211 protein-coding genes, 7 tRNA genes and 1 pseudogene (2 of these 219 running past the window's edge) are annotated in these 229,618 nt (G+C 56.3%); 148 read left to right on the top strand and 71 right to left on the bottom strand.

The window, feature by feature from the left end; translation table 11 throughout:
* The 3 genes in view from recO to acpS are tightly spaced (at most 11 nt apart) and all read left to right on the top strand, a layout consistent with a single transcriptional unit that may run on beyond the window.
* On the top strand, positions 1-299 hold the final stretch of the coding sequence (gene recO / locus GUC22_RS06330; protein ID WP_004134893.1) for a DNA repair protein RecO. The gene continues 439 nt to the left of window position 1, outside the view; 299 of the gene's 738 nt are visible here — the last part of the coding sequence; the start codon falls outside the window, past its left edge; its stop codon occupies positions 297-299.
* Between the two features lie 11 nt (positions 300-310).
* Entirely contained in the window at positions 311-1,042 is a 732-nt protein-coding gene (gene pdxJ / locus GUC22_RS06335; RefSeq protein ID WP_004123677.1) for a pyridoxine 5'-phosphate synthase, read from the top strand.
* The gene (gene acpS / locus GUC22_RS06340) at positions 1,042-1,422 is read left to right on the top strand and encodes a holo-ACP synthase (RefSeq protein WP_004123676.1); all 381 of its coding nucleotides are present in this window, start codon (positions 1,042-1,044) and stop codon (positions 1,420-1,422) included. The genes pdxJ and acpS overlap by 1 nt, the downstream gene beginning before the upstream one ends.
* 36 nt (positions 1,423-1,458) lie before the next feature.
* On the opposite strand, the gene GUC22_RS06345 is transcribed toward acpS, so the two are convergent.
* On the bottom strand, positions 1,459-1,719 hold the full coding sequence (locus GUC22_RS06345; RefSeq protein WP_004114478.1) for a YfhL family 4Fe-4S dicluster ferredoxin: 261 nt from the start codon (positions 1,717-1,719) through the stop codon (positions 1,459-1,461).
* 166 nt (positions 1,720-1,885) lie between these two features.
* Positions 1,886-2,734, bottom strand: a complete 849-nt coding sequence (locus GUC22_RS06350) for a MurR/RpiR family transcriptional regulator (RefSeq protein ID WP_004123673.1) — start codon at positions 2,732-2,734, stop codon at positions 1,886-1,888.
* Positions 2,735-2,943: 209 nt separating this feature from the next.
* Between GUC22_RS06350 and yfhb the strand changes: the two genes are divergently transcribed.
* Complete coding sequence (gene yfhb, locus GUC22_RS06355; protein ID WP_064343101.1) at positions 2,944-3,579, top strand: phosphatidylglycerophosphatase C; 636 nt, start codon at positions 2,944-2,946, stop codon at positions 3,577-3,579.
* A gap of 58 nt (positions 3,580-3,637) precedes the next feature.
* On the top strand, positions 3,638-4,144 hold the full coding sequence (gene tadA / locus GUC22_RS06360; RefSeq protein WP_004134899.1) for a tRNA adenosine(34) deaminase TadA: 507 nt from the start codon (positions 3,638-3,640) through the stop codon (positions 4,142-4,144).
* On the opposite strand, the gene mltF is transcribed toward tadA, so the two are convergent.
* Complete coding sequence (gene mltF / locus GUC22_RS06365; RefSeq protein WP_024359368.1) at positions 4,141-5,757, bottom strand: membrane-bound lytic murein transglycosylase MltF; 1,617 nt, start codon at positions 5,755-5,757, stop codon at positions 4,141-4,143. The genes tadA and mltF overlap by 4 nt on opposite strands.
* A gap of 174 nt (positions 5,758-5,931) precedes the next feature.
* On the opposite strand from mltF, the gene purL reads away from it, so the two are divergent.
* The 5 genes from purL to glnB all read left to right on the top strand — a co-directional run bounded on the left by purL (position 5,932) and on the right by glnB (position 14,265).
* Positions 5,932-9,819, top strand: coding sequence for a phosphoribosylformylglycinamidine synthase (gene purL, locus GUC22_RS06370; RefSeq protein WP_098363442.1), 3,888 nt, complete (start codon positions 5,932-5,934; stop codon positions 9,817-9,819).
* Positions 9,820-10,382: 563 nt separating this feature from the next.
* Entirely contained in the window at positions 10,383-11,819 is a 1,437-nt protein-coding gene (locus tag GUC22_RS06375) for a sensor histidine kinase (RefSeq protein WP_098067321.1), read from the top strand.
* Between the two features lie 13 nt (positions 11,820-11,832).
* A complete protein-coding gene (gene qseG / locus GUC22_RS06380) occupies positions 11,833-12,537 on the top strand; it encodes a two-component system QseEF-associated lipoprotein QseG (RefSeq protein ID WP_049085699.1) in 705 nt (234 codons plus the stop codon).
* A complete protein-coding gene (glrR, locus tag GUC22_RS06385; protein ID WP_024359365.1) occupies positions 12,524-13,861 on the top strand; it encodes a two-component system response regulator GlrR in 1,338 nt (445 codons plus the stop codon). Before qseG ends, glrR begins: the two co-directional genes overlap by 14 nt.
* A 65-nt stretch (positions 13,862-13,926) precedes the next feature.
* Positions 13,927-14,265 (top strand): nitrogen regulatory protein P-II, encoded by a 339-nt coding sequence (glnB, locus tag GUC22_RS06390; RefSeq protein WP_002914032.1) that lies wholly within the window; start codon positions 13,927-13,929, stop codon positions 14,263-14,265.
* 91 nt (positions 14,266-14,356) lie between these two features.
* Here glnB and hmpA read toward each other — a convergent pair whose 3' ends face one another.
* Positions 14,357-15,547, bottom strand: a complete 1,191-nt coding sequence (hmpA, locus tag GUC22_RS06395) for an NO-inducible flavohemoprotein (RefSeq protein WP_154954887.1) — start codon at positions 15,545-15,547, stop codon at positions 14,357-14,359.
* Between the two features lie 325 nt (positions 15,548-15,872).
* Here hmpA and glyA point away from each other — a divergent pair, with 325 nt between their 5' ends.
* Complete coding sequence (gene glyA / locus GUC22_RS06400; protein ID WP_004134918.1) at positions 15,873-17,126, top strand: serine hydroxymethyltransferase; 1,254 nt, start codon at positions 15,873-15,875, stop codon at positions 17,124-17,126.
* Between the two features lie 56 nt (positions 17,127-17,182).
* On the opposite strand, the gene GUC22_RS06405 is transcribed toward glyA, so the two are convergent.
* Both GUC22_RS06405 and GUC22_RS06410 read right to left on the bottom strand, forming a co-directional pair.
* Entirely contained in the window at positions 17,183-17,605 is a 423-nt protein-coding gene (locus tag GUC22_RS06405) for a DoxX family protein (protein ID WP_004123642.1), read from the bottom strand.
* Between the two features lie 73 nt (positions 17,606-17,678).
* On the bottom strand, positions 17,679-18,875 hold the full coding sequence (locus GUC22_RS06410; RefSeq protein WP_004134920.1) for an ROK family transcriptional regulator: 1,197 nt from the start codon (positions 18,873-18,875) through the stop codon (positions 17,679-17,681).
* 112 nt (positions 18,876-18,987) lie between these two features.
* Here GUC22_RS06410 and GUC22_RS06415 point away from each other — a divergent pair, with 112 nt between their 5' ends.
* The 4 genes from GUC22_RS06415 to GUC22_RS06430 all read left to right on the top strand — a co-directional run bounded on the left by GUC22_RS06415 (position 18,988) and on the right by GUC22_RS06430 (position 25,847).
* Positions 18,988-22,263: a DUF5107 domain-containing protein gene (locus tag GUC22_RS06415; protein WP_064410817.1), complete on the top strand. Its 3,276-nt coding sequence runs from the start codon at positions 18,988-18,990 to the stop codon at positions 22,261-22,263.
* A 100-nt stretch (positions 22,264-22,363) separates the two neighbouring features.
* Positions 22,364-23,800 (top strand): sugar porter family MFS transporter, encoded by a 1,437-nt coding sequence (locus tag GUC22_RS06420; RefSeq protein WP_024359362.1) that lies wholly within the window; start codon positions 22,364-22,366, stop codon positions 23,798-23,800.
* Entirely contained in the window at positions 23,800-24,636 is an 837-nt protein-coding gene (locus GUC22_RS06425; protein ID WP_024359361.1) for an aldose 1-epimerase, read from the top strand. The genes GUC22_RS06420 and GUC22_RS06425 overlap by 1 nt, the downstream gene beginning before the upstream one ends.
* Before the next feature lie 77 nt (positions 24,637-24,713).
* Entirely contained in the window at positions 24,714-25,847 is a 1,134-nt protein-coding gene (locus GUC22_RS06430; RefSeq protein WP_004134925.1) for a 3-phenylpropionate MFS transporter, read from the top strand.
* On the opposite strand, the gene csiE is transcribed toward GUC22_RS06430, so the two are convergent.
* Positions 25,844-27,121, bottom strand: a complete 1,278-nt coding sequence (csiE, locus tag GUC22_RS06435) for a stationary phase inducible protein CsiE (RefSeq protein WP_102649918.1) — start codon at positions 27,119-27,121, stop codon at positions 25,844-25,846. The two genes, GUC22_RS06430 and csiE, sit on opposite strands and share 4 nt — an antisense overlap.
* Positions 27,122-27,245: 124 nt before the next feature.
* On the opposite strand from csiE, the gene GUC22_RS06440 reads away from it, so the two are divergent.
* Both GUC22_RS06440 and GUC22_RS06445 read left to right on the top strand, forming a co-directional pair.
* Complete coding sequence (locus GUC22_RS06440; RefSeq protein ID WP_154932545.1) at positions 27,246-27,884, top strand: DUF1007 family protein; 639 nt, start codon at positions 27,246-27,248, stop codon at positions 27,882-27,884.
* Positions 27,875-28,855 carry a nickel/cobalt transporter gene (locus GUC22_RS06445; RefSeq protein ID WP_064371612.1) on the top strand — a complete coding sequence of 327 codons (981 nt, stop codon included), beginning with the start codon at positions 27,875-27,877 and terminating at the stop codon, positions 28,853-28,855. The genes GUC22_RS06440 and GUC22_RS06445 overlap by 10 nt, the downstream gene beginning before the upstream one ends.
* Before the next feature lie 54 nt (positions 28,856-28,909).
* Here the strand turns inward: GUC22_RS06445 and suhB are convergent, their stop codons facing one another.
* Positions 28,910-29,713, bottom strand: coding sequence for an inositol-1-monophosphatase (suhB, locus tag GUC22_RS06450; protein WP_024359357.1), 804 nt, complete (start codon positions 29,711-29,713; stop codon positions 28,910-28,912).
* Positions 29,714-29,833: 120 nt separating this feature from the next.
* Between suhB and trmJ the strand changes: the two genes are divergently transcribed.
* The 11 genes from trmJ (at position 29,834) to sseB (ending at position 38,699) form a co-directional block, all read left to right on the top strand.
* Positions 29,834-30,565, top strand: a complete 732-nt coding sequence (gene trmJ, locus GUC22_RS06455; RefSeq protein ID WP_004134934.1) for a tRNA (cytosine(32)/uridine(32)-2'-O)-methyltransferase TrmJ — start codon at positions 29,834-29,836, stop codon at positions 30,563-30,565.
* Positions 30,566-30,798: 233 nt separating this feature from the next.
* A complete protein-coding gene (iscR, locus tag GUC22_RS06460) occupies positions 30,799-31,290 on the top strand; it encodes a Fe-S cluster assembly transcriptional regulator IscR (protein ID WP_004104510.1) in 492 nt (163 codons plus the stop codon).
* Positions 31,291-31,467: 177 nt separating this feature from the next.
* Positions 31,468-32,682, top strand: a complete 1,215-nt coding sequence (gene iscS / locus GUC22_RS06465) for a cysteine desulfurase (protein WP_004134936.1) — start codon at positions 31,468-31,470, stop codon at positions 32,680-32,682.
* Positions 32,683-32,708: 26 nt separating this feature from the next.
* Positions 32,709-33,095 carry a Fe-S cluster assembly scaffold IscU gene (iscU, locus tag GUC22_RS06470; protein ID WP_002913991.1) on the top strand — a complete coding sequence of 129 codons (387 nt, stop codon included), beginning with the start codon at positions 32,709-32,711 and terminating at the stop codon, positions 33,093-33,095.
* Between the two features lie 19 nt (positions 33,096-33,114).
* On the top strand, positions 33,115-33,438 hold the full coding sequence (gene iscA, locus GUC22_RS06475; protein WP_002913979.1) for an iron-sulfur cluster assembly protein IscA: 324 nt from the start codon (positions 33,115-33,117) through the stop codon (positions 33,436-33,438).
* A gap of 73 nt (positions 33,439-33,511) precedes the next feature.
* On the top strand, positions 33,512-34,027 hold the full coding sequence (hscB, locus tag GUC22_RS06480; RefSeq protein ID WP_004104505.1) for a co-chaperone HscB: 516 nt from the start codon (positions 33,512-33,514) through the stop codon (positions 34,025-34,027).
* A gap of 15 nt (positions 34,028-34,042) precedes the next feature.
* A complete protein-coding gene (gene hscA, locus GUC22_RS06485) occupies positions 34,043-35,893 on the top strand; it encodes a Fe-S protein assembly chaperone HscA (protein ID WP_049100577.1) in 1,851 nt (616 codons plus the stop codon).
* 1 nt (position 35,894) lies between these two features.
* Positions 35,895-36,230: an ISC system 2Fe-2S type ferredoxin gene (fdx, locus tag GUC22_RS06490; protein ID WP_004104503.1), complete on the top strand. Its 336-nt coding sequence runs from the start codon at positions 35,895-35,897 to the stop codon at positions 36,228-36,230.
* Between the two features lies 1 nt (position 36,231).
* Entirely contained in the window at positions 36,232-36,432 is a 201-nt protein-coding gene (gene iscX, locus GUC22_RS06495; protein ID WP_004104502.1) for a Fe-S cluster assembly protein IscX, read from the top strand.
* Between the two features lie 107 nt (positions 36,433-36,539).
* Positions 36,540-37,826, top strand: coding sequence for an aminopeptidase PepB (gene pepB, locus GUC22_RS06500; RefSeq protein ID WP_049100576.1), 1,287 nt, complete (start codon positions 36,540-36,542; stop codon positions 37,824-37,826).
* A 96-nt stretch (positions 37,827-37,922) separates the two neighbouring features.
* Entirely contained in the window at positions 37,923-38,699 is a 777-nt protein-coding gene (gene sseB / locus GUC22_RS06505) for an enhanced serine sensitivity protein SseB (protein ID WP_004136447.1), read from the top strand.
* A 32-nt stretch (positions 38,700-38,731) separates the two neighbouring features.
* On the opposite strand, the gene sseA is transcribed toward sseB, so the two are convergent.
* Positions 38,732-39,577: a 3-mercaptopyruvate sulfurtransferase gene (sseA, locus tag GUC22_RS06510; RefSeq protein ID WP_160183432.1), complete on the bottom strand. Its 846-nt coding sequence runs from the start codon at positions 39,575-39,577 to the stop codon at positions 38,732-38,734.
* Between the two features lie 208 nt (positions 39,578-39,785).
* Between sseA and GUC22_RS06515 the strand changes: the two genes are divergently transcribed.
* From GUC22_RS06515 to GUC22_RS06575, 13 genes are all read left to right on the top strand, one after another.
* Entirely contained in the window at positions 39,786-44,732 is a 4,947-nt protein-coding gene (locus GUC22_RS06515; RefSeq protein ID WP_154932541.1) for an alpha-2-macroglobulin family protein, read from the top strand.
* The gene (gene pbpC, locus GUC22_RS06520; protein ID WP_155037367.1) at positions 44,733-47,057 is read left to right on the top strand and encodes a peptidoglycan glycosyltransferase PbpC; all 2,325 of its coding nucleotides are present in this window, start codon (positions 44,733-44,735) and stop codon (positions 47,055-47,057) included. It abuts the gene before it with no gap.
* A gap of 162 nt (positions 47,058-47,219) precedes the next feature.
* Positions 47,220-47,651, top strand: a complete 432-nt coding sequence (ndk, locus tag GUC22_RS06525) for a nucleoside-diphosphate kinase (RefSeq protein WP_004114414.1) — start codon at positions 47,220-47,222, stop codon at positions 47,649-47,651.
* Positions 47,652-47,939: 288 nt separating this feature from the next.
* Positions 47,940-49,097 (top strand): bifunctional tRNA (adenosine(37)-C2)-methyltransferase TrmG/ribosomal RNA large subunit methyltransferase RlmN, encoded by a 1,158-nt coding sequence (locus GUC22_RS06530; protein ID WP_160183433.1) that lies wholly within the window; start codon positions 47,940-47,942, stop codon positions 49,095-49,097.
* A gap of 275 nt (positions 49,098-49,372) precedes the next feature.
* Positions 49,373-50,332, top strand: a complete 960-nt coding sequence (gene rodZ / locus GUC22_RS06535; protein WP_049100570.1) for a cytoskeleton protein RodZ — start codon at positions 49,373-49,375, stop codon at positions 50,330-50,332.
* Between the two features lie 26 nt (positions 50,333-50,358).
* Entirely contained in the window at positions 50,359-51,480 is a 1,122-nt protein-coding gene (ispG, locus tag GUC22_RS06540; RefSeq protein WP_004136451.1) for a flavodoxin-dependent (E)-4-hydroxy-3-methylbut-2-enyl-diphosphate synthase, read from the top strand.
* A 91-nt stretch (positions 51,481-51,571) separates the two neighbouring features.
* Entirely contained in the window at positions 51,572-52,846 is a 1,275-nt protein-coding gene (gene hisS / locus GUC22_RS06545) for a histidine--tRNA ligase (RefSeq protein WP_049100569.1), read from the top strand.
* A gap of 34 nt (positions 52,847-52,880) precedes the next feature.
* Positions 52,881-53,501, top strand: coding sequence for a YfgM family protein (locus GUC22_RS06550; protein WP_004123578.1), 621 nt, complete (start codon positions 52,881-52,883; stop codon positions 53,499-53,501).
* A 10-nt stretch (positions 53,502-53,511) separates the two neighbouring features.
* Positions 53,512-54,690: an outer membrane protein assembly factor BamB gene (bamB, locus tag GUC22_RS06555; RefSeq protein WP_024359350.1), complete on the top strand. Its 1,179-nt coding sequence runs from the start codon at positions 53,512-53,514 to the stop codon at positions 54,688-54,690.
* 114 nt (positions 54,691-54,804) lie between these two features.
* Positions 54,805-56,283, top strand: coding sequence for a ribosome biogenesis GTPase Der (gene der, locus GUC22_RS06560; RefSeq protein WP_024359349.1), 1,479 nt, complete (start codon positions 54,805-54,807; stop codon positions 56,281-56,283).
* A gap of 158 nt (positions 56,284-56,441) precedes the next feature.
* Positions 56,442-56,819, top strand: a complete 378-nt coding sequence (locus GUC22_RS06565) for a TonB family protein (RefSeq protein ID WP_004136454.1) — start codon at positions 56,442-56,444, stop codon at positions 56,817-56,819.
* Positions 56,820-56,877: 58 nt separating this feature from the next.
* The gene (locus tag GUC22_RS06570) at positions 56,878-57,270 is read left to right on the top strand and encodes a cell envelope integrity TolA C-terminal domain-containing protein (RefSeq protein WP_049131343.1); all 393 of its coding nucleotides are present in this window, start codon (positions 56,878-56,880) and stop codon (positions 57,268-57,270) included.
* A 119-nt stretch (positions 57,271-57,389) separates the two neighbouring features.
* The gene (locus GUC22_RS06575; protein ID WP_024359347.1) at positions 57,390-57,605 is read left to right on the top strand and encodes a zinc ribbon domain-containing protein; all 216 of its coding nucleotides are present in this window, start codon (positions 57,390-57,392) and stop codon (positions 57,603-57,605) included.
* On the opposite strand, the gene GUC22_RS06580 is transcribed toward GUC22_RS06575, so the two are convergent.
* The 3 genes from GUC22_RS06580 to xseA all read right to left on the bottom strand — a co-directional run bounded on the left by GUC22_RS06580 (position 57,602) and on the right by xseA (position 60,426).
* On the bottom strand, positions 57,602-57,946 hold the full coding sequence (locus tag GUC22_RS06580) for a protealysin inhibitor emfourin (protein ID WP_024359346.1): 345 nt from the start codon (positions 57,944-57,946) through the stop codon (positions 57,602-57,604). The two genes, GUC22_RS06575 and GUC22_RS06580, sit on opposite strands and share 4 nt — an antisense overlap.
* Entirely contained in the window at positions 57,943-58,971 is a 1,029-nt protein-coding gene (locus GUC22_RS06585) for a M4 family metallopeptidase (protein ID WP_049131344.1), read from the bottom strand. Before GUC22_RS06585 ends, GUC22_RS06580 begins: the two co-directional genes overlap by 4 nt.
* An 81-nt stretch (positions 58,972-59,052) precedes the next feature.
* A complete protein-coding gene (xseA, locus tag GUC22_RS06590; protein WP_049131345.1) occupies positions 59,053-60,426 on the bottom strand; it encodes an exodeoxyribonuclease VII large subunit in 1,374 nt (457 codons plus the stop codon).
* A gap of 158 nt (positions 60,427-60,584) precedes the next feature.
* Between xseA and guaB the strand changes: the two genes are divergently transcribed.
* Both guaB and guaA read left to right on the top strand, forming a co-directional pair.
* Positions 60,585-62,051, top strand: a complete 1,467-nt coding sequence (gene guaB / locus GUC22_RS06595) for an IMP dehydrogenase (protein ID WP_004123540.1) — start codon at positions 60,585-60,587, stop codon at positions 62,049-62,051.
* Between the two features lie 68 nt (positions 62,052-62,119).
* A complete protein-coding gene (gene guaA / locus GUC22_RS06600) occupies positions 62,120-63,697 on the top strand; it encodes a glutamine-hydrolyzing GMP synthase (RefSeq protein WP_004853173.1) in 1,578 nt (525 codons plus the stop codon).
* Between the two features lie 155 nt (positions 63,698-63,852).
* Here the strand turns inward: guaA and GUC22_RS06605 are convergent, their stop codons facing one another.
* Positions 63,853-65,049: an MFS transporter gene (locus GUC22_RS06605; RefSeq protein WP_160183434.1), complete on the bottom strand. Its 1,197-nt coding sequence runs from the start codon at positions 65,047-65,049 to the stop codon at positions 63,853-63,855.
* A gap of 98 nt (positions 65,050-65,147) precedes the next feature.
* On the opposite strand from GUC22_RS06605, the gene GUC22_RS06610 reads away from it, so the two are divergent.
* The gene (locus GUC22_RS06610) at positions 65,148-66,035 is read left to right on the top strand and encodes a LysR family transcriptional regulator (protein ID WP_024359341.1); all 888 of its coding nucleotides are present in this window, start codon (positions 65,148-65,150) and stop codon (positions 66,033-66,035) included.
* Between the two features lie 16 nt (positions 66,036-66,051).
* On the opposite strand, the gene GUC22_RS06615 is transcribed toward GUC22_RS06610, so the two are convergent.
* Positions 66,052-66,243, bottom strand: coding sequence for a YfgG family protein (locus GUC22_RS06615; protein ID WP_024359340.1), 192 nt, complete (start codon positions 66,241-66,243; stop codon positions 66,052-66,054).
* Positions 66,244-66,613: 370 nt separating this feature from the next.
* On the opposite strand from GUC22_RS06615, the gene GUC22_RS06620 reads away from it, so the two are divergent.
* On the top strand, positions 66,614-68,836 hold the full coding sequence (locus tag GUC22_RS06620; RefSeq protein ID WP_154932531.1) for an EAL domain-containing protein: 2,223 nt from the start codon (positions 66,614-66,616) through the stop codon (positions 68,834-68,836).
* A 37-nt stretch (positions 68,837-68,873) separates the two neighbouring features.
* Here GUC22_RS06620 and ppx read toward each other — a convergent pair whose 3' ends face one another.
* Both ppx and ppk1 read right to left on the bottom strand, forming a co-directional pair.
* Positions 68,874-70,415 (bottom strand): exopolyphosphatase, encoded by a 1,542-nt coding sequence (gene ppx / locus GUC22_RS06625; RefSeq protein ID WP_004136480.1) that lies wholly within the window; start codon positions 70,413-70,415, stop codon positions 68,874-68,876.
* A 3-nt stretch (positions 70,416-70,418) separates the two neighbouring features.
* Positions 70,419-72,479 carry a polyphosphate kinase 1 gene (ppk1, locus tag GUC22_RS06630; protein WP_102649913.1) on the bottom strand — a complete coding sequence of 687 codons (2,061 nt, stop codon included), beginning with the start codon at positions 72,477-72,479 and terminating at the stop codon, positions 70,419-70,421.
* Between the two features lie 177 nt (positions 72,480-72,656).
* Between ppk1 and GUC22_RS06635 the strand changes: the two genes are divergently transcribed.
* Positions 72,657-74,330 (top strand): hypothetical protein, encoded by a 1,674-nt coding sequence (locus GUC22_RS06635; protein WP_024359338.1) that lies wholly within the window; start codon positions 72,657-72,659, stop codon positions 74,328-74,330.
* A gap of 3 nt (positions 74,331-74,333) precedes the next feature.
* Here the strand turns inward: GUC22_RS06635 and GUC22_RS06640 are convergent, their stop codons facing one another.
* Entirely contained in the window at positions 74,334-75,431 is a 1,098-nt protein-coding gene (locus tag GUC22_RS06640) for a glycoside hydrolase family 105 protein (RefSeq protein WP_024359337.1), read from the bottom strand.
* A complete protein-coding gene (locus GUC22_RS06645) occupies positions 75,406-76,860 on the bottom strand; it encodes an MFS transporter (RefSeq protein ID WP_049088330.1) in 1,455 nt (484 codons plus the stop codon). The genes GUC22_RS06640 and GUC22_RS06645 overlap by 26 nt, the downstream gene beginning before the upstream one ends.
* A gap of 421 nt (positions 76,861-77,281) precedes the next feature.
* Here GUC22_RS06645 and GUC22_RS06650 point away from each other — a divergent pair, with 421 nt between their 5' ends.
* Positions 77,282-78,640, top strand: a complete 1,359-nt coding sequence (locus tag GUC22_RS06650; protein WP_049130676.1) for a glycoside hydrolase family 28 protein — start codon at positions 77,282-77,284, stop codon at positions 78,638-78,640.
* A 43-nt stretch (positions 78,641-78,683) separates the two neighbouring features.
* Here the strand turns inward: GUC22_RS06650 and purN are convergent, their stop codons facing one another.
* Entirely contained in the window at positions 78,684-79,325 is a 642-nt protein-coding gene (gene purN, locus GUC22_RS06655; protein ID WP_004853109.1) for a phosphoribosylglycinamide formyltransferase, read from the bottom strand.
* Positions 79,322-80,359, bottom strand: coding sequence for a phosphoribosylformylglycinamidine cyclo-ligase (gene purM, locus GUC22_RS06660; protein ID WP_098141018.1), 1,038 nt, complete (start codon positions 80,357-80,359; stop codon positions 79,322-79,324). The genes purN and purM overlap by 4 nt, the downstream gene beginning before the upstream one ends.
* A 265-nt stretch (positions 80,360-80,624) precedes the next feature.
* On the opposite strand from purM, the gene bglK reads away from it, so the two are divergent.
* From bglK to GUC22_RS06690, 5 genes are all read left to right on the top strand, one after another.
* On the top strand, positions 80,625-81,518 hold the full coding sequence (gene bglK / locus GUC22_RS06670) for a beta-glucoside kinase BglK (RefSeq protein ID WP_004136493.1): 894 nt from the start codon (positions 80,625-80,627) through the stop codon (positions 81,516-81,518).
* A gap of 9 nt (positions 81,519-81,527) precedes the next feature.
* The gene (locus GUC22_RS06675) at positions 81,528-82,958 is read left to right on the top strand and encodes a 6-phospho-beta-glucosidase (RefSeq protein ID WP_004136494.1); all 1,431 of its coding nucleotides are present in this window, start codon (positions 81,528-81,530) and stop codon (positions 82,956-82,958) included.
* Positions 82,959-83,141: 183 nt separating this feature from the next.
* Positions 83,142-83,768, top strand: coding sequence for a uracil phosphoribosyltransferase (upp, locus tag GUC22_RS06680; RefSeq protein ID WP_004123492.1), 627 nt, complete (start codon positions 83,142-83,144; stop codon positions 83,766-83,768).
* Between the two features lie 95 nt (positions 83,769-83,863).
* Positions 83,864-85,153: a uracil permease gene (gene uraA, locus GUC22_RS06685; protein WP_049130681.1), complete on the top strand. Its 1,290-nt coding sequence runs from the start codon at positions 83,864-83,866 to the stop codon at positions 85,151-85,153.
* Between the two features lie 95 nt (positions 85,154-85,248).
* Positions 85,249-85,950, top strand: a complete 702-nt coding sequence (locus GUC22_RS06690) for a DnaA inactivator Hda (RefSeq protein WP_212739160.1) — start codon at positions 85,249-85,251, stop codon at positions 85,948-85,950.
* A gap of 28 nt (positions 85,951-85,978) precedes the next feature.
* Here GUC22_RS06690 and arsC read toward each other — a convergent pair whose 3' ends face one another.
* Entirely contained in the window at positions 85,979-86,338 is a 360-nt protein-coding gene (arsC, locus tag GUC22_RS06695) for an arsenate reductase (glutaredoxin) (RefSeq protein ID WP_004136504.1), read from the bottom strand.
* A gap of 9 nt (positions 86,339-86,347) precedes the next feature.
* Positions 86,348-87,811 (bottom strand): beta-barrel assembly-enhancing protease, encoded by a 1,464-nt coding sequence (bepA, locus tag GUC22_RS06700; protein ID WP_160183435.1) that lies wholly within the window; start codon positions 87,809-87,811, stop codon positions 86,348-86,350.
* Positions 87,812-88,040: 229 nt separating this feature from the next.
* Between bepA and GUC22_RS06705 the strand changes: the two genes are divergently transcribed.
* Entirely contained in the window at positions 88,041-89,108 is a 1,068-nt protein-coding gene (locus GUC22_RS06705) for an AI-2E family transporter (protein WP_004123481.1), read from the top strand.
* 78 nt (positions 89,109-89,186) lie between these two features.
* On the opposite strand, the gene bcp is transcribed toward GUC22_RS06705, so the two are convergent.
* Both bcp and GUC22_RS06715 read right to left on the bottom strand, forming a co-directional pair.
* Entirely contained in the window at positions 89,187-89,657 is a 471-nt protein-coding gene (gene bcp, locus GUC22_RS06710; RefSeq protein ID WP_004104423.1) for a thioredoxin-dependent thiol peroxidase, read from the bottom strand.
* Positions 89,658-89,660: 3 nt separating this feature from the next.
* On the bottom strand, positions 89,661-90,230 hold the full coding sequence (locus GUC22_RS06715) for a glycine cleavage system transcriptional repressor (RefSeq protein WP_004123480.1): 570 nt from the start codon (positions 90,228-90,230) through the stop codon (positions 89,661-89,663).
* Between the two features lie 153 nt (positions 90,231-90,383).
* Here GUC22_RS06715 and dapA point away from each other — a divergent pair, with 153 nt between their 5' ends.
* From dapA to ypfH, 6 genes are all read left to right on the top strand, one after another.
* Positions 90,384-91,262: a 4-hydroxy-tetrahydrodipicolinate synthase gene (gene dapA, locus GUC22_RS06720; protein ID WP_004136508.1), complete on the top strand. Its 879-nt coding sequence runs from the start codon at positions 90,384-90,386 to the stop codon at positions 91,260-91,262.
* 16 nt (positions 91,263-91,278) lie between these two features.
* Positions 91,279-92,313: an outer membrane protein assembly factor BamC gene (gene bamC / locus GUC22_RS06725; protein ID WP_004104418.1), complete on the top strand. Its 1,035-nt coding sequence runs from the start codon at positions 91,279-91,281 to the stop codon at positions 92,311-92,313.
* A 108-nt stretch (positions 92,314-92,421) separates the two neighbouring features.
* Positions 92,422-93,135 carry a phosphoribosylaminoimidazolesuccinocarboxamide synthase gene (purC, locus tag GUC22_RS06730; RefSeq protein WP_024359332.1) on the top strand — a complete coding sequence of 238 codons (714 nt, stop codon included), beginning with the start codon at positions 92,422-92,424 and terminating at the stop codon, positions 93,133-93,135.
* A 120-nt stretch (positions 93,136-93,255) separates the two neighbouring features.
* Positions 93,256-94,125: a neutral zinc metallopeptidase gene (locus GUC22_RS06735; RefSeq protein WP_024359331.1), complete on the top strand. Its 870-nt coding sequence runs from the start codon at positions 93,256-93,258 to the stop codon at positions 94,123-94,125.
* A 12-nt stretch (positions 94,126-94,137) separates the two neighbouring features.
* A complete protein-coding gene (locus GUC22_RS06740) occupies positions 94,138-96,138 on the top strand; it encodes a tRNA(Met) cytidine acetyltransferase TmcA (RefSeq protein WP_160183436.1) in 2,001 nt (666 codons plus the stop codon).
* A 77-nt stretch (positions 96,139-96,215) separates the two neighbouring features.
* Complete coding sequence (gene ypfH / locus GUC22_RS06745) at positions 96,216-96,914, top strand: esterase (protein WP_004136522.1); 699 nt, start codon at positions 96,216-96,218, stop codon at positions 96,912-96,914.
* Positions 96,915-97,145: 231 nt separating this feature from the next.
* Here ypfH and GUC22_RS06750 read toward each other — a convergent pair whose 3' ends face one another.
* From GUC22_RS06750 to GUC22_RS06760, 3 genes are read right to left on the bottom strand one after another with little or no spacing between them, the layout of a single operon-like run.
* Complete coding sequence (locus GUC22_RS06750; RefSeq protein ID WP_004123464.1) at positions 97,146-97,349, bottom strand: YpfN family protein; 204 nt, start codon at positions 97,347-97,349, stop codon at positions 97,146-97,148.
* 27 nt (positions 97,350-97,376) lie between these two features.
* The gene (gene dapE, locus GUC22_RS06755) at positions 97,377-98,504 is read right to left on the bottom strand and encodes a succinyl-diaminopimelate desuccinylase (RefSeq protein WP_049130685.1); all 1,128 of its coding nucleotides are present in this window, start codon (positions 98,502-98,504) and stop codon (positions 97,377-97,379) included.
* A 3-nt stretch (positions 98,505-98,507) separates the two neighbouring features.
* Positions 98,508-98,861, bottom strand: a complete 354-nt coding sequence (locus GUC22_RS06760) for an ArsC family reductase (RefSeq protein WP_004136525.1) — start codon at positions 98,859-98,861, stop codon at positions 98,508-98,510.
* A gap of 385 nt (positions 98,862-99,246) precedes the next feature.
* On the opposite strand from GUC22_RS06760, the gene ypfM reads away from it, so the two are divergent.
* Complete coding sequence (ypfM, locus tag GUC22_RS06765) at positions 99,247-99,306, top strand: protein YpfM (RefSeq protein ID WP_100181659.1); 60 nt, start codon at positions 99,247-99,249, stop codon at positions 99,304-99,306.
* Between the two features lie 137 nt (positions 99,307-99,443).
* On the opposite strand, the gene acrD is transcribed toward ypfM, so the two are convergent.
* Positions 99,444-102,557, bottom strand: coding sequence for a multidrug efflux RND transporter permease AcrD (gene acrD, locus GUC22_RS06770; RefSeq protein ID WP_160183437.1), 3,114 nt, complete (start codon positions 102,555-102,557; stop codon positions 99,444-99,446).
* A gap of 372 nt (positions 102,558-102,929) precedes the next feature.
* On the opposite strand from acrD, the gene aegA reads away from it, so the two are divergent.
* From aegA to GUC22_RS06785, 3 genes and pseudogenes are all read left to right on the top strand, one after another.
* Entirely contained in the window at positions 102,930-104,894 is a 1,965-nt protein-coding gene (gene aegA / locus GUC22_RS06775; RefSeq protein ID WP_160183438.1) for a formate-dependent uric acid utilization protein AegA, read from the top strand.
* A 58-nt stretch (positions 104,895-104,952) separates the two neighbouring features.
* Positions 104,953-105,550 (top strand): annotated as a pseudogene (nudK, locus tag GUC22_RS06780) (GDP-mannose pyrophosphatase NudK).
* 65 nt (positions 105,551-105,615) lie between these two features.
* Positions 105,616-106,683: a DUF1176 domain-containing protein gene (locus tag GUC22_RS06785; RefSeq protein WP_154929679.1), complete on the top strand. Its 1,068-nt coding sequence runs from the start codon at positions 105,616-105,618 to the stop codon at positions 106,681-106,683.
* Here GUC22_RS06785 and tkt read toward each other — a convergent pair.
* Positions 106,652-108,646: a transketolase gene (tkt, locus tag GUC22_RS06790; protein ID WP_160183439.1), complete on the bottom strand. Its 1,995-nt coding sequence runs from the start codon at positions 108,644-108,646 to the stop codon at positions 106,652-106,654. The two genes, GUC22_RS06785 and tkt, sit on opposite strands and share 32 nt — an antisense overlap.
* Positions 108,647-108,935: 289 nt before the next feature.
* Between tkt and maeB the strand changes: the two genes are divergently transcribed.
* From maeB to eutR, 18 genes are all read left to right on the top strand, one after another.
* On the top strand, positions 108,936-111,215 hold the full coding sequence (gene maeB / locus GUC22_RS06795) for an NADP-dependent oxaloacetate-decarboxylating malate dehydrogenase (protein WP_004136534.1): 2,280 nt from the start codon (positions 108,936-108,938) through the stop codon (positions 111,213-111,215).
* A 159-nt stretch (positions 111,216-111,374) separates the two neighbouring features.
* Complete coding sequence (gene eutS / locus GUC22_RS06800; protein ID WP_004123425.1) at positions 111,375-111,710, top strand: ethanolamine utilization microcompartment protein EutS; 336 nt, start codon at positions 111,375-111,377, stop codon at positions 111,708-111,710.
* Between the two features lie 12 nt (positions 111,711-111,722).
* Complete coding sequence (gene eutP / locus GUC22_RS06805) at positions 111,723-112,202, top strand: ethanolamine utilization acetate kinase EutP (RefSeq protein WP_024359325.1); 480 nt, start codon at positions 111,723-111,725, stop codon at positions 112,200-112,202.
* On the top strand, positions 112,180-112,872 hold the full coding sequence (eutQ, locus tag GUC22_RS06810; RefSeq protein WP_154925463.1) for an ethanolamine utilization acetate kinase EutQ: 693 nt from the start codon (positions 112,180-112,182) through the stop codon (positions 112,870-112,872). Before eutP ends, eutQ begins: the two co-directional genes overlap by 23 nt.
* The gene (gene eutT / locus GUC22_RS06815) at positions 112,869-113,672 is read left to right on the top strand and encodes an ethanolamine utilization cob(I)yrinic acid a,c-diamide adenosyltransferase EutT (protein WP_024359323.1); all 804 of its coding nucleotides are present in this window, start codon (positions 112,869-112,871) and stop codon (positions 113,670-113,672) included. The genes eutQ and eutT overlap by 4 nt, the downstream gene beginning before the upstream one ends.
* Entirely contained in the window at positions 113,669-114,685 is a 1,017-nt protein-coding gene (gene pta, locus GUC22_RS06820; protein ID WP_160183440.1) for a phosphate acetyltransferase, read from the top strand. Before eutT ends, pta (GUC22_RS06820) begins: the two co-directional genes overlap by 4 nt.
* 36 nt (positions 114,686-114,721) lie before the next feature.
* A complete protein-coding gene (gene eutM / locus GUC22_RS06825) occupies positions 114,722-115,012 on the top strand; it encodes an ethanolamine utilization microcompartment protein EutM (protein WP_000387720.1) in 291 nt (96 codons plus the stop codon).
* Positions 115,013-115,126: 114 nt separating this feature from the next.
* Positions 115,127-115,414: an ethanolamine utilization microcompartment protein EutN gene (gene eutN / locus GUC22_RS06830; protein WP_004123418.1), complete on the top strand. Its 288-nt coding sequence runs from the start codon at positions 115,127-115,129 to the stop codon at positions 115,412-115,414.
* Positions 115,415-115,425: 11 nt separating this feature from the next.
* On the top strand, positions 115,426-116,829 hold the full coding sequence (locus GUC22_RS06835; RefSeq protein ID WP_049088214.1) for an aldehyde dehydrogenase family protein: 1,404 nt from the start codon (positions 115,426-115,428) through the stop codon (positions 116,827-116,829).
* A gap of 10 nt (positions 116,830-116,839) precedes the next feature.
* Positions 116,840-117,679, top strand: coding sequence for an ethanolamine utilization protein EutJ (gene eutJ, locus GUC22_RS06840; RefSeq protein WP_024359320.1), 840 nt, complete (start codon positions 116,840-116,842; stop codon positions 117,677-117,679).
* Positions 117,669-118,856 (top strand): ethanolamine utilization ethanol dehydrogenase EutG, encoded by a 1,188-nt coding sequence (eutG, locus tag GUC22_RS06845; protein WP_049088212.1) that lies wholly within the window; start codon positions 117,669-117,671, stop codon positions 118,854-118,856. The genes eutJ and eutG overlap by 11 nt, the downstream gene beginning before the upstream one ends.
* Positions 118,857-119,026: 170 nt before the next feature.
* A complete protein-coding gene (eutH, locus tag GUC22_RS06850; RefSeq protein WP_160183441.1) occupies positions 119,027-120,259 on the top strand; it encodes an ethanolamine utilization protein EutH in 1,233 nt (410 codons plus the stop codon).
* Positions 120,256-121,659 (top strand): ethanolamine ammonia-lyase reactivating factor EutA, encoded by a 1,404-nt coding sequence (gene eutA / locus GUC22_RS06855; RefSeq protein ID WP_160183442.1) that lies wholly within the window; start codon positions 120,256-120,258, stop codon positions 121,657-121,659. Before eutH ends, eutA begins: the two co-directional genes overlap by 4 nt.
* 11 nt (positions 121,660-121,670) lie before the next feature.
* Positions 121,671-123,032 carry an ethanolamine ammonia-lyase subunit alpha gene (gene eutB, locus GUC22_RS06860; RefSeq protein WP_004870740.1) on the top strand — a complete coding sequence of 454 codons (1,362 nt, stop codon included), beginning with the start codon at positions 121,671-121,673 and terminating at the stop codon, positions 123,030-123,032.
* Positions 123,033-123,052: 20 nt separating this feature from the next.
* Positions 123,053-123,946 (top strand): ethanolamine ammonia-lyase subunit EutC, encoded by an 894-nt coding sequence (gene eutC, locus GUC22_RS06865; protein ID WP_160183882.1) that lies wholly within the window; start codon positions 123,053-123,055, stop codon positions 123,944-123,946.
* Between the two features lie 9 nt (positions 123,947-123,955).
* Positions 123,956-124,615 (top strand): ethanolamine utilization microcompartment protein EutL, encoded by a 660-nt coding sequence (gene eutL / locus GUC22_RS06870; protein WP_004123400.1) that lies wholly within the window; start codon positions 123,956-123,958, stop codon positions 124,613-124,615.
* 10 nt (positions 124,616-124,625) lie between these two features.
* A complete protein-coding gene (gene eutK / locus GUC22_RS06875) occupies positions 124,626-125,117 on the top strand; it encodes an ethanolamine utilization microcompartment protein EutK (RefSeq protein ID WP_004870745.1) in 492 nt (163 codons plus the stop codon).
* Between the two features lie 48 nt (positions 125,118-125,165).
* Positions 125,166-126,218 carry an HTH-type transcriptional regulator EutR gene (gene eutR, locus GUC22_RS06880; protein WP_004870747.1) on the top strand — a complete coding sequence of 351 codons (1,053 nt, stop codon included), beginning with the start codon at positions 125,166-125,168 and terminating at the stop codon, positions 126,216-126,218.
* Positions 126,219-126,351: 133 nt separating this feature from the next.
* Here the strand turns inward: eutR and hemF are convergent, their stop codons facing one another.
* Both hemF and amiA read right to left on the bottom strand, forming a co-directional pair.
* Positions 126,352-127,251 (bottom strand): oxygen-dependent coproporphyrinogen oxidase, encoded by a 900-nt coding sequence (gene hemF, locus GUC22_RS06885; protein ID WP_004870749.1) that lies wholly within the window; start codon positions 127,249-127,251, stop codon positions 126,352-126,354.
* Positions 127,251-128,126, bottom strand: a complete 876-nt coding sequence (gene amiA, locus GUC22_RS06890) for an N-acetylmuramoyl-L-alanine amidase AmiA (protein ID WP_004870750.1) — start codon at positions 128,124-128,126, stop codon at positions 127,251-127,253. The genes hemF and amiA overlap by 1 nt, the downstream gene beginning before the upstream one ends.
* Positions 128,127-128,337: 211 nt before the next feature.
* Here amiA and GUC22_RS06895 point away from each other — a divergent pair, with 211 nt between their 5' ends.
* The 9 genes from GUC22_RS06895 (at position 128,338) to cysM (ending at position 135,892) form a co-directional block, all read left to right on the top strand.
* A complete protein-coding gene (locus GUC22_RS06895; RefSeq protein WP_004853033.1) occupies positions 128,338-128,763 on the top strand; it encodes a GNAT family acetyltransferase in 426 nt (141 codons plus the stop codon).
* Entirely contained in the window at positions 128,750-129,199 is a 450-nt protein-coding gene (locus GUC22_RS06900; protein WP_004870752.1) for a DUF2919 domain-containing protein, read from the top strand. The genes GUC22_RS06895 and GUC22_RS06900 overlap by 14 nt, the downstream gene beginning before the upstream one ends.
* A gap of 63 nt (positions 129,200-129,262) precedes the next feature.
* On the top strand, positions 129,263-129,838 hold the full coding sequence (locus tag GUC22_RS06905) for an RpoE-regulated lipoprotein (protein WP_004870754.1): 576 nt from the start codon (positions 129,263-129,265) through the stop codon (positions 129,836-129,838).
* A 96-nt stretch (positions 129,839-129,934) separates the two neighbouring features.
* Positions 129,935-130,834: a Dyp-type peroxidase gene (locus tag GUC22_RS06910; RefSeq protein ID WP_004870755.1), complete on the top strand. Its 900-nt coding sequence runs from the start codon at positions 129,935-129,937 to the stop codon at positions 130,832-130,834.
* Positions 130,835-131,053: 219 nt separating this feature from the next.
* Complete coding sequence (cysP, locus tag GUC22_RS06915) at positions 131,054-132,070, top strand: thiosulfate/sulfate ABC transporter substrate-binding protein CysP (protein WP_004870758.1); 1,017 nt, start codon at positions 131,054-131,056, stop codon at positions 132,068-132,070.
* Positions 132,070-132,903 carry a sulfate/thiosulfate ABC transporter permease CysT gene (gene cysT / locus GUC22_RS06920; RefSeq protein ID WP_004123378.1) on the top strand — a complete coding sequence of 278 codons (834 nt, stop codon included), beginning with the start codon at positions 132,070-132,072 and terminating at the stop codon, positions 132,901-132,903. Before cysP ends, cysT begins: the two co-directional genes overlap by 1 nt.
* Positions 132,903-133,778 (top strand): sulfate/thiosulfate ABC transporter permease CysW, encoded by an 876-nt coding sequence (gene cysW / locus GUC22_RS06925; RefSeq protein WP_004870763.1) that lies wholly within the window; start codon positions 132,903-132,905, stop codon positions 133,776-133,778. Before cysT ends, cysW begins: the two co-directional genes overlap by 1 nt.
* A complete protein-coding gene (cysA, locus tag GUC22_RS06930; RefSeq protein ID WP_004123374.1) occupies positions 133,768-134,862 on the top strand; it encodes a sulfate/thiosulfate ABC transporter ATP-binding protein CysA in 1,095 nt (364 codons plus the stop codon). Before cysW ends, cysA begins: the two co-directional genes overlap by 11 nt.
* Positions 134,863-134,980: 118 nt before the next feature.
* The gene (gene cysM / locus GUC22_RS06935; RefSeq protein WP_004870767.1) at positions 134,981-135,892 is read left to right on the top strand and encodes a cysteine synthase CysM; all 912 of its coding nucleotides are present in this window, start codon (positions 134,981-134,983) and stop codon (positions 135,890-135,892) included.
* Here cysM and GUC22_RS06940 read toward each other — a convergent pair.
* From GUC22_RS06940 to ptsJ, 3 genes are read right to left on the bottom strand one after another with little or no spacing between them, the layout of a single operon-like run.
* Positions 135,889-136,293, bottom strand: coding sequence for a YybH family protein (locus GUC22_RS06940; protein WP_004870769.1), 405 nt, complete (start codon positions 136,291-136,293; stop codon positions 135,889-135,891). The genes cysM and GUC22_RS06940 overlap by 4 nt on opposite strands.
* 45 nt (positions 136,294-136,338) lie before the next feature.
* Positions 136,339-137,046, bottom strand: a complete 708-nt coding sequence (locus GUC22_RS06945; RefSeq protein WP_160183443.1) for a type 1 glutamine amidotransferase — start codon at positions 137,044-137,046, stop codon at positions 136,339-136,341.
* 14 nt (positions 137,047-137,060) lie between these two features.
* Entirely contained in the window at positions 137,061-138,359 is a 1,299-nt protein-coding gene (ptsJ, locus tag GUC22_RS06950) for a transcriptional regulator PtsJ (protein WP_049085971.1), read from the bottom strand.
* 82 nt (positions 138,360-138,441) lie between these two features.
* On the opposite strand from ptsJ, the gene pdxK reads away from it, so the two are divergent.
* Together pdxK and GUC22_RS06960 are read left to right on the top strand one after the other, a co-directional pair.
* Complete coding sequence (gene pdxK / locus GUC22_RS06955) at positions 138,442-139,308, top strand: pyridoxine/pyridoxal/pyridoxamine kinase (protein WP_004870781.1); 867 nt, start codon at positions 138,442-138,444, stop codon at positions 139,306-139,308.
* On the top strand, positions 139,305-139,544 hold the full coding sequence (locus GUC22_RS06960) for a hypothetical protein (RefSeq protein ID WP_004104337.1): 240 nt from the start codon (positions 139,305-139,307) through the stop codon (positions 139,542-139,544). Before pdxK ends, GUC22_RS06960 begins: the two co-directional genes overlap by 4 nt.
* Before the next feature lie 42 nt (positions 139,545-139,586).
* On the opposite strand, the gene crr is transcribed toward GUC22_RS06960, so the two are convergent.
* The 5 genes from crr to cysZ form a co-directional block, all read right to left on the bottom strand.
* Positions 139,587-140,096 carry a PTS glucose transporter subunit IIA gene (gene crr, locus GUC22_RS06965; RefSeq protein ID WP_000522253.1) on the bottom strand — a complete coding sequence of 170 codons (510 nt, stop codon included), beginning with the start codon at positions 140,094-140,096 and terminating at the stop codon, positions 139,587-139,589.
* A 42-nt stretch (positions 140,097-140,138) separates the two neighbouring features.
* Positions 140,139-141,866, bottom strand: a complete 1,728-nt coding sequence (gene ptsI, locus GUC22_RS06970) for a phosphoenolpyruvate-protein phosphotransferase PtsI (RefSeq protein ID WP_004870786.1) — start codon at positions 141,864-141,866, stop codon at positions 140,139-140,141.
* Between the two features lie 44 nt (positions 141,867-141,910).
* On the bottom strand, positions 141,911-142,168 hold the full coding sequence (ptsH, locus tag GUC22_RS06975) for a phosphocarrier protein Hpr (protein ID WP_002913505.1): 258 nt from the start codon (positions 142,166-142,168) through the stop codon (positions 141,911-141,913).
* A gap of 381 nt (positions 142,169-142,549) precedes the next feature.
* On the bottom strand, positions 142,550-143,521 hold the full coding sequence (cysK, locus tag GUC22_RS06980) for a cysteine synthase A (RefSeq protein WP_004870789.1): 972 nt from the start codon (positions 143,519-143,521) through the stop codon (positions 142,550-142,552).
* 159 nt (positions 143,522-143,680) lie between these two features.
* Positions 143,681-144,442, bottom strand: coding sequence for a sulfate transporter CysZ (gene cysZ, locus GUC22_RS06985; RefSeq protein WP_004870791.1), 762 nt, complete (start codon positions 144,440-144,442; stop codon positions 143,681-143,683).
* 230 nt (positions 144,443-144,672) lie between these two features.
* Between cysZ and zipA the strand changes: the two genes are divergently transcribed.
* The 3 genes from zipA (at position 144,673) to GUC22_RS07000 (ending at position 147,978) form a co-directional block, all read left to right on the top strand.
* Positions 144,673-145,668: a cell division protein ZipA gene (zipA, locus tag GUC22_RS06990; RefSeq protein WP_004870793.1), complete on the top strand. Its 996-nt coding sequence runs from the start codon at positions 144,673-144,675 to the stop codon at positions 145,666-145,668.
* A 74-nt stretch (positions 145,669-145,742) separates the two neighbouring features.
* Positions 145,743-147,767, top strand: coding sequence for an NAD-dependent DNA ligase LigA (ligA, locus tag GUC22_RS06995; protein WP_049099598.1), 2,025 nt, complete (start codon positions 145,743-145,745; stop codon positions 147,765-147,767).
* On the top strand, positions 147,760-147,978 hold the full coding sequence (locus GUC22_RS07000; RefSeq protein WP_004870796.1) for a DUF3820 family protein: 219 nt from the start codon (positions 147,760-147,762) through the stop codon (positions 147,976-147,978). Before ligA ends, GUC22_RS07000 begins: the two co-directional genes overlap by 8 nt.
* On the opposite strand, the gene GUC22_RS07005 is transcribed toward GUC22_RS07000, so the two are convergent.
* Positions 147,975-148,973, bottom strand: a complete 999-nt coding sequence (locus GUC22_RS07005) for a bile acid:sodium symporter family protein (RefSeq protein ID WP_004870798.1) — start codon at positions 148,971-148,973, stop codon at positions 147,975-147,977. The two genes, GUC22_RS07000 and GUC22_RS07005, sit on opposite strands and share 4 nt — an antisense overlap.
* A gap of 89 nt (positions 148,974-149,062) precedes the next feature.
* Between GUC22_RS07005 and GUC22_RS07010 the strand changes: the two genes are divergently transcribed.
* From GUC22_RS07010 to GUC22_RS07025, 4 genes are all read left to right on the top strand, one after another.
* On the top strand, positions 149,063-149,989 hold the full coding sequence (locus tag GUC22_RS07010) for a LysR family transcriptional regulator (RefSeq protein ID WP_064410770.1): 927 nt from the start codon (positions 149,063-149,065) through the stop codon (positions 149,987-149,989).
* A 167-nt stretch (positions 149,990-150,156) separates the two neighbouring features.
* Positions 150,157-150,945: a xanthosine phosphorylase gene (gene xapA, locus GUC22_RS07015; protein ID WP_264984824.1), complete on the top strand. Its 789-nt coding sequence runs from the start codon at positions 150,157-150,159 to the stop codon at positions 150,943-150,945.
* Between the two features lie 60 nt (positions 150,946-151,005).
* Positions 151,006-152,262, top strand: coding sequence for a nucleoside permease (locus GUC22_RS07020; RefSeq protein ID WP_160183444.1), 1,257 nt, complete (start codon positions 151,006-151,008; stop codon positions 152,260-152,262).
* 96 nt (positions 152,263-152,358) lie between these two features.
* A complete protein-coding gene (locus tag GUC22_RS07025; protein ID WP_024359304.1) occupies positions 152,359-153,243 on the top strand; it encodes a LysR family transcriptional regulator in 885 nt (294 codons plus the stop codon).
* Positions 153,244-153,332: 89 nt separating this feature from the next.
* Here GUC22_RS07025 and GUC22_RS07030 read toward each other — a convergent pair.
* From GUC22_RS07030 to GUC22_RS07045, 4 genes are all read right to left on the bottom strand, one after another.
* Positions 153,333-153,408 (bottom strand) — tRNA-Lys (locus GUC22_RS07030).
* Positions 153,409-153,412: 4 nt separating this feature from the next.
* Positions 153,413-153,488 (bottom strand) — tRNA-Val (locus GUC22_RS07035).
* A gap of 46 nt (positions 153,489-153,534) precedes the next feature.
* Positions 153,535-153,610: transfer RNA gene (locus tag GUC22_RS07040), tRNA-Val, on the bottom strand.
* A 44-nt stretch (positions 153,611-153,654) separates the two neighbouring features.
* Positions 153,655-153,730: transfer RNA gene (locus GUC22_RS07045), tRNA-Val, on the bottom strand.
* Positions 153,731-153,989: 259 nt separating this feature from the next.
* Between GUC22_RS07045 and gltX the strand changes: the two genes are divergently transcribed.
* Positions 153,990-155,408 (top strand): glutamate--tRNA ligase, encoded by a 1,419-nt coding sequence (gene gltX, locus GUC22_RS07050; RefSeq protein WP_134878318.1) that lies wholly within the window; start codon positions 153,990-153,992, stop codon positions 155,406-155,408.
* 57 nt (positions 155,409-155,465) lie between these two features.
* On the opposite strand, the gene GUC22_RS07055 is transcribed toward gltX, so the two are convergent.
* A complete protein-coding gene (locus GUC22_RS07055) occupies positions 155,466-155,861 on the bottom strand; it encodes a YfeC-like transcriptional regulator (protein ID WP_024359302.1) in 396 nt (131 codons plus the stop codon).
* Positions 155,862-155,865: 4 nt separating this feature from the next.
* Positions 155,866-156,219, bottom strand: a complete 354-nt coding sequence (locus GUC22_RS07060) for a YfeC-like transcriptional regulator (RefSeq protein WP_004123321.1) — start codon at positions 156,217-156,219, stop codon at positions 155,866-155,868.
* Positions 156,220-156,438: 219 nt separating this feature from the next.
* On the opposite strand from GUC22_RS07060, the gene GUC22_RS07065 reads away from it, so the two are divergent.
* From GUC22_RS07065 to GUC22_RS07075, 3 genes are all read left to right on the top strand, one after another.
* Positions 156,439-156,514, top strand: a tRNA-Ala gene (locus tag GUC22_RS07065).
* Positions 156,515-156,555: 41 nt separating this feature from the next.
* Positions 156,556-156,631 (top strand) — tRNA-Ala (locus tag GUC22_RS07070).
* Positions 156,632-156,832: 201 nt separating this feature from the next.
* Entirely contained in the window at positions 156,833-159,013 is a 2,181-nt protein-coding gene (locus tag GUC22_RS07075) for an EAL domain-containing protein (protein ID WP_101868004.1), read from the top strand.
* A gap of 30 nt (positions 159,014-159,043) precedes the next feature.
* Here GUC22_RS07075 and GUC22_RS07080 read toward each other — a convergent pair whose 3' ends face one another.
* Positions 159,044-160,246 carry a NupC/NupG family nucleoside CNT transporter gene (locus GUC22_RS07080; RefSeq protein ID WP_004104312.1) on the bottom strand — a complete coding sequence of 401 codons (1,203 nt, stop codon included), beginning with the start codon at positions 160,244-160,246 and terminating at the stop codon, positions 159,044-159,046.
* A gap of 348 nt (positions 160,247-160,594) precedes the next feature.
* Between GUC22_RS07080 and GUC22_RS07085 the strand changes: the two genes are divergently transcribed.
* The gene (locus tag GUC22_RS07085) at positions 160,595-161,830 is read left to right on the top strand and encodes an Nramp family divalent metal transporter (RefSeq protein ID WP_004870823.1); all 1,236 of its coding nucleotides are present in this window, start codon (positions 160,595-160,597) and stop codon (positions 161,828-161,830) included.
* 48 nt (positions 161,831-161,878) lie between these two features.
* Here GUC22_RS07085 and GUC22_RS07090 read toward each other — a convergent pair whose 3' ends face one another.
* Entirely contained in the window at positions 161,879-162,244 is a 366-nt protein-coding gene (locus tag GUC22_RS07090; protein ID WP_154915595.1) for a DUF2502 domain-containing protein, read from the bottom strand.
* Between the two features lie 130 nt (positions 162,245-162,374).
* Positions 162,375-163,367 (bottom strand): L-glyceraldehyde 3-phosphate reductase, encoded by a 993-nt coding sequence (gene mgrA / locus GUC22_RS07095; RefSeq protein ID WP_024359299.1) that lies wholly within the window; start codon positions 163,365-163,367, stop codon positions 162,375-162,377.
* A gap of 176 nt (positions 163,368-163,543) precedes the next feature.
* Here mgrA and GUC22_RS07100 point away from each other — a divergent pair, with 176 nt between their 5' ends.
* A complete protein-coding gene (locus tag GUC22_RS07100) occupies positions 163,544-165,205 on the top strand; it encodes an alpha-keto acid decarboxylase family protein (RefSeq protein WP_098066574.1) in 1,662 nt (553 codons plus the stop codon).
* Here GUC22_RS07100 and GUC22_RS07105 read toward each other — a convergent pair.
* Positions 165,202-166,437 carry an ion channel protein gene (locus GUC22_RS07105; protein ID WP_004870829.1) on the bottom strand — a complete coding sequence of 412 codons (1,236 nt, stop codon included), beginning with the start codon at positions 166,435-166,437 and terminating at the stop codon, positions 165,202-165,204. The genes GUC22_RS07100 and GUC22_RS07105 overlap by 4 nt on opposite strands.
* A gap of 254 nt (positions 166,438-166,691) precedes the next feature.
* On the opposite strand from GUC22_RS07105, the gene glk reads away from it, so the two are divergent.
* Positions 166,692-167,657 (top strand): glucokinase, encoded by a 966-nt coding sequence (gene glk, locus GUC22_RS07110; RefSeq protein WP_082236901.1) that lies wholly within the window; start codon positions 166,692-166,694, stop codon positions 167,655-167,657.
* Between the two features lie 45 nt (positions 167,658-167,702).
* Here glk and GUC22_RS07115 read toward each other — a convergent pair whose 3' ends face one another.
* On the bottom strand, positions 167,703-168,446 hold the full coding sequence (locus tag GUC22_RS07115) for a LytR/AlgR family response regulator transcription factor (protein WP_004870833.1): 744 nt from the start codon (positions 168,444-168,446) through the stop codon (positions 167,703-167,705).
* A gap of 11 nt (positions 168,447-168,457) precedes the next feature.
* Positions 168,458-170,137 (bottom strand): sensor histidine kinase, encoded by a 1,680-nt coding sequence (locus GUC22_RS07120; RefSeq protein ID WP_162685387.1) that lies wholly within the window; start codon positions 170,135-170,137, stop codon positions 168,458-168,460.
* 397 nt (positions 170,138-170,534) lie between these two features.
* Between GUC22_RS07120 and alaC the strand changes: the two genes are divergently transcribed.
* Positions 170,535-171,773 carry an alanine transaminase gene (gene alaC / locus GUC22_RS07125; protein ID WP_004123291.1) on the top strand — a complete coding sequence of 413 codons (1,239 nt, stop codon included), beginning with the start codon at positions 170,535-170,537 and terminating at the stop codon, positions 171,771-171,773.
* A gap of 41 nt (positions 171,774-171,814) precedes the next feature.
* Here the strand turns inward: alaC and ypdK are convergent, their stop codons facing one another.
* The 4 genes from ypdK to GUC22_RS07145 form a co-directional block, all read right to left on the bottom strand.
* Positions 171,815-171,886 carry a membrane protein YpdK gene (gene ypdK, locus GUC22_RS07130; RefSeq protein ID WP_077777854.1) on the bottom strand — a complete coding sequence of 24 codons (72 nt, stop codon included), beginning with the start codon at positions 171,884-171,886 and terminating at the stop codon, positions 171,815-171,817.
* 1,012 nt (positions 171,887-172,898) lie between these two features.
* Positions 172,899-173,672 carry a hypothetical protein gene (locus tag GUC22_RS07135; RefSeq protein ID WP_004870838.1) on the bottom strand — a complete coding sequence of 258 codons (774 nt, stop codon included), beginning with the start codon at positions 173,670-173,672 and terminating at the stop codon, positions 172,899-172,901.
* A gap of 485 nt (positions 173,673-174,157) precedes the next feature.
* Positions 174,158-174,229, bottom strand: a tRNA-Arg gene (locus GUC22_RS07140).
* Between the two features lie 73 nt (positions 174,230-174,302).
* Positions 174,303-175,199, bottom strand: coding sequence for a formate/nitrite transporter family protein (locus tag GUC22_RS07145; protein WP_154954868.1), 897 nt, complete (start codon positions 175,197-175,199; stop codon positions 174,303-174,305).
* A 257-nt stretch (positions 175,200-175,456) separates the two neighbouring features.
* Here GUC22_RS07145 and mlaA point away from each other — a divergent pair, with 257 nt between their 5' ends.
* Positions 175,457-176,218, top strand: a complete 762-nt coding sequence (gene mlaA / locus GUC22_RS07150) for a phospholipid-binding lipoprotein MlaA (protein WP_004870841.1) — start codon at positions 175,457-175,459, stop codon at positions 176,216-176,218.
* Between the two features lie 62 nt (positions 176,219-176,280).
* On the opposite strand, the gene fadL is transcribed toward mlaA, so the two are convergent.
* Complete coding sequence (fadL, locus tag GUC22_RS07155) at positions 176,281-177,645, bottom strand: long-chain fatty acid transporter FadL (protein ID WP_049249965.1); 1,365 nt, start codon at positions 177,643-177,645, stop codon at positions 176,281-176,283.
* Between the two features lie 372 nt (positions 177,646-178,017).
* On the opposite strand from fadL, the gene GUC22_RS07160 reads away from it, so the two are divergent.
* The 4 genes from GUC22_RS07160 to sixA all read left to right on the top strand — a co-directional run bounded on the left by GUC22_RS07160 (position 178,018) and on the right by sixA (position 182,612).
* Positions 178,018-178,302, top strand: a complete 285-nt coding sequence (locus GUC22_RS07160; protein ID WP_004870845.1) for a YfcZ/YiiS family protein — start codon at positions 178,018-178,020, stop codon at positions 178,300-178,302.
* A 160-nt stretch (positions 178,303-178,462) separates the two neighbouring features.
* Positions 178,463-179,773: an acetyl-CoA C-acyltransferase FadI gene (fadI, locus tag GUC22_RS07165; RefSeq protein ID WP_004123265.1), complete on the top strand. Its 1,311-nt coding sequence runs from the start codon at positions 178,463-178,465 to the stop codon at positions 179,771-179,773.
* Complete coding sequence (gene fadJ / locus GUC22_RS07170; protein WP_064343077.1) at positions 179,773-181,917, top strand: fatty acid oxidation complex subunit alpha FadJ; 2,145 nt, start codon at positions 179,773-179,775, stop codon at positions 181,915-181,917. The genes fadI and fadJ overlap by 1 nt, the downstream gene beginning before the upstream one ends.
* Before the next feature lie 209 nt (positions 181,918-182,126).
* Entirely contained in the window at positions 182,127-182,612 is a 486-nt protein-coding gene (gene sixA, locus GUC22_RS07175; protein WP_004870849.1) for a phosphohistidine phosphatase SixA, read from the top strand.
* Between the two features lie 20 nt (positions 182,613-182,632).
* Here the strand turns inward: sixA and smrB are convergent, their stop codons facing one another.
* The gene (smrB, locus tag GUC22_RS07180) at positions 182,633-183,184 is read right to left on the bottom strand and encodes an endonuclease SmrB (protein WP_004870851.1); all 552 of its coding nucleotides are present in this window, start codon (positions 183,182-183,184) and stop codon (positions 182,633-182,635) included.
* Positions 183,185-183,351: 167 nt separating this feature from the next.
* Between smrB and prmB the strand changes: the two genes are divergently transcribed.
* Genes prmB through GUC22_RS07210 form a run of 6 tightly spaced genes read left to right on the top strand, consistent with a single transcriptional unit; the run spans position 183,352 to position 187,902 of the window.
* The gene (prmB, locus tag GUC22_RS07185; RefSeq protein ID WP_024359294.1) at positions 183,352-184,284 is read left to right on the top strand and encodes a 50S ribosomal protein L3 N(5)-glutamine methyltransferase; all 933 of its coding nucleotides are present in this window, start codon (positions 183,352-183,354) and stop codon (positions 184,282-184,284) included.
* A 37-nt stretch (positions 184,285-184,321) separates the two neighbouring features.
* Positions 184,322-185,407: a chorismate synthase gene (aroC, locus tag GUC22_RS07190; RefSeq protein WP_004852905.1), complete on the top strand. Its 1,086-nt coding sequence runs from the start codon at positions 184,322-184,324 to the stop codon at positions 185,405-185,407.
* Positions 185,408-185,410: 3 nt separating this feature from the next.
* Positions 185,411-186,235 (top strand): penicillin-insensitive murein endopeptidase, encoded by an 825-nt coding sequence (gene mepA / locus GUC22_RS07195; protein ID WP_142476447.1) that lies wholly within the window; start codon positions 185,411-185,413, stop codon positions 186,233-186,235.
* The gene (locus GUC22_RS07200; protein ID WP_024359293.1) at positions 186,235-187,044 is read left to right on the top strand and encodes a sulfite exporter TauE/SafE family protein; all 810 of its coding nucleotides are present in this window, start codon (positions 186,235-186,237) and stop codon (positions 187,042-187,044) included. The genes mepA and GUC22_RS07200 overlap by 1 nt, the downstream gene beginning before the upstream one ends.
* On the top strand, positions 187,044-187,592 hold the full coding sequence (locus GUC22_RS07205; RefSeq protein WP_004870863.1) for an elongation factor P hydroxylase: 549 nt from the start codon (positions 187,044-187,046) through the stop codon (positions 187,590-187,592). Before GUC22_RS07200 ends, GUC22_RS07205 begins: the two co-directional genes overlap by 1 nt.
* 31 nt (positions 187,593-187,623) lie before the next feature.
* Positions 187,624-187,902: a YfcL family protein gene (locus GUC22_RS07210; RefSeq protein WP_004870865.1), complete on the top strand. Its 279-nt coding sequence runs from the start codon at positions 187,624-187,626 to the stop codon at positions 187,900-187,902.
* Positions 187,903-187,957: 55 nt separating this feature from the next.
* Here the strand turns inward: GUC22_RS07210 and mnmC are convergent, their stop codons facing one another.
* The gene (mnmC, locus tag GUC22_RS07215) at positions 187,958-189,946 is read right to left on the bottom strand and encodes a bifunctional tRNA (5-methylaminomethyl-2-thiouridine)(34)-methyltransferase MnmD/FAD-dependent 5-carboxymethylaminomethyl-2-thiouridine(34) oxidoreductase MnmC (protein ID WP_160183445.1); all 1,989 of its coding nucleotides are present in this window, start codon (positions 189,944-189,946) and stop codon (positions 187,958-187,960) included.
* A gap of 158 nt (positions 189,947-190,104) precedes the next feature.
* Here mnmC and fabB point away from each other — a divergent pair, with 158 nt between their 5' ends.
* Both fabB and GUC22_RS07225 read left to right on the top strand, forming a co-directional pair.
* Positions 190,105-191,322, top strand: coding sequence for a beta-ketoacyl-ACP synthase I (gene fabB, locus GUC22_RS07220; protein ID WP_004123236.1), 1,218 nt, complete (start codon positions 190,105-190,107; stop codon positions 191,320-191,322).
* Between the two features lie 206 nt (positions 191,323-191,528).
* Complete coding sequence (locus tag GUC22_RS07225) at positions 191,529-192,704, top strand: MFS transporter (RefSeq protein ID WP_049088433.1); 1,176 nt, start codon at positions 191,529-191,531, stop codon at positions 192,702-192,704.
* Positions 192,705-192,744: 40 nt separating this feature from the next.
* Here GUC22_RS07225 and flk read toward each other — a convergent pair whose 3' ends face one another.
* The gene (gene flk / locus GUC22_RS07230; protein WP_004870874.1) at positions 192,745-193,704 is read right to left on the bottom strand and encodes a flagella biosynthesis regulator Flk; all 960 of its coding nucleotides are present in this window, start codon (positions 193,702-193,704) and stop codon (positions 192,745-192,747) included.
* A gap of 110 nt (positions 193,705-193,814) precedes the next feature.
* On the opposite strand from flk, the gene pdxB reads away from it, so the two are divergent.
* The 15 genes from pdxB to hisP all read left to right on the top strand — a co-directional run bounded on the left by pdxB (position 193,815) and on the right by hisP (position 207,949).
* Positions 193,815-194,951: a 4-phosphoerythronate dehydrogenase PdxB gene (gene pdxB, locus GUC22_RS07235; protein ID WP_160183446.1), complete on the top strand. Its 1,137-nt coding sequence runs from the start codon at positions 193,815-193,817 to the stop codon at positions 194,949-194,951.
* Positions 194,952-195,013: 62 nt separating this feature from the next.
* On the top strand, positions 195,014-196,027 hold the full coding sequence (locus GUC22_RS07240) for an aspartate-semialdehyde dehydrogenase (protein ID WP_049088436.1): 1,014 nt from the start codon (positions 195,014-195,016) through the stop codon (positions 196,025-196,027).
* Positions 196,027-196,839: a tRNA pseudouridine(38-40) synthase TruA gene (gene truA / locus GUC22_RS07245; protein ID WP_004870879.1), complete on the top strand. Its 813-nt coding sequence runs from the start codon at positions 196,027-196,029 to the stop codon at positions 196,837-196,839. The genes GUC22_RS07240 and truA overlap by 1 nt, the downstream gene beginning before the upstream one ends.
* A gap of 27 nt (positions 196,840-196,866) precedes the next feature.
* Positions 196,867-197,526 (top strand): DedA family protein, encoded by a 660-nt coding sequence (locus GUC22_RS07250; protein ID WP_004123217.1) that lies wholly within the window; start codon positions 196,867-196,869, stop codon positions 197,524-197,526.
* A 194-nt stretch (positions 197,527-197,720) separates the two neighbouring features.
* Complete coding sequence (accD, locus tag GUC22_RS07255) at positions 197,721-198,635, top strand: acetyl-CoA carboxylase, carboxyltransferase subunit beta (protein ID WP_004870882.1); 915 nt, start codon at positions 197,721-197,723, stop codon at positions 198,633-198,635.
* Between the two features lie 72 nt (positions 198,636-198,707).
* The gene (gene folC / locus GUC22_RS07260; RefSeq protein WP_101867818.1) at positions 198,708-199,976 is read left to right on the top strand and encodes a bifunctional tetrahydrofolate synthase/dihydrofolate synthase; all 1,269 of its coding nucleotides are present in this window, start codon (positions 198,708-198,710) and stop codon (positions 199,974-199,976) included.
* Positions 199,966-200,643, top strand: coding sequence for a cell division protein DedD (dedD, locus tag GUC22_RS07265; protein ID WP_049088438.1), 678 nt, complete (start codon positions 199,966-199,968; stop codon positions 200,641-200,643). The genes folC and dedD overlap by 11 nt, the downstream gene beginning before the upstream one ends.
* A gap of 199 nt (positions 200,644-200,842) precedes the next feature.
* Entirely contained in the window at positions 200,843-201,331 is a 489-nt protein-coding gene (cvpA, locus tag GUC22_RS07270; RefSeq protein ID WP_004104143.1) for a colicin V production protein, read from the top strand.
* Between the two features lie 33 nt (positions 201,332-201,364).
* Positions 201,365-202,882 carry an amidophosphoribosyltransferase gene (gene purF / locus GUC22_RS07275; protein WP_004870888.1) on the top strand — a complete coding sequence of 506 codons (1,518 nt, stop codon included), beginning with the start codon at positions 201,365-201,367 and terminating at the stop codon, positions 202,880-202,882.
* A gap of 136 nt (positions 202,883-203,018) precedes the next feature.
* Positions 203,019-203,588: a UbiX family flavin prenyltransferase gene (locus GUC22_RS07280; protein ID WP_049088439.1), complete on the top strand. Its 570-nt coding sequence runs from the start codon at positions 203,019-203,021 to the stop codon at positions 203,586-203,588.
* A 291-nt stretch (positions 203,589-203,879) separates the two neighbouring features.
* Positions 203,880-204,662 carry a lysine/arginine/ornithine ABC transporter substrate-binding protein ArgT gene (gene argT, locus GUC22_RS07285; RefSeq protein WP_049131203.1) on the top strand — a complete coding sequence of 261 codons (783 nt, stop codon included), beginning with the start codon at positions 203,880-203,882 and terminating at the stop codon, positions 204,660-204,662.
* A gap of 257 nt (positions 204,663-204,919) precedes the next feature.
* Positions 204,920-205,702, top strand: coding sequence for a histidine ABC transporter substrate-binding protein HisJ (gene hisJ / locus GUC22_RS07290; protein WP_004123203.1), 783 nt, complete (start codon positions 204,920-204,922; stop codon positions 205,700-205,702).
* Positions 205,703-205,768: 66 nt separating this feature from the next.
* The gene (locus tag GUC22_RS07295) at positions 205,769-206,455 is read left to right on the top strand and encodes a histidine ABC transporter permease HisQ (RefSeq protein ID WP_004123199.1); all 687 of its coding nucleotides are present in this window, start codon (positions 205,769-205,771) and stop codon (positions 206,453-206,455) included.
* Positions 206,452-207,168, top strand: coding sequence for a histidine ABC transporter permease HisM (gene hisM, locus GUC22_RS07300; protein ID WP_004870894.1), 717 nt, complete (start codon positions 206,452-206,454; stop codon positions 207,166-207,168). The genes GUC22_RS07295 and hisM overlap by 4 nt, the downstream gene beginning before the upstream one ends.
* Before the next feature lie 7 nt (positions 207,169-207,175).
* Positions 207,176-207,949 carry a histidine ABC transporter ATP-binding protein HisP gene (gene hisP, locus GUC22_RS07305; RefSeq protein WP_004123193.1) on the top strand — a complete coding sequence of 258 codons (774 nt, stop codon included), beginning with the start codon at positions 207,176-207,178 and terminating at the stop codon, positions 207,947-207,949.
* A 41-nt stretch (positions 207,950-207,990) separates the two neighbouring features.
* Here the strand turns inward: hisP and GUC22_RS07310 are convergent, their stop codons facing one another.
* The 6 genes from GUC22_RS07310 to yfcG form a co-directional block, all read right to left on the bottom strand.
* The gene (locus GUC22_RS07310) at positions 207,991-208,488 is read right to left on the bottom strand and encodes a GNAT family N-acetyltransferase (protein WP_024359278.1); all 498 of its coding nucleotides are present in this window, start codon (positions 208,486-208,488) and stop codon (positions 207,991-207,993) included.
* A gap of 56 nt (positions 208,489-208,544) precedes the next feature.
* Positions 208,545-209,111 carry a hypothetical protein gene (locus tag GUC22_RS07315; protein ID WP_049088443.1) on the bottom strand — a complete coding sequence of 189 codons (567 nt, stop codon included), beginning with the start codon at positions 209,109-209,111 and terminating at the stop codon, positions 208,545-208,547.
* 3 nt (positions 209,112-209,114) lie between these two features.
* On the bottom strand, positions 209,115-209,369 hold the full coding sequence (locus tag GUC22_RS07320; protein ID WP_160183447.1) for a hypothetical protein: 255 nt from the start codon (positions 209,367-209,369) through the stop codon (positions 209,115-209,117).
* A gap of 217 nt (positions 209,370-209,586) precedes the next feature.
* Entirely contained in the window at positions 209,587-210,480 is an 894-nt protein-coding gene (locus tag GUC22_RS07325) for a TIGR01777 family oxidoreductase (protein ID WP_024359275.1), read from the bottom strand.
* A 23-nt stretch (positions 210,481-210,503) separates the two neighbouring features.
* Entirely contained in the window at positions 210,504-210,866 is a 363-nt protein-coding gene (folX, locus tag GUC22_RS07330) for a dihydroneopterin triphosphate 2'-epimerase (protein ID WP_004104107.1), read from the bottom strand.
* Between the two features lie 65 nt (positions 210,867-210,931).
* Positions 210,932-211,561 carry a GSH-dependent disulfide bond oxidoreductase gene (yfcG, locus tag GUC22_RS07335; RefSeq protein ID WP_134878323.1) on the bottom strand — a complete coding sequence of 210 codons (630 nt, stop codon included), beginning with the start codon at positions 211,559-211,561 and terminating at the stop codon, positions 210,932-210,934.
* 208 nt (positions 211,562-211,769) lie between these two features.
* Between yfcG and yfcF the strand changes: the two genes are divergently transcribed.
* From yfcF to yfcD, 3 genes are read left to right on the top strand one after another with little or no spacing between them, the layout of a single operon-like run.
* Complete coding sequence (yfcF, locus tag GUC22_RS07340) at positions 211,770-212,414, top strand: glutathione transferase (RefSeq protein ID WP_049087140.1); 645 nt, start codon at positions 211,770-211,772, stop codon at positions 212,412-212,414.
* 56 nt (positions 212,415-212,470) lie between these two features.
* The gene (gene yfcE, locus GUC22_RS07345) at positions 212,471-213,022 is read left to right on the top strand and encodes a phosphodiesterase (protein WP_004123174.1); all 552 of its coding nucleotides are present in this window, start codon (positions 212,471-212,473) and stop codon (positions 213,020-213,022) included.
* A 58-nt stretch (positions 213,023-213,080) separates the two neighbouring features.
* Complete coding sequence (yfcD, locus tag GUC22_RS07350) at positions 213,081-213,635, top strand: NUDIX hydrolase YfcD (protein WP_004852867.1); 555 nt, start codon at positions 213,081-213,083, stop codon at positions 213,633-213,635.
* 2 nt (positions 213,636-213,637) lie between these two features.
* On the opposite strand, the gene GUC22_RS07355 is transcribed toward yfcD, so the two are convergent.
* Positions 213,638-214,657: a LacI family DNA-binding transcriptional regulator gene (locus tag GUC22_RS07355; RefSeq protein WP_004870912.1), complete on the bottom strand. Its 1,020-nt coding sequence runs from the start codon at positions 214,655-214,657 to the stop codon at positions 213,638-213,640.
* Positions 214,658-214,893: 236 nt separating this feature from the next.
* Between GUC22_RS07355 and GUC22_RS07360 the strand changes: the two genes are divergently transcribed.
* From GUC22_RS07360 to GUC22_RS07380, 5 genes are all read left to right on the top strand, one after another.
* The gene (locus GUC22_RS07360) at positions 214,894-215,337 is read left to right on the top strand and encodes a PTS sugar transporter subunit IIA (protein ID WP_004870914.1); all 444 of its coding nucleotides are present in this window, start codon (positions 214,894-214,896) and stop codon (positions 215,335-215,337) included.
* Positions 215,338-215,417: 80 nt separating this feature from the next.
* Entirely contained in the window at positions 215,418-215,690 is a 273-nt protein-coding gene (locus GUC22_RS07365; protein WP_004870916.1) for a PTS sugar transporter subunit IIB, read from the top strand.
* A gap of 20 nt (positions 215,691-215,710) precedes the next feature.
* The gene (locus GUC22_RS07370) at positions 215,711-217,102 is read left to right on the top strand and encodes a PTS ascorbate transporter subunit IIC (protein WP_049131209.1); all 1,392 of its coding nucleotides are present in this window, start codon (positions 215,711-215,713) and stop codon (positions 217,100-217,102) included.
* On the top strand, positions 217,099-217,929 hold the full coding sequence (locus GUC22_RS07375; RefSeq protein ID WP_004870920.1) for a transketolase: 831 nt from the start codon (positions 217,099-217,101) through the stop codon (positions 217,927-217,929). Before GUC22_RS07370 ends, GUC22_RS07375 begins: the two co-directional genes overlap by 4 nt.
* Positions 217,922-218,875, top strand: coding sequence for a transketolase family protein (locus GUC22_RS07380; protein ID WP_004870922.1), 954 nt, complete (start codon positions 217,922-217,924; stop codon positions 218,873-218,875). The genes GUC22_RS07375 and GUC22_RS07380 overlap by 8 nt, the downstream gene beginning before the upstream one ends.
* Before the next feature lie 46 nt (positions 218,876-218,921).
* Here the strand turns inward: GUC22_RS07380 and pta (GUC22_RS07385) are convergent, their stop codons facing one another.
* Positions 218,922-221,066 (bottom strand): phosphate acetyltransferase, encoded by a 2,145-nt coding sequence (gene pta, locus GUC22_RS07385; protein WP_024359270.1) that lies wholly within the window; start codon positions 221,064-221,066, stop codon positions 218,922-218,924.
* A gap of 76 nt (positions 221,067-221,142) precedes the next feature.
* Positions 221,143-222,345: an acetate kinase gene (gene ackA / locus GUC22_RS07390; RefSeq protein WP_004123156.1), complete on the bottom strand. Its 1,203-nt coding sequence runs from the start codon at positions 222,343-222,345 to the stop codon at positions 221,143-221,145.
* Between the two features lie 336 nt (positions 222,346-222,681).
* Here ackA and yfbV point away from each other — a divergent pair, with 336 nt between their 5' ends.
* From yfbV to GUC22_RS07410, 4 genes are all read left to right on the top strand, one after another.
* Complete coding sequence (gene yfbV / locus GUC22_RS07395; RefSeq protein WP_024359269.1) at positions 222,682-223,137, top strand: terminus macrodomain insulation protein YfbV; 456 nt, start codon at positions 222,682-222,684, stop codon at positions 223,135-223,137.
* Positions 223,138-223,223: 86 nt separating this feature from the next.
* Positions 223,224-223,718: a YfbU family protein gene (locus GUC22_RS07400; protein ID WP_004123152.1), complete on the top strand. Its 495-nt coding sequence runs from the start codon at positions 223,224-223,226 to the stop codon at positions 223,716-223,718.
* Positions 223,719-223,729: 11 nt separating this feature from the next.
* On the top strand, positions 223,730-224,389 hold the full coding sequence (locus tag GUC22_RS07405; RefSeq protein WP_024359268.1) for a sugar phosphatase: 660 nt from the start codon (positions 223,730-223,732) through the stop codon (positions 224,387-224,389).
* A 76-nt stretch (positions 224,390-224,465) separates the two neighbouring features.
* Positions 224,466-226,298: an SLC13 family permease gene (locus GUC22_RS07410; protein WP_004870932.1), complete on the top strand. Its 1,833-nt coding sequence runs from the start codon at positions 224,466-224,468 to the stop codon at positions 226,296-226,298.
* A 53-nt stretch (positions 226,299-226,351) separates the two neighbouring features.
* Here the strand turns inward: GUC22_RS07410 and yfbR are convergent, their stop codons facing one another.
* On the bottom strand, positions 226,352-226,951 hold the full coding sequence (gene yfbR, locus GUC22_RS07415) for a 5'-deoxynucleotidase (RefSeq protein ID WP_004870934.1): 600 nt from the start codon (positions 226,949-226,951) through the stop codon (positions 226,352-226,354).
* An 87-nt stretch (positions 226,952-227,038) separates the two neighbouring features.
* Positions 227,039-228,256, bottom strand: coding sequence for an alanine transaminase AlaA (gene alaA, locus GUC22_RS07420; protein ID WP_024359267.1), 1,218 nt, complete (start codon positions 228,254-228,256; stop codon positions 227,039-227,041).
* 889 nt (positions 228,257-229,145) lie between these two features.
* Here alaA and GUC22_RS07425 point away from each other — a divergent pair.
* On the top strand, positions 229,146-229,618 hold the 5' portion of the coding sequence (locus GUC22_RS07425) for a LysR family transcriptional regulator (protein WP_004870937.1). 454 nt of this gene lie beyond the right edge of the window; only the first 473 of its 927 coding nucleotides appear in the window; its start codon is at positions 229,146-229,148; the stop codon falls past the right edge of the window.

The following is a 229,618-nucleotide window of genomic DNA, read 5'->3' on the forward strand; positions in this document are numbered from 1 at the left end:
ATTTCCTGCATTGCGCCGGCAGTGGAGAAGCGGTTGACGATGCGATGACCTATCGCTACCGTGAAGAAAAAGGCTTTATCGCCAGCGTGGTTATTGATAACAGCACCTTTACCGGGCACCATCTTAAAGCGTTGGCGAGCCGTGAATTTCCCGACAGCGATGCGCTGCGCGCGGCAAAACGTTTCACACGTATCGCCCTGAAGCCCTATCTGGGCGGGAAGCCGCTAAAAAGTCGCGAGCTTTTTCGTCAGTTTTTGCCCGCGCGGGCTGCGCGAGCCGATAAAACAAATAACGATTAACGAGGATTGTCATGGCTGAATTACTGTTAGGGGTCAACATTGACCACATTGCGACATTACGCAACGCCCGCGGTACCGCTTATCCGGATCCGGTACAGGCGGCTTTTATCGCCGAGCAGGCCGGCGCTGACGGTATTACCGTCCATCTGCGCGAGGATCGTCGCCATATTACCGATCGCGATGTCCGTATTTTGCGCCAGACGCTGGATACCCGCATGAACCTTGAGATGGCGGTGACGGAAGAGATGCTGAATATCGCCTGTGAGACTCAGCCCCATTTCTGCTGCCTGGTACCGGAAAAACGCCAGGAAGTGACCACCGAAGGCGGACTGGACGTGGCGGGCCAGCTCGACAAAATGCGCGATGCCTGTAAACGTCTTGCCGACGCCGGTATCCTGGTTTCTCTGTTTATTGATGCGGACAACGCGCAAATTAAGGCCGCAGCGGACGTGGGCGCCCCCTATATCGAAATTCACACCGGCTGCTACGCCGATGCGCAAACCGACGCTGAGCAGGCAAAAGAGCTGGAGCGTATTGCCAAAGCGGCGACCTATGCCGCCAGTCTGGGGCTGAAGGTCAATGCCGGTCATGGCCTGACCTACCATAATGTAAAAGCCATAGCGGCGCTGCCGGAAATGCACGAGCTGAATATCGGCCATGCGATTATTGGCCGGGCGGTGATGAGCGGCCTGAAAGAGGCGGTTGCGGAAATGAAGCGTCTGATGCTGGAAGCCCGTGCCTGATGGCTATTCTCGGACTGGGTACTGATATAGTTGAAATCGCCCGTATTGAAGCGGTGATCGCCCGCAGCGGCGACCGTCTGGCCCGTCGCGTACTGAGCGATCACGAGTGGGCGATATGGCAACAGCATCAGCAGCCGGTCCGTTTTCTGGCTAAGCGTTTCGCCGTTAAAGAAGCGGCGGCCAAGGCGCTTGGCACCGGCATCCGCAATGGCCTGGCGTTTAACCAGTTTGAGGTTTACAACGACGAGCTGGGGAAGCCAAAGCTACGGTTGTGGGGCGAGGCAAAGAGTCTGGCCGAGCGGCTGGGCGTCAGCAGCATTCACGTGACGCTGGCCGATGAACGCCACTATGCCTGCGCCACGGTGATTATCGAAAGTTAGATTTACAGGCAGGCCGGATAAGTCCATCCGGCAATGTCATAATTTGTCCGCGTGATGCAGCAGGACAAATTTATCCCACAGCTGCTCTTCATTTTCGTTATGCGCCGGGTCTTTCAGAATGGTATTCGGGATCGGACACACCTTCTGGCAGGTCGGCGTATCATAGTGGCCAACGCATTCGGTGCAGCGGTCGCTGTTAATTTCATAAATGCTATCACCCATGGATATCGCCTCATTCGGGCACTCAGGCTCGCACATATCGCAGTTGATACATTTTTTGGTGATTAACAGCGCCATCAGGAAATTCTCAGAAACAACACAAACAGGGCGGGCATTATACGCCCATTTTCCGCCCGGGCCAGCTCTTTTCAACCGTGGGGCGACCATCCGTAGCGGAGAAATTTTGCCCGGCTTGAGCCAATAAGAGTGAGTGAGTTTCTGCCAGCTGGCGGGGTACTCGGCGTTATACCAGCTTTTTCACCAGCGCTTCGCTGTGGCGAATCCGCTCCGGAGCGTGCTCAAGATCCTGCTGCACCAGCCCCATAAACAGGAGATCGGTCAGCATCATCTGCGCGCTGGTGGAAGAGATGGCGGCGCTGCGCGTGGCCTGCTCCTCCGCAATGGTGTACAGGCATAGCGTAGCCTGCTGCTGAAGCGCGTTGGGGTTAAAACCGGTGATCGCCAGGATCTGGCTCCCTACCCGTAACGCTTCACCGGCCGCCATATTGATCTCGCGTCGTTCACCGGAGTAGGAGATGGCCAGCAGCAGATCGTCCGGCGACATCGCCTGTACCGTGGCCAGCAGCGCGTGCATATCCTGTTCAGAGACGGCGTTAATGCCGATTTTCATCAGCTTCCAGCTAAAGTTTCTCGCCACCAGGCCCGATGCGCCGATACCGGTAATGATCACCCGTCGGGCGTGGCGCAGCAGCGTGACGGCTTCCAGCAGCTTCTCTTCGGTGTTGACGTCCAGCGAGGCGTGCATAGCCGCGATGTTATCCTTAATCAGCTTTTCGCCAACCAGCCGAAGAGGATCGTCGCCGCGAATCTGATTATGCACCGGTACGGACTGCGGCGTAGGGGCGCTTGCCAGGGCTTCGCTCAGCGCCAGCTTTAACGCCGGGAAGCCTTTGAAGCCCATTTTCTGCGCAAATTTCACTACGCTTGACTGACTGACGCCGGCTTCGCCCGCCAGCTGCTGTGAGCTAAGGTGGCGGGTTTGATCCGGTTGAGCCAGAATGAAATCGGCCAGTTTTTTATCGCTTGCGGCCAACGTAGGGTAGCGCTGGCGAATACGGGTCAAACAGTTCATAGCGGCTCCGGAGGACAGCTTCACCCTCGGCTGAAAGAATTTTGTATTCGATTATAAGAGGATTATCGCGAATTAAAAATTCTATGCCTAAGATTTCTCTGCAAATGTGTTTTCTTAATCCGGATTCAACGACAGCGTATGTTTTCGCTATTGGCGACGCAAGGCTGTTAAGCTATTGGTAATCGAGCGATCGTACATGGGAGTAGGTTTTGAATAGCAGCACGCGGAGAGTGGTTTTTTTTGATCTGGATGGAACCTTGCATCAGCAGGATATGTTCGGCAGCTTTTTGCGCTATATCCTGCGCCATCAGCCGCTGAATACGCTGCTGGTGCTTCCTTTATTGCCTGTTATTGCCGCCGGACTGATGTTGTACGGTCGCGCCGCGCGCTGGCCGATGAGCCTGCTGCTGTGGGCTTCAACCTTCGGACGCAGCGAGCATCACCTTAAACGCCTGGAGGCCGATTTTGTTCGCTGGTTTCGCCAGCACGTTACGGCCTTCCCGGTGGTTCAGTCGCGGCTTAACCATTATTTGTCCAGCACGGACGCCGATGTCTGGCTGATTACCGGTTCGCCGCAGTCGCTGGTTGAGCAAGTCTATTTTGATACCGCCTGGCTACCGCGGGTCAATCTGATTGCCAGCCGGATGGAGCGGCGCTGCGGCGGCTGGGGGTTAACCCTTCGCTGCCTCGGCAATGAAAAGGTGGCGCAGCTGGAACAGAAAATAGGCGCTCCGCTGCGATTGTATAGCGGCTACAGCGACAGCGAGCAGGACAACCCGCTGCTCAATTTTTGCCAGCACCGCTGGCGGGTGACGCCGCAGGGCGATCTTCAGCAGTTAGAATAGTGTGTAATACATAGCGCCCATGTATAATGCGCCCCGCTTTTCTGCAGGAGTGCCCGCTTTGTCTGACCATGAATTAAATGATGAATACTGGATGCGTCACGCCCTGACGCTGGCCAAACGCGCCTGGGAAGAGGGCGAAGTGCCGGTCGGCGCCGTGCTGGTGCATAATCATCAGGTCATCGGCGAGGGCTGGAACCGGCCAATCGGCCGCCACGATCCGACCGCGCACGCCGAGATTATGGCCCTGCGTCAGGGTGGACTGGTGCTGCAAAACTATCGCCTGATTGACGCAACGCTGTACGTTACCCTTGAGCCTTGCGTGATGTGCGCCGGAGCGATGGTGCACAGCCGTATTTCCCGGCTGGTATTTGGCGCCAGGGATGCGAAAACCGGCGCCGCCGGGTCGCTGATGGATGTGTTGCATCATCCAGGCATGAATCATCGGGTAGAAATAACGGAAGGGATTATGGCGGAGGCCTGTTCCGGCATGCTGAGCGATTTCTTTCGCTGGCGGCGCGAAGAGAAAAAAGCGCTGAAGCGAGCTGGCCAGCAAGTGCAGGACTAATGCCCGGCGCCGGGGATTTTTAATTTTGCGTTATCAACCAGCGTTTCGGCGCGAAAGTTGAAAAAGGACGAAGCGTACTGTTCCGGTTTATCCAGCTCATCCGGCATGACCGCCGGATAGTGTTCGCCCAGGGCCGCCATCTGCGCCTCTTTTCTCTCTTTTTCAGAGAGATAGCCCACAAGGCTAATATGATATTTGCGAATGTTTTCGACGTAGGCGTAGGCTTCGTGTCCGCGTGCAAAGCCGTACTTCAGGCGGCTATAGTAGTTTTTCTGGCTTAACAGCGGCAGACGCTGTTTGACATCGGCCCAGCTATTCGGGTCGCCTTTCTGCTTTTTCGTCAGCGCCATCGCGTCAAGCATGTGCGCGTAGCCCATATTGTAAGCCGCCAGCGCAAACCAAATGCGCTCGTCCTGCGGCACCGACTCCGGCACTTTATTCATCATATCCTGCAAATAACGCATACCGCCGTCGATGCTTTGTTCGGCGTCGGTGCGATCGGTCAACCCCAGGCTTTGGGCCGTATTGCGGGTAAGCATCATTATCCCGCGCACGCCGGTAGGAGAGGTGGCCTGCGGATCCCAGTGCGATTCCTGCCACGAAATAGCCGCCAGCAGACGCCAGTCTATCTGTCGGGCATATTTTTCAAACATCGGCTGCAGGTCCGGGAGAACGCTTTCTACGGCGCGCAGGAAGGTGCGGGTGTCGACATAATCAAAATCGTTGCCGTGGCCGAGGTATTTCTCCTCCAGCCTCGCCAGGGTGCCGTCTTCATTAATATTATTGAAGAAATCGAGCATTGCCGCCGACAGGGAATTGTCTTCGCCTTTTTCGCTAAACCAGGTGACCGGCTGCTCGTCGCTGATATCGAGGGCGACGGCCAGCTCCGGGTGAACGCGCTGGAACAGGCTGACGGCGACCGAATCCGCCACGGTATAGTCGAGCTTACCATCGATGACCGCCTGCATTAGCGCCGTCGTCCCGCGCTTATCGTCCACGCGCCAGTCGAGGTCGGGATATTTTTGCTCTTTCAATGCCTGGAGATCGTTAATCGCCACGTGCCCGGGAGCGATCGCCAGCTGCGCGGCGGTAAGATTTGCCAGGGTGCGCGGGCGCAGGTTGCCTTTGCGATACACCAGCTGTTGCGAAACGGAATAGTAGGTCGGTCCGACCTGATAGTTTTTCACCCGCTCGGAGTTGTAGACCAGACCGGCAGCCAGCATGTCGGCTTTGCCTTCATCGAGATCGTCGAAGAGCTGGCTGATATTCTGCCTGACGGTGACTTTGAGCTCGACGCCGAGGTAGTCGGCAAACTGCTGCGCCAGCTCATAATCAAAACCGTAGGTTTTATCATTGAGGGTCGCGAAGGTCATCGGCGAATTAATGGTGCTGATGCGCAGTTCTCCGCGCGCCATGATCCCCGCCACGCGGTTTTCTGGTTTACCCATCCACGGGAGAGACGGCCACAGGGCGGCCGCCAGCAGGAGGGTCACAATGCCGATGAGCAGATAATTAATCTTTAGTTTTTTCAGATAGTTAATCTTCTGCAGCTTCGGGTTCCTCAGCAGATTATGACCAGAAAAAGTAAAAGGTTGTCTTGGATTGAGCGGCATTTTGCTTAAGAATGCGTCAGTTGGCAACTTATTCGCGAGATGAGTCACATTAATTGATAAACCCCGGCAATCATTTTATTTCTACGCAAACGGTTTCGTCGGGGCGCAGGATTCACTATAATGGCGCCCGTTTCCCCCCTGGCTCACCATGAAAGCTTCGAAGACGAGAGACTTATGATGGAAATTTTGCGTGGTTCACCTGCACTGTCGGCATTCCGTATCAATAAACTGCTGGCACGTTTCCAGGCGGCCAACCTTCCGGTCAGCACGATATATGCCGAGTACGTTCATTTTGCCGACCTTAGCGCCCCGCTCAGCGGCGACGATCGCGAGAGTCTGGCAAGGTTGCTCAAATATGGCCCGAACCTAAGCAGCCATACTCCAACCGGCAAGCTACTGCTCGTTACCCCCCGTCCCGGCACCATCTCTCCCTGGTCTTCTAAAGCTACCGACATCGCCCATAACTGCGGCCTGTCTCAGGTGGTGCGTCTGGAACGCGGCGTGGCGTATTACGTCGAAGCGGGCAGCCTGAATGACGAACAGTGGTCGCTGGTGGCGGCCGAACTGCATGACCGCATGATGGAAAGCGTCTTCACGGCGCTGGAAGAGGGTGAAAAACTCTTCGCCCACCATCAGCCCACTCCGGTCACCAGCGTTGACCTGCTGGGCCTCGGCCGTCAGGCGCTGATTGACGCCAACCTCCGTCTGGGGCTGGCGCTGGCCGAGGATGAAATCGACTATTTGCAGGATGCTTTCCAGAAGCTGGGCCGCAACCCGAACGATATCGAACTTTATATGTTCGCGCAGGCGAACTCTGAGCACTGCCGACACAAGATTTTTAACGCCGACTGGGTCATTGATGGCGAAAAGCAGCCGAAGTCGCTGTTCAAAATGATCAAAAACACCTTTGAGAAAACCCCGGACTACGTGCTGTCTGCTTATAAAGACAACGCCGCGGTAATGGAAGGTTCAGCCGTGGGTCGCTACTTCGCCGACCACGAAACCGGCCGCTACGACTTCCACCAGGAAGACGCGCATATTCTGATGAAGGTCGAAACCCATAACCACCCGACGGCGATCTCTCCGTGGCCGGGCGCGGCGACCGGTTCCGGCGGCGAAATTCGTGATGAAGGCGCGACCGGGCGCGGCGCGAAACCGAAGGCGGGCCTGGTGGGCTTCTCTGTTTCGAACCTGCGTATTCCCGGTTTTGAACAGCCGTGGGAAGAGGATTTCGGCAAGCCGGATCGCATCGTCACCGCGCTGGATATCATGACCGACGGCCCGCTGGGCGGCGCGGCGTTTAACAACGAATTCGGTCGTCCGGCGCTTAACGGCTACTTCCGTACCTATGAAGAGAAGGTCGCCAGCCACAACGGCGAAGAGCTGCGCGGCTATCACAAGCCCATTATGCTGGCGGGCGGTATCGGCAACATTCGCGGCGAACACGTGCAGAAGGGCGAGGTTGTCGTCGGCGCGAAGCTGATTGTTCTCGGCGGCCCGGCGATGAACATCGGCCTCGGCGGCGGGGCGGCCTCTTCAATGGCCTCCGGCCAGTCTGATGCCGATCTGGATTTTGCCTCTGTACAGCGCGATAACCCGGAGATGGAACGTCGCTGCCAGGAAGTTATCGACCGCTGTTGGCAACTGGGCGACGCCAACCCGATTCTGTTTATCCACGACGTCGGCGCCGGCGGTCTGTCGAACGCGATGCCGGAACTGGTCAGCGACGGCGGACGCGGCGGTAAATTCCAACTGCGCGATATCCTCAGCGATGAGCCGGGCATGAGCCCGCTGGAGATCTGGTGTAACGAATCGCAGGAACGTTATGTGCTGGCGGTCGCGCCGGAGCAACTGCCGCTGTTTGATGAGCTGTGCCGCCGCGAACGCGCGCCGTACGCGGTGATTGGCGAAGCCACCGAAGCGCTGCATTTGAGCCTCGACGATAGCCATTTTGACGATCGCCCGATCGACCTGCCGCTTGACGTGCTGCTGGGCAAAACGCCGAAAATGACCCGCGACGTGCAGACGCTGAAAGCCCAGGGCCAGAGTCTGGTACGTCAGGAAATCACTATTGCCGACGCGGTGAATCGCGTGCTGCACCTGCCGACCGTGGCGGAGAAAACCTTCCTCGTCACCATCGGCGACCGCACCGTCACCGGTATGGTGGCGCGCGATCAGATGGTGGGGCCGTGGCAGATCCCGGTGGCTAACTGCGCGGTGACTACCGCCAGCCTTGACAGCTATTACGGCGAAGCCATGTCTATTGGCGAACGCGCGCCGGTGGCGCTGCTGGACTTTGCCGCTTCCGCCCGTCTGGCGGTCGGCGAGGCGCTGACCAACATCGCGGCGACGCAGATTGGCGCGCTCAATCGCGTGAAGTTGTCGGCAAACTGGATGGCCGCAGCCGGTCACCCGGGCGAAGACGCCGGGTTATATGAAGCGGTAAAAGCGATTGGCGAAGAGCTTTGTCCGGCCCTGGGACTGACCATTCCGGTGGGTAAAGACTCCATGTCGATGAAAACCCGCTGGCAGGAAGGTACCGAACAGCGCGAGATGACCTCTCCGCTGTCGCTGGTGATTTCCGCCTTTGCCCGCGTGGAAGACGTACGCCGTACCGTCACCCCGCAGCTCGCAACCGTTGATAACGCCCTGCTGCTGATTGATTTAGGCAAGGGGAACAATGCCCTGGGCGCGACCGCGCTGGCGCAGGTTTACCGTCAGCTTGGCGATGTGACTGCCGACGTTCGCGATGTCGCGCAGCTGAAAGGCTTCTGGGATGCGATGCAGGCGCTGGTGGCTGAAGGTAAGCTGCTGGCGTGGCACGACCGGTCTGACGGCGGCCTGCTGGTCACGCTGGCCGAGATGGCCTTTACCGGCCACTGCGGCGTCAAGGTTGATATCGCCGCGCTCGGCGAGGATCGTCTGGCCGCGCTGTTTAACGAAGAGCTTGGCGGCGTGATTCAGGTACGTGCCGCCGACCGCCAGGCGGTGGAAGCGCAGCTGGCCGCTCATGGTCTGGCGGATTGTGTTCACTATCTTGGCCAGGCTACGGCGGGCGATCGCTTTGTCATCGAGGCCGACGGTCATCCGCTATTCAGCGAAAGCCGCACAACGCTGCGCATGTGGTGGGCGGAAACCACCTGGCAAATGCAGCGTCTGCGCGATAACCCGGAGTGCGCCGACCAGGAGCACGAGGCGAAAGCCAACGACGCCGATCCGGGCCTCAACGTGAAGCTCTCCTTCGATATCAATGAGGATATCGCGGCGCCTTATATTGCCACCGGCGCGCGTCCGAAGGTCGCGGTGCTGCGCGAGCAGGGCGTAAACTCCCACGTTGAAATGGCGGCAGCGTTCCATCGTGCCGGCTTTGATGCCATCGACGTGCACATGAGCGACCTGCTGGCGGGCCGTACCGGTCTTGCTGACTTCCAGGCGCTGGTGGCCTGCGGCGGCTTCTCCTACGGTGACGTTTTAGGCGCCGGTGAGGGCTGGGCGAAATCAATCCTGTTCAATGAACGCGTTCGCGACGAATTTGCCACTTTCTTCCATCGTCCGCAAACCCTGGCGCTGGGCGTGTGCAACGGCTGCCAGATGATGTCTAACCTGCGCGAGCTGATCCCGGGCAGCGACCTGTGGCCGCGCTTTGTGCGTAACCAGTCAGACCGCTTTGAAGCGCGCTTCAGCCTGGTTGAGGTGACCCAGAGCCCGTCGCTGCTGCTGCAGGGAATGGTGGGATCGATGATGCCGATTGCCGTATCCCACGGTGAAGGGCAGGTCGAAGTCCGCGATGGCGCGCATCTGGCGCAGCTGGAAAGCAAAGGCCTGGTGGCGCTGCGCTTCGTCGATAACTTCGGTAAAGTGACGGAAAACTATCCGGCTAACCCGAACGGGTCGCCGAACGGCATCACCGCGGTGACCAGCGAAAGCGGGCGCGCGACCATTATGATGCCGCACCCGGAGCGCGTGTTCCGTACCGTGTCGAACTCCTGGCACCCGGAAAACTGGGGCGAAGACAGCCCGTGGATGCGTATTTTCCGCAACGCGCGTAAACAGCTGGGCTAAAAACCGTTCGCGAATCGCATTAAGCCTCCTGCCCGCGCAGGAGGCTTTTTTATTTGTGAAGCTCATCGGCAAAAGGTGTCGGGGATCGCCGACAAACGCGCTATAGCGATGTCGTCAAAAGGAGACATTTAACCTGTTGATTTATAATAGCATTGCTAAACCATTCATCCGGTGTTGCTAATTAGCGACACTTTGCGCAAAAAACGATCATCATTATTTATACGCTTGAATAGTAAAAAGGTATTATATTTCATTGTGTTAATAAAATGTTTTGAGATGTGGCATAGTTCGTGCATAATTATAACCAGTGGCTCATTCACCTTCTTATGTCAGCCCCTTCGGGACGCGCTACATAAACTTCGAATGACGCACAAACAGGTGCCTGCCGTCCAACTCCTGATAACAGCTCTGCTTTATCAGTCATCGGGCGAAACGTCGAGTAAGGCACCGCCTCATTGCTTAATAAAGCCAGGCTCCCGTAGCCTGGCTTTATTATTTCTGGCGTAGATGTTTCTTGCGTCCTCAGTTAGCATCGTCATGAGCTAATGATTGAGACACTATCCTTGAAGCGACTCTCCCTTTTTCCCCGTTCGCTGCGCCAGCTGGTCACGCTATCCTTCGTGCTGATCTTGCTTCCGCTGCTGGTGCTGGCATGGCAGGCGTGGCAAAGCCTCAACGCGCTGAGCGCGCAGGCGGCGCATATCAACCGTACCACGCTTATCGATGCCCGCCGCAGCGAAGCGATGATTAACGCATCGCTGGAGATGGAACGTAGCTACCGTCAGTACTGCGTGCTGGACGATCCGACGCTGGCGCGGGTCTACCAGAATCAGCGCCAACGCTACAGTGAAATGCTCGATGCTCACGCGGGCGTCCTGCCTGATGAGAAAATCTGGCGGGCGTTGCGTCAGGATCTCGACGATCTGGCGGAGCTGCAGTGTAAAAATAGCGGTCCGGCGGCGAAGTCAGCCGCCAGCCTGGAAGCGTTTGCCTCCGCCAATAGCGACATGGTTCAGGCGACCCGAACGGTGGTCTATTCGCGCGGGCAGCAGCTGCAGCAGGAAATCGCCGAGCGCGGTCAGTTCTTCGGCTGGCAGGCGCTGGTGCTGTTTCTGCTCAGCCTGGCGCTGGTGCTGCTTTTTACCCGCATGATTATCGGCCCGGTGAAGGGCATTGAGAGAATGATTAACCGGCTGGGGGAGGGAAAATCCCTGGATGACGCCGCGCTGTTTACCGGTCCGCGCGAGTTGCGCTCCGTCGGCAAACGCATTATCTGGCTGAGCGAACGCCTTGCCTGGCTGGAATCCCAGCGGCATCAGTTCCTGCGCCATCTTTCCCATGAGCTGAAAACGCCGCTGGCCAGCATGCGCGAAGGGACAGAGCTGCTTGCCGACCGGGTGGCCGGGCCGCTGACGCCCGAGCAGCAGGAGATCGTGGAGATTCTGGATAACAGCAGCCGCAACCTGCAAAAGCTGATTGAGCAGCTGCTGGACTACAACCGCAAACAGGCCGATGGCCCGATTGCGCGCGAGACGGTCAACCTGGCCGAACTGGTGGAAAACGTGGTTTCCGCCCACAGCCTGCCGGCAAGAGCTAAAATGATGCATACCGAACTGGCGCTCAGCGAGCGTTTTTGCGAAGCGGAGCCTGCTCTGCTGGTGAGCGTACTGGATAATCTCTACTCCAATGCGGTGCACTATGGTGCTGAATCCGGTAACATTCGATTCCATAGCTATCGGCACGGCGAGCAGGTGCGCATTGACGTCATTAACAACGGCGAGCCGATCCCGCCCGCAGAGAGAAACATGATTTTTGAGCCTTTTTATCAGGGAAGCCACCAGCGTAAAGGGGCGGTAAAAGGCAGCGGTCTGGGGCTGAGCATTGCCCGCGACTGTGTACGGCAAATGCAGGGCGAGCTGAGCCTGGTTGATGATAAATCCGGGCTAATCTGTTTTCGTATCACGCTCCCCGTCGCCGAGTCTGGAAAAAATAACGTATAACTATCGGGTGATTATGTCCCACTTCTTCGCACTTGTCCGTCCCCTCAGGGGATGGCTGCTGTCAGGCATTTCGTGCCTGGCGCTGGCGGGATGTTCCGCCTCTACATCACCACACGCTGCGGATGGCAAAACGCTCTCCGCGCTGCCGCAGCACCAGGTCGCCGATTTTCTTTCGGTCGAGTGCGCCGACATCTGGACCCTGCAGAGCGAGGCCAGCGATAAAAACCCGCTGTACTGGCTGCGGGGAATTGACTGCGCGGATCGCCTTGCTCCGGTACAGGCGCGGGCTGAAGCCCGGCAGCACGATGCCAACAGCTGGCAGGATGCCTTTAAGCGCGGCATTTTGCTGGCCGATGCCAAAATCACGCCCAATGAGCGTCGCGATCTGGTGGCCAGCCTGGATACCTTTAGCCCGCAAATTGCCGCCCAGGTTCGCCCGCTCTATCAGCTCTGGCGCGATGCCCAGGGCCGGCAGCTTCAGCTGATTGACGAGCGCTCCCGCTACGCCAAACTGCAGCAGTCAAGCGATGCGGAGCTTGAGACGCTGCGTCAGCAGGAAATTGAATTACGCAATCAGCTCGAGCTGACGACCCGCAAGCTGGAGAATCTCACCGATATCGAGCGTCAGCTCTCCAGCCGTAAACCCGGCGGGAACTTTAGCTCAGACGCCGGGCACGGCAGCGATAAAGTCCCGGAGGTGATTCATGACGATCCGTAAACCCGCCCGCCTGCTGTTAGTGGACGACGATCCGGGCCTGCTGAAGCTGCTGGGCATGCGTCTTGTCAGCGAAGGATACAGCGTGCTGACCGCCGAGAGCGGGCCGGAGGCGCTGCGCATGCTGGGCCGTGACAAAGTGGATCTGGTGGTCAGCGATCTGCGGATGGACGAGATGGACGGCCTTCAGCTGTTCAGCGAAATCCAGAAGGTGCAGCCGGGAATGCCGGTGATTATTCTCACCGCGCACGGTTCCATTCCGGACGCCGTCGCCGCGACCCAGCAGGGTGTGTTTAGCTTTCTCACCAAGCCGGTGGATAAAGACGCCCTGTATAAAGCCATTGATGACGCGCTGGAGCAGAGCGCGCCGACGACCGATGAGCGCTGGCGCCAGGCGATTGTGACCCGTAGCCCGCTGATGGAGCGCCTGCTGGAGCAGGCCGGGATGGTGGCGCAGTCGGACGTCAGCGTGCTGATTAACGGCCAGAGCGGTACCGGCAAGGAGATTATCGCCCAGGCCATCCATAACGCCAGCCCGCGCCGGGACAAACCCTTTGTCGCTATTAACTGCGGCGCGCTCCCCGAACAGCTGCTGGAGTCGGAGCTATTCGGCCATGCGCGCGGCGCCTTTACCGGCGCGGTCAGCAACCGGGAGGGGCTATTTCAGGCCGCGGAAGGCGGCACGCTGTTTCTGGATGAGATCGGCGATATGCCGGTGGCGTTACAGGTAAAACTGCTGCGCGTTTTACAAGAGCGTAAAGTCCGCCCGCTGGGCAGCAATCGCGATATCGACATTGATGTGCGGATTATTTCTGCGACCCATCGCGACCTGCCAAAAGCGATGGCGCGCGGCGAGTTTCGCGAAGATCTGTTTTACCGCCTGAACGTGGTGAACCTGAAAATCCCGCCGCTGGCCGAGCGTACGGAAGATATTCCGCTGCTGGCGAACCATCTGCTGCGCCAGTCTGCCGATCGCCATAAACCCTTTGTACGCGCATTCTCCACGGATGCGATGAAGCGGCTGATGGCCGCCAAATGGCCGGGCAACGTGCGCCAGCTGGTGAACGTGATTGAGCAGTGCGTGGCGCTGACCTCTTCGCCGGTCATTAGCGACGCGCTGGTGGAACAGGCGCTGGAAGGGGAAAACACCGCGCTGCCGACGTTTGTCGAGGCGCGGAACCAGTTTGAGCTCAATTACCTGCGCAAGCTGCTGCAAATTACCAAAGGCAACGTCACGCATGCGGCGCGGATGGCGGGGCGCAACCGCACCGAATTTTATAAGCTGCTGTCGCGCCACGAGCTCGACGCTAACGACTTTAAAGAGTAGCTCCGGATGATGGCGCAAGTTATGATACGGTTAGCAACCGGTTACGCGACTAAAACAGGAACACCATGAAAAAGATTGATGCGATTATTAAACCCTTCAAACTGGATGACGTGCGTGAAGCGCTGGCCGAAGTCGGCATCACCGGGATGACGGTAACGGAAGTGAAAGGCTTTGGTCGTCAGAAGGGGCATACCGAGCTGTATCGCGGCGCAGAGTATATGGTTGATTTTCTGCCGAAAGTGAAAATCGAAATCGTTGTTACCGATGATATCGTCGACACCTGCGTGGATACCATCATCCGTACGGCGCAGACCGGCAAAATCGGCGACGGTAAAATCTTTGTCTTCGATGTCGCGCGCGTGATTCGTATCCGCACCGGCGAAGAAGACGACGCGGCGATTTAAGCTTAAAAAACGGATGATGGCTTAAGAACTTCAATTCCATCCAGATTTGTAGCCCCGGTAAGCGCACCGCCACCGGGGTTATTATACCGGGTTACAGCACCTTATGCGGCCCGAAACATTCGTAATGGATGTTGTCCTTATTGACTCCCAATTCAACCAGCTGCTGCGCGGCAAATTGCATAAACGCCACCGGGCCGCAGAGATAGAACTGCATCTGCGGGTCGCCGATCTTGTCGGCCAGGGCCGATAAATCCATCAAACCTTCGCTATCAAACGCGTCCGCCTGACGGTCCGCTTCGCTCGGACTGCGGTACCAGACGTGAGAAGTAAACTTCGGCAGCGTTTCACCCAGCGCTTTCACTTCGTCCGCGAAGGCGTGCACGTCGCCGTTCTCTGCCGCATGGAACCAGTTCACCTGCGCCGGATGCTGCGCTTTCGCCAGTACGTCAAGCATCGCCAGCATCGGCGTCTGCCCCACGCCGCCGGAGAGCAGCGTGACCGGCGTTTCTGGCGCCACGTTGAGGAAGAAATCCCCCGCTGGTGCCGCCAGATAAAACACATCGCCTTCTTGCGCAGAATCGTGCAGCCAGTTCGACACCTGCCCGCCGTTTTCGCGCTTAACCGCAATGCGATAGCCTTTGCCGTCGGGTTTGCGGGTCAGGGAGTACTGGCGAATTTCCTGATGCGGAAAACCTTCCGGCTTCAGCCAGACCGCCAGATACTGGCCTGGATGATATTCCGCTACCGCGCCGCCGTCGACCGGCTCAAATTCAAAGCTGGTAATCAGCGCGCTGCGCGGCGTTTTTTTGACGATGCGGAATGCGCGGGTGCCTTCCCAGCCGCCGGTTTTGCTGGCGCTTTCGCGGTAGATTTGCGCCTCACGGTTAATAAAGACGTTGGCCAGTACGCCGTAAGCCTTGCCCCAGGCATCCAGCACTTCCTGGCCGGGGCTGAACATTTCGTCAAGAGTGGCCAGCAGGTGGGTACCGACAATGTTGTACTGCTCGGGCTGGATCTGGAAGCTGGTATGCTTCTGGGCGATTTTTTCCACCGCCGGCAGCAGGGCAGGCAGGTTCTCAAGATTGCTGGCATAGGCGGCAATAGCATTGAACAGCGCCTCGCGCTGGTCGCCGTTGCGCTGATTGCTCATATTGAAGATTTCTTTGAGTTCAGGATTATGAGCAAACATCCGGTCGTAAAAATGGGCGGTCAGTTTCGGACCGGTTTCAACCAGCAGGGGGATGGTGGCTTTCACCGTAGCGATGGTTTGCGCGTCGAGCATAGCAGCTTCCTTTGTAGGTTATCTTAATGATGTATTTTAGATGCATCTTATAAAAATACCCCTGCTTTGTAAATGGTTCTTTAACGCTTTGCCCTACGGTAGTGACAACATGAAATATTCGCATCACAAACCTGAAAACAAATCCGTTGATAATTGCAGGAGCTTTATTGCTCAAAGCCTTGTGTTACGCGGAGCCAATCGTTTGCGTAAAATCCTTTGTCAAGACCTGTTATCACAGAATGATTCAGTTATACTGTGGGCCGTTGTCCAATCGGACCGCCTTTTAAGGCCGAAATTCTATTGTTAGCTGAGTCAGGAGATGCGGATGTTAAAGCGTGAAATGAACATTGCCGATTATGATGCCGAACTGTGGCAGGCTATGGAGCAAGAAAAAGTACGTCAGGAAGAGCACATCGAACTGATCGCCTCCGAAAACTACACCAGCCCACGCGTTATGCAGGCGCAGGGCTCTCAGCTGACTAACAAATACGCTGAAGGCTATCCGGGTAAGCGCTACTACGGCGGCTGTGAATACGTCGATATCGTGGAGCAACTGGCTATCGACCGCGCGAAAGAGCTGTTTGGCGCTGACTACGCTAACGTGCAGCCGCACTCCGGTTCCCAGGCCAACTTCGCGGTCTATACCGCTCTGCTGCAGCCGGGCGACACCGTTCTGGGTATGAACCTGGCGCAAGGCGGTCACCTGACTCACGGTTCTCCGGTTAACTTCTCAGGCAAACTGTATAACATCATTCCTTACGGCATTGATGAGTCCGGCAAAATTGACTACGAAGATATGGCGAAGCAGGCTCAGGAACACAAACCGAAGATGATTATCGGCGGTTTCTCTGCCTACTCCGGTATCGTTGACTGGGCAAAAATGCGCGAAATCGCTGACAGCATTGGCGCATACCTGTTCGTTGACATGGCCCACGTTGCCGGCCTGATTGCCGCAGGCGTGTACCCGAACCCGGTTCCGCATGCTCACGTCGTGACTACCACCACCCACAAAACCCTGGCGGGTCCGCGCGGCGGCCTGATCCTGGCGAAAGGCGGTAGCGAAGAACTGTACAAAAAACTGAACTCCGCCGTATTCCCGAGCGCTCAGGGCGGCCCGCTGATGCACGTTATTGCGGCCAAAGCGGTTGCGCTGAAAGAAGCGATGGAGCCAGAGTTCAAAGTTTACCAGCAGCAGGTAGCGAAAAACGCCAAAGCGATGGTCGAAGTGTTCCTGAACCGCGGCTACAAAGTGGTTTCTGGCGGCACTGAAAACCATCTGTTCCTGCTGGATCTGGTGGATAAAAACCTGACCGGTAAAGAAGCTGACGCTGCGCTGGGTCGCGCCAACATCACGGTCAACAAAAACAGCGTACCGAACGATCCGAAAAGCCCGTTTGTGACCTCCGGTATCCGTATCGGTTCTCCGGCGGTCACCCGTCGCGGCTTTAAAGAAGCGGAAGTGAAAGAGCTGGCCGGCTGGATGTGCGACGTGCTGGACAACATCAATGATGAAGCGGTCATTGAGCGCGTGAAGGGCAAAGTGCTGGACATCTGCTCCCGCTTCCCGGTTTATGCGTAATCGTTAGCCGTTAAAATTAAAAAGGCCGCAATCGCGGCCTTTTTTGCGTCTGAAGATTAGCGTCGATCGAGGGAAATAGCGCCGGGCCCGGTTATTGCCAGCAGCAGGAAGGCGCCGGCAATGCTGACGTTTTTCCAGAAGTTAATCATATTCGGCAGCACCGCATCGCCAGACATATCCCAGTAGTGATGGCCTATTACCGCGGTGCCAAGAGTATAAAAAATGAAGATCACCGCCAGAGGGCGGGTGAAAAAGCCCAGCACAATTAAAATGGCCGCCGGCACCTCCATAATAATGGCAATGATGGCCGCAAGCGTTGGCATCGGCGCGCCGGAGGAGGCCATATACTGCACCGTGCCGCTAAAGCCGAGCAGCTTGGGATAACCGAAAAGAATAAACAGCACCACTACCGCGATACGCGCAATCAGCAGCAGCAGAGAGCGGGAGGAACCAAAGTCAAAGTAGCGTAGAGTGTTCATGATCAGCTCGTTATGAGAGACGTGTGATTTAAACGTAATACACAAATTTGCGCTCCGCCACGTCCCCTGACGATTAACGTAGCGTCTGCAGTTGCTCCTCAACATACAGATAACCGATCCCCATCAGCTGCTGGGCGCGGGTCAGTGTGCCAAAGCCGATTTGAGTGGCGTGCGCTCGCGGCGTATCGCCGTGGTCAAAGGGATTAAAGCCGGTTTGTTTAACGATACTTTCCAGCCACTGTTCGCCAAAGGCACAGCTGCGACCGTATAGCCAGATCTGATTAATATTCAAAATATTCAAGAAATTATAAAGGCTTAAGCCAATGGCGTTGGCCGCGCTGTCAACCCATGCGCGAATATGCACGTCCCCCTTTTCCCAGGCTTCAATGAGCGATGCCGTGGTTAACTGCTCCGGGGAGCGCTGCGCCTCAGGCTGGGTTTTGAGCCACATTCGCGCCTGTTTTTTCAACGCGCTGAGGGAGGCTACGGTTTCAAGACAGCCGTATCTGCCGCAGTCGCAGGCCTTGCCGTCAGGATTCACAATCGTGTGACCAATCTGCCCGCTGCCGTAGAGGCTTCCTCGATAAATCTGATCGTTAATCACAAACGATGAGCCAATACCGTAATCGACGTTGATCACGCAAAAATCCGGTTGTGGGCCCTGATGCTGCCATTTCTCGGCCAGCGCCAGCATCACGCAGTCATTATCTACCCGCACCTGCACGCCGAGCTGTTCTTCCAGCAGATACTTTATTTCAATCGGCGTTTTCCAGCGCGCCTGGGGCATGGTTTGTGAAACGCCGGTTATCGGATCTACCTGACCATGGACGCCAAGCGCGAGATGAATACTGTGCTGCGGGTAGAGACGGTGGATACGCCGCCAGCATGCAATAATGCTCTCCAGCAGGGCCTGCGGCGTAGGCGCGTCGATGGGCACATGCTGGCAGCCGTCAACTGCCAGTAGACGGGCGTCGGCAAGCTGATACTCAATACTGGTTGGCGTGATATTCATGCATAGCGTCCAGGCTCCGCGCGCGGGGATCTGGTAGCTTCCGCTGTTCATTCCGCGTTTGCTCATTTTTTCCGTGGAATGGTCGATCAGTCCCTCGCTGAGCAGCTCTTCAAGAATATTGCTCACCGCCGGAATAGAGAGTCCGGTGAGCTGAGAAAGCTGGGATTTACTCAGCTGCTTCTCCCGCCAGAGATGAGCCAGAAAAATGGATTTATTGGTCTGTCTGACCCGGGCGTTATTTAAACCGGTACGCTGCATACACTTAACTCCCTTAACTATATTGCGTGAGCATTGCGCATTTTAGCAGCTAAGTGACGATATAAACTCCTCCCATAGCGAATTTTACCTTACTTTGTTTAGTGGAGGCGTCATGTACGGTTCGGTTAAGGTCTGGCAGGAAATAATTACATTACCTACGTGGACAACGGGGGCGGAGGATCCGAATCCCATGTTTCTGGAAAAACGCGTTTATCAAGGTTCTTCCGGTAACGTCTATCCCTACGGCGTGATTGACACCCTGACCGGCGAACGTGAGATGCGCGATTATCAGGCAGTATGGATGGAGAATGATTTCATTCGAATTATGCTGTTACCGGAACTCGGCGGCCGTATACATCGGGCGTATGACAAGGTTAAACAGCGCGATTTCGTGTATTACAATGAAGTGGTGAAGCCCGCCCTGGTGGGGCTGCTGGGGCCCTGGATCTCCGGCGGTATCGAGTTCAACTGGCCGCAGCATCATCGCCCGACGACCTTTATGCCGGTCGACTTTTCGATCCAGTGCGGGGAAAACGGCGTGCAGACCGTATGGATGGGGGAAGCGGAGCCCATGCGCGGTTTGCAGGTCATGACCGGGTTTACACTTTATCCTGACCGCGCGCTGATTGAAATTACCGGCAAGGTCTTTAACGGTAACGCCACGCCGCGTCATTTCCTGTGGTGGGCCAACCCGGCGGTAAAAGGCGGCGATGCTCATCAGAGCGTTTTTCCGCCCGACGTCACCGCCGTGTTCGATCACGGCAAGCGTGATGTTTCCGCTTTCCCTATTGCCACCGGCACCTACTACAAAGTCGACTATTCTGCGGGCGTCGATATCTCCCGTTATAAAAACGTTCCTGTACCCACCTCGTATATGGCGGAGAAATCGGACTACGATTTTGTCGGCGCTTATCACCACGACGAGCGCGGTGGGCTACTGCATGTCGCCGACCACCACGTTTCGCCGGGCAAAAAACAGTGGAGCTGGGGCTATGGCGACTTTGGCCAGGCGTGGGACCGCAATCTGACGGATGAAAACGGCCCCTATATTGAGCTAATGACCGGCGTCTACACCGATAACCAGCCTGACTTTACCTGGCTTGCGCCTTATGAAGAGAAGGTGTTTGTGCAAAATTTCCTTCCCTATAGCGAGCTGGGGATGGTGCAAAATGCCAATACGCAGCTGGCGCTGAAGCTGGTTCGCGATTCTGAGCAGCTGCAGCTCGGCGTTTACGCCATTGCGCCGCTGGAAAATATTGTTGTTGAACTCAGCGCGGAAAAGCAGCCGCTGTATGAGACTCAGCTTACGCTGAAGCCGGGAGAGAGCTGGCGGCATACGCTGCCGCAAAATGACGCCGGTCGTTTGACCATTAAGGTAAAAACCGCAGACAACCAGCTGCTGCTGGATTATCGCGAACATATTACTCAGCAGACGTCGCTGCCCGAACCGGCCTCTGCGCCGGCGATGCCTGAAGAGATTCACAACGGTGATGAGCTCTATTTTATCGGCCAGCATCTTGAACAATACAATCACGCCAGCCGCTATGCCGCAGATTACTATCGCCGGGCGATAGCCCTCGATCCGCAGGATTATCGTAATAATGTTGCTCTCGGGACGCTGGCGTTTAACCAGGCCGACTGGGTTTTAGCGGAGCAATGTGCCCGCGCCGCGCTACTTCGCGCTCATCGTCTGAATAAAAATCCGCGCGATGGCGAAGCCAGTATGCTGCTTGCCAGCGCGCTGGAAAGGCAGGGAGATGAACAAGGCGCCTGGGATCACTATTACAAAGCATCCTGGAGCGGTAACTGCCGCGATGCTGCATGGTGGGCGCTGGCGCGGCTGGCGATGAAGCGCGGTGATACGGTCGACGCGCTGGAAAAGGTCAACACCAGCCTGCAGTTCAACGCCAGCAACCATCTGGCTATGGGGCTGAAAGCGCTGGCGTTAGCGAAGAGCGGGCGGACGAAAGCGGCGCAGGAGTATATTTTCGCCTGCCTTAAACCATACCCGTTGAGCTATCCGCTGCACTGCGTGCGCTGGATGATTGAGCCCGGCGACGAAGCGCGAGAGAACCTGCTGCGGGTAACGGGGCGCAGAGGGATCAACGGCAGCCTGCTGGCGGGCTGGCTGCTCTCCATCGGTCAGAAGCAGGCGGCGAAGGAGGTGCTTGAGGTTCTGGATTGCCAGGAAGCGCTGCCGATGCTGTGGCGCGCCTCGTTAAGTGATGACGCGAATAAACGGCAACAGTTAATTGCCGAAGCCGAGCGCTGCCATCCGCAAAAAGTGCGTTTCCCCAATACGCTCGATGAAGTCCGGATGCTGCAAACTCTGAGCGATAGCGCTTTTGCCCGCTATCTGCTCGGTTGTTTCTGGTACAGCAAACGTCGCTATGAAGAGGCGGTCAGCTGCTGGCGCGAGACGCTGGAAAAATCTCCCGACTACGCGCCCGCTCATCGCCTGCTCGGGGTCTACGCCTGGAACAAACAACAGGATGCCGCGCAGGCGCTGGCTTATCTGCAGCGGGCCGTAGAGCTTGAGCCCGAAAATGCGCGCTTCCTCTTTGAGCTTGATTTCCTGAAAAAATCGCTGGGTACGCCGGTAAACGAACGACTGGAAACGCTGGCGGCGCGCAAAGCGGTGGTGCTGAAGCGGGACGATCTGACCGCTGAGCTGCTAAGCCTGTGGAACGCGGCCGGCCATTATGCCAATGCCGCCGCTATTCTCGGTACGCGCGTGTTTCATCCCTGGGAAGGCGGGGAAGGGAGAATCACCGGTCAGTATTTGCTCAATCAGCTGCATCGGGCTTTGCAGTTTATCGAACGCGAGGCGTTTACGCAGGCCGCGCACTGTCTGAAAGACGCATTACGCTATCCCGATAATCTGGGGGAGGGGCGACTGCCCGGGCAGACGGACAACGATATCTGGTATTTGCTGGGCTACTGCGCGGAACAGGCTGGGGATGCACAGCAGGCAGCAGAATATTACCAGCTTGCCCTACAAGGAGGCTCAACGCTGGACGCCGGGCGTTACTACAACGATCAGCCCGCTGATTACCTTTTCTGGCAGGGCATCGCGCTGCGTAAGGGCGGTAACCCGGCGCAGGCCGAGCAGCACTTCCAGAATTTTATCGCCTGGGCCGGGCAGCATCGGGATGACGTTCCGCAAGCCGACTTTTTTGCCGTCTCTCTCCCGGATTTGGTGGTGCTTGATGTCTCAGCGCAGCAGCAGCACCAGCAGCACTGTTTGTTTATTGAAGCGTTGGGCCATCTGGGGCTGGGCAACTTATCCGCCAGCCAGCAGGCGATGCAGCAACTGCTGCAGCTGAACCCGGCTCATGATAAGGCGCATTTGATTCGTCACGCCCTGCAAAGCGGCATGTTTTCCTGAACCTGAACCTGAACCTGAACCTGAACCTGAACCTGAAACGGGCGGGCCTGGCCCGCCTGAACCCTACTGTTCCCTGCGTTTCCCTTATAGAGGAATCATTATGAATAACGCGCAGACACATCTGAAAATGGGCTACGTCTGGACTATCTGTCTGGTCGCCGCCTGCGGTGGTTTACTGTTTGGCTATGACTGGGTAGTCATTGGCGGCGCAAAGCCGTTTTATGAAGCCTGGTTTTCCATTACCGACCCGGCGCAGTCCGGTTGGGCAATGAGCTCGGCGCTGGTGGGCTGCGTTTTCGGCGCATTAATCTCGGGATGGTGCGCCGATAAACTCGGGCGTAAGCTGCCATTAATACTTTCCGCCGTGCTGTTCAGCGCTTCCGCGTGGGGGACGGCGGTCGCCAGTAGTTTCGACATGTTTGTGGTTTATCGCATTGTGGGCGGCGTGGGGATTGGTCTGGCATCCGCTCTCAGCCCGCTTTACATCGCCGAAGTCAGCCCGGCAGAAAAAAGAGGGCGCTTTGTTGCGGTCAACCAGCTCACTATCGTGATTGGCGTGCTGGCCGCTCAGCTTATTAACCTGATGATTGCGGAGCCGGTGGCGACGGGGGCAACGCAGCAGATGATTGTGGAAACCTGGAACGGACAGATGGGCTGGCGCTGGATGTTCGGTGCGGAACTGGTTCCGGCGCTGGCGTTTCTGGTCCTGATGTTTTTTGTTCCCGAATCGCCGCGCTGGCTCATGAAGGCCGGTAAGCCGGAGCGTGCCCGAGCCGCGCTGGAACGCATTGGTTCCGCCGACTATGCCGACAGAATATTACGCGACATCGCGCACACGCTGGAAAAAGATAACCATAAAGTATCCTATGGCGCACTGCTGGCTCCGCAGGTTAAACCGATCGTTATCATTGGCATGGTTCTCGCCGTCTTCCAGCAGTGGTGCGGAATTAACGTCATCTTTAACTACGCACAGGAGATTTTTGCCTCAGCGGGCTTCGATATTAACAGCACGCTTAAATCGATCGTCGCGACGGGGGTTGTAAACCTGGTATTTACCCTCGCCGCGCTGCCGCTGGTGGATAAAATCGGCCGCCGTAAACTGATGCTGCTTGGCGCTTCAGGCTTAACGCTGATCTATGTGCTGATTGCCGGCGCTTACGCCATGGGAATTATGGGCTGGCCGGTACTGTTGCTGGTGCTGGCGGCTATTGCTATTTACGCCTTGACCCTGGCGCCGGTCACCTGGGTGCTACTGGCGGAAATCTTCCCCAACCGCGTTCGCGGACTCGCGATGTCTTTAGGCACCCTGGCGCTGTGGATTGCCTGTTTCTTGTTAACCTACACTTTCCCGCTGCTTAATGCCGGGCTGGGCGCGGCGGGCAGCTTCCTGCTGTATGGCGTCATTTGCGCTGCCGGCTATCTCTATATTCTGCGCAACGTGCCGGAAACGAAAGGGGTAACTCTCGAAGCCCTGGAAGAACAGCTGGCGCAACGCCATACGGGCGTTAATGCGGCGAAGCAGGAGCAGACGCGCTAATGGCGGAAGAGTGGATTCTGGAGAACGCGCATCTGCGGATGTGCGTCTCTTCTCTGGGCGGCAAAGTGCAAAGTTTATTCTCGCGGCAATACCAGGCGCCGGTGCTATATGAAAATCCCGCCGGCGGTATGTTTCCGATGCTGCCGATGGCCAATCGCGTCGCCGGAAACCGCTTTATTTTTCAGGGACGCGAGATAGTCCTGCCTCGTCACCACGCCGACGCGCATTTTTTTCTCCACGGCGACGGGTGGCTACAGCGCTGGGATATCATTGCGCGCGACGGCGACTTTTGCGTGTTACAGCTGCGTCGGCAACATGCCTGCGGTTTCGATTACCTGGCGCAGATCCGCTACCAGCTGCTGCGTAACCAACTGATAGCATCGCTGACGCTTACCCACTGCGGTAGCACGCCTATCCCCTACGGCTGCGGTTTTCATCCCTTTTTCTCCTTTGATAAGCGCAGCACGGTGCAGTTTACTGCCGGTGGCTACTGGCCGGAAGGGGAACAACACCTTCCGCTGGACTGGCAAAGCCATCTTCCCGGCCATGCCGATTTCAGCCACCCGCAGTACGGTGAGGATCGCTGGCTGAACGTCGGCTATTCCGGCTGGAGTGGACGAGCGAGGATAGTAAGTGATGTGATGACTATCACAATTCTTTCGCAAACTTCGTGGTTGATGCTCTTCAGAATGCAGGGTGAACCGTTCCTTTGCCTCGAGCCGCAAACTCACCCGGTAAACGCCCATAACATGGACGGCCAGCCGGGGCTGCGGGTTTTGGGCGCCGGAGATACGCTGAATTTTTCGCTAAAAATAGACGTTCAGGGGCGCGAGTAGCGCCATTTATGGGGCGAGGGCATCTTGCACCCGCCCCGCTTTATCGCCAGACTGTCGCCTCCATTCGGGAGGGAATTATGGTCTTGCACTCCACGCGCTGGCTGGCGCTAAGTTATTTCACCTACTTCTTTAGCTACGGCATCTTCCTGCCTTTCTGGAGCGTCTGGCTTTCCGGACTTGGCCTGACGCCGGAAACGATCGGCATGCTGCTCGGCGCCGGGCTGGTGTCGCGATTTCTTGGCAGCCTGCTGATTGCCCCGCGGGTCAGCGACCCGTCCCGTCTTATCTCTTCTCTGCGCATTCTGGCGCTGCTGACGCTGCTCTTCGCGCTCGCATTTTGGATCGGCCACCAGGTCGCCTGGCTAATGGTGATTATCGTCGGCTTTAACCTCTTTTTCTCGCCGCTGGTGCCGCTGACCGACGCGCTGGCGAATACCTGGCAAAAGCAGATCACCATGGACTACGGGCGCGTGCGCCTGTGGGGATCGATCGCTTTCGTGATTGGCTCGGCACTGACCGGGAAGCTGGTCAGCCTGTATGACTACCGGATGATTCTGGTGATGCTCAGCATCGGTATCGCGTCAATGCTGATCGGCATGCTGCTGAAACCGTCGGTGCAGCCGCAGGGGGAATCCCGCCACCAGGAAGCGGCCGGGCTGTCGGCCTGGCTTACGCTGGTGCGGCAAAGCTGGCGCTTCCTCGCCTGCGTCTGTTTGCTGCAGGGGGCGCACGCCGCCTACTATGGGTTCAGCGCAATCTACTGGCAGGAGGCGGGGTATTCCGCCTCCGCCGTGGGCTATTTGTGGTCGCTGGGCGTGGTGGCGGAGGTGGTGATTTTCGCGCTGAGCAAAAAAGTCTTCCGCCGTTTTAGTGCCCGCGATCTGCTGCTGCTGTCCGCGGCGTGCGGAGTGATTCGCTGGACGCTAATGGGCTGGACGACGGCGCTACCCTGGCTTATCGTCGCGCAGATCCTCCACTGCGGCACCTTTACGGTGTGCCATCTGGCGGCGATGCGCTATATCGCGGCTCGCCAGGGAAGCGAAGTGATCCGCCTGCAGGCTGTCTACTCCGCAGTAGCGATGGGCGGCAGCATTGCGGTAATGACGGTATTTGCCGGCTTTCTCTACCAGCATCTGCACCAGGGCGTTTTCTGGGTGATGGCGCTGGTGGCCTTACCGGCGCTGGTGGTGCGGCCAAAAGCGGTGGCTTAGGCCTCGAGCATCTTGCAAATCTGCTGCTGCTGATGAGCGCTGAACGTCTCGTCGGCATGAAACAGCGGCGGTGAAAACAGCGGTAGCGCCGTGGTATAGGGGGTGACGATCAGCGTCACTTCCTTCGGCGCGCCCTCTTTCTGAAAGGTGCTTACGCTCAAATACTTAATATTGAGCGGCAGCAGGGTTAACTCGCGCAGCTGCTGCTCCAGCGACTGCTCAAGGTCAGGATTATCATCGGTAAGCAGAACCACCTGCTTCTCCTGCAGATCGTTTTTTTGCATCAACCACGCGCCGAAAATCACCGCGATTAAACTGACTTCCTCCTGGCTAAAGCGGACCTGCCAGCTGGCTTCGAACTCCTCCAGCGCCGCCTGAGTGGTGCGCATCAAACGGGGATACAGACGGCCAATCTCCTCTGGCAACGCGTTATCGATACCGATAGCGAAAACGCTGCGGTGTAGCGCCTGCGAGAGGTGTATATAGAGCTGATCGCTTAGACCCTGCTCATCGCTGAATGGACGCCCCGCCAGGTTCTGAAAGCGGTGAATCAGCCCGGAGATGGCCAGATGCAGACGCCGGTCCTGCTGGTGCCCGTCGCGGATGGGATCGGGGGTTTTCAGCAGCATAAACAGCAGGGTCAGAAACAGCTGTTCTCCGGCATGGGGCATCGTCGCCACCCGACGCTGCCAGTGGCGAACAATCTCCTCCGCGAGGGTAAACTCGGCGGCGGCCTGCGCCCAGCGCTGCTGCTCGTGGGTGAAAGAGGGGCTCTGCCCAAGGTGGTGCTGCAGTAAACAATACTGTAAATAAAGACGCAGAAAATGCACGTCGCGGCAGTCAAACTGCCGGTTCAGGGTCCGGGCGCAGCGGTTCACCAGGGCCTGGAGATTGGTGTCGTCATACAGCGTGCGCGCGATACCCTGCTGTTTAAGCTGCGTTTTTAATGCCGGGGTAAAATGGTGGCTGACAAAATGCGGGCACAGACGCAGCCCGCGGCGCAGAGCGTGCAGCAGGCACAAGCGTTGATCGAGCGCGGCGCCTTCCATCCGATAGCTGCCGTCCGCTTGTGAAGTCAGGGTCAAGCGGTGATAACGCTGAATTTCGCGTCCCGTCTCCGCGATGTCCTGCCTGGCGGTATCCTCATCAACCTGAGTGAGGCTACCCAGCCATTCGGGCGTCACGGATTGCCCCGGCAGATAAAACATCAGGAGCACCTGGCTACGGCGCTGTGGACTGGAAAGCACAGATGGTGGTTCAATCACTGTCATCATCCGGTTAGTTCCAGTTAGGGTTTTCGTTAAGCGTAGTTAATGTATTCAGGGTGAGCAGGGCACGCCCGCGTCTTTACATCAGGATTGCTGGCGCGGTTCACAGAATTTTTCACGTGAGGAACAGATGAAGAGAGTGAAACAATGCGTCAGCGCAGCGTTTTTCATGTTTTTATCGCTATCCGCGGCGGCGCATCCGCACAGTTTCATCAGTTTGCAAACGGAGGTCGTGGCGGAAAATGGCCTGCTCACCGGCTTTAAAATGCGCTGGACGATGGATGAAATCACCTCCGCCGATCTGCTCTATGATGCGGGCAACGCTAAACCCGGTAGCGAAATCTGGAAAAAGCTGGCGGCGGAAGTGATGGCGAACGTGCTGGGCCAGCACTATTTCAGCGAGCTATGGCATAACGGCCAGCGGGTAAAGTTTGATATTCGACCCGACGGCTATGGCCTGGAGCGCAGCGGCCATCAGGCGGTGCTCACCTTTACCCTACCGCTGGCGAAGCCGCAGCCTCTGGCCGGGCAAACCTTTACCTTTTCAACCTACGACCCGACCTATTACGTTGATATGTATTATGACAAAGACGCTGATTTCGCTCTGCCGGCGGCGATGAAAACGATCTGCGCGGCAAACATGATGACGCCGAAACCGAATGAAAAAATGTTGTCCTATGCGCAGTCGCTGGATAAAGCGGATGCGCCGCCGGAGGATATGGAACTGGGGAATTACTTCGCGCAAAAGGTGACGCTGCAATGTCGCTGATTTTTACTCAAAACAGCCGTTCTCCGCGCTGGCGTCAGCTTTGGCCGCTGGCGCTCTTTTTGCTGCTGGCGGCAGGGGCTGGCTTCTGGCTATGGCGGGCCTGGCCGCAGGTGCTGCTGCAAAGCGCGGTCTGGCAGCGCGCGCTGAATCTTGAACTAAGCCGGCTTCTGCAGGCGGTAGCGGAAAATCCCTCCGCCGCCGGGCTGTCGCTGCTGGGGTTTAGCTTCGTCTACGGCGTCCTGCACGCGCTGGGGCCGGGGCACGGTAAAGTGGTGATTACCACCTGGCTGGCGACCCATCCTTCGAAGCTGAAATCCAGCATTGGCCTGACCCTGGCCGCCTCGCTGCTGCAGGGGTTGGTGGCCATCGCTTTAGTGGTGGTCGTGCTTACCCTGCTACGTCTTCCGGCAAGAGCGCTGCACCTGAGCAGCTTCTGGCTGGAAAAGGGAAGCTATCTGCTGGTCGGCGCGCTGGGCCTGTTGCTGTGCTGGCGGGCGCTGAAAAAGCTGCGGATGCTGCTGCGGCGACCGAAATTTACCGCTTTTACCCCGCATCACGTGCATGACGCTCACTGCGGCTGCGGGCATAAGCATCTACCGGCGCCGGAACAGCTGCAAAGCGGCGATGACTGGCGGGCGCGGCTGGCGATTGTGCTGTCGATGGGGATGCGGCCCTGCTCCGGAGCCATTATGGTGCTGCTGTTCAGTAAGGTTATCGGCGTATTTGGCTGGGGGATGGCGGCCGCGATGGCGATGGCGGCGGGAACCTCGCTCACCATTAGCGCGCTGGCGCTGCTGGTTCACGGATTCCGTCAACTGGCGGTCAGGCTGAGCGCGAACCGGGCGCCGGCGCCATGGAAGCAGGTAGGCTGGGCGACGCTGGCGCTGGCCGGCGGCGTGATTTTGCTGGCGGCGGCTATCGTGATGTGGAGTAGTGCGATACCTCCGGGCGGCGGCCTGCGTCCGTTTTAACGGGATAAAAAAAGGAAGCCGCGGCTTCCTTTTTGCTTTTCATTCAGTGAGAGATTAACGCTTCAGCGCTTCGCTCAGATGCTCGCGCATATTGGCCAGCATGGCTTTTACAACGCGCGGGTTGCCTGCAACGATGTTGCCGGTCAGCAGGTAGTTATGGCCGCCGGTAAAGTCGCAGACGATAGCGCCTGCTTCACGGGCGATCAGCTCGCCTGCCGCGAAATCCCACGGTTTCAGCGCGATTTCAAAGTAGCCGTCAACGCGGCCAGCGGCAACGTAGGCCAGATCCAGGGCCGCGGAACCGGTGCGGCGGAAATCCGCGCATTCGGTATACATGTTGCCGAGGATATTCATGTAAGAGGTCGCGTGCTGTTTTGCTTTGAACGGGAAGCCGGTGGCGATAATCGTGCCATCCAGATCGCGAGCGCTGCTGCCGCGCAGACGGTAGCCGTTCAGCTGCGCGCCCTGGCCGCGGGTCGCGGTGAACAGTTCGTTACGCATCGGATCGTAAACCACGGCGACTTCAGTACGGCCTTTAATGCGTACGGCGATGGACACGGAGAAGTGCGGCAGACGTTTTACGAAGTTGGTGGTGCCATCCAGTGGATCGATAACCCATTGAACATCCTGATCTTCACCTGCGTGTTCACCGCTTTCTTCGGTGATGATGGTGTGCTGCGGGTAAGATTTGCGAATGGTTTCGATAATCATCGCCTCGGCGGCTTTATCGACGTTAGTCACAAAATCATTGCTGCCTTTCTGGCTGGTTTCTACGGAGTCAGGGGTTTCGTAGTGCTTGGCAATTAAATTACCCGCCTTGCGCGCTGCGCGCACGGCGATGTTCAGCATCGGATGCATCGGTCTCTCTCACTGGATGTTAAAGAACGGGAAAAAACGGCGCATATAGTAACAGTGAAATCTGCCTATGTCTCCGTTTTATGATAGCATGCACGAATAATCTTTAGCCGAAGAACCATAATGCTGCAAAATATTCGAATCGTACTGGTAGAAACTTCACACACCGGCAATATGGGCTCTGTCGCCCGCGCAATGAAAACCATGGGGTTAACCAACCTCTGGCTGGTCAATCCGCTGGTTAAACCCGATTCTCAGGCCATCGCTCTGGCGGCCGGCGCCAGCGACGTGATTGGCAATGCCAACATCGTCGACACCCTCGATGAAGCGCTGGCGGGCTGTAGCCTGGTTGTCGGAACCAGCGCCCGCTCCCGCACGCTGCCGTGGCCGATGCTCGATCCGCGCGAATGCGGCCTGAAAAGCGTCGCCGAAGCGCAGCATGCGCCGGTTGCGCTGGTATTTGGCCGCGAACGCGTTGGCCTGACTAACGACGAGCTACAGAAGTGTCACTATCACGTGGCGATTGCCGCTAACCCGGAATACAGCTCGCTGAACCTGGCGATGGCGGTGCAGGTCATCGCCTATGAAGTGCGTATGGCATGGCTGGCGGCGCAGGAGCAAAATGAGCCCGTCGTCGAGCATGAAGAAACGCCTTATCCACTGGTGGATGATTTAGAGCGTTTCTACGGCCATCTGGAGCAGACGCTGCTGGCAACCGGGTTTATCCGCGCCAGTCATCCGGGCCAGGTGATGAACAAGCTGCGCCGTTTGTTTACCCGCGCCCGCCCGGAAAGCCAGGAGCTGAACATCCTGCGCGGTATGCTGGCGTCAATTGAGCAGAAGAATAAAGAATAGCGCTGTCTGTTTGCCGGGGGGCGCTGCGCTTACCCGGCCTACCGATCGCCTCCCCCGATGGGGGAGGGCATCAGATCGCGCTTAAGTAAAACGGCACGGAAAGCCAAATACCTGACTAAAACAGTCAAGTAAATAGTTGACCAATTTACTCGGGAATGTCAGACTTGCCTTGCTATGCAATACCCATATTAATAAAAAGCCCGGGCAGGGGCGAGTTTGAGGTTAAGTAAGACATGAGACTGACATCTAAAGGGCGTTATGCCGTGACCGCGATGCTTGACGTTGCGCTCAACTCTGAATCGGGTCCGGTTCCGTTGGCTGATATTTCAGAGCGTCAGGGAATTTCGCTTTCCTATCTGGAACAGCTGTTCTCTCGCCTGCGCAAAAATGGTCTGGTTTCCAGCGTACGTGGTCCAGGCGGCGGTTATCTGTTAGGTAAAGAAGCGGGTAGCATCGCGGTTGGCGAAGTTATCAGCGCAGTAGACGAATCCGTTGACGCCACCCGTTGTCAGGGCAAAGGCGGCTGCCAGGGCGGCGATAAGTGTCTTACTCACGCGCTGTGGCGCGATCTGAGCGAGCGACTGACCGGTTTTCTGAATAACATCACGCTGGGCGAACTGGTGAATAACCAGGAAATCCTTGATGTCTCCGGTCGTCAGCACAACCATGAATCCCAGCGTAATACCCGTGCTCAGGACGCTATTGACGTCAAACTGCGCGCTTAGTTCTCGTTCAGTTTCATCTTGCAGCTATTCGGCTGCAAGCTGAAACGAGCTGAGCCAAAAAGATAAAAAAGATTTTCGAATCAGGCCGGGATGCTCCGCCATCCTGTGTACTCGGTCGTACATCCAGCCGGTTGCCTGATTCCTTGCATTGAAGCGATGTACGGAGTTTATAGAGCAATGAAATTACCGATCTATCTCGATTACTCCGCAACCACGCCGGTGGACCCGCGTGTTGCCGAGAAAATGATGCAGTTCCTGACTCTGGACGGGACCTTTGGTAACCCGGCCTCCCGTTCCCACCGTTTTGGCTGGCAGGCTGAAGAGGCGGTAGATATCGCCCGTAATCAGATTGCCGAGCTGGTCGGTGCCGACCCGCGCGAAATTGTCTTTACCTCCGGCGCGACGGAATCCGATAACCTGGCGATTAAAGGTGCAGCCAACTTTTATCAGAAAAAAGGCAAGCACATCATCACCAGCAAAACCGAACACAAAGCCGTGCTGGACACCTGCCGTCAGCTGGAGCGCGAAGGGTTTGAAGTCACCTACCTCGCCCCGCAGCGTAACGGCATTATCGATTTAAAAGAACTGGAAGCCGCGATGCGTGATGACACCATCCTTGTTTCCATTATGCACGTGAATAACGAAATCGGCGTGGTGCAGGATATCGCTACCATCGGCGAGATGTGCCGCGCCCGCGGTATCATTTACCACGTTGACGCGACCCAGAGCGTGGGCAAACTGCCTATCGACCTGAGCCAGCTGAAAGTTGACCTGATGTCCTTCTCCGGCCACAAAATCTATGGCCCGAAAGGTATCGGCGCGCTGTACGTGCGTCGTAAACCGCGTATTCGTATCGAAGCGCAGATGCACGGCGGCGGTCACGAGCGCGGCATGCGTTCCGGTACGCTGCCTGTCCACCAGATCGTCGGTATGGGTGAAGCTTACCGTATCGCGAAAGAAGAGATGGAAAGCGAAATGGCCCGCCTGCGCGGCCTGCGTAACCGTCTGTGGGACGGCGTGAAAGATATGGAAGAGGTTTATCTCAACGGTGACCTTGAGCAGGGCGCGCCGAATATCCTCAACGTCAGCTTTAACTACGTTGAAGGCGAGTCGCTGATTATGGCGCTGAAAGACCTGGCGGTTTCCTCCGGTTCAGCCTGTACTTCCGCAAGCCTCGAGCCGTCCTACGTGCTGCGCGCGCTGGGGATGACCGACGAGCTGGCGCATAGCTCTATTCGTTTCTCTTTAGGTCGTTTTACTACCGAAGAAGAGATTGACTACACCATCAATCTGGTCCGCAACTCCATCGGCCGTCTGCGCGAACTCTCACCGCTGTGGGAAATGTTCAAGCAGGGCGTGGATCTGAACAGCATTGAATGGTCACATCACTAATTCGGCACCAATAAGGAGAATTCATCATGGCTTACAGCGAAAAAGTTATCGATCATTACGAGAATCCGCGCAACGTCGGTTCTTTCGACAATAGCGACGAAAACGTCGGCAGCGGTATGGTTGGCGCGCCGGCGTGCGGCGACGTGATGAAGTTGCAGATTAAAGTCAACAATGAAGGTATCATTGAAGACGCGCGTTTCAAGACCTACGGCTGCGGTTCCGCTATTGCTTCCAGCTCCCTGGTGACCGAATGGGTAAAAGGGAAATCGCTGGACGAAGCTCAGGCGATTAAAAACACCGATATCGCTGACGAGCTCGAGCTGCCGCCGGTCAAAATTCACTGCTCTATTCTGGCGGAAGACGCGATTAAAGCCGCGATTGCGGATTACAAAAGCAAACGTGAAGCAAAATAATTAAGAGTTGAGGTTTGTTATGTCGATTACTTTAAGCGACAGTGCAGCAGCGCGAGTCAACGCCTTTCTGGCCAACCGCGGTAAAGGGTTTGGCCTGCGCCTGGGAGTCAGAACTTCCGGCTGTTCAGGTATGGCTTATGTACTGGAGTTTGTTGACGAACCAGCGGCAGAAGACACCGTGTTTGAAGACAAAGGCGTGAAGGTCGTGATCGACGGCAAAAGTTTGCAGTTCCTCGACGGTACGCAGCTGGACTTCGTCAAAGAAGGCCTTAACGAAGGGTTTAAGTTCACCAACCCGAACGTGAAGGACGAGTGCGGCTGCGGCGAAAGCTTTAACGTGTAATCGGTTATCCCTGACCCCACCGTAGTCTCGCTGCGCGTGGGGTTTGCTTTATCTCGTTAACCCTGAGGTTGCTATGGACTATTTTACCCTCTTCGGGTTACCGGCCAGCTATACCCTTTCGTTAGAACCCCTGGCTGCCCGGTACCAGGAACTACAGCGCCAGTATCACCCCGATAAGTTCGCCAGCGGCAGCGCGGCCGAACAGCTCGCCGCGGTGCAGCAGTCCGCCACCATTAATCAGGCGTGGCAAACCCTTCGCCACCCGCTGACCCGCGCCGAATATCTCCTTTCGCTTCATGGTTTCGATCTCGCCAGCGAGCAGCACACCGTGCGCGATACCGCGTTCCTGATGGAACAGCTGGAGCTGCGCGAAGAGCTGGATGAAATAGGCAAAGCGAAGGATGAAGCGCGGCTGGAAAGCTTTATCAAGCGGGTCAAAGCGCAATTTGATACCCGGCATCAGCTGATGGTTGAACAACTGAATAACGAGACGTGGGAGGCGGCGGCGGATACCGTGCGCAAGCTGCGTTTTCTCGATAAACTGCGAAGCAGTGCGGAACAACTCGAAGAAAAACTGCTCGATTTTTAATTTTCGGAAGCAATTATGGCCTTATTACAAATTAGTGAGCCCGGACTGAGCGCCGCGCCGCACCAGCGACGTCTGGCGGCGGGTATCGACCTGGGCACCACCAATTCACTGGTGGCTACCGTGCGTAGCGGCCAGGCCGAAACTCTGCCCGACCGTCAAGGGCGCTATTTGCTGCCGTCGGTGGTGAACTATCAGGCTTCGGGTTTGACGGTGGGCTATGACGCGCGGCAAAACGCCGCTCAGGATCCGGTCAATACCATCAGCTCGGTCAAGCGCATGATGGGGCGTTCTCTGGCCGATATCGAGGCCCGCTACCCGCATCTGCCTTATCAACTGCAGGCAAGCGAAAACGGCCTGCCGATGATTCAGACGCCAGGCGGTCTGCTCAACCCGATTCGCGTTTCTGCCGATATCCTCAAGGCGCTGGCCGAGCGCGCTACCGAAGCGCTGGCGGGCGAGCTCGACGGGGTGGTGATTACCGTGCCGGCCTACTTCGATGATGCTCAGCGTCAGGGAACCAAAGACGCGGCGCGTCTGGCGGGCCTGCACGTGCTGCGTCTGCTGAACGAACCCACCGCGGCGGCGATTGCTTACGGCCTGGACTCCGGTCAGGAAGGGGTCATCGCGGTTTACGATCTCGGCGGCGGCACCTTTGATATCTCCGTGCTGCGCTTAAGCCGCGGCGTGTTTGAAGTCCTGGCTACCGGCGGCGATTCCGCGCTCGGCGGCGACGATTTCGACCACCTGCTGGCCGATTATCTGCGCGAGCAGGCTGGCCTGAGCGATCGCAGCGACAACCGCCTGCAGCGCGAGCTGCTCGATGCGGCGATCGCGGCGAAAATCGCCCTCAGCGATGCCGAGACGGCGCGGGTGAATGTCGGCGGCTGGCAGGGGGAAATCACCCGCAGCCAGTTTAACGATCTGATCGCGCCGCTGGTCAAACGCACTCTGCTGGCCTGCCGTCGCGCGCTGAAAGACGCCGGCGTTGAGGCGCAAGAGGTGCTGGAAGTGGTGATGGTGGGCGGCTCGACCCGCGTGCCGCTGGTGCGCGAGCGCGTCGGCGAATTCTTTGGCCGTACGCCGCTGACCTCTATCGACCCGGATAAAGTCGTCGCCATCGGCGCGGCGATTCAGGCGGATATTCTGGTGGGCAACAAGCCGGACAGCGAACTGCTGCTGCTCGATGTGATCCCGCTCTCCCTGGGGCTGGAAACCATGGGCGGTCTGGTGGAGAAGGTTATCCCGCGCAACACCACCATTCCGGTGGCGCGCGCGCAGGAGTTCACCACTTTCAAAGATGGTCAGACGGCAATGTCTATCCACGTCATGCAGGGCGAGCGCGAGCTGGTGCAGGACTGTCGCTCCCTGGCGCGTTTTGCGCTGCGCGGCATTCCGGCATTGCCGGCGGGCGGGGCGCATATTCGCGTCACCTTCCAGGTGGATGCCGACGGCCTGCTGAGCGTGACGGCGATGGAGAAATCGACCGGCGTCGAGGCCTCTATCCAGGTGAAACCGTCCTACGGTCTGACCGATGGCGAGATCGCCAGCATGATTAAAGATTCGATGAGCTACGCCGAACAGGACGTCCAGGCGCGCATGCTGGCCGAGCAAAAAGTTGAAGCCGCGCGCGTACTGGAAAGTCTGGTCAGCGCGCTGGCCGCCGACGCCGCGCTGTTAAGCGCCGCAGAGCGTCAGGCTATCGATGACGCCGCGGAGCAAGTGCGCGCCGCTGCGGCAGGCGATGATGCCGATGCAATCAAAGAAGCGATTAAAAATATCGACACACAAACCCAGGAATTCGCCGCACGTCGTATGGATCAATCGGTCCGTATCGCGCTGAAAGGCCAATCCGTGGACGAGGTTTAAAATGCCAAAAATTGTTTTTCTGCCCCACCAGGACCTGTGTCCGGATGGCGTAGTTGTGGAAGCTGAGACCGGTGAGACCATTCTTGATGCTGCGCTGCGTAGCGGTATTGAGATTGAACACGCCTGCGAAAAATCCTGTGCCTGCACCACTTGCCACTGCATCGTGCGTGAAGGCTTTGACTCGCTGGCGGAAAGTACCGAAGATGAAGACGACATGCTGGATAAGGCCTGGGGGCTTGAGCCCGACAGCCGTTTGAGCTGCCAGGCGCGGGTGACTGACGAAGATTTGGTCATCGAAATTCCGCGTTACACCATCAACCACGCACGCGAGCATTAATATGGGACTGAAATGGACCGATAGTCGCGAAATCGGCGAAGCGCTGTACGACGCCTTCCCGGATCTCGACCCGAAAACCGTTCGCTTCACCGATCTGCATCAGTGGATATGCGACCTGGAAGAGTTTGATGACGATCCAAACGCATCCAATGAAAAAATTCTTGAGGCGATTCTGCTAGTCTGGTTAGACGAAGCCGAATAATTTTCGCGTTATGATTTACCCGGTGGTTATAAGCCGGATAAATCAACGGGCGAAAGAACTTTACGGGCTGCCATACGGCGGCCCGTTTGCTAAGAAGGATAATGATAATGACCGAAGCTATGAAAATTACGCTTACCGCTCAGCCAGCCGATGCGCGCTGGGGAGAAAAAGCGTCTTACAGCATTAATAACGACGGCATCGCCCTGCACCTGAACGGCAAAGACGACCTGGGCTTGATTCAGCGCGCGGCGCGGAAAATTGACGGCATGGGCATCAAACACGTTGCGCTTGATGGCGAAGGCTGGGACACCGACCGCGCATGGGCGTTCTGGGCGGGTTATAAGGGGCCGAAAGGCAGCCGCAAAGTGGAGTGGCCGGCCCTCGACGATGCGCAGAAAAGCGAACTGGATAACCGCTTGACCATTATTGACTGGGTCCGTGACACCATTAACGCCCCGGCGGAAGAGCTGGGGCCGGAACAGCTGGCGCAGCGTGCGGTAGACCTGCTGTGCAGCGTGGCCTGCGATAACGTCTCTTATCGTATCACCAAGGGTGAAGACCTGCGCGAGCAGAACTACCTGGGCCTGCACATGGTCGGTCGCGGCTCCGAGCGCCCGCCGGTCCTGCTGGCGCTGGACTATAACCCAACCGGCGATAAAGAAGCCCCGGTGTACGCCTGCCTGGTCGGTAAAGGCATCACCTTTGACTCCGGCGGATACAGCATCAAGCAGAGCGCCTTTATGGACTCGATGAAGTCCGACATGGGCGGCGCGGCAACGGTGACCGGCGCGCTGGCGTTTGCCATCACTCGCGGCCTCAATAAGCGCGTGAAGCTGTATCTGTGCTGCGCCGATAACCTGATTAGCGGCAACGCCTTTAAACTTGGCGATATTATTCACTATCGCAACGGTAAAACCGTGGAAATCATGAATACCGATGCGGAAGGTCGCCTGGTGCTGGCTGATGGCCTGATCGATGCTTCTGCGCAAAAGCCTGAGCTGATTATCGATGCCGCCACGCTGACCGGCGCCGCGAAAACCGCGCTGGGTAATGATTATCACGCGCTGTTCAGCTTTGACGATGGTCTGGCGAATCGCCTGCTGGCGAGCGCGCAGGCTGAAAACGAGGCCTTCTGGCGTCTGCCGCTGGCTGAGTTCCACCGCGGCCAGCTGCCGTCGAACTTCGCCGAGCTGAACAATACCGGCAGCGCGGCCTATCCGGCGGGCGCCAGCACCGCAGCGGGCTTCCTGTCCCACTTCGTGGAGAACTATCACCAGGGCTGGCTGCATATCGACTGTTCGGCGACCTACCGTAAATCTGCCGTTGAGCAGTGGTCGGCGGGCGCGACCGGCCTCGGTGTGCGCACCATTGCCAACCTGCTGACGGCAGAGTAATGGATTTTGCCGGGTGGCGCTGCGCTTACCCGACCGACAAAACTCGTGGGCCCGTGCGAGCGCAGCGCCGCCGGGCGATTTTGAAGTAGCGAAACTATGTCCGAAACTAAAAATGAGCTAGAAACCCTGCTGGAGAAGGCGGCGACCGAGCCAGGCCACCGTCCGGCGTTTTTCCGTACTTTGCTCGAAGCCACCGTTTGGGTGCCGGGAGCCGCCGCTCAGGGCGAGCAGGTTGTGGAAGATAGCGTACTGGACCTGCTGCACTGGGAAAAAGATGATGGCACATCGGTTATTCCTTTTTTCACCTCGCTGGAAGCGCTGCAGCAGGCCGTTGAGGACGAACAGTCTTTCGTGGTGATGCCGGTGCGCACGCTGTTCGCGATGACCCTGGGCGAAACGCTCTATCTCAATGCCAAACTCCCTACTGGCAAAGAGTTTGCGCCGCGAGAAATTAGCCATCTGCTGGGGGAAGAGGGCAGCCCGCTCAGTACCCAGACCGTGCTTGAGGGCGGCGAGTCGCTGCTGCTGTCTGAGGTTGCCGAACCGCCCGCGCAGATGGTGGACTCGCTGACCACGCTGTTCAAGACGCTGAAAACGGTGAAGCGCGCGTTTTTATGCTCTATTAAAGACAGCGCCGATGCCCCGGCCAACCTGCTGATTGGTATTGAAGCGGAAGGCGATATTGAGGCGGTGATTCAGGCCACCGGCAGCGTTGCGACCGATACGCTTCCCGGCGACGAGCCGATTGATATCTGCCAGGTGGTGGAGGGTGAAAAGGGGATTAGCCACTTTATGATTGCCCACATTACGCCGTTCTATGAAAAACGCTGGGGCAGCTTCCTGCGTGACTTTAAGCACAATCGCATTATCTAACCGAACGGGGGCCTACGCCCCCGTTGCTTTGTCTACTGCGCCGGTTCAATCGGCAAATCCGTCCGCGCGCCCCATTCGCTCCATGAGCCGTCATACAGGCTGACGCCGTTAACGCCCAGCGTGGTTAGCGCCAGCACCACGACCGCCGCCGTCACGCCGGATCCGCAGCTGGCAATAATCGGCTGCTCAAAGTCGACGCCCTGGCGAGCGAAAATCTCGTTCAGTTCATCGGTGGTTTTGAGTTCGCCGTTAATCACCAGTTCGCTCCAGGGGACGTTTAGCGCGCCGGGAATATGCCCGCTGCGCAAACCCGGGCGCGGCTCGGCCACCTGACCATTAAAACGCCCGGCCGGGCGAGCATCGACGATCTGCGCCGATCCTTCATGGCTGACCAGCAGCACATCGGTCAGACGCTTGATCGCCTGCGGATCGAGACGAGCGTCAAAATCACCTTCCGGCAGTTCAGGGAGGCCCTGCTCCAGCGGCAGCTCATCGCGACGCCAGCCTTCGAGGCCGCCGGCAACAATAGACACTTTTTCAACGCCGAAGGTGCGCAGCATCCACCAGGCGCGCGGCGCGGAGAAGATATTGCCTTCATCGTATACCACCAGATGCTTATCGCTGCTGACGCCCAGTTCGCGCATGGCGACGGCAAACGCCTCCGCGCGCGGCATCATGTGCGGCAGCGGGCTGGTATGGTCGGAGAGGGCTTCGATATCGAAAAAAACGGCGCCGGGAATATGGCCCGCCTGATACTCAGCGTTAAGATCGCGCTGTTCCTGTCCCGGCGGAGCCATACGGGCGTCAATAATCTGGATTTCCGGGTCATCAATATGTTCCGCCAGCCAGTCGGCAGCGACAAAAAACGAGGTAGACATCGGCGTCTCCTTTTTTATTGTTCAAGAGTGAATTGTCGACGTTTTCCGGGAGAGTGACAAGTTATGGATCCCAGAGTGGCGACCGTATCACGGATGATTCACTCTCGGGAGTTTGATTCTATTCTCGTCGCTGTTGGTAATGATATTGTTAACGCATAATAATGTGTTCACTTAATGTATCCGGCCTGCGGGCCGAGGGGTTAGAAGGATGAAACCATTTCGTTTGGCGGCACTATCTCTGGCGCTGCTCACCGCGCTATCGTTGACCGGCTGCGACGACAGCGGCAAACCGCAGGCAGCTGCGCCCGCGGCGTCTGCGGCGACGGATAAAGCTAGCGCGAAGCCGGATGCCAGCCAGCTGGCGGCGCTGGCGGAAAAAAGCAAAGGCAAAGCGCTAACGCTGCTGGATGCCTCGGAAGTACAGCTCGACGGCGCGTCGACGATGGTGCTGACCTTCTCAATCCCTCTGCAGCCGGACCAGGATTTCTCCCGTAGCGTACATCTGGTCGATAAAAAAAGCGGCAAAGTTGATGGGGCCTGGGAGCTGGCGCCTAACCTGAAAGAGCTGCGGCTTCGCCATCTTGAGCCAAAACGCGAGCTGATTGTATCGGTAGATCCAACCCTGGCGGCGCTGAATAAAGCGACCTTTGACAGCAGCTTTGAAAAAACCATTACCACCCGCGATATTGCCCCGAGCATCGGCTTTGCCAGCCGCGGCTCGCTGCTGCCGGGGAAAGTAGTGGCCGGATTGCCGGTGATGGCGCTGAATGTCGATAACGTCGACGTCAATTTTTTCCGTATTAAACCGGAATCACTTTCGGCCTTCGTCAGCCAATGGGAATACCGTAATTCATTGAGCAATTGGGAGTCGGACGAGCTGCTGAAGATGGCCGATCTGGTCTATAACGGCCGTTTTGACCTCAACCCCGCGCGTAATACGCGTGAAAAACTGCTGCTGCCGCTGGCGGATATCAAACCGCTGCAGGAGCCGGGCGTGTATATCGCGGTGATGAACCAGGCGGGCCGCTACAGCTACAGCAACGCCGCGACGCTGTTCACCCTCAGCGATATCGGCGTATCCGCGCACCGTTACCACAACCGGCTGGATGTCTTTACCCAAAGTCTGGACAACGGCGCGGCGCAGTCCGATATCGATGTTCAGCTCTTGAACGCCAAAGGGCAGACGCTGGCGCAGGCGAAGAGCGACGGCCAGGGCCATGTGACGCTGCAAACGGACAAAGAAGCGGCGCTGCTGCTGGCGCGTAAGGACGGGCAAACCACCCTGCTGGATCTCAAACTCCCGGCGCTGGACCTGGCTGAATTTTCCATTGCCGGCGCGCCGGGGTTCAGCAAGCAGCTATTTATGTTTGGTCCGCGGGATCTCTATCGTCCGGGCGAAACGGTGATCCTCAACGCTTTACTGCGCGATAGCGACGGTAAACCGCTCCCCGAGCAGCCGGTGAAGCTGGAAGTGGTGCAGCCGGACGGCCAGGTCATTCGTTCGACGGTCAGCAAACCGGTTAACGGCCTGTACCAGTTTACTTATCCCCTAGATAGCGGCGCGGCGACCGGGATGTGGCACATTCGCGCCAGCACCGGCGACAACCAGCCGCGCGAGTGGGATTTTCACGTCGAAGATTTTATGCCTGAGCGTATGGCGCTAAATCTCACGCCGCAAAATGCGCCCGTCTCTCCGGCTGCGGATGTTAGCTTTGCGGTGACCGGTGCTTATCTGTACGGCGCGCCGGCCAGCGGCAACTCGCTGCAGGGCAAACTGTTCCTGCGTCCGCTGCGCGACGCCGTGCCCGCGCTGCCGGGCTTCCAGTTTGGCGACATTGCCGAAGAGAACCTTTCCCGCAGCCTGGATGAAGTACAGACCACGCTGGACGATCGGGGCCATGCGGAAGTCACCGCCGCCAGCCAGTGGCAGGAGAGCCGCTCTCCGCTGCAGGTGATCCTGCAGGCCAGCCTGCTGGAGTCCGGCGGACGTCCGGTCACGCGCACCGTCAGACAGCCAATCTGGCCTGCCGATACGCTACCGGGTATCCGACCAGAATTTGCCCTGAAAGAGGTTTATGACTATCGCACCGACAGCACCGTCAAGCAGCCGGTGGTGGATGAAAACGGCGCCGCCGCGTTTGAGATTGTGTATGCCGATGCGAAAGGTGAGAAGAAGGCGGTCTCCGGGCTACAGGTGCGGTTAATTCGCGAACGCCGCGACTACTACTGGAACTGGTCCGATAGCGAAGGCTGGCAGTCGCAGTTCGATCAAAAAGATCTTCAGGAAGGCGAGGAGTCGCTGGATATTTCAGCCGGACAAACGGCGAAAGTGAGCTTCCCGGTCGAGTGGGGTTCTTATCGCCTGGAAGTCAAAGGGCCAGATGATGTGGTCAGCAGCGTGCGCTTCTGGGCCGGATACAGCTGGCAGGATAACAGCGACGGCCAGGGGGCGGCGCGTCCGGACCGCGTCACCATGAAGCTGGATAAACCGGCCTATAAACCGGGCGATACCATCAAGCTTCATATCGCCGCGCCGGCAGCCGGTAAAGGCTATGCGCTGGTGGAATCAAGCGAAGGGCCGCTGTGGTGGCAGGAGATTGACGTCCCGGCGGAAGGGATGGACTTATCGATCCCGGTGGATAAAGCGTGGAATCGTCACGACCTGTACCTCAGCGCGCTGGTTATTCGTCCGGGGGATAAATCCCGCTCCGCGACGCCAAAACGGGCGGTGGGCCTGCTGCACCTGCCGCTCGGCGACGAAAACCGTCGTCTGAATCTGGCGCTGGAGGCGCCGGCTAAAATGCGCCCGAACCAGCCGCTGACGGTGAAGGTTAAGGCCAGCGTCAAAGAAGGCGAGATGCCGAAACAGGTTAACGTTCTGCTCTCCGCCGTGGATAGCGGGGTACTGAATATTACCGACTACGCGACGCCGGACCCGTGGAACGCTTTCTTCGGCCAGAAACGCTACGGGGCCGATATTTACGATATCTATGGTCAGGTGATTGAAGGGCAGGGGAGACTCGCCAGCCTGCGCTTCGGCGGCGACGGTGATGAACTTAAGCGCGGCGGCAAACCGCCGGTTAACCACGTGACGATTATCGCCCAGCAGGCGCAGCCGGTGGTGCTGGATGAGAAAGGCGAAGGGACGGTGACTCTGCCGATTGGCGACTTTAACGGCGAACTGCGGGTGATGGCCCAGGCGTGGACCGCTGACGATTTTGGCAGCAGCGAAGGGAAAACGATCGTGGCTGCGCCGGTCATTGCCGAGCTGAACATGCCGCGCTTCCTCGCCAGCGGGGATACCACGCGGCTGGCGCTGGATCTCAGTAACCTGACCGATAAGCCGCAAACCCTCAACGTTGCGCTGGCCGCCAGCGGTCTGCTGCAGCTTGAAGGGGGAGAAATACCGTCGGTGCAGCTGGCGCCCGGCGCGCGCAGCACCCTGTTTGTACCCGTCCGCGCGCATGAAGGTTTCGGCGATGGTCAGGTGAATGCCATCATCAGCGGCGTGAACCTGCCAGGTGAAACGTTCACGCCAATGCAAAAACAGTGGAAGCTCGGCGTGCGTCCGGCTTTCCCGGCGCAAACTGTCAATTCGGGCGCCGTCCTGCAACCAGGCGAAAGCTGGCAGGCTCCGGCGGCGCAAAGTGAGGGCTTCTCGCCGGCGACGCTGCAGGGACAGCTGGTGTTCAGCGGCAAGCCGCCGCTGAACCTGGCGCGCTATATTCGCGACCTGAAAGCCTATCCCTATGGTTGCCTGGAGCAGACCACCAGCGGGCTGTTCCCGTCGCTCTATACCAACGCCGTCCAGCTTAAAGCGTTGGGCATCAGCGGCGATAGCGATGAAAAACGACGCGCGGCGGTGGATATCGGCATTTCTCGCCTGCTGCAGATGCAGCGCGATGATGGCGGTTTCGCCCTGTGGGATAAAGAGGGTCCGGAGGAGTACTGGCTAACGGCCTACGCGATGGACTTCCTCGTCCGGGCGGGCGAGCAGGGCTACAGTGTCCCGACTAACGCCGTCAACAGCGGTAACCAGCGTCTGCTGCGTTATTTACAGGAGCCGGGGCTGATGACCGTCCGCTATAGCGATGATGCCCAGGCCAGCCGCTTTGCCGCTCAGGCCTATGCCGCGCTGGTGCTGGCCCGGCAGCAGAAAGCGCCGCTCGGCGCGCTGCGCGAGATCTGGAGTCGTCACGACCAGGCGCGTTCCGGTCTGCCGCTGCTGCAGTTGGGCGTCGCCTTGAAATTGATGGGCGATGCGCCGCGCGGCGACGAGGCCCTGAAGCTGGCGATGGCCACGCCGCGCCAGGATGCGAACCGCTGGCTCGGCGATTACGGCAGCGAGCTGCGCGACGATGCGCTGAAGCTGGCGCTGCTGGAGGAGAATAAACTGCTGCCGGAAGCGCAAAATACGCTGCTCAGCAATCTGGCGGAAGAGGCATACGGCCAGCGCTGGCTTTCGACGCAGGAGAGTAATGCTCTGTTCCTGGCCGGGCGTACGTTGCAGGACCGTTCCGGCAGCTGGCAGGCGCAAACCTCCGTGCAGGCCGAACCGCTCTCCGGCGATAAAGCGCAAACCCGCAACCTGACCGGCGACCAGCTGGCGGCGCTGCAGGTCACCAACACCGGCCAGCAGGCGCTGTGGCTTCGCCTCGACAGCAGTGGATATCCGCAGAGCGCTCCGCAGCCGGGAGGCAACGTGCTGGGAATCGAACGGCAAATTTTCGATACCCAGGGCCAGCAGAAATCGCTCGCTTCGCTGCGCAGCGGCGAACTGGTGCTGGTGAAGCTGGAAGTCACGGCCAAACGCAACGTGCCGGACGCGCTGGTAGTGGATTTACTCCCGGCGGGGCTGGAGCTGGAAAACCAGAATCTGGCTAACAGCAGCGCCAGCCTGCAGGAAAATGGCGAAGCGGTGCAGAATTTGCTTAACCAGATGCAGCAGGCGGATATCCAGCACATTGAGTTTCGCGACGATCGCTTCGTCGCCGCGGTGGCTATCAATGAAGGCCAGCCGGTGACGCTGGTTTATCTGGCGCGCGCGGTGACGCCGGGCACTTATCAGGTACCGCAGCCGCAGGTCGAGTCAATGTACGTGCCGCAGTGGCGGGCAACCGGCGCGGCCAGCGGACCGCTAACCGTTGCGCCCTAAATGCGGGTATTGAAGCGTATAAAACGCCGCTGGCGCTGGCTGGCGGCGTTTATTTTTTTGCTGTGGCTATTGCTGCTGGCGGCCGATCGGCTATGGCCGCTGCCGCTGCATGAGGTTACGCCTGCCAGAGTGGTGGTGGCGGAAGACGGCACGCCGCTGTGGCGCTTTGCCGATGCGCAGGGCGTCTGGCGCTATCCGGTGACGCTGGCCGACGTTTCGCCGCGCTATTTACAGGCGCTGATCCACTATGAAGATCGCTGGTTCTGGGATCATCCTGGCGTCAATCCGCTCTCGATCGCTCGCGCCGCCTGGCAGGATCTCACTTCCGGCAGAGTGATCTCCGGGGGCAGCACCCTCACTATGCAGGTGGCGCGGCTGCTCGATCCTCATCCCCGCACCTTTGGCGGCAAGCTGCGGCAGCTATGGCGAGCGCTGCAGCTGGAGTGGCATCTGTCAAAAAGCGAGATCCTCACGCTCTACCTCAACCGGGCGCCGTTCGGCGGTACGCTGCAGGGGATCGGCGCGGCCAACTGGGCCTATCTGGGTAAACCCCCCGCGCAGCTAAGCTACGGCGAAGCGGCGCTGCTGGCGGTATTGCCGCAGGCGCCGAGCCGCTTACGTCCGGACCGCTGGCCCGAGCGGGCGCAGGCGGCGCGCGATAAAGTCCTGCTGCGAATGGAAAGCCAGGGCGTGTGGCCGTCGCAGCCGGTGCGAGAAGCTCTCGAAGAGCCCGTCTGGCTGTTTCCGCGGCAGATGCCGCAGCTGGCGCCGCTTTTTGCCCGCCGCGCGCTGGCGAGCAGCCGCGCAGAGAAGGTGGTCACGACGCTGGATGCCGGGCTACAGCGGCAGCTGGAAGATCTGGCGCTGAACTGGAAATCGCGCCTGCCGCCGCGCAGTTCTTTAGCGATGATCGTGGTCGACCATACCAATATGAAGGTGCGCGGCTGGGTAGGATCGGTGGATATTGGCGATGATAGCCGCTTTGGTCATATTGATATGGTCTCGGCGATCCGCTCCCCCGGCTCGGTACTGAAGCCGTTTGTCTATGGTATGGCGCTGGATGAGGGGCTGATCCATCCGGCCTCATTACTGCAGGACGTGCCGCGACGCTTTAGCGACTACCGACCGGGCAACTTTGACAGCGGGTTTCACGGGCCGGTGAGCGCCAGCGACGCGCTGGTTCGCTCGCTGAACCTTCCGGCAGTGCAGGTGCTGGAGGCCTACGGACCGAAGCGTTTTGCCGCCAGGCTACGCAATGCCGGATTGCCGCTGATGCTGCCCGCTGGCGCGGAGCCGAATTTATCGCTGATCCTCGGCGGCGCCGGCGCGCGTCTGGCGGATATCGTGGCGGCGTACAGCGCGTTCGCCCGCCACGGCAAGGCGGGACAATTGCGCATCACGCCGGACTCGCCGCTGGTTGAGAGGCCGCTGCTGTCGCCGGGGGCCGCGTGGATCGTGCGGCGCATACTGGCCGGCGAAGCGCAGCCGGTGCCCGATGCGTCGCTGGTGAAGGTGGTGCCGCTGGCGTGGAAAACCGGCACCAGCTACGGCTATCGCGACGCCTGGGCGATCGGCGTGAATGCCCGCTATCTGATTGGTATCTGGACCGGACGGCCCGACGGCACGCCGGTCGTCGGACAGTTTGGCTTCGTCAGCGCGGTGCCGCTGCTGAATCAGGTCAATAATCTGCTGCTGGCGCGACCGGCTATGAGCCGCGGCGGATTACCGGCCGATCCTCGCCCGTCGTCGGTCAGCGCCGGGACCGTGTGCTGGCCCGGCGGGCAGAATTTAGCGGCGGGCGACGCGAACTGCCGCCGACGGCTGGCAACCTGGCTGCTCGACGAGAGCCAGCCGCCGACCCTGCTGCTGCCTGGTCAGGAGGGGATTCGTGGGATTCGTTTTCCGGTATGGCTGAATGAGAAAGGGGAGCGGGTGGCGGCAGATTGCCCAGGCGCGGTGGCGAAAAGCCTCGACGTCTGGCCGCTGCCGCTTGAACCCTGGCTGCCCGCGGGCGAACGGCGTCGCGCCAGGTTGCCGGCGGTTTCGGCGGACTGCCCGCCGGTGCAAACCGTCGATGCCGCCCCGCTGGTGCTATCCGGCATCCGTGAAGGCGCGGTGGTTAAACGTATGCCCGGCGAGCTGAAGGTGATGCTGCCGCTGCAAACGACCGGCGGGGAAGGGCGGCGCTGGTGGTTTCTGAACGGCGAACCGCTGACCGCGGAAGGCGCCAGCGCCATCCTTAACCTTGAGCGCCCCGATAGTTATCAGCTAGTGGTGATGGATGAGGCGGGGCAGATTGTTGCCGCTAACTTCACCGTGCAATAAACAGAACTTGCCTGAATTAGCCGGATTTGTTGTTTAAGGTCGCTTTTTTTTAAAAAAATGTTACCTAAACACATAGGCAACCGCCTTAGATGATGATTATAATTCGCGCCGTATTTATCGGTCTCATCTGCGAAACAGAACAACATATATAAAGAGGTTATCATGGCTATTGAACGTACTTTTTCCATCATCAAACCAAACGCGGTGGCAAAAAACGTTATTGGCGGCATCTTTTCTCGCTTTGAAGCTGCAGGGTTCAAAATTGTTGGCACCAAAATGCTGCATCTGACCGTTGAGCAGGCTCGCGGCTTCTATGCTGAGCACGAAGGTCGCCCGTTCTTTGACGGTCTGGTTGAATTTATGACTTCCGGTCCGATCGTGGTTTCCGTGCTGGAAGGCGAAAATGCGGTTCAGCGTCATCGTGACCTGCTGGGCGCAACCAACCCGGCGAACGCGCTGGCGGGTACCCTGCGCGCAGACTACGCTGACAGCTTCACCGAGAACGGCACCCACGGTTCCGATTCTGTTGAATCCGCCGCGCGCGAAATCGCGTTTTTCTTTGCTGAAGGCGAGGTTTGTCCGCGCACCCGCTAATCCTCGTCGGCTTTTCGACCGTCGCGGTATTGGCTGCGCGCGTTCACCCGGTCACATAGTTATCTATGCTCCCGGGGCTTCACTTGCTTGCCGCCTTGCGACAATCGAAAATCCTTATAGGATCTGCCAGGCAGTTACAGATTTTTTCATCATTGCAGCGTGCAAACGTGGTATTGATGGGCCAGAATTTGTAGAATACAGCGCCCCGGATGAGCAGTCGCTCCCGGGGCGTTTCTTTTTTCAACCCTCCAGGGGCCATAACGTGTAATAACGAGGCCGGAATCAATTATGTCTGAACAAATAGTCAGCGCCGCTCTGACGGTGCCGAACAAAGATGCCAAAATCAACCTGCTGGATTTGAACCGTCAGCAGCTGCGCGAGTTTTTCAAAAACATGGGCGAAAAGCCTTTTCGCGCCGATCAGGTGATGAAATGGATGTATCACTACTGCTGCGATAACTTTGATGAGATGACCGACATCAACAAGGTTCTGCGCGGAAAATTAAAGGAAGTCGCGGAGATCCGCGCGCCGGAAGTCGTGGAAGAGCAGCGCTCGAGCGACGGCACCATCAAGTGGGCGATTGCCGTTGGCGATCAGCGCGTCGAAACCGTGTACATCCCGGAAGACGATCGCGCCACCCTGTGCGTTTCTTCCCAGGTGGGCTGCGCGCTGGAGTGTAAATTCTGTTCTACGGCCCAGCAGGGTTTTAACCGCAACCTGCGGGTTTCGGAAATTATCGGCCAGGTCTGGCGCGCGGCGAAAATCGTCGGCGCGGTGAAGACCACCGGCGTACGTCCGATTACCAACGTGGTGATGATGGGGATGGGCGAGCCGCTGCTGAACCTGACTAACGTGGTTCCGGCCATGGAAATCATGCTTGACGACTTCGGCTTTGGTCTTTCTAAGCGTCGCGTCACGCTCTCCACCTCCGGCGTGGTGCCAGCGCTTGATAAGCTTGGCGATATGATTGACGTCGCGCTGGCCATCTCTCTGCACGCGCCGAACGATACCATTCGCGACGAAATCGTGCCGATCAACAAGAAATACAACATCGAGACCTTCCTGAACTCGGTGCGCGGCTATATTTCGAAGTCCAACGCCAACCAGGGCCGCGTCACTATCGAATACGTCATGCTGGATCACGTCAACGACGGCACCGAGCATGCGCATGAGCTGGCCGCGCTGCTGAAAGATACGCCGTGCAAGATCAACCTGATCCCATGGAACCCCTTCCCTGGCGCGCCGTATGGCCGTAGCTCCAACAGCCGTATCGACCGTTTCTCCAAGGTGTTAATGGAGTATGGTTTCACCACGATCGTGCGTAAAACCCGCGGCGACGATATCGACGCCGCCTGCGGTCAGCTGGCCGGCGACGTTATCGACCGTACCAAGCGTACGCTGCGTAAACGTATGCAGGGCGAAGCGATCGACGTGAAGGCGGTCTGATCATAAATGATGCAGCGCACAGCCTGGGCGGTGCGTTGCATATTTGTGGAATAGCCGGGCGAAATACGCTGTTGTGGTTAATAATTACGGTGCGTTTTTGTCGACTTTGAGGCAGTATGTAGCGGTACAACAACCGCTTAGCATTCAATTTTGATAAGTCTCTGTGATACCAGGTCATACGGACTTATACTGTTTGTCTGACGTTGAGCAGATGTCTCGCGGCGCGGGGTAACCGGCGCTGAATTTTAAATTTCACGTACCAGTAGTTGTAGCGAATGAATACTGAAGCCACTCAAGACCATCAAGAAGCAAACACTACGGGCGCGCGTCTGCGTAATGCCCGCGAACAACTCGGGCTCAGCCAGCAGGCGGTGGCTGAACGCTTATGCCTGAAGGTTTCCACGGTTCGTGATATTGAAGACGATAAGGCACCCGCCGATCTTGCTTCAACCTTCCTGCGCGGCTATATCCGCTCTTATGCTCGCCTTGTGCACATTCCAGAAGAAGAGCTGCTGCCGATGATGGCCAAGCAGGCTCCGATTCGGGCGGCGAAAGTTGCCCCCATGCAGACCTTCTCGCTGGGTAAACGTCGCAAAAAGCGCGACGGTTGGTTGATGAGCTTTACCTGGCTGGTGCTGTTCGTGGTGATCGGCCTCAGCGGCGCCTGGTGGTGGCAGGACCACAAAGCGCAGCAGGATGAGATCTCCACGATGGCCGATCAATCCTCCGCCGAACTGAATTCTGGCGATAACAACAGCCAAAGCATCCCGCTGGATAATCAATCGGCGAATTCCGCACCGGATACCGCTGCCAACAGCGCGCCTGTCGAGACCTCTCCGGCGCCGGCTCCAGCATCGGCCCCGGCTCCGGTCGAGAATAACGCCGTGGTCGCGCCTTCGCAGGCAAACGTTGATACGGCGGCAACTACGCCGTTACCGACCGATCAGGCAAACGTGACCGCTGCGGCGGCCTCCGCGCAGGATCTGGTGCTGAACTTCACCGCCGACTGCTGGCTGGAAGTGAGCGATGCGACCGGTAAAAAGCTGTTCAGCGGTTTGCAGCGTAAAGGCGGTAACCTCAACCTGAGCGGCCAGGCACCTTATAAACTGAAAATCGGCGCCCCGGCAGCGGTACAGATTCAGTATTTGGGTAAACCTGTCGATTTAAGTCGTTTTATCAGAACTAACCAGGTTGCACGTCTGACCCTTAATGCCGAACAATCACCGGCGCAGTAACAGACGGGTAACGCGGGAGATTTTTCATGCATAACCAGGCTCCGATTCAACGTAGAAAATCAAAACGAATTTACGTTGGGAATGTGCCGATTGGCGATGGCGCCCCCATCGCCGTACAGTCGATGACAAACACGCGCACCACCGATGTGGCGGCGACGGTAAATCAAATTAAAGCCCTCGAGCGCGTTGGCGCGGATATCGTGCGCGTTTCGGTGCCGACGATGGATGCGGCGGAAGCGTTCAAACTTATCAAACAGCAGGTTAACGTCCCGCTGGTTGCCGATATCCACTTCGATTACCGCATTGCGCTGAAGGTAGCGGAATACGGCGTTGATTGCCTGCGTATTAACCCGGGCAATATCGGCAACGAAGAGCGTATCCGCATGGTGGTGGACTGCGCTCGCGATAAAAATATTCCTATCCGTATCGGGGTAAACGCCGGTTCTCTGGAAAAAGATCTCCAGGAAAAATACGGCGAACCGACCCCGCAGGCGCTGCTGGAATCGGCAATGCGCCATGTCGATCATCTCGATCGTCTCAACTTCGATCAGTTTAAAGTCAGCGTAAAAGCCTCCGATGTGTTCCTCGCGGTTGAATCCTATCGCCTGTTGGCGAAACAGATCGATCAGCCTCTGCACCTCGGGATCACCGAAGCGGGCGGCGCGCGCAGCGGCGCGGTGAAGTCCGCGATCGGCCTCGGCCTGCTGCTGTCTGAAGGGATCGGCGATACGCTGCGCGTCTCTCTGGCGGCGGATCCCGTTGAAGAGATCAAAGTGGGCTTCGATATTCTCAAGTCGCTGCGTATTCGCTCTCGCGGGATCAACTTTATTGCCTGCCCGACCTGTTCACGTCAGGAGTTTGACGTTATCGGTACCGTTAACGCGCTGGAGCAGCGCCTGGAAGATATCATTACGCCGATGGATATTTCGATCATTGGCTGCGTGGTAAACGGTCCCGGCGAGGCGCTGGTTTCCACCCTCGGCGTAACCGGCGGCAATAAGAAAAGCGGCCTGTACGAAGACGGCGTACGTAAAGACAGGCTGGATAACGACGATATGATCGATCAGCTGGAAGCGCGTATTCGCGCTAAAGCATCGATGCTGGATGAGGCGCGTCGTATCGATATCCAGCAGGTTGAAGCGAAATAACGTGTTGGGAAGCGATACGCTTCCCGTGTATGATTGAACCTGCGGGCGCGAGGCGCCGGGGTTCATTTTTGTATATATAAAGAGAATAAACGTGGCAAAGAACATTCAAGCCATCCGTGGCATGAACGATTATCTGCCGGGCGAAACCGCTCTCTGGCAGCGCATTGAAGGCTCACTGAAGCAGGTGCTTGGTAGCTACGGTTACAGCGAAATCCGTTTGCCGATTGTAGAGCAGACCCCGTTATTCAAACGCGCTATCGGCGAAGTGACCGACGTGGTTGAAAAAGAGATGTACACCTTTGAGGACCGTAACGGCGATAGCCTGACTCTGCGTCCGGAAGGCACGGCTGGCTGCGTACGCGCCGGTATCGAACATGGTCTCCTGTACAATCAAGAACAGCGCCTGTGGTACATTGGGCCGATGTTCCGCCACGAACGTCCGCAAAAAGGGCGCTACCGTCAGTTCCACCAGATTGGCGCCGAAGCGTTTGGCCTGCAGGGGCCGGATATCGATGCCGAGCTGATTATGCTGACCGCCCGCTGGTGGCGCGAGCTGGGCATCTCCGGCCACGTTGCGCTGGAGCTGAACTCTATCGGTTCGCTGGAGGCTCGCGCTAACTATCGCGATGCGCTGGTGGCCTATCTTGAGCAGTTTAAAGATAAGCTGGATGAAGACTGCAAACGCCGCATGTACACCAACCCGCTGCGCGTGCTGGATTCTAAAAACCCGGATGTACAGGCGCTTCTGAACGACGCTCCGACGCTGGGCGATTATCTTGATGAAGAGTCGAAAGCGCACTTCGCCGGGCTTTGCGCGCTGCTGGACGATGCCGGTATCCGCTATACCGTGAACCAGCGTCTGGTGCGCGGTCTCGACTATTACAACCGCACCGTGTTTGAGTGGGTCACCACCAGCCTCGGTTCTCAGGGCACCGTCTGCGCCGGGGGCCGTTATGATGGTCTGGTTGAGCAGCTTGGCGGTCGCGCAACCCCTGGCGTCGGCTTTGCGATGGGGCTGGAACGTCTTGTTTTACTGGTTCAGGCAGTGAATCCGGAATTTAAAGCCGATCCTGTTGTCGATATATACCTGGTAGCCTCCGGAACTGACACCCAGTCCGCAGCAATGCGCCTGGCTGAACAGGTACGCGATGCGTTACCCGGCGTTAAGCTGATGACCAACCACGGCGGCGGCAACTTTAAGAAGCAGTTTGCGCGCGCTGATAAATGGGGCGCTCGCGTTGCGCTGGTGCTGGGCGAATCAGAAATCGCCGACGGAAACGTGGTAGTGAAAGATTTACGCTCAGGTGAGCAAACTACCGTAACGCAGGATAGCGTTGCCGCGCATTTGCGCACACTTCTGGGTTAATCTCCCGGGAATCATTAGTCAGGAGAAGGACTGCGTGGAACTTTACAATAACGAAAACGATCAGGTCGATGCGTTAAAGCGTTTCTTTGCTGAAAATGGCAAGGCGCTGGCCGTCGGGGTGATTTTGGGCGTTGGCGCGCTGGTTGGCTGGCGCTACTGGACCTCCCATCAGCTGGACACCGCCAGGGGCTCGTCTCTGGCTTATGAAAATGCGATTTCCGCGCTCAAATCGGATAAACCAGAAGCGCTGAACGCGGCGCAGAAATTTGCCGCCGACAGCAAAAACACCTATGGTGCGTTTGCGTCTCTTGAGTTGGCGCAGCAGTTTGTCGATAAAAACGACCTGCAGAACGCTGAAAAGCAGCTTCAGCAGGGGCTGGCAGCCGCTTCTGATGATAACCTGAAATCGGTTATCAATATGCGTCTTGCTCGCGTCCAGCTGCAGCTTAAGCAGCCTGATGCCGCGCTGAAAACCCTGGATGCCGTGAAAGGCGAAGGCTGGACCGCGATTGTCGCCGACCTGCGCGGCGAGATCCTGCTGAGCAAAGGCGATAAGCAAGGGGCGAAAGCGGCATGGGAAGCGGGCGCGAAAAGCGATGCTTCACCGGCGCTCAGCGAAATGATGCGTATGAAAATAAATAATTTGTCCATCTGAGAGGGACTCGATGCAATTGCGTAAATTACTTTTGCCAGGGCTGCTTTCCGTTACCTTATTGAGCGGTTGTTCGCTGTTTAACAGCGAAGAAGATGTGGTGAAAATGTCGCCACTGCCGACGGTGGAAAACCAGTTTACGCCGTCCACGTCCTGGAGCACCTCCGTTGGCGGCGGTATTGGCGAATTCTACTCTAACCTGCACCCGGCGTTTGCTGATGGCGTTGTGTATGCCGCCGATCGTAAAGGCACCGTTAAAGCCCTGAATTCAGGCGACGGCAAAGAGGTGTGGTCGGTTAACCTGGCCGAGAAAGACGGCTGGTTCTCCCGCGCGCCTGCGCTGCTCTCCGGCGGCGTGACCGTCTCCGGCGGCCATGTTTATATCGGTAGCGAAAAAGCGAAAGTTTACGCGCTGAACACCAGCGACGGTACCGTTGCATGGGAAGCGAGCGTGGCGGGTGAAGCGATTTCCCGTCCGGTCGTCAGCGACGGTATGGTGCTGATTCATACTACTAACGGTCAGCTGCAGGCGCTGAACGAAGCTGACGGCGCGGTGAAATGGACCGTTAACCTGGATATGCCAGCGCTCTCTCTGCGCGGCGAATCTGCTCCGGCTACCGCGTACGGCGCAGCGATTGTGGGCGGCGATAACGGTCGCGTCAGTGCGGTGCTGATGCAGCAGGGGCAGATGATTTGGCAACAGCGTATCTCTACCGCCACCGGTCCGACTGAAATCGACCGTCTTAACGACGTCGACACGACGCCGGTTATCGTGAACGGCGTGATTTATGCGCTGGCCTATAACGGCAACCTGACGGCGCTGGATCTGCGCAGCGGCCAGATTATGTGGAAACGCGAGCTGGGTTCAGTGAACGATTTCATCGTCGACGGCAACCGTATATACCTGGTTGATCAAAACGACCGTCTGCTGGCGCTTACCACCGACGGCGGCGTGACGCTGTGGACGCAAAGCGATCTGCTGCACCGTCTGCTGACGGCGCCTGTGCTGTATAATGGCAACCTGGTGGTTGGCGATAGCGAAGGCTATATGCACTGGGTCAACCCGGAAGATGGTCACTTTATGGCTCAGCAGAAGGTAGACAGCTCAGGCTTCCTGACCGATCCGGTTGTGGCTGACGGCAAACTGCTGATTCAGGCGAAAGACGGCACGCTGTACGCGATTACGCGTTAACAACAGCGGTAGTCTATTTTTGAGAAACGGCCCCTGGCAGACAGGGGCCGTTTTGGCTTTTTTAAAAACGCCGTGAAAATGGCGTTGTATCGATTTTAGTATGAGGCATTTAACATGATACCTGTGGTCGCGCTTGTCGGGCGCCCTAACGTTGGAAAATCCACGCTTTTTAACCGCTTAACGCGCACTCGCGATGCGTTGGTCGCGGATTTTCCGGGGCTGACTCGTGACCGTAAGTACGGTCGTGCTGAAGTGGAAGGCCGCGAATTTATCTGTATCGATACCGGCGGGATCGACGGTACCGAAGATGGCGTAGAAACGCGGATGGCGGAACAGTCGCTGCTGGCAATCGAAGAAGCGGACGTCGTGCTGTTTATGGTCGATGCGCGCGCGGGCCTGATGCCGGCGGATTCGGCAATTGCGAAACATCTGCGCTCTCGTGAAAAACCGACCTTTCTGGTGGCAAACAAAACTGACGGCATCGATGCCGATCAGGCGATTGCCGATTTTTGGTCGCTGGGTTTAGGCGAGATTTATCCCATCGCCGCTTCACACGGTCGCGGCGTCACCAGCCTGCTGGAGCATGTGCTGCTACCGTGGGTTGACGAGGTGAACCCGCCGGAAGAAGTGGACGAGGACGCGGCATACTGGGCGCAGTTTGAAGCGGAGCAGAACGGCGAAGAAGTTGAAGAGCCGGAAGATGATTTTAACCCGCAGGATCTGCCGATTAAGCTGGCGATTGTGGGCCGCCCGAACGTGGGTAAGTCAACGCTCACCAACCGTATTCTGGGCGAAGATCGTGTGGTGGTTTACGATATGCCGGGAACCACTCGCGACAGCATCTACATCCCGATGCAGCGCGATGAGCGGGAATACGTTCTTATTGATACCGCAGGCGTGCGTAAGCGCGGGAAAATTACCGATGTCGTCGAAAAATTCTCGGTGATCAAAACGCTGCAGGCGATTGAAGATGCCAACGTGGTGCTGTTGGTCATTGATGCGCGCGAAGGGATTTCCGATCAGGATCTCTCCCTGCTGGGCTTTATTCTCAACAGCGGCCGCTCGCTGGTGATTGTCGTCAATAAATGGGACGGCCTGAGCCAGGAAGTGAAAGAGCAGGTGAAAGAGACCCTCGACTTCCGTCTGGGCTTTATCGACTTTGCCCGCGTGCACTTTATCTCCGCGCTGCACGGCAGCGGCGTTGGCAACCTGTTCGAATCCGTACGCGAGGCGTACGACAGCGCCACCCGTCGCGTGGGCACCGCTATGCTGACCCGCATTATGACTATGGCTGCCGAAGACCATCAGCCGCCGCTGGTGCGCGGCCGTCGCGTGAAGCTGAAATATGCCCACGCCGGTGGTTATAACCCACCGATCGTGGTGATTCACGGTAACCAGGTTAAAGACCTGCCGGATTCGTACAAACGCTATCTGATGAACTACTTCCGTAAATCGCTGGAAGTGATGGGTACGCCGATTCGTATTCAGTTCAAGGAAGGGGAAAACCCGTTTGCCAACAAACGTAATACCCTGACGCCGAACCAGATGCGTAAGCGTAAGCGCTTGATCAAGCATATTAAGAAAAGCAAGTAAGCTAGCCGCCAGCCTCAAAAATCTAAAGCCCGCACCCGTCGGGCTTTTTTATTATCGCTATTGTTCATGCGCAGAATAATAATAAACTCGCTTGAGGCCGCGTTATAAATGTGAGAAAAACCAAGGAGGATAGATATTTTTGTGACAATGAGGTCAGAATGAAAAGCCTTTTAACTCTCCTGATGCTGTGTCTTATTCCCATAGCCTGTGCTGCTGAATCACAAGCGATTGAACCGCGCGTTAAGCCTGCTTATCCCGCGAAAGCTGAAAAAAAAGGGATACCAGGTCAGGTTAAAGCGCAATTTGACGTTGATGAGAACGGGCGGGTGATTAACGTTCAGTTATTAAGCTCCGATCCTTCAGGAATGTTTGATAATGAAGTCAGGGCCGCAATGGAAAAATGGCGATACGTCAAAGGGAAGCCTTCCAGCAATAACATCATTACCATTCATTTCACGCCCGGGCCGTCTTGCGTAGAGGTGCCAGCGCCAAACCAGCCCGGCAGTATTCAAAGCAGGGGCGTCCCTTTTCGCTAAAGTTGAACGCACGTGAAATAACGTAGGGACAATCGTAATAAACGCCGGGAACAGGGATATGAAAAAAACAATAGTGATGGTCGGTTTGGTTATTTTAGCCAGCAGCTGTGCGCCGTTTCATCCTGCTGACTGCCATAGAACATCAGCGCTTGGGAGCTGTAGCTCCGGACGATTCAGCGATGACGATGAATATGGCAGGCAGGCGAGAGCGATAAAAGAGTCTATTGATTCCCGGTTATCCAATCGCTACGGCTGGGCGGGTAAAAAATGCACGATACATCTGAGTTTTAGCGATGAGGGTAAACTGAATAGCGTGACAACGAGCGAAGGTAATAAAGCATATTGTGCCGCGCTGGTTGATGCCGCTAAACGGGCCACTTTTCCGCCGTTCACCGATAAGCAGGTCTATGACGCTTTTGCACAGTCCCGATTCAGTATGCAGGGTGAATAAAATTAAACGCGGCGGCCAGGCAGGGGGCGAATAGCCTGCGGAGGGTTAATGACCGGCAGCAGCCACAGATTATGCAACCGTGATAAAATAAAGCTATATACCCATTGTCAGGAGTCACCATGGAATTTGATTGCCCCGTGTGCCATGCGCAGCTTGCTGTGCAGGGCAATAGCGCCCATTGCGAGCGTTGTGCGAAAGATTATGTTGTTGAAGCCCGCTGCCCGGATTGCCACCAGCCGCTGGAGGTATTAAAGGCCTGCGGCGCGGTGGATTACTTCTGCCAGCACGGTCACGGGCTGATTTCAAAAAAACGCGTCGAGTTTGTGCCGATTTAACCTTTATCGCTGACGCAGCCTTCGCCGTCGCGCCAGAGTTCAATCAGTGAATTTGGCGCACGCTCCTCGGGAATGAGGATAATCAGGCTGTGATAATGCTGTTCGCTAATTATCTGAATGCGGAAGAAACGCTGGTCGCCGCTCCCCGGCGAGTCGGGCTGACCTGGCGGTTTGCCCAGCGGTAGCGACTGTTGGAGAATCGTCGCGATCCGCTGCCTTTGTTGCTCGTTAAGCCGGGCAACGACAATCTTCCGCATCCCGCTGAGCGCCGGGATCCAGGCGACGCCACCCTCGCGCGCCAGCTCAATGACCGCGTCATCGCTGAGATCGGGGAGATTCATAGCGCGACTCCGACCCGCTCCCAGGCCTGAGTAATCGCATCAGCGGCCTCTTTGCCAGAGCGTTTCTCGCCATGGTGAATTGTCAGTCTGGCAAAGGCGGAGAAGTCGGCGTCTTTTGCCAGAGAGTGATCGCGCACCGCGTCGTACCAGGCATATCCCGCTTTTTCCCATGCAAAACCGCCGATTGCGCTGGCGGCGAGATAAAAGGCGTGATTAGGAATACCGGAGTTAATATGAACGCCGCCGTTATCCTGCTGGGTATGAACAAAATCTTTCATATGCGCGGGTTGCGGGTCTTTGCCAAGGATAGGGTCATCATAAGCGGTACCCGGCTGCGACATAGAGCGCAGACCTTTGCCGTGGATGCCTTTCGCGAGTAGCCCCTCGCCAATAATCCAGTCCGCTTTGTCAGCCGTCTGCTGGCGCTGATATTGTTTGACCAGCGATCCAAAGACATCCGATAGTGATTCGTTGAGCGCGCCGGATTGTTCGAAATAGATGAGACCGGCTTCGCTCTCCGTCACGCCATGGCTTAGCTCATGCGCCACCACGTCAATAGCGATAGTAAAACGATTAAAAATCTCGCCATCGCCGTCGCCGAATACCATTTGTTGGCCGTTCCAGAACGCGTTTTGATATTCGTGACCATAGTGCACGCTGCCGGTGAGCTTCAACCCGCGGTTATCCAGCGAATCTCGCTGGTAGCTCTTCCAGAAAAAATCATGGGTGATGCCGAGATAGTCATAGGCTTCATCAACGGCTACGTCGCCGTTAGAGGGCTGTCCCTCAAAACGGACCTGGGTACCCGGTAGATCCTGGGTCTGCCCGGCATCATAAATGTCGCGTTCAAGCAGGCCCGGCGTGGTGACGTGGGGCGCGGCAGGGCGCCCTGGAACGTGCGCCATCAGGGTCTGAACGTGGCTGAGGGTATTCTGCGCGCAGCGCTGCTGCTGAAGAGAACCACGATCGACAATACGACGTAAGATGTAGGGCGGGATCACATAACGGGGATAAGCTTCTGGCATGTCACGCTCCTTAGCCGGGTAAAACCGTTTTAAAAGGGCATGACAGCAGTATAGTTATCACCGGTCGAAATGGCAGGATAATCAGGCTTTTTTGCGGGTACGGGTTTTCTTCACCGGCGTGATGTTCTTCACTTCGCTCTCTACCCAACCATCGTTCAGGCGGGTCGTGAGAAGGTCACCCTCGCGCACCTGCGTCGTTTGTTTCAGCACTTTGCCGTCGCTGGCGGAAGTGACGCTATAGCCGCGGGCGAGCGTCGCCAGCGGGCTGACGGCTTCCAGATGCGTGACCATATTACCGAAGCGTTCACGTTGATCGCCAAGACGCGCGCGGATGTTTTCCGCCAGCCGGTATTCCAGCTGTTGAATACGGCTCTGGGCGCGGTGAATGCGCGGCTGCGGATTTTGTTGATTCAGGCGCTGCGCGGCGCGCTGTTGGCGCTGGTCGGCGCGCTTCATCTGCGTCTCAAGAGCGAAACGCATGCGTTGGCGCAATCTTTCGAGTTCCGTTTGCTGACGGGCCAGCCGCAGCTGGGGATGCTGCTGCTGCAGGCGGTGAAAAATTTGGGTAAATCGGCGATGGCGGTTGGCAATGAAGTAGTCCATCGCCATTTCGAGACGCTGCTGCCCGGACTGGAGCTGGCGCAGCAGCTCCTGCTGGTTGCGGCTGACAATTTCTGCCGCGGCGGAAGGCGTTGGCGCGCGCAGGTCGGCAACAAAGTCGGCGATAGTGACGTCGGTCTCATGGCCTACGGCGCTGACGATGGGAATAGGGCTGGCGAAAATCGCCCGCGCCACCCGCTCGTCGTTAAAGCTCCATAGATCTTCCAGCGAACCGCCGCCGCGCCCGACAATCAGCACATCGCACTCATGGCGCGCGTTGGCCAGTTCAATGGCGCGAACGATCTGCCCCGGCGCATCTTCACCCTGTACGGCGGTCGGGTAGATAACGACCGGCAGGGAAGGATCGCGGCGCTTGAGTACGTGCAAAATATCGTGCAGCGCAGCGCCGGTTTTAGAGGTAATAACGCCAATGCAGTGCGCGGGGGAGGGGAGCGCTTTTTTATGCTGCTGATCGAACAAGCCTTCCGCGGCCAGCGCTGCCTTGAGCTGTTCATACTTCTGCTGCAGCAGACCTTCGCCCGCCGGCTGCATGCTTTCGACGATAATTTGATAATCGCCGCGCGGCTCGTAAAGCGTGATATTAGCGCGTACCAGCACCTGCTGCCCGTGCTGCGGGCGGAAGGTCACGCGGCGGTTGCTGTTGCGGAACATCGCGCAGCGCACCTGGGCGTTATCGTCCTTTAAGGTGAAGTACCAGTGACCAGAAGAGGGTTGGCTGAAGTTTGAAATCTCGCCGCTAATCCACACCTGGCCCATTTCACGTTCCAGCAGCAGTCGAACCGACTGATTGAGGCGGCTAACCGTGTAAATTGAGGGGGATTGAGATGGCAACATGTGAGCAAGATCAAATTTTAAATCAGCAGGTTATTCAGTCGATAGTAACCTGCTGGGAGGGGATCGCAAGTATTATTTGCAAAAAAGGGTAGATGCAATCGGTTACGCTCTGTATAATGCCACGGCAATATTTATCCACCCTGGTCGAGATATTGCCCATGCTACGTATCGCTAAAGAAGCCCTGACGTTTGACGACGTCCTCCTCGTTCCCGCTCACTCAACCGTTCTGCCAAATACCGCCGATCTCAGCACTCAGCTGACGAAAACCATTCGTCTGAATATTCCTATGCTTTCCGCTGCAATGGATACCGTGACTGAAGCGCGTCTGGCAATTGCCCTGGCACAGGAAGGCGGCATCGGCTTTATTCATAAAAACATGTCTATTGAACGCCAGGCTGAAGAAGTAAGGCGCGTGAAAAAGCATGAATCCGGCGTGGTGACCGACCCGCAGACCGTCCTGCCAACCACCACCCTGCGCGAAGTCAAAGTACTGACCGAACGCAACGGTTTTGCTGGCTATCCGGTGGTGACCGAAGACAACGAGCTGGTCGGCATTATCACCGGTCGCGATGTGCGTTTCGTCACCGACCTGAATCAGCCGGTGAGCGTTTATATGACGCCTAAAGAGCGTCTGGTGACCGTTCGCGAAGGCGAAAGCCGCGAAGTGGTCTTTGCCAAAATGCATGAGAAACGCGTTGAGAAAGCGCTGGTTGTGGATGACAGCTTCCATCTTCTCGGCATGATCACCGTTAAAGATTTCCAGAAAGCAGAACGTAAACCGAACGCCTGTAAAGATGAGCAGGGTCGCCTGCGCGTTGGCGCGGCGGTTGGCGCGGGCGCGGGCAACGAAGAGCGCGTTGATGCGCTGGTTGCCGCGGGCGTAGATATTCTGCTGATCGACTCCTCTCACGGCCACTCTGAAGGCGTATTGCAGCGTATTCGCGATACTCGCGCTAAATACCCTGACCTGCAAATCATCGGCGGCAACGTGGCGACCGGTGCGGGCGCTCGCGCGCTGGCGGAAGCCGGCTGCAGCGCGGTGAAAGTGGGTATCGGCCCTGGCTCCATCTGTACGACCCGTATCGTGACCGGCGTGGGCGTTCCGCAGATCACCGCCGTTTCCGACGCGGTTGAAGCGCTGGAAGGCACGGGTATCCCGGTTATCGCCGACGGCGGTATCCGTTTCTCCGGCGATATCGCGAAAGCGATTGCCGCGGGCGCGGCCGCCGTCATGGTCGGTTCGATGCTGGCGGGTACCGAAGAGTCTCCTGGCGAAATCGAACTCTATCAGGGCCGTTCTTACAAGTCTTACCGCGGTATGGGTTCCCTGGGCGCGATGTCTAAAGGTTCCTCCGATCGCTACTTCCAGACCGATAACGCCGCCGACAAACTGGTGCCGGAAGGTATCGAAGGTCGCGTCGCCTATAAAGGGCGTCTGAAAGAGATTATTCACCAGCAGATGGGCGGCCTGCGCTCCTGTATGGGCCTGACCGGTTGTGGTACCATCGACACCCTGCGGACCAAAGCGGAATTCGTGCGCATCAGCGGCGCGGGTATCCAGGAGAGCCACGTTCACGACGTGACCATCACTAAGGAATCCCCGAACTACCGCATGGGCTCCTGATTTTCATCGCCCGGCCACGCGCCGGGCGATTTATTTAACCTGTATCACTTGCCTCGGAATTATCGTCAATGACGGATAACATTCATAAACATCGTATTCTTATCCTGGACTTCGGTTCTCAGTACACCCAGCTGGTTGCGCGTCGCGTTCGTGAATTAGGTGTCTATTGCGAACTGTGGGCATGGGACGTGACTGAAGCTCAAATTCGTGAGTTTAATCCTAACGGCATTATTCTTTCCGGCGGCCCGGAAAGCACCACCGAAGATAACAGCCCGCGCGCGCCGCAGTATGTCTTCGAAGCCGGCGTGCCGGTTTTTGGCGTATGCTACGGCATGCAGACCATGGCGATGCAGCTGGGCGGACACGTTGAAGCGTCTAATGAGCGTGAGTTTGGCTATGCCCAGGTTGAGGTTCAAACCGATAGCGCCCTGATCCACGGTATTGAAGATGCGCTGAGCGCGGATGGTAAGCCGATGCTGGACGTCTGGATGAGCCACGGCGACAAAGTCACCGCCATCCCGTCTGACTTCGTCACCGTTGCCAGCACCGAAACCTGCCCGTTCGCCATTATGGCTAACGAAGAGAAGCGCTTCTACGGCGTGCAGTTCCACCCGGAAGTGACCCACACCCGTCAGGGTCTGCGCATGCTGGAGCGTTTCGTACGCGATATCTGCCAGTGTGAGGCGCTATGGACGCCAGCCAAAATTATCGACGATGCTATTGAGCGCATTCGTCAGCAGGTTGGCGACGATAAAGTCATTCTTGGCCTCTCCGGCGGCGTGGACTCGTCTGTTACCGCAATGCTGCTGCATCGCGCTATCGGCAAAAACCTGACCTGCGTCTTCGTGGATAACGGTCTGCTGCGTCTTAATGAAGCTCAGCAGGTTATGGATATGTTCGGCGATCGTTTCGGTCTGAACATCGTTCACGTCGAAGGCGAGGCGCGTTTCCTGGCTGCGCTGGCGGGCGAAAACGATCCGGAAGCGAAGCGTAAAATCATCGGCCGCGTGTTTGTTGAAGTGTTTGACGAAGAAGCGCTGAAGCTGGAAGACGTGAAATGGCTGGCGCAGGGGACTATCTACCCTGACGTGATCGAGTCCGCGGCATCCGCAACCGGCAAAGCGCACGTCATCAAATCTCACCACAACGTGGGCGGCCTGCCGAAAGAGATGAAGATGGGCCTCGTTGAACCGCTGCGCGAGCTGTTCAAAGATGAAGTGCGTAAGATTGGCCTCGAGCTGGGCCTGCCGTACGACATGCTGTACCGTCACCCGTTCCCGGGCCCGGGTCTCGGCGTGCGCGTGCTGGGCGAAGTGAAGAAAGAGTACTGCGATCTGCTGCGTCGCGCGGACGCGATCTTCATTGAAGAGCTGCACAAAGCTGACCTGTACAACAAAGTGAGCCAGGCGTTCACCGTATTCCTGCCGGTGCGTTCCGTCGGCGTAATGGGCGATGGCCGTAAGTACGACTGGGTGGTCTCCCTGCGCGCAGTTGAAACCATCGACTTTATGACCGCGCACTGGGCGCACCTGCCGTACGATTTCCTCGGCCGCGTGTCCAACCGCATCATCAATGAAGTTAACGGTATCTCCCGCGTGGTGTATGACATCAGCGGTAAGCCGCCGGCGACCATTGAGTGGGAATAAAATTTATTCTTTGTGTTAATTGAATAAAATAATGCCATTAGTGATTGACGTCATTAATGGCATTTTTTATAAGAATTACAGTAACTTACGGCATCCTCTAAAACGATGAATACGGTTTGTCTTACCGATAAATCAAAGTCACCGGATTCATACTGTTAGCCCCGTTCTTCAATCTCCGCGGGCGTCTTCTCACGGTGATCCCATGCAATTGACATCGCCAGGCCGAAAACCACCAGCGCCAGCGCGGCGGAAACCGCTAAACTGCCCCTCATCCCAAGATGATGATTCAGCCACGCGTAGACAAACGGCGAGGCGGCGGCCAGCAGCTGCGCGGGAATCAACAGAATGCCGGTTCGCCGGGCATAATCCTCCGCGGCGAAAAGCTGCAGCGGCAGGGTGGCTTTAAATACGGTCGTCAGGCCGTTGATCGCGCCGTAACCCAGTACAAATCCGCCGGCCGCCCAGGAGAGATAAGACCCGCTCAGACCGAGCGCAAAGCAGAGCGGCATCACCAGGGTGGTCAATAGCGTTAACCTTAACGGCGTAAGGGCGGAACCGGACGCTACTTCGAGAAAGCGCGCGCCGGTTTGCCCAATCCCCCACAGCATTCCCACTGCGACAGGCAGCCCGACGCTGGCGATAAACTCCGGGAGATGCGTCGAGGTACCGTTGGAAACGAAGGTCACCAGCGCAATCAGCGACGCGTAGAGCAGGGCGGAGCGCTTATCGCGGCCGGAGAGCCGCTGGCGTTTAATTGTCCGCCGGGGGTAGGGCAATTTATGATTTGGCATTTTCCACAGCAGCATAGCGCTAAGCAGGCCGAACAGGGTATAGATCAGCAGCGCATGCCGCCAGTCCATCAGCGTCAGCAACCCTGCCCCGAGCGGCCAGAACAGAGCCGAAGCCAGCCCTCCGGCCAGCGTCACGCGCGAGATGGTGAGTCTGGCGCTTTGCCCATAACTATTCACCAGCGCGGCGAACAGCGCGTCATAGAGCGCCAGGCGCATGCCGACTCCGGTCAGGGCCCAGGCGGCAAACCAGGCCGACAGGCTATGAACGTAAGCCATGATCAGGCAGCCTGCTGAAATCATCAGCGTACCTGTGACCACTATCCGTTGGCCGCCAAAGTGGGCCAGTAGCCGGGCGACAAACGGGGAGAGCATCGCCATCATCAGCATGGCGATAGTCAGGCCAAAGTAGATTTCCGTTGCGGCCCAGCCGGTTTCATGGGCGATAGCCCTGGCGAAAGTGCCGGGCATATAAAACGAGATTCCCCAGTTAATCAGCTGATTGCACCCGGCGGCCAGCGTGATAAAGCCCGGCGCGGAGTGCGAGTTCGCAGGTGTATTCATGATTTTCCATTCAGTTACGCTGTTGTCGGCAGCATACCTTGCGCGCTATTGTGCAGGCAGGCCGGTCCGTTTATGACCCTTATAAGAGAAACTTTGTGATGACGACGCTCAATCTGGGAAATCTGGCGACGTTCCGCCTGGTGGTACAGCGCGGAAGCTTCTCAGCCGCAGCTGACCTGCTAGGGCTGTCGCAGCCAGCGGTTAGCCTACAGGTACGTCAGCTGGAACAATTTCTGCAAACCAGACTGCTGGAGCGCACCGGGCGGGGCATTAAGGCGACGGCGGCCGGAATCGCCTTGCTGGCGCATAGCGATCGAATTGAGCAGGCGGTGAGCGCAGCGGTGCAATCGGTTAGCGAATTCAACCGGGAAATTAGCGGTTCGGTGACGCTGGGGAGCGGGGCAACCGCCTGTATCCATCTGTTACCTTCGCTGTTGCAGAAGCTGCATCAGGATCATCCTCTGCTGACGGTGAAGGTCACGGTCGGCAATACGCTGGAAGTGGTTCGGGCTATCGAAGAGAATCGGCTCGATCTCGGGCTTTGTACGCTGCCGGCGAACGGACGCAGCCTAGCGGTAACGCCGGTATTAGATGAAGAGTTTGTCTGTATTTTTAGCGATGGACAGGACGAGCCGCCCTTGCCGCTGACGCCAGAAATACTGCAATCCTTGCCGTTAATTGCCTTTGAAGCGGGAAGTGGAACCCGGGATCTGATTGATGGCTGGTTTCGTCATGATGGACTGATGGTTGTGCCCGTCATGCAGTTAGGCAGCATTGAGGCAATTAAGCGTATGGTGCGCGCGGGACTGGGGTACAGCATTGTGCCGCGTATGGCGGTAGAGCATCCGCAGGATCGCATCGGCCTGAATGTGCAATCGTTGACTCCGCTGCTGTATCGCCAGCTCGGTGTCGTCATGCGCCAGGATAAAATCATCAGCAAAGGCATTGCTGAAGTGCTGCGTTTGCTACCTCAAATCGGTTGCTGAACGCGGTACGCAGCGCTTACTTTTGCACAGGCGTTTTCAGCGAGTCGGAAGGATCAACGGTGATGGTGGATTGTTGCGACTGCTTTTTATCCTGATGATGATACCAGGCACCGATGGAGGAGTAGACAAAGCGTCCAAAGAAGAAGATAAAGCTGATAAGCAGTACGATACGGGTCATGCGACGGTTAAATCGATGTCGTTTACGCATACTGGGTGCCTGACTCACAAAAGGTTCCTTAAAGTATACCCAAAAGATGGGCGATGTGCGTATTAAGGCACAGTAAAGCGGAAGGGTCAATTGATGAGGATGTAAAAATCCCAGGGATAAAACATTAATTAATGTTATATAAGATAATCCTCGTATTTACATGCTTTCTGCTTATCGCAGATTGATGTTAAAAAAAAGGCATTATTAATATTAGCCTCGAGATTTCTTGATTTATATCAATCGTCTATTTTTTCCGACAACTAAAATCACCAGCCAGTTCCGCGTTGTTATTCCTTGCGCGATAATGAAGGTTGGTTGGATGCCCGCCTGAATATACCCTGCAGGATTTAGGGTTATCCGTAGAGCATCTATGAAAATAATTAAACTGTACAGGCAATATCGGGATAAATGGTGGGCGTTGCCGCTGATCTTGCCTGTTCTTTTACTCCCTCTGGCAAGATGGGCTAACACCGATGCATTACTCGATGGTAATGAAGTTTATCTTTACTATTTACCCCTGGCGTTAGTACTGAGCCTGATGCTGTTTTTCGGCTGGGCCGCTTTGCCGGGAATCGTTCTCGGTTTGTTGCTTACCATTACGCGCGGCATGACGCTGGAAGATTCCATCGGCGTGATTTTTCATTTTCTTATTCCGACGGTTCTTTCCTGGGGCGGGTATCGCGTTTTTGTCCCGCGCAGGCAGCAAATCTCGCATGGCAATGTGAGACTGATGCCTCAGAGATTGGTCTGGCAGATGCTGCTGCCATCGCTGATCTTTCTTGTTCTTTCCCAACTCGCTGAGTACCTTGGAATTCATCCCCGCGCTACTGGGTTGATTGGTGTTAATCCCTTAAGCTTGCGTTCGCTTATCACCTTTCAGGCCCTTATGGCTGGGTGCTTGACCGGCGTGCCGTTATGCTATTTTCTTATTCGAATTATCCGCAACCCTCTCTATATTCGAGGGTTTGTTTCTCAGATTCGCCTGCAGATCGATCCAAAAATAAAACGCTTAGAATTTATTTTATGGGCGGCAGTGCTGATCATTTTATTGGTGCTGCTATTAATACCGTTGAATAGTACGAGCACTATTTTTAGCACAAATTATACCTTGTCTTTACTTATGCCAGTGATGCTTTGGGGCGCTATGCGCTTTGGTTATCGCTTCATTTCATTGGTCTGGTCTCCTGTTTTAATTGTTATAATTCACTTTCATAATCAATATCTCCCACATTCACCGATTTACAACAATCAGCTGGCTATTACCTCCTCCAGCTATCTGGTGTTTTCATTTATTATCGCCTATATGGCGATGCTGGCGACGCAGCAGAGAATTTTTTATGCGCGCATGCGCAGGATGGCCTTCATGGATCCGGTTGTACGCTTGCCCAATATTCGGGCGCTGAGCCGGGCGTTAAATAAATCCTCCTGGTCAGTGTTGTGCTTCTTACGCATTCCTGAGCTGGAAATATTAGGCCGCCATTACGGCGTTCTGTTGCGTATCCAGTACAAGCAGCTGCTGGCCGAGTCACTCAGCGAGCTATTGCAGAGTGGGGAGGATATCTATCAGATGGCCGGGCATGAGCTGGTAGTCCATCTGAACAGCGAAGAGCATCAGCAGCGAATCCCCCTGCTTTATGAGCATCTCAAAAAGTTTCGTTTTGTCTGGAATGGCATGCCTTTGCAGCCACCCGTGGGGTTCAGCTATTGCAACGTTCGCTCTCCGGTGATTCATCTGCATTTACTGCTGGGTGAACTCAGCAGCGCGGCCGACCTTTCCCTCGCCACCGGCAGTCCTGAAAATTTACAGCGTCGCGGAGCCATCAATACGCAACAGGAGCTGAAAGACAAAGTCACTATAATGAATCAGCTGGTGAAGGCGCTGGAGCAGGATCGCTTCATGCTGATGGCGCAACCCATTGTCGGTATCCGGGGGGATAGCTACCACGAAGTTCTGCTCAGGATGCTGAACGACGATGATGAAGTCATCATGCCGGATACCTTTTTACCGGTGGCGCACGAGTTTGGACTGTCGGCGCGTATTGATAGCTGGGTCCTTGAACATACGCTCATCTTTATGGACAAGCGGCGCAAAAAGCTTCCGGGAATGCGTCTGGCGATAAATATCTCACCTTTTTCTGTGAGTAACAGCCATTTCCATCAGCAGGTAAAAACGCTGCTGGAGCATTATGACATCGAACCCTGGCAGATTATTTTTGAGCTGACGGAGAACCATTCGCTGACCAATCCCGAACAAGCGCGGAAAACCCTCGCGCAGCTTCAGGACCTGGGCTGTCGGGTCGCGATTGATGATTTTGGCACCGGCTATGCCAGCTACGCGCGGCTGAAAACGATGAATGCGGATCTGCTGAAAATTGACGGCAGTTTTATTCGTAACCTGGTGACCAGTAGTCTGGACTATCAGGCCGTTGCCTCTATTTGCCTTCTTGCGAGGATGAAAAATATGCAGGTGGTGGCTGAATATGTCGAAACGCCAGAGATTCGTCAGGCCGTGGTTTCACTGGGGATTGATTACATGCAGGGCTATGATATCGGCAAACCGGCCCCGCTTGAGGCGTTGGGTGAGGATGAATAAACGAATGGGCCGGAAAGTCCGGCCCACATGAGTGAAGCTAGCTTGTCGCGTCAGGCTTCTCTTCTTCGCTGATTTTCAGCCACCAGTCAGGCACGCCTTCCCAGTACTCCTGCTCTTTTTCCAGATCGAGTAATACCAGCGCATTCTGGCTAAACCAGTCATGCGGGAAGGTCAGCGTCCAGTGGTTCGCCTCGGTTTTCAGCGTAAGGGTTGGCGGCGTGGTCGTCGCCTGTCGCTGGTTATTCAGCAGCACCCCAAGGCGCAGCAGCTGTATTAACGGCAGAAACTGCTTTTTCTTAAACAGCGTGAAACGCGGTAAATCATCCAGCTTAATCGCTTTACGATGATAGCGAACTAAGGTGGCCATCAGCATCTGCTGTTCCTGATTAAAGCCCGGCAGATCGCTGTTTTGCAGGATATAAGCCGAATGACGGTGCATGCCGCTGTGGTTAATATTTAAGCCGACTTCATGCAGCATCGTCGCCCATTTCAGCAGCGCCGCCAGATGAGGGTTCGCAAGCTTAGGGTTCTGCTCCTGCCATTGCTCAAAAATATGCGTGGTGGTCTCCAGTACCCGACGCGCCTGCTCGCGGTCGATATTGTACTGGTTCGCCAGGCTTTGCGCGGTGCGGCTACGGATATCCTGGTGACGGAAACGTCCTTCCATCTCGTACAGTACGCCTTCGCGCAGCGCGCCGTCGGATAAGCGCAGCTCTTTAATCGCCAGCGCGTCAAACACCCCGCAGAGAATCGCCAGGCCGGGCGCAAAAACGGCTTTACGATCTTCCGAGAGCCCGGGCAGGCTCAGCGAGTCGAAGTTTTTATACTTCAGCAGCTCTTCGACCAGCATCTCGAGGCGCTCGGGAGTGATGAACCCGTCTTTCTCGCCCATGGCCACCAGCACTTCGTGGGCGGCTTTAATGGTGCCCGACGCGCCGAGGGCGACGTTCCACCCCTGGATGCGGAACTGCCACGCCAGGGTTTCCAGCTTTTGCACGGCCGACAGACGCGCGCGCTGGAAATTCTCTTTGTTGATGACGCCGCCAGCAAAGTAGGCCTGAGAGAAGCTCACGCAGCCCATACGGCGGCTTTCCACCAGGCGAGGCTCGAAATCCTCGCCGATCACCAGCTCGGTAGAGCCGCCGCCGATATCGATGACCAGCTTACGGCCTCGCTCCGGCTGCGTATGCTCCACGCCCATGAAGATCAGACGCGCTTCCTCGTTGCCGGGGATGATTTCAATGGGGTAGGGGATGACCTGCTCCGCGCGCTTGAGGAACTCTGCGGCGTTTGTCGCCTGGCGCAGCGTGTGCGTGCCGACGATGCACACGCTTGACGGGTCAAAACCCTGCAGGCGCTCGGCGAACAGCGACAGGCAGTTCAGCCCGCGCGTCATAGCCTCTTCGCTCAGTACAGAGTTTTCATCCAGACCGTCGGCCAGATGTACGCGCTGTTTCAGACGACCGATGATCTGCATTGCCCCGTCAACGACGCGGGCGATCACCATATGAAAACTGTTCGAACCGAGGTCGACCGCAGCGAACTCCTGCGGCCGAGGGGCATTATCGTTTATTGGCATAGGTTAGTCGGGCTGTTCAAGTGATTTGAGGTAGTCGTATATCGCCATCTGTGCACGGACTTTACGGCGATTGCCGCGCGGCACGTAGCGATTGCTCAGTTCTTTATCAAGATAGCGCGCTTTCACCGTATCGTTGAAGAGGAGATCGAAAATATCCAGCACCCGCTGTTTCAGCCGCGGATCCAGCAGCGGCGCGGCAACTTCGATACGATAGTCAATATTGCGCGTCATCCAGTCCGCCGACGATAGCCAAACCTGCTTATCGCCGCCGTTTTCAAAGCAATAAACCCGGTCATGCTCAAGGAAACGGTCAACAATGCTGGTCACGCGAATGTTTTCGCTGATGCCTTCGAGGCCGGGGATCAGCGAGCACATGCCGCGAATAAGTAAATTAACCGGCACGCCGGAGCTAGACGCGGCATAGAGACGGTCTACCAGGCCTTTATCGACGAGGTTGTTCAGCTTCAGCATGATCCCCGACGGCTGGCCATTCTGCGCGTTGGCTATTTCGCGATCGATCATCTCATACAGCAGGCGGCGCGAGTTCTGCGGTGAAACCAGCAGATAGTCGAAGTTGACCGGGCGGTATGGGTTTTCGATAAAGTTAAATACCCGACGCACTTCATTGGTGATGCGCGCATCGGCGGTCAGCAGCGAGTAGTCGGTGTAAAGCCGCGCGGTTTTTTCGTTGAAGTTTCCGGTACCGATATGCGCATAGCGAACGACTTCATCGCCCTCTTTTCGCGAAACCAGGAACAGCTTGGCGTGGATCTTGAGGCCCGGCGCGGAGAAGATAACGTGCACGCCGGCTTCGGTCAGGCGCTTAGCCCAATGAATATTGGCTTCTTCATCGAAACGCGCCTGCAGCTCCACGACCACCGTCACTTTCTTACCGTTGTGGGCGGCATGAATCATCGAATCGATAATCCGTGAATCTTTCGCGACGCGGTAGATGTTGATTTTGATAGCCAGCACGCTTGGGTCGAAAGAGGCCTGGCGCAGCAGCTCAAGGACGTGTTCAAACGTATGGTACGGGTAGTACAGCAGCACGTCGCGTTCGCGAATCGCGTCAAAGCCGTTACGGAATTTATCGAACCACAGATGGCGCAGACGCGGCATCGGTTTATTGACCAGATTAGCTTTGCCGACGTTCGGGAAGCCGATAAAGTCTTTAAAGTTGTGGTAACGACCGCCCGGCAGCATCGAATCGTAATTGGAGATAGAGAGCTTATCGCGCAGCATTTCGACCATTGCGTCCGGCATGTCGCGCTGATAAACGAAGCGCACCGGCTCGGCGGTCAGACGCTGTTTCAGGCTGGAGGACATCAGCTCCATCAGGCTCGATTCCATCTCGTGCACCAGATCGTATTCGGCGTCACGGGTCATTTTCATCGAGTAGGCGTTCAGCGCGTCGTAATCGAAAAAGCCCTTGAAGATATCATCCAGGCAGTATCGCAGGATATTATCTAGCAAAATCATTGGCTTGCGCCGGCGAGGCGCTTCCGGCGGCAGGTTCACAAAACGCGGCACCTTGTCAGACGGAATCTCCAGCAGCGCGTAATTGATGGTATCCCCGCGAATAATTTCGACGGCCAGGTAGGTGTAATCATCCTTCAGAAACTGCACCAGATCCGTTTCGCGATTAATCAGAATTGGCGTGATGTGCTGACGAAGATACAGCTTGAAGTAGTTACGCAGCCAGGACTGCTGGTTGACGGAGAGCTGGCGTTCGTTGATCAGGAAAATCTGGTTACGCGCCATTTCCAGCAGCAGCTCGTTGTATAAGCCGTCAAATTCCTGATCGGCCTTAAGCACGCGAGCCTGGATTTTGCCTAGCAGGTGACGAGAGTGGGCGGTACTGCCTTGTTCTTCGCTAATGATGATGCGGCGCTTAAGTTCGGCGAACCGCACTTTATAGAATTCATCGAGGTTGTTGGAGTAAATTCCCAAAAAGCGCATGCGCTCAATCAGCGGGTTGCTTTTGTCCGCCGCTTCCTGAAGTACGCGTTCGTTAAAGGACAACCAGCTGAGTTCTTTTTCGATGTATAGCTTTTCCTGGCCCATTACAGCTCACACTCCGGTTGATGTATGTTGCTTTTTCATTATGGCGAGCTTTGCCACTGAATGTCCAATTATGTCAAAGAAGTATGACTGTTTTCTTGCAGTATATAGCGAAGAAAAACAGACGATTTTCACGACATACGTTATGGTCAAGGCAAGGTGAGATTCAGGAGCAAAACCATGTGGGAGACGCGGGCGTTAGAACTGAATAATCAGGATATATGGAACTGGTCATCGGTATGCAATCTGGTCAGGTATGCCTCTCAGCACGGCTTTAATACTATCGTGGTGGGGCAGGCAGATCTCTTCGGTAAGCTGGTGTCCCCGAAGGGATATACGCCTTTTCACTATAACGATAGCGTTTCCAGTCAGCAGCGAGCGCGCTGTGTCTACCTTAATCGTCTCGCCATGTATTGCCGCGAGCAGGGGCTGCGATTTTATTTACAGGCGAAAGAGCTGGGGTTCCCAACGGAATTGCTGTTGTCGCATAAGTATCTGCTGGATAACCAGCAAGGGATCCTTTTTGATGTCGATTTCTGGAGCCGCTGGCTGACAGACAAAATTCGCGGCGTTTGTCAGGGAATTCCAGCGTTAACGGGGTTAATTATTGCGCTTTCCAGCACCGATGGTTTATTGCCGATTACGCGTCCTAAATGGGATATAAACGCCAGGGATGAGCCTGAAAATGCCCGGCAACCGTCGCAAAGCTTTGTGCTCTATCGCCGTTGTTTTCAGGCGCTGAGCCAGGTGGTTAGCGCGCAAAATAAACATCTGGTTTTACGGGTTTTCCCTGCAAGTAATGATGATCTTGGCACCGTTCTCGATGCTATCGAGCCGCTTCCGCCAACCGTTTCGGTATCGATCAAGTTAACGCCAGAACGTTTCTGGCCAGCATTTCCAAATAATCCCGCGCTGCTTCAGGTCACTCTGCGCGACGTCTGGGTTGATATTGATTTAGCCGGCGAAGAGGTGGGTTGGGGCGTTATGCCTTTCTTGCGCATCGATGAGTTAAAAGGCCGACTGCTGTGGTGCCAAAGCGCGAATCCCAGAATCACCGGTGCGATATGCAAAACCAGTTGGGAGAGCGTTGATAACCACTGGATACCGGAAACGTTAAGCGAATGCAATTTGTTTGCCTGTAGCCAGCTGTTAGGTCATGGCGCGGGAAAGACCCAGGAGCAGCTGTTGGATCTCTGGCTGGCTGAGCGTTACGGCTGGTGCCCCGATGTTTCAGTCGCCCGCCGTTTTCAGCAGCTACTGGAGCAGGCAACGGAGCTGCTTTACCAGGCGATTTACGTCCGCGATCACGTTTTTCACCGCCATAGTCAGCTACCGGAAAGCTATGGTCAGGCCGTATGGAGTTTGTACAGCCAGCTGGCGCGCGATCACTGGCTGCCGGGGTCGGCCCAGGACATCCACTTCACGCGTGACGATCCGCAAAAATCGATGGAAAACCTCACGCGAATTGCGCAAGAGAAGGATGAGGTCGCGGCAGAGGCCCTGAAACTATGCGCGCAGGCGCTGGAGTTTGCCGAGAATGCCGCGTTTCCCGCGGCGCTCTATCGGCTCTGGCAGAATGAATGGCGAGGGCTGGCGCTCTACTGTCAGCTGTTCACGCATGCGCAGAAGGCTTTTTTTACGCTGCATTTTGCTCGTGAGGTGGAGAATAGCTGGAGTATGAGAGAAATCTGCCATATCAACGTGCAGGCGTTGTATCAGGGGGCATCCGAAATGGAGATGCTTTGCCAGCAGATGCGCGAAGCATCGCCTGGGTTTCATATTATGTTCGATGCGGGTCGGGTTCGTAGCCTGGCCGATAGCCTGAGCAGCGAACTGTCGGCGCTCAGGCATTAGGTATTACCGCGTGCGGTATAAAGCCTCGACCAGGCTGAGTATCGCCAGCGCCTGGCCATATGGCATCGCGGTCAGGGGGATCCGCCGGTAATGGTCAAGATCGTGTCCCATTGCCGTGCCAAATGAGACCTGGGTTAATTCCCCCTCCGGCGAGATATGCTCAATAATGCCTGCAATTGCTCGTTCGGCAACGGGCAGATAGCGGTCGTCGAGGTAGCCGAGACGTATCGCTTTCAGGATACCGGCTGCGAATCCCCCCGTTGCTGAGGCTTCAGCGTAGCTTGTGGCATCATCTAATAGCGTCGGCCATAGCCCGTTTTCACATTGACAGCGGGCGAGGGCGGATACCTGGCCCTGCAGGATGTTACAGAGCTGGCGATAGAAGGCGTCATGCTCATCAAGATTGAGCATTTCCAGCAGTTCAGGAATCGCCAATGTTATCCAGCTATTACCGCGAGCCCATAGCGCCCCGGCAAAATGGTGCCTGCCGTTGAAGTTCCAGCCGTGAAACCATAAACCGCTTTTTCTGTCCGTAAGGTAGTGAAGGTGCTGTAGAAATTGAAATTTTGCTTCTTCTACCCAGTAAGGTTTTTGTAATAAAAGCCCAAGCCTGGCCAGAGGCAGAACCGCCATCATCAAGGTGTCATCCCAGATTTGCTGATAATGCGCGTTTTCGTAGGTGACATGCTGCATGCAGCCTTCATCAGTACGTGGAATCTGACGATAAAGCGCATCTCCCCAGACTTCCAGATACGCGCGCCATTCGTGACGAGCGTCCTGCTGGTAGCGACCGGCAAGCGTCAAAAAAGGGATCGCGGTGTTAATATTTTTCTCCGGCGTTCCTTCGGCGAAGCGGGCGCTGAACCAGTCGTCAATAATCTGCCTGGCGCGAGACGATCCGGTAAGTTCATGGTAGCGGTAGAGACCAAACAAGCCGATGCCATGTGTCCATTCCCATCCCGCCCAGCCTTTTGTGTCAATCACGCGCCCGTCAGGCAGGCGCTGCAGGAATTGACCGCTGTCATCCTGAATAGCGGTGAGGCTATCGATCAGTTTTTCGATAAGAAGGATGAGTTCAGGATGGCTTATTTTCTGCGACATAGTGATTCCCTTGTGTTGTCGTTTCAGCAATGTGCTGCCAGTGGGTATTCATATGCGGATGTCCGGTAAGCAGCTCTACGGTTTGTCGTACCTGCGTTGATGCATCTTCTGGTTTACCGCCAGACCGCAGACGCTCTAGCTCGCAGGTCAGCGTCTGATGACACTCCTGGCTTAGACGAAAGCGAAACGCGCCGTACATCGCCAGCAGAGTGAGTAAACCCGGTCCGATAAGGAATACCCACCAGATGCCGTTTAGCGCGGCGGCATCTTGCGATTCAGCGCCTTTGGTAAAGCCAAACGCCTCCAGCGCCAGTCCGACAATAAACAGGGCTAGCGCCTGGGAAAATTTGCGCGTTAGCATCATGACGCCCGCGTAAATGCCTTCACGTCTGACGCCGGTATAAGCTTCATCCACATCAGGTAAAAAGTTGTAGACGTTCCATGGGATAAGATAGGTTCCGCCGCGTGCGATACCCATCACGATGGCTCCACCCAATAAGAGCCATGACAAATGACTTATGGAGGCGGAAAGCTGGCTGAACCACAATAAGGCGCACATAATCAATCCAATCGCCAATTTATAGGCGTTGCCGTTGCCGATGCGAATACAAAGCCAGGTAAAGAAAGGGATGGCAAAAAATTGAAATAGCGTCATCAGGCTCATTGCCTGGGAAGCTAAGGATGCGCCGACCTGAAGTACGTAGGTGAGATAGTGCATAAACAGCGAGCCGAAAATATCCAGGGCGACGGCTCCGCCCACGTACATCATGATGTGAATGCGAAAAGTACGTAAACGGAAAGTTGAAGCCATCTCTCGATACAGCGAGATAAGTGTTTTTCCCATCCCGCGCTGAGCCGAAGGCGGCGGCAGATTCTCCCGCTCCCAGGTTCCCCGCCAAACGAAGATCCACGGTAGGGCGAAGAGTACGGAAAAGACCAGGCCGATATATAAAAATGCCTGCGATTTATCGGCGACGTGCGCCAAAATTTGTCCTGGGATAAGTGCAGATAAAAACGCTGTCGCCTGGGCAAATAGCATCCGCGCGCCAGACATTTTTGAACGCAGATCGTAACGCGATGTCATCTCCGCGGGCAGCGTATCGTAGGGCACCATCAAGAGAGTAAAAACGGTGCTGAATAACAAATAAGTGCCAAGATACCAGGCATAGCCAAAACCGCTTACCCACATCAGGGCAAAGCAAAAAGAGAGCGGCGCGCCGATAATAAAGAATAGTCGGCGTCGCCCCCAGCGCGTGCGAATATTGTCGGTGATATAACCCATGATCGGGTCGGTGATGCCATCCCAAATTTTGGCGATCGCAAAGATGGATGCGGCGGCGGCGGGAGAAAGACCCGCCACTTCAATATAAAAATAAAGCAGCCAAAGCCCGGTGATCGTCATTGCGCCGCTGCCGAAGATATCGCCCATCCCCCAGCAGAGAATATTGCGTGTTTTTACTTCCCGTGGTGCCGTTACTGTCCTCGTCATTTTCCTGTCTCTTCTGTCAGTAAAGAGGAAGTAGCACAGTAAAAGAGGTGAAAATTTTGCGGAATCGTCATCAAGTCGCTTTTGTTAAGAACTGAGAGCGAGGTGTTGAAAGCGGATTAAATGAAATAAATAGCGTGATATGGCCAGCAGTATTCGCACGGGCGAAAAAATGAAATGTGATGTCCATCGCTATTTCTGCGGAAGATGGGAGAAGAAATGTGTGCTTAATCACAGATGAACAGCGGGAAAAAAGGGAGTTGTGAGAATGCCGACAGATTACCTATGTCAGGGCTGTTTTGCCCTACGGCGATCGATAATGACTGTGTTCAGATAGCTTTCCCGTTTCATCTCAGGAAAACCTATGAACATTTTTCTTTCAAACTGGCACCCGCACGCAGATGGTATGACTCGCGACACTGAGATTTTTCAAAAAGCGCTGGATACCTTATCGCAAGCGGGCGGCGGTACGCTGGTGGTGGAAAGTGGAAAATATTACCTTGGCGGGTTACGCATGGGGTCAAATACCTGTCTGTGGTTGTCACCCGGTGCGGAACTCATCGTCAGCGATAATTATGCTGACTTCACCCAGGCGGTGGCCTTAAGCCGTGCAGAGTGCTCCGACCGGGCTTTTCTCTATGCCCGGGATGCCGAAAATATCTCGATTTGTGGGGGCGGTACTATTTACGGTAATGCCGATGGTTGGTTCTCCTCATCGGTTGACGATATGGGCTATCGCACGCCCGCCGAACAGCGACCGCGCATCATTCTTCTGGAAAATTGCCAGCGGGTCAGGCTGGAAAATATCCGTGTACACCATGCGCCGATGTGGACCATTCATCTTGTTTCGTGTTCACAGGTGGTGATTGATGGCATTAGCGTTGATAACGATCTGACCATGGCGAATACTGATGCGCTGGATATCGATAGCTGTCAGCAGGTACATATTGCTAATAGTTTTTTTAGTGCGGCGGACGATGCAATTTGTCTGAAAACCACCGATAAACCGGCGGCTATCCAACGACCTTTACGTCAAGTGACAATCGTCAATTGTACCCTGCGCTCAAAAAGCTGCGCTTTTAAAATCGGCACGGAAACCTGGCAAGATATTGAAGATATTGTGGTCAGCAATTGCACTATCTTTGATTCGAATCGCGGTATTGGCCTGATTTCACGCGATGGCGGCCGGCTACGAAGAATGCTCTTTACCAGCATGACTTTTGCGTGTGTGGCGGCGCCAGCCTGTCACTGGGGGGAGGCGGACCCGATTTTCCTCTCCGCGCGTCGCAGGCATCCGCAGATCGAGCCCGGTGAGATTACGCAAATCCAGTTTCGCGGGCTTAGCGGAGAATGTGAAGGCGCCATCAATATGCACAGTGAAACCCCAGCCACGATCAATCGAATACGACTTGAGAATATTCAGCTTACCCAGCGGCTGCATCGCCACGGCGGGCAGGGGAATTATGATATTCGTCCGCCTTGTAATCCTCTTTCGCCAACAGGAATGGGTATCGATAACGCCTGGTGCCTCAATCCAGAGACGGGAAAGGCCTGGGGAGTCGAACCCTATCCTGGAGGGCTACCCGTCCTGTTTGCGCAAGGGGTTTCCGATTTGGTCGTCAGAGGACTTGATTGGCAGCGTCCAGTCCCCCTACCGGCAGGCTGGAACACGCAAGCGCTGTGTCTGGAAAAGTGCGAGCGGTCATCGGTGCGGGAAGCCTGAGCCAATGAAAAACGCCTCCAGCGGACGCCAGAGGCGGGAAAGTTTACTCTTCTGCCGCGTATCCCTGCGGCGGAAGAGGAACATTGTCAAGCCAGGCTTCGTTGCCCTCCGCGCGCAGGCGGCCGTCGACAAACCAGCTGATAGCCAGGGGGTAGATATCGTGTTCCTGAGCTTGTACGCGGGCGGTGATGTCGTCTTCGGTATCTTCAGCGAACACCGGTACCTTAGCCTGCAGAACCACCGGGCCTCCGTCCAATTCGTCAGTGACGAAATGCACCGATGTTCCGTGCTCTTCATCACCATTTTCCAGCGCCTGGCGATGGGTGTGCAGCCCCGGATACTTTGGCAGCAGGGAAGGGTGGATATTCAGCATACGCCCCTGATAGTGGGCGACAAAAGCCGGGCTAAGAATCCGCATGTAGCCGGCCAGCACCACCAGATCCGGCGCGTAAGCATCGATCTCGTGCATCAGCTCGCGGTCAAAGGCTTCCCGGTTGGCAAACTGGCTGGCGGCGAGCGCGTGAGCCGGAATATTGGCCGCGCGCGCGCGCTCAAGGCCGAACGCGTCGGCCTTGTTGCTGAAGACTGCACGCAGGGTGCCGTTGATTTTCTTCCGGGCGCAGGCGTCAATGATCGCCTGCAGGTTGCTACCGTTACCGGAAATCAGCACCACGATGTTTTTCATTCAATGACCACACGCTGTTCGGAATCAGAGGCTTTGATATACCCTATTTTCCACGCGCTTTCACCTTTGTCGTTCAGGAAGGCAACGGCTTTATCCGCCGCTTCCGCCGGCAGCGCGATAACCATGCCAACGCCGCAGTTAAAGGTGCGATACATTTCGTGGCTGCTGACGTTACCGGCGGTTTGCAGCCAGTTGAACACGTCCGGCCACTGCCAGGAGGATTCATCGATGACTGCCTGAGTGTTGTCCGGCAGGACGCGCGGGATGTTTTCCCAGAAGCCGCCGCCGGTCAGGTGGGCGATGGCGTGCACGTCGAGGTTGGCAATCAGGTCGAGTACGGATTTCACATAAATGCGGGTCGGCGCCAGCAGATGGTCGGCCAGCGGTTTACCGTTGAGATCGGTGGTTTGCGGGTCAACGCCGCTGACTTCGATAATTTTGCGCACCAGAGAGTAGCCGTTCGAGTGCGGGCCGCTGGAAGCCAGCGCCACCAGCACGTCGCCGTCGGCCACTTTGCTACCGTCGATAATTTCTGATTTTTCTACTACGCCGACGCAGAAACCAGCCACATCATAGTCTTCGCCGTGGTACATGCCCGGCATTTCCGCCGTCTCGCCGCCCACCAGCGCGCAACCTGACTGCAGGCAGCCTTCAGCGATGCCGCTGATTACGCTCGCCGCGGTATCGACATCCAGTTTGCCGGTGGCGTAGTAATCCAGGAAGAACAGCGGCTCTGCGCCCTGAACCACAAGGTCGTTTACGCACATGGCGACCAGGTCGATACCGATAGTGTCGTGACGCTTCAGGTCCATCGCCAGACGCAGCTTGGTGCCGACGCCGTCGGTGCCGGAGACCAGAACCGGTTCGCGATACTTCTGCGGCAGCGCGCACAGCGCGCCGAATCCGCCCAGTCCACCCATCACTTCCGGGCGACGGGTTTTCTTCACCACGCCCTTAATACGGTCGACGAGAGCGTTGCCTGCATCAATATCCACGCCGGCATCTTTATAGCTGAGAGAGGTTTTATCGGTCACTGCGAAGTCTCCACGCGTTTGCGGTAGCAATAAAAAACGGCGCAATTCTAACAGGGATAGCAAACGTTTGCGAGCCTGCTTTGCAGTCGACGTAAAACGGCCGTTAAGTGCGCAAATTTGATACTGTTCACGAAAATGAAACCGGGTACAGTCTTCTGCTTGCCAGCGTTGCCGGGAATAATCATCATGCCACTGAAACCGGTTTCTTTTGTGCTGCAAGCAGAGAGAAACCGTGAATTTGATGGATTCTGGAGGAAAGCTGAGGATGAAAATTGCCGCATTTGATATCGGTGGCACGGCGTTAAAAATGGGGGTAATGACGCGCGAAGGCACGCTGCTGGAGAAAGGAAAGCAGACCATCATCGACAGCGACGGCGACCAGATCCTGCAGGCGATGCTGGTGTGGATCGCCGCGCACCCGGCGTGCGAAGGGGTGGCCATCAGCGCGCCCGGCTACGTTAACCCGCATACCGGCTTTATCGAAATGGGCGGCGCCATCCGTAAATTCGATAACTTCGCCATCAAGGACTGGCTTGAGCAGCAGGTGCGCCTGCCCGTGGCCATTGAGAACGATGCTAACTGCGTACTGCTGGCCGAGCGCTGGCGGGGTAAAGCCGCCGACATGAGCAACTTTCTGGTCCTGACCATCGGCACCGGCATCGGCGGGGCGATTTTCTGTAATAACCAGCTGGTCCACGGCGCGCGCTTCCGCGCCGGCGAGTTCGGCTATATGCAAACCGCGCGTCCGGGTACCCGCGATGTGCGGCGCTATTCGATGAATGAAAACTGCACGCTGCGCGTGCTGCGCCATCGCTACGCTGAGCATATCGGCAAGGCGCTGGATGACGTCACTGGCGAAGAGATTTTTGACCGCTACGATGCGGGCGACGCCATCTGTCGACGTCTGGTCGCGGAATTCTTTAACGGCCTGGGCACCGGACTATATAACCTCGTTAACTTATTCGACCCGCAAACGATTTTGATCGGCGGCGGGATTGTGGAACGGCCGGGCTTTCTGGCGCTGCTGCGCGAACATCTGGCCTGGTTTGGCATTGCGGAATATATCGACACCGTTAGCCACGGCAACGATGCCGGGCTGGTAGGCGCGGTTTACCATTTCAATCAGCAATACCGGTCGCATAGCGGCGACTGCGCATAGGGAGAGAACATGTCTGGATTTAAAGAAGGTTTTCTGTGGGGCGGCGCGGTGGCGGCGCATCAGCTGGAAGGCGGCTGGAAAGAGGGCGGTAAAGGGGTTAGCGTCGCCGACGTGATGACCGCAGGCGCGCACGGCGTACCGCGCGAAATCACCGATGGCGTGTTGCCGGGGAAAAACTACCCCAACCACGAGGCGATCGATTTTTATCATCGCTATAAAGACGACATTCAGCTGTTTGCCGAAATGGGCTTCAAGTGCTTCCGTACCTCCATTGCCTGGACGCGCATCTTTCCGCTGGGCGATGAGCAAGAGCCTAACGAAGCCGGGCTGCAGTTTTACGACGACCTGTTCGATGAGTGCCGCAAGCACGGCATCGAGCCGGTTATTACGCTCTCCCACTTCGAAATGCCGTACCATCTGGTGACGGAGTACGGCGGCTGGCGTAACCGTAAACTGATTGATTTCTTCGTCCGCTTTGCCCAGGTGGTGTTTACCCGCTACCAGCATAAAGTGAAGTACTGGATGACCTTCAATGAGATCAATAACCAGGCCAACTTCCACGAGGATTTTGCGCCGTTTACCAACTCCGGACTGAAATATCTGCCGGGAGAGGACCGCGAGCCGGTTATGTATCAGGCGGCGCACTATGAACTGGTCGCCAGCGCGCTGGCGGTTAAAGCCGCTCGCGAAATTAACCCGTCATTGTGGGTTGGCTGCATGATCGCCATGTGCCCGATTTACCCGCTGAGCTGCGCGCCCAACGACATGATGATGGCGATGAACGCCATGCACCGCCGCTACTGGTTTACCGATGTTCACGTCCGCGGCCGCTACCCGCAGCATCTGCTGAACTACTTCGAGCGCCGCGGATTTGCGCTGGATATCACCGAAGAAGACCGCGTGGCGCTGACCCAGGGCTGCGTCGACTATATCGGCTTTAGCTACTATATGTCGTTCGCCACGAAAGCAACGGATGACAACCCGCAGCTGGATTATGATGAAAGCAAGAGCCTGGTCTCTAACCCGTACGTGCAGAAGTCAGATTGGGGCTGGCAGATTGATCCGGTCGGGCTGCGCTACTCCCTGAACTGGTTCTGGGATCACTATCAGCTGCCGCTGTTTATCGTCGAGAACGGCTTCGGCGCCATTGATGTTCGCGAAGCGGACGGTTCGGTGGATGACCAGTATCGAATCGACTATCTCTCTGCCCATATCGCCGAGATGAAAAAAGCGGTCGTTGAGGATGGCGTGGACCTGATGGGCTACACCCCATGGGGCTGTATCGACCTGGTCTCCGCGGGAACCGGTGAGATGAAAAAACGCTACGGCTTTATCTATGTAGATAAGGACAATGAGGGCAACGGCACGCTGGCGCGTAGCCGCAAGAAATCTTTTGCCTGGTATCAGCAGGTTATCGGCAGCAACGGCGACAAGCTATAAAACTGCCGTAAAGCCCCATCCAGCCCCGCCTTCGCGGGGTTTTTTTATTTTGTCTTATACTGGCTCAGGCAGCGTAAAGCATTTTGGTTGATCCCGGTCAAACATATCGGCTATGGCGTAAAAGGTAAAAGGCGGTATAATCCGGCGATTTTTTTTGTGGCTGCCCCTCAGAGGAGAAAGAGAATGAAGATCGTGGAAGTGAAACACCCACTCGTCAAACACAAGCTGGGCCTGATGCGTGAGCACGACATCAGCACCAAACGCTTCCGTGAACTCGCCTCAGAAGTTGGCAGCTTACTGACTTATGAAGCAACTTCCGATCTGGCGACTGAAAAAGTCACCATCGAAGGCTGGAACGGCCCGGTAGAAATTGAGCAGATCAAAGGCAAGAAAATTACCGTTGTGCCGATTCTGCGCGCGGGTCTGGGAATGATGGAAGGCGTGCTTGAGCACGTACCCAGCGCGCGCATCAGCGTGGTGGGCATCTACCGTAACGAAGAGACCCTTGAGCCGGTTCCTTACTTCCAGAAGCTGGTATCTAATATCGACGAACGCATGGCGCTGGTGGTTGACCCGATGCTGGCAACCGGCGGTTCAATGATCGCCACCATCGACCTGCTGAAAAAAGCGGGCTGCAGCAGCATTAAGGTGCTGGTTCTGGTGGCGGCCCCGGAAGGCATCGCCGCGCTGGAAAAAGCGCATCCGGACGTTGAGCTGTACACCGCGTCCATTGACCAGGGCCTGAACGAGCACGGATACATTATTCCGGGGCTCGGCGACGCCGGCGATAAGATTTTTGGTACGAAATAATTGATGAAGTAGAAAAAGCCGACTTTGAGAGTCGGCTTTTTTTTGAATAAAACACACCAACAGCAATCAACAAACGACTCTCAGAGGAAAATGCCATGACGCGCCGTGCTATCGGGGTGAGTGAAAGACCGCCGCTTTTACAGACAATCCCGCTTAGTTTGCAACATCTGTTCGCCATGTTTGGCGCAACGGTACTGGTGCCCGTTCTGTTCCATATCAACCCGGCTACGGTACTGCTGTTTAACGGCATCGGAACGCTGTTATATCTTTTCATCTGCAAAGGCAAAATTCCGGCTTATCTTGGATCGAGCTTTGCGTTTATCTCTCCGGTGCTGCTTTTGCTGCCGCTAGGTTACGAAGTCGCTCTCGGCGGATTCATCATGTGCGGCGTGCTGTTTTGCATCGTCTCTTTTATCGTCAAAAAAGCTGGAACCGGCTGGCTGGACGTGATGTTCCCGCCGGCGGCGATGGGGGCGATTGTCGCGGTTATCGGCCTGGAGCTGGCGGGCGTCGCGGCGAACATGGCCGGTTTGCTGCCCGCTGACGGGCAATCGCCGGACAGCAAAACCATCATTATTTCGATGGTGACGCTGGCGGTGACGGTTTTCGGTTCGGTGCTGTTCCGCGGTTTCCTGGCGATTATCCCGATTTTAATCGGCGTGCTGGTCGGCTACGCGCTCTCCTTCGTGATGGGCGTCGTCGATACCACGCCCATCGCCGAGGCCCACTGGTTCGCGCTGCCGACCTTCTACACCCCGCGCTTTGAATGGTTTGCGATTTTCACCATTCTGCCCGCCGCGCTGGTGGTGATCGCCGAACACGTTGGACATCTGGTGGTGACGGCCAATATCGTCAAAAAAGATCTGATCCGCGATCCGGGCCTGCATCGTTCAATGTTTGCCAACGGCCTGTCTACGGTGATCTCCGGCTTCTTTGGCTCAACGCCAAACACCACCTACGGTGAGAACATTGGCGTGATGGCGATCACCCGCGTCTACAGCACCTGGGTTATCGGCGGCGCGGCGATCATCGCGATTCTGCTCTCCTGCGTCGGCAAGCTGGCGGCGGCGATCCAGATTATCCCGCTGCCGGTAATGGGCGGCGTTTCGCTGCTGCTGTACGGGGTCATCGGCGCATCCGGGATTCGCGTGCTGATCGAATCTAAAGTCGATTACAACAAGGCGCAGAACCTGATTCTGACCTCCGTTATCCTGATCATCGGCGTCAGCGGCGCGAAAGTGCATATCGGCGCCGCTGAGCTGAAAGGCATGGCGCTGGCGACCATTGTCGGCATCGGCCTGAGCCTGATCTTCAAGCTGATAAGCGTGCTGCGTCCGGAAGAGGTGGTCCTCGACGCTGTGGATAGCGAAGAAGCAAAACATTGATCCCTATACCGGGCGGCGATCCCGCCCGGTTCTCTCCTTGCCTATTTCTGTGCTAAACTCTCCGCGTTTTTCTGCAAGCCTATGTTGAGGTCCATCTGAACGCACCGGCACAGCTCTCTTTGCCACTGTATCTTCCCGATGATGAAACTTTCGCGAGTTTCTGGCCGGGTGATAACCCTTCTCTTCTTGCTGCCCTTCAGAACGTGCTGCGGCAGGATCATAGCGGATACATCTATATCTGGTCACGGGAAGGGGCGGGGCGCAGCCATCTCCTGCACGCGGCCTGCGCGGAACTCTCCCAGCGCGGCGATGCGGTGGGCTACGTTCCGCTGGATAAACGGACGTGGTTCGTTCCTGAAGTACTGGATGGAATGGAACAGCTGTCGCTGGTTTGCATCGATAATATTGAATGCGTGGCGGGCGATGAACTGTGGGAAATGGCGATTTTCGACCTCTACAACCGCATCCTCGAGTCTGGTAAAACCCGGCTGCTGATCACCGGCGATCGACCGCCGCGCCAGCTTAATCTCGGGTTGCCGGATCTGGCCTCTCGTCTCGACTGGGGGCAAATCTACAAGCTGCAGCCGCTGTCGGATGAAGATAAGCTCCAGGCGCTTCAGCTGCGCGCCAGGCTGCGCGGTTTCGAAATGCCGGAAGACGTCTGCCGCTTCCTGCTCAAGCGCCTGGATCGCGAAATGCGTTCGCTATTTATGACCCTCGATCAGCTCGATCGCGCTTCGATTACCGCCCAGCGCAAGCTGACCATTCCTTTTGTAAAAGAGATCCTCAAGCTTTAGCAGAGCTGCGGCTTGAGGCTCCTCCTGTTTAGTTGACGATCTCCAGTACCTGCTCCGGCGGACGACCGATACGGGCCTCGCCGTGGCTGACGACGATAGGCCGCTCAATCAGCTTTGGATTATCGATCATTGCCTGGATCAGCGCCTCTTCGCTGAGCTGCGGATTAGCGAGATCGAGGGATTTATAGAGATCTTCTTTCTGGCGCATTAAGTCGCGCGCGCTGGCCATTCCCAGCATCTTCAGCAGCTGGCGCAGCGTGGCGGCATCCGGCGGCGTCTCCAGATAGAGCACCACTTCAGGGTCGATGCCGTTAGCCTTCAGCAGGCTCAGGGTGTCGCGACTCTTGGAGCAGCGCGGATTGTGATAGATTTTGACCGTATCGGACATGAGATCTCCTTACATTTTCTGGTACGGTTTGAAGCGTTCCTGCAGCTGACGCAGCTGATCGATACGCGCATCGTAGCGGGCCTGCTGCAGGCTGCCTAATTTCACCTGTGAGCTGGCGCTGCTGAGCAGGGTAATGGCCTGATCGAGTCGGCCTACCAGCGCCATGCCTTCCGCGCGCGCTGCCAGCTCCTGATCGCGATTTCCCAGCTTAGCTTCCGCTTGCGCCAGCAAATCCCAACCATTGACGTCATCTTTATTGTTAAAGGTATAGCGGTTAAGGATCGTCGCCGCTTCCCCCGGCTGCCCGCCTTCCAGCAGGGCGTTGGCGAGGTTGAGCTGTAGTACCGGGTTAGTACGCAGTTCCCGGGCGCCCTTCAGGCGGTTAATCGCGTCTGTGGCTCGCTTTTGTCCGAGATCGATATCGGTCGCCAGGTCAAGGTACCAGGCATTTTGCGGTTCGGCGCTCAGCAGCGGCTGTAGCGTTTTGCGCGCCAGATCGTAATTGTTGCTGCCCATCGCCAGCAGCGCGCGGCCGTACTGGGCGGCGCGCTGTTCGCGAATATTGCCTTTTTCCCAGTTGCTCAGCAGGTCGTTGCCCAGCTTATTGTCGCCGGAGGTGTACATTCCGAGCGTTCTGGCTTTCGCCAGGTAGAAGTCAGGCGAGGATTGCACGACCACCGGGCGCATCTGGTTCGCACGGTTGCGGGCGTCGGCGAGACGGCTTTCCGGTAAGGGGTGGGTCAGCAGCATTTCCGGCGGCCGGGTCGAGTAACGCGACTCGTCAAGCAGCTTGCCCATAAACGCCGGCATCGCCTGCGGATCGAAACCTGAACGTTGAAGGACCTGAATACCAATGCGGTCGGCCTCTTCCTCGTTTTGGCGGGTAAAGCTGATCAGCCCCTGCTGGCTGCCCGCCAGGGTGCCGGTCAGCGCGGCCATGCCGGCCTGCGGGCTGGCCATCGCCAGCAGAATCGACCCCAGCGCGCCAACCCAGGTCAGCGGAGCGTTGCGCTTTTGGTCTTCCATCGCGCGGGCAAGGTGGCGCTGGGTGACGTGAGAAATTTCGTGCGCCATGACCGACGCCAGCTCGCTTTCATTATCCGAGTAGCGGAACAGCGCCGAGTGCAGTACGACGTTACCGCCGAAGAAAGCAAAGGCGTTTATTTGATCGTTATTAATCAGATAAAAGTGGAACGGAGTGCGCACCGAATTGGCGTGCGCCACCAGGCGCATGCCTAAACCGTTGATATATTGCACCAGCAGCGGATCGTTAATTAACGGCGCGCTGCCGCGCAGCTGGCGCACGTAATAATCTCCCATCTGCATTTCCTGGCCAATGGAGAGCGTGCTTCCTGCGGAGGTGCCCATGTCCGGCAGAGTGTCTGCGGTATCGGCAAAAGCAGGTAATATTGAACCCAGCGTCAGCGACGCTATGACGGTCGCCACCAGCGTTTTCTTCAACTGCCTGAACATAACCTCTGTCCTGTAATGTAGGTGTGCCAGTTTGACCGATTGTGCGGCGTAATGTTCCCTGACCGCAAGCAGGTTCAGCGAGTTTAGCCGTCGTTCGCGGCGTTGCAAATATGATATTCACCCGGTCATTAATGTTTGTGGTTTTACCCATAAAAAGCGAAGTCTTTTTTGTGACATTTCGATACAATTCCCGAGATTGTTACAGCTCCGCTCTTCAGGGAAGGGTTTTATGCTTCAGATGTTAATGCAGTGGTACCGTCGTCGGTTCAGCGATCCGGAGGCGATAGCGCTGCTGGTCATTTTGCTGGCTGGGTTCGGCATTATGTTTTTCTTCAGCGGCCTGCTGGCACCTCTACTGGTATCTATTGTTCTGGCCTATTTGCTGGAGTGGCCCACCGTCAGGCTGGAGCGTATCGGTTTTTCACGTACCTGGGCCACCTCGGTCGTTCTGATTTTGTTCGTTGGCATCCTGCTGTTGATGGCGTTTGTGGTGATGCCGGTTGCCTGGCAGCAGGGCATTTATCTGATCCGCGATATGCCGGGAATGCTGAATAAACTTTCCGATTTCGCCGCGACGGTGCCGCGCCGTTATCCGGCCTTAATGGATGCCGGCATTATCGACGCGATGGCGGAGAATATGCGCAGCCGCATGTTAACCGTAGGCGATTCGGTAGTGAAGTATTCGCTGGCCTCGCTGGTCGGGCTGCTGACCCTGGCGGTCTATCTGGTGCTGGTGCCGCTGATGGTTTTCTTTCTGCTGAAGGATAAAGAGCAGATGCTTAACGCCGTACGCCGGGTGCTGCCGCGCAACCGCGGGCTGGCCGGGCAGGTGTGGAAAGAGATGAACCAGCAAATTACCAACTATATCCGCGGCAAGGTGCTGGAGATGATCGTCGTCGGCGTGGCGACGTGGATTGGCTTTATCCTATTTGGCCTCAACTATTCGCTGCTGCTGGCGGTGCTGGTGGGGTTCTCGGTATTAATCCCCTATATCGGCGCGTTTGTGGTCACCATTCCGGTGGTGGGCGTGGCGCTGTTCCAGTTTGGCGCGGGAACCGAGTTCTGGAGCCTGTTTGCGGTGTACCTGATTATTCAGGCGCTGGATGGCAACCTGCTGGTACCGGTACTGTTCTCGGAAGCGGTTAACCTGCATCCGCTGGTGATTATTCTGTCGGTGGTGATTTTTGGCGGTCTGTGGGGATTCTGGGGCGTATTCTTCGCGATTCCGCTGGCGACGCTCATCAAAGCGGTGGTGCACGCCTGGCCGGATGGCCTGATCGTGGAAGACGAGCATTAGCGCGAAGCCGCAAGGAATGCCCTAAAAAAAGACGCCGGGTGGTTGAGAACGACCCGGCGTCTTGCGTTTGTCTTAGCGTCAGGCGTTTTCTTTCAGCCAGTTCAGCACCACGTCGTGGTGATTGCTGGTTTTGAAATCATCAAACACATGTTCGATTTTGCCGTTGGCGTCGATGAGGAAGCTAATACGATGGATACCGTCGTAGGTTTTCCCCATAAAGGTTTTTTCACCCCAGATACCAAACTGCTCGCATACCTGATGATCTTCATCAGACAGGAGAGTGAAGTTCAGCAGCTCTTTTTCGGCGAAACGGGAGAGTTTTTCTGGTTTATCCGTACTGATACCCAGTACTTCAACGCCTGCTTTTTTCAGGTCGTCCATATTATCGCGTAAACCGCACGCCTGTACGGTGCAGCCCGGGGTCATGGCTTTCGGATAAAAATAAACCAGAACACGCTGTCCCTGGAAGTCGGTCAAATTTACTTCCTCGCCGTCCTGGTCCGGTAAGCTAAATTTCGGTGCAATATCACCGGCTTTCAGTGGGTTCATCACTCAAACTCCATCCTGTTCATCATGCTGTGAATAATTAACAATGTTAATACTGCCTTGTGCATTCAGTTCTGTACATAGGGCTTTGAACGCTTGTTCGATATTTGATGCATTTTGCGTAGTCGGGCTGTGGGCGGTGATCTGGATAAAAAGCTGTGCTGACTCGTCGTTTGCACCGGGCTGAGTGCGGGAAACCAGCTCGGCAATGTTCATTTTCCACGTATCGCACAGCGCCGTAAATCGCTCAATGATATGCGGCGAATCCGGCACCTCAACCTGAACCCAGACGGTGTTCTGCATCGCCTGAGGCGGCCTCGCGGTTGTACGCTTCATCACGATAAGCAGATCCAGCTCGGCGCCTTTCAGCGGCAGAGTTGACTCAATCAGGTTAATTGCATTCCACGAGCCGGAAAGCAGCATGATAAACGTAAACTCATCGCCAAGCATGGCCAGCCGACTGTCTTCGATATTACAGCCGCAGCTGCTGACGTGACGAGTGATCGTATTCACGATGCCTGGGCGGTCAGCACCCAACGCGGTAATAACCAGATAGTGTTGTAATGAGGCTGTCAAACCTGTTCTTCCTTTAAAAAGGTGAGGTAACGTTAGGAAAGCATAAAAAAAACCGGCATACAACATCCCTGATGGCATCGGGTCTCTTGCTTTTATTGCGACTCCAAACGTAACATTGAGAATCTTGTCCCACTTATGCTCTGAGGATGGCCCATGTTTACGGGAAGTATTGTAGCGCTTGTCACGCCGATGGATGAAAACGGCAACGTCTGCCGGTCAAGCCTGAAAAAACTGATTGATTATCATGTCGCCAGCGGCACCTCGGCGATTGTTTCGGTAGGAACTACCGGAGAGTCCGCAACATTGAGCCATGAAGAGCATGGTGACGTGGTCATGCAGACGCTGGAACTGGCCGACGGGCGTATTCCGGTTATTGCCGGCACCGGTGCAAATGCAACCGCAGAGGCGATTAGCCTGACCAAACGATTTAACGATAGCGGCGTGGTTGGCTGCCTGACGGTCACGCCGTATTACAACCGTCCGACCCAGGAAGGGCTGTTCCAACACTTTAAAGCTATCGCAGAGCATACTGACCTGCCGCAAATCCTGTATAATGTGCCGTCCCGTACCGGTTGCGATATGCTGCCTGAAACCGTTGGCCGTCTGGCGGAAATTAAAAATATTATCGGTATTAAGGAAGCGACGGGGAACTTAAGCCGCGTTCATCAGATCAAAGAGCTGGTTTCAGATGACTTTATTCTGCTGAGCGGCGATGACGCGACCGGAATGGACTTTATGCAGCTTGGCGGTCACGGCGTGATTTCCGTAACGACAAACGTTGCGGCGCGCGAAATGGCCGAGATGTGCCGACTGGCGCTAGCAGGTCAATTTGCCGAAGCTCGTGCGATTAACCAGCGTCTGATGCCATTGCATACCAAATTATTTGTCGAACCCAACCCTATCCCGGTCAAATGGGCCTGTAAGGCGTTGGGTCTTGTGGCGACCGATACGTTACGCCTGCCGATGACCCCGATTACCGAAAACGGTACTAAGGTCGTTACCGCAGCGCTGAAGCATGCCGGTTTGCTGTAAAGTTTAGGGAGATTTGATGGCTTACTCAGTACAGAAGTCGCGCCTGGCGAAGGTTGCGGGTGTTTCGCTGGTTCTACTCCTCGCGGCCTGTAGTTCTGACTCGCGCTATAAGCGTCAGGTGAGCGGCGACGAGGCCTATTTGCAGGCAACGCCGCTTAGTGAACTTCACGCGCCAGCAGGGATGATCCTGCCGGTTCAGGTGGGTGATTATAATATTCCGGTTGCAACCAGCACCGGTAACACAGGCAAAGCCCTGGACATCCGTCCGCCGGCCCAGCCTCTGGCGCTGGTCAGCGGCGCGCGTACGCAGTTTAACGGTGATACCGCAACGCTGATGGTGGAAAACGGTCGCAGCGGTTCGCTGTGGGCGCAGGTGGCAAGCATCGTGCAGTCGAAAAACTACACTATCGCTAAACGCGACGATGCCAGCCAGACGCTGAATACCGACTGGGTCGAATGGAATCGCCTCGATGAAGACCAGCAGTACCGTGGTCGCTATCAAATCTCAGTTAAACAGCAGGGCTACCAGCAGGCGGTGATCGTGAAGCTGGTGAATCTGGAGCAGGCGGGTAAACCTGTTGCCGATCCGGCTTCGCTGCAGCGCTACAGTACCGCCATGCTGAACGTCATTTCCGAAGGTCTGGATCTGAACGCGACCAGCGCGCAGAACGCCGCGCAGAAAAATGCCGGGGCAACCTTCGACGTGCAGAGCGGGGCTGATGATACCGGCCTGCCGATGCTGATCGTTCGCGCACCGTTTAATCTGGTATGGCAACGCCTGCCGGGCGCGCTGGAAAAAGTGGGTATGAAGGTAACTGATAGTTCTCGCTCTCAGGGTAACTTGTCCGTGACCTATAAACCGCTTTCCGACAGCGGCTGGACCGATCTGGGCGCTCGCGACCCGCAGCTGGTGTCCGGCGATTATAAACTGCAGGTCGGGGACCTCGATAACCGCAGCAGTCTGCAGTTCATCGACCCGAAAGGTCATACTCTGACGCAGTCGCAAAACGATGCCCTGGTTGCCGTATTCCAGGCCGCATTAAGTAAGTAATTAACAGGGCTGGAGCAATCCGGCCCTTTTTAATGTATAGTGACGCAAACGTGTGCGTCGGCAGAAAAGCACAAATTTTTATCGTTAATCATCACTGGAGTGACAAAGATGCAAAAGCAAGCTGAGTTGTATCGTGGTAAAGCGAAGACGGTATACAGCACCGAAAACCCGGATCTGTTGATACTCGAATTCCGTAACGATACGTCAGCAGGGGACGGCGCTCGCATTGAGCAGTTCGATCGTAAAGGCATGGTGAACAACAAGTTTAACCATTTCATTATGAGCAAGCTGGCGGAAGCGGGTATCCCGACCCAGATGGAAGCGCTGTTGTCCGATACCGAGTGTCTGGTTAAAAAGCTGGATATGGTGCCGGTGGAGTGCGTGGTGCGCAACCGCGCCGCCGGGTCGCTGGTGAAACGCTTAGGGATTGAAGAAGGCATTGAGCTGAATCCGCCGCTGTTCGATCTGTTCCTGAAGAACGACGCCATGCACGATCCGATGGTCAACGAATCCTATTGCGAAACCTTTGGCTGGGTGAGCAAAGAGAACCTGGCGCGGATGCAGGAGCTGACCTTCAAAGCTAACGATGTGCTGAAAAAGCTGTTTGACGACGCGGGCCTGATCCTTGTGGACTTCAAGCTGGAGTTTGGTCTGTTCAAAGGCGAAGTGGTGCTGGGAGACGAATTCTCTCCGGACGGCAGTCGTCTGTGGGATAAAAAAACCATGGATAAAATGGACAAAGACCGCTTCCGCCAGAGCCTCGGCGGCCTGATTGAAGCCTACGAAGAAGTCGCCCATCGCCTGGGCGTGAAGCTCGACTAATCCCCCGACGCCAGAAGAAGTTTTCTTCTTCTGGCGCTCTTCTTGCTGTTTCCTGTGGTAATCCTTCGCTGAACCGCCTACGATCTTATTCATTGGTTAATATGATGAATTGAGGTGCTTATGCGCTGGCAAGGACGTCGCGAAAGCGACAATGTAGAAGATCGTCGTGGTCAATCTGGTTCACCAATGGGCGGCGGAGGCGGTTTTCGTCTCCCCAGCGGCAAAGGCGGCATCGTGCTGCTGATTATTGTCCTGGTGGCGGGCTATTACGGCGTAGATTTAACCGGCATGCTGACCGGCGAACCGGTAACACAACAGCAAACCACCACTCAACGCTCCATCAGCCCGCAGGATGAAGAGGCCGCGAAATTCACGAAGGTGATTCTGGCGGACACGGAAGATACCTGGGGCGCGATTTTTAAAGATATGGGCCGCCAGTACGCGCAGCCGAAGCTGGTGATGTATCGCGGCGCGACGCGGACCGCCTGCGGCACCGGCCAATCGGTGATGGGGCCTTTTTACTGCCCTGCGGACAGCACGGTGTATATCGACCTGTCATTCTACGATGAGATGCAAAGCAAGCTCGGCGCCGGCGGCGACTTCGCGCAGGGCTACGTTATCGCCCACGAGGTTGGCCATCACGTTCAAAAGCTTCTGGGTATTGAATCGAAAGTGCGCCAGCTGCAGCAAAACGCTTCGCAGGCGGAAGCGAATCGCCTGTCGGTGAAAATGGAGCTACAGGCGGACTGCTTCGCGGGCGTCTGGGGCTACAATATGCAGAAGCAGGACTATATGGAGACCGGCGATCTGCAGGAGGCGCTGAACGCCGCAGAGGCGATTGGCGACGATCGCCTGCAGCAGCAGAGCCAGGGGCGCGTGGTGCCGGACAGCTTTACCCACGGGACGTCGCAGCAGCGCTATACCTGGTTTAAACGCGGCTTTGATAGCGGCGACCCGGCGCAGTGCAACACCTTCGGCAACGCGCTGTAATGCTCTCCGGCCATGGATGAACTGCGTCACCTGACGGCGCAGATGGCGCGCGAAGGTATTCGTCGTCTGCTGGTTCTCAGCGGCGACGATGCCTGGACCCTGCGTCAGGCGCAAACAGTACGTACTGAGCTGGCCGCAGACGGACTGTGGGTCGGTCCGCGGCCGATGCCTGAACCATACGCCTCGCCTGCTGCCCTGAAATCGCTACTGGGCCGCGAATTTCAGCACGCCTTTTTCGATGCCCGCGAGGGTTTTGACGTCGCGGCGTTTGCCGCGTTAGCCGGTACGCTGCGCGCCGGGAGCTGGCTGGTATTACTCACGCCCGACTTCGCGCAATGGCCGGCTCGTCCTGATGCGGATTCTCTGCGCTGGAGCGACGCTCCCGACCCCATCTCCACGCCGAATTTTGTTTATCGTTTTTGCCAACAGAGTAGTGCGGATAACGCGTCCATTCTCTGGCGGCAGGGCGAGGAGTGCGTAGCGCCGGCGTTTGCCGCGCGTCCGCGATGGCGTCCCGCCGATGGTCATCCGCTGGCGGAGCAGGCCGCCGTGCTTGCCGAACTGTCCGGTTCCCCTCCTGGTATTGCGGCGCTGACCGCCGAACGCGGACGAGGAAAGTCCGCTCTTGCGGGAATGCTTATTCGCCAGTTGGCAGGCGATGCCATCGTCACGGCACCGGCGCGCGCGGCGACGGAGGTCATGGCGGCTTTCGCCGGTGAGGCTTTCCGCTTTATGGCCCCCGACGCATTGCTGGCTTCCGACTGCACCGCCGGATGGCTGATTGTTGACGAGGCCGCCGCTATCCCCGGGCCGCTGCTGCGCCAGCTTGTCTCCCGCTTCCCAAGGACGCTATTGACCACCACCGTGCAGGGGTACGAAGGGACCGGGCGCGGCTTTTTGCTTAAGTTTTGCGCCAGCTTTGCGCATCTGCGGCAGTTTAGCCTGACGGCGCCCATCCGTTGGGCGAGCGGCTGTCCGCTGGAGGCGGCGATTGCGCGGCTGCTGCTGTTCAACGACGAGACCTTTCAGCACGCGCCAGGCGGCGATATCGCGCTGGAAAGCGTCAGCCAGCAGAGCTGGCGGCGACAGCCTGCGTTACCAGAAGCGATGTATCAGCTGCTCTCCGGCGCCCACTATCGCACGTCGCCGCTGGATCTGCGGCGCATGATGGATGCGCCGGGGCAGCATTTTACCTGCGCCCGCAGCGGCAACCGCATCGCCGGGGCGCTGTGGCTGGTGGAGGAGGGCGGTCTTGAGCCATCTCTTAGCCAGGCGGTGTGGGCCGGCTACCGCCGTCCGCGCGGTAATCTGGTGGCGCAGTCGCTGGCGGCGCACGGCGGCAGCCCGCTAGCGGCCACGCTGACAGGGCTGCGTATCAGCCGTATTGCCGTGCATCCGGCTCGCCAGCGCGAAGGGCTGGGGCAGCGGCTGGTGGCCCAGGCGGCGTCGCAGGGTGCGGAGCGGGATTATCTGTCGGTGAGTTTCGGCTACACGCCTGAGCTGTGGCGCTTCTGGCAACGCTGCGGTTTTACGCTGGTGCGGCTGGGCACCCATCGGGAAGCCAGCAGCGGCTGTTATACCGCGATGGCGCTCTATCCTCTCAGCGAAGCGGGCCAGCGGCTGGCAAGCGAAGAGTCCGCGCGTCTGCTGCGCGATGAGTTCTGGCTGCGCGACTGGCGAGATGAGCCTTCGCCGTTGCCGGAGCGGAAAGCGACTATTCTTAGTGAAGAGGACTGGCTGGAAGTGGCGGGTTTTGCTTTTGCCCATCGTCCGCTGCTGACCTCGGCGGGTAGCCTCAATCGCCTGCTTATACGGGTGGATCTGCCGCTTCCGGCGCTGCGGGCCCGCCTGCAGCAGCAGGATGAGACCACGGTTTGCCGAACGCTAGGTTTATCCGGACGGAAAGCGCTTCTGGTCAGGCTGCGCGAAGAAGCGGCGCAGGCGCTATCAGGCGTGAATGCGGATCGTGCCAACGACCTGCGCCAGCAGGTTCAAATGCTGCAATTTTTTTAACTAACTCCTTCAGCTAAATGGCATGGTCATATTTCGCCTGCGGCGTAAACTTCCTTGCAGACATTAAGGAGACAGCCATGAAACACGATCATTTTATTGTTCAAAGTCCCGCGACACCTGCACAGCAACTGCTGCTGCTGTTTCATGGCGTCGGCGATAACCCGGTGGCAATGGGGCAAATCGGCAGCTGGTTTGCGCCGCTCTTTCCCGAAGCGCTGATCGTCAGCATCGGCGGCGCGGAGCCGTGCGGCCCGCCTCCGGGGCGCCAGTGGTTCTCCGTGCAGGGCGTCAGCGAAGAAAACCGCCAGCAGCGCGTGGATGCGATCATGCCGACCTTCATTGAAACGGTTCGCTACTGGCAACAGAAGAGCGGCGTCAGCCCGCAGGCGACGGCGCTGATCGGCTTCTCGCAGGGGGCGATTATGTCGCTGGAGAGCATTAAAGCCGAGCCGGGTTTGGCATCGCGGGTGATCGCCTTTAACGGCCGCTATGCGACGCTGCCGGAGACGGCGACGACCGCGACCACCGTGCACCTGATCCATGGCGGCGAAGATCGGGTGATCGATCTGGCGTGGGCGGTGGCGGGGCAGGAGGCGCTGCAGCAGGCCGGCGGTGACGTGACGCTGGATATTGTTGAAGATTTGGGGCACGCGATTGACGATCGCAGTATGCAGTTTGCCCTCGATCATCTGCGTTTTACCGTACCGAAGCACTATTTCGACGAAGCCCTCAGCGGTAGCACGCCAAAAGACAGCGATATTATTGAACTGCTGTAAATAAAAATCCCGGAGGCGATGCTGCGCATCTGTCCGGGCTACTGGACCTACAGACGGCAGTGAACTCGTAGCCCGGGCAAGGCGCGTCGAGCGCCGCCCCCGGGAAAAAGCGCGCAGGGGAACCGCACATTCCCGGAGGCGATGCTGCGCATCTGTCCGGGCTACCGGTCCCGCAGGCGGAAGCGTTGCGTGGACCGGGCGATGTCTTTGCTGCAATCTGAAATAAATTGCTTACTTCTTCTTCGACGGGTCGTTCTTCGGCCAGTCGTCGTCATCGTCCCACTTGTCGTTGAAGTCGCGATGCGGCGGCAGGTCCGGCTTATTGTTAAGGAATTTTTTGTGGTCAACGCGGGTCAGATCTTTAATCACGTTAATCATCACGCCCACCAAAAATACCAACACCAGAACCCACCAGTATTTCGTTAGCCAATCCATGCGCTTACCTCTTCTCTATTGATGCCGTCAGGCGACCAGCTGTTCCATGATGCGCTGGTACATCCGCGCTAGCAGCTGGAGGTCGGCGGCATTCACACACTCGTTTATTTTATGAATGGTGGCGTTCACTGGCCCCAGTTCAACCACCTGCGCCCCCATACGCGCGATAAAACGCCCATCGGAGGTGCCGCCGTTAGTCAGCAGCTGCGGTTTTATTTCATTATAGTGCTCAATGGCGTTAACCACCGCATCAACCAGCTTACCGCGGCTGGTCAGGAACGGCTGACCCGAGAGCCACCAGTCAACGCTGTAGCGCAGCGCGTATTTCTCCAGCAGCGCCATGACGCGCGCTTTAATCATTTCGTCGGTCAGCTCGGTACTAAAGCGGAAGTTGAACTGGACGAACATATCGCCGGGAATCACGTTGTTGCTGCCGGTCCCGGACTGCACGTTGGCGATTTGCATACTGGTCGGCGGAAAAAATTCGTTGCCCTTATCCCACTCGATAGTCACCAGCTCCGCCAGCATCGGCGCGGCGCGGTGAACCGGGTTATCGGCGAGGTGCGGATAGGCCACGTGCCCCTGCACGCCGTGAATGGTCAGGTTGCAGGTCAGCGAGCCGCGACGGCCGTTTTTCACCACATCGCCGACGACTTCGGTGCTTGAGGGTTCACCGACCAGGCAGTAGTCCAGACGCTCGTTGCGCGCCATCAGTGCTTCCACAACCTTAACGGTGCCGTTTTTGGCGCTGGCCTCTTCATCCGAGGTGATCAGAAAGGCCAGACGGCCTTTATGGTCCGGATACTGGGCGACAAAGCGCTCGGCGGCAACCACCATCGCCGCAAGCGAGCCTTTCATATCGGCCGCGCCGCGGCCAAACAGCATGCCGTCGCGAATAGTCGGCTCAAAAGGGGGGTTAATCCAGCGATCGGCATCGCCCGACGGGACGACATCGGTATGACCGGCGAACGCCAGCGTTTCCCCGCGCCCGCGCCAGGCCCAGAAGTTTTGGGTATCGCCGAAATCCATCGGTTCAACGGTAAAGCCAATCGCACGCAGACGTTCAATCATTAACGCCTGGCATCCCGCATCATCGGGGCTGAGGGAAGGGCGGCGAATAAGCTGCTGAGCCAGCTCAATGACCGGGCAAGACATAGACTACACCTCGTTAAACTGCTGATAACTTGATTCACTGAAACCCAGCAGCATAGGCTGACCGGGCGCGCAGAGCAATGGGCGTTTAATGATTGCCGGCATTTCCAGCATCAGTTTCGCCGCTGCGTCGGCGTTATTGATACCGGCGCGGACCGTTTCGTCCAGCTTGCGCCACGTTGTCCCTCGGGTGTTAAGCAGCGCTTCCCAGCCGAGTTCAGCGATAAAGGTGTCTAATAAACTGCGATCCAGACCGTCGACACGATAATCATGAAAACGATATTCTATCTGCTGGGCTTCCAGCCAGCGGCGGGCCTTTTTTATGGTGTCGCAGTTTTTTATCCCGTACATGGTGAGCATGATTAAACCTTTCCCGTTGAATTAAATGATTAGCTAAGATTCTTCCGAATATATAAGCCTTCAATAAATAATACGTGAATTGTTTTAATAAATATCATTTTTTCCCCCTGATATATATCCAGGTTTACACTCTGAACATTTTTTGCGCGCCGAACGGCGGCTACTGCTAGCGGCAGGGCGATCCTGGCACGATAGGCTGATGTGCAAATGTTGCTAAATGTTGCTGTTGGTCACATTAAATTGCTCAAATTAGGCTCATAGTACTTACGAATGAAAGGGGTATTCAGCAGGGGGGTAATGATAGTCATCAGAGCGATAGCGCAAACCATCTTTTAACCATCAATGAATTTGCATAAAATCACCCATAATAATAAGAGAGGCTATTATGATTGAACACGAACTGGGGAACTGGAAAGACTTTATCGAAGGCATGCTTCGTAAATAGTTTTCCGCAATAAAAGCATGGCGATTTCACAGGCAGAATAATAATGCAGTTGAAGCGACCACATGAAAAAGGCGACCTGTCCGGTCGCCTTTTCTGTTATTTGGCCCCGGCGAAAATATCGTCAGGGCGCGTCCCGATTATTGCGGCCGCTCCTTGAGCGGGAAGCGGCGGCGCACCAGCACGAAGAACAGCGGCACGAAGAAGATAGCCAGCACCGTGGCGGAGATCATCCCGCCCATTACCCCGGTGCCGACGGCATGCTGGCTGCCGGAGCCCGCCCCGGTACTGGTGGCCATTGGCAGTACGCCGAAGATAAACGCCAGCGAGGTCATCAGGATTGGCCGCAGACGCTGGCGGCAGGCGGAGAGCGTGGCGGTAAGCAGATCTTCGCCTTTCTGATTCAGTTCATTGGCAAATTCGACGATCAGAATGGCGTTTTTCGCCGACAGGCCGATTACCGTCAGCAGGCCCACCTGGAAATAAACATCGTTTTCCAGACCGCGCATCCAGGTCGCCAGCAGCGCGCCGATAACCCCCAGCGGCACCACCAGCATCACCGAGAACGGCACCGACCAGCTTTCGTACAGCGCCGCCAGGCACAGGAACACCACCAGTAGCGAGATGGCGTAAAGCGCTGGCGCCTGCGCCCCGGAGAGGCGTTCCTGATAGGACATCGCCGTCCATTCGAGGCCAAAGCCGTTCGGCAGCTGCTGGGACAGCTCCTCCATAAGCGTCATGGCGGTACCGGTACTGACGCCCGGCGCGGCTTCACCGACGATTTCTACCGCCGAGTAGCCGTTGTAGCGCTCCAGACGCGGTGAACCGGTCTCCCAGCGCGAGGTGGCGAAGGCGGAGAAGGGCACCATCGTGCCGCTGCTGTTGCGTACGTACCACAGATTGATATCGTCCGGCAGCATGCGATACGGCGCCGCCGCCTGAACGTAGACCTTCTTCACGCGGCCGCGGTCCATAAAATCGTTGACGTAGCTTGATCCCCACGCGGTCTGCAGCGTGTCGTTGATATCGTCAATAGAGACGCCCAGCGCCTGCGCTTTACGCTGATCGATATCCACCTGCAGCTGCGGGCTATCGTCGAGGCCGTTGTGGCGCACGCGGGTGAGCTGGTTATTTTTAGCGGCCAGCTCCAGCAGGGTATCGCGGGCGGCCATCAGCGCTTCGTGCCCGTTGCCGGCGTGATCCTCCAGTTCCATATCGAAACCGGCGGAGCTGCCCAGACCGCTGATGGCCGGCGGGCTGCTGGCAAAGACGCGCGCTTCTTTAATTTTGTTAAACGCTTTGGTTGCGCGTTCGATGATGGCGAAAGAGGAGCCGGTGGTGGGATCGCGTTGGTCCCAGTCTTTCAGGCGTACGAACATACGCGCCACGTTCTGACCGTTGCCGCCGGGGCCGGAACCGATGGTCGCGAACACCGATTCAACATTTTGCTTCTCATTGTTCAGGAAGTAGTCTTCCGCCTGCTGCACCACCTTCAGGGTTTGCTGCTGGGTCGAACCGCTTGGCAACTGCACCGAGGTGGTAAACATGCCGCGGTCTTCCAGCGGCAGGAACGACGTAGGCAGATGCAGAAACAGAAAGACCATTCCGCCCAGCAGCAGGACGTAGATCATTATCCAGCGTAGCGAACGATGAAGAATTTTGCCGACCGCGGTTTCGTAGCGGCTGGCGTTACGGTTAAAGGTGCGGTTAAACCAGCCGAAGAAGCCCCGCTGTCCGTGGGTTTCGCCTTTGTGAACCGGTTTTAACAGCGTGGCGCACAGCGCTGGCGTCAGGATCATCGCCACCAGAACCGACAGCACCATCGCCGAGACAATGGTAATCGAGAACTGGCGGTAGATCGCGCCGGTGGTGCCGCCGAAGAAGGCCATCGGCACAAATACCGCCGATAGCACCATGGCGATACCGACCAGCGCGCCCTGGATCTGACCCATGGATTTTCGCGTCGCTTCCCGCGGCGAGAGGCCCTCCTCGCTCATGATACGCTCGACGTTCTCCACCACTACGATGGCATCGTCCACCAGCAGGCCTATCGCCAGCACCACCGCGAACATGGTTAAAGTGTTAATGCTGTAGCCGCAGGCGTAGAGGACGGCAAAGGTCCCCATCAGCACTACCGGAACGGCGATGGTCGGGATCAGCGTGGCGCGGAAATTTTGCAGGAACAGATACATCACGAGGAACACCAGCGCGATGGCCTCAAGCAGCGTTTTCACCACGTCGGTAATCGATGCCTTCACGAATGAGGTAGTTTCGTAAGCGACTTTATATTCCAGGCCGTGCGGGAAGTACTGGGAGAGTTCGTTCAGGCGGTCGATCACGCGTTCGGCGGTCGCCATTTCGTTTGCGCCAGAGGCCAGCTTAACCCCCAGCCCGGACGCCGCCTGGCGGTTGTAGCGGCTGAGGTAATCGTATTTTTCCGCTCCCATCTCGACGGTGGCGACGTCACCGAGGGTGACCTCCGAACCGTCCTGATTAACCCGCAGGGTAATATCACGGAACTGTTCCGGCGTTTGTAACAGCGATTGTGAATTAATCGTCGCGTTGAGCGCCTGTTTGTCCACCGATGGCGTGCCGCCCAACTGGCCGACGGCGATCTGCGCGTTCTGCGAAGAGATGGCATCGGTGACGTCTTTTGCCGTCATTTGAAAGCTGTTGAGCTTGGCCGGATCGAGCCAGATGCGCATCGAATACTGGGAACCATAAGCGTCAATGTCGCCGACGCCATTCACCCGGCTGAGCGGGTCCTGAATATTACTGGCGACGTAGTCGGCGATATCCTGTTTATCCATGCTGCCGTCGGTGGAGACGAAGGCGATCGTCAGGATATTGGTATCCCCGGTTTTGCGTACCGTTACGCCCTGGTTCTGGACGGCCTGTGGGAGCTTACGCATCGCCGATTGCAGCTGGTTCTGCACCTGCTGGACGGCTTCATCCGGGTCGGTTCCGGCGGTAAAGCTCAGCGTCACGGTGGCCTGTCCGGTGCCGCTGCTCTGGGATGACATATACATCAGGTTGTCGAGGCCGGTCATATTCTGCTCGATAACCTGAGTGACGGTATTTTCCAGCGTCTGTGCCGAAGCGCCGGGATAGTTTGCTGTGATCCGCACGTTGGGTGGGGCAAGTTCAGGATATTGCTCAACGGGAAGCGACAAAATTGCGAGGGTACCGGTCAGGCATAAAAGGATTGCCAGAACCCACGCAAAAATGGGGCGATCGATAAAAAAATTCGCCATCAGAATTAGGACCTCATTTTGCACATTTTTTTGTTATTGCACAGCCTGTGACACTCTAGCGGCAAGCCCTCAGGCAATCGTGGAGAAAATAAGGAGATAGTGTAATTTATCGTGTGCCTTTTATGGCAGCGTAAAGAACTCTCCTTCTATCTCTATCAGCGCCTGCTTCTCTGCGCGCCGCCGCAAACGTGACCATTATTACTTAGCTAAATAAAACGTAATTTCATTTAAGTCAAAAAAATTGATCCACCTCGGGTTATTACCAAAAAATCGGCAACCTGTGCAAATGCACATTGTTCCGGCACCGTTTTGTCGGGTAATAGATAGTCATGCGAATTGAGGGGTTATTCACCACGAAGACTGAAGGATGTCATGAACCACTTTATTTTAAGCGATAGTCATAAATGCATCGGATGCAAGGCTTGTGAGGTTGCCTGCGTCATGGCGCATAACGATGAGCAGCATGTATTGACCCCGCAGCGTTTTCTGCCGCGTATTACGGTTATCAAGCGCGAGCAAAAACGTAACGCCGTAACCTGTCACCATTGTGAAGGGGCACCGTGCGCCCGCAGTTGTCCGAATGGCGCTATCAGCCAGTTTAACGACAGCGTCCTGGTGAATCAGGAGAAATGTATCGGCTGTAAATCCTGTATGGTTGCCTGCCCGTTTGGCGTGATGCAGATCGTCCTGACGCCGGTAGAGGAGGGCAGAGTCAAAGCGACGGCGCATAAATGCGATTTGTGCGATGGTCGCGAAGAGGGGCCCGCCTGCGTGCAAAACTGTCCGGCCGAGGCGCTGCAGCTGGCGACGGACAGCACGCTGCTGAATCTGGCGAAGCAGCGGCGTCAGCGCGCGGCGCGTCTGGGTCATCCCGGCGCGGCGGTATTGGCGTGTTCCGCCGGAAAAGTCGCGCAGATGGCCGCGACGCCGCCGCGCGGCGAGCCCGACAAGCTATCCGCCGAGACCCGTAAGGCGAACTTTGACGAAATTTATCTGCCATTCAGCGCTGGTCAGGCCAACCGCGAGGCGGAACGCTGCCTGAAGTGCGGCGAGCACAGCATTTGTGAATGGACCTGCCCGCTGCATAACCACATCCCCCAGTGGATCGAGCGCGTAAAAGAAGGGGATATCTCCGCCGCCGTTGAGCTCTCTCACCAGACTAACTGCCTGCCGGAAATTACCGGCCGCGTCTGCCCGCAGGATCGCCTGTGCGAAGGGGCCTGCACGCTGCGCGATGAGCATGGTTCGGTGACCATCGGCAATATTGAACGCTATATCTCCGACCAGGCGCTGGCCAACGGCTGGCGGCCGGATCTTTCTCAGGTCGTTGAAAGCGGCAAGCGGGTGGCGATTATCGGCGCGGGTCCTGCCGGGCTTGCCTGCGCCGACCGGCTGGTGCGCAATGGCGTGAGTCCGGTGGTCTTTGACCGCCATCCGGAAATCGGCGGCCTGCTGACCTTTGGTATTCCGGCCTTTAAGCTGGATAAATCTCTGCTGGCCCGGCGGCGGGAAATCTTTACCCAGATGGGCGTGCGCTTTGAGCTGAACTGTGAGATAGGCAAAGATATCCCGCTGACGACGCTGCTTGATGACTATGACGCGGTATTTATTGGCGCCGGAACCTATCGCTCGATGAAAGCGGATCTGCCGAATGAAGACGCGCCCGGCGTATATGACGCGCTGCCGTTCCTGATCGCTAACACCAAACAGGTGATGGGGCTGCTGGAGCTGCCGGAAGAGCCTTACGTCAACACCGAAGGGCTGAACGTTGTGGTGCTCGGCGGCGGCGATACGGCGATGGACTGCGTGCGCACCGCGCTGCGCCACGGCGCGAAGCAGGTGACCTGCGCCTATCGTCGCGATGAAGCCAACATGCCCGGTTCGAAGAAAGAGGTGAAAAACGCGCGCGAAGAGGGGGCGCAGTTTGAATTTAACGTCCAACCGGTGACCCTGGAGCTGAACGAAGAGGGGCACGTCAACGGCGTACGCTTTCTGCGCACCCGGCTGGGCGCGCCTGACGCTCAGGGGCGCCGCAGCCCGTCGCCGATCCCCGGAAGCGAGTTTGTCATGCCCGCCGACGCGGTGATCATGGCCTTCGGTTTCCATCCGCACGGTATGCCGTGGCTGGAATCCGTCGGCGTTAAGCTCGACAGCCGCGGGCGGATTAAAGCCAATGTGGAAAGCCGCTATTGCTATCAGACCACCCATCGTAAAGTGTTTGCCGGCGGCGATGCGGTGCGCGGCGCCGATCTGGTGGTGACCGCCATGGCGGAAGGCCGCCACGCGGCGCAGGGGATCATGGATTTCCTCGGCGTTAAATCGATTCCGCTTCACTGACGACAAAGCGGGTTCCGCAGCGTAGTATGATATCGTTATTTCACGCTGTGGGGCCCGTATGTCACTCAATATCAACGTTATCAAAGATAAAATCCTCTCCGAAAACTGGTTCGTTCTGCGCAACATGACCTATGAACTGACGCGCAGCGACGGCAGCGTGGTTCGCCATAGACGCGAAGTCTACGATCGCGGCAACGGCGCTACCATCTTGCTGTATAACCGCCATAAGCAGACCGTCGTGCTGGTTCGCCAGTTCCGCATCGCGACCTGGATAAACGGCAACGAAGACGGGATGCTGATCGAAACCTGCGCCGGGCTGCTGGACAGCGACGAGCCGGAGGAGTGCGTGCGTAAAGAAGCCATTGAAGAGACCGGCTTCGAAGTCGGTGAAGTGCGCAAACTGTTTGAACTGTTTATGTCGCCCGGCGGCGTCACCGAGCTTATCTATTTCTTTATTGCCGAATATGACGATACTCAGCGGGCCAACGATGGCGGCGGCGTTGATGATGAAGATATTGAGGTGCTGGAGCTCCCTTATCATCGGGCGCTGGAGATGATGGCGAACGGGGAGATCCGCGATGGCAAAGCGGTGATCCTGCTGCAGTATTTGCAAACCTCCGGGCTGATGAACGGGGATCTCTGATAAATCCGATTGAGTAAAACCTCGCCGCTGGTGAACATAGCCGCTGTGTATGGCGTTTTCTCCGGGGTTGTGCCGCTCATGTTGCATCGGGTTATTTTATTTCTGCTTTTCGGTTTACTGCCGACGTCGCTGGTGCGGGCGGCGCCGGCGCAACAGCTCTTCAATGACTGGCAGGTAACCTGCAACAATCAGAACTTCTGCGTGGCCCGCAACGTCGGGCTGCATCACGGCCTGGTCATGACCCTCACCCGCAGCGCCGGGGCGGCCACCAGCGCCAGCCTGCGTATTGAGCTCGGCGGCGTGGGCAACCCGGTCGCGGCGCTGGCGCCCATTGCGCCGCGCCTTCGCCTCGATGGTAAACCCCTGTCCCTGGGCGATAAACATTGGCAGATCGCCGACAAACTGCTTAAAACCGACGATAGCGTCACCATTGATGCTTTCCTGCAGCAGGTGCAGGACGCGCAGACGATGACGCTTGAAAATGGCCTACAGAGTATCTCTCTACAGGGGCTGAAAGCCGCTCTGCTGTTTATCGATAACCGGCAAAAGCGCGTGGGGAGCGAAACCGCGTGGGTGGGGAAGGGGGAAGAGCCGCCGCTCAGCGTTCCGCCTGCGCCGGCGCTGCGGTCGGTAGCGAGAATCGACGTCGTGCAATCGCCCCTCAGCCGCGATGAACTTAACGATTTAATGGATTACGGCAACGAGCGCATGAACAGCAGCGCCTGTTCGCTGGATCCGTTTCGCCGCGAGGTGCGGGTTGCCGCGCTAACCGACGATAAGGTTTTGCTGATGACCAGCTGCGAAGCGGGCGCCTACAACACGATTTGGCTGGCCTGGCTGGTGTCGCGTCAGCAACCGTATATTGCTCATCCGCTACGGCTCACGCTGCCTTTCCAGCCGCCCGGCGATGTGCCGCGTGACGTCGAGCTGGTGAACGCCCGCTACGACGATCGACGCCAGGAGCTGGTGACGCTGGATAAAGGGCGCGCGCCCGGCGACTGCGGGACGCAAACGCGCTGGCGCTATGACGGCCAGCGCTTTAGCCTGGTACGCTACGCGCAGCAGCCGCAGTGTGATAACTGGCAGGGGCCAGACGCCTGGCCCACGCTATGGGTTACCCGTTCTGTACCTCGTCCCCTACGCTGACGATATGCTCAACGGTAAAGCCGAAGTAAGGAAAGAGCTTATCGGCCGGGGCCGATTCACCGTAGCCGGTCATGCCGACAATTTTTCCTTTTAGTCCCACATATTTATACCAGTAGTCGGCGATCCCGGCCTCCACGGCGACGCGGGCGCTGACGTCCGATGGCAGCACGGACTCCCGATAGGCTTCATCCTGGGCATCAAACACGTCGGTCGATGGCAGGGAGACTACGCGCACGTTCACCCCTTTGGCCAGCAGCTTCTCCGCGGCCAGAACGGTGATCTCGACCTCTGAACCGGTGGCTATCAGGATCAGGTCCGGCTTGCCGCCGGCGTCCTTCAGTACGTAGCCGCCGCGGGCGATATTCTGTACCTGCTCCGGCGTGCGCGCCATCTGGGTCAGATTTTGCCGGGAGAGGATCAGCGCCGTCGGCCCGCTATGACGCTCTACCGCCAGTTTCCACGCCACCGCGGCCTCGACCTGATCGCACGGTCGCCAGGTGCTGAAGTTTGGCGTCAGGCGCAGGCTGGCCAGCTGTTCTACCGCCTGGTGCGTCGGGCCGTCTTCGCCGAGACCGATGGAGTCGTGGGTATAGACCATTATTTGCCGCGCTTTCATCAGTGCCGCCATACGCGCCGCGTTGCGGGCATATTCGACGAACATCAGGAAGGTGGCGGTATAAGATACAAACCCGCCGTGGTGGGCGATGCCGTTGGCGATGGCCGTCATCCCGAATTCACGTACGCCGTAGTGAATATAGTTACCCGCCGGATCGTCTTTCAGCGAAGTCGAACCTTTCCAGATGGTCAGGTTACTCGGCGCGAGATCCGCGGAGCCGCCCAACAGTTCCGGTAGATGTGGGCCGTAGGCATCGAGGGCATTTTGCGAAGCCTTACGAGTGGCGATTTTCGCCGGATTGGCCTGCAGTTCAGCGATATATTTCCGCGTCGTTTCATCCCACGACTCAGGCAGTCCGCCGCTCATACGCCGCGTAAACTCCGCTGCCAGCTGAGGATGGGCCTGCTGATAGGCGGCAAACTTCTCCTCCCAGCTTTTCTGCGCTTTTTGTCCCTTTTCACGCGCGTCCCAGGCCCGGTAAATCTCTTTTGGGATCTCAAACGCCGGGTGATGCCAGCCCAACTGCTGGCGCGCCAGCGCTACTTCCTGTTCTCCCAGCGCGGCGCCGTGAGCCTCTTCTTTGCCGGCTTTATTCGGTGAACCAAAGCCTATCACCGTACGGCAGATAATTAGCGAGGGTTTGTCCTTCACGCTCTGGGCTTCCAGAATCGCTTTCTTCACGGCTTCGGGATCGTGGCCGTCAATTTCATGCACCACATGCCAGTGATAGGCCTCAAAGCGTTTTGCCGTGTCATCGGTAAACCAGCCTTTGGTTTCGCCATCAATGGAAATGCCGTTGTGGTCGTAGAAGCCGATAAGCTTGCCCAGTCCTAGCGTACCCGCCAGAGAGCAGACTTCGTGAGAAATCCCCTCCATCAGACAGCCATCGCCCATAAACACGTAGGTAAAGTGGTCGACGATCTCATGGTCTGGCTGATTAAACTGCGCCGCCAGCGTGCGCTCGGCGATAGCCAGCCCCACCGCGTTCGCCAGCCCTTGCCCCAGCGGCCCGGTGGTGGTTTCAACCCCCGGGGTATAGCCGATTTCCGGGTGGCCCGGCGTTTTGGAATGCAGCTGACGGAAGTTTTTTATCTCTTCGATGGGCAAATCATAGCCCGTCAGATGCAGCAGGCTGTAGAGCAGCATCGACGCGTGGCCGTTGGAGAGAATAAAGCGGTCGCGATCGTACCATTGCGGGTTTTCAGGATTGTGCTTAAGGAAATCGTTCCACAGCACCTCTGCGATATCGGCCATGCCCATCGGCGCGCCGGGGTGGCCGGAGTTGGCTTTCTGGACTGCATCCATACTCAGGGCGCGGATGGCGTTAGCGAGTTCTCTACGGGACATAATGTGCTCCTGAAACAATAGGTTGTATGAGTTTTTATTGGTTTAGGATAGAGAGGATGATGAGTTGCATAACTAAAAAGCATAGCAGACGGGGCTATCATTGCTTCTGAAACTAAGTTACATAAACATTATAAATCGATAACAAATATAACTTTGTTATGGCGAGAGTTTGGCGGTGTTCAAAGTTTACGAAGCCGTCAGGCGAGATACTAGGTGACCCTTTAGGGTGAACACCAGGTAGGCCATTACGCTTCACCCCCTACGATCGATACGTGAAAGGAACGATAAAATGGATGAGCAGTTAAAACAAAGCGCCCTTGATTTCCACGAATTCCCGGTCCCCGGAAAAATCCAGGTCTCCCCGACAAAACCGCTGGCTACCCAACGCGATCTGGCCCTGGCCTACTCGCCGGGCGTTGCCGCGCCCTGTCTGGAAATCGAGAAGGACCCGCTGGCAGCCTATAAATATACCGCGCGCGGCAACCTCGTCGCGGTGGTCTCCAACGGCACGGCCGTACTGGGGCTGGGCAATATCGGCGCGCTGGCCGGTAAGCCGGTGATGGAAGGCAAAGGCGTTCTGTTTAAAAAGTTCGCCGGCATCGATGTGTTCGATATTGAAGTCGATGAGCTGGACCCGGACAAATTTATCAACGTCGTTGCGGCGCTGGAGCCGACCTTCGGCGGTATCAACCTCGAAGATATCAAAGCGCCGGAGTGCTTCTACATCGAGCAAAAGCTGCGCGAGCGCATGAATATTCCGGTCTTCCATGACGATCAGCACGGGACGGCGATTATCAGTACCGCGGCGATTCTCAACGGGCTGCGGGTGGTGGAGAAAAACATTTCCGACGTGCGGATGGTGGTCTCCGGCGCGGGCGCGGCGGCGATCGCCTGTATGAACCTGCTGGTGGCGCTGGGAATGCAGAAACACAACATTGTGGTCTGCGACTCGAAAGGCGTTATCTATAAGGGCCGTGAGCCGAATATGGCGGAGACGAAGGCGGCCTATGCGGTAGAAGACAGCGGCAAACGCACGCTGGATGACGTGATTGACGGGGCGGACATTTTCCTTGGCTGCTCAGGCCCGAAAGTGCTGACTCCGGAGATGGTGAAAAAAATGGCCCGCGCGCCGATGATTCTGGCGCTGGCCAACCCGGAGCCGGAGATTCTGCCGCCGCTGGCGAAGGAGGTACGCTCCGACGCCATTATCTGTACCGGACGTTCTGACTATCCGAACCAGGTAAACAACGTTCTGTGCTTCCCGTTCATCTTCCGCGGGGCGCTGGACGTCGGCGCAACGGCGATTAACGAAGAGATGAAGCTGGCGGCAGTACACGCGATTGCCGAGCTGGCGCACGCCGAACAGAGCGAAGTGGTGGCCTCTGCCTACGGCGATCAGGACCTGAGCTTCGGCGCAGAATATATCATTCCGAAACCGTTCGACCCGCGGCTGATCGTTAAGATCGCCCCGGCAGTGGCGAAAGCGGCGATGGACTCCGGCGTGGCGACCCGCCCGATCGCCGATTTTGACGCCTACATCGAGAAGCTCAGCGAGTTCGTCTACAAAACGAACCTGTTTATGAAGCCGATTTTCTCTCAGGCGCGTAAAGAGCCGAAGCGGGTAGTGCTGGCGGAAGGGGAAGATTCCCGCGTCCTGCACGCGACCCAGGAACTGGTCTCTCTTGGGCTGGCGAAACCGATTTTAATCGGTCGCCCGGGCGTCATTGAGATGCGAATCCAGAAGCTAGGGCTGCAGATTAAAGCCGGGGTTGACTTTGAGATCGTGAATAACGAATCCGACCCGCGCTTTAAAGAGTACTGGAACGAATATTACAGCCTGATGAAGCGCCGCGGGATCACTCAGGAGCAGGCGCAGCGGGCGGTGATCAGCAATACCACGGTGATCGGCGCGATCATGGTGCAGCGCGGCGAAGCCGATGCGATGATCTGCGGCACCATCGGTGACTATCACGAGCATTACAGCGTCATACAGCCGCTGTTCGGCTACCGCGAAGGGGTTCATGCGGCCGGGGCGATGAACGCGCTGCTGCTGCCGAGCGGCAATACCTTTATCGCCGACACCTATGTCAATCACGATCCGTCGCCGGAGCAAATTGCCGAAATCACCCTGATGGCGGCGGAAACCGTTCGTCGTTTCGGTATTGAACCGCGGGTGGCGCTGCTGTCGCACTCGAACTTTGGCTCCTCGGACTGCCCGTCCGCCAGCAAAATGCGCCAGGCGCTGGAGCTGGTGAAGGCGCAGGCGCCGGAGCTGATGATCGATGGCGAAATGCACGGTGATGCCGCGCTGGTGGAAAGCATTCGTAATGAGCGGATGCCGGATAGCCCGCTGAAAGGCTCGGCTAATATTCTGGTGATGCCGAATATGGAAGCGGCGCGTATTAGTTACAACTTACTTCGCGTCTCCAGCTCCGAAGGCGTCACCGTCGGACCGGTGCTGATGGGCGTCGCGAAGCCGGTGCATATTCTGACGCCAATTGCTTCGGTACGGCGTATCGTAAATATGGTCGCGCTGGCCGTTGTCGAAGCGCAAACTCAGCCACTGTAATTTTCATTTAATTATTTCAGGCGCGGGAATTCTCCCGCGCTTTTTTATTTCTGTTTATAAGTGATCTATCTCACCTTTCAAATCAACTTGCCGAATTTTGTTATTTACTCCCGCGGAAACTTGTCACGATAAGCGCAAGTTTTAGCGGAGCGGTGAGCCATGGATAAAGAACGCATCATTCAGGAATTTGTACCCGGTAAGCAGGTGACGCTGGCGCATCTGATCGCGCATCCGGGGGCAGAACTGGCGAAAAAGATCGGCGTTCCCGAATCTGGCGCTATCGGCATTATGACCTTAACCCCTGGAGAAACCGCGATGATCGCCGGTGATTTAGCGATGAAGGCCGCCGATGTGCATATCGGTTTTCTCGACCGGTTTAGCGGCGCGCTGGTGATCTACGGCTCGGTCGGCGCGGTAGAAGAGGCGCTGCTACAGACGGTAAGCGGGCTCGGTCGATTATTAAATTATACCCTCTGCGAGTTAACCAAAAGCTAATTAGGTGCGGCGATGAAACGTATTGCATTTGTCGGTACGGTGGGCGCGGGAAAAACAACGCTATTTAATGCGCTGCAGGGAAATTATTCCCTCGCGAGAAAAACGCAGGCCGTGGAATTTAATGAAGAAGGCGATATCGACACCCCGGGAGAATATTTCAGCCATCCGCGCTGGTACCACGCATTAATTACCACGCTGCAGGATGTCGATACGCTGATTTATGTCCACGCGGCCAACGATACCGAAAGTCGCTTACCCGCTGGGCTACTGGATATTGGCGCGAATAAACGACACATCGCCGCGATTAGCAAAACGGACGTGCCGGACGCCGACGTCGCCGCGGTGCGGCAACTGCTGTACGAGATGGGGTTTCAGGAACCGATTTTCGAACTCAACGGTCACGATCCGCAAAGCGTAAAGCATCTGGTGAATTACCTGAGTGAGCTCAGCCAAAAGGAGGAAGGGGCAGGTGAAGAAACTTATCACAGCTAACGATATTCGTGCGGCCCACGCACGAGGCGAAGCGGAAATATCGGTTGTGCTGCGCGCCAGCATCATCACCCCGGAAGCCCGCGAAGTCGCGGAGCTGCTGGGCGTCGCCATCCGGGAGTGCGATGAATCTGCGCCAGAGCCGGCGGCACCGGCGGCAGAGGATAAAACCGAAAGCCAGCGCATTCGCGAAACCATTATCGCGCAGCTGCCGGAAGGGCAGTTTACCGAAAGCCTGGTGGCGCAGCTAATGGAAAAAGTGATGAAGGAGAAGCAGTCGCTGGGGATGGACGCGATGCAGCCCAGCTTTAAGGCGGTTACCGGTAAAGGCGGCGTGAAGGTTATTGACGGCGGCAGCGTGAAGTTCGGCGGCTTCGACGGCGCGGAGCCGCACCGGGTCGGCCTGACGGATTTAATTACCGAGCAGGACGGCAGCAGCATGGCCGCCGGGTTTATGCAGTGGGAAAACGCCTTTTTCCCGTGGACGCTGAACTATGACGAGGTCGATATGGTGCTGGAGGGCGAACTCCACGTGCGCCATGAAGGCGAAACCATGGTGGCCAAAGCCGGAGACGTGATGTTTATCCCGAAAGGCTCCAGCATTGAATTCGGCACGCCGTCGACGGTGCGCTTCCTGTACGTCGCCTGGCCTGCGAACTGGCAATCGCTATGAAAGATTTCATCACCGAAGCCTGGCTCAGAGCGAATCATACGCTCAGCGAAGGGGCAGAAATTCATCTGCCCGCCGACGCCCGCCTGACGCCATCGGCCCGGGAGCTGCTGGAAAGCCGCCGTCTGCGCATCAAGTTTATCGACGAGCAGGGCAGCCTGTTCGTTGATGACGACGCGCAGCAGCCGCAGCCGGTACACGGTTTGACCAGCAGCGACACGCACCCGCAGGCCTGTTGCGAACTGTGCCGCCAGCCGGTGAAGAAAAAGCCGGACACCCTGACCCACCTGACGGCGGAAAAAATGGTCGCCAAAAGCGACCCGCGGCTGGGCTTTCGCGCCGCCCTCGACGCCACTATCGCCCTGGCAGTCTGGCTGCAAATCGAACTGGCGGAGCCCTGGCAGCCGTGGCTGGCGGATATCCGCTCGCGCCTCGGCAACATTATGCGCGCCGACGCCCTGGATGAACCGCTGGCGGCGCAGTCCATCGTCGGGCTGAACGAGGATGCGCTGCACCGGCTTTCCCACCAGCCGCTGCGCTATCTCGACCACGATCATCTGGTGCCGGAAGCCAGCCACGGCCGCGATGCCGCGCTGCTCAATCTGCTGCGCTGCAAAATTCGTGAAACGGAAACGGTCGCCGCGCAGGTCTTTATTACCCGCAGTTTTGAGGTATTGCGCCCGGACCTTCTGCAGGCGCTGAACCGCCTCTCCAGCACCGTCTACGTGATGATGATTTTAAGCGTGGCGAAACATCCGCTGACCGTCAGCCAAATCCAACAGCGTCTGGGAGGGGAGCAATGATTATTGAACGCGCCCGTCAGCTCGCTTTGCGTTCACCCGCCCGGGTGGTGTTTGCGGACGCGCTGGATATTCGCGTCCTCAAAGCGGCGCACTACCTCCAGCAGCAGGGGCTGGCAAAGCCGATTTTGATCGCCAGCCCTTTTGCCCTGCGCCAGTTCGCCCTCAACCATCGCCTGCCGATGGACGGTATGCAGATCGTCGACCCGCTCAGCAACCGGCAAATACGCGCAGCGTTTGCCCGGCGCTGGCTGGACCGCGCCGGGCAAAAAACGCCGCCGGACGCCGAGGAAAAACTCAACGACCCGCTGATGTTCGCCGCCGCCATGGTCGGCGCCGGTCAGGCCGACGTGTGTATTGCCGGCAATCTCTCCTCGACGGCGAACGTGCTGCGTGCCGGATTACGCATTATTGGCCTTCAGCCTGGCTGCAAAACGCTGTCGTCGATTTTTCTGATGCTTCCGCAGTACGCCGGACCGGCATTAGGGTTCGCCGACTGCAGCGTGGTGCCGCAGCCGACGGCGGCGCAGCTGGCGGATATCGCCATCGCCAGCGCGGAAACATGGCAGGCCATCACCGGCGAAGAGCCGCGCGTGGCGATGCTGTCGTTTTCCAGCAACGGCAGCGCCCGTCATCCCAACGTCGCCAACGTACAGCAGGCCACCGGGATCGTACGCCAGCGCGCCCCGCAGCTGATGGTTGATGGCGAACTGCAGTTTGACGCCGCCTTCGTTCCGGAGGTCGCCGCGCAAAAAGCGCCCGCCAGTCCGCTACAGGGCCGGGCCAACGTGATGGTTTTTCCCTCGCTGGAGGCGGGCAACATTGGCTACAAAATCGCCCAGCGCCTGGGCGGCTACCGCGCGGTCGGGCCGCTGATTCAGGGACTTGCCGCGCCGCTTCACGACCTCTCCCGAGGCTGTAGCGTGCAGGAAATTATCGAACTGGCGTTAGTGGCAGCGGTGCCGCGCCAGACTGACGCGAGCCGGGTAAACCGCTCGCAAACACGGGTTGTATAAACGGTCCCGTTCTGGACCCCATGAGAGGAAAACACAATGGAAGCATTAGGAATGATTGAAACCCGGGGCCTGGTTGCGCTGATTGAGGCCTCTGACGCGATGGTAAAAGCCGCGCGCGTGAAGCTGGTTGGCGTGAAGCAGATTGGCGGCGGTCTGGTGACCGCGATGGTGCGCGGCGATGTGGCGGCGTGCAAAGCGGCGACGGATGCGGGTGCCGCGGCGGCGCAGCGCATTGGCGAGCTGGTCTCAGTGCACGTTATTCCGCGCCCGCATGGCGATCTGGAAGAGGTGTTCCCCATCAGTTTCAAAGGCGACAGCAACATTTGACTCACGGCCGGATAAGCCGCGCAAGCGCCGCTATCCGGCATTAACGCGCGCTATTGCCTGATGGCGCTGCGCTTATCAGGCCTACGACTCACCACGTAATCCAGGGAGGCGGGTATGAAACTGGCAGTCGTCACGGGACACATTGTCTGCACCGTCCGCCATCAGGGGCTGGCGCACGACAAGCTGCTGATGGTGGAGATGATTGATGCCGCAGGGAAGCCTGACGGGCAGTGCGCCGTCGCCACCGATAGCATCGGCGCGGGGGCTGGGGAATGGGTACTGCTGGTGAGCGGCAGCTCGGCGCGACAGGCGCACCGCAGCGAGGCGTCTCCTGTCGATTTGTGCGTCATCGGTATCGTCGATGAAGCGGTGGCCGGCGGTCAGGTGATTTTCCATAAATAGGACTGAACATCATGAATCAACAGGATATTGAACAGGTGGTGAAAGCGGTACTGCTGAAAATGACGGACAGCAGCAAGCCGGACAGCACCGTTCATGAAATGGGCGTCTTCGCCTCCCTTGATGACGCCGTCGCGGCAGCAAAAGTGGCTCAGCAGGGGCTGAAAAGCGTGGCGATGCGTCAGCTGGCGATTCACGCCATTCGCGAGGCGGGCGAAAAATACGCCAGGGAATTAGCGGAGCTGGCGGTGAGCGAAACCGGCATGGGCCGGGTGGAGGATAAATTTGCCAAAAACGTGGCGCAGGCGCGTGGTACGCCGGGCGTGGAGTGCCTCTCTCCGCAGGTGCTGACCGGCGATAACGGCCTGACGCTGATTGAAAACGCGCCGTGGGGCGTGGTGGCCTCGGTCACCCCATCCACCAACCCGGCGGCGACGGTGATTAATAACGCCATCAGCCTGATTGCCGCGGGCAACAGCGTGGTGTTCGCCCCGCATCCGGCGGCGAAAAAGGTCTCTCAGCGGGCGATTATGCTGCTCAACCAGGCGGTGATTGCCGCGGGCGGCCCGGCCAATCTGCTGGTCACCGTGGCGAACCCGGATATTGAAACGGCCCAGCGGCTGTTTAAGTACCCCGGCATTGGTCTGCTGGTGGTCACCGGCGGCGAAGCCGTGGTGGAGTCCGCGCGAAAACATACCAATAAACGTCTGATCGCCGCCGGGGCCGGTAACCCGCCGGTGGTGGTCGACGAAACCGCCGACCTGGCGCGCGCCGCGCAGTCCATCGTCAAAGGCGCCTCGTTTGATAACAACATCATCTGCGCCGACGAAAAGGTGCTGATTGTTGTCGATAGCGTTGCCGACGAATTGATGCGCCTGATGGAAGGCCAGCAGGCGGTGAAGCTCACCGCCGCTCAGGCCGAGCAGCTTCAGCCGGTGCTGCTCAAAAATATCGACGAGCGCGGCAAAGGCACCGTCAGCCGCGACTGGGTTGGCCGCGACGCCGGCAAGATTGCCGCAGCCATCGGCCTGAACGTTCCGCCGCAGACGCGTCTGCTGTTCGTTGAAACCCCGGCCAGCCATCCGTTTGCCGTCACCGAACTGATGATGCCGGTGCTCCCGGTGGTACGGGTGGCCAACGTCGACGAAGCCATCGCGCTGGCGGTTCAGCTGGAAGGCGGCTGCCACCATACGGCGGCGATGCACTCGCGCAATATCGACAACATGAACCAGATGGCGAACGCCATTGATACCAGCATTTTCGTCAAAAACGGGCCGTGCATCGCCGGACTCGGCCTGGGCGGGGAGGGCTGGACCACCATGACCATCACCACGCCAACCGGGGAGGGGGTGACCAGCGCGCGCACCTTTGTCCGTCTGCGCCGCTGCGTGCTGGTAGACGCCTTCCGAATTGTATAAGGGATGACCGATGGCACACGACGAACAACGTTGGCTCACGCCCCGGCTGCAAAAAGCGGCGGTCCTGTGTAACCAGACGCCTGCGCTCAGCGGTTCGCCGCTGTGGCTGGGCGTGGATTTAGGCACCTGCGATGTGGTGTCGATGGTGGTCGACGGCGACGGGCAGCCGGTTGCGGTGTGCCTCGACTGGGCGGACGTGGTGCGCGACGGCATCGTCTGGGATTTCTTCGGCGCCGTCACCATCGTGCGCCGCCATCTCGACGCGCTGGAACGGCAGCTTGGCTGCCGCTTCACTCATGCGGCGACCTCATTTCCGCCGGGCACCGACCCGCGTATTTCGATCAACGTGCTGGAGTCCGCAGGGTTAGAGGTGAGTCACGTACTCGATGAACCGACCGCGGTGGCGGACCTGCTGCAGCTCGATAACGCCGGCGTGGTGGATATCGGCGGCGGCACCACCGGGATCGCCATCGTGAAGCGCGGCAAGGTGACCTACTCCGCCGATGAAGCGACCGGCGGCCACCATATCTCCTTGACCCTTGCCGGTAACCGCCGCATCCCGCTGGAAGAGGCGGAGCAGTACAAGCGCAGCAACGCGCAGGAGATTTGGCCGGTGGTGAAGCCGGTGTACGAAAAGATGGCGGAGATCGTCGCTCGTCATATTGACGGTCAGGGAATAGCCGATTTGTGGCTGGCGGGCGGCTCCTGCATGCAGCCGGGCGTGGATGCGCTGTTTCGTAAGCGCTTCCCGGAATTACAGGTGCATTTACCGCAGCACAGCCTGTTTATGACCCCGCTGGCGATAGCCAGCAGCGGGAGAGAGAAAGCGGAGGGAATCAATGCAAGCTGAACTGCAGACGGCGCTCTTTCAGGCATTCGACACCCTGAATTTGCAGCGGGTGAAAACCTTCAGCGTGCCGCCGGTGACGCTGTGCGGCCTCGGCGCGCTCAGCGCCTGTGGCCAGGAAGCGCAAGCGCGAGGCGTAAACCATCTGTTTGTGATGGTCGACAGCTTCCTGCATCAGGCGGGACTGACCGCGGGGCTTGCGCGCAGCCTGGCGGTGAAAGGCGTGGCCATGACCGTCTGGCCCTGTCCGCCAGGGGAGCCGTGCGTTACCGACGTCTGCGCGGCAGTGGCGCAGCTGCGCGAAGCGAAGTGCGACGGCGTGGTGGCCTTTGGCGGCGGTTCGGTGCTGGACGCGGCGAAAGCGGTGGCGCTGTTGGTCACCAACCCAGAGCAGACGCTAAGTGAGATGACGGAAAGCAGCGTACTGCGCCCGCGTCTGCCGCTGATTGCGGTGCCGACCACCGCCGGAACCGGCTCAGAAACCACCAACGTGACGGTGATCATTGATGCGGTCAGCGGGCGCAAGCAGGTGCTGGCCCACGCCTCGCTCATGCCGGACGTGGCGATTCTCGACGCCGCCCTGACCGAAGGCGTTCCGCCCCAGGTGACGGCGATGACCGGGATAGACGCGCTGACCCACGCCGTTGAGGCGTACAGCGCGCTCAACGCGACGCCCTTCACCGATAGTCTGGCGCTTGGCGCGATAGCGATGATCGGCCAGGCGCTGCCGAAAGCCGTGGGTTACGGCCACGACCTCGGCGCCCGCGAAAGTATGCTGCTGGCTTCCTGCATGGCGGGAATGGCTTTTTCCAGCGCCGGTCTGGGCTTATGCCATGCGATGGCGCATCAGCCCGGCGCGGCGCTGCATATTCCACACGGGCAGGCTAACGCCATGCTGCTGCCAACGGTGATGGCGTTTAACCGCATGGTATGCCGCGAGCGGTTCAGGCAAATCGGCCGGGCGCTCATCGCTAAAAAAACCGATGACCACGAGGCAATCGCCGCCGTTGAGGCGCTGATCGCTGAAGTCGGCCTGAGCAAACGACTCTCTGATGCCGGGGCGAAGCCCGAACATTTCAGCGCATGGGCGCAGGCGGCGCAGGAAGACATTTGTCTGCGCGCCAATCCACGCACCGCCACCCGGGAGCAGATTATCGATCTGTACGCGGCGGCGCACTAATGCGGCCTTAACACCGGCGAATTTTCCCGGAGGCGATGCTGCGCATCTGTCCGGGCTACAAGCCTGGCAAGCCGCGCTGAACCGGTAGCCCGGGCAAGGCGCTTTGCGCCGCCCCCGGGGGAAGACCGCAGAGTGTTAATACAAATCTTAAATGACAGGGAGTAAAGGCTATGGGAATTAACGAAATCATCATTTACATCATGATGTTCTTTATGCTGATTGCCGCCGTGGACAGGATCCTGTCGCAGTTTGGCGGTTCGGCGCGCTTTCTCGGCAAGTTTGGCAAAAGCATCGAGGGATCCGGCGGCCAGTTCGAAGAGGGCTTTATGGCGATGGGCGCGCTGGGCCTGGCGATGGTCGGGATGACCGCGCTGGCGCCGGTACTGGCGCACCTGCTCGGTCCGGTGATTATTCCGCTGTATGAAATGCTCGGCGCCAACCCGTCGATGTTCGCCGGAACGCTGCTGGCCTGCGATATGGGCGGCTTCTTCCTCGCCAAAGAGCTGGCGGGCGGTGACGTGGCGGCGTGGCTCTATTCCGGCCTGATCCTCGGGGCGATGATGGGGCCGACGCTGGTGTTCTCCATTCCGGTCGCGCTCGGCATCATCGAACCCTCCGATCGCCGCTACCTGGCGCTGGGTGTGCTGGCCGGGATCGTCACGATTCCGATCGGCTGTATCGCCGGCGGTCTGGTGGCCATGTACTCCGGCGTGGAGATTAACGGACAGCCGGTAGAGTTCACCTTCGCGCTGATCCTGATGAATATGATCCCGGTGCTTATCGTCGCGGTGCTGGTCGCGCTGGGGCTGAAGTTTATTCCGGAAAAAATGATCAACGGCTTCCAGATCTTCGCCAAATTTCTGGTGGCGCTGATCACCATCGGCCTGGCGGCGGCGGTCATCAAGTTCCTGCTTGGCTGGGATCTGATCCCAGGGCTTGACCCGATCTTTATGGCTCCCGGCGACCAGCCCGGCGAGGTGATGCGCGCTATCGAAGTTATTGGTTCGATCTCCTGCGTGCTGCTCGGCGCTTACCCGATGGTGTTGCTGCTGACTCGCTGGTTTGAAAAGCCGCTGATGCGCGTCGGTAATCTGCTGAAAATCAATAATATGGCTGCCGGCGGCATGGTGGCGACGCTGGCTAACAACATCCCGATGTTCGGCATGATGAAGCAGATGGATACCCGCGGCAAAGTGATCAACTGCGCGTTCTCCGTCTCCGCCGCATTCGCGCTGGGCGACCACCTGGGCTTCGCCGCCGCTAACATGAACGCCATGATCTTCCCGATGATCGTCGGCAAGCTGATCGGCGGCGTCACCGCTATCGGCGTGGCGATGCTGCTGGTGCCAAAAGATGAAAACGTACCCGCGGCAGCGAAAACCGAAGCGGAGGCGCAATCGTGAAAACTCGCCAGCTGCTGAGCGTAGGTATCGATATCGGCACCACCACCACTCAGGTGATCTTCTCCCGCCTTGAGCTGGTTAACCGTGCGGCGGTGTCGCAGGTGCCGCGCTACGAATTCATCAAACGCGAAATTAGCTGGCAAAGCCCGGTCTTCTTCACGCCTGTCGATAAGCAGGGCGGTCTGAAGGAGGCCGAACTCAAGACGCTGATTCTGGCGCAGTATCAGGCCGCCGGCATTGCCCCCGAATCGGTGGATTCCGGGGCGATCATTATTACCGGCGAAAGCGCGAAAACCCGTAACGCCAGGCCGGCGGTGATGGCGCTCTCGCAGTCGCTGGGCGATTTCGTGGTGGCCAGCGCCGGGCCGCACCTGGAGTCGGTGATTGCCGGTCACGGCGCCGGGGCGCAAGCCCTGTCGGCACAGCGCCTGTGCCGGGTTCTCAACATCGATATCGGCGGCGGCACGTCAAACTATGCCCTGTTTGACGCCGGCAAAGTCAGCGGCACCGCCTGCCTCAACGTCGGCGGTCGCCTGCTGGAGACCGACGGCCAGGGGCGCGTGGTCCACGCGCATCAGCCTGGACAGATGATTGCCGATGCGGTTTTCGGCCCCGGAACCTGCGCCCGCTCGCTGAGCGCCGGGCAGCTTACCCAGGTGGCGCGGCGGATGGCGGAGCTGATCGTCGAAGTCATCGACGGCGCGCTCTCCCCGCTGGCGCAACGGCTGATGCAAACCGGCCTGCTGCCCGCAGGCGTTAAGCCTGAGGTGATTACCCTTTCCGGTGGAGTGGGCGAGTGCTATCGCCACCAGCCCGCCGACCCGTTCTGTTTTTCTGACATTGGACCGCTGCTGGCCACGGCGCTGCACGAGCATCCGTGCCTGCGTGAGATGAACGTGCAGTTCCCGGCGCAAACCGTGCGCGCCACGGTGATTGGCGCCGGCGCGCACACGCTTTCGCTCTCTGGTAGCACCATCTGGCTGGAGGGGGTTCAGCTACCGCTGCGCAACCTGCCGGTGGCGATCCCGCTTGATGACGCCGATCTGCTGAGCGCCTGGCAGCAGGCGCTGATGCAGCTCGATCTGGATCCTAAAACGGATGCTTACGTGCTGGCGCTTCCCGCATCGCTACCGGTGCGCTACGCCACCCTGCTGGTGGTGATTGACGCGCTACTGGCTTTTGTCGCGCGCTTTCCCAATCCGCATCCACTGCTGGTGGTGGCGGAGCAGGACTTTGGCAAAGCGCTGGGCATGCTGCTGCGCCCGCAATTACAACAACTCCCGCTGGCGGTCATCGATGAGGTGAGCGTCCGGGCGGGGGACTATATCGACATTGGTACGCCTCTTTTTGGCGGATCGGTTGTGCCGGTGACGGTGAAATCACTCGCATTTCCTTCCTGAGGGAACGACTTATGAAACTAAAGACCACATTGTTCGGCAATGTTTATCAGTTTAAGGATGTAAAAGAGGTGCTGGCTAAAGCCAACGAATTGCGTTCGGGGGATGTGCTGGCGGGCGTGGCGGCGGAAAGTTCGCAGCAGCGCGTGGCGGCGAAGCAGGTGCTCTCCGATATGACGGTCGCCGATATTCGTAACAACCCGGTGATTCCGTATGAAGAGGATTGCGTGACGCGCCTGATCCAGGACGACGTCAACGAAACCGCCTATCAGCGGATTAAAAACTGGACCATCAGCGACCTGCGCGAATACGTACTCAACGATGAAGTCACCAGCGACGATATTGCGTTTGTGCGCAAAGGGCTGACCTCGGAAGTGGTGGCGGCGGTGGCGAAGGTTTGCTCCAACGCCGACCTGATCTACGGCGCGAAGAAAATGCCGGTGATTAAAAAAGCCAACACCACCATCGGCCTGCCGGGCACCTTTAGCTGCCGTTTACAGCCAAACGACACTCGTGACGACGTGCAGAGCATTGCCGCGCAAATCTACGAAGGGCTGTCCTTCGGTGCGGGCGATGCGGTGATCGGCGTTAACCCGGTGACCGATGACGTGGAGAACCTGACCCGCGTCCTCGATACCGTTTACGGCGTTATCGATAAATTTAATATCCCCACCCAGGGCTGCGTGCTGGCGCACGTCACCACTCAGATTGAAGCCATTCGCCGCGGCGCCCCGGGCGGCCTGATCTTCCAGAGCATCTGCGGCAGCGAAAAGGGGCTAAAAGAGTTTGGCGTGGAGCTGGCGATGCTCGATGAGGCGCGGGCGGTCGGCGCCGAGTTCAACCGTATCGCCGGGGAGAACTGCCTGTACTTTGAAACCGGGCAGGGCTCGGCGCTGTCGGCTGGTGCCAACTTCGGCGCCGATCAGGTGACGATGGAGGCGCGTAACTACGGCCTGGCGCGGCACTACGATCCGTTCCTCGTCAATACCGTGGTGGGCTTTATCGGGCCGGAATATCTCTATAACGATCGGCAGATTATTCGCGCCGGTCTGGAAGACCACTTTATGGGCAAGCTGAGCGGCATCTCGATGGGCTGCGACTGCTGCTACACCAACCATGCCGACGCCGACCAGAACCTCAATGAAAACCTGATGATTCTGCTCGCCACCGCCGGCTGCAACTACATCATGGGCATGCCGCTCGGCGACGACATCATGCTCAACTATCAGACCACCGCGTTTCACGATACCGCCACCGTCCGTCAGCTGCTGAATTTACGGCCGTCGCCGGAGTTCGAACGCTGGCTGGAAACCATGGGCATTATGGCAAACGGTCGTCTGACCAAACGGGCGGGCGATCCGTCACTGTTCTTTTGATGACGCGGGGATGACATATGATGGATCAAAAGCAGATTGAAGAAATTGTACGTAGCGTGATGGCGTCAATGGGACAACCGCAAACGGCTACGCAAGCGCTTGAGGCGACGGTGGCGAAATGCGCCAGCCAGTGTGAGGTGGCGGCGGAGAGCTGCACGCTGGATTTAGGTTCGCCGGAGGCGAAAGGCTGGATTGGCGTGCAGCAGCCGCATCGCGCGGAAGTGCTGGCCGAACTGAAGCGCAGCACCGCGGCGCGCGTGTGTACCGGCCGCGCCGGCCCGCGTCCGCGCACCCTCGCGCTGCTGCGCTTTCTCGCCGACCACTCGCGCTCCAAGGATACGGTGCTGAAAGAGGTTCCGGAAGAGTGGGTGAAAACCCAGGGATTGCTGGAGGTACGCTCCGAAATTAGCGACAAAAACCTCTACCTGACGCGCCCGGATATGGGCCGTCGGCTGAGTCCGGAGGCGATTGAGGCGCTGAAGGCGCAGTGTGTGGCGAATCCTGACGTTCAGGTGGTGGTGTCCGATGGCCTCTCTACCGACGCGATCACCGTCAACTATGAAGAGATCCTGCCGCCGCTGCTGTCGGGGCTGAAGCAGGCCGGGCTGAAGGTCGGTACGCCGTTCTTCGTCCGCTACGGGCGGGTCAAAATTGAAGATCAGATTGGCGAAATCCTCGGCGCGAAAGTGGTGATCCTGCTGGTGGGCGAACGTCCGGGGCTGGGGCAGTCGGAAAGCCTCTCCTGTTACGCCGTTTATTCGCCGCGCGTGGCCACCACCGTCGAAGCGGACCGGACCTGTATTTCAAATATCCACCAGGGCGGCACGCCGCCGGTAGAAGCCGCCGCGGTGATCGTCGATTTGGCCAAACGCATGCTGGAGCAGAAGGCTTCCGGCATCAACATGACTCGGTAAGGAGGCATCATGCCTGCATTAGATTTAATTCGCCCTTCGGTGACGGCCATGCGCGTGATTGCTTCAGTGAATGACGGCTTTGCCCGCGAGCTTAAATTACCGCCGCATATACGTAGCCTCGGACTCATCACGGCGGATTCAGATGATGTGACTTATATTGCCGCTGACGAAGCGACAAAACAGGCGATGGTCGAAGTGGTATATGGCCGCTCGCTCTACGCCGGCGCGGCTCACGGTCCTTCGCCAACCGCAGGTGAAGTGCTGATTATGCTGGGCGGCCCGAACCCGGCGGAAGTTCGCGCCGGTCTGGATGCGATGGTGGCGCATATCGAAAATGGGGCTGCGTTCCAGTGGGCCAACGATGCCGAAGATACGGCGTTTCTGGCGCACGTGGTGTCGCGAACCGGCTCTTATCTCTCGTCTACCTCCGGTATCGCGCTGGGCGATCCGATCGCTTACCTGGTAGCGCCGCCGCTGGAGGCGACCTTCGGCATCGATGCGGCAATGAAATCGGCCGACGTTCAACTGGTGACCTACGTGCCGCCGCCGTCGGAAACCAACTATTCCGCCGCGTTTTTGACGGGTAGTCAGGCCGCCTGTAAAGCCGCCTGCAATGCCTTTACCGATGCCGTTCTGGATATTGCCCGTCATCCAATCCAGCGCGCGTAAGGGGGAAGCGATGATCAACGCCCTGGGATTACTGGAAGTGGACGGTATGGTCGCCGCCGTTGACGCGGCGGATGCGATGCTGAAGGCGGCCAACGTGCGGCTGCTCAGCCATGAGGTCCTCGACCCCGGCAGGCTGACGCTGGTGGTGGAAGGCGACCTGGCGGCATGCCGGGCGGCGTTGGATGCCGGCAGCGCTGCGGCGCAGCGTACGGGGCGCGTTATTAGCCGTCGGGAGATCGGTCGCCCGGAAGAGGATACCCAGTGGCTGATCGGCGGCTTTCAACGACCGCCGAAAGCACCCGAGCCGCCTGAGCGGTCCGAGGAAGCGGAATCCTCCGCGCCCTTACTGACGCTGCTGGCGTCGGCGCGTCAGGGAATGACGGCCGGGGAAGTGGCCGCGCATTTCGACTGGTCGCTTGAGAAAGCCAGGAAGGCGCTGGAGCAGCTGTTTTCTACCGGAGCGTTGCGTAAACGCAGTAGCCGCTATCGCTTAAAAAATTAACCTGTCGGAGGTGCCGGGAGCGTGAAAACGCTCCCGGTTTAAAAGATCATGAAAAAGAAAACACCGGTCAACCTGCACCATCTTTATCATGAAGCATTACCCGAAGACGTTAAGCTAACGCCGATGGTCGAGGTGGACAACGTCCACCAGCGGCGAACCACCGATGTCTATGAACATGCCCTGACGATTACCGCCTGGCAGCAGATTTACGATCAGCTTCATCCGGGGAAATTCCACGGTGAATTTACTGAAATCCTGCTCGATGATATTCAGGTCTTTCGTGAATATACCGGTCTGGCGCTGCGCCAGTCCTGCCTGGTGTGGCCTAACTCGTTCTGGTTCGGTATTCCGGCCACCCGCGGCGAGCAGGGATTTATTGGCTCGCAGTGCCTCGGCAGCGCCGAAATCGCTACCCGGCCCGGCGGCACGGAGTTCGAACTCAGTACCCCGGACGATTACACCATCCTTGGGGTGGTCATTTCAGAGGACGTGATTACCCGCCACGCGGGCTTCCTGCATCACCCGGAAAGAGTGCTGCATATGCTGCGTAACCAGTCGGCGCTGGAAGTTAAAGAGCAGCATAAAGCGGCGCTGTGGGGCTTCGTGCAGCAGGCGCTGGCGACGTTCAGCGAGAATCCGGAAAACCTGCATCAGCCCGCGGTGCGCAAAGTGTTGGGCGATAATCTGCTGCTGGCGATGGGGGCGATGCTGGAGGAGGCCCAACCGATCGTCACCGCCGAGAGCATCAGCCATCAGAGCTACCGGCGGCTGCTGTCCCGGGCGCGGGAGTATGTACTGGAGAATATGTCGGAGCCGCTGACCGTTCTCGACCTGTGTAATCAGCTGTACGTTAGCCGCCGCACGCTGCAAAACGCGTTTCACGCGATTCTCGGAATAGGGCCGAACGCGTGGCTGAAGCGTATACGGTTAAACGCGGTGCGCCGGGAGCTGATCAGCCCGTGGTCGCAGAGCGCCACGGTTAAGGATGCCGCAATGCAGTGGGGATTCTGGCATTTGGGCCAGTTCGCCACCGATTATCAGCAGCTGTTCGCCGAGAAACCGTCGCTGACGCTGCATCAGCGGATGCGGCAGTGGGCGTGATGGCGATTGATTTACCGGATGGCGTTTCGTGCCGTTATCGTAGGCCTGATAAGCGTAGCGCCATCGGGAAAAACAGCGCCGGATGGCGGCGTAAACCCCTTATCCGGCCTATGAACCGCGCCATCAGGCAATTTTATACCCAGTCGCGCACCTGAATGAACTCGCCTAGCGCCGCTTCCGGGCTATCCGCTGCCGGCTGGTAGTTATATTCCCAGCGTACCAGCGGCGGCATCGACATCAGGATGGATTCGGTGCGGCCGCCAGTTTGCAGGCCGAACAGGGTGCCGCGATCCCATACCAGGTTAAACTCCACGTAGCGCCCGCGACGGTAGAGCTGAAAATCCCGCTCGCGTTCACCCCAGGCTATTTCCCTGCGTCGCTCGACAATCGGCAAATACGCCTCGGTATAGCCGTTACCCACCGCCTGCATAAAGTTGAAGCAATGGTCGAAGCTGGGGGCATTCAAATCATCGAAAAACAGGCCGCCGATGCCGCGCTGCTCGTTACGGTGTTTGAGAAAGAAGTAGTCATCGCACCACTTTTTATAACGCGGATAAACGTCTTCGCCAAAGGGCTGGCACAGATCGCGGGCGGTACGATGCCAGTGAACGGCATCTTCTTCAAAGCCGTAGTAGGGGGTTAAATCGAAGCCGCCGCCGAACCACCATACCGGATCGGCGCCCGGTTTTTCCGCGATAAAGAAACGCACGTTGGCATGGCTGGTGGGGATATAGGGGCTGCGCGGATGCACGACCAGCGATACGCCCATCGCTTCAAAGCTGCGGCCAGCCAGCTCAGGACGGTGAGCGGTAGCGGAAGCCGGCATCGCATCGCCGTGCACGTGCGAAAAATTCACGCCAGCCTGCTCAAAGATCCCGCCATCGCGCAGCACCCGGCTGCGCCCGCCGCCGCCGCCTTCCCGCCGCCAGCTATCTTCGACAAATTCGTCGCCGTCAACGGCGCTGAGCTGTTGGCAGATAGCATCCTGGAGCTGAAGAAGGAAGGCTTTTACCTGGTGCGCATCGGGTCTCATTAACGTCTCTTCGAGTGGGCTTTCTGGTTATCGAACCAGTGGAAATAGCTGATAATGCCGTTGGCAATCGCCGTGGCGATTTTCTGCCGGAACGCGGTGGTGCCGAGCAGTTTTTCTTCGTTCGGATTGGTAATAAACGATGTCTCCACCAGTACCGACGGAATCGACGGCGATTTCAGCACCACGAACGCCGCCTGTTCGGTATTGCGGCTGTGCAGCTTATGCACCGGCTTAATCTTTTTCAGGATATGCGAGCCGAGCGTCAGGCTGTTTTTAATGGTATCAGTTTGTACCAGGTCGAACAGCACTTGCTGCAATAGATGGTCTTTATCCGTCGTTTTCTTGCCGGCCACTTCATCTGCCCGGTTTTCTCGATCCGAGAGATATTTTGCCATGGCGCTACTGGCGCCGCGGTTGGAAAGGGCGAAAACGGAGGCGCCGGCCGCGCTCGGGTTGGTGAAGCCGTCAGCGTGAATTGACATAAAGAGATCGGCGCCGTGCTGGTGGGCGATCTCCACGCGGTCATAGAGCGGAATAAAGGTGTCGCCGCTGCGCGTCAGGCGCGCATCGATACCGTTGCTGCGCAGGATGCTGCGTACGTTTTTGGCGATCGCCAGCACCACGTGCTTCTCTTTTGAACCGTTATGGCCGATAGCACCGGTGTCGATACCGCCATGGCCCGGGTCGAGCATCACGACGCGTTTGGCGCCTTTTTTCTTCGCTGCGGGTTTGCTGTGCCCATTGGATGTCTTCAATGGCTGTTGTTCTTTCGCGCTGGCCTGTGAGGCGATCCCTGAAAGCGTGATTGCTGCCAGCCCGGCTTTCAGCACCTGGCGGCGCGAAGCAAGTATTTTTAAAGGTTTAAAAGTGCTCATTCGGCCTGAATTGCAAACAAGTGGTAACCAATGTTATATCGTATCGTGTTTTCTGATACGACCATTCAAAATAAGAATTGTTTTACTTTTCATTTCAATACATGACAAAGTCATATTATGCCATTTTTTGCGGCTCATTGCGCCTGATATTGGCTATCGGGCACAATCGCGCCATAATCTCTGTTTTTAACCGTCAATGGTGGGGAATACCATGGAGATACGCGTTTTTCGCCAGCAAGATTTCGAAGAGGTCATTACCCTGTGGGAGCGTTGCGATCTCCTGCGCCCATGGAACGATCCGGAAATGGATATTGAACGTAAGCTGAATCACGATGCCAGCCTGTTCCTGGTCGCCGAGGTTAACGGGGAAGTGGTCGGCACGGTGATGGGCGGTTATGACGGTCATCGCGGGTCTGCTTATTATCTGGGGGTGCATCCTGAATATCGCGGACGCGGTATTGCTAACGCGCTGCTTAATCGGCTGGAGAAAAAGCTGATTGCCCGCGGCTGCCCGAAAATAAACATTATGGTACGCGAAGATAATGATGTGGTGCAGGGAATGTACGAACGCCTTGGCTATGAGCATTCAGACGTGCTGTGCCTCGGCAAGCGCCTAATTGAAGATGAAGAATACTGAGTTTATCCCCGCCGATTTTGATACCCACGGCCGCCTGCGTTTACCGTTTCTTTTTTGGTGCGTGCTGCTGCTTCAGGCGCGGACGTGGGTGCTATTTCTGATGGCCGGCGCGTCGCGCCAGCAGGGCGACGCGCTGCTGAATCTGTTTTATCCGGACCACGATAATTTTTGGCTGGGGTTGCTTCCCGGCATCCCGGCGGTGCTGGCGTTTATCATTAGCGGGCATCGTCAGCGCTTTCCCCGGCTCTGGCCCCTGATGCGCTGGCTGCTGGCGCTTTCCCAGCTATTGCTGTTGGTCTGGCAACCGCTGCTGTGGATGAGCGGCGAATCGCCCTCGGCGGTGACCATCGGCCTGCTGGCGGCGGATCTTTACGCGCTCTGGTGGCTGTTGAGCAGCCGTCGGCTGAAGGCCTGTTTTCGCGAAGAACAGGTTTAACGGCACTTTTTGCCGATCGCGCACTCCAACATGCGTTGAATAAATCAGAAAGGACACTCAGTCATGAAATCGCTACGTTTACTTCTCTGCGCACTACCGCTGGCTTTAACCGGCTGCTCGACGATGAGCTCGGTGAACTGGTCGGCGGCCTATCCGTGGAACTGGTTTGGCTCCTCCACGGAAGTGACCGAACAGGGCGTAGGCAACCTGACGGCGTCAACGCCGCTGAGCGAACAGGCGATCGGCGATGCGCTCGGCAGCAGCTACCGCCTGCGCAGCGGCATGAAAACGGCTAACGGTAATATTGTGCGCTACTTCGAAGCGTTAAAAGATGACAAGGTCGCGCTGACCATCAACGGCGAGAGCGGGACTATCAGCCGCATCGACGTGCGCGATAGCAATATCAAAGCCGCCAGCGGCGTGAAAATCGGTACCCCGTTCAGCGATATCTACAGCAAGGCGTTTGGCAACTGCCAAAAAGGCAGCAATGACAACGGTGCCGTGGTGGAATGCAAGGCCGAGGGCAGCCAGCATATTAGCTATGCTTTTACCGGCAACTGGAACGGTCCTGAAGAGTTAATGCCTTCCGACGACACGCTGAAGAACTGGAAAGTGAGCAAGATTATCTGGCGCCGCTAATTTGATCTGAAGTGATTCGAGGTCCTGAAAAAGCGGGTACAATAGCGCCTTAAAAAAGCCACAGCGTGGTGGCTGTCCTATTTTTCAGGAGGAGCGATGTCTCAGGTTCAGAGCGGCATTTTGCCGGAACATTGCCGTGCGGCGATTTGGATTGAAGCAAATGTCAAAGGCGATGTTGACGCCCTGCGTGAAGCCAGCAAAGTGTTTGTCGATAAGTTAGCCACCTTTCAGGCGAAATACCCGCAAGCGAAGCTGGGGGCGGTGGTGGCTTTTGGTCATAACGTCTGGCGTCAGCTGAGCGGCGGCGTTGGGGCCGAAGAGCTAAAAGACTTTCCGGCCTACGGCAAAGGTCTGGCGCCGTCGACCCAGTACGATGTGCTGATCCACATTCTCTCCGCGCAGCATGAACTGAACTTCTCTGTGGCGCAGGCGGCTATGTCCGCTTTTGGCGCAGTAGTTGATGTTAAAGAAGAGATTCATGGTTTTCGCTGGATTGAAGAGCGCGATCTGAGCGGCTTTGTCGACGGTACTGAAAACCCGGCCGGCGAAGAGACGCGCCGTGAAGTGGCGGTGATTCAGGATGGCGTCGATGCGGGCGGCAGCTACGTATTCGTGCAGCGCTGGGAGCACAACCTCAAGCAGCTTAATCGCATGAGCGTTCCTGACCAGGAGATGATGATTGGCCGCACCAAAGAAGCCAACGAAGAGATTGACGGCGACGATCGTCCGGACACCTCTCACCTGAGCCGCGTGGATCTGAAAGAAGAGGGAAAAGGGCTGAAGATTGTCCGTCAGAGCCTGCCGTACGGCACCGCCAGCGGTACCCACGGCCTCTACTTTTGCGCCTACTGCGCCCGTCTGTACAACATTGAGCAGCAGCTGCTGAGCATGTTCGGCGATACCGACGGTAAGCGCGATGCGATGCTGCGTTTTACCAAACCGGTGACCGGCGGATACTACTTCGCGCCTTCGCTGGATAGACTGCTGGCGCTGTAAGATTTCCCCTCTCCCCACAAGGGGAGGAAACCGTTCGGCGCGGCAGGCAAGCGTCGAACGGTTTCCGGTTCTGGATGAGTGATTCAGATAAGCTTTGCCATTTCCTTATTCTCTTTTCGACTTCCAAATCGCCAAACGGTATATAAAACCGTTACTCCTTTCATAGCCGTTATAAATATGATGATCAGCAGAAAATCATCATATTGATAAGGGTGCGCAATGGCCGTTAAATCATTAACAAAAGGATATCTGGCGCTGGCTGCTTCTGTGCTGCTGGTCGCGCAGGCGCAGGCGACGGAACTGCTGAACAGTTCTTACGATGTTTCCCGCGAGCTGTTTGCCGCCCTTAACCCGCAGTTTGAACAGCAGTGGGCGAAAGATAACGGCGGCGATAAGCTGACGATTAAACAATCTCATGCCGGGTCATCAAAACAGGCGCTGGCGATTCTGCAGGGGCTTAAGGCCGACGTGGTGACCTACAATCAGGTGACCGACGTCCAGATTCTGCACGACAAAGGCAAACTGATCCCGGCGGACTGGCAAAGCCGTCTGCCGAATAACAGCTCGCCGTTTTACTCGACGATGGGATTCCTGGTGCGTAAAGGCAACCCGAAAAATATCCACGACTGGAATGATTTAGTGCGTTCCGATGTGAAGCTCATTTTCCCGAACCCGAAAACCTCCGGCAATGCCCGTTACACCTACCTGGCGGCGTGGGGCGCGGCGGACAAAGCTGACGGCGGTGATAAAGCGAAAACCGAGCAGTTTATGACCCAGTTTCTGAAAAACGTCGAAGTGTTTGATACCGGCGGGCGCGGCGCAACCACCACCTTTGCCGAGCGTGGGCTTGGCGATGTGCTGATTAGCTTTGAATCTGAAGTAAATAACATTCGGAAACAGTACGAAGATCAGGGCTTTGAGGTGGTCATTCCTAAAACCAATATCCTCGCGGAATTCCCGGTCGCCTGGGTGGATAAAAACGTGCAGGCAAACGGAACAGAGAAAGCGGCGAAAGCCTACCTGAACTGGCTCTATAGCCCGCAGGCGCAGACCATCATCACCGATTACTCCTATCGCGTGAATAACCCGGACGTGATGAACAAACTGAAAGATAAATTCCCGCAGACCGATCTGTTCCGCGTGGAAGATAAATTTGGTTCCTGGCCGGAAGTGATGAAAACCCACTTTACCAGCGGCGGCGAGCTGGACAAACTGCTGGCGGCGGGGCGTAAGTAATGTTTGCAGTATCGACTAAACGCGTGCTGCCGGGCTTTACCTTAAGCCTTGGGACCAGCCTGCTGTTCGTCTGCCTGATCCTGTTGTTGCCGCTCAGCGCGCTGGTGATGCAGCTTGCCCAGATGAGCTGGGCGCAGTACTGGGATGTGGTCACCAACCCGCAGGTGGTGGCGGCCTATAAAGTGACGCTGCTCTCGGCGTTTGTGGCGTCGATTTTTAACGGCGTCTTCGGCCTGCTGATGGCGTGGATCTTAACCCGCTACCGCTTCCCGGGCCGCACGCTGCTGGATGCTCTGATGGATTTGCCGTTTGCGCTGCCGACGGCCGTTGCCGGCTTAACCCTCGCGTCGCTCTTCTCCGTGAACGGGCTGTACGGCGAGTGGCTGGCGAAATTTGATATTAAAGTCACCTATACGTGGCTCGGTATCGCGGTGGCGATGGCCTTTACCAGCATCCCGTTTGTGGTGCGTACCGTGCAGCCGGTGCTGGAAGAGTTGGGCCCGGAATATGAAGAAGCGGCGGAAACCCTGGGCGCCACGCGCTGGCAGAGCTTTCGCAAGGTGGTGCTGCCGGAGCTCTCCCCGGCGCTGATGGCGGGCGTTGCGCTGTCCTTTACCCGCAGCCTCGGAGAGTTTGGCGCGGTGATTTTTATCGCCGGCAACATTGCGTGGAAAACGGAAGTGACCTCGCTGATGATTTTTATCCGTTTGCAGGAGTTTGATTACCCGGCGGCGAGCGCGATTGCTTCAGTGATCCTCGCGGCCTCGCTGCTGCTGCTGTACTCGATTAACACTCTGCAAAGTCGCTTTGGTCGACGCGTGGTAGGTCATTAATGGCGATCGTTGCTCAATTGAAGCGTTATGACGCTCCCCGCATTAACTGGGGAAAATGGTTTCTGATAGGTGTTGGGGTGCTGGTTTCTGCCTTCATCCTGATTGTGCCGATGGTCTATATCTTCGTGCAGGCCTTTAGCAAAGGCCTGATGCCGGTGCTGCAAAACCTTGCAGACCCGGACATGCTGCACGCCATTTGGCTAACGGTCATGATTGCCTTGATTACCGTACCGGTAAACCTGGTTTTCGGTACGCTGCTAGCGTGGCTGGTGACGCGCTTTACCTTTCCAGGCCGTCAGCTGTTGCTGACGCTGTTGGATATACCGTTTGCCGTCTCGCCGGTGGTGGCGGGCCTGGTTTATTTGCTGTTTTACGGTTCTAACGGTCCGCTGGGCGGCTGGCTCGATGAGCATAACCTGCAGATTATGTTTGCCTGGCCGGGCATGGTCCTGGCGACCATTTTTGTGACCTGTCCGTTTGTGGTCCGCGAACTGGTGCCGGTGATGATGAGCCAGGGCAGCAATGAAGATGAGGCGGCGATTCTGCTCGGCGCGTCGGGCTGGCAGATGTTCCGCCGGGTTACGCTGCCCAATATTCGCTGGGCGCTGCTCTACGGCGTGGTGCTGACTAACGCCCGCGCGATTGGTGAATTCGGCGCCGTGTCGGTGGTTTCCGGCTCAATCCGCGGCGAAACCTTATCGCTGCCGCTACAAATTGAGCTACTGGAGCAGGATTACAATTCCGTCGGTTCGTTTACCGCCGCCGCACTGCTGACGTTAATGGCTATTTTGACCCTGTTTTTGAAGAGTATGGTGCAATGGCGTTTGGCCAATCAGGAAAAACGCGCGCAACTGGAGGGAAATCATGAGCATTGAGATTGCCAATATTAAGAAGTCTTTTGGTCGCACGCAGGTGCTGAATGATATCTCGCTGGATATCCCCTCCGGACAGATGGTCGCGCTGCTGGGGCCGTCAGGCTCCGGGAAAACCACGCTGCTGCGTATCATCGCCGGGCTGGAAAATCAGTCCAGCGGCCATATCCGTTTTCACGGTACCGACGTCAGCCGCGTGCATGCGCGTGACCGTAAAGTCGGCTTCGTGTTCCAGCACTACGCGCTGTTTCGCCATATGACGGTGTTCGACAATATCGCCTTCGGCCTGACGGTACTGCCGCGTCGTGAACGACCGAATGCTGCCGGCATCAAGGCAAAAGTCACCAAGCTGCTGGAGATGGTCCAGCTGGCGCATCTGGCGGATCGCTATCCGGCCCAGCTTTCCGGCGGGCAGAAGCAGCGCGTCGCGTTAGCGCGCGCGCTGGCGGTTGAACCGCAGATTCTGCTGCTGGATGAACCTTTTGGCGCGCTGGACGCCCAGGTCCGTAAAGAACTGAGACGCTGGCTGCGTCAGCTGCACGAAGAGCTGAAGTTTACCAGCGTATTTGTTACGCACGATCAGGAAGAGGCGACCGAAGTGGCCGATCGCGTGGTGGTCATGAGCCAGGGCAATATCGAACAGGCCGATGCGCCCGATCGGGTATGGCGCGAGCCGGCCACGCGTTTTGTGCTGGAGTTCATGGGCGAAGTTAACCGCCTGAAGGGAACCCTTCGCGGCGGTCAGTTCCACGTCGGCGCGCATCGCTGGCCGTTGGGCTATACCCCGGCGTACCAGGGGCCGGTCGATCTGTTCCTGCGTCCGTGGGAAGTGGACATCAGCCGTCGCACCAGCCTGGATTCGCCGCTGCCGGTACAGGTGCTGGAAGCGAGCCCGAAAGGCCACTACACCCAATTAGTTGTGCAGCCTCTCGGGTGGTATGACGAACCGCTAACCGTGGTGCATCAGGGTGAAGACGCGCCGCATCGCGGGGAACGCCTGTTTGTTGGCCTGCAGAACGCGCGTCTGTACAACGGCAATGAACGTATTGAGCCGCGCGAGGAGCTTGCTCTGGCTGAATCGGCCTGATAGCTTATTGCGTAGTTTATCGCCCGGTGGCGCTTCGCCTATCGGGCCTACAGTAATCACTGCGTCTTGTAGGCCGGGTAAGCGAAGCGCCACCCGGCTTTTTTATTGAGTAGAAATCGTGAATACACTCGAATACACCATCGGCAATACTCCTCTGGTCAAACTGCAGCGCATGGGGCCGGACAACGGCAGCGAAATATGGGTCAAACTCGAAGGCAACAATCCCGCGGGCTCGGTGAAAGACAGAGCGGCGCTGTCGATGATTGTCGAGGCTGAAAAGCGCGGAGAGATTAAGCCCGGTGATGTGCTGATTGAAGCGACCAGCGGCAACACCGGCATTGCGCTGGCGATGATCGCCGCGCTTAAAGGCTATCAGATGAAGCTGCTGATGCCGGACAACATGAGCCAGGAGCGCCGTGCCGCCATGCGCGCCTACGGCGCGGAGCTGATTCTGGTGACGAAAGAGCAGGGAATGGAAGGCGCGCGTGACTTAGCGTTAGCAATGGCCCAGCGCGGCGAAGGCAAGCTATTGGATCAGTTCAACAATCCTGATAACCCGTACGCGCACTACACCACCACCGGGCCGGAAATCTGGCGGCAGACTGACGGGCGGATCACCCATTTTGTCTCCAGCATGGGCACCACCGGCACCATTACCGGCGTATCGCGTTTTCTGCGCGAGCAGGATAAAGCGGTGAGCATCGTCGGACTGCAGCCGGAAGAGGGGAGCAGTATTCCCGGCATTCGCCGCTGGCCTGCCGAATATATGCCGGGCATTTTTAACGCGCAGCTGGTGGACGTGGTGCTCGATATCCATCAACAGGATGCCGAAAACACCATGCGGATGCTGGCGGTGAAGGAAGGGATTTTCTGCGGCGTCAGTTCCGGCGGCGCGGTGGTGGGCGCATTGCGCGTTGCCCGCGAAAATCCCGGCGCGGTAGTGGTGGCGATCGTTTGCGATCGCGGCGATCGCTACCTTTCTACCGGTGTATTTGGCGAAGAGCATTTTACCCAGGGCGCGGGAATTTAAACCTCGGGCGCGTCGAGCAGGTCGGTACCGTAGGAGTTATCCACGGTGCAGAGCCAGCGTTCGCCCTGCTGACGAAAGACATAGGTTGCGCGCCGCGTGACCTGTGTTATCCCGGCTTCCGTCGGGATATCCAGCCGGGTTTCCATAATCACCAGCGCATTGCCGCCGCCTTCGATGATCTCCATTTTTCCCTGCGTCACCACCAGCCGGTGCTGAAAATAGTCGGCAATGGCGATAAACGCGTTGCGGATATTTTCTTTGCCTCTGGCCACCATGCCTGGTTTGACGACCAGCGCGGCGTCTTCAGCGTAATACTCCATCAGTGTCGCGTAATCTTCCTGGGAGATAGCGCGATCGCAGGCTTCGATGGCGGCTTTAAGCTGTGGGTTGGGATTGTGCATTTGTGGCGATTCTCGCATTGTCGGGCTTGAATAAAAGCGTTTTGCTTACTTTGCCGTCAGCTTATCAAGGAACACCCATAGCTTCTCATTCATTTCGCGATAATCCCAGGCGCGCATCTCCTGTTCACTACGAATGAAACGCCTGCCTCTGGCGGCGCTAAGCTCCTGCTGTGAATGGGCGATAAGCAGCTCGATGACCTCAGCGTCAAACTCCATGTGGCACTGGAAGCCATAGACCCGGTCGCTGTATTTCACAATTTGCCGCGGGCAGCCTTCGCTGGAGGCCATCACTTCCGCCTCTGGCGTCAGGCCCGGCATATCGTTATGCCAGTGGCCGACGACCAGCGAGGGGCCAAAATGGGCCAGTTTGTCATCCTGCAGGCCCGCGGTGGTGAGCGTGATGGGATAGTGGCCGACCTCTTTTTCCGGGCTCTGCATGACCGGCGCGCCCAGCGCTTCACCGATAAGCTGCGAGCCGAGGCAAATCCCCACCACGATCCGTCCTGCGGCAATGGCCTGCGCAATCAAACGCTGCTCGGCGTGGCTATCAAACCAGGGGCACTCAGTTAATGTGGTGCGCGGCGACTGCGGGCCGCCGAGCACAACCAGCATATCAAAGGCGTTGGCGTTTTCCGGGAGCGCATCTCCCGCAAATACCCGAGACCAGCTGATACCGTAGCCGCGCGCCTGCGCCCAGCGCAGGTAAGCTCCCGGCGCTTCAAAGACTTCATGGACGATAAAGTGGATCTGCATAGCGTTAACTCCCGTCACTGTTGTTGTAATATCTGGTATAAGTCATTGGCGAGCTTATTAATTTCATTCTCGCTTAGCGTCGCAAGCGACAGCCGTAGCCCGTGCGCTGGTTCGCGGATACCGAACGTTTCGCCTTCGCGAACCAGCCAGCCGGCGTGCGCCAGACGAAGCGCCACCGGCTGACTCGGCTCCTCCAGCGGGAACCAAAAATTAAGCCCGTCTCCTGGCGTCAGGTGGGTGATTCCGCGGCTGGCGAGGGCGGCAATCAGCTTTTCATGCTGTTGACGATAGTGGCGCCGGGTTTCCGCCAGAGAGGCCATAAAGGCGTTGTCGTTAAGGCAGGCGATGACCAGATCCTGCAACAGATGGCTGACCCACTGGCTACCGGAATTAAGCCTGAGGCGCAGCGCCGCCGACGTGTCGGCGTCGCTGGCGACGATGGCCAGACGTATATCCGGCCCCAGGGTTTTTGACAGGGAGCGTACCAGCGCCCAACGCTGGCTTTCCGCGGCGATAGGGGAGTACCAGGGCGTGGCGGAGAGCAGCGCGAAATGATCGTCAACAATCACCAGAACCTGCGGATAGCGGGCCAGTATTTCGCGTATTGCCCGGGCGCGGGATTCGCTGAGGCTACAGCCGGTCGGATTGTGCGCGCGCGGGGTGATAATGACCGCCCGGGCGCCGTTGCGCAGCGCCTCTTCAAGGGGCTCAGGCTGCATGCCTTCCCCGTCGACCGGCACCGGCGAAGGGTGAAAACCGGCATAGCGCAGCATATTGATGCTGCTGAGAAAGCAGGGATCTTCAATGGCCACGCTATCGCCGGGCAGCAACAGGGCGCATAGCAGGCGCTCAAGCGCATCGACGGCGCCGCTGGCGAGGTTAATCTCGGCGTCCATCTCCAGATCCGGGTTAACCCAGCGACTGGCCCACGCGGCCAGCCGGGGCTCAACCGCCGCATCGCCGTACAGACGTGGCGCTAAAGCAATCGCGCCGAGGGAGTGCTTGAGGTTCGCCAGGCGAGCGGGATCGGGATTGCCGCTGGAAATATCCTTCAGCGGGGAAGAGGGATCGCCCCCTTCAAGGGCGGGAAGAGTATTATGCGTTTTAATGGCGGTGCCATTACGCCCCTGACTGACGGCCAGACCGGAGGTTACCAGGCGCTTATAGGCGGCAGCGACGGTATTGCGGTTAACCGCCAGCTTGCCCGCCAGCTCGCGGACCGGCGGCAAAATATCGCCAGGCTTGAGCGCGCCGCTTTGTACCAGATGGCGGATATTATCGAAGATCTCACTGGCAGTTTTTCCAACGATCATTATTGACCTATGACAAAATGAATTTTAGCATAGGACGAATGATAATCAGAGTCTGACTCGCTGTCCAGCGGGAGGAGAAAGGATGGATCAGCAAGATGAAATACAATCGGTGCTCTTTAGCGATAAAAGCCGTGCGCTGCAGGTCGATATTGTGGCCGTGCAGTCGCAGGTGGTTTACGGCAGCGTAGGCAACAGTATTGCGATACCGGCGATAAAGCAGCACGGCCTGCGGGTGATGGCGGTGCCGACGGTGCTGTTTAGCAATACGCCGCATTACGATACCTACTACGGCGGGGTGATCCCGGAAGAGTGGTTTGCCGGTTATTTAAAGGCGCTGGAGGAGCGTGACGCGCTCCGCGAGCTGCGGGCGGTAACGACCGGCTATATGGGCAGCGCCGTGCAGATTAAGCGTCTGGCGCAATGGCTGCAGCGCATTCGCGAGCAGCGTCCTGAACTGTGTATTCTCGTTGATCCCGTCATTGGCGATGTGGATAGCGGTATCTACGTCAAGGCCGAGATCCCTGAAGCCTATCGTACGCATTTGCTCCCGCTGGCTCAGGGGATCACGCCCAATCTGTTTGAGCTGGAGACGCTAAGCGGCCTGCCTTGTCATCATCAGCAGGAGGCGATTATTGCCGCCCGTAGTCTGCTCTCTGATTCACTGCAATGGGTGGTTATTACCAGCGCGCCGGGAGCGGATAGCGCCACGATCAACGTGCTGGTGGTTAGCGCAGAGTCGGTCGAGGTGATCGAACATCCGCGTGTAGAAACCGACCTTAAGGGAACGGGCGACCTTTTTTGCGCCGAACTGGCGAGCGGCCTGGTTTGCGGGATACCGCTGGGCGATGCCGCTAAAGCCGCCGCGCAGCGGGTGCTGGCGGTCATGACATGGACCGAGGAACAGGGCTGCGATGAGCTCATTCTGCCGCCGCGAGGGGAGGGAGTATGAAGAGCTATCGCTTAGTGGTGCGCCAGCAGGGAAGAGTCGTCGGTCATTTTGAGACGACCGGCAGCGAAGCGCTGGAAGATGTTTGCGAAGTGGGGTCGCTATTTGGCGCCGTGGGCGGATATCAGTGTGATTTACAGGTTTCTGACAGCGAGAAGCGGATTCTGGAAAGCGGCCCTGAGGGAATGAAAATACTTTCGCGGGAGAAGTGCTATCGGCCGTTTAAAGCGGCGAGATAAAAAAATGGCGCCCTGAGAGGCGCCATTCTTCTGCGGCAAGAATTACTTCTTGATGCGGATAACCGGCGTTTCACCCACGGTTACGCTACCGGACAGTTTGATCAGCTCTTTGATCTCGTCCATGTTGGAGATAACAACCGGAGTCAGGGTAGACTTGGCTTTCTCTTCCAGCAGCGGCAGATCGAATTCGATAACCGGGTCGCCGACTTTCACACGCTGGCCTTCTTCAGCGATACGTTTGAAGCCTTCGCCTTTCAGTTCAACGGTATCAATACCGAAGTGAACGAACAGCTCGATGCCGCTATCAGATTCGATTGAAAAAGCATGGTTGGTTTCAAAAATTTTACCGATGGTACCATCTACCGGCGCAACCATTTTGTTGCCAGTAGGTTTGATAGCAATGCCATCACCCACAATTTTTTCCGCGAAAACTACATCCGGCACGTCTTCAATGTTGACGATCTCGCCAGAGAGCGGGGCAACAATCTCAATAGTTCCGGTGTCTTTTTTGTCATCAGAAACCAGAGATTTCAATTTATCGAACAAACCCATGATCTTCTCCTAAGCAGTAATTTGGGCCGCGCATCTCGTGAATTAGCAGATTGTTTTTTCTTCAATGAACTTGTTAACCAGCGTCATTAACTCGTCCGTTGTCGGTTGAGCAAGAGCCTGCTCTGCTAATACTTTCGCATCTTCGAAGTTCGTGTTACGGATAATCTTCTTGATGCGCGGGATGGAAATGGCGCTCATAGAGAACTCGTCCAGACCCATACCCAGCAACAGAAGTGTAGCACGTTCATCGCCCGCAAGCTCACCGCACATGCCAGTCCATTTGCCTTCAGCATGAGAAGCATCAATAACTTGCTTAATCAGCGTCAGCACGGACGGGGACATTGGCTGGTAAAGATGTGAAATCATATCATTACCACGGTCAACTGCCAGAGTATACTGCGTTAAATCATTGGTACCGATACTAAAGAAATCAACTTCTTTGGCTAAGTGACGAGCAATTGTCGCAGCGGCTGGGGTTTCCACCATCACGCCAATCTCAATGGACTCATCAAAAGCTTTACCTTCGTCGCGCAGTTCCTGTTTGTAGATTTCGATCTCTTTTTTCAGTGCACGCACTTCTTCAACAGAGATGATCATCGGGAACATGATGCGCAGTTTACCGAAAGCGGAAGCACGCAGGATTGCACGAACCTGGTCACGCAGAATCTCTTTGCGATCCATGGCGATGCGCACCGCGCGCCAGCCGAGGAACGGGTTCTCTTCTTTCGGGAAGTTCATGTACGGCAGCTCTTTGTCGCCGCCGATGTCCATGGTGCGAACGATAACCGCCTGCGAGCCGCACGCTTCGGCAACGGCTTTGTAAGCGGCGAACTGTTCTTCTTCAGTTGGCAGCGAGTCGCGGTCCATGAACAGGAATTCTGTACGATATAAGCCAACGCCTTCTGCACCGTTACGCTCGGCACCTTCAACGTCGCGTACGGTACCGATGTTGGCGCAGACTTCAACCTGATGGCCGTCCAGCGTGATGGCCGGCAGGTCTTTCAGCTTAGCCAGTTCCGCTTTTTCTTCAGCGACCTGAGCCTGCAGGTTGCGCAGTTCTTCGATTTGTTGGTCGCTCGGGTTAACCAGAACCTGATTATTCACCGCGTCGAGAACCAGATAGTCGCCGTTTTTCACCTGGCTGGTCACGCTGCCGGTGCCCACGATGGCCGGCAGTTCAAGGGAACGCGCCATGATGGAGGTGTGGGAAGTACGACCGCCCGCGTCGGTAATGAAACCCAGCACCTTGTTCAGGTTCAGCTGCGCGGTTTCAGACGGAGTGAGGTCAGCGGCAACCAGAATAACTTCATCCTGAATCGCGCTCAGATCGATGATGGCCAGACCGAGGATGTTGCGCAGCAGGCGCTTACCGATGTCGCGTACGTCAGCCGCACGCTCTTTCAGGTATTCGTCATCCAGTTCTTCCAGGGCAGTAGCCTGACCTTCGATAACTTCATTGGCTGCCGCATCGGCAGTCATATGCTTATCTTTAATCAGGGCTATGATTTCCTGCTCAAGCTCCTCATCTTCCAGCAGCATGATGTGCCCTTCGAAGATGGCTTCTTTTTCTTCACCGAAAGTTTCACCAGCTTTGGTTTTGATGACCTCCAGCTGGGCGGAGGCCTTGGTGCGGCCGTTCAGAAAACGTTCAACTTCCTGATCAACCTTATCGGCAGAAATTTTCTTCCGGTCGATGACAATTTCGTCTTCTTTCAGCAGAAGAGCTTTGCCGAAAGCGATACCCGGGGATGCTAAAATGCCTGAAATCATAACCCTACCTTACTTGTGACTGATATTAAAAAGAACCCGTGAACTTACTCGAGTTCAGCCATCAGTTTAACCAGATGCTCAACTGCTTTCTGCTCATCTTCGCCTTCGGCAGAGAGAGTCACAACGGTGCCCTGGGTCAGGCCCAGAGTCTGCAGTTTGAACAGGCTTTTGGCGCTGGCGCTTTTGCCGTTGGAGGTTACAGTGATCTCAGAAGTGAAGCCTTTTGCTTCTTTAACAAACTGAGCAGCAGGGCGGGTGTGCAGACCGTTCGGAGCGGTAATAGTAACTTCTTGCTGGAACATTATATTTCCCCAACTTATAGGTTTAGTGTTGTGGACCTAAAGTTTAGCCTAACGGCCAAACTTTAGCCTGTATCGTTAGCGCCGGCATCACGTATCCGGCTCCGGCACCAGCAGCAGCGAATCGCTGTGGAAACCTTCAGGCCGTTAACGTCTACCACGTCATTAAACATTATGCCGCTAAAGGAAGACTTGAACCAAATCATAAAATCGATTCAGCTTATGGAAATCCAAATCGGAATAATTTCGCGCATCGAAATAAATGTGCTGGTTAAATACCAGACCCAACGAAGTGAATCAATGCCAGGAGGGGTAAAAGTTTGATGTGCGCCACAAAAAAGCACCTGAAAAGGTGCTTTTTTACACGATATTAACAAGCTGGCATTACTGTTGCAGTTCTTTCTCAGTGAAAAGATCGGCAAACAATGCGGTGCTTAAATAGCGCTCACCTGAAGAAGGTAGGATAACCACAATATTCTTATTGGTAAAGGATTCATCCTGCTGCAGCTTCAGCGCAGCGGCAACGGCGGCGCCAGAAGAGATCCCGGCCAGAATGCCTTCCTCTTCCATCAGGCGGCGCGCGGTGGAAATGGCTTCTTCGTTGGTGATCGCAACCACTTTATCCACCAGCTTCAAATCCAGGTTGCCTGGGATAAAGCCTGCGCCAATACCCTGAATTTTATGCGGGCCGGGTTTCAGCTCAACGCCTGCCAGCGCCTGGGCGATAACCGGGGAATCGGTGGGTTCAACGGCAACGGTAATCAGATCTTTTTTACCCTTGGTGCCTTTGATATAGCGGCTCACGCCGGTCAGCGTACCGCCAGTACCGACGCCGGAGATGAAGACGTCAACCTGACCATCGGTATCTTCCCAGATTTCCGGGCCGGTGGTTTTTTCATGAATTTCCGGGTTGGCCGGGTTGCTGAACTGCTGCAGCAGCAGGAATTTCTCCGGATTGCTGGCGACAATCTCTTCGGCTTTCTGGATGGCGCCTTTCATGCCTTTAGCGCCTTCGGTCAGCACCAGATTGGCGCCCAGGGCCTTCAGCAGCTTGCGGCGTTCGATGCTCATGGTCTCCGGCATCGTCAGCGTCAGTTTATAACCGCGCGCCGCAGCCACGTAGGCCAGAGCGATACCGGTGTTACCGCTGGTCGGTTCCACCAGCTCAACGCCGGGTTTCAGCACGCCGCGTTTTTCGGCATCCCAAATCATATTGGCACCGATACGGCATTTTACGCTAAAGCTCGGGTTACGAGATTCTACCTTTGCCAGGATGCGCCCGTTACCGATGCGGTTCAGTCGTACCAGCGGCGTATGGCCGATAGTCAGGGAGTTGTCTTCAAAAATCTTACTCATGGCCCGTCCTTAACTGTATGAAATTTGGGAGTACGGCTTCAGCATACCCGCTTAAAGAATATGCGGAAGTAAGGATTTAGCATATCTATATTCGGAAGAGAAATAATGACAAGCCAGAAGTAATAAGGAGCGGCATAAGCCGCTCCGAAAGCGATAGCGCTACTTCCACATCGCGTGTTTGTCGCGGTAGCAGTCGACCCACATTGCCGTCGCGCCGCAAATAGCGACGGGCAGGATCACCAGGTTCAGTATCGGGATCATGGTAAACAGGCTGGTTAAGGCGCCAAACTGCATATTGGTCACTTTACGCGTGCGCAGCGCCTGGCGCATCGTTTTAAACGGCACCTTATGGTTATCAAAAGGATAATCGCAGTACTGAATCGCCAGCATCCAGGCGCTGAACAGGAACCACAGCACGGGAGCTATGGTCTGGCCGATACCGGGAATGAAGTAGAGGATCAGCAGAACGATGGCCCGCGGGAGATACCAGGCGAACTTCTGCCATTCACGCTTCATGATGCGCGGCACATCTTTCATGATGCCGAAAATCCCGACGTCCGGCGGCGTCGCGCCCGTCAGGCGCGCTTCAAGCTGCTCGGCCAGCAGGCCGCTAAAGGGGGCGGCAATCCAGTTGGCGATTGTCGAGAAGAAGTAGCCGAAGACAAGCAGTATAGAAATGACCACCATGGGCCACAGCAGATAGTTAAGCCATTGCAGCCATTCAGGAACATGGCTCATCAAAGAGGGGATCCAGCTGCCCAGACGCGTGAACAACCACCAGAATGCGCCGCCCATCAGAATAATGTTGACGAGCAAAGGGAGGAATACGTATCGACGGATCCCCGGCAGCCCGATCAGCTTCCAACCCTGCGAAAAGTAGTAGACGCCACTGCGCGGGGTCGTTACGGATGATGAAACCATAGTCAGGTAATGCTCCTTTTTTGACATCCAGGCTGAATGCCGGGCTATTTTATCGGGTTAGCAGACAATAACCAGTTAGGAAATGTTCGAAAAAACAGCAAAAAGCACGATTTAGTTCATCTTTATGTAGTGAAAGCCCCAGACGCACTTGCACTTGATGTAATCGGCAAATACTCTTAGTGAGTAAATGTTTGCCGTGGTGGCAAGGTGTTAGAACAACAGAGAATATAATGATGCAGGATTTGCGTCTGATATTAATCATTGTTGGCGCGATCGCCATAATCGCTTTACTGGTGCACGGTTTTTGGACCAGCCGTAAAGAGCGCTCCTCGATGTTTCGCGATCGCCCACTGAAACGTATGAAGTCACGCGACGATGAAGAGTCGGAAAGCGACGACTTTAATGACGATGTTGAAGGCGTTGGTGAAGTCCGGGTTCATCGGGCCAGTCATGCGCCGAATGGCGTTCATGGGGAGCATGAAGCACCTCGTCAGCCGCAGCACCAGTATCAGCCTCCTTATGAGCGTCAGGCGCAGCAGCCACCTGTGCGCCCGGAAGAGCCTGTCCGTGCAGCGCAGCCGCCGCAACAACAGCCTGTTCGCCCGCAGGCCCCGGTTCAGCAACCGCATCACGCCGTGCCGCCTCAGCAGCCGGTAATGCAGCCGGTACAGCCTCCGCAGCCACAGCAACCCGTTCAGCATGTGCAGCAGCCGGTTCAACAACCCGCCATCGCTCCAGAGCTTCAGCCGACGCCAGAACCTCAGGCCCCTGAGCCGCAGCAGGCCGCGCCGCAGCCTAAAGAGCGTAAGGAGACGGTCATCGTGATGAACGTCGCCGCGCACCACGGTTCGCAGCTTAACGGCGAGCTGTTAATCAACAGCATCCAGCAGGCGGGTTTCAAATTTGGCGATATGAATATCTTCCATCGTCACCTCAGCCCGGACGGCAGCGGTCAGGTGCTCTTCAGTCTGGCCAATATGGTTAAGCCCGGCACCTTCAATCCGGACAGCATGGCGGATATGATGACGCCTGGGGTAACTATCTTTATGCAGGTTCCGTCCTTTGGCGATGAACTGCAAAACTTTAAGCTGATGCTGCAGTCCGCGCAGTACATTGCCGATGAAGTCGGCGGCGTAGTGCTGGACGATCAGCGTCGGATGATGACGCCGCAAAAACTGCGCGAATATCAAGACCGTATTCGTGAAGTGAAAGAGGCTAACGCCTGATTCATCTTCTTGCGTTTCATCTACTCATCCTGAACCCCCGCCCGTCGGGGGTTTTTTATCATTGATGGTGTGATATGGAATCGAACGAACAAAAACTGACTGAACTGCGAACCACGCTTCGCCATCATGAATACCTGTACCACGTCATGGATACGCCGGAAATTCCTGATGCTGAATACGATCGGCTGATGCGTGAACTACGTGAACTGGAAGCTCAACATCCTGAATTGATTACGCCCGATTCACCTACCCAGCGCGTCGGCGCCGCACCGCTAGCCGCATTCAGCCAGATTCGCCATGAAGTGCCGATGTTGTCGCTGGATAACGTTTTCGATGAAGAGAGCTTCCTTGCGTTTAATAAGCGCGTTCAGGATCGGTTGAAAAATACCGATGATCTGACCTACTGCTGTGAGCTCAAGCTGGATGGCCTGGCGGTCAGTATCCTGTATGAAAACGGCTTGCTGGTACAGGCGGCGACCCGCGGCGATGGAACGACCGGTGAAGATATCACCTCCAACGTACGCACCATTCGCGCTATCCCTCTGAAGCTTCGCGGCGACAATATTCCGCAGCGGCTTGAGGTTCGTGGAGAGGTTTTCCTGCCGCAGGCGGGGTTCGAAAAAATCAATGAAGAGGCGCGGCGAACCGGCGGGAAGGTATTTGCTAACCCGCGAAACGCCGCTGCAGGTTCTTTACGCCAGCTCGATCCGCGGATTACCGCGAAGCGTCCACTCACTTTCTTTTGCTACGGCGTGGGCGTGCTGGAAGGCGGCGAGCTGCCGCGAAGCCACTCAGCGCGCTTGCAGCAGTTTAAGTTCTGGGGGCTGCCGGTCAGCGAGCGCGTAAAGCTCTGCCATTCTCCAGAGGAAGTGCTTACTTACTATCGCAAGGTTGAAGAAGATCGGCCGAATCTGGGGTTTGATATTGACGGTGTGGTTATCAAAGTGGATTCGCTTGCGCTTCAGGAACAGCTTGGCTTCGTGGCCCGCGCGCCGCGCTGGGCGGTGGCGTTTAAGTTTCCGGCCCAGGAGCAGATGACTTTCGTGCGCGATGTCGAGTTTCAGGTCGGGCGTACCGGCGCCATCACGCCGGTAGCGCGTCTGGAGCCGGTACAGGTCGCCGGCGTCCTGGTCAGCAACGCGACGCTGCATAATGCTGATGAAATCGAGCGTCTGGGGCTGCGCATCGGCGATAAGGTGGTTATTCGCCGCGCCGGTGATGTTATCCCTCAGGTCGTGAACGTCGTTCTCTCAGAACGCCCGGAGGAGACGCGTGAAATCGTGTTTCCCACCCATTGCCCGGTATGTCATTCCGACGTTGAACGCGTAGAAGGCGAAGTGGTGACCCGCTGTACCGGCGGTCTGATCTGCGGCGCCCAGCGTAAAGAAGCGCTCAAGCATTTTGTCTCCCGTCGCGCCCTGGACGTGGAGGGAATGGGCGATAAAATCATCGATCAGCTGGTTGAAAAAGAGTACGTGCATACGCCTGCCGATCTCTTTCAACTGACGCCGGGTAAGCTTACCGGGCTCGATCGCATGGGGCCAAAATCAGCGCAAAACGTGGTGGATGCGCTGGAGAAGTCAAAAGAGACCACCTTTGCCCGTTTCCTTTACGCGCTGGGGATCCGCGAAGTGGGTGAGGCGACGGCAGCCGGTTTAGCGGCCCACTTTGGCACCATTGAGGCGCTGGAGCAGGCTTCAATTGACGATCTGCAAAAAGTGCCCGATGTCGGGATTGTGGTCGCCACGCACGTGCGTAATTTCTTTGCCGAAGAGAGCAATCGCGAAGTGATTGCTCAGCTGCGTAAAGAAGGCGTCCGCTGGCCGGCGCCGGTGGTGGTCAATGCGGAAGAGATCGATAGCCCCTTTGCCGGGAAAACGGTGGTTCTGACCGGTAGCCTGAGTCAGCTCTCCCGTGATGATGCGAAAGCCCGGCTGGTTGCGCTCGGCGCGAAGGTGGCGGGCAGCGTGTCGAAGAAGACCGACCTGGTTATCGCCGGGGAGGCGGCGGGCTCTAAGCTCGCCAAAGCGCAGGAGCTAGGGATTGCGGTGATCGATGAAGACGAAATGCTGCGTCTGCTCGGAGAGTCGCGTGGATAAAGAGCAGCTTATTGAGATTGCCAATACGGAAATGCCGTTTGGTAAATACAAAGGGCGGCGCTTAATCGATGTGCCGGAAGAGTATTTGCTGTGGTTTGCCCGTAAGGATCAATTTCCCGCCGGGCATCTTGGCGAGCTGATGGCATTAACGCTATTGATTAAAACGGAGGGGCTGACCAGCCTGGTCGAGCCCCTTAAGCGTCCGCGTTAGGCTTCGGAGGCGCGATTTTTCTCCTGCGCCTGTAACGCTTCGGCCTGGCGCTTATAGCGCCGCGCCAGCACCGCACAGACCATAAGCTGAATCTGATGGAAGATCATCAGCGGCAGCACCATTATTCCCAGAATTGAGGTCGGGAAGAGAATATTGGCCATCGGAATGCCGTTCGCCAGGCTCTTCTTCGACCCGCAGAAGACAATCGTAATTTCATCCGCTTTATTGAACCCGCACCGGCGCGCCACAAACACGTTGATAGCAATGACAATCGCCAGCAGCACGATGCTGACAATAACGATAAACAGCAGCGAACCAACGCCGACTTTGTGCCAGATACCGTTAACCACCGCCTCGCTGAACGCCGAATAGACCACCAGCAGGATGGAGGTCTGGTCGGTTTTCGAGATCCACTTTTTATGTTTTGCCACCCAGTTGCCAATCCATGGACGCGAGAGATGTCCCAGCACAAACGGCAGCAACAGCTGCAGCATAATCTTGCCGACCTGCTCCAGACTCCCGCCCGCGCCGTGCAGATTCATCAACAGGCCGACCAGCAGTGGCGAAATGAAGATCCCCAGCAGGCTTGAGGCCGAAGCCGAGCATACCGCAGCCGCCACGTTGCCGCCCGCCAGAGAGGTAAACGCAATGGCCGACTGGACGGTGGCGGGAAGAATGCAGAGATAAATAAACCCGGTATAGAGCGCCGGATCGACGTTAACGGGCGCCCACCAGGCGAACAGCACGCCAAGCACGGGAAAAACGATAAACGTGCTGCACATAACCCAGAGATGCAGACGCCAGTGGCTGCCCCCGGCAACGATCGCCTCACGCGAGAGCTTGGCGCCGTGCATAAAGAACAGCAGCGCGATGGCGGCGGTGGTTAAATGTTCAAAGAAGGGGACAAATCCGCCGCGCGCAGGAAAAAAGGAGGCCAGCAGGACGACGGTGACTAACGTTAGGGTGAATGGATCAAGAATGCGGAAAAATTTCATAAACGCTCCTGAAAATCGATGTCGCTATTGTGCTTTCTTTAGTTTGAGAAATAAAATCGATTTATTGCATCTATTCATGAAAAAAAGAGATGAATTATTCGCTGCGTCAGTTAAAAGTTTTTGTGACCGTTGCCCGCGTTAAAAGCTTTAGCCGGGCAGGGGAGAGTATTGGTCTTAGCCAGTCTGCGGTCAGCCATAGCGTAAAAGAGCTGGAGTACCAGACCGGCGTACGCCTGCTTGACCGAACGACGCGTGAAGTGGTGCTCACGGAGGCAGGACAGCAGCTGGCGGCCCGGCTTGAGCGCTTGCTGGATGAACTCAATAGCACGCTGCGTGAGGCCGGTCGCGTCGGGCAGCAGCTGATGGGCACCGTGCGGGTGGCGGCCAGCCAGACCATTTCCGCCCATCTGATCCCGCAGTGCATTGCCTACAGCAACCGGCGCTATCCGGAGATAGATTTCGTTCTGCACGATCGCCCCCAGCAGTGGGTGCTGGAGAGCATTCGGCAGGGAGAAGTGGATTTTGGTATCGTTATCGATCCCGGCGCCGCTACCGATTTACAGTGCGAGACGGTTCTCGCTGAACCATTCCTGCTGCTTTGCCGCAGCGATCACCCTTTTGCCGGACGGGACGCGGTGAGCTGGCAGGACCTACAGCACCAGCGGCTGGTTTTGCAGGATTATGCTTCTGGCAGCCGTCCGCTGATTGATGCTGCGCTTTCAGGATTCGCCGTTACCGCGAACATCGTGCAGGAAATCGGGCATCCGGCTACGCTATTTCCGATGGTTGAGTCGGGGATAGGCATCAGTATATTACCCGCATTAGCGCTGCCGCTCCCGCAGGGGAGCCGTTTGCAGGTGAAGCGGCTGACGCCGGTAGTGGAACGCCAGCTGATGCTGGCGCGGCGTAAAAACCGCTCCCTATCGACAGCCGCAGAGGCGCTGTGGGAGGTGGTGCGGCTGCAGGCGGCCCGGCTTACCGCCTTACGCGAAAACGATCCCTTGTATCAGAAATGAAATCAATAGCTTTTTAATATCAAACGTCCGGGAAAACTGTATTGGTAATCGATTGCGTCGCATCGTTATAACAAGATGGTAGCCAATCATTTTATCCATTCTTCAGTTTTTAAGGACAGCTTATGAGCGACACGCTTTTCTCACAGAACCCCTGATATAGCGCCGATATTATTCGCGGATATAAGCCGGATTTTACGCCGCGCGTGGCTTTTATTCTTGGTTCTGGTCTAGGGGCGCTGGCGGAACAAATTGAAGATGCGGTGGCGATATCTTACGAGAAGCTGCCCGGCTTCCCGGTGAGTACGGTTCACGGCCATGCCGGCGAGCTGGTGCTGGGAAATCTGGCCGGCGTACCTGTTGCCTGCATGAAAGGGCGCGGGCACTTCTATGAAGGACGGGGCATGCCGGTGATGACCGATGCTATCCGCACGCTAAAGCTGCTGGGGTGTGAACTACTGTTTTGTACTAACGCGGCCGGTTCGTTGCGCCCGGAGGTCGGGCCGGGTAGCCTGGTGGCGCTCAGCGATCACATTAATACGATGCCGGGCACGCCAATGGTTGGCCCGAATGATGAACGTTTCGGCGAGCGCTTTTTCTCTCTGGCCAACGCCTATGATGCGGATTATCGCGCCGTTCTGCAGAGCGTGGCGGCGGAGGAAGGGTTTCCGCTGACCGAAGGCGTATTTGTTTCCTATCCCGGGCCGAATTTTGAGACGGCGGCAGAGATTCGCATGATGCAGATTATCGGCGGCGATGTGGTGGGGATGTCCGTGGTGCCGGAAGTGATTACCGCCCGTCATTGCGGGTTAAAAGTGGTGGCAGTCTCAGCGATTACCAATCTGGCTGAAGGGCTGGGCGATGTGAAATTATCTCACGCGCAAACCCTGGCGGCGGCCGAACTCTCCCGGCAGAACTTTATCAACCTGATCTGCGGCTTCTTGCGCAAACTGGCCTGAAAAAAATAATAAATATGACCCCGCTTGCGGGGTTTTACTTTAATGGCAAGGAACGGAAAAATGGGTATCGCCTCTCGCTTAAAGCTCATGTCGTTTTTGCAATATTTTATCTGGGGAAGCTGGCTGGTCACCCTGGGTTCTTACATGATAAACACGTTGCATTTCACCGGCGCAAACGTCGGTATGGTCTATAGCTCCAAAGGGCTGGCGGCTATTATCATGCCCGGCGTTATGGGAATTATTGCCGATAAATGGCTACGTGCAGAACGGGCCTACATGCTCTGCCATCTGGTCTGCGCAGGAGTGCTTCTTTATGCGACGACCGTTACCGACCCGGATACCATGTTCTGGGTAATGCTGATTAACGCGATGGCCTACATGCCGACCATCTCCTTGTCTAATAGCGTCTCCTACTCCTGCCTGGCGCAGTCCGGTCAGGATCCGGCGACCGCGTTTCCGCCTGTTCGCGTGTTTGGCACGCTCGGCTTTATTGTCGCCATGTGGATGGTGAGCCTGATGGGGCTGGAGCTGAGCAGCGCGCAGCTGTATATCGCCTCTGCCGCGTCGTTATTGCTGGCGCTCTACGCGTTTACGCTACCGAAAATTCCCGTGACCGAGAAGAAAGCCAGCACCACATTGGCCGCGAGACTGGGGCTGGATGCATTCGTATTGTTTAAAAATCCGCGGATGGCCATTTTCTTTTTCTTCGCAATGATGCTCGGGGCGGTACTGCAAATCACCAACGTTTTCGGTAACCCCTTCCTGCATGATTTCGCCCGCAACCCGGCGTTTGCCGACAGCTTTGTCGTGCGCTATCCCTCTATTTTGCTTTCTGTTTCGCAGATGGCGGAAGTCGCCTTTATTCTCACTATTCCGTTCTTTCTGAAACGCTTTGGCATTAAAACGGTCATGTTGATGAGTATGCTGGCGTGGACGCTGCGCTTTGGCTTTTTTGCCTTTGGCGATCCGTCTCCGTTCGGTTTTGTACTGCTGTTGATGTCGATGATTGTTTACGGCTGCGCATTCGACTTCTTTAATATTTCAGGGTCGGTATTCGTTGAGCAACAGGTGGGAGCGAATATTCGCGCCAGCGCGCAGGGGCTGTTTATGACCATGGTGAACGGTGTCGGCGCGTGGGTTGGTTCGGTTCTCAGCGGCTTGGCCGTGGACTACTTTTCTCTGGACGGCGTAAAGGACTGGCAGACCATCTGGCTGGTGTTCGCAGCCTATTCATTAATGCTGGCGGTCATTTTTGCCCTGTTCTTCCACTATAAACATGAACCTGAGCAGCGAATGGAGAAAGAGCTGGCCCGTTAATCCTCTTCAGCGGCGGGGCATGTCCCGCCGTTTCATTTTCTCTGATGTAATGTGGTAACTTTGCGCATTATCCTTCGCCCCAGGAGCGCATGAGCCATGGAACGCACGCATCGTATCGATCTGAAGTTATTGCGCTATTTTCTGGCTGTCGCAGAAGAGCTGCATTTTGGTCGTGCGGCGGCGCGGCTGAATATGTCCCAGCCTCCGCTCAGCATTCACATCAAAGATCTGGAGCAGCAGCTCGGCACGCTATTGTTTGTTCGTCACTCCCGCAGCGTGGCCTTGACCCACGCAGGAAAAATCCTGATGGAGGAGTCCCGTCGTCTGCTTTCCAGCGCGAATCAAGCGCTGGCGCGCGTGGAACAGATTGGGCGGGGTGAGGCCGGGCGGGTGGAGTTGGGCGTGATAGGCACGGCAATGTGGGGAAAAATGCGTCCGGTGATGCGTCGTTTTTTGAAAGAGCATCCTAACGTGGAAGTGCTTTTCAGAGAGAATATGCCCGCGATGCAGATGGCGATGCTGGAACGACGCGAGCTGGACGCCGGCGTCTGGCGAATGGCAACGGCGCCTTCTCCTGGCTTTACCAGCCTGCGCTTGCATGAGTCCTCTTTTCTGGTGGCCATGCCGGAAGAGCATCCGCTAGCCGCGCGTAAGGCGATCCCGCTTGCGACGTTGCGTAACGAATATTTTGTCACTATGCCCTCAATACATACCGACTGGACGTTTTTACAACGCGTGTGCCAGAGTGCCGGATTCTCGCCGATGATTATCCGTGAGGTAATGGAGCCGCAAACGGTGCTGGCGATGGTCAGTATGGGGATCGGCATTACGCTCATCGCCGATAGCTACGCGCAGATGGCATGGCCGGGGGTTGCGTTTCGTCCGCTGGAAGAGCGGATACCCGCTGATTTGTATATCGTCTATGACCAGCATCAGGCGACGCCTGCGCTGGAGAAACTGGTTGCGGCGCTAGTGAATTAAGCGTCATTGCCGGATGGCAAGGTAAAAGGCTGCTCCGGCTTTGTGTATCGCAGATAGCAAAAAAGCGCCTTTAGGGCGCTTTTTTGCATTGGTGGGTCGTGCAGGATTCGAACCTGCGACCAATTGATTAAAAGTCAACTGCTCTACCAACTGAGCTAACGACCCGAAGTGGTGGGTGATGACGGGATCGAACCGCCGACCCCCTCCTTGTAAGGGAGGTGCTCTCCCAGCTGAGCTAATCACCCACTTCGGTACTTCATTTTACGGCAAGAAATCCAGCTGGCGAGAAAGTGGTGGGTGATGACGGGATCGAACCGCCGACCCCCTCCTTGTAAGGGAGGTGCTCTCCCAGCTGAGCTAATCACCCACTTCTCAATTTCTTGCTACACGGCGGAGACTACGTAAAGTAGTTGGTGGGTGATGACGGGTTCGAACCGCCGACCCCCTCCTTGTAAGGGAGGTGCTCTCCCAGCTGAGCTAATCACCCCCGCTGTGTGGAGTCGCATTATAGGGAGAGTTGGAAATGAGTCAACGCCTTTTCTAAATAATTTGTTTGTTCGTCGTAAAATTAAACAAAACGATCGCAATGACATCTGTGGCGCATGATTTATAAACAAAAAGGGGAAAGCGTGACGTTGAAACGGTAACAACATTGAGGAATCAGCCCACGGTGTTAGAATATTCCCCCATAAAATCTAACGAACGCTGCCGCGTGTCGGCACCTTTATCAAACGTAAGGCCACTTCATGAAAATCAAAACTCGCTTCGCGCCCAGCCCGACAGGCTATCTGCACGTTGGCGGCGCGCGTACTGCTCTCTATTCCTGGCTTTTTGCACGTAACCACGGCGGTGAGTTTGTGCTGCGTATTGAAGACACCGATCTCGAGCGCTCAACGCCGGAGGCCATTGAAGCCATCATGGATGGTATGAACTGGCTGAGCCTGGAATGGGATGAGGGTCCGTACTTCCAGACCAAGCGTTTTGATCGCTACAACGCCGTCATTGATGAAATGCTGCAGGCGGGCACGGCCTATAAATGCTACTGCTCCAAAGAGCGCCTGGAAGCACTGCGTGAAGAACAGATGGCGAAAGGTGAAAAGCCGCGCTACGACGGTCGCTGCCGCCATGGCCACGAGCATCATGCAGACGACGAACCTTGCGTTGTCCGTTTTGCCAACCCGGAAGAGGGTTCCGTTGTTTTTGACGACCAGATCCGCGGTCCGATCGAATTCAGCAACCAGGAGCTGGACGATCTGATTATCCGTCGTACCGACGGTTCCCCGACCTACAACTTTTGCGTGGTGGTTGACGACTGGGATATGGAGATCACCCACGTTATCCGTGGCGAAGACCATATCAACAACACCCCGCGCCAGATTAACATCCTGAAAGCGCTGAATGCGCCGGTGCCGGTTTACGCCCACGTCTCGATGATTAACGGCGACGATGGTAAAAAACTCTCCAAGCGTCACGGCGCGGTCAGCGTTATGCAGTATCGCGACGACGGCTACCTGCCGGAAGCGCTGCTGAACTATCTGGTGCGTCTGGGATGGTCCAGCGGCGACCAGGAGATTTTCTCTCGCGAAGAGATGATTAAACTGTTCAGTCTGGGCGCGGTGAGCAAATCTGCCAGCGCGTTCAACACGGAAAAGCTGCAGTGGCTGAACCACCACTATATCAATTCGCTGGCCCCGGAATATGTGGCAACGCATTTACAGTGGCACATTGAGCAGGAAAATATCGACACCCGTAACGGGCCTCAGCTGGCTGATCTGGTGAAACTGCTGGGCGAACGTTGCAAAACGCTTAAAGAGATGGCAGCGAGCTGCCGCTATTTCTATGAAGATTTCGCCGAGTTTGATGCCGATGCGGCGAAAAAACATCTGCGTCCGGTTGCCCGCCAGCCGCTGGAAATGGTGCGCGACAAATTAGCCGCCATGAGTGACTGGACGGCCGAAAACGTCCACCACGCGATTCAGGCGACGGCCGATGAGCTGGAAGTGGGAATGGGAAAAGTGGGGATGCCGCTGCGCGTCGCGGTGACCGGTGCAGGCCAGTCTCCGGCGCTTGATGTCACCGTGCATGCAATCGGTAAGTCACGTAGCGTAGAACGAATCAATAAAGCGCTGGCCTTTATTGCTGAACGGGAAAGTCAACAATCCTGATAGTAATATCGGGTTTTATAAAACGGTGGGGCAAGCTAACCCCGCCGTTTTTTTTGCCTATTTTTTAGCATCAGCAATACCCAGTCGGGATAGAAACCCGCTGATCCCTTCGCGGGCAAGAAGATCGCGCAGGTGCAACTGCTCTGCGGGGGTCATCAGGTGCATGGTCTCGACAATCTGGCGCCAGATCGTATCAGCATCATTCACAAAGTATTTAACGACTGGTTCCGCCAGCTGGTTATCAAGGGTTAAATGGCGCAGCGCCGGGATATTTGCCAGGAAATCGATTACCGCTTTGTCGATGACAATCACGCGAGCGCGCCCGCCTTTCACACCGGGTATGGCTTCCGTCCGCCAGTTTTGCTCTCTGGCCCAACGGTTAATGGTTTGCCGGGCGAGATTAAGGCACTCGGCGAGCTCCGCTGGCGTCATTTTTTCTTTGAGTTTCATCATGATTTCACCGATCGCGGATACCCAGTCGGTTGAGTAGCCCGGTGATCCCCTCGCGTAGCAACAGCGACATAAACAGCTTTTGCTCACCCGGCGTCATCTCTTTACATAGCGTAAGCAGCAGAGATTCCAGATCGTTATCCGTTGCGGAATAGGGGACGGGGTTTTCGGCCACGCGCTGTGCGCTGCGGATAAACTCGCGAACCTGCTCATTAACATGTACGAGGCGCGCTTTACCGCCCTGTACGCCGGGTCGCGGGGAAGTTTGCCATCCCTCTTTGCGTACCCATTTGTTAATCGTTTGCCGACTGAAGCCAGTCAGATGCGCTATTTCTTCAGGTGTCATTCGTTCCTTGAGCATACTATTTCCTGAGTAAATATGTGGGAATTAGTTGCACATGTTATAGCATCCTTTTAAAGGAAAGCGTGACATGTTTAGCTTCTGGCTGCGATAAGGCTCGCAATGTCAGCCGTTTGCCTGCTTTTTCAGCGATCAAATAGCTGGGATTGATTTTGCCGTTGACACCTGGCGAAGGAATTCATATTATGCCGCCCGTCAACACGACACGCTTTACGTTACGGGGCTATAGCTCAGCTGGGAGAGCGCTTGCATGGCATGCAAGAGGTCAGCGGTTCGATCCCGCTTAGCTCCACCAAAACCTGCACCCATCAGGTTTGGTTCGTAAAGAGGTCCTGTGGGGCTATAGCTCAGCTGGGAGAGCGCTTGCATGGCATGCAAGAGGTCAGCGGTTCGATCCCGCTTAGCTCCACCAAATTCGGAACCCTCGCTACGGCGGGGGTTTTTTGTTTGTCTGCTGGAGGAAATGTAAAGCATTCTTTGAATAAGTCAGCAAACCTCTGCGTTAAGTAATTTCAGATTTTTTCACTATTTAAAATCTTGCCTGCCTTTATTAAGCAACATAATATCTGTTGCCTAAATATATTTATTGCAGCCGGAGTTTTAATTAACAATAATGATTGATCATCTTAACATTAAGATCAAAAAAACTCTGCTGGCTTTCCTGGTCTGCCTTATAGCAATTCCGCTGTCCCGATTTATTTCGCCGCAAACCATTATTGACGGAAATCAAATTTATTTGGCATGGTTACCGCTGAGCTTAATGTATTCGGTGCTTTTTATTTTTGGCCGCTACGCCGTTGCGCCATTGATAATCGCGTTTGCGATCACCAACGCCTGGATAATCGATCTGACGCTAGCCCAGGCGCTGATCCTGCTATTCTGCCAGCTCTTTTCGGTTTTCGTCTCCTGCGCTATTGTCCGCTTTCAGCTTGGAAGGCGCTGGCGCGCCGGGCTGACGGCAAAACATATGGGCGCGAGGATTTTTTGGGGAGGCTTTTTCGCTCCCCTCCTGTTGAAGGTCACTATGTACCTGGCGGGGCGTTTTTTTTCGTTTCCGCTGGCGATCTCCAGCTATTTCGGCAATATGTCAGTTATTTACACCATTATCGATATACAAAGCCTGATTAGCGCCGCATTAATTTTTACGACATTCTTTTATTATCCGTTGCGGATGATTATCAGTCCGCATTATGCGCGAGCATTCTGGCGCAATCTTTGTCACGCGTGGCGGACGCGCGAGCAGCGGGTATTTACGTTGTATTGGTTTGTGGCCCTGGCGGCAATATTACTGGTGCTGTGTACGCCTTATGATTCTGTTTTTATTGCCGGTTATTTAGTCCCGCTTATTTTCATTTTATACTTCATTGGTATTAGCCGCCTGGGACATACGCTGATTCGCATTTCATGGTCCGTTTCCGCCTTTTTACTCGTGGCGTATAACCAGAATTTTTTACATGGGGTACAAACTGAATATTCACTATCATTTGTTCTTTCAGTACTAATTTGTTTCACTATCTGCCTGTTTTATATGGCGGATATCTATGCTCGCAGTGAAAGAATGAAGCTCAGGTGGCGAGATCAGGCGGAAGAAGATCCGCTAACCGGTTTACCGAATCTACGCGCGCTGGAGAGCCACCTGCAGCGAAACCCTGCTGTTGCCATCAGCAGCCTGCGTATTCAGAATCTGGATTTTCTGAGTCGTCATTACGGCATGATGATGAGAGTAGAGAGCAAAAGGCAGATTGCCCGCAAACTACAGCCGCTATTGGCTCAGGGAGAGCGCATATATCAGCTCCCCGGCAGCGAGCTGTTGCTGGTGCTTAATGGCCCGGAGCCAGAGGCGCGTTTAAATCATATTGTTTCCACGCTTAACCATAAAAAGTTTAGCTGGAACAACCAGGCGTTGGATCTGGAATTTGGCGCATCATGGGGCGGCTACGGCGGTAAAGAATCCGAGCTTCATCCGATGCTCGGTCAGCTTAGCTGGTTATCGGAGCAGGCCGGGGCGGGGCGGCGCGTATTAGCGCTGGACGCGGCGCAAGAGCAGATATCCGATCAAACAAGCGAACAGGTACGGCTGCTGGCGAAAATTAAACAGGCGCTTAGCGAGCGTGGAGTGGTGCTGTACGCCCAGCCTATCCGGAATGCCTGCGGAGAAGGGTACTATGAGATACTTAGCCGTATGCGCTGTGGTAATACCATCATTACGCCCGATAGGTTTATTCCACTGATTGCGCAATTTAACCTGAGCCAGCGTTTTGATATGCAGGTACTGGAAACGCTGTTTAGTTCGCTCAAAAACCACCACGGTCGGCATTTCTCCGTTAACCTGCTGCCCTATACGCTGATGCAAAAGGATAGCGCGGCGCAAATCATCGCTCTGTTTAAACGCCATAACCTGTCGGCAGAGGCGATAACGATTGAGGTTACCGAGGAGCAGGCATTTTCCGATGTTGAGACCAGCATGCATAACATCCAGCTGCTGCGAGATTTCGGCTGCGGCATCGCGATTGATGACTTTGGTACCGGCTACGCTAACTACGAGCGCCTGAAAAGCCTGCAGGCCGATATCCTGAAAATTGACGGCTGCTTCGTGCGTGATATCGAGACCGATCCGCTGGATGCCATTATGGTCAAATCTATTATTGAAATGGCCAAGGTTAAGAAAATGAAGGTGGTGGCGGAATATGTTGAAACGCCTGAGCAGCGGGAAAAGCTTCTTGAGTTAGGCGTTGATTATTTGCAGGGGTATCTGATCGGTAAGCCGCTGCCGTTGAGCGAACTGCGGACATGAAAAAGCCGGGACTTGCCCGGCTTTCGCTAATTACAGTACCAGCGCGGCGATAGACGCAGAGAGCACGCTCACCAGCGTAGAACCGTACACCAGCTTCAGGCCGAAGCGGGAAACCACGTTACCTTGCTCTTCATTCAATCCTTTAATTGCCCCGGCGATAATACCGATAGAGGAGAAGTTAGCGAAGGAGACCAGGAAGATAGAGATGATGCCTTCCGCACGCGGAGAGAGCGTGGCGGCAACTTTCTGCAGATCCATCATGGCGACGAATTCATTAGAAACCAGTTTGGTGGCCATAATACTCCCTACCTGCAGCGCTTCACCCGCCGGTACGCCCATAACCCAGGCTACCGGATAGAAGATATAGCCGAGGATCCCCTGGAAGGAGATGCTATAGCCGAACCAGCCGGTGACGGTGGCGAACAGGGCGTTCAGCGCGGAAATCAGCGCGATGAAGCCAATCAGCATGGCGGCAACGATAATCGCCACTTTAAAGCCCGCCAGGATGTATTCACCCAGCATCTCGAAGAAGCTTTGGCCTTCATGCAGGTTGGACATCTGCAGGTTTTCTTCGCTTTCGTCGACGCGGTACGGGTTAATCAGCGACAGAACGATAAAGGTGCTGAACATGTTCAGTACCAGCGCCGCGACCACATATTTCGGCTGCAGCATGGTCATGTACGCGCCCACGATAGACATGGAGACGGTAGACATCGCGGTCGCCGCCATGGTGTACATGCGGTTGCGGGACATCTTGCCAAGAATATCTTTATAAGCGATGAAGTTTTCGGACTGGCCCAGAATCAGGGAGCTGACAGCGTTAAAGGATTCCAGCTTGCCCATACCGTTGATTTTGGACAGGACGGTACCGATAGCGCGAATGACGATAGGCAGAATGCGAATATGCTGCAAAATACCGATCAGCGCGGAAATAAAGACGATCGGGCACAAAACTTTCAGGAAGAAGAACGCCAGACCTTTGTCGTTCATGTTGCCGAAGACGAAATTTGTCCCTTCATTAGCGAAACCGAGGAGTTTTTCAAACATCTCGGAGAAGCCCTTCACAAAACCCAGGCCAATGTCAGAGTTCAGGAAGAACCAGGCCAGCAGCACTTCAATGACCAGCAGCTGAATGACATAACGAATACGAATCTGCTTACGGTTGTGGCTGACCAACAGGGCCAGAATGGCCACCACTACGATCGCGAGAATAAAGTGCAGGACGCGGTCCATATTTGCTCCAAATATGAGGCAGGTTAAATTTCTGTGCACATTCTATGTAACAAGCGCAAAGAAAACGAGAGCTAGCACGCACTATTGCAAGGATATGTGACTAATGGCAAAAATAGTGATCAACCATGCATTTTTGTTATGTTACGTAAAGGTTTTAAAAGTTGCTCTCTTGTACTATTCTGGTGATTAATTAAAAGCGTTTATCAGTTCCCCCGGTTTTTCAGTTGCCGACCCGCTATCGTTCCCTCCTATCATAGCAATCATTATCACCATTCCAAATGAACTTGATAATCATTCGCATTTTGGTAGCATGAAACATAGCAAAGGCTATATTTCCAGAGGCAGAAAATGACAAACAGTCGCGTTGAGAATAGCAGCGGTCGCGCAGCGCGCAAGATTAAGCTCGCCCTGATGGGGCCGGCGTTCATTGCTGCCATCGGCTATATCGATCCGGGTAACTTCGCCACCAACATCCAGGCCGGCGCCAGCTTTGGCTACCAGCTGCTGTGGGTGGTGGTATGGGCTAACCTGATGGCGATGCTGATTCAGGTGATGTCGGCGAAGCTGGGCATCGCCACCGGAAAAAATCTGGCGGAGCAAATTCGCGACCATTATCCGCGTCCTGTGGTGTGGTTTTACTGGGTGCAGGCCGAAATTATCGCGATGGCGACCGATCTTGCCGAGTTTATTGGCGCGGCTATCGGATTTAAGCTGGTTCTCGGCGTGTCATTGCTGCAGGGCGCGGTGCTGACGGGGATTGCGACGTTTCTGATTCTGATGCTCCAGCGTCGCGGTCAAAAGCCGCTGGAAAAAGTGATTGGCGGGCTACTGCTGTTCGTCGCGGCGGCGTATGTCGTAGAGCTTATCTTCTCTCAGCCCGCGCTGGCGCCGTTAGCGAAAGGGATGCTCGTTCCATCTCTGCCGACCAGCGAGGCGGTGTTTCTTGCCGCCGGGGTGCTGGGAGCGACCATTATGCCGCATGTCATCTATTTACACTCGTCGCTCACTCAGCACCTGCATGGAGGCACGCGCAAAGATCGCTATAACGCCACGCGCTGGGATGTGGCGATTGCCATGACCATTGCTGGTTTTGTCAACCTGGCAATGATGGCGACCGCCGCCGCGGCCTTCCATTTCAACGGCCACACCGGAGTTGCCGACCTCGATCAGGCCTATCTGACGCTTGAACCCTTGCTGAGCCACGCGGCAGCCACCATCTTTGGCCTGAGTCTGATTGCGGCGGGTTTATCTTCTACGGTTGTTGGGACCCTGGCGGGGCAGGTGGTGATGCAGGGCTTTATCCGCTTTCATATCCCGCTGTGGTTTCGTCGGGCGATCACCATGCTGCCGTCGTTTATCGTGATTTTAATGGGCCTGGATCCCACGCGTATTCTGGTGATGAGCCAGGTATTGCTGAGTTTCGGTATTGCCCTCGCGCTGGTGCCGCTGCTGATATTCACCAGCGACTCGCGCCTGATGGGCGATCTGGTCAATTCCCGGTGGGTAAAACTGCTGGGGTGGGCGATTGTCGCAGTCGTTGTGGCGCTTAACGGCTGGCTGATTGTTGGGACGATATTTAGTTAAACGCGACAACGAGAAAGGGAGCCGGATGGCTCCCTTTTACAATAAATATTAATGATGACCGTGGCCGTGGCCGTGGCCGTGGCCATGTCCGCGACCGCCTGGTCCACGACCCCAACCGCCGCGTCGGTCATCACGATCATTCCAGCCTTCACGATAGCCGCGCTCGTAGGCTTTACGTTTATCCCAGCCGCGATGCCAGCCGTTATCGTGACGACGCCAGCGGTTATCGCGCCATTCATAGTGTCTACGCCAATAATCACGGTCGCGCCAGCCGCCACCGTCCCAGTAGTTACCATAATTGTCGCGATCGCCAATTTGTAATTTTATTGATGGCAACAGGGTGATTTCACCAGCATTAGCGACCAATGGCGCTGAAGCCAGAAGCACTGCAGCCAAAATCAGTGACCTGAACATACTCTTCTCCTTCACGATCGGGGCCGTTGTCGGCCTGTTAACCTGATATTACGGGGCGGTAAAGCCCCGTCGTATCGGAGGAACTCCTAAATCGCCAGTGAGAGCACTTTTTGCTAAAGTAACAATGAATTTACACCGCAAGGATCGCGTCGATGGTTGCCCGCTCTTCGGCGCTGAAATGGCGGTTTTCCAGCATGCCAACCGCATCGTCGAGCTGCGAGGTTTTACTGGCGCCAATCAGTACCGAAGTGACTTTCTCATCGCGCAGCACCCAGGCCAGCGCCATCTGCGAAAGCTTCTGTCCGCGGGATTCGGCCAGCGCGTCCAGCTGGCGAACTTTTTCCAGTTTGCTTTCGGTAAGCTGATCCGGTTGCAGGAACCGGCTACCGCTGGCGGCGCGGGAGTCAGCCGGAATGCCGTGCAGGTAACGGTTGGTTAACTGGCCGCCCGCCAGCGGTGAAAACGCTATACTTCCCACCCCCGAGGTGTGCAGGAAATCCAGTAATCCCTCTTCGACCCAGCGTTCAAACATCGAATATTTTGGCTGATGAATCAGGCACGGCGTGCCGAGATCGTTAAGGATGTTGACGGCTTGCCGGGCCTGTTCGAGCGGATAATTAGACAAGCCGACGTACAGCGCCTTGCCCTGGCGGACGATGTGGTCCAGCGCGCGCATGGTTTCCAGCAGCGGCGTTTCGGGGTCAGGGCGGTGGTGGTAGAAAATGTCGATATAGTCCAGGCCCATTCGTTTAAGGCTTTGATCGAGGCTGGCGATCAGGTACTTGCGCGATCCCCAGTCGCCATAGGGGCCGTCCCACATGGTGTAACCGGCTTTGCTGGAGATGATCAGCTCATCGCGATAGGGCAAAAAATCCTCTTTCAGAATACGGCCAAAATTGCTCTCCGCCGATCCCGGCGGTGGCCCGTAGTTATTGGCTAAATCGAAATGGGTTATGCCGAGATCGAATGCGTGACGCAGAAGCTGACGGCTGGTTTCCACCCGCGTTTCATCGCCAAAATTATGCCAAAGCCCCAGAGAAACTGCCGGTAGCTTTAGTCCGCTATGACCGCAGCGGCGGTATTCCATCGTTTGATATCGCGTGGCGTTTGCCTGGTAAACCATACTTCCTCCGCAGATAAAACAGGGTTGTGTATACGTTTACACTAAAGAATCTTTGGCGCCGAGTATACTCCCTGAACGCGTAAATTTTACTTGCCACCGCATTTGTTGGGTGCAATGTGGACAGCGCAACTGCTTATTCAATACTCAACTTATCTGCATGAGAGGAGAGTGGGGATATGCAACCGACTTACACCATTGGCGATTATCTGCTGGATCGTCTCGTAGACTGCGGTATAGACCGCTTGTTTGGCGTACCTGGTGATTACAATTTACAGTTTCTCGACAGCGTTATTGCGCATCGGAATTTAGGGTGGGTGGGTTGTGCAAATGAGCTAAACGCGGCCTATGCCGCTGATGGCTATGCGCGTATCAAGGGCGCAGGCGCGCTGTTGACCACCTATGGCGTCGGCGAGCTGAGCGCGCTGAACGGCATCGCCGGGAGCTACGCTGAACATGTACCGGTCCTGCATATCGTCGGTGCTCCCTGTACCGGCGCCCAGCAGCGCGGCGAGCTGCTGCACCATACGCTTGGCGATGGCGATTTCAGCCATTTTTCGCGTATGAGTGAACAAATTACCTGCTCTCAGGCGGTGCTGGCGGCGGGAAATGCCTGCCATGAAATAGACCGGGTTCTGAGCGAAATGCTCACCCATCATCGTCCTGGTTATCTGATGCTGCCGGCCGATGTGGCGAAGGCAAAGACCACGCCGCCTGCTCATCGTTTGCTTATTCAGGGGCTGCCCGCCGATGAGAACCAGCTGGCGGGTTTCCGCGAGCACGCCGGACGGATGCTAAGAAGCAGCCGTCGCGTATCGCTGCTGGCCGATTTTCTCGCCCAGCGCTATGGGTTACAAAACGCTCTTCGTGAGTGGGTGGCGAAGGTACCCGTTGCTTACGCCACGATGCTCATGGGCAAAGGTCTTTTTGATGAGCAACAGAGCGGTTTTGTCGGGACGTATAGCGGGATAGCCAGTGCGGAGGAGACTCGCGATGCTATCGAAAACGCGGATACCATTATTTGTATCGGTACGCGTTTTACCGACACTATTACCGCCGGTTTTACCCAGCACCTTCCACTGGAAAAAACGATAGAAATACAGCCCTTTGCCGTTCGGGTTGCCGATCGCTGGTTCAGCCGGATTCCCATGGAAAAGGCGCTCGCCATTTTAATCGAGCTCTCTGCCAGCCTGGCGGCAGAATGGGTTTCGCCGAATATTCAGGCGCCCGGCGTGAGCGGCGCGCCAGAGGGGAGCCTGACGCAGAAAAACTTCTGGAATACGGTACAGAAACAGCTCCGTCCTGGAGATATTATCCTTGCCGATCAGGGTACCGCCGCTTTTGGCGCCGCTGCGCTTAAGCTTCCGGTCGACGCGACGCTGATCGTCCAGCCGTTATGGGGATCGATAGGCTTTACCCTTCCTGCGGCCTACGGGGCGCAAATCGCGGCAGCGGAGAGAAGGGTGGTGCTGATTGTTGGCGATGGCGCTGCGCAGTTAACTATTCAGGAGCTGGGATCGATGCTCAGAGATAAGCAGCGTCCGCTGATTTTGTTGCTCAACAACGAAGGCTATACGGTCGAGCGCGCGATTCACGGTCCCGAGCAACGCTACAACGATATTGCGCTCTGGGACTGGAATCGTCTGCCTGACGCTTTCGCTCCGGACGTCCCCTCCCGCTGCTGGCGAGTGACGCGCACGCAGGAACTACAGGAAGCGATGAATAGCAGCGTCGCCTCAGACAGGCTGACGCTGGTGGAGGTGATACTGCCAAAAATGGATATCCCCGATTTTCTGCGTACGGTCACTCAGGCACTGGAAGAGAGAAACAGCCGCGTTTAATCGTTGGGGCGTTTGGCGATCATCAGCGGTTTCCCGGCAAGTAATAGCCAGGCGGGAAGCATAACGATGCACAGCAGCGGAAGTAACGTGGAGTCTGGCACCACGACCGCTGCCATAAACAGGCTCAACCAGCCATCGCGCGTCACCACCAGCGTCAGTCCGAGGATCGCGCAGGAAACGGTGATAGCGGCCGGGACGGCATCCACGTGCGCGTGAAGCATCAGTCCGAGCGCGACGCCGACGAACACCGCCGGGAAAATCCGCCCGCCGCGAAAGCCGCAGGCGGCAGCCAGCACCAGCGCCGCCATCTTCACCAAAGCAATAAGCATGAAATCGCTGGCGGTCAATGTCTGGCTAAAGGCTAATTGCTGCATTTCTTCGAGGCCTTTGAACAGGGTAATATGTCCACCGATGACGCCCAGGATCCCCAATAAAAATCCGCCAATACCGAGGGTTAAGATCGGATTTTTCAGCCGTTGCATCAGCGCGTGTAAACGCGGTAAGCACCAAACGCCAACCATGCCGACGGCAATAGCAATAAGCGTAACGATAGCCCCGCTAAAGATATCGACAAGCTGCCACTGATTGTACTGCGCGATAGGTAACGAAAAATTGGGGTGGAAAAATAGCCCGGTGGTCAAAGAGCCCGCCGCCGCGGCAAGCAATGGTGCGAAGAGCCGGTCCCAGAGCGGGACATCGTTACTGCTGTTCAGCGTTTGCGAAAAGATCAGCGCCGCAGCAACAGGCGTACCGAATAGCGCTCCGATGGTGCCGGAAGAGGCGAGGATCGTCCAGTCGAGCGCGCTGACGCGGGGGAAAATGCGTGAACCAAGGGCCACCGTCAGAGCGATATTAATTACCATAATAGGATGTTCCGGCCCCAGGCTAACGCCGCCTGCCAGGCCAATTATCAGCGCCGCGAGCAGGCCGGGCAGCGCGCTGGGGCTCACCGGGGCGCCAATGAGCGACTCGGTGGCCGGATCGGGTCCGGCGTGCCCTGGGCTAAAACGTACGACCAGACCTACGGCAATGCCGGTGCAGGTGAGAATAGCGATCGTCCAGAAAGGGCCGCTGGCGTTCATGCCCAGAGCTCCTGGCAGGTTACTCCAGAGAATCTTCTGCAACATGGCTGCCGTTTTCATCGCCACAATCAATACCAGGCTGGCAGCAATACCGATCACGATTGCGGGTATCGATAATAACAGCATCGTTCTGGCGCGCGGGTGCAGCATGAAAATATCCTTCTGAAAATTTCGAAGCACTACTTTGCCCGTACGCGTTTAGGACGTTGGCGCAAATGGTGCTGAAACGATAAAGTAACGAGGTAGCCTGACGATCGTGCCGCACAATATTTTCATAAATTACAGCCTAACTGTGACATGGGTCGCTAAACAAAGGGCACTTATACGTTGGTCGTTGTTGTTAGGTCGTCATGAATTTAGAGTGTGCCAAAGAATCATTTTGACTTTAGCGGAGCCGTAACGGAATGACAAAATTTGCTTTAGTAGGGGACGTTGGCGGAACGAATGCCCGTCTGGCGTTATGCGATCTTACAAGCGGGGAAATATCCCGTGCCAAGACCTATTCCGGGCTCGATTATCCCAGTCTTGAAGCCGTTGTTCAGGTCTATCTGGAAGAGCATAACGTCCAGGTAGAAGACGGCTGTATTGCCATCGCCTGTCCGATTACCGGCGACTGGGTGGCGATGACCAACCACACCTGGGCATTTTCTATCGCTGAGATGAAAAAGAACCTGGGTTTCTCGCATCTGGAAATCATTAACGATTTTACTGCGGTGTCGATGGCAATCCCCATGCTGAAAGCTGAACATCTGATTCAGTTTGGCGGCGCGAAGCCGGTGGAAGGTAAGCCGATTGCCGTCTATGGCGCAGGTACCGGGCTGGGCGTTGCTCATCTGGTACATGTTGATAAACGCTGGGTGAGTCTGCCGGGCGAGGGCGGCCATGTGGATTTCGCGCCCAATAGTGAAGAAGAAGGCATTATTCTGGAAGAGCTGCGTTCCGAGCTAGGGCACGTCTCCGCCGAACGCGTATTATCTGGGCCCGGGTTGGTCAATCTTTATCATGCGATCGTGAAGTCTGATGGGCGTCTGCCGGAAAACCTGCAGCCTAAAGATGTCACCGAACGCGCGCTGGCCGATACCTGCATCGATTGTCGTCGCGCCCTGTCGCTGTTTTGCGTCATTATGGGGCGATTTGGCGGTAACCTGGCGCTGACGCTCGGTACCTTTGGCGGCGTGTATATTGCTGGCGGCATTGTGCCGCGTTTCCTCGAATTCTTTAAAGCGTCCGGTTTTCGCGGCGGATTTGAAGATAAAGGCCGGTTTAAAGCCTTCGTCCAGGATATTCCGGTGTATCTGATCGTTCACGACAATCCGGGACTGCTGGGCTCCGGCGCGCACCTGCGTCAGACGCTCGGGCAGGTTCTGTAAGCGCCGAATCTTACCCGAATAAAACGTTTATTTGGGTAAGAAATCCTACAGATGCATGAGCTGGCGAAACTCTTTCACCTTGCTGCGGCTCACCGGAACCTGAAACTCAAGGTCACGAAGCCGCAGAATATAGGTGTTGTTGAACCAGGGTTCGATTTCGCGAATTTTGTTCAGATTGACGCAGTACGAGCGGTGACAGCGAAAAAAGTGTGCGGGCGGCAGCTTGTTGCAGAATTCCGTGATATTCATCGGCATCACGAACGATTCCTTCCGGGTATAAACAAACGTCATCTTTTCATGTGCTTCCGCGTAGTAAATATCGTGGATGCTGGTGACGATAATCCGCTCATCTTTAATCAGATTAATCGTGTCGTTTTCCCGGGTCGGATTGGGCGCTGCTCCGGTAGCTGTGCTAGCCTGCTGCTGTTGCAGCCAGGCGCCGGTCAGCTTTTGCAGCATGTTGATAATGCGCGATTCCTGGTAGGGTTTAAGGATGTAATCGAACGCCTCCAGCTCAAAGGCTTCCACCGCATGCTCTTTCCACGCGGTAATAAAAACGATAAAGGGCTTATGCGCGAACTGGCTGATGTTTTGCGCCAGCAGTACGCCATCCAGCGACGGGATGTTGATATCGAGAAAAATAGCGTCGACTTTGTTGTGCTGTAAAAACTTCAGCACATCGAGTCCGTCGTCAAAGGTACCGACAATCTCCATTTCGCTATGGGTATTAATCAACCAGGTGAGCTCTTGCTGCGCGAGGAACTCATCTTCCACAATGATGACTTTCATTTTATCTCCGCTCATGACAGCAGCGACTCCGTAGCCACCTGAGGCGCGTATTGGGTTGGCACATAGAAAGCGATTTCGGTCCCCGGCGTCAGGCGTCGGATATGCAGGCCTTCTCCGTACAGTAGCTTGACCCGGTGATGAACGTTGAGTAAACCGATTTTATTTCCCGGCATTTCGTCAGCTTCTACCCTTGCTACCACCGCGGGGTCGATACCGTTCCCCGTATCGCGAACGCTAATCCGTACTCGATTCCCGCACTCATTAATGCCGATGGTCACCACGCCTTTTCCTTTGCAGGGCTGAATTCCGTGGACGATAGCATTCTCCACCAGCGGCTGAATAAGCAGGCTGGGGATCATAAAACTGACTTCATCATCAATATCATAAATCACCGTCAGCTTATCGCCGAAGCGAGCCTGTTCAATCGCGATATAATCCTTGATTTGATACAGCTCCCTTTTGATATCTATTTGTTCATCATCTTTTAATTCAATGTTGTAGCGTAAATAGCGCGACAAATTAAAAATTAGCTGACGCGCGGTGTCTGGATTCATGCGAATCGACGACGAAATGGCGTTCAGGGCATTAAATAAGAAATGGGGATTAATTTTACTCTGCAGCGCGCGCAGTTCGGCTTTATTGGCCATTTCTCGGAGCTGTTCAGCGCGGGAGACCTCCAGCTGCGTGGAGATGATTTGCGACAGGCCAATCGCCATTTCCTGCAATGAAGAGGTGATGCGGTGCGCGTGGCAGTAATAGATTTTTAGCGTACCGGTGACGACGCCTTTTTCCCACAGCGGAATGACCAGCATGGAGTGTATTTCCGGCGTCCGATGAGCTTCATCATTGTTTTTGATAATGATTTTTCCATAGCGGATCGCCTGCTGCGTCGTCGGGCTGATAACGTCGTCGTTATCGCGGTAGTTGATTTCCCCGACACCGACGTAGGCCATCACCTGCTGGGTATTGGTAATGGCGACAGCATCGGCATTGATATCGCGGCGGATAATATCGCATACCTGACGCAGGGACTCGCTATTGACGTGGCGAAACAGCGGTAGCGTTTTGTTGGCGATGTCGAGCGCCAGTTTTGCCTGGCGGGCGGCGCTGGCTTCCTTTTCTCCCTCAACGCTCTGCACCAGCAAAACGATAAAGCCGATACATACGCTGCCGAGGATCATCGGAATACCGATTTTTGACACGATATCGATCCCCAACGCCAACGAAGGCGCCCATACGACCACGAGGATCATGGTTAACGTCTCACATAGCATCCCGGCGAGGATCCCCGCTTTCCAGCGCTGCGCTTTCGGTACTTTACGACTGATAAAACCGGAGAGCAGACCGGCGACGATGCTGGTAATAAAACAGGGGACGGCGGTGACGCCATCGATATCGATCAGGTAGCGATGTATCCCGGCGATCGCGCCGACAATCGCCCCAACCCAGGGACCGAATAGGATCCCGCCGGACATGACTGCGATAATACGCACGTTGACCAGCGATCCTTCGACCGGTACGCCTGACCAGGTACTGAACAGGGCAAAGAGAGAGAAGATCGCGGTAACGGCCAGCAGCTCTTTTGGCGTATGCGCGGATTTATGCAGAAGTTCACGAAACAGGCGCAGGCGAATGAGGAAAAAGAGACAAATCAGCATTAATGCCGCACGGTCAAAAACCGCCAGCAGCATAGTAAATATTTCGTGCATGTATGCGCCGTGTTAATCGCGAGAAAGCAATATGATAGAAAACCTCGCGGCAGAAGGCCAGCTGAAGGGATGAATAGGGAAAAGTATTACAAATAAAAGGGGATTAATGATAAAGGCCTGAGATTCAACAGCGTCTACCGATGAGAAATGATTCAAGTAAAATTATAGATATCAATATGTTAATTTTAATGAGTTAAGCGAGGTGGGTAAAGAACATTGCTGCCCTATTTTGCTGAACTGATGCCCGTTTTTAACGCCAGAATTTTTTTTTGCCTTTCCCCTCGACAGCGGGAATTTTTTCGGGTTATTTTCTAAACGTGCTGCACATGCAGCAGCGTCGCTCGGACGGTCCGGGCGCTAACGTTAATCCGAGGAATCTATGGCTGAATTCAGTCCTGAACGCCGTTTTACGCGTATCGATCGTCTCCCCCCGTACGTTTTTAATATCACCGCTGAACTGAAAATGGCTGCGCGACGCCGCGGCGAAGATATTATTGATTTCAGCATGGGTAACCCCGATGGCGCGACCCCGCCGCATATCGTCGAGAAGCTATGCACCGTTGCCCAGCGTCCCGATACGCACGGCTATTCCACCTCTCGCGGAATTCCGCGCCTGCGCCGGGCGATTTCACGTTGGTATCAAGAGCGTTATAACGTTGAGATCGATCCGGAATCAGAAGCGATAGTGACCATTGGTTCAAAAGAGGGCCTGGCGCATCTGATGCTGGCGACGCTTGACCATGGCGACACCGTACTGGTGCCCAATCCCAGCTATCCTATTCACATTTACGGTGCGGTGATCGCCGGAGCCCAGGTGCGCTCGGTACCTCTGGTTGAAGGCGTAGATTTCTTTAACGAGCTTGAGCGCGCCATTCGTGAGAGTTACCCGAAGCCGAAAATGATGATCCTCGGTTTCCCTTCCAACCCGACCGCGCAGTGCGTCGAACTGGAGTTCTTTGAGAAAGTCGTGGCGCTGGCGAAGCGTTATGACGTACTGGTTGTGCACGATCTGGCCTACGCCGATATTGTTTATGATGGCTGGAAAGCGCCCTCTATTATGCAGGTTCCCGGTGCGCGAGATGTCGCCGTCGAATTCTTTACGCTATCGAAAAGCTACAATATGGCGGGCTGGCGTATCGGCTTTATGGTTGGCAACAAAACGTTGGTTAATGCGCTGGCGCGTATTAAAAGCTACCACGACTACGGCACCTTCACCCCTCTACAGGTTGCAGCCATTGCGGCGCTTGAAGGCGATCAGCAGTGCGTTCGCGACATTGCCGAGCAGTATAAGCGCCGTCGCGATGTGCTGGTGAAAGGGCTGCATGAGGCCGGATGGATGGTGGAATGTCCGAAGGCGTCAATGTATGTATGGGCGAAGATCCCTGAACAGTATGCGGCGATGGGCTCGCTGGAGTTCGCTAAAAAGCTGCTGCAGGATGCTAAAGTCTGCGTTTCGCCGGGTATCGGCTTCGGGGATTATGGCGATACCCACGTACGCTTCGCTTTAATTGAGAATCGCGATCGTATCCGCCAGGCGGTGCGCGGCATTAAATCCATGTTCCGTGCAGACGGACTGCTGCCCGCATCGACGAAGCTAACCAGCGAAAGCAACGAATAAAAAAAGGAGCCGAGAGGCTCCTTTTTTTAACACCGTTACAGCTAGATCATCAGGGCGAAAGTCCCGGCCCAAACGATGACCATAAAAGAAATGCCCATTAAAAAATATTTCACGACTCATCACTCCGCGATCTCGGCGAGACGCCTTAAATGAATTTGACCTTCGTTGTTTGTTCAACTATCGCTCACAAAAAATTCACTTTTTTCAAGGGCGATAGCTGTAAATTCTGAGCTCAAACTGCTCCAGATGGCGCTAATGTACGCCTAAAAAATGAGGGAAACAAGAGCCATTTTTTTATTAATTTTTAGTTACTTACGAGTGTCGTGATTCGACGACACATTAATTTCATTCGGTATTAAATTTTATTCTGGCGACGGCCATCAACGATGATTTTCGTACTGATATAGTTGTTTGATTTTGGGCTTTTTTCTGCCTGAAAGCGGGGGAGGGATAGCGGGCGGATTCAGGAAGTTAATCATTTCGAAAGGCGCTATTCGTACGAAGAGCGTGCGAGGGTGAAAAGTAATGCTAAGACACAAGCGCGAAATAAAACCGTAGAGCCGATAAGCGATAAGGCCAGTGCCTTTAAGCCTGGCCAGGATAGGTAACTGAAGCGCTCCGTTAGTTTGGCCGCTGCCCTCTGTACCAGCAGGATGCCGCTGACCAATACCCCTTCGCTTCGTCTGCGGAGTATGACGATGAAACAGGCAATGATTGCTTCTTCCCGCAATAAGCGTACGCCAACTGAAGATTTGACGGCTCCTGAACGACTGGAAAGATCCGTCTGGTTGATACAACGTTCAGGGAGTCGGAGCCATGCTGGTATGCACGAATTTGCCGCTATCGCCAGGCAAAGCGCTATGCTAGTTGATACGAGATAATTTAACTGAAGTAGCTAAAGATCATAGTAAAACAGGGGAGTGAAGTATAAAGCCAGCTAGCAGATGAAAAGATACTCCTGTACGCATTTTCAGCTATAAATTACCTTCTCTTCGGCAGCAGAGCACGGACTATTCTAATTGACATTTTTGTAATATCAGAGGGCGGCTATGGATCATTTATTGTATTGTTCAGCGCCGCGTTAACACTATCTATCTCATTTTTACTCTTTTCGCAAATCTCATATTACACATCAAGATTCTCATTAACGTAGAGGGATTTCTTATCGAGCTCAGGGTTTAATTTCATGAATTCATCAATGAAGTCAGTAAGGGTTTTATTTTGTAAAGTGAATTGAGGTTCATTAATGATCTTTTTATTTAAAATAATCGTGGGCTCCCTGGCGAGCTCAAGGGGGCGACTGCTTATGGTATGCTCATAAATCTTCTCTACATCCTTGCTGATAATGTAAATTTTATTGATCGATATTGGCAGATTACTACTATTATCTGGAGAAAAATGGCAAAAAAGAGTGTTGTTAGCAGGATTTATTGCACTAACCTCTTTTGCTAAATGGTTGTGTTCGGGGCATTCTAGCAGTTCTCCAAGATTTTTTGAGGTAACATACCAAAGCCCAGAAACAATCGCTTTAAGCTGGATTTGTATTGCATGGTTACCTTGCTGCGTCTCTATAGCCGAAACGCTATCTTTCAGCTCTAAAACTCGATCTACCCTGGAATAATACGACCATGTCGCTTCGTTTTTTTTTAAAGTATCGCTTTGATTCACACTATAAAGAGATCGTTTGTTTATGCTTTCTTTATTCTGAGTCAGAGCAATATTTAACGTTCCTGTGATGCTAGTTAATTTTACGCACAGGTTTATTGCACCGATATCATGCCAGTGGAGTAAATCTTCAATCTCACAATCTAGCAGCTTTTGCGCGCGGGAAATGGAACAATATTCTAACGGCGGGATATTGTTTTGTTTCCATATGTTTCTTTCGGTTTTACTAATCATAATTACTTTCTTCTTACGAGATGGTTACTTTTGTGTTGTTGATGTTAATTTGGCAGTGAAAATATCTTATACGGTATTTGTTAGTAATGCTTTGATGAATTAGCACGATTCATATGATTTTTAGCTTGAATTCACATTAATTCGAAGTCCTATAATTTGATATGAGCTATATGCTTATTATAATTCATATTATATATTTTTATTATGAATGATTTGTTTGTTATTTATTTGTTGAGGGCATTTAAATCTCATCAATAGCGCGTTCCTTGCTGGAACAACTCAATATTAGATGTTTATTTCCACTAACCGCTCTTACGGCCTGTGGCATGATAATATTCATCTGCCCTGAAGCATCAGGTCTGCAAGAATTTGTAGATCGGTTTCTTAAATCACCACTGGCCAGGCTTTGCTGGTGCACTGAAAGCGAAAAATGAAGGGCGTTACCTGAAGGGCGTTAACTGTTGGTCTGGAAAAACTGATGAGAATGTCCCCTGCAGGAATCGAACCTGCAACTAGCCCTTAGGAGGGGCTCGTTATATCCATTTAACTAAGGGGACGACGCGCCGCATTATAGCGTTATTTTCGGCGCGCGTTAAGCTTGTGCGGGCCAACTGCTTAATCTATAGCCACTTAGCGTTTATTTCTCTCTGCAGCGGCACGGGCTTTCTTCTCATGGCTCATGTCATTGCGGATCTGCGCATGGCTTAATAAAGCGAAAATAAAGGTCCCGCCGCATATGTTGCCGGCAAGCGTTGGCAGAGCGAAAGGCCAGATAAATTCCTGCCACGGTAGCGCTCCGTTGAACACCAGATAGAAAATTTCGACGCTGCCAACCACGATATGAGTGGTGTCTGCCAGGGCGATAAGCCACGTCATCAGGATGATGACGATAATCTTTGCGGAACCCGCGGCAGGAAACATCCATACCATGGTCGCGACCAGCCATCCGGAGATAATCGCATTGGCAAACATCTCCAGCGGCGGATTTTGCATCACCTTCAGGCTAATTTTGAGAAAAGCCTCGCGAGTGGGATCATCAAACACGGGCATCACATCGAACGCCCATGCGGCGATCGCGGTCCCGATCAGGTTACCGGCCAGCACGACTCCCCATAGACGCAACAGCAGGCCGATATTGCCGAGCGTGGGCTTATGCATAATCGGCAGGACGGCGGTCACGGTGTTCTCGGTAAACAGCTGTTGGCGAGCGAGGATGACAATTACAAAACCAAAGGTGTAGCCGAGATTTTCCAGCAAAAAACCACCGGGAAGTTCGCTAAGATGAACATGGAAGATACCTTTGGCGACCAGCGAAGCCCCCATTGAAAGTCCGGCGGCAATCGCTGACCATAGTAGCGCCATAGCATCGCGCTCAAGCTCTTTCTCACCTTCCTGGCGAATCACTTCATGGGTAGCCATTGCCTGTGAAGGCAGCCGTTCTTCATCAACCTCAATTTCTTCACCATTCTGTTTTTCATCACTTTCTACCTCAACATCTTCACTATCATGGTGAGTTTGCGGTTTCATCACTTTTCCTCAACGATGGGTCTTTATTATAATCGTAGAGCGGTTTCGGCTGTTCGGGTCGGATAAGCTCCTAAATTCTTCACAATGACAAGATTAGCAATACGGAAATTGCAAAATGTGTATAGAATCGGGACATCAACAATGATGCTAAAAAAGGCTATGCTGAAAGCAGGCACATGCTTACGGGCGATATCTTAATGGAGGCAGCTGTCCCCCGATAACCCCCAGCGATAGCTAAAATTAACAGGGAGACACCTATGAATTTTCGCCTGTCGGCGCTTGCGCTTGGCGCCACATTGCTGGTGGGATGCGCCAGTTCTAGTTCTGGCGATCAACCGCAGGGGCGTTCAGATCCGCTTGAAGGCTTTAACCGTACCATGTTCAACTTCAACTTTAATGTTGTCGATCCCTATGTCCTTCGCCCGGTCGCGGTGGCGTGGCGTGATTATGTTCCGCAGCCTGCGCGTAATGGTCTGAGTAATTTTACCAGCAACCTTGAAGAGCCGGCGGTAATGGTGAACTCCTTCCTGAAAGGCGATCCCTATAAAGGAATGGTGCACTTTACGCGTTTCTTCCTGAACACCATCCTTGGGATGGGGGGCCTGGTTGATGTGGCCGGGATGGCGAATCCGAAACTGCAGCGCGTTGAGCCTGCGCGCTTCGGTAGCACGCTGGGTCACTATGGCGTCGGTTATGGTCCATATGTGCAATTGCCTTTCTACGGCAGCTTCACCCTGCGTGATGAGGGGGGGGATATGGCGGATGACTTGTATCCGGTTCTTTCCTGGCTGACATGGCCGATGTCTATCGGTAAATGGATGGTTGAGGGCGTTGAAACGCGCGCGCAGCTGCTGGATTCAGACGGCTTGCTTCGTCAGTCCTCCGATCCGTATATCTTAATGCGTGAAGCCTACTTCCAGCGTCACGACTTTATCGCCAACGGCGGTAAACTTTCTCCGAATGAGAACCCCAACGCCCAGGCGATTGAGGGCGATCTTAAAGATATCGATTCACAGTAACCGACGGGTTGAAAGTAAAAAGGGTGAACATGATGTTCACCCTTTTTTGTTGCTGCTGAGGATCAGAAACGGTAGTTGAAGTTCGCGCCGTAGAGCCAGGCTTTACCTTCTGATTTAAAGGTATATGGCCCTTCTGTAAATTCAACGTGCTGACCGTGCATATAGGACACACCGACGTCGACTGAGGCATCTTTATTAAAGGCGTAAGTCGTACCGGCGCTGAGCCACAGGCGATCCTGGTCCGGAATAGAGATAGAGCGATTGGAAGCCGGTACCGGGCTATCATCAAAGGCGATACCGGTACGGAAGGTCCAGTTATCGTCATGATAATAGGTGGTACCCAGCGCGATACGGTAGGAATCTTTAAAACCTTCGTCTTTATAGAACAGTGTTTCGCCACCGCTGGTTTTGGTTGCTTTCAGCTCCTGGAACTGGCTCCAGCTGGTGTAAGCCAGACTGTAGTGAACGGCCCATTTTGGCGCCACGCGGTTATACCCTGAAATTTCCCACATTTCTGGCAGATTCAACGTCAGAGAACCGCCAATCGTGGAGCCGCCGGTGCCGTACGGCAGGCCCAGGCCCAGAGCAGAGTTGATGGGGTTGAGGGAAGACGGCAGGCTGCTCTTATAATCCCCATCAAAATCAACTTTAATTTCAGAGCGATAGGTCAAACCGTAGCGGTTGTTTTTATCGACTTCATATAAAATACCGGCATTCCAGCCGAAGCCCCATTCATCCCCCTTCAGACGAGCAATTTGGGTGTCGCGGCTGATACCGCCGGCCTGTTGACCAATTGCCGCCGCCTGAGCCGGGGAGAGTTTGCCTGCTTTCACCATTCCCGGTAGCTGAGCGCCGATGATATCCGGTAAATCGCCCGCATAGCGCTCTAATTTCGCCCGCGCGTAGACGGCGTCAAAGCCCAAACCAAAACTCCAGTGGTCGTTGAGGCGATATGCGCCGCTCAGGTTCAGGTTGAGCGTTTCGAGATCGGTCGTACCGCCCATCGAGCCTGCGGCAAAATCGTTGTTGAACTCGGTGGCTAAACCATAGTTCGACGTGAGGGAGGCCCCCCAACCGAACTGGTCGTTAATCGGCGCCACGAAGTGCAGATTCGGCACCCATGCGGTTGGCGCGATATTGTCCTGGCTGGCATCATTACCGATAACTGAACTGCCGGTGACGTTGACATCAGGATCGACGAAAATGGCGCCGCCCGAGAAGGTTGGACGGTCGAACATCATAATTAACGCCGGGTTACGGCTGGCGTTGCCCGCATCATCAGCAATAGCGCCTTCACCTGAATAGGCGCGACCAAGGCCCGATGAAGAGAATTCGTTAAGCTGAAAGCCTGCTGACCAGGCCTGGGTTGAAACCATTGCTACAGCCACTGCAAGGGCAGATTGGGTAAGGCGGGTTTTCTGGCTCATGCCCATAACCTCATAGAGTTATTTTTTATTTAAACAATGTTACATGCTGTAACAGGAGCGCGAAGTGTAGGGTCTGCTTTACAACAGAGAAATCAGACCAGTGCGCTGAGTATAGGTCTGACCAGATGATATGTTGCAAGTTTGTTTATAAGTTTTTTCAATTGTGATCTAAGAAACGCGATCCAGTTGGCAATTTTGCTGGGGCAGCTGATACCCAAAGTGGGCGGTTTTTGTTTTGGATCATTTTTAAGTGTGATTTCGGTCACTTATCCCGTTTGTCGCCATTAACGACTGGAGGCTGGCATGCCCTGGGCGTAAAATAAGCACATTGTTTGTCTGGCACTTTGAGTGCATATACAGAGGAAATCTACGATGAGTAAATGCAGTGCTGATGAAACCCCGGTTTGCTGCTGTATGGATGTTGGCACCATTATGGACAACACCGATTGCACCGCATCCTATAGCCGCGTGTTTGCGAACCGTGCCGAGGCAGAAGAAACGCTCGCCGCATTAAGCGAAAGAGCGCGTAACGTTGAATCTGAGCCGTGCAAAATCACCCCGACCTTTACAGACGTAGAGGGTGGCGTGAAGCTGGATATCGATTTCGTGTTCAGCTGTGAAGCTGAAACCCTGATTTTCCAGCTCGGCCTGCGCTAATCCTTTCCCCGGACGCCCCTCATGGCAGGGGCGTTACCTTTTCTAATCAATGTGTTTTGGCTCCCACTTTTTCGCTTCCCCGATTGGCTTAATGTAAAATATTAGTTAAAACTGTTATCAGGTCAGACCACTTTGTTTTATCGGTTAACAGGGGAGCGTTATGAGTCAGGCATTACCGCTAGTCACCCGCCAGGGCGATCGTATCGCGATAGTCAGCGGTTTACGTACTCCGTTTGCCCGACAGGCGACGGCTTTCCACGGCGTGCCGGCCGTTGATTTAGGTAAACTGGTGGTCGGCGAAATGCTGGCTCGCAGTACTATCCCCGCGGACATAATAGAACAGCTGGTATTTGGTCAGGTGGTGCAGATGCCGGAAGCGCCGAATATTGCCCGGGAAATTGTACTGGGGACCGGTATGAGCGTGCATACTGATGCCTACAGCGTCAGCCGCGCCTGCGCGACCAGCTTTCAGGCGGTGGCCAACGTCGCGGAAAGCCTGATGGCAGGCACTATTCGCGCGGGTATCGCCGGCGGGGCCGACTCCTCTTCCGTATTACCCATTGGTGTCAGCAAAAAACTTGCCCGAACGCTGGTGGATGCCAATAAAGCCCGTACGCTGGGGCAGCGCCTTAAGCTATTTTCCCGTCTGCGTTTTCGCGACCTTTTGCCCGTACCGCCAGCCGTTGCCGAATACTCAACCGGCCTGCGAATGGGGGATACCGCCGAACAAATGGCGAAAACCTGGGGTATCACCCGCGAACGGCAGGATGCGCTGGCGCTTCGTTCGCACCAGCTTGCCGCCAAAGCCTGGGAGGAAGGGAAGCTATCGGCAGAAGTGATGACGGCGTATACGCCGCCGTTCCGTGAGCCGCTGGAACAGGATAATAATATTCGTAAAAATTCAACCCTGGCGGATTACCAAAAGTTACGCCCGGCCTTCGATCGCCAACACGGGAGCGTGACCGCCGCTAACAGTACGCCGTTGACCGATGGGGCAGCGGCGGTGATTCTGATGACCGAGTCCCGGGCGAAAGAGCTGGGTCTTGTCCCGTTGGGCTATCTGCGAAGCTACGCTTTTACCGCGATTGATGTTCGCCAGGATATGCTGCTGGGCCCGGCCTGGTCGACGCCGCTGGCGCTGGAAAGAGCGGGGCTGACGCTGGCTGATTTGACCCTGATTGATATGCACGAAGCTTTTGCCGCGCAAACGCTGGCTAACCTGCATTGTATGGCCAGCGATCGCTTTGCCCGCGAAGTGCTTGGCCGCTCTCAGGCGATCGGGGAAGTGGACGAGAGTAAATTTAACGTGCTAGGTGGCTCGATTGCCTACGGTCATCCGTTTGCCGCCACCGGCGCGCGGATGATTACCCAAACGCTGCATGAGCTGCGCCGTCGCGGCGGAGGGTTTGGGCTGGTCACCGCCTGCGCGGCGGGTGGATTGGGTTCAGCGATGGTTCTGGAGGCCGAATAATGGAAACCGTATCGGCATTTACGCTTGAGGTTCGCCCGGACAATATCGCCGTCATCACCATTGACGCGCCCGGCGAAAAAATGAATACCCTGAAAGCTGAGTTCGCCAGCGAGGTTCGGGGGATCATCCGTCAGATCCGTGACAATAAAGAACTGCGCGGCGCGGTGTTTATCTCGGCAAAACCGGATAATTTTATCGCCGGGGCGGATATCAATATGATTGCCCGCTGCCATTCCGCTCAGGAAGCTGAAGCGCTGGCCCGCCAGGGTCAGCAAATCATGGCCGAGATCCACGGGCTGTCGATTCCGGTGATTGCCGCTATCCACGGCGCATGTCTGGGCGGAGGGCTTGAGCTGGCGCTGGCCTGCCACGGGCGGGTATGTAGCGATGACGATAAAACCCGGCTTGGTCTGCCGGAGGTTCAGCTAGGGCTGCTGCCCGGCTCCGGAGGAACTCAGCGCCTACCGCGATTAATTGGCGTCAGCGGCGCGCTGGAGATGATCCTCACCGGTAAGCAGCTTCGCCCGCGTCAGGCCCTGAAGGCGGGGCTGGTCGATGAGGTGGTGGCGCAGACTATCCTTCTGCAAACCGCGGTTGAACTGGCGCTCAAAGGTCGCCCGGCAAGCCGCACTGTTCCGGCGCGCGAACGTATTCTCGCAGGCCCGCTTGGCCGCAGCCTGCTGTTTCGTCTGGTAGCGAAAAAGACGCATCACAAAACCCAGGGAAACTACCCGGCAACTGAGCGCATTCTGCAGGTGATGGAAACCGGGCTGGCGCAGGGCTGCAGCAGCGGCTATGCAGAGGAGGCTCGCGCTTTTGGCGAGCTGGCGATGACGCCGCAATCGCAGGCGCTACGGTCGATTTTTTTCGCCAGCACCGATCTGAAAAAAGATCGCGGCGCGGATGCTGAGCCCGTCGCGCTGCGCAGCGTGGGCATCCTTGGCGGAGGACTGATGGGGGGCGGTATCGCTTACGTCACCGCATGCAAAGGCGGATTACCGGTACGCATTAAGGACATTCAGCCGCGCGGGATAAATCACGCGCTGAAGTACAGCTGGGATCTGCTCGACAAACAGGTGCGTCGCCGCTATCTGCGCGCCAGTGAGCGCGATCGCCAGATAGGATTAATTTCCGGCTCGTTAGATTACCAGGGATTCGCACATCGCGATGTGGTGATCGAGGCGGTATTTGAAGATCTTGCGCTCAAGCAAAAAATGGTCAGCGAAGTTGAACAGCACTGTCGTCCGGAGACGATCTTTGCTTCTAATACATCGTCTTTACCGATCGGCGAGATCGCGGCGCAGGCAAGCAGGCCGCAGCGGGTCATCGGGCTTCACTTCTTTAGTCCGGTAGACAAAATGCCGCTGGTGGAGGTGATTCCCCATATCGGTACGGATCGGCAGACAATTGCGACAGCGGTTAAGCTGGCGAAACTGCAGGGGAAAACGCCGATTGTCGTCGCCGATAAAGCGGGCTTTTATGTTAACCGCATTCTGGCCCCCTACATAAATGAAGCCATGCGCCTGTTGATGGAAGGCGAGCCGGTAGAGCATATTGATAACGCTTTGGTTAAATTCGGTTTTCCGGTTGGCCCGATTCAGCTCCTTGATGAAGTGGGGATCGATACCGGTACCAAAATTATCCCGGTGCTGGAAGCTGCGTGGGGAGAACGTTTCAGCCCGCCTGCAAACATCATTAGCTCGATTCTGAATGACGATCGCAAAGGGAGAAAAAATAACCGGGGTTTCTATCTTTATGCGGCAAAAGGGCGTAAAAGCAAAAAACGGCCCGACCCGGCTATCTACTCTTTACTGGGTATTTCCTCTCCGCAGGCGCGCTTGTCAGAACAGCAGGTGGCGGAACGTTGCGTGATGATGATGCTTAACGAAGCGGCGCGCTGCTTCGATGAGCGAGTGGTTCGCAGCGCCCGCGATGGCGACATCGGCGCCGTGTTTGGCATTGGTTTTCCGCCGTTTCTTGGCGGCCCGTTCCGCTATATGGATACCCTGGGAGCGGGGGAGGTCGCGGCGATACTGCAGCGCCTGGCCGCTCAGTACGGCCCGCGTTTTACACCATGTGACACTTTGTTACACATGGCCGAGCAGGGGGCGACCTTTTGGCCCGCTGAGGAACGTAGGACCTAAGTTATGGTCAAAGAAGGTAAATCCGGCAACGTACGGCGCTGCGCTTTGGCGATTTTGTAAGCAATAGTTGACTATACTTACGCCATTGAGGTAAAAAACAGCGTTTCATTCGTTGAATGGATCAGGCACAATGCCCGGCCACCGGGTCACCTGCGTATCATCTACGTCGGTAAGACCGCGGTGCTTCTGGTTAACAAAAGCGGTGCAATATGCAAGTTTTTATCATGCGTCACGGCGACGCTGCCCTCGATGCAGCCAGTGACTCGGTTCGTCCATTAACCGTCTGCGGTTGCGATGAGTCTCGTCAGATGGCAACCTGGCTGAAAGGTCAAAAAGTGGATATTGAGCGGGTTCTTGTGAGTCCCTTCCTGCGTGCAGAACAGACGCTGGAAATTGTTGGGGAGTGCATGAATCTGCCAAAAGATGTCGACGTGATGCCGGAACTCACGCCGTGCGGCGATGTTGGCATGGTTAGCGCTTATCTGCAGGCGCTGGCGAATGAAGGTGTGGCGACGGCGCTGGTCGTGTCCCACCTCCCTCTGGTGGGGTACCTCGTCTCAGAGCTGTGCCCGGGGGAAACGCCCCCGATGTTCACCACTTCGGCGATTGCCTGCGTTACGCTTGATGCCAGCGGCAAAGGCGAATTCAACTGGCAAATGAGCCCCTGCAATTTGAAGATGGCGAAAGCTATCTGATCCCCTCCGGGGCTGACGTTTTACGGAAGCTCCGGCGGTTGCCACTCTTCAACTTCAATCAGTACCAGCAGTGCGGCGTCGCCGCCGTACTCTTTTGGTGCCTGATGAAACGCCATAATATGCGGGTGCTGAGCCAGCCACAGCGGCGTCTGCTGTTTGAGAATATGCTTCCCGTGCCCGTGCATCACGCAGGCGCAGAATACATGCTCGCGACGACAGGCGGCAATCAAGGCTCCCAGCTCCTGCTTGGCCTGCTGCTGGGTTAACCCGTGCAGGTCGAGAAACAGCTCCGGCGAATAATCACCCCGACGCAGCTTCTTCAGCTCAAAGTGGCTGACGTCCGAGCGCACGTACTTCACCGAGCCTTCAGTATTCAGCAGCGGCTGAAACTCATCGGAAAAGTAGTGGCTATTGTCAGCCTGTTCCTGAAGCAGCCGCTTGGGTGGGACCTCAGCGATTTTTTTGCGTAGCGGGCGATGAACGATAGTGTCCTGCTTAATCTGACGCGTGCCGGTCATCAGCTGCCGGAACAATGCCTGATCCTCCTCGCTTAGCGATGTTTTCTTTTTCATTACCTGATCTCATTTTTTCTTTGTCGGTAGTTTACCCGACTCGCCACGCATCCAGGCAAGGAAAACCTATTTTTCCCCTTCAGCCTGACGTAAGAATGCTGATTTATCCCCGTCTTCGTGGCAAACTAGCCGCCGAATTTATAGCAGAGCGTGCCCTGGGGGATAGCGTGGATAAAATTTTTGTTGATGAAGCCGTTAATGAGCTTCATACCATTCAGGACATGCTGCGTTGGGCGGTAAGCCGCTTCAGCGCTGCAAATATCTGGTACGGACACGGCACTGATAACCCGTGGGATGAAGCCGTACAGCTGGTGATGCCGTCGCTGTATCTGCCGCTTGATATTCCGGAAGATATGCGTACCGCGCGTCTGACTTCCAGCGAAAAACATCGCATCGTTGAGCGCGTCATTCGCCGTATTAACGAGCGCATTCCGGTCGCTTATCTGACCAACAAAGCCTGGTTCTGCGGCCATGAGTTTTACGTTGATGAGCGCGTGCTGGTGCCGCGCTCGCCGATTGGCGAACTCATTAATAACCATTTTTCCGGCCTGATTGACCACTATCCGCAGCACATCCTCGATATGTGCACCGGCAGCGGCTGTATCGCCATCGCCTGCGCATACGCTTTCCCGGAAGCGGAAGTCGATGCGGTGGATATTTCTCTTGACGCGCTGGCCGTGACCGAGCAGAACGTGGAAGATCACGGCTTAATTCATAACGTGACGCCGATTCGCTCCGATCTATTCCGCGATCTGCCGAAGGTGCAATACGATCTGATCGTGACCAATCCACCGTACGTTGATGAAGAAGATATGTCCGACCTGCCGGGCGAATATCGCCATGAACCGGTTCTGGGATTGGCTTCCGGCAGCGATGGCCTGAAGTTGACCCGCCGGATCCTGGCCTGCGCGCCGGATTATCTCAGCGATGACGGTATCCTGATTTGTGAAGTCGGTAACAGCATGGTACATCTGATGGAGCAATATCCTGACGTGCCGTTTACCTGGCTGGAGTTTGAAAATGGCGGCGATGGCGTCTTTATGCTGACCAAACCGCAGCTGATTGCCGCCCGCGCGCATTTCGGCATCTATAAAGACTAAAACAACACGCAAACATAACGACAAAAACGGAGCCGTGATGGCAGGAAACACAATTGGACAACTCTTTCGCGTCACGACGTTCGGCGAATCGCATGGCCTGGCGCTGGGCTGCATCGTTGACGGCGTGCCGCCAGGCATTCCGCTAACCGAAGCCGATCTCCAGCACGATCTCGATCGCCGTCGTCCGGGAACCTCGCGCTATACCACCCAGCGCCGCGAGCCGGACCAGGTGAAGATCCTCTCCGGCGTATTCGAGGGCGTGACCACCGGGACCAGCATTGGCCTGCTGATTGAGAATACCGACCAGCGTTCTCAGGACTACGGCGCCATTAAGGACGTTTTCCGTCCGGGACACGCTGACTACACCTACGAGCAGAAATATGGTCTGCGCGACTATCGCGGCGGCGGTCGTTCCTCTGCGCGTGAAACCGCCATGCGCGTGGCCGCCGGGGCGATTGCCAAGAAATTCCTCGCCGCGAAATTCGGTATTGTGATTCGCGGTTGCCTGACCCAGATGGGCGATATCCCGCTGGCGATAAAAGCGTGGGATCAGGTAGAGCAGAACCCGTTCTTCTGCCCGGATCCGGACAAAATCGAAGCGCTTGATGAACTGATGCGCGGCCTGAAAAAAGAGGGCGACTCCATCGGGGCGAAGGTTACCGTGGTGGCCGATGGCGTACCGCCGGGGCTGGGCGAGCCGGTATTCGACCGCCTGGATGCCGATATCGCGCACGCGCTGATGAGCATCAATGCGGTGAAGGGCGTGGAAATTGGCGATGGTTTTGAGGTGGTGAAACTGCGCGGCAGCGAAAACCGCGATGAAATTACCAAAGCGGGCTTCCAGAGCAACCACGCGGGCGGCATTCTCGGCGGCATCAGCAGCGGTCAGCAGATCGTGGCGAATATCGCGCTGAAGCCGACCTCAAGCATCACCGTACCTGGACACACGATCAATCGCTTTGGCGAAGAAGTCGAGATGATCACCAAAGGGCGTCACGATCCATGCGTCGGTATTCGTGCGGTACCTATTGCCGAAGCGATGCTGGCGATCGTGTTAATGGATCACTTTATGCGTCAGCGCGCGCAAAACGGCGACGTGACGACATCAATTCCACGCTGGTAATAGATGAAAAAAACCGTTATCGCACTGCTGGCGCTCCTCGCCAGCGCTACCAGCCTGGCGGCAACGCCGTGGCAGAAAATCACGCAGCCCGTTAGCGGCAGCCCGCAGTCCATTGGCGCCTTTGCCAATGGCTGTATCGTTGGCGCCCAGGCGCTGCCGTTAAACGCCACCGGCTATCAGGTGATGCGTACCGATCAGAACCGCTACTTCGGCCATCCGGACCTCGTGCAGTTTATTCAACGTCTGAGCAATCAGGCGCACAATAAAGGCATGGGGACGGTGCTGATTGGCGACATGGGTATGCCGGCCGGGGGACGCTTTAACGGCGGCCACGCCAGCCATCAGTCCGGGCTGGACGTCGATATTTTTCTTCAGTTGCCGCAGGCGCGCTGGAGTTCAGCTCAGTTGCTGAAACCACAGGCTCTGGATCTGGTGGCCCGCGACGGCAAGCGCGTGGTACCGTCGCTATGGAGCCCGCAAATCAGCCAGCTGATTAAGATGGCGGCGGAAGATAGCGAAGTCACGCGTATTTTCGTCAACCCGGCGATTAAGCAGCAACTGTGCCTGGATGCCGGTAACGATCGCGGCTGGCTACGCAAGGTCCGCCCGTGGTTCCAGCACCGCGCGCATATGCACGTACGCTTGCGCTGCCCGGCCGGCAGCCTCGAGTGTGAAGATCAGGCCCCGCCTCCGGCTGGCGATGGCTGCGGCGCGGAATTGCAAAGCTGGTTTGAACCCCCTAAACCCGGATCAACCCCTCCTGTGAAGAAGACGCCGCCTCCGCTGCCGCCTTCCTGCCAGGCGCTACTGGATGAGCATATTCTTTAATGGATAGTTTTATCGACGTTTTTATGGTGTCACCGACGGTACTGGTCGTACTGTTCTTCGTGGCCATTCTGGCGGGTTTCATCGATTCTCTGGCGGGCGGCGGCGGGTTATTGACCGTTCCGGCCCTGATGGCGGCGGGTCTTCCCCCTGCGCAGGCGCTGGCCACCAACAAGCTGCAGGCCTGCGGCGGGTCGCTGTCCGCTTCGCTGTATTTCATTCGCCGCAAGGTGGTGAATCTGGCCGATCAGAAGCTGAATATTCTGATGACCTTTCTCGGCTCGACCGGCGGCGCGCTGCTGGTTCAGCACGTTCAGTCCGACGTTCTTAAGCAAATACTGCCCATTCTGGTTATCGGTATCGGCCTCTATTTTCTGTTGATGCCGAAGCTCGGCGAAGAGGACCGGCAGCGCCGTCTGTATGGCCTGCCGTTTGCCCTGATCGCCGGCGGCTGCGTTGGCTTTTACGACGGTTTCTTTGGCCCGGGCGCCGGATCTTTTTACGCGCTGGCGTTCGTCACGCTGGCCGGGTTCAACCTGGCGAAATCGACCGCACATGCGAAATTGCTGAACGCGACGTCTAACGTTGGCGGCCTGCTGCTGTTCATCATCGGCGGCAAGGTCATTTGGGCTACCGGCTTTGTGATGATGGCCGGGCAATTTATCGGCGCTCGCGCGGGATCGCGGCTGGTGCTGAGCAAAGGACAGTCACTGATTCGACCGATGATCGTCGTGGTGTCGGCGGTGATGAGTGCAAAACTGCTTTATGACAGCCATGGACAGGAGATCCTCCACTGGCTGGGGATGAACTAATGAACAGCACGCATAAATACGAACAGCTGATCGCGATCTTCGACGGCTGTTTTGCTGACGATTTTAATACCCGTCTGATTAAAGGCGATGACGAACCGATCTATCTTCCGGCAGATGATGACGTGCCTTACAACCGCATCGTCTTTGCCCACGGCTTTTATGCCAGCGGACTGCACGAGATATCGCACTGGTGCATTGCCGGAAAGGCGCGCCGCGAGCAGGTTGATTTCGGTTACTGGTACTGCCCGGACGGTCGCGACGCGATGACTCAGTCTAAATTTGAAGACGTCGAGGTGAAGCCTCAGGCATTCGATTGGCTGTTTTGCGTGGCGGCGGGATATCCATTTAACGTCAGCTGCGACAACCTGGAGGGGGATTTTGAACCCGACCGCATCGCTTTTCAGCGGCGTGTGCATGCCCAGGTGATGACCTATCTGGAGCAGGGGATCCCCGAGCGTCCCGCGCGTTTCATTAAGGCGCTGCAAGAATATTACCAAACGCCGCCCTTGACGGCAGAACAGTTCCCGTGGCCGGAAGACCTGCATTAAGGCCACGCTTTACATACTATGAGGAAAGAAGATGATCGCGGAGTTTGAATCACGCATTCTGGCGTTAATTGATAATATGGTCGACCACGCCAGTGATGACGAACTGTTTGCCGGCGGTTATCTGCGCGGCCACCTGACGCTGGCGGTGGCCGAGCTGGAAGGAGAGGGCGAGCATACTGCGCAAGCGGTGCATGACAAAGTCGCCCAGAGCCTTGAAAAAGCCATCAGCGCGGGCGAACTGTCGCCGCCGGATCAGATTCTGGTGCAGGAAATGTGGAACAGTCTGTATCAGAAGGCGATGCAGAAATAGTTCTGCTTTCTGCCAAAGCCCGGCGATCGCTCCGCCGGGCCCGATTTTCCCTCGATTATTTCACCGCTTTCCCTTTCAGCAGCTTTCTGACCCATAGCCGGTTAGGGTTCAGCGCCGCCAGCGTTTCTTTATCCATCGGTAATGGCTCATTGCTCATTTGCGACGCCAGAATTTCAGCCGCCAGCGGCGCGGAGCACAGGCCGCGTGAACCCAGCGCGCCCAACATATACAGGTTGCGGTAAACCGGCGCTTCTCCGGCCTGCTCCTGGCGTTCAGCCAGCGAGGCATATGCGCTTAAGGTAGCGTCATAATCAGGCACGTTGCCGACCATCGGCAAATGATCGCGGGTTGCGCAGCGCACGCCGCTGCGTGACTGATTCGCGCTCACGTCTACTTCCCGCGTCCATTCCGCCTGCGGGAAGCAGTCAATCAGGCGCTGCCGATTCTGCTGCTGATCGTCGGCGCTAAACGCGGCATCTGCCTGTCCTCGGTGGTAGCTTGCGCCAATGCAGTGCTGCTGATTATGCGGGTTTTGCGGCGTCAGGTAGCCGTTGTAGCACAGGACCTGGCGCAATTTCGATAGCCCTGGCGTTGTCGGAATATGGCTGACCTGACCGGCAACCGGGTACATGGGAAGATGCTCCGTCTGGATGAAGTGGGTCAACCGATGGCCGTTGGCCAGTATCACGACCTCGTGGTACTGGCGCTGGTTTAACTGCCAGCCGCTATTGTCTGCGCTGAGAGCCTCTACCGGGTAATCGTAGTGAACGCGGAGTCCGCGAGTCGCGGCGAGGGCCAGCAGCTCAGCGGTTAACTGCTGCGGACAAAGCCAGCCGCCTGCCGGATAGGCGATGCCCCCGCAGCCGGTTTCGACACCGGTTTGTTGCTCTGCGGCCTCGGCGTCCACGGCGACGGCGATTTCCGGCGGCAGATTAAGCTCAATCATCTGAGCGATTTTCTGCGCGCTTTTGACATCCCAGCCCAGTTGCGTCACGCCGCACCATTCATGATCGAACATCACCGGCAGCGTGTCGTACAGACGGCGGGCGAAAGTAAACGCCGCCGGGAAGAAGCGGGCCAGGGCGGGATCGTGCTGGCTGAGCAGCGGATAGAGCGCGCCCTGGCGGTTTCCGGAGGCGCCTTCGGCCGGCGCGCTGTCGGCGCAGTATAACGTCACCAGCCATCCGCGGCGCAGCAGCGCCAGCGCGAGCAGGGCGCTGGCGATCCCCCCGCCGATGATTGCCGCATCGCGCTGTTCCGTACCGCTGCGGGCAAACCACGGCGCGCGTGCGGGGATCTCCAGCGTCTGAAGCATTTCACCGGTGAGCATTTCGCGCTTGCGGCCAAAACCCTTGCGCTTGTGCATGCTGAAGCCGGCTTCCTGCAGCCCGCGGCGCACAAAACCGGCGGAGGTGAAGGTCGCCAGGGTGCCGCCGGGTCTGGCCAGACGGGCCATCGCCGCAAACAGCTCCGCCGTCCACATGTCCGGGTTTTTTGCGGGGGCAAAGCCGTCGAGAAACCAGGCATCCACCTGCCGATTAAGCGAATCATCGAGCTCGTTGGTCAGCTCATTAATATCGCCAAACCACAAGTCCAGCGTGACCCGGCCCTCGTCCAGCAGCAGACGATGGCAGCCCGCGATGGGCAGAGGCCACTGCGCCTGCAGCTGCTCGGCCCAGCTTGCAAGCTCCGGCCAGCGCTGGTGAGCGAGGCGCAGGTCGTCCGCTTTCAGCGGAAATTTTTCGAAACTGATGAAATGTAATCTTTGCAGGGTAGCTTGTGGATTCTCGCGGTGAAAAACGTCAAACGCCTGCCACAGCGTGAGGAAATTGAGGCCGGTACCGAACCCGCTTTCGGCAACCACAAAAAACGGGCGGGGATGCCCTGGAAAGCGTTCATTGAGCCGATTGCCGCCGAGGAAGACGTAGCGCGTCTCTTCCAGACCGTTGTCATTGGAAAAGTACACATCATCAAAATCTCGGGAAACAGGTGTACCCTCAGCGTTGAATTCCAGGTTGGCAGGTTGTATGGCGTTTTGTTTCACGTAAGTTACTCGAATCACAAGGCGTAGAACGATCTTAACGATGTGTGCCTGAGGGCGCAAATTTATACACAAAATGGCTGATCGGACTTGTTCGGCGTACAAGTGTACGCTATTGTGCGACTCGAAACTTACTATAGTGCGACTTACAGAGGTATTGAATGAAACGTGCAGTGATTACTGGCCTGGGCATCGTTTCCAGTATTGGTAATAACCAGCAGGAAGTCCTGGCATCTCTGCGTGAAGGACGCTCCGGGATCACTTTCTCTGAAGAGTTTAAAGATTCGGGAATGCGCAGCCACGTATGGGGCAACGTCAAACTGGACACCACCGGCTTGATCGACCGTAAAGTGGTTCGTTTCATGAACGATGCCTCAATCTATTCCTATCTCTCTATGCAGCAGGCTATTGAAGATGCTGGCCTGAAAGATGAAGTCTATCAGCAAAACCCGCGCGTGGGTCTGATCGCCGGTTCCGGCGGTTCTTCTAAATCTCAGGTTTTCGGCGCTGACGCAATGCGTAGCCCGCGCGGCCTGAAAGCGGTTGGCCCTTACGTGGTGACCAAAGCGATGGCGTCAGCGGTATCCGCTTGCCTCGCAACACCGTTCAAAATCTACGGCGTGAACTACTCCATCAGCTCCGCCTGCGCGACTTCCGCCCACTGCATCGGTAACGCCGTTGAACAAATCCAGCTGGGCAAACAGGATATCGTGTTTGCCGGCGGCGGCGAAGAGCTGTGCTGGGAAATGGCGTGTGAATTCGACGCGATGGGCGCGCTGTCCACCAAGTACAACGAAACGCCGGAAAAAGCGTCTCGTACCTATGACACCCACCGTGATGGTTTCGTTATCGCGGGCGGCGGCGGCATGGTTGTGGTTGAAGAGCTGGAACATGCCCTGGCGCGCGGCGCGCACATCTATGCTGAAATCGTTGGCTACGGCGCAACGTCCGATGGCGCAGACATGGTTGCCCCGTCCGGTGAAGGCGCGGTTCGCTGCATGAAGATGGCGATGGACGGCGTTGATACGCCGATTGACTACCTGAACTCCCACGGCACCTCTACCCCGGTAGGCGATGTGAAGGAGCTGGGGGCGATTCGTGAAGTCTTTGGCGATAACAGCCCGGCTATCTCCGCGACCAAAGCGATGACCGGCCACTCCCTGGGCGCCGCTGGCGTACAGGAAGCTATCTACTCCCTGCTGATGCTGGAACACGGCTTTATTGCCCCGAGCATCAACATTGAAGAGATGGATGAGCAGGCGGCTGGCCTGAATATCGTGACCGAGCCGACTGAACGCGCGCTGAAGACCGTGATGTCTAACAGCTTCGGCTTTGGCGGGACTAACGCCACGCTGGTGATGCGCAAATACAGCGCATAACGAGCACGCTTTACCAGGGGAGCCCGTTGGCTCCCCTTTTTTGTATTCTTGACAGACCCCTGCGCGAAAAGGCAAACTCCTGCCACAACATTAGTCTCTCAGATAATGCGTAAGCGTTTAACGTCATCCAACGCGCCTTAACCCTGATAATCAGGTGGAGGGGGCGTGGCTATCACCTCGCCTTACTCTGCGAACTGGAGTAAAGCATGTCCGCAGTCACTGAAACAAAACATACCCCTTCAGCGAATGGTTCGCTGTTTCGCATCACTTTCGCCGTTTTTCTGACCTATATGACCGTCGGCCTGCCGCTACCGGTTATCCCCTTGTTTGTCCATCAGGAGCTGGGATTCGGCAACACCATGGTTGGCATCGCTGTCGGTATTCAGTTTCTGGCGACCGTATTAACCCGCGGCTATGCCGGCCGCCTTGCCGACCAGTACGGCGCCAAACGCTCTGTCCTGCAGGGGATGCTGGCCTGCGCGCTGGCGGGGGGCGCCTGGCTGTGCGCCGCGCTGCTGCCAGTGCCGGTGATGGCGAAGTTTGGCCTGCTGGTGCTTGGCCGCCTGATCCTGGGGTTTGGGGAAAGCCAGCTGCTCACCGGGAATTTAAGCTGGGGGATGGGGCTGGTGGGTCCCATGCGATCCGGTAAAGTCATGTCATGGAACGGCATGGCGATCTACGGCTCGCTGGCGGCCGGGGCCCCGCTGGGGCTGCTAATCTACAGCCATTACGGCGTCGCGGCGCTGGCCTGCGTCACCATGGTACTGCCGTTAGTGGCCTGGGCGATTAACGGCACGGTGCGTAAAATTCCTGCTCACGGCGGCGAGCGCCCGTCGCTGTGGAGCGTGGTTGGGATGATCTGGCGGCCCGGTATCGGTCTTGGCCTTCAGGGCGTTGGCTTCGCGGTAATTGGCACCTTTGTCTCTTTGTATTTCGCCAGCAACGGCTGGGCGATGGCCGGCTTTACGCTGACCGCGTTTGGCGGGGCATTCGTGCTGATGCGCGTGCTGTTTGGCTGGATGCCGGATCGCTTCGGCGGGGTAAAAGTGGCCATCGTTTCGCTGCTGATTGAAGCGATAGGCCTGGCGCTGCTTTGGCAGGCGCCCGATGCCTGGATCGCGCTGGCTGGCGCGGCGCTAACTGGCTGCGGATGCTCGCTTATCTTCCCGGCGCTGGGCGTCGAGGTCGTGAAGCGGGTACCGCCGCAGGTACGGGGAACGGCGCTTGGCGGCTATGCCGCGTTTCAGGATATCTCCTACGGCGTCACCGGCCCGCTTACCGGGCTGCTCGCGACTTCGTTGGGCTACTCTTCGGTCTTCCTGGCCGCGGCAATATGCGCCGTGCTGGGGATCCTGGTTACCCTGGTGTCGCTGCGTAAGTAGCGCTTTCATTCGGCCCGCCATGCGGGCCGATGAGATGTCTTTAAATCACCAGCCACAGCAGGCCAAGCGCCACGATAGCTGCCAGCGCGATAACCCACGGTTTTTTCAATGCCAGCCACGGTGAGGCGGAAGGCGCCTGAACCGGCGGGATCGCCAGCGTCTCCTGGGCTCTGGCGACCCTGAGCACGAAAATTTTGTTAAGCAGCGTCAGCAGCTGAGCCGCGCTGAGCGGCGTTTGCGCCGTCGCGTGCCAGTGGGTTTGGGCAAAATCCATCACTCTTTGCCATTCCGCGGCTTCAAGCGGCTGTTTTAATGCGGCCTGCAGCGAGGTCAGCGTCGGCGCAGCCTGAGAACTGAGCGTTTGCCGCGCGTGGAGCCAGTAGGAGAGGGGCGTAAAGTGGGTCGCCGGGATCAGCTCTCCGCTCTTGACGCCGCTTAGCTCCAGCATGGATTGCCAGATAAGCTTGCTGGACTCGCCGGTGGCCGCGGCGAGTTTGGTCACCTGCTGATTGAGCGTGTTGTGCTCCGCTGGCAGCAGCGGACGATGCGTTGGCGGGCGCTGCTGCGGCTGAGGAATCGACAGCTGGCCGCTTTGCAGGAGCTGCAGAACATTCTCCAGCTGCGGCTGGGTCAATGCATGCAGCGCGGTTTGACCGTCATGCTGACGAATATAATCGCTGACCGCCTGGCGATTGTTGCCCTGGTTCAGCAGTTCGCTCAGCTGCGCCAGGATTTGCCGACGGTGATGATTTTGCTGGGCGAGGATTAAGCGCTGGTTCAGGCTGTGCTCGGCGGCGGCAAAATGGCTTGCCAGCAGCGGCGCATCGTTTTTCAGGCTAAGATCGTGTTTTACGCAGGCCCACACTTCCGCATTTTGCTGCGAGGTTAAGGCCACCAGGCGCGTAATGAGCCGCTCAAGCGCGGTACGCTGCTGAGTGGTGAGCGGAGGTTCGCCCGATCCCGGAGGGCGTTCGGACATACCTGAAACGGGTTGCGTCATGATTAATCCTTTGCGTATTGCTGTACTAAGGGCCGGGTGATGATGTTCCTGGCGGCCAGATTATGGCACACTTCCCCGGTTTACTCTCGCTCTCAGACAGGTACTGAACCGTGAAAATCCTCGTTGATGAAAATATGCCCTATGCGCGCGAGCTTTTTAGCCGCCTGGGGGAAGTCAAGGCCGTTGCTGGCCGCCCTGTCCCGGTCGATGCGTTGAATGACGCCGATGCGCTGATGGTGCGATCCGTCACCAAAGTTAACGAAGCGCTGCTTTCCGGCAAGGCGATCAAATTTGTTGGCACCGCGACGGCGGGTACCGATCATGTCGATCAGGCGTGGCTGCAGCAGGCGGGAATCGGCTTTTCCGCTGCCCCGGGCTGCAACGCTATCGCGGTGGTGGAATATGTGTTTTCGGCGCTGTTAATACTGGCCGAGCGCGATGGTTTTGCGCTTAGCGACCGTACCGTCGGGATCGTGGGCGTCGGTAACGTGGGCGGGCGCCTGCAAAAGCGCCTTGAGGCGCTGGGAATAAAAACCCTGCTTTGCGATCCGCCGCGCGCCGATCGTGGCGATGAGGGCGATTTTCACACCCTCGACGAGCTGGTGCAGGAAGCGGACATTCTGACTTTCCATACGCCGCTCTATAAGGAAGGGCAGTACAAAACGCTGCACCTGGCGGATGAGGCGCTGATTCGCCGCCTGAAGCCGGGGACGATTTTAATCAACGCCTGCCGTGGGCCAGTGGTGGATAACGCCGCGCTGCTGCAGCGGCTGCAGGCCAATCAGTCGTTAAGCGTGGTACTGGATGTCTGGGAGCCGGAGCCGGACCTGAATACCGAATTGCTCAAGCGGGTGGATATTGGTACGCCGCATATTGCCGGTTATACCCTTGAAGGAAAAGCGCGCGGCACGACGCAGGTTTTTGAGGCCTACAGCGCGTTTATTGGTCATCCGCAGCAGGTGGCGCTGGACACATTGCTGCCGGCGCCGGAATTTGGCCGCATTACGCTGCACGGGCCGCTCGATCAGGCAACGCTAAAACGGCTGGCGCATTTGGTGTATGATGTGCGCCGCGATGATGCGCCGCTGCGAAAAGTCGCGGGCGTTGCGGGCGAGTTCGACAAACTGCGCAAAAATTATCAGGAACGCCGTGAATGGTCTTCGCTGTACGTGCAGTGCAGCGATGTGCAGGCGGCGACGCTGTTGCACCAGCTGGGCTTCAACGCCGTACATCATCCTGTTCGTTAATATCATCTTAATGCTCCTGCTGGATAATCCGGCAGGGCCGCTTTTTTCTGGAGTACACCACCATGTCTGAAGGCTGGAATATTGCCGTACTGGGCGCAACGGGCGCCGTAGGCGAAGCCCTGTTCGAAACGCTTGCCGATCGTCAGTTCCCGGTGGGGGATATTTATGCCCTGGCTCGAAGCGATAGCGCTGGGGAACATCTGCGCTTTTCGGGCAAGTCGGTTGTCGTACAGGATGCGGCCGAATTCGACTGGACCCAGGTCCAGCTGGCCTTTTTTGCCGCCGGCGTCGAAGCGACCGCGGCGTATATCGACGACGCCACAAACGCGGGCTGCCTGGTGATTGATTTAAGCGGTCTGTTTGCGCTGGAGCCGGACGTGCCGCTGGTGGTGCCGGATGTCAACCCGTTCGTGCTGGCGGATTACCGCAATCGTAACGTTATTGCGGTACCGAATAGCCTGACCAGCCAGCTGCTGTCGGCGTTAAAACCGCTGATCGATCAGGGCGGCCTGTCGCGCATCAGCGTGACCAACCTGCTGTCCGCCTCCGCCCACGGTAAAAAAGCGGTCGATGCGCTGGCGGGGCAGAGCGCCAAACTGCTTAACGGTGTTCCGATCGATGAGGACGACTTCTTCGGCCGCCAGCTGGCGTTCAATATGCTGCCGCTGCTGCCCGATCGGGAAGGAAGCGTGCGCGAAGAGCGTCGTATCGTCGATGAAGTCCGAAAAATTCTGCAGGATGACGGCCTGATGATCTCCGCAAGCGTCGTTCAGTCGCCGGTATTCTACGGTCATGCACAGATGGTCAGCTTTGAAGCGCAGCGCCCGCTGGCGGCGGAAGAGGCGCGCGATGCCCTTAGCCGCGGCGAAGATATCGAGCTGTCAGAAGAGGGCGAGTTCCCGACGCAGGTCGGCGATGCTTCCGGTAATGGCCGCCTTTCCGTCGGCTGCGTGCATAACGATTACGGGATGCCGGAGCAGGTGCAGTTCTGGTCCGTTGCCGATAACGTCCGTTTTGGCGGCGCGCTGATGGCGGTGAAAATCGCTGAGAAGCTGGTTCAGGAGTATCTGTACTGATGTCTGAGATGGAGCAGCCGCCGGTCTACAAAATTGCGCTGGGCATCGAATATGATGGCAGCAAGTACTACGGCTGGCAGCGGCAGAATGAAGTTCGCAGCGTGCAGGAGAAGCTGGAAAAGGCGCTTTCGCAGGTGGCGAACGAGCCTGTTAACGTTTTTTGCGCCGGCCGTACGGACGCCGGCGTTCACGGCACCGGTCAGGTGGTGCATTTTGAAACGCGCGCGCAGCGTCAGGATGCCGCATGGACGCTGGGCGTGAATGCCAATTTACCCGGCGACATTGCGGTGCGCTGGGTGAAGCCGGTTCCGCAAGATTTTCACGCCCGCTTCAGCGCCACGGCGCGTCGCTATCGTTATGTTATCTATAATCATCGTCTGCGGCCGGCGGTATTGAGCCGCGGCGTAACCCATTATTATCTGCCGCTGGATGCGGAGCGGATGCAGCGCGCCGCTCAGTGTCTGCTGGGAGAGAATGATTTCACCTCGTTTCGTGCGGTACAGTGCCAGTCGCGCACGCCGTGGCGCAACGTGATGCACATCAACGTCACCCGTTATGGTGCATATGTGGTGGTGGACATCAAAGCGAATGCCTTTGTACATCATATGGTAAGGAACATTGTCGGCAGTCTGATGGAAGTAGGTGCCGGTAACCAGCCAGAGAGCTGGATTGCAGAACTTCTGGCGGCAAAAGACAGGACGCTTGCCGCCGCAACGGCAAAGGCGGAAGGATTGTATCTGGTGTCGGTGGACTACCCGGCCCGCTACGACCTCCCGGTCATGCCGATGGGCCCGCTGTTTCTGGCGGACTAACCGGGTTATTAAGGGCTAACGCAAACTATGGACCTGATTCACTTTTTAATTGATTTTATCCTGCATATTGATGTGCATCTGGCTGAGCTGGTCGCGGAGTACGGTATTTGGGTATACGCGATTTTATTTTTGATTCTGTTCTGCGAAACCGGTCTGGTGGTCACGCCGTTCCTGCCGGGGGATTCTCTGCTGTTTGTGGCGGGCGCGCTCTCCGCGCTGCCGACCAACGATCTCAACGTGCATTTAATGGTGCTGCTGATGGTCATTGCCGCGATTGTTGGCGATGCGCTGAACTACACGATTGGCCGGCTGTTTGGTGAAAAGCTTTTCAGCAATCCCAATTCGAAAATTTTCCGCCGCAGCTACCTGGATAAGACCCATAGCTTCTACGAACGCCACGGCGGTAAAACTATCATTCTGGCGCGTTTCGTGCCGATCGTCCGAACGTTTGCGCCGTTTGTGGCGGGAATGGGGCATATGTCCTATCGTCATTTTGCGATGTATAACGTTGTTGGCGCGCTGCTGTGGGTGCTGTTATTTACCTATGCGGGTTATCTGTTCGGCGATTTGCCGATCGTACAGGAAAACCTTAAGCTGCTGATTGTGGCGATTATCGTCCTCTCCGTATTGCCTGGCGTGATTGAAGTCATCCGCCACAAGCGGGCGGCGGCGAAACAGGCGAAATAACGCGGCGACGATCTTCGGGCGGTATGCCGCCGTCCGTAGAGTGAAGTGTGAGCGGTTCGACCACTTTTTTATCCCATGTTACGGGATGTTATGATTTAATGTGCAACATTCATGGTCTGTAAGGGGCAAAAATGGCATTATGCGCCCCTTGCGACAAAACTGGCATCGACCAGGTTCAGGTAGAAAGGTTATCAATGAGCTGGATTGAACGAATTAAAAGCAATATAACCCCCACCCGTAAGGCAAGTATTCCTGAAGGTGTATGGACCAAGTGCGACAGCTGCGGACAGGTATTGTACCGCGCAGAGCTGGAGCGCAACCTGGAGGTTTGCCCTAAGTGCGATCACCACATGCGTATGTCGGCGCGCAACCGCCTGCATAGTCTGCTGGACGAAGGTTCCCTCGTGGAGCTGGGTAGCGAGCTCGAGCCGAAAGATGTGCTGAAGTTCCGCGATTCGAAAAAGTATAAAGACCGTCTGGCGTCCGCCCAGAAAGAGACCGGCGAAAAAGACGCGCTGGTGGTCATGAAAGGCACCCTGCACGATATGCCGGTTGTTGCCGCCGCTTTCGAATTCTCCTTTATGGGCGGGTCAATGGGCTCCGTGGTCGGCGCGCGCTTTGTTCGCGCGGTTGAGCAGGCTCTGGAAGACAACTGCCCGCTGATTTGCTTCTCCGCATCCGGCGGCGCGCGTATGCAGGAAGCGCTGATGTCGCTGATGCAGATGGCGAAAACCTCCGCTGCGCTGGCGAAAATGCAGGAGCGCGGCTTGCCGTATATCTCTGTGCTGACCGACCCAACCATGGGCGGCGTCTCGGCGAGTTTTGCGATGCTGGGCGATCTCAACATCGCTGAGCCAAAAGCGCTGATCGGCTTTGCCGGTCCCCGCGTTATCGAGCAGACCGTTCGCGAGAAGCTGCCGCCGGGGTTCCAGCGCAGCGAGTTCCTGATTGAGAAAGGGGCGATCGACATGATCGTACGCCGCCCGGAAATGCGTCTGAAGCTGGCCAGTATCCTGGCGAAGCTGATGAACCTTCCGGCGCCAAATCCGGAACCCGCTCACGAAGGCGAGGTGGTGCCGCCGGTACCGGATCAGGAACCAGAGGCCTGATAATGGAGAGGGCAGGCCTGACGGCGCTGCCCTTTTTTATACGCGTAGCGATCTTAACTCTTGCCGGACATCATGGAAAAACAACCTATTCCTCAGGCCGCGTCGCCCCTGGCTACGTGGCTTTCTTATCTGGAGCATCTGCACAGCAAAACTATCGATCTCGGCCTGGCGCGCGTCAGCGAGGTCGCGAAGCGGATGGCGGTATTAAAACCGGCGCCGTTTGTCTTCACGGTGGCGGGAACCAATGGTAAAGGCACTACCTGCCGTACCCTGGAGTCGGCGCTGATGGCGGCGGGCTACAAGGTTGGAGTTTACAGTTCGCCGCATCTGGTACGCTACACCGAGCGGGTGCGCGTGCAGGGCGAGGAGCTGACGGAGCTGGCGCACACTACCTCTTTTGCCGAAATTGAAGCCGCGCGCGGTGAGATTTCCCTGAGCTATTTTGAGTTCGGCACGCTTTCCGCGCTGTGGCTGTTTCAGCAGGCGCGGCTGGATGTGGTGATTCTTGAGGTGGGCCTGGGCGGCCGCCTGGATGCGACCAATATCGTCGATGCCGACGTGGCGGTGGTGACCAGTATCGCCCTCGATCATACTGACTGGCTGGGGCCGGATCGCGAAAGCATCGGCCGCGAAAAGGCGGGTATTTTCCGCGCCGGCAAAGCGGCCATCGTCGGTGAACCCGATATGCCGTTGACCATGGCTCAGGTGGCGGATGAAAAAGGGGCGCGGCTCCTGCGCCGTGACGTTGACTGGCGGTACGAGGCCGGGGAACAAGGCTGGTCTTTCTACGATCGGCAGGGGGCGTTGACCGACCTGCCGCTGCCGCAGGTTCCGATGCCGAATGCGGCTACGGCGATTGCGGCCTTGCGCGCCAGCGGGCTTAAAGTTAGCGAGCAGGCGATTCGCGACGGCGTACAACGCGCGATGCTGCCGGGGCGATTCCAGATAATCAGCGAGGCTCCCCGGACGATCCTTGATGTTGCCCATAACCCGCATGCGGCGGCATATCTCGCGGGGCGTCTCAGAACCTTATCGAAAACGGGGCGCGTGCTGGCGGTTATTGGTATGCTGCATGACAAGGATATCGCAGGTACGCTGGCAAATCTGCAGACGGAAGTTGACGACTGGTACTGCGCGCCGCTGGAAGGGCCGCGTGGAGCCACGGCGGAGCAGCTGCTGGAACATTTGCGCACAGGCAAAGTCTATATTAGCGTCGCGCAGGCGTGGCATGCCGCGATGGCGGACGCCAGACCTGAAGATACGGTGCTGGTATGTGGTTCATTCCACACGGTGGCGCATGTAATGGAAGAAATAGACGCGGGGAGAATCGGTGGCGAGTAAGTTTCAGAACCGTTTAGTCGGGACGATTGTGCTGGTGGCGCTGGGGGTGATTATCCTGCCAGGGCTGCTGGATGGTCAGAAAAAACATTATCAGGATGAGTTTGCCGCGATCCCGCTGGTGCCAAAGCCGGGGGATCGCGATGAGCCGGATATGTTACCTGCAGCGACTCAGGCGCTGCCTTCGCAGCCTCCGGAAGGGGCGGCGGAAGAGGTGCGAGCAGGCGATGCCGCTGCGCCATCGCTGGATCCGTCGCGAATACCGGTGAACAACAACAGTTTTGATGTGGTCCAGGAGCCGGTTGTGACGCCGAAGCCGCAGCCGAAACCTCAGCCTAAGCCGGTGGAGAAACCGCAGACGCAGCAGGTTACGGCGCAGACGCCGCCGCCTAAACCGCAGCAGCAGGCTGAAATTCCGGCGCCGACCGGCAAAGCTTATGTTGTGCAACTGGGCGCGCTGAAGAACGCCGATAAGGTCAACGAAATTGTTGGTAAGCTGCGCGCTTCCGGCTTTAAAGTTTACACGTCGCCTTCGACGCCGGTGCAGGGTAAAATCACCCGTATCCTCGTGGGGCCGGATACTTCAAAGGATAAGCTGAAAGGCCAGCTTGGCGAGCTGAAGCAGATTTCAGGACTTAGCGGCGTGGTCATGGGCTACAGCCCGAACTAACTCTCTCTTTTTTAAAGGAGTAGAGGGCCGGAACCCCTGTCTGACGCGCCCTGAAGAGGCGAAAGGCAGTATGGCGTTGAATGTTTTTTCAGCGCCATTTTTATTTCTGTAGGGCATGGAAATCCCTACGCAAACGTTTTCTTTTTCTGTTAGAATGCGCCCCGAACCGGACGACAGGGCGTAAAATCGTGGGACGTATATGGTCTGGATTGATTACGCCATAATTGCGGTGATTGGTTTTTCCTCACTGGTTAGCCTGATCCGCGGCTTTGTTCGTGAAGCTTTATCGCTGGTAACCTGGGGATGCGCTTTCTTTGTTGCCAGTCATTACTACACTTACCTGGCTGTCTGGTTCACGGGCTTTGAAGACGAACTGGTCCGAAATGGGATTGCTATCGCGATACTGTTTATCGCAACGCTTATCGTCGGCGCTATCGTTAACTTTGTGATAGGTCAGCTGGTGGAAAAAACCGGCCTGTCGGGAACCGACAGGGTGTTAGGGATCTGCTTTGGCGCCCTGCGCGGGGTGTTAATCGTCTCAGCGATTCTGTTCTTTCTCGATAGCTTTACCGGTATGGCGAAAAGCGAAGACTGGCAAAAGTCTGAGCTTATCCCGCAGTTCAGTTTCGTTATCAGATGGTTTTTTGACTATCTGCAGAGCTCGTCAAGTTTCTTGCCCAAAGCATAAGCGTTGGGATGTAGCTTAACGAGGAAAAGACGTATGTGCGGTATTGTCGGTATCGCCGGTGTTATGCCGGTAAACCAGTCGATTTATGACGCGTTAACGGTGCTTCAGCATCGTGGCCAGGATGCCGCAGGCATCATCACTATTGATGCGAACAACTGTTTCCGTTTGCGTAAGGCGAACGGACTGGTGAGCGACGTTTTTGAAGCTCGCCATATGCAGCGTATGCAGGGCAATATGGGTATTGGTCACGTTCGTTACCCGACGGCGGGCAGCTCCAGCGCCTCCGAGGCACAGCCTTTCTACGTCAACTCGCCGTACGGCATTACGTTGGCGCACAACGGTAACCTGACTAACGCTCACGAGCTGCGTAAAAAGCTGTTTGAAGAAAAACGCCGCCACATCAACACCACCTCTGATTCCGAAATTCTGCTCAATATCTTCGCCAGCGAGCTGGACAATTACCGCCACTATCCGCTGGAAGCAGACAACATTTTTGCGGCGATCGCTGCCACCAACCGCCAGATTCGCGGCGCTTACGCCTGCGTGGCGATGATTATCGGCCACGGCATGGTCGCCTTCCGCGACCCGAACGGCATCCGTCCGCTGGTGCTGGGCAAGCGCGATATCGGCGATGGCCGCACCGAGTATATGGTGGCTTCGGAAAGCGTGGCGCTGGATACGCTGGGTTTTGAGTTCCTGCGCGACGTGGCGCCTGGCGAAGCGGTGTACATCACCGAAAAAGGTCAGCTGTTCACTCGTCAATGCGCGGAGAACCCGGTCAGCAACCCGTGCCTGTTCGAATACGTCTACTTTGCGCGTCCGGACTCCTTCATCGATAAAATCTCCGTCTATAGCGCGCGCGTTAATATGGGCACGAAGCTGGGCGAGAAAATTGCCCGCGAGTGGGAAGATCTGGATATCGACGTGGTCATTCCTATCCCGGAAACCTCCTGCGATATCGCGCTGGAAATTGCCCGTATTCTCGACAAACCTTACCGCCAGGGGTTTGTTAAAAACCGCTACGTTGGCCGCACCTTTATCATGCCGGGCCAGCAGCTGCGCCGTAAGTCCGTGCGCCGTAAGCTTAACGCCAACCGCGCCGAGTTCCGCGATAAGAACGTGCTGCTGGTGGATGACTCCATCGTGCGCGGCACTACCTCAGAGCAGATTATCGAGATGGCGCGCGAAGCCGGGGCGAAGAAAGTGTATCTGGCCTCCGCGGCGCCGGAAATTCGCTTCCCGAACGTGTATGGCATCGATATGCCGACCGCCAATGAGCTGATCGCACACGGGCGTGAAGTGGATGAGATTCGCCAGATCATCGGCGCAGACGGCCTGATTTTCCAGGATCTGGACGATCTGATTGACGCGGTGCGCGCTGAGAATCCGGATATTCAGCAGTTCGAATGCTCGGTGTTCAACGGTATCTACGTCACCAAAGATGTCGATCAGCAATATCTGGACTATCTCGATTCCCTGCGTAACGACGATGCGAAAGCGGTTCAGCTGCAAAACGAAGTTGAAAACTTAGAGATGCATAACGAAGGGTAATCCTTTGATTTGCTGAAAGCCCGCGGTCCGGAGACTGCGGGCTTTTTTATTTTCTCGCGCCAATTGCGGGTCCGCGGTTGCGTCGGGGGCTATAATCCGGCAAAGTCTGCGCCATCGTGGGAAAGGGGCAATCATCGTGAAGCGACTCATTATCGGCATTTCTGGCGCCAGCGGCGCAATCTACGGCGTGCGTTTGCTCCAGGTTTTGCGCGAGGTGCCTGATGTCGAAACCCATCTTATTTTAAGCCAGGCCGCGCGGCAGACGCTGGCGCTGGAGACGGATTTCTCCCTGCGGGAGGTGCAGGCGTTAGCCGATGTGGTGCACGATGCCCGCGATATCGCCGCCAGCATCTCTTCCGGCTCTTTTAAAACCGCGGGAATGGTCATTTTGCCGTGTTCGATGAAGACCCTTTCCGGCATTGTTCATAGCTATACCGATGGGCTATTGACCAGGGCGGCAGACGTGGTGCTCAAAGAGCGTCGCCCGCTGGTGCTGTGCGTAAGGGAAACGCCGTTCCACCTTGGCCACCTGCGTCTGCTGGTCCAGGCGGCGGAAATGGGCGCGGTGATTATGCCGCCGGTTCCCGCGTTTTATCATCGGCCAAAGACCCTTGATGACGTGATAAACCAAACGGTCAACCGCGTTATCGATCAGTTTGATATTTCTCTTCCTGAAGACCTCTTTACCCGCTGGCAGGGAGCGTAAAGCGCACTAAGATAGTGCGCTTTATTCACATCTGCATTGCCGCAGTGCAATTTTGTCGCCTCGATCAAATCCTCAACATTTAATTTGTTTTTTTGCGCTGTGACACTGCGGTTTATCCGTTATTGCTGGTATCTTCCCTTTTAAGACAAACTTGCAACCTTTATTTAACAAATTTAACGCCATTTCCAGCACGCACTGAGAAAATGGCATAAAACGTGCAAGATTTTGTCGGCAGCACAAATAACAAAATAACGCATCGCATAACAACATCACGACACTTAAGGGTAACCTATGAAGAAGACGGTCCTGGCTCTCTCTTTAATGATGGGCATTTGCAGCGCCTCCAGCGCCTTCGCCGCGCTGCCGCAGAGTATTCGCATTGGCACCGATGCCACCTACGCGCCTTTCTCTTCTAAGGATGCGAAAGGGGATTTCGTGGGTTTTGACATTGATTTGGGCAATGAGCTCTGTTCGCGTATCAAAGTAAAATGTAGCTGGGTTGGCAGCGATTTCGACTCCCTGATCCCGTCGCTGAAGGCCAAGAAAATCGACGCTATCATCTCTTCGTTGTCGATTACGGAAAAACGCCAGCAGGAAATCGCCTTCTCTGACAAGCTCTACGCCGCCGACTCGCGCCTGATTGCCGCCAAAGGCTCGCCGATTCAGCCAACGCTGGAATCGCTGAAAGGCAAGCATGTCGGCGTGCTTCAGGGCTCTACCCAGGAGGCCTATGGTAATGAACGCTGGCGCAGCCACGGCGTCGATGTCGTGGCTTATCAGAACCAGGATTTGATTTACTCAGACCTCTCCGCTGGCCGCCTTGACGCCGCATTGCAGGATGAAGTGGCCGCGAGCGAAGGTTTCCTCAAGCAACCCGCCGGTAAAGATTTCGCGTTTGCCGGTCCTTCCGTTAAAGACAAAAAATTCTTCGGTGATGGTACCGGCATCGGCCTGCGTAAGGACGATAGCGAGCTGAAGGCCGCGTTTGATAAAGCGCTGGCTGACATGCGTAAAGACGGTACCTACGACAAAATGGCGAAGAAGTACTTCGACTTCAACGTTTACGGTGAGTAAGACGCCCGCTGGCCCGGACTCCGGGCCACGCGTATCTATTTCTGCCCATTATTGGTGCAACTGCGCTTTTTGCGGATCGCTTTGGTGCAAAGAATTCCGCACGGGATGTTAATAAGTGCATAGTTAAGCGTTTCTGATGCGAAAAAATTTGCTTCCCGGCGCGGAATGTTTTGCCTTACCGGGGCGAATAATGGCACGATAACTGCCGTAAGTACTTCTAATAAATCCGTTAGAATGACAGTCTGTTGAGGATAGTTATGAAAAAACTGGCGTTGTCTCTCTCTTTAGCGCTGGCCCTTTCCAGCGTTTCCACTGTATTCGCAGCCATTCCGCAAAAAGTCCGCATCGGCACCGATCCTACTTATGCCCCGTTCGAATCCAAGAATGCACAGGGTGAATTGGTTGGTTTTGACATCGATCTGGCAAAAGAGCTCTGTAAGCGCATCAATACGCAATGTACCTTCATTGAGAACCCGCTGGACGCGCTGATCCCGTCTTTAAAAGCGAAGAAAATCGATGCCATTATGTCTTCGCTTTCAATCACCGAAAAACGTCAGCAGGAAATTGCCTTCACCGACAAGCTTTACGCGGCGGATTCGCGCCTGGTCGTGAAAAAAGGCAGCGATATTACGCCAGACCTCGCGAAGCTGAAAGGTAAACGCGTTGGCGTTCTGCAGGGTACCACTCAGGAAACCTACGGCAACGAGCACTGGGCGCCGAAGGGTATTGAAATCGTTTCCTACCAGGGGCAGGACAATATTTATTCTGACCTGACCGCTGGACGTATCGATGCTGCGTTCCAGGATGAAGTCGCCGCCAGCGAAGGCTTCCTCAAACAGCCTATCGGCAAGGATTATCAGTTCGGCGGCCCGTCGATTAAAGACGAGAAGCTGTTCGGCGTCGGCACCGGTATGGGGCTGCGTAAAGAGGACAACGAACTGCGTGAAGCATTGAATAAAGCCTTTGCCGAGATGCGCCAGGACGGCACCTACGACAAGCTGGCGAAAAAATATTTCGATTTTAACGTGTACGGCGACTAATCATCCCGCGCACCCCATCGCGCGTGATTTCACGCGCGATGGTTGATGACAGACAGGGCAGACAGCATGCTGTACGGGTTTTCACAGGTTATATTTCAGGGCGCGCTGGTCACCCTTGAGCTGGCGTTAAGCTCGGTCGTTCTGGCGGTGCTTATCGGCCTGGCGGGCGCTGGGGCGAAACTTTCTAACAATCGTCCATTAGCGCTGATTTTTGAAGGCTATACCACTTTAATCCGTGGTGTCCCCGATCTGGTGCTGATGCTGCTGATTTTCTACGGGCTGCAGATCGCGCTTAACAGCGTGACCGATGCGCTTGGCCTGGCGCAGTTTGATATTGACCCAATGGTGGCGGGTATCATCACGCTGGGCTTTATTTACGGCGCCTACTTCACCGAAACTTTTCGCGGCGCCTTCCTGGCGGTGCCGACGGGGCATATTGAAGCGGCGACGGCTTTCGGCTTTAGCGGCGGGCAAACCTTTCGTCGCATTCTGTTCCCGGCAATGATGCGCTATGCGCTGCCTGGAATAGGCAACAACTGGCAGGTGATCCTCAAAGCGACCGCGCTGGTCTCGCTGCTGGGGCTGGAGGATGTGGTCAAGGCAACCCAGCTGGCGGGTAAAAGCACCTGGGAGCCTTTCTACTTCGCCATCGTCTGCGGCCTGATTTATCTCGTATTTACAACGGTTTCCAATGGTGTGCTGCTGATGCTCGAACGCCGTTACTCTGTGGGCGTGAAGAGGGCTGACCTGTGATTGACATTATTCAGGAGTACTGGAAATCCCTGCTGTGGACCGACGGCTACCGCTTTACCGGCGTCGCGATTACGCTCTGGCTGCTGATCTCTTCCGTGGTGATGGGCGGCATCCTGGCGGTTTTCCTCGCAATAGGCCGAGTGTCGAGCAACAAATTTATCCAGTTCCCTATCTGGCTCTTCACCTATATCTTTCGCGGCACGCCGCTGTACGTTCAGCTGCTGGTGTTCTATTCCGGGATGTATACGCTGGAAATCGTCAAAGGCACTGAACTGCTGAACGCCTTCTTTCGCAGCGGGCTGAACTGTACGGTGCTGGCGCTGACGCTGAACACCTGCGCCTATACCACGGAGATTTTCGCCGGGGCGATTCGTTCAGTGCCGGCAGGCGAGATAGAGGCTGCCCGGGCGTACGGTTTTTCCTCGGTTAAAATGTATCGCTGCATTATCCTGCCTTCCGCGCTGCGTATCGCTCTGCCTGCGTACAGCAACGAAGTGATTCTGATGCTGCATTCCACCGCGCTGGCTTTTACCGCCACGGTGCCGGATCTGCTGAAAATTGCCCGCGATATTAACTCGGCAACCTACCAGCCGTTTACCGCCTTTGGTATTGCCGCAGTACTGTACTTAATTATCTCGTATGTGCTGATTAGCCTGTTCCGCAGAGCGGAAAAGCGCTGGCTCCAGCACATCAAACCTTCTTCGACGCACTGAGAACGCCATGTCCGACAATAAATTAAATGTAATCGATCTGCATAAACGTTACGGCGAGCATGAGGTACTGAAAGGCGTCTCACTGCGGGCGAAAGCCGGAGACGTGATCAGTATTATTGGCTCATCCGGTTCCGGTAAAAGTACCTTTTTGCGCTGCATTAACTTTCTTGAAAAGCCCAGCGAAGGGACGATCGTCGTTAACGGGCAAAACATTGGCCTGGTTCGCGATAAAGACGGTCAGTTAAAGGTGTCAGATAAGAACCAGCTGCGCCTGCTGCGTACCCGCCTGACGATGGTGTTCCAGCACTTCAATTTGTGGAGCCATATGACGGTGCTGGAAAATGTGATGGAAGCGCCGATTCAGGTGTTAGGCCTGAGCAAACAGGAAGCCCGCGATCGGGCGGTCAAATATCTGGCAAAAGTCGGTATTGACGAACGCCAGCAGATTAAATATCCGGTGCACCTCTCCGGCGGCCAGCAGCAGCGCGTTTCCATTGCCCGCGCGCTGGCGATGGAGCCCGACGTACTGCTGTTTGATGAACCGACTTCGGCGCTTGACCCTGAACTGGTGGGCGAAGTGCTGCGTATTATGCAGCAGCTGGCGGAAGAGGGGAAAACCATGGTCGTGGTAACGCATGAAATGGGCTTTGCGCGCCATGTCTCTTCGCACGTGATTTTCCTGCATCAGGGCAAGATTGAAGAAGAAGGGCACCCTGACGATGTTTTCGGCAATCCGAAAAGCCCGCGCCTGCAGCAGTTCCTGAAGGGCTCGTTAAAGTAATACTGCCTATGCCCCCGGCGGAATCCCCTCCGCCGGGACGGCTAGCGCTCCAGCCGATACACCCAGTCATCGTAGTCCATTCCGTTCAAATGATACGCTTTTTCGAGCACCTGAATGCGGATAAAACCGTGTTTTTCCAGCAGGCGGGAAGAGCCAGCGTTATTGCCCAGAACCCAGGCATTTATCGCGTGAACGCCGAGCTGGTTAAAGCCGTAGTCGCAAATTGCTTTTAACGCTTCGCTGGCGTATCCCTTTCCCTGAGCATCGGGCAGGAGAGCGTATCCGATATCCGCTTCGTGCGGATTTTTACCGCTGATGCGCAGGCCGATATCGCCAACCGCCGCGCCGCTGGCGTCGCGCAGTACGAATACGCCAGGGTCAGCGCAGCGGGATTCAAACAGCGTCCGCAGCGCTGGCTCTTCAAGAACCTCGCCCATATAGCGCATCACTTCCGGGTCTCGCCGTAAGCGCAGGAAAAATGGCCAGTCGGATGCGTGAAACGGCGAGAGGCGCAGGCGCGGCGTAGTGAGTATTATCATCATGCAGTCCATAGAGGTGGATTATTCCGCCACCTTAACATCATAAAGCGCTGAGTCTAACCGACCCTCGGTGAAGCCCGGCGCTGATTTTCGAGCCCGCCGAGATAGCGCAGCACGGTGTTGCTCTCTTGCGTCGCCCTCAACTGCAGCGCCAGGTTGAGGTTGTCCAGCACCTCGGCGTGGGCGACCAGCGGTGAATCCCCGGCAAGCCGTCCCTCCATCACCAGCCAGCCGACGACGGTTTTCCAGCGCCACAGCGGCGAATTGCCTTTCACCCGCTGTACCGGCCCTGGAAACTGGCCCGAGCCTCGTGCGCCATCTTTCAATAAGGCGATGGCCTGTCGCGTCAGGCCGGTGAGTTCAGCAATATCGCTTAATCCAACCAGCGCGGAATCGACGGATTCGACCCGCGCATTCAGGGCCGGGGCGGATTCGATATTGGCAATCGCTGACAAAATGGCCTGTTCGAGAGAATCGCATTCGCGGTCGAACTCCAGATAGACCGCCGTTCCGTAAAAGCAGACCAGGGCATCAGCGCAGCCTGCCGCATGCAGCGCATCCTCTAGTCCCACGGTATGCGCGGTGACGCCGGAGAGGGTGAGCGTAAAGTTATACAGCGCCATGGTTTAATCCTTCTTGTGGTTAATCTGACCCGATACGGGTACCAGACAGCGATCGACCATGCGGATGATTTGCCTGGCATGGTGCATGGGCGCCGCCGGCGTTGACCAGATGCTCATCATGTGTTCCCGATGGTGGGCTGTTCCGCACATCAGTCGCCCAAAACAGTGCGCGCTTTTGCCGCCAGGGTGAAAAATCCAGCCGCGCGCCAGCGCGTAGTCAATAGCGGCTCTGATATGTTTATCCGGATGTTCCTTCATCAATGTGTCCTGCTAATACTGAATATAATGTTGACGGATGTCAACGGTTGGGTAAAGTTAAATCACACGCAGGGGTTATGACAGAGTGAAGGGGAGATCGCTGGAATGAGATTCACAGTTAAGACGCGACAGACGCGGTGGTTTTTACGCGTTGCGAGGAGGGTTCCACAAATAACAGAGCAGGGAGATCGCCGAGACCTCCCTGAAGGCCCCTGAACTATTTCAGGACATCGGCAAGGGCCTCTTCCAGATCGTACCAACGAAAGCCAAATCCGGCGGCTTCCAGGCGTTTTGGCAGCGCGCGCTGGCCGCCGAGTACCAGAACGGAAGATTCTCCCATCAGCAGGCGAATCGCCGCCGCCGGGACGCGGAAAATGGCGGGCCGATTCAACGCATGGCCCAGCGCGTGGGCGAACTGCTCGTTACGCACCGGGTAAGGGGAAACCATATTAAACGGCCCCCGCAGGTCGTTATCCAGCAGCCAGAGGATACCGTTGACCATGTCGTCAATGTGGATCCACGCCAGATATTGCCTTCCGCTACCGATAGGGCCGCCGAGGCCAAGTTTAAAAGCCGGCGTCATTTTGGCCAGAATGCCGCCGCGCGGCGCCAGCACCACGCCGGTACGCAGCAGGCAGACGCGGGTGCGATCGCTCTGTGCTTCACAGGCGATTTGCTCCCAGCGGGCGCAAAGCTTATGGGTAAACTCGTTGTGCGGCGGCTCTTCTTCGGTAACCACGACTTCACCGAGGTCGCCATAGTAACCGGTGGCGGAACCGCTTATCAGCACCGTGGGTGGCGTATCGCTGGCGTTGCACAGCTTGACCAACTTTTGCGTGATATCCCAGCGGCTGTGGCAGAGACGTTGTTTCTGCTCCGCCGTCCAGCGTTTATCGGCGATCGGCTCGCCTGCCAGATTAATGACGGCATCAATGCCGTTGAGGTTCGCCTGATGCTCGAAATCGCGCCACAGGGTGACGCGTGGGTCGAGGCGGCTTTTGGCCTTTTCCGGGCTGCGCGTTGAAACCGTTACGTGATGCCCCAGCTCCAGTAGCCGGGGGATCAGATGTCGGCCTATCAGGCCGGTACCGCCAGTAAGCAGAACGTTCATAGCGCCTCCCTAAGATGATGCGCCTAACGCCGCCAGCTCATCGTCATGGATACCGAATCGGCGTAGCGCAGCGCATGCAGTTTATCGATCTCTACTTCAGCATAAGTGACCCAGTGATGTTCGCGTGCGATATCGAGCACATCCTGAGTTAATTTTTCCAGCAGAGAGAAGCGGTTATTCTCAATATGGCTAATAATGCGCTTGGTGATGGTGCGGTAGTTCAGCGCATCGTTAATGTCTTCGCTGTTGCGTGATTTCTCCGCCGGATAATGGATAGCGACGTTAACCACCACGTCCTGGCGGTTGGCGATCTCTTCCTCTTTAATTCCGATAAAAGTACGCAGGCGCAGGTTCTTAATTCGAATAATGGCGTCTGGTTGAGACATTGCAGGCTTCCTCCGTGTAGTAATTTCCGCCATCATACATCAAAGCTTCCCGGGCGAGCAGGGGGTTAATGGGCTTCTGTTTTCAGCAGCGCTTCAACGGTGGCCGGGCGCTGGCGAATGCGCTCGAACCAGTTATGCACCGCCGGAAAACTGGCGAGGTCGATACGCTGGCGCTGATGGGCATTCACCCACGGCCAGCAGGCGATATCGGCGATGCTGTAGTGATTGCCGCCAAGCCAGGGGCTCTCGCCAAGGCGCCGATTGAGCACGCCATACAGACGCTGCGTTTCCACCTGATAGCGTTCAATGGCGTAGGGCACCGCCTGCGGAGCAAAGTGGTTGAAATGATGATTTTGCCCGAGCATCGGCCCTAACCCACCGACCTGCCAGAATAACCACTGTAGCGTAATGTGGCGTTCGCGGAGTTCGCCGCTCAGTAATTTGCCGGTTTTTTCAGCCAGATAAAGCAGGATCTCGCCGGACTCAAACAGGCTTAACGGGGCGCCGCCGTCGGCGGGAGCATCGTCAACGATCGCCGGGATCTTGTTGTTCGGTGAAATCGCCAGAAACGACGGTTGAAACTGCTCCCCCTTACTGATATCCACCCGGATCAGGCGGTAAGGCAGCTGCGCTTCTTCAAGGAAGAGCGTGATTTTGTGGCCATTAGGGGTGGGTGCGTAGTAAAGATCGATCATGAGAGTCCCTCGCCGTCACAGGTCGCAAACTTTTCGAGTATAGGTGAAGTGGCATCATCCGGCAGGTTTGCCTCATTCTGGATGACTTTCGCCGATAGCGTACACCTCAGAGAAGTATGTAAGATCCTGAGGCTAGCGGTCAGTGACATCCTCTGAAAGACAGGATATGTTGGCGTATCGCCCCATTACATTAGCCATTGAGGATGCTATGAGCCAGCCCGCGATTACCCTGTGGTCCGACGCCGATTTTTTCTCGCCATATGTGATGTCCGTCTACGTTGCCCTGCAGGAAAAGAGCCTGCCTTTTACCCTAAAAACCGTCAACCTCGACAGCGGCGAGCATCTGCAAAGCGGCTGGAAAGGCTACAGCGCGACGCGACGCGTACCGCTGCTGGAGATCGGCGAGTTTTTTCTGAGCGAATCCTCCGCGATTACCGAATATCTGGACGAGCGCTTTGCGCCCCCGGAATGGGAGCGGCTTTATCCGCATGACCTGCAAAAGCGCGCGCGGGCGCGTCAGGTACAGGCCTGGCTGCGCAGCGATTTAATGCCGATCCGTGAAGAACGCTCAACGGACGTGGTCTTTGGCGGCGCAAAGAAGCCTCCGCTCAGCGACGCCGGGCAAAAAAGCGCCGCTAAGCTGTTTGAAACGGCTGGCGTACTGCTGTCCCACGGCGGGCAGAATCTATTTGGCGAGTGGTCCATTGCCGATACCGACCTGGCGCTGATGCTCAATCGACTGGTCCTTAACGGCGATGAGGTCCCCGCCGCGCTGGCGGATTACGCCGTCTTCCAGTGGCAGCGGGCGTCGGTACAGCGCTACGTCGCACTCTCAGCCAAACGCGCGGGCTGATAAGCTTCAGCGGTTCCGTTATCATAGACGCATCGTCATGCGTGGAGATAAATTGTATGAAGCTGATGTTTGCCTCGGATATCCACGGCTCTCTGCCTGCCGCTGAACGCGTGCTTGAGCTGTTCGCGCGCAGTGGGGCGCAGTGGCTGGTTATCCTCGGCGATGTGCTTAATCACGGGCCGCGTAACGCTCTTCCAGAAGGCTATGCCCCGGCCCAGGTCGCGGAAGCGCTCAATAGCGTGGCGGAGCGGGTGATTGCCGTACGCGGCAACTGCGACAGCGAAGTCGATCAGATGCTGCTCCATTTCCCCATTACCGCCCCCTGGCAGCAGGTTTTGAGCGAGCGAACCCGCCTGTTTCTGACCCATGGACATCTGTATAGCCCCGATAATTTGCCTCCCCTCGCCGCTGGCGATGTGCTGGCTTATGGTCATACTCATATTCCGGTTGCCGAGAAACGCGGTGAGATTTTCCTCTTCAACCCCGGCTCGGTCAGCATCCCTAAAGGGGGATTTACCGCCAGCTACGGTCTGCTGAACGAGGGGCAATTGCAGGTTTTAGCACTCGATGATAATCAGGTTATTGCAGAGGTCGCAATTTACCCGTAATTTACCCCTCAACCGTATAGACGCGCCGCAAGAGCGCTTTAAAAAGTAAGGTTTCCTGATGGCGGAACAGAATCATTTGGCAAGCACAGAATGGGTCGATATTGTTAATGAAAACAATGAGGTGATAGCACAGTCCAGCCGCGAACAAATGCGTGCGGAGTGTTTGCGTCATCGTGCGACCTACATTGTTGTTCATGATGGGATGGGCAAAATCCTGGTACAGCGCCGTACCGAAACAAAAGATTTCCAGCCTGGCATGCTGGACGCTACCGCCGGCGGCGTGGTGCAGGCTGACGAGCAAATGCTGGAGTCCGCGCGCCGGGAGGCGGAAGAAGAGCTCGGTATTGCCGGCGTGCCTTTTGCTGACCACGGGCAGTTTTACTACGAAGATAAACACTGCCGCGTCTGGGGCGGCCTGTTTAGCTGCGTCTCGCACGGGCCGTTCGCCCTGCAGGAAGAAGAAGTGAGCGAAGTGTGCTGGCTGACGCCGGAAGAGATCACCGCCCGCTGCGATGAGTTCACCCCGGATTCATTAAAAGCGCTGGCGCTGTGGATGACCCGCAATGCCAATAATGAGTCAGCAAAAAGCGAAAAGCAGGAAGAGGCCGAGTAGTTTTAACAGCTATCCCTCATGCATAAACTGGATGCGATGGGTCTTCTGTCGCTCCAGTTTCCCTCGCTAAGTCGCTCCAGAAGAGCACGGCCGGCTTCGATGCCAATCTTGTGATGCGGTACCGCCATCGTCGTTAACGGTGGCTGGCAGACCCGACTTACGTCACTATCCCCAAAGCCGACGACGGCTAAATCATCAGGAACTTTGATGCGCCGACGCTGGCATTCATACAGCGCTCCGCATGCCAGCTCATCGGAAACGCAGACCAGCGCATCGAGTTCCGGCCATGCCAGCAAAAACTCCGGCAGCTGTGAAGCGCCGGTGGAAAAGTTGGCGGGCAGCGCGGCGTTAATCACCCGGTTTGGCGACATGTGATGGCGCAGCATGGCTTTATACCATCCCTGTAAATGCTGCTGAAAAATCCACTGTTCCTGATTGGCGCACAGCAGACCGATATTCTGATAACCGCGGTGGATAAGCATCTCCGTCAGCTCGAACATCGCCGCCACGTTATCAATGCCGATATTCATGTCGATAGGATCGGCGCGCATTGCGCCCATCTCCACCACCGGAATCGAGGCGTTCTGCAACCAGTGGCGTACGGTATCGCTGTGCTCAACGCTCAGTAGAATGGCGGCGGCGATATTAGAAGCCAGCAGCGTTTCCAGTAGTTTCTCTTCCTGCTCCAGACGGTGCTGCGATTCCGCCAGCATGATTTGATATCCTGCCGGCTGTAATATCTGCTGAAGCCCGGCAAACATCGCCGAGCAGCCCGCTTCCGCAAGATTTGGCACCACCATGGCGATGGTTCGTGAGGAGGCTGACGCCAGCGCGCTGGCGGCAAGATTAGGCATGTACCCCAGCTCCTGCACCGCCGCTTCGATTTTTTCACGTAGCTTATCGGAAACTTGTTCCGGCGTGCGAAGGGCGCGGGACACGGTCATCGTTCCTACGCCAGCCAGTTGCGCAACGTCGGCGATCGTGACTTTACCGGTACTACGCCGTTTTCGGGTTAGAGACATACACATTCCTGCTAAACAGACGTTTTTTATTATCATCCATTACTTCACGTGTCAGGAGTATACGCCTTAAACGGGCCTTTTTGCTGCGTTTTGATGGGATGATTGCGAATTGATAGCGCTATCACAAATCTGAATGTTCAACGTTGGTAGCGCTATCTTTGTGATCGCTCTCGCAGATAACTCTTGGCGGCTTGCATAAAGTTTGCCCATCTTTTGCTAAAAGTGGGGGTGACAAAATGCTCAAAACATGGCTCTCGGATGCCACCATCATGCTGCGGCAGAGCGTGGAAACCTGGCCACAGGCGCTGGACATCTGTGCCCAACCGCTGCTCAAGGCCGGTGTGATAGAACCTGCGTACGTAAAGGCCATCGTGGAGCAGCATCAAAGGTTGGGGCCCTACTATGTACTGGCTCCGGGTCTGGCGATGCCGCACGCGCGACCGGAGGAGGGAGCGAAAGGCTTAGGTCTGTCGCTGCTGAAGCTGGGGCAGGGCGTGTCCTTTGGCTCGGAAGAGTTCGACCCGGTTGATATTGTCATTATGCTTGCGGCCCCGGATAAGCATAGCCATATCGAAACAATCTCTGCGCTGGCGGAATTATTTTCCAGCGATGAAGATATGAATAAATTACATCAGGCAACCAACCTGGAGGAGATAAAAACTATCATCGCGCGTTTCTGATTTAATTTTATTATCCGACTTATAACCCATTACGCACCTGCGTGATGCGGACGTACTCTACCCAAAAAAAGGTGATAACAATGAAAATTATGGCAATTTGCGGTTCTGGCCTGGGCAGTAGTTTTATGGTTGAGATGAATATTAAAAAGGTGCTGAAAAAGCTCGATATCGAGGCTGAGGTTGAGCACTCCGATCTGTCGTCGGCAACGCCGGGCGCGGCAGATTTATTCGTGATGGCAAAAGATATTGCCGCCAGCGCCAGCGTCCCGGAAAGCCAGCTGGTGGTGATTACCAACATCATCGATATTAACGAACTCGAAGCGCAGCTGCGCGCGTGGTTCGCCAGACAATAACTATTTATAGCGAGGTGGATATGTTTATCCTTGAAACGCTGAATTTTGTTGTTGATATACTCAAAGTACCCTCGGTACTGGTCGGTTTAATTGCCTTAATTGGTCTGGTAGCGCAAAAGAAATCTTTCTCCGATGTCGTCAAGGGAACGATTAAAACTATTCTGGGTTTTATTGTTCTCGGCGGCGGCGCGACGGTATTAGTCGGTTCGCTGAATCCGCTGGGGGGCATGTTTGAGCATGCTTTTAATATTCAGGGCATTATTCCTAATAACGAGGCGATTGTTTCTATTGCGCTGGAAAAATACGGTGCTTCAACCGCGCTTATAATGGCGTTCGGGATGGTAGCGAATATTGTAGTCGCCCGGTTTACGCGTCTGAAGTATATCTTCCTGACCGGCCACCACACCTTCTATATGGCCTGTATGATCGGCGTGATTCTTACCGTGGCGGGTTTTGAAGGTATCGGGCTGGTCTTTACCGGTTCCCTGATCCTCGGCCTGGTGATGGCGTTCTTCCCGGCGCTGGCCCAGCGCTATATGAAGCGTATTACCGGCACGGATGACATCGCTTTCGGCCACTTCGGCACCCTGGGCTATGTCCTTTCGGGATGGATCGGTAGCGTCTGCGGTAAAGGCTCGCGTTCAACCGAAGAGATGAACCTACCGAAAAACCTGAGCTTCCTGCGCGACAGCTCCATCTCCATTTCGCTGACCATGATGATTATCTATTTGATTATGGCGGTGAGCGCGGGGCGTGAATATGTTGAAAGCACCTTCAGCGGCGGCCAGAACTACCTGGTATACGCCATCATCATGGCGATTACCTTCGCCGCCGGGGTGTTCATCATCCTGCAAGGGGTACGTCTGATCCTGGCGGAAATCGTCCCGGCCTTTACCGGATTTTCGGAGAAGCTGGTGCCTAATGCCCGTCCGGCGCTGGACTGCCCGGTGGTCTATCCCTATGCGCCCAATGCGGTACTGATTGGCTTCCTGTTCAGCTTCCTCGGCGGCCTGGTCGGGCTGTTCCTCTGCGGGCAGTTCAAGTGGGTGCTGATTCTGCCCGGCGTGGTGCCGCATTTCTTTACCGGCGCGACCGCCGGCGTATTTGGCAACGCCACCGGTGGGCGGCGCGGGGCGATGATCGGGGCGTTTGCCAACGGCCTGCTGATCACCTTCCTGCCGGTACTGCTGCTGCCGGTGCTGGGCGCGATTGGCTTTGCCAACACCACTTTTTCGGATGCGGATTTCGGCGCCGTCGGTATCGTGCTGGGTAACCTGGCCCGCTATTTGTCGCCGTTTGCCATTACCGGACTTGTGGTGGCGTTGTTCGTACTGCTGGTGGTGTACAACGTTTTTGCGAAAAAGAGATCTGCGGGCGGCGGCACGCAGGAGAACAGCGGAGCTAAATCATGAATGTGAAAGAAGTGACCCAACTGGCGCGGGATATTCGCGTCGCCACCCTTAAATCGCTGACGGATCTCGGTTTCGGCCACTACGGCGGCAGTATGTCGGTTGTGGAGACGCTGGCGGTACTGTACGGCGCGGTGATGAAAATCGACCCCGCCGATCCGGACTGGCCCGAGCGCGACTACTTTGTGCTGTCGAAAGGTCATGCCGGCCCGGCGCTATACAGCACGTTAGCGATTAAGGGATATTTTCCGCTAGAGGAGCTGAGTACGCTAAACCAGAACGGTACGCGGCTGCCAAGCCACCCGGACCGGCTGAAAACGCGCGGGGTGGACGCCACTACCGGCTCGCTGGGACAGGGGATTTCCATCGCCGGCGGAATGGCGCTGTCGCATAAGCTGGCGGGGCGGGCGAATCGGGTGTTCTGCATCGTTGGCGACGGCGAGCTGAATGAAGGCCAGTGCTGGGAAGCGTTCCAGTTTATTGCCCATCATCGCCTGAATAATCTGACCGTGTTTGTTGACTGGAACAAGCTACAGCTTGACGGCAGGCTGGACGAGATCATTCGCGCCTTCAATCTGGAAGATAAATTCCGCGCCTTTGGTTTTGACGTCGTTACCGTCAAAGGCGATGACATCCCCGGACTGCTGGCGGCGGTGCAGCCCGTTCCTCCCGTCGATGCGCGCCCGCGGGTAGTCATTCTCGATAGCGTGAAAGGCCAGGGCGTGCCGTATCTCGAGAATCTCAGTAATAACCATCACTTGCGCCTGACGGACGAGATGAAAGAGACGCTAAACGAGACGATTCGCCAGCTGGAGGCCGAACATGATTAAAGTTGCACCTGCAGGACAAAAAGATGCCGTAGAGATGCGTAAAGTCTATGCCGGGTTTGTCGCGCAGCAGATTGAAGCCCATAGCCCGATTATCGCCCTGGAAGCGGATCTGATGAGCTCTATGGCGATGGATGGCGTTGCGCGGCAGCATCCACAGCACGTCATCAATTGCGGCATTATGGAAGCGAACGTGATCGGCACCGCCGCCGGGCTATCGTTGACCGGGCGCAAGCCGTTTGTCCATACCTTTACCGCTTTCGCCAGCCGCCGCTGCTTCGACCAGCTGTTTATGGCGCTGGACTATCAGCGGAATAACGTCAAAGTGATTGCCTCTGACGCGGGGGTGACCGCCTGTCATAACGGCGGAACCCATATGTCATTTGAAGATATGGGGATTGTGCGCGGCCTCGCGCATTCGGTGGTGCTGGAAGTGACCGATGCGGTGATGTTCGAGGATATCCTGCGGCAGCTTATCGATCTCGACGGTTTTTACTGGGTACGCACGATCCGCAAACAGGCGCCGAGCGTCTACGCGCCGGGTTCGACGTTCACGATTGGCAAAGGTAATGTGCTGCGCGAAGGTGACGACATCACCCTGATAGCCAACGGGATCATGGTGGCGGAAGCCCTTGAGGCAGCGCGTCAGCTTGAGCAGGAAGGGGTCAGCGCGGCGGTGATTGATATGTTTACCCTGAAGCCCATCGACCGCATGCTGGTGAAAAATTACGCCGAAAAAACCGGGCGTATCGTGACCTGTGAAAATCACAGTATTCATAACGGGCTGGGATCGGCGGTGGCGGAAGTGCTGGTGGAGACCTGCCCGGTTCCGATGCGTCGTGTGGGGGTGAAGGAGCGCTATGGCCAGGTGGGAACGCAGGACTTTCTGCAGAAGGAGTATGGCCTGACGGCGCATGATATTGTCTCGGCGGCGCGAGAGCTGCTGTAAATAAAAAGGCGACCGTGAGGTCGCCTTTTTTCATCCAGCGGGCAGATTATGCTTGCTGCTGGGACGACTGAATCGCGGTCAGGGCGATGGTATAGACGATATCGTCAACCAGCGCGCCACGGGACAGGTCGTTCACCGGCTTACGCATCCCCTGCAGCATCGGCCCGATAGAGATCAGGTCGGCAGAACGCTGTACGGCTTTGTAAGTGGTGTTACCGGTGTTCAGGTCCGGGAAGATGAACACGGTAGCGCGGCCGGCAACCGGAGAGTTCGGCGCTTTGGATTTCGCTACGTCAGCCATGACCGCAGCATCGTACTGCAGCGGGCCGTCGATCATCAGGTCAGGACGTTTTTCCTGCGCCAGACGCGTCGCTTCGCGTACTTTCTCTACATCGCTGCCGGCGCCAGAGGTACCGGTGGAGTAGGAGAGCATGGCTACGCGTGGTTCGATGCCGAAGGCAATCGCGGAGTCTGCGGACTGGATAGCGATTTCAGCCAGCTGTTCAGCGGTCGGATCCGGGTTGATCGCGCAGTCGCCGTAAACGTAAACCTGTTCCGGCAGCAGCATGAAGAATACGGAAGAGACCAGAGAGCTACCCGGCGCAGTTTTGATCAGCTGCAGCGGCGGACGGATGGTGTTGGCGGTGGTGTGAACCGCGCCGGATACCAGGCCGTCGACTTCGTCTTGTTCCAGCATCAGGGTGCCGAGAACCACGTTGTCTTCCAGCTGCTCGCGGGCAACCGCTTCGGTCATGCCTTTGCTCTTACGCAGCTCGACCAGGCGAGCAACGTAGCTTTCGCGAACCACTTCCGGGTCAACGATTTCAATACCGGCGCCCAGCTCTACGCCCTGAGAAGCGGCAACGCGGGTGATTTCATCCGGGTTACCCAGCAGTACGCAGGTCGCGATACCGCGCTCGGCGCAGATAGCCGCGGCTTTAACGGTACGCGGTTCGTTGCCTTCCGGCAGCACAACACGCTTGCCTGCTTTACGCGCCAGCTCGGTGAGCTGATAGCGGAAGGCTGGCGGAGAGAGACGACGGCTGCGCTCGGAAGTCGCGGTCAGGGATTCAATCCAGTCGGCGTTGATATAGTTAGCCACGTATTCCTGAACTTTCTCGATGCGCTCGTGATCGTCAACCGGCACTTCCAGGTTGAAGCTCTGCAGGCTCAGAGAGGTCTGCCAGGTGTTGGTGTTAACCATGAATACCGGCAGGCCGGTAGCAAACGCGCGTTCGCACAGCTTGCTGACGCGCGGGTCCATTTCATAGGCCCCGGTCAGCAGGATGGCGCCGATTTCCACGCCGTTCATCGCGGCCAGGCAGGCGGCGACCAGTACGTCAGGACGGTCCGCGGAAGTGACCAGCAGAGAACCTGCGCGGAAGTGTTCCAGCATGTGCGGAATGCTACGCGCACAGAAGGTGACGGACTTCACGCGGCGGGTATTGATGTCGCCTTCGTTGATGATGGTGGCGTTCAGGTGATGCGCCATATCAATCGCGCGGGTGGCGATCAGATCGAAGCTCCACGGCACCGCGCCCAGAACCGGTAATGGGCTACCGTTCTGCAGCTGAGCCGGATCGATCTTCACGACTTTTGCTTTGGAAGAGTCGTCGAAGATTTCCGACAGGTCCGGGCGAGTACGGCCCTGTTCGTCAACCGGCGCATTCAGCTTGTTGACGATGACGCCGGTGATGCTGGTGTTTTTCGCGCCGCCGAAGCTGCTGCGGGTGAGCTCAATGCGCTCTTTCAGCTGTTCCGGGGTATCGGTACCCTGGGACATCACAAAGACGATTTCAGCGTTCAGCGTTTTCGCGATTTCGTAGTTCAGAGACTGGGCAAACTGATGTTTGCGGGTCGGGACCAGACCTTCAACCAGCACCACTTCAGCATCCTGCGTGTTGGCGTGGTAGTTGGCGATGATCTCTTCCATCAGCACGTCTTTCTGGTTGCTGGAGAGCAGCGACTCAACGTGGCTCATTTTCAACGGCTCTGCGGCCGGAAGGTCGGAGTTCGCGCGAATGATGGTGGTGGTCTGGTCTGGCGCATCGCCACCGGCACGCGGTTGAGCGATAGGTTTAAAGACGCTCAGGCGAACGCCTTTACGTTCCATAGCACGGATAACACCGAGGCTGACGCTGGTCAGGCCTACGCTGGTTCCGGTAGGGATCAGCATGATTGTACGGGACACGATATATCCTCTTTCGTTACCGCCAGTATCAGGCGGGATACAAAACAGCACCGCCAGCTAGGCTGGCGGTGTGGAATCAGGCGGTCAGACGGTTGGCGTCCTGCGCGATGACCAGCTCTTCGTTGGTCGGAATGACGATAGCCGGGCGAGTGCCTTCTTTGTTGATGAAGCCAGACTTGCCGAAACGGGCAGCCAGGTTACGCTCGTGATCAACTTCAAAGCCCAGTACGCCCAGTTTGCCCAGAGACAGTTCGCGAACCATCGCGGCGTTTTCACCGATACCACCGGTGAACACAACGGCGTCCAGACGACCGTCCATCAGCGCGGTGTAAGAGCCGATGTATTTTGCCAGGCGGTGGCAGTAAACGTCCATTGCACGTTTAGCGTCAGCTTTTTCCTGGTAGTTGTCTTCAACATAGCGACAGTCGCTGGTCACTTCGGTCAAACCGAGCAGGCCGGACTCTTTAGTCAGCATTTTGTTGATGGCGTCTACGCTCATGCCCAGGGCATCGTGCAGATGGAAAATGATTGCCGGGTCGATATCGCCAGAACGCGTACCCATCACCAGGCCTTCCAGCGGAGTCAGACCCATGGAAGTGTCAACGCATTTACCGTTGCGGATAGCGGAAACGGAACCACCGTTGCCCAGATGGCAGGTGATGATGTTCAGCTCTTCAACCGGTTTGTTCAGAACTTTCGCGGCTTCCTGAGTCACATAGAAGTGGCTGGTGCCGTGCGCGCCGTAGCGACGTACGCCGTGTTCTTTGTACAGGCTGTACGGCAGGGCATAGAGGTAAGATTCTTCCGGCATGGTCTGATGGAACGCGGTGTCGAACACGGCAACGTTCTTGTCTTTCAGATTAGGGAAGGATTTCAGGGCTTCTGCGATACCGATCAGGTGCGCCGGGTTGTGCAGCGGGGCGAAAGACGCGGAGTCTTTAATTCCCTGAATAACGGAGTCATCGATAACGACGGAGCTGGTGTATTTTTCACCACCGTGAACGATGCGGTGGCCGATTGCGGTCAACTGAGCAGACAGTTCTGGTTTTTGTGCCAGAATAGTGTTAACGATAAAGTTCAGCGCTTCACTGTGAGCAGCGCCAGCGCCTAATTCGGCTTCTTGCTTGCTGCCATCCATTTTCCATTTGATACGGGCTTCAGGAAGATGGAAACATTCTGCTAAACCAGACAGGTATTCGTCACCGTTGACGGCATCAAGGATAGCGAATTTCAGAGAGGAGCTACCGCAGTTCAGAACCAGTACTAACTTACTCGACATGGAAGTACCTTTTATGATACGTGGCTAAAAAAACGTCAGTGTGTCACAAAGCGTAGCGCAGGATGACATTGACATTTATGATTAACATCATGCCTTGTACTGTTTTCGGGCACGATGAGAGAAGTACATTTGATTTTATGTCATTTTGCATAATTTTCAGCCAGTGGCAGAATATGCGATAATTTGACTAACCTGGTAAAAGGGTCTAACCGCCCCTCAGGTGCGCACAGAATACCTGATTGAGTGCGCCATTGCCAAAATCTTTTGAACGTTGTCATGCACAGTTGGTGTTTTGCACAAAATTTTTAAGTTTTATATGTAAAGTTGAGGTAAGCCATGTCCGGTCCCGAGAATCGCTCTGTGAGTTTTTTTGGCTTGTTTCGCCACGGGCAGCATTATGCAAAGACCTGGCCTCTGGATAAGCGCCTTGCTCCGGTGTTTATTGAAAACCGCATTATTCGCGCCACGCGTTATGCGATTCGTATCATGCCGCCGGTGGCGATTTTCACGCTGTGTTGGCAAATCGCCCTCGGTGGCCAGCTGGGCCCGGCCGTCGCCACCGCGCTGTTTGCGCTGAGCCTGCCGATGCAGGGTTTATGGTGGTTGGGCAAGCGTTCAGTGACGCCGCTGCCGCCGTCGATACTGAGCTGGTTTTATGAAGTGCGCGGTAAACTGCAGGAGGCCGGGCAGGCGTTAACGCCGGTAGACGGAAAGCCTGATTATCAGGCTTTAGCTGACACGCTTAAGCGCGCCTTCAAACAACTGGATAAAACTTTCCTTGATGATTTGTAATTGCATCGGGAAAACGCATATAAAAGAAGGCGCATAATTCATGCGCCTTCTTTTTTCACGCCGTAAAAGTGCAACAGGAGTCAAAAATGGAAATGACCAATGCGCAGCGTCTGATTCTGTCGAATCAATACAAAATGATGACGATGCTCGATCCGGACAACGCTGAACGCTACCGCCGCCTGCAGACCATCATTGAGCGTGGATACGGGCTGCAGATGCGCGAGCTGGACCGCGAGTTTGGCCAGCTTACCGAAGAAACGTGTCGCACCATCATTGATATCATGGAGATGTATCACGCGCTGCATGTCTCCTGGACGAATCTGAAGGACGCCAGCGGGATTGACGAGCGTCGGGTCACCTTCCTCGGCTTTGACGTGGCGACCGAGGCCCGCTACCTCGGCTATGTCCGCTTTATGGTTAACGTTGAAGGGCGCTACAGCCACTTTGACGCCGGGACTCACGGCTTTAACTCCCAGACCCCAATGTGGGAAAAATACCAGCGCATGCTGAGCACCTGGCACTCCTGCCCGCGCCAGTATCATTTAAGCAGTAACGAAATTAATCAAATTATCAACGCCTGATGGAGGTTCCCGTGCAGTGTAAAGGTTTCCTGTTTGATCTTGACGGGACATTGGTCGATTCGTTGCCGGTTGTGGAGCGTTCGTGGTGCAAATGGGCGGATCGATTCAGTATCCCTCATGATGAAGTGTTGAACTTTATTCATGGCAAACAGGCGATAACCTCATTACGTCATTTTCTTCCCGGCCGCAGCGAAGAAGAGATTCAGTCCGAGTTCGTCTGGCTGGAAAAGGTCGAAGCAGCGGATACGGATGGCGTAACGGCGCTGCCGGGAGCGGTGGCGCTGCTCAGGACGCTTGATGACGCGGGGATCCCTTGGGCGATCGTGACGTCAGGTTCGATTCCCGTCGCCCACGCCCGTCACCGCGCCGCGGGGCTGCCTGAGGCGAAGGTTTTCGTCACCGCCGAGCGCGTAAAGCACGGGAAACCCGCTCCGGATGCCTATCTGCTTGGGGCCGAGCTGTTAGGGCTGGCGCCGGGAGATTGCGCCGTGGTGGAGGATGCCCCTGCCGGGTTGCTCTCTGGGCTGAATGCCGGTTGTCGGACCATCGCGGTCAATGTGCCCGCCGATGCGCCGCGTCTTGATGAAGCTGATTTGGTGTTAACAACGCTTGAAAATCTGCTGGTTGAGCGCCTGCCTGACGGCAATGTGAATGTTAGCCTTAAAGATTAATCTCATGATTTAGCCCCGCGCCGGCGGGGCTTTTTTATGCCAAACTTCCAACTCCATCTTCTGACAAGGATAAGTTGTGAACGGTGAACTGATTTGGGTGTTATCTCTTCTTGCCGTAGCCGTCGTACTCTTTGCCACCGGAAAAGTGCGCATGGATGCTATCGCATTGCTGGTGATTGTCGCTTTTGTCCTTAGCGGCACCTTAACGCTCAGCGAGGCCTTCTCGGGATTTAGCGATCCCAACGTTATCCTTATCGCCGCGCTTTTCATTATTGGCGATGGGCTGGTGCGCACCGGGGTCGCCACCAAAATGGGCTCCTGGCTGGTGAAGGTTGCCGGTAACAGCGAAACCAAAATGCTGGTCTATTTAATGCTAACCGTTGCCGGACTAGGCGCTTTTATGAGCTCGACCGGCGTGGTGGCCATTTTTATTCCCGTGGTGCTCAGCGTGTCAATGCGCATGAACACGTCACCTTCGCGGTTGATGATGCCGCTCAGTTTTGCCGGACTTATTAGCGGAATGATGACTCTGGTGGCCACACCGCCCAATCTGGTCGTCAACAGCGAGCTGTTACGCGAAGGGCTGCAAGGATTCAGCTTTTTTAGCGTCACGCCGATAGGCCTGGTGGTGCTGGTACTGGGCGTTTTCTATATGCTGGTGATGCGCTTTATGCTTAAGGGAGACGAAGGCGAACAGGTCCGCGATGGTCGTAAGCGAAGCACCTTCCGCGATCTTATCAAAGATTATCATCTCACAGGGCGCGCGCGCCGCCTGGCCATTCGCCCTGGCTCGCCGATGATTGGTCAGCGCCTGGACGACCTGAAACTGCGCGAGCGCTATGGGGCGAACGTCATCGGCGTTGAGCGCTGGCGGCGCTTCCGGCGGGTTATCGTTAACGTTAACGGCGTATCGGAGTTCCGCGCCCGCGACGTTTTGCTGATCGATATGTCGGCTTCCGATGTGGATTTACGTCAGTTCTGCGGCGAGCAAATGCTGGAGCCCATGGTGCTGCGCGGCGAATACTTTTCCGATCAGGCGCTGGACGTAGGGATGGCGGAAGTCTCCCTGATCCCGGATTCCGAACTGATTGGCAAGACGGTGCGCGAAATCGCCTTTCGTACCCGTTTCGATTTGAACATCGTGGGTCTGAAACGCGATGGTAAAGCTCTTGACGGCGCGGTCACCGATGAAGCTTTGCAGCTTGGCGATATCATGCTGGTGGTGGGGAACTGGCGGCAGATAGCGCTGCTGGCTAAGCGGGGTCGTGACTTTGTGGTGCTGAATATGCCCATTGAGGTTAATGACGCCTCGCCGGCGCACAGCCAGGCGCCGCACGCAATTTTCTGTCTGGTGTTGATGGTCGCGCTGATGCTGACTGACGAAATTCCGAACCCCATAGCGGCGATCGTTGCCTGCCTGCTGATGGGGAAATTCCGCTGTATTAACGCCGAAAGCGCCTATAAAGCCATTCACTGGCCGAGCATTATTTTGATCGTTGGGATGATGCCTTTTGCTCTGGCGCTGCAGAAAACCGGCGGCGTGGATCTGGTGGTGCAGGGATTAATGGACGTGGCGGGAAGTAAAGGACCGTACCTGATGCTTGGCTGCCTGTTTGTGATGTGCGCGGCTATCGGCCTGTTTATATCCAATACGGCCACCGCGGTACTGATGGCGCCCATTGCGCTGGCCGCGGCAAAGTCGATGGGCGTTTCGCCTTATCCTTTTGCGATGGTGGTCGCCATGGCGGCCTCGGCGGCGTTTATGACGCCGGTATCGTCGCCGGTGAACACACTGGTACTGGGGCCGGGTAAATACTCATTCAGCGATTTTGTCAAAATCGGCGTGCCGTTTACTATCCTGGTGATGGTGGTGTGCGTTCTGCTGATCCCGGTGCTGTTTCCGTTCTGATTCAGCAGCGTTCTTTCCCCGGTCAGGCTGCGGCTGGCCGGGGAGCGGTTATTTTATAAAGGCGAATCCTGGCTGATTTCATCAAGCGAAAGGTGGAAGCTCGGCACGAAAACCTGCATAAAGTAGTCCATCTCTGCGCTGCGGCGCGATTCCAGCGTTTTCTCAAGGCGGCCTTTGGCCAGCAGAAATTCATTATTCCCCGCCGATAGCTCTTCCAGACACTTCAGATAGGCGCAAAGCGCATCTGCCTGCTTGACAAGGAATTTTTCCTCGTCGCTGTAGTGCTGTTCGTCGATGAGCGGCTCAAAAATATCGCGCAGTTCATCAGGAACCATATCGACCAGTTTCTGCTGGGCGATTTTCTCGATGGCCTTGTATTCTTGCGCGATCTGCGAGTTGAAATATTTTACCGGCGTCGGCAGGTCGCCGGTCAGAACTTCCGAGGCATCGTGATACATCGCCAGCAGGGCAATGCGCTCGGCGTTAACCTGACCGCCAAATTTACGATTTTTGATCGCCGCCAGCGCATGGGCCACCATCGCGACCTGTAAGCTGTGTTCGGAGACGTTTTCGGTGCGCACATTACGCATCAGCGGCCAGCGGTTGATCAGTTTCAGGCGGGAGAGGTGGGCAAAGAAATGACTCTGACTCATAGGAACCCTTAATCAGTTACGACGTCGGGTGACATTGTGCGCAGGGATTGCCGCCGGATGCAAATCCCGGCGGCTGGACAGATGAAGTCAGAGCTGGTGGTAGCCGGAAAGGAAACGCCCGAAACGGGTAATCGCCATTTCAAGATCGTCTTCGCGCGGAAGGGTCACGATACGCACGTGATCCGGCCACGGCCAGTTAAAGGCGGTACCCTGAACCAGCAGGACTTTTTCCTGCAGCAGAAAATCGAGCACCATCTTCTGGTCATCGTGAATATTAAAGCGCTTAGCGTCGATTTTCGGGAACATATATAGCGCGCCTTTCGGCTTGGTGCACGATACGCCCGGAATGTCATTAATCAGCTCCCAGGCGCGATTGCGCTGCTCATATAAGCGCCCGCCGGGAACAATAAATTCGCTGATGCTCTGATAGCCACCGAGAGCGGTTTGGATCGCATGCTGGGCAGGGACGTTGGCGCACAGGCGCATAGAGGCCAGCATCTCCAGACCTTCGATATAGCCTTTTGCGTGTTTCTTCGGCCCGTTAAGCACCATCCAGCCCTGGCGGAAGCCGGCAACGCGGTAGGTTTTTGACAGACCGTTGAAGGTGATCGTGAGGAGATCCGGGGCCAGCGGCGCAATAGAGTGGTGCTGCGCCTCATCGTAGAGGATTTTGTCGTAGATCTCATCGGCGAAAATAATCAGATTATGCTGGCGGGCGATCTCGACGATCTCCATCAGCAGCTCTTTTGAGTACACCGCGCCGGTTGGGTTATTCGGGTTGATAATCACGATGCCGCGGGTACGCGGGGTGATTTTCGCGCGGATATCGTCGAGGTCCGGGAACCAGTCGGACGACTCATCGCAGAGATAATGCACCGCTTTACCGCTGGAAAGCGCGACTGCGGCGGTCCAGAGCGGATAATCCGGCGCCGGAACCAGCATTTCATCGCCGCTATTCAGCAGCGCCTGCATGGCCTGAACGATAAGTTCGGAAACGCCGTTGCCGATATAAATATCTTCGACCGTCACATCACGCATGCCGCGAGCCTGGTAATGCTGCATGATGGCCTTACGTGCGGAATAGAGGCCCTTTGAATCGCTATAGCCCTGGGAAGTCGGGAGGTTGCGGATGACGTCAACGAGGATTTCGTCAGGCGCGTCAAAGCCAAACGGCGCTGGGTTGCCGATGTTCAGCTTCAGGACTTTGTTGCCTTCTTCTTCAAGGCGTTTCGCCTCTTTCAGAACCGGGCCGCGGATGTCGTAACAGACGTTATCTAACTTGCTGGATTTTTCGATGGGGGACATGAACCTTGACCTTTTAGCTGTTATCGCCACTCCCTGCCGTGGAAGTCAGCACGGAATAATGTACTCCGCATCCCCGCTGTTTTGAAGGGTTAACAGGAGAAGATTTTGCTATTCATGTTTTTTTGGTTTAATTGATTTCTCTGGTGGGTGGGTGTTTTGTTTATACAATAAACCTTTAATACTTTCATTGGTGGTCATATATTGCGTTATCCACTGATTCTGTAAACGTTTATCTGGCTTGTTGATTTAACGGAAATAAGTGCTTATTTTTTGCGCAAAAACCGCGTCACTTTCATATGTACGTTTAATTCACAATACACAGAATGTTTTAACAACTTTGCCAGATATTTTTAATGAAAAGCATTTAATTGATAAATGAGTTTTATTTTATGCAAGGAATATTCTTAGATTTTTAATTTAATTAAAGCGCGGGTCAGCATTTAAAATTGCCTGAGATAATACTGATTAACTCTTATAAATATTGTGGTTTTCGGTTAGAATAACGTCGTTAATACCGATATAAGGCTATGCCAGGTAGCCTGTTTCTTTATTAATACATTGTTATTGCAGGTTTTTGTTATCTTCCTGAGCGCGATGGCAAAGTTTGTCGCTGGTGCGGATGCAGGCAATGGTCATTGACGGCTATTTTTTGCGTCTCATCACAAAAAACAAAGCGCCGTAATTAAAAGCGCTCAGGCATACGAGCAAAATATTACTCTGAAATTCCGCGCATTTGCTGCGGATGAGTGCTTTCTAATGCAATAACGTTCGTCCAGTTGTTCATCCGTCTGTCCGTGGCGGGTCACGCGAAGCTTAAGGAATAGCCGGAAACCTGGAGCACAGCATCAACAAGGCAGGTCAGCATTAGCCGCCTGAATGTGAAGCAAATATGATAAATGAAAATCGTTCGATACTAAATTTAGACCTCGACCTCTTGAGAACCTTTGTTGCCGTCGCCGATCTCAATACATTTGCCGCTGCCGCCGTTGCGGTATGCCGGACTCAGTCAGCGGTAAGCCAGCAGATGCAGCGGCTGGAGCAGCTGGTCGGCAAAGAACTTTTTGCTCGCCAAGGACGCAATAAACTTCTGACCGAGCAGGGCATTCAGCTGTTGGGCTATGCGCGGAAAATTCTGCGTTTTAATGATGAAGCCTGCATGTCGCTCATGTTCGGTAGCCTGCAGGGAACGCTGACCGTTGGTGCGTCAGATGAGACAGCGGATACTATTTTACCGTGTTTATTAAATCGGATTGGCAGTTTTTATCCGCGGCTGACGCTTGAAATCAAAGTTCTCAATCATATTGATATCGTCGATCGGCTGAAGAAGGGAGCTATCGATCTTGCGCTGACCACCCGACCCAC

The sequence above is a fragment of the Klebsiella sp. MPUS7 genome (assembly GCF_009905335.1).
GTDB classification, from domain to species: Bacteria; Pseudomonadota; Gammaproteobacteria; order Enterobacterales; family Enterobacteriaceae; genus Klebsiella; species Klebsiella grimontii.

What these genes read in the sequence shown, in the direction of transcription:
- pdxJ (WP_004123677.1), top strand. Translation starts at nt 311, where the DNA reads ATGGCTGAATTACTGTTAGGGGTCAACATTGACCACATTGCGACATTA.
- acpS (WP_004123676.1), top strand. Translation starts at nt 1,042, where the DNA reads ATGGCTATTCTCGGACTGGGTACTGATATAGTTGAAATCGCCCGTATT.
- GUC22_RS06345 (WP_004114478.1), bottom strand. Translation starts at nt 1,719, where the DNA reads ATGGCGCTGTTAATCACCAAAAAATGTATCAACTGCGATATGTGCGAG.
- GUC22_RS06350 (WP_004123673.1), bottom strand. Translation starts at nt 2,734, where the DNA reads ATGAACTGTTTGACCCGTATTCGCCAGCGCTACCCTACGTTGGCCGCA.
- mltF (WP_024359368.1), bottom strand. Translation starts at nt 5,757, where the DNA reads ATGCCGCTCAATCCAAGACAACCTTTTACTTTTTCTGGTCATAATCTG.
- purL (WP_098363442.1), top strand. Translation starts at nt 5,932, where the DNA reads ATGATGGAAATTTTGCGTGGTTCACCTGCACTGTCGGCATTCCGTATC.
- qseG (WP_049085699.1), top strand. Translation starts at nt 11,833, where the DNA reads ATGTCCCACTTCTTCGCACTTGTCCGTCCCCTCAGGGGATGGCTGCTG.
- glrR (WP_024359365.1), top strand. Translation starts at nt 12,524, where the DNA reads ATGACGATCCGTAAACCCGCCCGCCTGCTGTTAGTGGACGACGATCCG.
- glnB (WP_002914032.1), top strand. Translation starts at nt 13,927, where the DNA reads ATGAAAAAGATTGATGCGATTATTAAACCCTTCAAACTGGATGACGTG.
- hmpA (WP_154954887.1), bottom strand. Translation starts at nt 15,547, where the DNA reads ATGCTCGACGCGCAAACCATCGCTACGGTGAAAGCCACCATCCCCCTG.
- glyA (WP_004134918.1), top strand. Translation starts at nt 15,873, where the DNA reads ATGTTAAAGCGTGAAATGAACATTGCCGATTATGATGCCGAACTGTGG.
- GUC22_RS06405 (WP_004123642.1), bottom strand. Translation starts at nt 17,605, where the DNA reads ATGAACACTCTACGCTACTTTGACTTTGGTTCCTCCCGCTCTCTGCTG.
- GUC22_RS06410 (WP_004134920.1), bottom strand. Translation starts at nt 18,875, where the DNA reads ATGCAGCGTACCGGTTTAAATAACGCCCGGGTCAGACAGACCAATAAA.
- GUC22_RS06415 (WP_064410817.1), top strand. Translation starts at nt 18,988, where the DNA reads ATGTACGGTTCGGTTAAGGTCTGGCAGGAAATAATTACATTACCTACG.
- GUC22_RS06420 (WP_024359362.1), top strand. Translation starts at nt 22,364, where the DNA reads ATGAATAACGCGCAGACACATCTGAAAATGGGCTACGTCTGGACTATC.
- GUC22_RS06425 (WP_024359361.1), top strand. Translation starts at nt 23,800, where the DNA reads ATGGCGGAAGAGTGGATTCTGGAGAACGCGCATCTGCGGATGTGCGTC.
- GUC22_RS06430 (WP_004134925.1), top strand. Translation starts at nt 24,714, where the DNA reads ATGGTCTTGCACTCCACGCGCTGGCTGGCGCTAAGTTATTTCACCTAC.
- csiE (WP_102649918.1), bottom strand. Translation starts at nt 27,121, where the DNA reads ATGATGACAGTGATTGAACCACCATCTGTGCTTTCCAGTCCACAGCGC.
- GUC22_RS06440 (WP_154932545.1), top strand. Translation starts at nt 27,246, where the DNA reads ATGAAGAGAGTGAAACAATGCGTCAGCGCAGCGTTTTTCATGTTTTTA.
- GUC22_RS06445 (WP_064371612.1), top strand. Translation starts at nt 27,875, where the DNA reads ATGTCGCTGATTTTTACTCAAAACAGCCGTTCTCCGCGCTGGCGTCAG.
- suhB (WP_024359357.1), bottom strand. Translation starts at nt 29,713, where the DNA reads ATGCATCCGATGCTGAACATCGCCGTGCGCGCAGCGCGCAAGGCGGGT.
- trmJ (WP_004134934.1), top strand. Translation starts at nt 29,834, where the DNA reads ATGCTGCAAAATATTCGAATCGTACTGGTAGAAACTTCACACACCGGC.
- iscR (WP_004104510.1), top strand. Translation starts at nt 30,799, where the DNA reads ATGAGACTGACATCTAAAGGGCGTTATGCCGTGACCGCGATGCTTGAC.
- iscS (WP_004134936.1), top strand. Translation starts at nt 31,468, where the DNA reads ATGAAATTACCGATCTATCTCGATTACTCCGCAACCACGCCGGTGGAC.
- iscU (WP_002913991.1), top strand. Translation starts at nt 32,709, where the DNA reads ATGGCTTACAGCGAAAAAGTTATCGATCATTACGAGAATCCGCGCAAC.
- iscA (WP_002913979.1), top strand. Translation starts at nt 33,115, where the DNA reads ATGTCGATTACTTTAAGCGACAGTGCAGCAGCGCGAGTCAACGCCTTT.
- hscB (WP_004104505.1), top strand. Translation starts at nt 33,512, where the DNA reads ATGGACTATTTTACCCTCTTCGGGTTACCGGCCAGCTATACCCTTTCG.
- hscA (WP_049100577.1), top strand. Translation starts at nt 34,043, where the DNA reads ATGGCCTTATTACAAATTAGTGAGCCCGGACTGAGCGCCGCGCCGCAC.
- fdx (WP_004104503.1), top strand. Translation starts at nt 35,895, where the DNA reads ATGCCAAAAATTGTTTTTCTGCCCCACCAGGACCTGTGTCCGGATGGC.
- iscX (WP_004104502.1), top strand. Translation starts at nt 36,232, where the DNA reads ATGGGACTGAAATGGACCGATAGTCGCGAAATCGGCGAAGCGCTGTAC.
- pepB (WP_049100576.1), top strand. Translation starts at nt 36,540, where the DNA reads ATGACCGAAGCTATGAAAATTACGCTTACCGCTCAGCCAGCCGATGCG.
- sseB (WP_004136447.1), top strand. Translation starts at nt 37,923, where the DNA reads ATGTCCGAAACTAAAAATGAGCTAGAAACCCTGCTGGAGAAGGCGGCG.
- sseA (WP_160183432.1), bottom strand. Translation starts at nt 39,577, where the DNA reads ATGTCTACCTCGTTTTTTGTCGCTGCCGACTGGCTGGCGGAACATATT.
- GUC22_RS06515 (WP_154932541.1), top strand. Translation starts at nt 39,786, where the DNA reads ATGAAACCATTTCGTTTGGCGGCACTATCTCTGGCGCTGCTCACCGCG.
- pbpC (WP_155037367.1), top strand. Translation starts at nt 44,733, where the DNA reads ATGCGGGTATTGAAGCGTATAAAACGCCGCTGGCGCTGGCTGGCGGCG.
- ndk (WP_004114414.1), top strand. Translation starts at nt 47,220, where the DNA reads ATGGCTATTGAACGTACTTTTTCCATCATCAAACCAAACGCGGTGGCA.
- GUC22_RS06530 (WP_160183433.1), top strand. Translation starts at nt 47,940, where the DNA reads ATGTCTGAACAAATAGTCAGCGCCGCTCTGACGGTGCCGAACAAAGAT.
- rodZ (WP_049100570.1), top strand. Translation starts at nt 49,373, where the DNA reads ATGAATACTGAAGCCACTCAAGACCATCAAGAAGCAAACACTACGGGC.
- ispG (WP_004136451.1), top strand. Translation starts at nt 50,359, where the DNA reads ATGCATAACCAGGCTCCGATTCAACGTAGAAAATCAAAACGAATTTAC.
- bamB (WP_024359350.1), top strand. Translation starts at nt 53,512, where the DNA reads ATGCAATTGCGTAAATTACTTTTGCCAGGGCTGCTTTCCGTTACCTTA.
- der (WP_024359349.1), top strand. Translation starts at nt 54,805, where the DNA reads ATGATACCTGTGGTCGCGCTTGTCGGGCGCCCTAACGTTGGAAAATCC.
- GUC22_RS06565 (WP_004136454.1), top strand. Translation starts at nt 56,442, where the DNA reads ATGAAAAGCCTTTTAACTCTCCTGATGCTGTGTCTTATTCCCATAGCC.
- GUC22_RS06570 (WP_049131343.1), top strand. Translation starts at nt 56,878, where the DNA reads ATGAAAAAAACAATAGTGATGGTCGGTTTGGTTATTTTAGCCAGCAGC.
- GUC22_RS06575 (WP_024359347.1), top strand. Translation starts at nt 57,390, where the DNA reads ATGGAATTTGATTGCCCCGTGTGCCATGCGCAGCTTGCTGTGCAGGGC.
- GUC22_RS06580 (WP_024359346.1), bottom strand. Translation starts at nt 57,946, where the DNA reads ATGAATCTCCCCGATCTCAGCGATGACGCGGTCATTGAGCTGGCGCGC.
- GUC22_RS06585 (WP_049131344.1), bottom strand. Translation starts at nt 58,971, where the DNA reads ATGCCAGAAGCTTATCCCCGTTATGTGATCCCGCCCTACATCTTACGT.
- xseA (WP_049131345.1), bottom strand. Translation starts at nt 60,426, where the DNA reads ATGTTGCCATCTCAATCCCCCTCAATTTACACGGTTAGCCGCCTCAAT.
- guaB (WP_004123540.1), top strand. Translation starts at nt 60,585, where the DNA reads ATGCTACGTATCGCTAAAGAAGCCCTGACGTTTGACGACGTCCTCCTC.
- guaA (WP_004853173.1), top strand. Translation starts at nt 62,120, where the DNA reads ATGACGGATAACATTCATAAACATCGTATTCTTATCCTGGACTTCGGT.
- GUC22_RS06605 (WP_160183434.1), bottom strand. Translation starts at nt 65,049, where the DNA reads ATGAATACACCTGCGAACTCGCACTCCGCGCCGGGCTTTATCACGCTG.
- GUC22_RS06610 (WP_024359341.1), top strand. Translation starts at nt 65,148, where the DNA reads ATGACGACGCTCAATCTGGGAAATCTGGCGACGTTCCGCCTGGTGGTA.
- GUC22_RS06615 (WP_024359340.1), bottom strand. Translation starts at nt 66,243, where the DNA reads ATGCGTAAACGACATCGATTTAACCGTCGCATGACCCGTATCGTACTG.
- GUC22_RS06620 (WP_154932531.1), top strand. Translation starts at nt 66,614, where the DNA reads ATGAAAATAATTAAACTGTACAGGCAATATCGGGATAAATGGTGGGCG.
- ppx (WP_004136480.1), bottom strand. Translation starts at nt 70,415, where the DNA reads ATGCCAATAAACGATAATGCCCCTCGGCCGCAGGAGTTCGCTGCGGTC.
- ppk1 (WP_102649913.1), bottom strand. Translation starts at nt 72,479, where the DNA reads ATGGGCCAGGAAAAGCTATACATCGAAAAAGAACTCAGCTGGTTGTCC.
- GUC22_RS06635 (WP_024359338.1), top strand. Translation starts at nt 72,657, where the DNA reads ATGTGGGAGACGCGGGCGTTAGAACTGAATAATCAGGATATATGGAAC.
- GUC22_RS06640 (WP_024359337.1), bottom strand. Translation starts at nt 75,431, where the DNA reads ATGTCGCAGAAAATAAGCCATCCTGAACTCATCCTTCTTATCGAAAAA.
- GUC22_RS06645 (WP_049088330.1), bottom strand. Translation starts at nt 76,860, where the DNA reads ATGGGCGATATCTTCGGCAGCGGCGCAATGACGATCACCGGGCTTTGG.
- GUC22_RS06650 (WP_049130676.1), top strand. Translation starts at nt 77,282, where the DNA reads ATGAACATTTTTCTTTCAAACTGGCACCCGCACGCAGATGGTATGACT.
- purN (WP_004853109.1), bottom strand. Translation starts at nt 79,325, where the DNA reads ATGAAAAACATCGTGGTGCTGATTTCCGGTAACGGTAGCAACCTGCAG.
- bglK (WP_004136493.1), top strand. Translation starts at nt 80,625, where the DNA reads ATGAAAATTGCCGCATTTGATATCGGTGGCACGGCGTTAAAAATGGGG.
- GUC22_RS06675 (WP_004136494.1), top strand. Translation starts at nt 81,528, where the DNA reads ATGTCTGGATTTAAAGAAGGTTTTCTGTGGGGCGGCGCGGTGGCGGCG.
- upp (WP_004123492.1), top strand. Translation starts at nt 83,142, where the DNA reads ATGAAGATCGTGGAAGTGAAACACCCACTCGTCAAACACAAGCTGGGC.
- uraA (WP_049130681.1), top strand. Translation starts at nt 83,864, where the DNA reads ATGACGCGCCGTGCTATCGGGGTGAGTGAAAGACCGCCGCTTTTACAG.
- arsC (WP_004136504.1), bottom strand. Translation starts at nt 86,338, where the DNA reads ATGTCCGATACGGTCAAAATCTATCACAATCCGCGCTGCTCCAAGAGT.
- bepA (WP_160183435.1), bottom strand. Translation starts at nt 87,811, where the DNA reads ATGTTCAGGCAGTTGAAGAAAACGCTGGTGGCGACCGTCATAGCGTCG.
- GUC22_RS06705 (WP_004123481.1), top strand. Translation starts at nt 88,041, where the DNA reads ATGCTTCAGATGTTAATGCAGTGGTACCGTCGTCGGTTCAGCGATCCG.
- bcp (WP_004104423.1), bottom strand. Translation starts at nt 89,657, where the DNA reads ATGAACCCACTGAAAGCCGGTGATATTGCACCGAAATTTAGCTTACCG.
- dapA (WP_004136508.1), top strand. Translation starts at nt 90,384, where the DNA reads ATGTTTACGGGAAGTATTGTAGCGCTTGTCACGCCGATGGATGAAAAC.
- bamC (WP_004104418.1), top strand. Translation starts at nt 91,279, where the DNA reads ATGGCTTACTCAGTACAGAAGTCGCGCCTGGCGAAGGTTGCGGGTGTT.
- purC (WP_024359332.1), top strand. Translation starts at nt 92,422, where the DNA reads ATGCAAAAGCAAGCTGAGTTGTATCGTGGTAAAGCGAAGACGGTATAC.
- GUC22_RS06735 (WP_024359331.1), top strand. Translation starts at nt 93,256, where the DNA reads ATGCGCTGGCAAGGACGTCGCGAAAGCGACAATGTAGAAGATCGTCGT.
- GUC22_RS06740 (WP_160183436.1), top strand. Translation starts at nt 94,138, where the DNA reads ATGGATGAACTGCGTCACCTGACGGCGCAGATGGCGCGCGAAGGTATT.
- ypfH (WP_004136522.1), top strand. Translation starts at nt 96,216, where the DNA reads ATGAAACACGATCATTTTATTGTTCAAAGTCCCGCGACACCTGCACAG.
- GUC22_RS06750 (WP_004123464.1), bottom strand. Translation starts at nt 97,349, where the DNA reads ATGGATTGGCTAACGAAATACTGGTGGGTTCTGGTGTTGGTATTTTTG.
- dapE (WP_049130685.1), bottom strand. Translation starts at nt 98,504, where the DNA reads ATGTCTTGCCCGGTCATTGAGCTGGCTCAGCAGCTTATTCGCCGCCCT.
- GUC22_RS06760 (WP_004136525.1), bottom strand. Translation starts at nt 98,861, where the DNA reads ATGCTCACCATGTACGGGATAAAAAACTGCGACACCATAAAAAAGGCC.
- acrD (WP_160183437.1), bottom strand. Translation starts at nt 102,557, where the DNA reads ATGGCGAATTTTTTTATCGATCGCCCCATTTTTGCGTGGGTTCTGGCA.
- aegA (WP_160183438.1), top strand. Translation starts at nt 102,930, where the DNA reads ATGAACCACTTTATTTTAAGCGATAGTCATAAATGCATCGGATGCAAG.
- GUC22_RS06785 (WP_154929679.1), top strand. Translation starts at nt 105,616, where the DNA reads ATGTTGCATCGGGTTATTTTATTTCTGCTTTTCGGTTTACTGCCGACG.
- tkt (WP_160183439.1), bottom strand. Translation starts at nt 108,646, where the DNA reads ATGTCCCGTAGAGAACTCGCTAACGCCATCCGCGCCCTGAGTATGGAT.
- maeB (WP_004136534.1), top strand. Translation starts at nt 108,936, where the DNA reads ATGGATGAGCAGTTAAAACAAAGCGCCCTTGATTTCCACGAATTCCCG.
- eutS (WP_004123425.1), top strand. Translation starts at nt 111,375, where the DNA reads ATGGATAAAGAACGCATCATTCAGGAATTTGTACCCGGTAAGCAGGTG.
- eutP (WP_024359325.1), top strand. Translation starts at nt 111,723, where the DNA reads ATGAAACGTATTGCATTTGTCGGTACGGTGGGCGCGGGAAAAACAACG.
- eutT (WP_024359323.1), top strand. Translation starts at nt 112,869, where the DNA reads ATGAAAGATTTCATCACCGAAGCCTGGCTCAGAGCGAATCATACGCTC.
- pta (WP_160183440.1), top strand. Translation starts at nt 113,669, where the DNA reads ATGATTATTGAACGCGCCCGTCAGCTCGCTTTGCGTTCACCCGCCCGG.
- eutM (WP_000387720.1), top strand. Translation starts at nt 114,722, where the DNA reads ATGGAAGCATTAGGAATGATTGAAACCCGGGGCCTGGTTGCGCTGATT.
- eutN (WP_004123418.1), top strand. Translation starts at nt 115,127, where the DNA reads ATGAAACTGGCAGTCGTCACGGGACACATTGTCTGCACCGTCCGCCAT.
- GUC22_RS06835 (WP_049088214.1), top strand. Translation starts at nt 115,426, where the DNA reads ATGAATCAACAGGATATTGAACAGGTGGTGAAAGCGGTACTGCTGAAA.
- eutJ (WP_024359320.1), top strand. Translation starts at nt 116,840, where the DNA reads ATGGCACACGACGAACAACGTTGGCTCACGCCCCGGCTGCAAAAAGCG.
- eutG (WP_049088212.1), top strand. Translation starts at nt 117,669, where the DNA reads ATGCAAGCTGAACTGCAGACGGCGCTCTTTCAGGCATTCGACACCCTG.
- eutH (WP_160183441.1), top strand. Translation starts at nt 119,027, where the DNA reads ATGGGAATTAACGAAATCATCATTTACATCATGATGTTCTTTATGCTG.
- eutB (WP_004870740.1), top strand. Translation starts at nt 121,671, where the DNA reads ATGAAACTAAAGACCACATTGTTCGGCAATGTTTATCAGTTTAAGGAT.
- eutC (WP_160183882.1), top strand. Translation starts at nt 123,053, where the DNA reads ATGGATCAAAAGCAGATTGAAGAAATTGTACGTAGCGTGATGGCGTCA.
- eutL (WP_004123400.1), top strand. Translation starts at nt 123,956, where the DNA reads ATGCCTGCATTAGATTTAATTCGCCCTTCGGTGACGGCCATGCGCGTG.
- eutK (WP_004870745.1), top strand. Translation starts at nt 124,626, where the DNA reads ATGATCAACGCCCTGGGATTACTGGAAGTGGACGGTATGGTCGCCGCC.
- eutR (WP_004870747.1), top strand. Translation starts at nt 125,166, where the DNA reads ATGAAAAAGAAAACACCGGTCAACCTGCACCATCTTTATCATGAAGCA.
- hemF (WP_004870749.1), bottom strand. Translation starts at nt 127,251, where the DNA reads ATGAGACCCGATGCGCACCAGGTAAAAGCCTTCCTTCTTCAGCTCCAG.
- amiA (WP_004870750.1), bottom strand. Translation starts at nt 128,126, where the DNA reads ATGAGCACTTTTAAACCTTTAAAAATACTTGCTTCGCGCCGCCAGGTG.
- GUC22_RS06895 (WP_004853033.1), top strand. Translation starts at nt 128,338, where the DNA reads ATGGAGATACGCGTTTTTCGCCAGCAAGATTTCGAAGAGGTCATTACC.
- GUC22_RS06900 (WP_004870752.1), top strand. Translation starts at nt 128,750, where the DNA reads ATGAAGAATACTGAGTTTATCCCCGCCGATTTTGATACCCACGGCCGC.
- GUC22_RS06905 (WP_004870754.1), top strand. Translation starts at nt 129,263, where the DNA reads ATGAAATCGCTACGTTTACTTCTCTGCGCACTACCGCTGGCTTTAACC.
- GUC22_RS06910 (WP_004870755.1), top strand. Translation starts at nt 129,935, where the DNA reads ATGTCTCAGGTTCAGAGCGGCATTTTGCCGGAACATTGCCGTGCGGCG.
- cysP (WP_004870758.1), top strand. Translation starts at nt 131,054, where the DNA reads ATGGCCGTTAAATCATTAACAAAAGGATATCTGGCGCTGGCTGCTTCT.
- cysT (WP_004123378.1), top strand. Translation starts at nt 132,070, where the DNA reads ATGTTTGCAGTATCGACTAAACGCGTGCTGCCGGGCTTTACCTTAAGC.
- cysW (WP_004870763.1), top strand. Translation starts at nt 132,903, where the DNA reads ATGGCGATCGTTGCTCAATTGAAGCGTTATGACGCTCCCCGCATTAAC.
- cysA (WP_004123374.1), top strand. Translation starts at nt 133,768, where the DNA reads ATGAGCATTGAGATTGCCAATATTAAGAAGTCTTTTGGTCGCACGCAG.
- GUC22_RS06940 (WP_004870769.1), bottom strand. Translation starts at nt 136,293, where the DNA reads ATGCACAATCCCAACCCACAGCTTAAAGCCGCCATCGAAGCCTGCGAT.
- GUC22_RS06945 (WP_160183443.1), bottom strand. Translation starts at nt 137,046, where the DNA reads ATGCAGATCCACTTTATCGTCCATGAAGTCTTTGAAGCGCCGGGAGCT.
- ptsJ (WP_049085971.1), bottom strand. Translation starts at nt 138,359, where the DNA reads ATGATCGTTGGAAAAACTGCCAGTGAGATCTTCGATAATATCCGCCAT.
- pdxK (WP_004870781.1), top strand. Translation starts at nt 138,442, where the DNA reads ATGGATCAGCAAGATGAAATACAATCGGTGCTCTTTAGCGATAAAAGC.
- GUC22_RS06960 (WP_004104337.1), top strand. Translation starts at nt 139,305, where the DNA reads ATGAAGAGCTATCGCTTAGTGGTGCGCCAGCAGGGAAGAGTCGTCGGT.
- crr (WP_000522253.1), bottom strand. Translation starts at nt 140,096, where the DNA reads ATGGGTTTGTTCGATAAATTGAAATCTCTGGTTTCTGATGACAAAAAA.
- ptsI (WP_004870786.1), bottom strand. Translation starts at nt 141,866, where the DNA reads ATGATTTCAGGCATTTTAGCATCCCCGGGTATCGCTTTCGGCAAAGCT.
- ptsH (WP_002913505.1), bottom strand. Translation starts at nt 142,168, where the DNA reads ATGTTCCAGCAAGAAGTTACTATTACCGCTCCGAACGGTCTGCACACC.
- cysK (WP_004870789.1), bottom strand. Translation starts at nt 143,521, where the DNA reads ATGAGTAAGATTTTTGAAGACAACTCCCTGACTATCGGCCATACGCCG.
- cysZ (WP_004870791.1), bottom strand. Translation starts at nt 144,442, where the DNA reads ATGGTTTCATCATCCGTAACGACCCCGCGCAGTGGCGTCTACTACTTT.
- zipA (WP_004870793.1), top strand. Translation starts at nt 144,673, where the DNA reads ATGATGCAGGATTTGCGTCTGATATTAATCATTGTTGGCGCGATCGCC.
- ligA (WP_049099598.1), top strand. Translation starts at nt 145,743, where the DNA reads ATGGAATCGAACGAACAAAAACTGACTGAACTGCGAACCACGCTTCGC.
- GUC22_RS07005 (WP_004870798.1), bottom strand. Translation starts at nt 148,973, where the DNA reads ATGAAATTTTTCCGCATTCTTGATCCATTCACCCTAACGTTAGTCACC.
- GUC22_RS07010 (WP_064410770.1), top strand. Translation starts at nt 149,063, where the DNA reads ATGAATTATTCGCTGCGTCAGTTAAAAGTTTTTGTGACCGTTGCCCGC.
- GUC22_RS07020 (WP_160183444.1), top strand. Translation starts at nt 151,006, where the DNA reads ATGGGTATCGCCTCTCGCTTAAAGCTCATGTCGTTTTTGCAATATTTT.
- GUC22_RS07025 (WP_024359304.1), top strand. Translation starts at nt 152,359, where the DNA reads ATGGAACGCACGCATCGTATCGATCTGAAGTTATTGCGCTATTTTCTG.
- gltX (WP_134878318.1), top strand. Translation starts at nt 153,990, where the DNA reads ATGAAAATCAAAACTCGCTTCGCGCCCAGCCCGACAGGCTATCTGCAC.
- GUC22_RS07055 (WP_024359302.1), bottom strand. Translation starts at nt 155,861, where the DNA reads ATGATGAAACTCAAAGAAAAAATGACGCCAGCGGAGCTCGCCGAGTGC.
- GUC22_RS07060 (WP_004123321.1), bottom strand. Translation starts at nt 156,219, where the DNA reads ATGCTCAAGGAACGAATGACACCTGAAGAAATAGCGCATCTGACTGGC.
- GUC22_RS07075 (WP_101868004.1), top strand. Translation starts at nt 156,833, where the DNA reads ATGATTGATCATCTTAACATTAAGATCAAAAAAACTCTGCTGGCTTTC.
- GUC22_RS07080 (WP_004104312.1), bottom strand. Translation starts at nt 160,246, where the DNA reads ATGGACCGCGTCCTGCACTTTATTCTCGCGATCGTAGTGGTGGCCATT.
- GUC22_RS07085 (WP_004870823.1), top strand. Translation starts at nt 160,595, where the DNA reads ATGACAAACAGTCGCGTTGAGAATAGCAGCGGTCGCGCAGCGCGCAAG.
- GUC22_RS07090 (WP_154915595.1), bottom strand. Translation starts at nt 162,244, where the DNA reads ATGTTCAGGTCACTGATTTTGGCTGCAGTGCTTCTGGCTTCAGCGCCA.
- mgrA (WP_024359299.1), bottom strand. Translation starts at nt 163,367, where the DNA reads ATGGTTTACCAGGCAAACGCCACGCGATATCAAACGATGGAATACCGC.
- GUC22_RS07100 (WP_098066574.1), top strand. Translation starts at nt 163,544, where the DNA reads ATGCAACCGACTTACACCATTGGCGATTATCTGCTGGATCGTCTCGTA.
- GUC22_RS07105 (WP_004870829.1), bottom strand. Translation starts at nt 166,437, where the DNA reads ATGCTGCACCCGCGCGCCAGAACGATGCTGTTATTATCGATACCCGCA.
- glk (WP_082236901.1), top strand. Translation starts at nt 166,692, where the DNA reads ATGACAAAATTTGCTTTAGTAGGGGACGTTGGCGGAACGAATGCCCGT.
- GUC22_RS07115 (WP_004870833.1), bottom strand. Translation starts at nt 168,446, where the DNA reads ATGAAAGTCATCATTGTGGAAGATGAGTTCCTCGCGCAGCAAGAGCTC.
- GUC22_RS07120 (WP_162685387.1), bottom strand. Translation starts at nt 170,137, where the DNA reads ATGCTGCTGGCGGTTTTTGACCGTGCGGCATTAATGCTGATTTGTCTC.
- alaC (WP_004123291.1), top strand. Translation starts at nt 170,535, where the DNA reads ATGGCTGAATTCAGTCCTGAACGCCGTTTTACGCGTATCGATCGTCTC.
- GUC22_RS07135 (WP_004870838.1), bottom strand. Translation starts at nt 173,672, where the DNA reads ATGATTAGTAAAACCGAAAGAAACATATGGAAACAAAACAATATCCCG.
- GUC22_RS07145 (WP_154954868.1), bottom strand. Translation starts at nt 175,199, where the DNA reads ATGAAACCGCAAACTCACCATGATAGTGAAGATGTTGAGGTAGAAAGT.
- mlaA (WP_004870841.1), top strand. Translation starts at nt 175,457, where the DNA reads ATGAATTTTCGCCTGTCGGCGCTTGCGCTTGGCGCCACATTGCTGGTG.
- fadL (WP_049249965.1), bottom strand. Translation starts at nt 177,645, where the DNA reads ATGAGCCAGAAAACCCGCCTTACCCAATCTGCCCTTGCAGTGGCTGTA.
- GUC22_RS07160 (WP_004870845.1), top strand. Translation starts at nt 178,018, where the DNA reads ATGAGTAAATGCAGTGCTGATGAAACCCCGGTTTGCTGCTGTATGGAT.
- fadI (WP_004123265.1), top strand. Translation starts at nt 178,463, where the DNA reads ATGAGTCAGGCATTACCGCTAGTCACCCGCCAGGGCGATCGTATCGCG.
- fadJ (WP_064343077.1), top strand. Translation starts at nt 179,773, where the DNA reads ATGGAAACCGTATCGGCATTTACGCTTGAGGTTCGCCCGGACAATATC.
- sixA (WP_004870849.1), top strand. Translation starts at nt 182,127, where the DNA reads ATGCAAGTTTTTATCATGCGTCACGGCGACGCTGCCCTCGATGCAGCC.
- smrB (WP_004870851.1), bottom strand. Translation starts at nt 183,184, where the DNA reads ATGAAAAAGAAAACATCGCTAAGCGAGGAGGATCAGGCATTGTTCCGG.
- aroC (WP_004852905.1), top strand. Translation starts at nt 184,322, where the DNA reads ATGGCAGGAAACACAATTGGACAACTCTTTCGCGTCACGACGTTCGGC.
- mepA (WP_142476447.1), top strand. Translation starts at nt 185,411, where the DNA reads ATGAAAAAAACCGTTATCGCACTGCTGGCGCTCCTCGCCAGCGCTACC.
- GUC22_RS07200 (WP_024359293.1), top strand. Translation starts at nt 186,235, where the DNA reads ATGGATAGTTTTATCGACGTTTTTATGGTGTCACCGACGGTACTGGTC.
- GUC22_RS07205 (WP_004870863.1), top strand. Translation starts at nt 187,044, where the DNA reads ATGAACAGCACGCATAAATACGAACAGCTGATCGCGATCTTCGACGGC.
- GUC22_RS07210 (WP_004870865.1), top strand. Translation starts at nt 187,624, where the DNA reads ATGATCGCGGAGTTTGAATCACGCATTCTGGCGTTAATTGATAATATG.
- fabB (WP_004123236.1), top strand. Translation starts at nt 190,105, where the DNA reads ATGAAACGTGCAGTGATTACTGGCCTGGGCATCGTTTCCAGTATTGGT.
- GUC22_RS07225 (WP_049088433.1), top strand. Translation starts at nt 191,529, where the DNA reads ATGTCCGCAGTCACTGAAACAAAACATACCCCTTCAGCGAATGGTTCG.
- flk (WP_004870874.1), bottom strand. Translation starts at nt 193,704, where the DNA reads ATGACGCAACCCGTTTCAGGTATGTCCGAACGCCCTCCGGGATCGGGC.
- GUC22_RS07240 (WP_049088436.1), top strand. Translation starts at nt 195,014, where the DNA reads ATGTCTGAAGGCTGGAATATTGCCGTACTGGGCGCAACGGGCGCCGTA.
- truA (WP_004870879.1), top strand. Translation starts at nt 196,027, where the DNA reads ATGTCTGAGATGGAGCAGCCGCCGGTCTACAAAATTGCGCTGGGCATC.
- GUC22_RS07250 (WP_004123217.1), top strand. Translation starts at nt 196,867, where the DNA reads ATGGACCTGATTCACTTTTTAATTGATTTTATCCTGCATATTGATGTG.
- accD (WP_004870882.1), top strand. Translation starts at nt 197,721, where the DNA reads ATGAGCTGGATTGAACGAATTAAAAGCAATATAACCCCCACCCGTAAG.
- folC (WP_101867818.1), top strand. Translation starts at nt 198,708, where the DNA reads ATGGAAAAACAACCTATTCCTCAGGCCGCGTCGCCCCTGGCTACGTGG.
- cvpA (WP_004104143.1), top strand. Translation starts at nt 200,843, where the DNA reads ATGGTCTGGATTGATTACGCCATAATTGCGGTGATTGGTTTTTCCTCA.
- purF (WP_004870888.1), top strand. Translation starts at nt 201,365, where the DNA reads ATGTGCGGTATTGTCGGTATCGCCGGTGTTATGCCGGTAAACCAGTCG.
- argT (WP_049131203.1), top strand. Translation starts at nt 203,880, where the DNA reads ATGAAGAAGACGGTCCTGGCTCTCTCTTTAATGATGGGCATTTGCAGC.
- hisJ (WP_004123203.1), top strand. Translation starts at nt 204,920, where the DNA reads ATGAAAAAACTGGCGTTGTCTCTCTCTTTAGCGCTGGCCCTTTCCAGC.
- GUC22_RS07295 (WP_004123199.1), top strand. Translation starts at nt 205,769, where the DNA reads ATGCTGTACGGGTTTTCACAGGTTATATTTCAGGGCGCGCTGGTCACC.
- hisP (WP_004123193.1), top strand. Translation starts at nt 207,176, where the DNA reads ATGTCCGACAATAAATTAAATGTAATCGATCTGCATAAACGTTACGGC.
- GUC22_RS07310 (WP_024359278.1), bottom strand. Translation starts at nt 208,488, where the DNA reads ATGATAATACTCACTACGCCGCGCCTGCGCCTCTCGCCGTTTCACGCA.
- GUC22_RS07315 (WP_049088443.1), bottom strand. Translation starts at nt 209,111, where the DNA reads ATGGCGCTGTATAACTTTACGCTCACCCTCTCCGGCGTCACCGCGCAT.
- GUC22_RS07320 (WP_160183447.1), bottom strand. Translation starts at nt 209,369, where the DNA reads ATGAAGGAACATCCGGATAAACATATCAGAGCCGCTATTGACTACGCG.
- GUC22_RS07325 (WP_024359275.1), bottom strand. Translation starts at nt 210,480, where the DNA reads ATGAACGTTCTGCTTACTGGCGGTACCGGCCTGATAGGCCGACATCTG.
- folX (WP_004104107.1), bottom strand. Translation starts at nt 210,866, where the DNA reads ATGTCTCAACCAGACGCCATTATTCGAATTAAGAACCTGCGCCTGCGT.
- yfcG (WP_134878323.1), bottom strand. Translation starts at nt 211,561, where the DNA reads ATGATCGATCTTTACTACGCACCCACCCCTAATGGCCACAAAATCACG.
- yfcF (WP_049087140.1), top strand. Translation starts at nt 211,770, where the DNA reads ATGAGCCAGCCCGCGATTACCCTGTGGTCCGACGCCGATTTTTTCTCG.
- yfcE (WP_004123174.1), top strand. Translation starts at nt 212,471, where the DNA reads ATGAAGCTGATGTTTGCCTCGGATATCCACGGCTCTCTGCCTGCCGCT.
- yfcD (WP_004852867.1), top strand. Translation starts at nt 213,081, where the DNA reads ATGGCGGAACAGAATCATTTGGCAAGCACAGAATGGGTCGATATTGTT.
- GUC22_RS07355 (WP_004870912.1), bottom strand. Translation starts at nt 214,657, where the DNA reads ATGTCTCTAACCCGAAAACGGCGTAGTACCGGTAAAGTCACGATCGCC.
- GUC22_RS07360 (WP_004870914.1), top strand. Translation starts at nt 214,894, where the DNA reads ATGCTCAAAACATGGCTCTCGGATGCCACCATCATGCTGCGGCAGAGC.
- GUC22_RS07365 (WP_004870916.1), top strand. Translation starts at nt 215,418, where the DNA reads ATGAAAATTATGGCAATTTGCGGTTCTGGCCTGGGCAGTAGTTTTATG.
- GUC22_RS07370 (WP_049131209.1), top strand. Translation starts at nt 215,711, where the DNA reads ATGTTTATCCTTGAAACGCTGAATTTTGTTGTTGATATACTCAAAGTA.
- GUC22_RS07375 (WP_004870920.1), top strand. Translation starts at nt 217,099, where the DNA reads ATGAATGTGAAAGAAGTGACCCAACTGGCGCGGGATATTCGCGTCGCC.
- GUC22_RS07380 (WP_004870922.1), top strand. Translation starts at nt 217,922, where the DNA reads ATGATTAAAGTTGCACCTGCAGGACAAAAAGATGCCGTAGAGATGCGT.
- ackA (WP_004123156.1), bottom strand. Translation starts at nt 222,345, where the DNA reads ATGTCGAGTAAGTTAGTACTGGTTCTGAACTGCGGTAGCTCCTCTCTG.
- yfbV (WP_024359269.1), top strand. Translation starts at nt 222,682, where the DNA reads ATGTCCGGTCCCGAGAATCGCTCTGTGAGTTTTTTTGGCTTGTTTCGC.
- GUC22_RS07400 (WP_004123152.1), top strand. Translation starts at nt 223,224, where the DNA reads ATGGAAATGACCAATGCGCAGCGTCTGATTCTGTCGAATCAATACAAA.
- yfbR (WP_004870934.1), bottom strand. Translation starts at nt 226,951, where the DNA reads ATGAGTCAGAGTCATTTCTTTGCCCACCTCTCCCGCCTGAAACTGATC.
- alaA (WP_024359267.1), bottom strand. Translation starts at nt 228,256, where the DNA reads ATGTCCCCCATCGAAAAATCCAGCAAGTTAGATAACGTCTGTTACGAC.